The 230,686-nt window shown below is 71.4% G+C and carries 187 protein-coding genes and 3 pseudogenes (2 of these 190 cut by a window edge); 79 read left to right on the plus strand and 111 right to left on the minus strand.

The window, feature by feature from the left end; all coding sequences use genetic code 11:
* Window positions 1–1,014, minus strand: the 5' portion of a protein-coding gene (locus OHB04_RS14435; RefSeq protein WP_326688082.1) for an SDR family oxidoreductase. It extends 87 nt beyond the left edge of the window; the window shows 1,014 of its 1,101 coding nt (coding positions 1–1,014); it begins with the start codon at window positions 1,012–1,014; its stop codon lies beyond the left edge, outside the window.
* 157 nt (window positions 1,015–1,171) lie between these two features.
* On the opposite strand from OHB04_RS14435, the gene OHB04_RS14440 reads away from it, so the two are divergent.
* Entirely contained in the window at window positions 1,172–2,686 is a 1,515-nt protein-coding gene (locus OHB04_RS14440) for a zinc-dependent metalloprotease (RefSeq protein ID WP_326807562.1), read from the plus strand.
* A complete protein-coding gene (locus OHB04_RS14445; RefSeq protein ID WP_326688084.1) occupies window positions 2,683–3,261 on the plus strand; it encodes an NUDIX hydrolase in 579 nt (192 codons plus the stop codon). The genes OHB04_RS14440 and OHB04_RS14445 overlap by 4 nt, the downstream gene beginning before the upstream one ends.
* A 133-nt stretch (window positions 3,262–3,394) precedes the next feature.
* On the opposite strand, the gene OHB04_RS14450 is transcribed toward OHB04_RS14445, so the two are convergent.
* Window positions 3,395–3,958, minus strand: coding sequence for a M48 metallopeptidase family protein (locus tag OHB04_RS14450; protein WP_326688085.1), 564 nt, complete (start codon window positions 3,956–3,958; stop codon window positions 3,395–3,397).
* A 365-nt stretch (window positions 3,959–4,323) separates the two neighbouring features.
* Between OHB04_RS14450 and OHB04_RS14455 the strand changes: the two genes are divergently transcribed.
* Complete coding sequence (locus OHB04_RS14455) at window positions 4,324–5,415, plus strand: ThiF family adenylyltransferase (protein ID WP_326688086.1); 1,092 nt, start codon at window positions 4,324–4,326, stop codon at window positions 5,413–5,415.
* Window positions 5,416–5,468: 53 nt separating this feature from the next.
* A complete protein-coding gene (locus tag OHB04_RS14460) occupies window positions 5,469–6,878 on the plus strand; it encodes an ABC1 kinase family protein (RefSeq protein WP_326688087.1) in 1,410 nt (469 codons plus the stop codon).
* A 153-nt stretch (window positions 6,879–7,031) separates the two neighbouring features.
* Here the strand turns inward: OHB04_RS14460 and OHB04_RS14465 are convergent, their stop codons facing one another.
* The 4 genes from OHB04_RS14465 to OHB04_RS14480 all read right to left on the minus strand — a co-directional run bounded on the left by OHB04_RS14465 (window position 7,032) and on the right by OHB04_RS14480 (window position 10,704).
* A complete protein-coding gene (locus tag OHB04_RS14465) occupies window positions 7,032–7,388 on the minus strand; it encodes a hypothetical protein (protein ID WP_326807563.1) in 357 nt (118 codons plus the stop codon).
* A complete protein-coding gene (locus tag OHB04_RS14470) occupies window positions 7,385–7,753 on the minus strand; it encodes a WhiB family transcriptional regulator (RefSeq protein WP_326807564.1) in 369 nt (122 codons plus the stop codon). The genes OHB04_RS14465 and OHB04_RS14470 overlap by 4 nt, the downstream gene beginning before the upstream one ends.
* A gap of 133 nt (window positions 7,754–7,886) precedes the next feature.
* Window positions 7,887–8,162 carry a hypothetical protein gene (locus OHB04_RS14475; protein ID WP_326688090.1) on the minus strand — a complete coding sequence of 92 codons (276 nt, stop codon included), beginning with the start codon at window positions 8,160–8,162 and terminating at the stop codon, window positions 7,887–7,889.
* A gap of 229 nt (window positions 8,163–8,391) precedes the next feature.
* On the minus strand, window positions 8,392–10,704 hold the full coding sequence (locus OHB04_RS14480; protein ID WP_442815090.1) for an ATP-dependent DNA helicase UvrD2: 2,313 nt from the start codon (window positions 10,702–10,704) through the stop codon (window positions 8,392–8,394).
* 60 nt (window positions 10,705–10,764) lie between these two features.
* On the opposite strand from OHB04_RS14480, the gene OHB04_RS14485 reads away from it, so the two are divergent.
* Window positions 10,765–11,007, plus strand: a complete 243-nt coding sequence (locus OHB04_RS14485; RefSeq protein ID WP_326688092.1) for a mycoredoxin — start codon at window positions 10,765–10,767, stop codon at window positions 11,005–11,007.
* Window positions 11,008–11,131: 124 nt separating this feature from the next.
* Here the strand turns inward: OHB04_RS14485 and nudC are convergent, their stop codons facing one another.
* The 5 genes from nudC to OHB04_RS14510 all read right to left on the minus strand — a co-directional run bounded on the left by nudC (window position 11,132) and on the right by OHB04_RS14510 (window position 21,591).
* Window positions 11,132–12,091 (minus strand): NAD(+) diphosphatase, encoded by a 960-nt coding sequence (gene nudC, locus OHB04_RS14490; RefSeq protein ID WP_326807566.1) that lies wholly within the window; start codon window positions 12,089–12,091, stop codon window positions 11,132–11,134.
* 109 nt (window positions 12,092–12,200) lie between these two features.
* The gene (locus OHB04_RS14495) at window positions 12,201–13,610 is read right to left on the minus strand and encodes a dipeptidase (protein ID WP_326807567.1); all 1,410 of its coding nucleotides are present in this window, start codon (window positions 13,608–13,610) and stop codon (window positions 12,201–12,203) included.
* Window positions 13,611–13,620: 10 nt separating this feature from the next.
* Window positions 13,621–17,010, minus strand: coding sequence for an ATP-dependent DNA helicase (locus OHB04_RS14500; protein WP_326807568.1), 3,390 nt, complete (start codon window positions 17,008–17,010; stop codon window positions 13,621–13,623).
* 151 nt (window positions 17,011–17,161) lie between these two features.
* Window positions 17,162–20,920 (minus strand): ATP-dependent helicase, encoded by a 3,759-nt coding sequence (locus OHB04_RS14505; protein WP_442814845.1) that lies wholly within the window; start codon window positions 20,918–20,920, stop codon window positions 17,162–17,164.
* 281 nt (window positions 20,921–21,201) lie between these two features.
* A complete protein-coding gene (locus OHB04_RS14510) occupies window positions 21,202–21,591 on the minus strand; it encodes an MGMT family protein (RefSeq protein WP_326688097.1) in 390 nt (129 codons plus the stop codon).
* 191 nt (window positions 21,592–21,782) lie between these two features.
* On the opposite strand from OHB04_RS14510, the gene OHB04_RS14515 reads away from it, so the two are divergent.
* On the plus strand, window positions 21,783–24,677 hold the full coding sequence (locus OHB04_RS14515; RefSeq protein ID WP_326688098.1) for a flippase-like domain-containing protein: 2,895 nt from the start codon (window positions 21,783–21,785) through the stop codon (window positions 24,675–24,677).
* Window positions 24,678–24,802: 125 nt separating this feature from the next.
* Window positions 24,803–26,551 (plus strand): alpha/beta hydrolase, encoded by a 1,749-nt coding sequence (locus OHB04_RS14520; protein ID WP_326688099.1) that lies wholly within the window; start codon window positions 24,803–24,805, stop codon window positions 26,549–26,551.
* A gap of 67 nt (window positions 26,552–26,618) precedes the next feature.
* Here the strand turns inward: OHB04_RS14520 and moeZ are convergent, their stop codons facing one another.
* The 7 genes from moeZ to OHB04_RS14555 form a co-directional block, all read right to left on the minus strand.
* On the minus strand, window positions 26,619–27,797 hold the full coding sequence (moeZ, locus tag OHB04_RS14525; RefSeq protein ID WP_326688100.1) for an adenylyltransferase/sulfurtransferase MoeZ: 1,179 nt from the start codon (window positions 27,795–27,797) through the stop codon (window positions 26,619–26,621).
* An 84-nt stretch (window positions 27,798–27,881) separates the two neighbouring features.
* A complete protein-coding gene (locus OHB04_RS14530; protein ID WP_326688101.1) occupies window positions 27,882–28,733 on the minus strand; it encodes a spherulation-specific family 4 protein in 852 nt (283 codons plus the stop codon).
* Window positions 28,721–29,851 (minus strand): NAD-dependent epimerase/dehydratase family protein, encoded by a 1,131-nt coding sequence (locus OHB04_RS14535; protein WP_326688102.1) that lies wholly within the window; start codon window positions 29,849–29,851, stop codon window positions 28,721–28,723. The genes OHB04_RS14530 and OHB04_RS14535 overlap by 13 nt, the downstream gene beginning before the upstream one ends.
* Before the next feature lie 175 nt (window positions 29,852–30,026).
* On the minus strand, window positions 30,027–31,400 hold the full coding sequence (locus OHB04_RS14540) for a hypothetical protein (RefSeq protein WP_405807518.1): 1,374 nt from the start codon (window positions 31,398–31,400) through the stop codon (window positions 30,027–30,029).
* Between the two features lie 38 nt (window positions 31,401–31,438).
* Window positions 31,439–33,541 carry a DUF3492 domain-containing protein gene (locus tag OHB04_RS14545; RefSeq protein WP_326807570.1) on the minus strand — a complete coding sequence of 701 codons (2,103 nt, stop codon included), beginning with the start codon at window positions 33,539–33,541 and terminating at the stop codon, window positions 31,439–31,441.
* A 329-nt stretch (window positions 33,542–33,870) separates the two neighbouring features.
* Window positions 33,871–34,893, minus strand: coding sequence for a DUF3152 domain-containing protein (locus tag OHB04_RS14550; protein WP_326688104.1), 1,023 nt, complete (start codon window positions 34,891–34,893; stop codon window positions 33,871–33,873).
* Window positions 34,894–35,717: 824 nt separating this feature from the next.
* Window positions 35,718–36,872 carry an alpha/beta fold hydrolase gene (locus OHB04_RS14555; protein ID WP_326807571.1) on the minus strand — a complete coding sequence of 385 codons (1,155 nt, stop codon included), beginning with the start codon at window positions 36,870–36,872 and terminating at the stop codon, window positions 35,718–35,720.
* A 207-nt stretch (window positions 36,873–37,079) separates the two neighbouring features.
* On the opposite strand from OHB04_RS14555, the gene OHB04_RS14560 reads away from it, so the two are divergent.
* From OHB04_RS14560 to OHB04_RS14575, 4 genes are all read left to right on the plus strand, one after another.
* Complete coding sequence (locus tag OHB04_RS14560) at window positions 37,080–37,328, plus strand: hypothetical protein (RefSeq protein WP_326688106.1); 249 nt, start codon at window positions 37,080–37,082, stop codon at window positions 37,326–37,328.
* Between the two features lie 119 nt (window positions 37,329–37,447).
* Window positions 37,448–38,071, plus strand: a complete 624-nt coding sequence (locus OHB04_RS14565) for a TetR/AcrR family transcriptional regulator (protein ID WP_326688107.1) — start codon at window positions 37,448–37,450, stop codon at window positions 38,069–38,071.
* 169 nt (window positions 38,072–38,240) lie between these two features.
* Window positions 38,241–38,468 carry a DUF3107 domain-containing protein gene (locus OHB04_RS14570; RefSeq protein WP_326688108.1) on the plus strand — a complete coding sequence of 76 codons (228 nt, stop codon included), beginning with the start codon at window positions 38,241–38,243 and terminating at the stop codon, window positions 38,466–38,468.
* 135 nt (window positions 38,469–38,603) lie between these two features.
* The gene (locus OHB04_RS14575; protein ID WP_326688109.1) at window positions 38,604–38,960 is read left to right on the plus strand and encodes a hypothetical protein; all 357 of its coding nucleotides are present in this window, start codon (window positions 38,604–38,606) and stop codon (window positions 38,958–38,960) included.
* Here the strand turns inward: OHB04_RS14575 and OHB04_RS14580 are convergent.
* Complete coding sequence (locus OHB04_RS14580) at window positions 38,911–39,681, minus strand: ferritin-like fold-containing protein (protein ID WP_326807572.1); 771 nt, start codon at window positions 39,679–39,681, stop codon at window positions 38,911–38,913. The two genes, OHB04_RS14575 and OHB04_RS14580, sit on opposite strands and share 50 nt — an antisense overlap.
* Window positions 39,682–40,206: 525 nt before the next feature.
* Here OHB04_RS14580 and OHB04_RS14585 point away from each other — a divergent pair.
* Window positions 40,207–41,880, plus strand: coding sequence for a DEAD/DEAH box helicase (locus OHB04_RS14585; protein WP_326807573.1), 1,674 nt, complete (start codon window positions 40,207–40,209; stop codon window positions 41,878–41,880).
* Window positions 41,881–42,016: 136 nt separating this feature from the next.
* Window positions 42,017–42,967: an alpha/beta fold hydrolase gene (locus tag OHB04_RS14590; protein WP_326688112.1), complete on the plus strand. Its 951-nt coding sequence runs from the start codon at window positions 42,017–42,019 to the stop codon at window positions 42,965–42,967.
* 2 nt (window positions 42,968–42,969) lie between these two features.
* On the opposite strand, the gene OHB04_RS14595 is transcribed toward OHB04_RS14590, so the two are convergent.
* Both OHB04_RS14595 and OHB04_RS14600 read right to left on the minus strand, forming a co-directional pair.
* Entirely contained in the window at window positions 42,970–43,815 is an 846-nt protein-coding gene (locus OHB04_RS14595; RefSeq protein WP_326688113.1) for a PHP domain-containing protein, read from the minus strand.
* Between the two features lie 223 nt (window positions 43,816–44,038).
* Complete coding sequence (locus tag OHB04_RS14600; RefSeq protein ID WP_326688114.1) at window positions 44,039–44,677, minus strand: DUF6758 family protein; 639 nt, start codon at window positions 44,675–44,677, stop codon at window positions 44,039–44,041.
* A 193-nt stretch (window positions 44,678–44,870) separates the two neighbouring features.
* On the opposite strand from OHB04_RS14600, the gene OHB04_RS14605 reads away from it, so the two are divergent.
* The gene (locus tag OHB04_RS14605) at window positions 44,871–46,118 is read left to right on the plus strand and encodes an MFS transporter (protein WP_326688115.1); all 1,248 of its coding nucleotides are present in this window, start codon (window positions 44,871–44,873) and stop codon (window positions 46,116–46,118) included.
* A 119-nt stretch (window positions 46,119–46,237) separates the two neighbouring features.
* Here OHB04_RS14605 and OHB04_RS14610 read toward each other — a convergent pair whose 3' ends face one another.
* Complete coding sequence (locus tag OHB04_RS14610) at window positions 46,238–46,855, minus strand: suppressor of fused domain protein (RefSeq protein WP_326807574.1); 618 nt, start codon at window positions 46,853–46,855, stop codon at window positions 46,238–46,240.
* Between the two features lie 459 nt (window positions 46,856–47,314).
* Here OHB04_RS14610 and OHB04_RS14615 point away from each other — a divergent pair, with 459 nt between their 5' ends.
* Window positions 47,315–48,445 (plus strand): magnesium and cobalt transport protein CorA, encoded by a 1,131-nt coding sequence (locus tag OHB04_RS14615; RefSeq protein WP_326688117.1) that lies wholly within the window; start codon window positions 47,315–47,317, stop codon window positions 48,443–48,445.
* 9 nt (window positions 48,446–48,454) lie between these two features.
* A complete protein-coding gene (locus tag OHB04_RS14620) occupies window positions 48,455–49,000 on the plus strand; it encodes a hypothetical protein (RefSeq protein ID WP_326688118.1) in 546 nt (181 codons plus the stop codon).
* A gap of 91 nt (window positions 49,001–49,091) precedes the next feature.
* Here the strand turns inward: OHB04_RS14620 and OHB04_RS14625 are convergent, their stop codons facing one another.
* On the minus strand, window positions 49,092–49,856 hold the full coding sequence (locus tag OHB04_RS14625; protein ID WP_326807575.1) for a hypothetical protein: 765 nt from the start codon (window positions 49,854–49,856) through the stop codon (window positions 49,092–49,094).
* Window positions 49,857–50,069: 213 nt separating this feature from the next.
* On the opposite strand from OHB04_RS14625, the gene OHB04_RS14630 reads away from it, so the two are divergent.
* The 3 genes from OHB04_RS14630 to OHB04_RS14640 all read left to right on the plus strand — a co-directional run bounded on the left by OHB04_RS14630 (window position 50,070) and on the right by OHB04_RS14640 (window position 53,187).
* Window positions 50,070–51,389, plus strand: a complete 1,320-nt coding sequence (locus OHB04_RS14630; protein ID WP_326688120.1) for a magnesium transporter MgtE N-terminal domain-containing protein — start codon at window positions 50,070–50,072, stop codon at window positions 51,387–51,389.
* Complete coding sequence (locus OHB04_RS14635) at window positions 51,382–51,915, plus strand: DUF1003 domain-containing protein (protein ID WP_326688121.1); 534 nt, start codon at window positions 51,382–51,384, stop codon at window positions 51,913–51,915. Before OHB04_RS14630 ends, OHB04_RS14635 begins: the two co-directional genes overlap by 8 nt.
* A 114-nt stretch (window positions 51,916–52,029) precedes the next feature.
* Entirely contained in the window at window positions 52,030–53,187 is a 1,158-nt protein-coding gene (locus tag OHB04_RS14640) for an Mrp/NBP35 family ATP-binding protein (protein WP_326688122.1), read from the plus strand.
* 139 nt (window positions 53,188–53,326) lie between these two features.
* Here the strand turns inward: OHB04_RS14640 and OHB04_RS14645 are convergent, their stop codons facing one another.
* The 5 genes from OHB04_RS14645 to sigE form a co-directional block, all read right to left on the minus strand.
* Window positions 53,327–53,983, minus strand: coding sequence for a hypothetical protein (locus OHB04_RS14645; protein WP_326688123.1), 657 nt, complete (start codon window positions 53,981–53,983; stop codon window positions 53,327–53,329).
* Between the two features lie 210 nt (window positions 53,984–54,193).
* On the minus strand, window positions 54,194–54,775 hold the full coding sequence (locus OHB04_RS14650; RefSeq protein WP_326807576.1) for a sec-independent translocase: 582 nt from the start codon (window positions 54,773–54,775) through the stop codon (window positions 54,194–54,196).
* Window positions 54,776–54,963: 188 nt separating this feature from the next.
* A complete protein-coding gene (locus OHB04_RS14655; RefSeq protein ID WP_326807577.1) occupies window positions 54,964–56,808 on the minus strand; it encodes a trypsin-like peptidase domain-containing protein in 1,845 nt (614 codons plus the stop codon).
* A 114-nt stretch (window positions 56,809–56,922) separates the two neighbouring features.
* Complete coding sequence (locus tag OHB04_RS14660) at window positions 56,923–57,984, minus strand: anti-sigma factor family protein (RefSeq protein WP_326807578.1); 1,062 nt, start codon at window positions 57,982–57,984, stop codon at window positions 56,923–56,925.
* Window positions 57,981–58,754: an RNA polymerase sigma factor SigE gene (gene sigE / locus OHB04_RS14665; protein WP_326688127.1), complete on the minus strand. Its 774-nt coding sequence runs from the start codon at window positions 58,752–58,754 to the stop codon at window positions 57,981–57,983. The genes OHB04_RS14660 and sigE overlap by 4 nt, the downstream gene beginning before the upstream one ends.
* A 184-nt stretch (window positions 58,755–58,938) precedes the next feature.
* Here sigE and OHB04_RS14670 point away from each other — a divergent pair, with 184 nt between their 5' ends.
* Window positions 58,939–59,625, plus strand: coding sequence for an O-methyltransferase (locus OHB04_RS14670; RefSeq protein ID WP_326807579.1), 687 nt, complete (start codon window positions 58,939–58,941; stop codon window positions 59,623–59,625).
* Between the two features lie 199 nt (window positions 59,626–59,824).
* Here the strand turns inward: OHB04_RS14670 and OHB04_RS14675 are convergent, their stop codons facing one another.
* Complete coding sequence (locus OHB04_RS14675; RefSeq protein WP_016469583.1) at window positions 59,825–59,992, minus strand: DUF3117 domain-containing protein; 168 nt, start codon at window positions 59,990–59,992, stop codon at window positions 59,825–59,827.
* Window positions 59,993–60,300: 308 nt separating this feature from the next.
* Here OHB04_RS14675 and OHB04_RS14680 point away from each other — a divergent pair, with 308 nt between their 5' ends.
* A complete protein-coding gene (locus OHB04_RS14680; protein ID WP_326807580.1) occupies window positions 60,301–61,089 on the plus strand; it encodes an enoyl-CoA hydratase/isomerase family protein in 789 nt (262 codons plus the stop codon).
* 79 nt (window positions 61,090–61,168) lie between these two features.
* Here OHB04_RS14680 and OHB04_RS14685 read toward each other — a convergent pair whose 3' ends face one another.
* Together OHB04_RS14685 and OHB04_RS14690 are read right to left on the minus strand one after the other, a co-directional pair.
* Window positions 61,169–61,819 (minus strand): DNA-3-methyladenine glycosylase I, encoded by a 651-nt coding sequence (locus tag OHB04_RS14685; protein WP_326688130.1) that lies wholly within the window; start codon window positions 61,817–61,819, stop codon window positions 61,169–61,171.
* On the minus strand, window positions 61,816–62,265 hold the full coding sequence (locus tag OHB04_RS14690) for a DivIVA domain-containing protein (RefSeq protein ID WP_405805430.1): 450 nt from the start codon (window positions 62,263–62,265) through the stop codon (window positions 61,816–61,818). The genes OHB04_RS14685 and OHB04_RS14690 overlap by 4 nt, the downstream gene beginning before the upstream one ends.
* A gap of 94 nt (window positions 62,266–62,359) precedes the next feature.
* On the opposite strand from OHB04_RS14690, the gene folP reads away from it, so the two are divergent.
* Window positions 62,360–63,274, plus strand: coding sequence for a dihydropteroate synthase (gene folP, locus OHB04_RS14695; protein WP_326807581.1), 915 nt, complete (start codon window positions 62,360–62,362; stop codon window positions 63,272–63,274).
* Window positions 63,275–63,292: 18 nt separating this feature from the next.
* Here the strand turns inward: folP and OHB04_RS14700 are convergent, their stop codons facing one another.
* A complete protein-coding gene (locus tag OHB04_RS14700; RefSeq protein ID WP_326688132.1) occupies window positions 63,293–64,057 on the minus strand; it encodes a TIGR00730 family Rossman fold protein in 765 nt (254 codons plus the stop codon).
* Window positions 64,058–64,146: 89 nt separating this feature from the next.
* Window positions 64,147–65,226: a succinyl-diaminopimelate desuccinylase gene (dapE, locus tag OHB04_RS14705; RefSeq protein WP_326807582.1), complete on the minus strand. Its 1,080-nt coding sequence runs from the start codon at window positions 65,224–65,226 to the stop codon at window positions 64,147–64,149.
* Between the two features lie 85 nt (window positions 65,227–65,311).
* On the opposite strand from dapE, the gene OHB04_RS14710 reads away from it, so the two are divergent.
* Window positions 65,312–66,295 (plus strand): heavy metal transporter, encoded by a 984-nt coding sequence (locus tag OHB04_RS14710; RefSeq protein WP_405805427.1) that lies wholly within the window; start codon window positions 65,312–65,314, stop codon window positions 66,293–66,295.
* 294 nt (window positions 66,296–66,589) lie between these two features.
* Complete coding sequence (locus OHB04_RS14715) at window positions 66,590–66,994, plus strand: ATP-binding protein (RefSeq protein WP_326688134.1); 405 nt, start codon at window positions 66,590–66,592, stop codon at window positions 66,992–66,994.
* Between the two features lie 134 nt (window positions 66,995–67,128).
* Here the strand turns inward: OHB04_RS14715 and dapC are convergent, their stop codons facing one another.
* Complete coding sequence (gene dapC, locus OHB04_RS14720) at window positions 67,129–68,226, minus strand: succinyldiaminopimelate transaminase (RefSeq protein WP_326692745.1); 1,098 nt, start codon at window positions 68,224–68,226, stop codon at window positions 67,129–67,131.
* Window positions 68,227–68,435: 209 nt separating this feature from the next.
* Window positions 68,436–68,762 (minus strand): ferredoxin, encoded by a 327-nt coding sequence (gene fdxA, locus OHB04_RS14725; protein WP_165238354.1) that lies wholly within the window; start codon window positions 68,760–68,762, stop codon window positions 68,436–68,438.
* Window positions 68,763–68,914: 152 nt separating this feature from the next.
* Here fdxA and OHB04_RS14730 point away from each other — a divergent pair, with 152 nt between their 5' ends.
* Together OHB04_RS14730 and OHB04_RS14735 are read left to right on the plus strand one after the other, a co-directional pair.
* On the plus strand, window positions 68,915–69,934 hold the full coding sequence (locus OHB04_RS14730) for a GNAT family N-acetyltransferase (protein ID WP_326688135.1): 1,020 nt from the start codon (window positions 68,915–68,917) through the stop codon (window positions 69,932–69,934).
* 1 nt (window position 69,935) lies between these two features.
* On the plus strand, window positions 69,936–70,940 hold the full coding sequence (locus OHB04_RS14735; RefSeq protein WP_326807583.1) for a transglutaminase-like domain-containing protein: 1,005 nt from the start codon (window positions 69,936–69,938) through the stop codon (window positions 70,938–70,940).
* A gap of 109 nt (window positions 70,941–71,049) precedes the next feature.
* Here the strand turns inward: OHB04_RS14735 and OHB04_RS14740 are convergent, their stop codons facing one another.
* The 8 genes from OHB04_RS14740 to OHB04_RS14775 form a co-directional block, all read right to left on the minus strand.
* On the minus strand, window positions 71,050–71,622 hold the full coding sequence (locus OHB04_RS14740) for a response regulator transcription factor (protein ID WP_326692746.1): 573 nt from the start codon (window positions 71,620–71,622) through the stop codon (window positions 71,050–71,052).
* A gap of 37 nt (window positions 71,623–71,659) precedes the next feature.
* Window positions 71,660–72,937 (minus strand): sensor histidine kinase, encoded by a 1,278-nt coding sequence (locus tag OHB04_RS14745; RefSeq protein WP_326807584.1) that lies wholly within the window; start codon window positions 72,935–72,937, stop codon window positions 71,660–71,662.
* 35 nt (window positions 72,938–72,972) lie between these two features.
* Window positions 72,973–73,710: an ABC transporter permease gene (locus tag OHB04_RS14750; protein WP_326688138.1), complete on the minus strand. Its 738-nt coding sequence runs from the start codon at window positions 73,708–73,710 to the stop codon at window positions 72,973–72,975.
* The gene (locus OHB04_RS14755; protein WP_326807585.1) at window positions 73,707–74,720 is read right to left on the minus strand and encodes an ABC transporter ATP-binding protein; all 1,014 of its coding nucleotides are present in this window, start codon (window positions 74,718–74,720) and stop codon (window positions 73,707–73,709) included. The genes OHB04_RS14750 and OHB04_RS14755 overlap by 4 nt, the downstream gene beginning before the upstream one ends.
* Window positions 74,721–74,926: 206 nt before the next feature.
* On the minus strand, window positions 74,927–77,242 hold the full coding sequence (locus tag OHB04_RS14760) for a hypothetical protein (protein ID WP_326807586.1): 2,316 nt from the start codon (window positions 77,240–77,242) through the stop codon (window positions 74,927–74,929).
* A 127-nt stretch (window positions 77,243–77,369) separates the two neighbouring features.
* Entirely contained in the window at window positions 77,370–77,780 is a 411-nt protein-coding gene (locus tag OHB04_RS14765) for a DUF6113 family protein (protein WP_326688142.1), read from the minus strand.
* Window positions 77,777–78,763, minus strand: a complete 987-nt coding sequence (gene mshB, locus OHB04_RS14770) for an N-acetyl-1-D-myo-inositol-2-amino-2-deoxy-alpha-D-glucopyranoside deacetylase (RefSeq protein ID WP_326807587.1) — start codon at window positions 78,761–78,763, stop codon at window positions 77,777–77,779. The genes OHB04_RS14765 and mshB overlap by 4 nt, the downstream gene beginning before the upstream one ends.
* Window positions 78,764–78,805: 42 nt before the next feature.
* Window positions 78,806–79,000, minus strand: a complete 195-nt coding sequence (locus OHB04_RS14775) for a hypothetical protein (protein WP_326688144.1) — start codon at window positions 78,998–79,000, stop codon at window positions 78,806–78,808.
* Window positions 79,001–79,276: 276 nt separating this feature from the next.
* On the opposite strand from OHB04_RS14775, the gene OHB04_RS14780 reads away from it, so the two are divergent.
* Window positions 79,277–81,550: a S9 family peptidase gene (locus OHB04_RS14780; protein WP_326807588.1), complete on the plus strand. Its 2,274-nt coding sequence runs from the start codon at window positions 79,277–79,279 to the stop codon at window positions 81,548–81,550.
* A gap of 152 nt (window positions 81,551–81,702) precedes the next feature.
* On the opposite strand, the gene OHB04_RS14785 is transcribed toward OHB04_RS14780, so the two are convergent.
* The 5 genes from OHB04_RS14785 to OHB04_RS14805 form a co-directional block, all read right to left on the minus strand.
* The gene (locus tag OHB04_RS14785; RefSeq protein ID WP_326688146.1) at window positions 81,703–82,890 is read right to left on the minus strand and encodes an ABC transporter ATP-binding protein; all 1,188 of its coding nucleotides are present in this window, start codon (window positions 82,888–82,890) and stop codon (window positions 81,703–81,705) included.
* A gap of 25 nt (window positions 82,891–82,915) precedes the next feature.
* Window positions 82,916–83,989 carry an ABC transporter ATP-binding protein gene (locus OHB04_RS14790; protein WP_326688147.1) on the minus strand — a complete coding sequence of 358 codons (1,074 nt, stop codon included), beginning with the start codon at window positions 83,987–83,989 and terminating at the stop codon, window positions 82,916–82,918.
* 13 nt (window positions 83,990–84,002) lie between these two features.
* Entirely contained in the window at window positions 84,003–84,980 is a 978-nt protein-coding gene (locus tag OHB04_RS14795) for an ABC transporter permease (RefSeq protein WP_326688148.1), read from the minus strand.
* A gap of 173 nt (window positions 84,981–85,153) precedes the next feature.
* Window positions 85,154–86,947 (minus strand): ABC transporter substrate-binding protein, encoded by a 1,794-nt coding sequence (locus OHB04_RS14800; RefSeq protein ID WP_326807589.1) that lies wholly within the window; start codon window positions 86,945–86,947, stop codon window positions 85,154–85,156.
* Window positions 86,948–87,042: 95 nt separating this feature from the next.
* The gene (locus OHB04_RS14805; RefSeq protein ID WP_326688150.1) at window positions 87,043–88,077 is read right to left on the minus strand and encodes an ABC transporter permease; all 1,035 of its coding nucleotides are present in this window, start codon (window positions 88,075–88,077) and stop codon (window positions 87,043–87,045) included.
* Window positions 88,078–88,578: 501 nt separating this feature from the next.
* On the opposite strand from OHB04_RS14805, the gene OHB04_RS14810 reads away from it, so the two are divergent.
* Window positions 88,579–89,598, plus strand: a complete 1,020-nt coding sequence (locus tag OHB04_RS14810; protein ID WP_326807590.1) for a hypothetical protein — start codon at window positions 88,579–88,581, stop codon at window positions 89,596–89,598.
* A 95-nt stretch (window positions 89,599–89,693) separates the two neighbouring features.
* On the opposite strand, the gene OHB04_RS14815 is transcribed toward OHB04_RS14810, so the two are convergent.
* From OHB04_RS14815 to OHB04_RS14850, 8 genes are all read right to left on the minus strand, one after another.
* Window positions 89,694–90,851: an ABC transporter ATP-binding protein gene (locus OHB04_RS14815; RefSeq protein ID WP_326807591.1), complete on the minus strand. Its 1,158-nt coding sequence runs from the start codon at window positions 90,849–90,851 to the stop codon at window positions 89,694–89,696.
* The gene (locus OHB04_RS14820; protein ID WP_326688153.1) at window positions 90,841–91,821 is read right to left on the minus strand and encodes an ABC transporter ATP-binding protein; all 981 of its coding nucleotides are present in this window, start codon (window positions 91,819–91,821) and stop codon (window positions 90,841–90,843) included. The genes OHB04_RS14815 and OHB04_RS14820 overlap by 11 nt, the downstream gene beginning before the upstream one ends.
* 4 nt (window positions 91,822–91,825) lie before the next feature.
* The gene (locus OHB04_RS14825) at window positions 91,826–92,779 is read right to left on the minus strand and encodes an ABC transporter permease (RefSeq protein WP_326807592.1); all 954 of its coding nucleotides are present in this window, start codon (window positions 92,777–92,779) and stop codon (window positions 91,826–91,828) included.
* Window positions 92,780–92,872: 93 nt separating this feature from the next.
* A complete protein-coding gene (locus tag OHB04_RS14830; RefSeq protein WP_326688155.1) occupies window positions 92,873–93,796 on the minus strand; it encodes an ABC transporter permease in 924 nt (307 codons plus the stop codon).
* A 6-nt stretch (window positions 93,797–93,802) separates the two neighbouring features.
* On the minus strand, window positions 93,803–95,452 hold the full coding sequence (locus tag OHB04_RS14835; protein ID WP_326688156.1) for a peptide ABC transporter substrate-binding protein: 1,650 nt from the start codon (window positions 95,450–95,452) through the stop codon (window positions 93,803–93,805).
* Window positions 95,453–95,874: 422 nt separating this feature from the next.
* Complete coding sequence (gene typA, locus OHB04_RS14840) at window positions 95,875–97,746, minus strand: translational GTPase TypA (protein ID WP_326688157.1); 1,872 nt, start codon at window positions 97,744–97,746, stop codon at window positions 95,875–95,877.
* A gap of 284 nt (window positions 97,747–98,030) precedes the next feature.
* Window positions 98,031–100,421: an ABC transporter family substrate-binding protein gene (locus tag OHB04_RS14845; protein ID WP_326807593.1), complete on the minus strand. Its 2,391-nt coding sequence runs from the start codon at window positions 100,419–100,421 to the stop codon at window positions 98,031–98,033.
* A gap of 311 nt (window positions 100,422–100,732) precedes the next feature.
* A complete protein-coding gene (locus tag OHB04_RS14850) occupies window positions 100,733–101,131 on the minus strand; it encodes a nuclear transport factor 2 family protein (protein WP_326807594.1) in 399 nt (132 codons plus the stop codon).
* A 413-nt stretch (window positions 101,132–101,544) separates the two neighbouring features.
* Here OHB04_RS14850 and OHB04_RS14855 point away from each other — a divergent pair, with 413 nt between their 5' ends.
* From OHB04_RS14855 to OHB04_RS14895, 9 genes are all read left to right on the plus strand, one after another.
* Entirely contained in the window at window positions 101,545–102,843 is a 1,299-nt protein-coding gene (locus tag OHB04_RS14855; protein WP_326688160.1) for an urea ABC transporter substrate-binding protein, read from the plus strand.
* On the plus strand, window positions 102,840–103,685 hold the full coding sequence (locus OHB04_RS14860) for a bestrophin-like domain (protein ID WP_326688161.1): 846 nt from the start codon (window positions 102,840–102,842) through the stop codon (window positions 103,683–103,685). The genes OHB04_RS14855 and OHB04_RS14860 overlap by 4 nt, the downstream gene beginning before the upstream one ends.
* Window positions 103,686–103,754: 69 nt before the next feature.
* Window positions 103,755–104,384, plus strand: coding sequence for a hypothetical protein (locus OHB04_RS14865; protein ID WP_326807595.1), 630 nt, complete (start codon window positions 103,755–103,757; stop codon window positions 104,382–104,384).
* Window positions 104,385–104,542: 158 nt separating this feature from the next.
* Entirely contained in the window at window positions 104,543–104,830 is a 288-nt protein-coding gene (locus OHB04_RS14870; protein ID WP_326688163.1) for a hypothetical protein, read from the plus strand.
* A 52-nt stretch (window positions 104,831–104,882) separates the two neighbouring features.
* Entirely contained in the window at window positions 104,883–105,716 is an 834-nt protein-coding gene (locus tag OHB04_RS14875) for a hypothetical protein (protein WP_326688164.1), read from the plus strand.
* A 68-nt stretch (window positions 105,717–105,784) separates the two neighbouring features.
* Window positions 105,785–107,755: a fumarate reductase/succinate dehydrogenase flavoprotein subunit gene (locus tag OHB04_RS14880; RefSeq protein ID WP_326688165.1), complete on the plus strand. Its 1,971-nt coding sequence runs from the start codon at window positions 105,785–105,787 to the stop codon at window positions 107,753–107,755.
* Window positions 107,752–108,537, plus strand: a complete 786-nt coding sequence (locus OHB04_RS14885; RefSeq protein WP_326688166.1) for a succinate dehydrogenase/fumarate reductase iron-sulfur subunit — start codon at window positions 107,752–107,754, stop codon at window positions 108,535–108,537. Before OHB04_RS14880 ends, OHB04_RS14885 begins: the two co-directional genes overlap by 4 nt.
* A gap of 77 nt (window positions 108,538–108,614) precedes the next feature.
* Window positions 108,615–110,216, plus strand: a complete 1,602-nt coding sequence (locus OHB04_RS14890; RefSeq protein WP_326807596.1) for a sensor histidine kinase — start codon at window positions 108,615–108,617, stop codon at window positions 110,214–110,216.
* Window positions 110,217–110,277: 61 nt separating this feature from the next.
* A complete protein-coding gene (locus OHB04_RS14895; RefSeq protein WP_326692747.1) occupies window positions 110,278–110,964 on the plus strand; it encodes a response regulator transcription factor in 687 nt (228 codons plus the stop codon).
* Window positions 110,965–111,054: 90 nt separating this feature from the next.
* On the opposite strand, the pseudogene OHB04_RS14900 reads toward OHB04_RS14895, so the two are convergent.
* Together OHB04_RS14900 and OHB04_RS14905 are read right to left on the minus strand one after the other, a co-directional pair.
* Window positions 111,055–111,618: pseudogene (locus OHB04_RS14900) on the minus strand (phosphatase PAP2 family protein); the annotation flags it as partial.
* A 9-nt stretch (window positions 111,619–111,627) separates the two neighbouring features.
* Window positions 111,628–112,155, minus strand: coding sequence for an ATP-binding protein (locus OHB04_RS14905; RefSeq protein ID WP_326809452.1), 528 nt, complete (start codon window positions 112,153–112,155; stop codon window positions 111,628–111,630).
* Between the two features lie 140 nt (window positions 112,156–112,295).
* On the opposite strand from OHB04_RS14905, the gene OHB04_RS14910 reads away from it, so the two are divergent.
* From OHB04_RS14910 to OHB04_RS14920, 3 genes are read left to right on the plus strand one after another with little or no spacing between them, the layout of a single operon-like run.
* Window positions 112,296–113,141, plus strand: a complete 846-nt coding sequence (locus OHB04_RS14910; RefSeq protein ID WP_326807597.1) for a helix-turn-helix domain-containing protein — start codon at window positions 112,296–112,298, stop codon at window positions 113,139–113,141.
* Window positions 113,138–113,344, plus strand: a complete 207-nt coding sequence (locus OHB04_RS14915; RefSeq protein ID WP_326688169.1) for a DUF397 domain-containing protein — start codon at window positions 113,138–113,140, stop codon at window positions 113,342–113,344. The genes OHB04_RS14910 and OHB04_RS14915 overlap by 4 nt, the downstream gene beginning before the upstream one ends.
* Before the next feature lie 13 nt (window positions 113,345–113,357).
* Complete coding sequence (locus OHB04_RS14920) at window positions 113,358–113,537, plus strand: DUF397 domain-containing protein (RefSeq protein WP_326807598.1); 180 nt, start codon at window positions 113,358–113,360, stop codon at window positions 113,535–113,537.
* A gap of 1,000 nt (window positions 113,538–114,537) precedes the next feature.
* Here the strand turns inward: OHB04_RS14920 and OHB04_RS14925 are convergent.
* Window positions 114,538–115,230: an AraC family transcriptional regulator gene (locus OHB04_RS14925; protein WP_326692749.1), complete on the minus strand. Its 693-nt coding sequence runs from the start codon at window positions 115,228–115,230 to the stop codon at window positions 114,538–114,540.
* A gap of 2 nt (window positions 115,231–115,232) precedes the next feature.
* Between OHB04_RS14925 and OHB04_RS14930 the strand changes: the two are divergent.
* From OHB04_RS14930 to OHB04_RS14945, 4 genes and pseudogenes are all read left to right on the plus strand, one after another.
* Window positions 115,233–115,721 (plus strand): annotated as a pseudogene (locus tag OHB04_RS14930) (NAD(P)H-dependent oxidoreductase); the annotation flags it as partial.
* Window positions 115,722–115,931: 210 nt separating this feature from the next.
* Window positions 115,932–116,720 carry a nuclear transport factor 2 family protein gene (locus OHB04_RS14935; protein ID WP_326688171.1) on the plus strand — a complete coding sequence of 263 codons (789 nt, stop codon included), beginning with the start codon at window positions 115,932–115,934 and terminating at the stop codon, window positions 116,718–116,720.
* A complete protein-coding gene (locus tag OHB04_RS14940) occupies window positions 116,710–117,327 on the plus strand; it encodes a TetR/AcrR family transcriptional regulator (protein WP_326688172.1) in 618 nt (205 codons plus the stop codon). Before OHB04_RS14935 ends, OHB04_RS14940 begins: the two co-directional genes overlap by 11 nt.
* 197 nt (window positions 117,328–117,524) lie before the next feature.
* Window positions 117,525–117,980, plus strand: a complete 456-nt coding sequence (locus tag OHB04_RS14945) for an NUDIX domain-containing protein (protein ID WP_326688173.1) — start codon at window positions 117,525–117,527, stop codon at window positions 117,978–117,980.
* Between the two features lie 202 nt (window positions 117,981–118,182).
* On the opposite strand, the gene OHB04_RS14950 is transcribed toward OHB04_RS14945, so the two are convergent.
* The 11 genes from OHB04_RS14950 to OHB04_RS15000 form a co-directional block, all read right to left on the minus strand.
* Window positions 118,183–119,109, minus strand: a complete 927-nt coding sequence (locus OHB04_RS14950; RefSeq protein WP_326688174.1) for a hypothetical protein — start codon at window positions 119,107–119,109, stop codon at window positions 118,183–118,185.
* A gap of 550 nt (window positions 119,110–119,659) precedes the next feature.
* Window positions 119,660–124,009 (minus strand): tetratricopeptide repeat protein, encoded by a 4,350-nt coding sequence (locus OHB04_RS14955; RefSeq protein WP_326688175.1) that lies wholly within the window; start codon window positions 124,007–124,009, stop codon window positions 119,660–119,662.
* A gap of 2 nt (window positions 124,010–124,011) precedes the next feature.
* Complete coding sequence (locus OHB04_RS14960; RefSeq protein ID WP_326688176.1) at window positions 124,012–124,554, minus strand: hypothetical protein; 543 nt, start codon at window positions 124,552–124,554, stop codon at window positions 124,012–124,014.
* Window positions 124,555–124,752: 198 nt separating this feature from the next.
* Complete coding sequence (locus tag OHB04_RS14965; RefSeq protein ID WP_326807599.1) at window positions 124,753–126,258, minus strand: amidohydrolase; 1,506 nt, start codon at window positions 126,256–126,258, stop codon at window positions 124,753–124,755.
* The gene (locus OHB04_RS14970; protein WP_326807600.1) at window positions 126,255–126,932 is read right to left on the minus strand and encodes an FMN-binding negative transcriptional regulator; all 678 of its coding nucleotides are present in this window, start codon (window positions 126,930–126,932) and stop codon (window positions 126,255–126,257) included. Before OHB04_RS14970 ends, OHB04_RS14965 begins: the two co-directional genes overlap by 4 nt.
* Before the next feature lie 69 nt (window positions 126,933–127,001).
* The gene (locus OHB04_RS14975; protein WP_326807601.1) at window positions 127,002–128,060 is read right to left on the minus strand and encodes an ABC transporter ATP-binding protein; all 1,059 of its coding nucleotides are present in this window, start codon (window positions 128,058–128,060) and stop codon (window positions 127,002–127,004) included.
* Window positions 128,053–129,072, minus strand: a complete 1,020-nt coding sequence (locus OHB04_RS14980; RefSeq protein ID WP_326692750.1) for an ABC transporter ATP-binding protein — start codon at window positions 129,070–129,072, stop codon at window positions 128,053–128,055. The genes OHB04_RS14975 and OHB04_RS14980 overlap by 8 nt, the downstream gene beginning before the upstream one ends.
* Before the next feature lie 8 nt (window positions 129,073–129,080).
* Window positions 129,081–129,959, minus strand: a complete 879-nt coding sequence (locus tag OHB04_RS14985) for an ABC transporter permease (protein WP_326688180.1) — start codon at window positions 129,957–129,959, stop codon at window positions 129,081–129,083.
* Window positions 129,952–130,878 (minus strand): ABC transporter permease, encoded by a 927-nt coding sequence (locus OHB04_RS14990; protein ID WP_326688181.1) that lies wholly within the window; start codon window positions 130,876–130,878, stop codon window positions 129,952–129,954. Before OHB04_RS14990 ends, OHB04_RS14985 begins: the two co-directional genes overlap by 8 nt.
* Window positions 130,875–132,332: a M14 family zinc carboxypeptidase gene (locus OHB04_RS14995; protein ID WP_326807602.1), complete on the minus strand. Its 1,458-nt coding sequence runs from the start codon at window positions 132,330–132,332 to the stop codon at window positions 130,875–130,877. The genes OHB04_RS14990 and OHB04_RS14995 overlap by 4 nt, the downstream gene beginning before the upstream one ends.
* A gap of 93 nt (window positions 132,333–132,425) precedes the next feature.
* Window positions 132,426–134,018: a peptide ABC transporter substrate-binding protein gene (locus OHB04_RS15000; RefSeq protein ID WP_326807603.1), complete on the minus strand. Its 1,593-nt coding sequence runs from the start codon at window positions 134,016–134,018 to the stop codon at window positions 132,426–132,428.
* Between the two features lie 166 nt (window positions 134,019–134,184).
* On the opposite strand from OHB04_RS15000, the gene OHB04_RS15005 reads away from it, so the two are divergent.
* Window positions 134,185–135,162: a transposase gene (locus tag OHB04_RS15005; RefSeq protein WP_326807604.1), complete on the plus strand. Its 978-nt coding sequence runs from the start codon at window positions 134,185–134,187 to the stop codon at window positions 135,160–135,162.
* 33 nt (window positions 135,163–135,195) lie between these two features.
* On the opposite strand, the gene OHB04_RS15010 is transcribed toward OHB04_RS15005, so the two are convergent.
* From OHB04_RS15010 to OHB04_RS15035, 6 genes are all read right to left on the minus strand, one after another.
* Window positions 135,196–137,136 (minus strand): ATP-binding SpoIIE family protein phosphatase, encoded by a 1,941-nt coding sequence (locus tag OHB04_RS15010; protein WP_326807605.1) that lies wholly within the window; start codon window positions 137,134–137,136, stop codon window positions 135,196–135,198.
* Window positions 137,137–137,405: 269 nt separating this feature from the next.
* A complete protein-coding gene (locus OHB04_RS15015; protein WP_326688186.1) occupies window positions 137,406–139,958 on the minus strand; it encodes a SpoIIE family protein phosphatase in 2,553 nt (850 codons plus the stop codon).
* A 143-nt stretch (window positions 139,959–140,101) separates the two neighbouring features.
* Complete coding sequence (locus tag OHB04_RS15020) at window positions 140,102–140,314, minus strand: SPOR domain-containing protein (protein ID WP_326688187.1); 213 nt, start codon at window positions 140,312–140,314, stop codon at window positions 140,102–140,104.
* A 152-nt stretch (window positions 140,315–140,466) separates the two neighbouring features.
* Entirely contained in the window at window positions 140,467–141,219 is a 753-nt protein-coding gene (locus OHB04_RS15025) for a GntR family transcriptional regulator (RefSeq protein WP_326688188.1), read from the minus strand.
* A 242-nt stretch (window positions 141,220–141,461) separates the two neighbouring features.
* Window positions 141,462–142,085 carry an ArsR/SmtB family transcription factor gene (locus tag OHB04_RS15030; RefSeq protein WP_326807606.1) on the minus strand — a complete coding sequence of 208 codons (624 nt, stop codon included), beginning with the start codon at window positions 142,083–142,085 and terminating at the stop codon, window positions 141,462–141,464.
* A 52-nt stretch (window positions 142,086–142,137) separates the two neighbouring features.
* On the minus strand, window positions 142,138–143,472 hold the full coding sequence (locus OHB04_RS15035) for an MFS transporter (protein WP_326807607.1): 1,335 nt from the start codon (window positions 143,470–143,472) through the stop codon (window positions 142,138–142,140).
* A 204-nt stretch (window positions 143,473–143,676) separates the two neighbouring features.
* Here OHB04_RS15035 and OHB04_RS15040 point away from each other — a divergent pair, with 204 nt between their 5' ends.
* On the plus strand, window positions 143,677–144,516 hold the full coding sequence (locus OHB04_RS15040) for an alpha/beta fold hydrolase (RefSeq protein ID WP_326688191.1): 840 nt from the start codon (window positions 143,677–143,679) through the stop codon (window positions 144,514–144,516).
* 56 nt (window positions 144,517–144,572) lie between these two features.
* Here the strand turns inward: OHB04_RS15040 and OHB04_RS15045 are convergent, their stop codons facing one another.
* The gene (locus OHB04_RS15045) at window positions 144,573–145,349 is read right to left on the minus strand and encodes an SDR family NAD(P)-dependent oxidoreductase (protein ID WP_326688192.1); all 777 of its coding nucleotides are present in this window, start codon (window positions 145,347–145,349) and stop codon (window positions 144,573–144,575) included.
* A 612-nt stretch (window positions 145,350–145,961) separates the two neighbouring features.
* Between OHB04_RS15045 and OHB04_RS15055 the strand changes: the two genes are divergently transcribed.
* The 11 genes from OHB04_RS15055 to OHB04_RS15105 all read left to right on the plus strand — a co-directional run bounded on the left by OHB04_RS15055 (window position 145,962) and on the right by OHB04_RS15105 (window position 160,230).
* On the plus strand, window positions 145,962–146,471 hold the full coding sequence (locus OHB04_RS15055) for a VOC family protein (protein WP_326807608.1): 510 nt from the start codon (window positions 145,962–145,964) through the stop codon (window positions 146,469–146,471).
* Window positions 146,472–146,622: 151 nt separating this feature from the next.
* Window positions 146,623–147,720 carry a hypothetical protein gene (locus tag OHB04_RS15060; RefSeq protein ID WP_326807609.1) on the plus strand — a complete coding sequence of 366 codons (1,098 nt, stop codon included), beginning with the start codon at window positions 146,623–146,625 and terminating at the stop codon, window positions 147,718–147,720.
* A complete protein-coding gene (locus OHB04_RS15065; RefSeq protein ID WP_326807610.1) occupies window positions 147,630–148,568 on the plus strand; it encodes an aldehyde dehydrogenase family protein in 939 nt (312 codons plus the stop codon). The genes OHB04_RS15060 and OHB04_RS15065 overlap by 91 nt, the downstream gene beginning before the upstream one ends.
* A 271-nt stretch (window positions 148,569–148,839) precedes the next feature.
* Complete coding sequence (locus OHB04_RS15070) at window positions 148,840–149,229, plus strand: DUF4913 domain-containing protein (protein WP_326692751.1); 390 nt, start codon at window positions 148,840–148,842, stop codon at window positions 149,227–149,229.
* A gap of 273 nt (window positions 149,230–149,502) precedes the next feature.
* A complete protein-coding gene (locus OHB04_RS15075) occupies window positions 149,503–150,174 on the plus strand; it encodes a chitinase (protein WP_326688197.1) in 672 nt (223 codons plus the stop codon).
* Window positions 150,175–150,428: 254 nt separating this feature from the next.
* Window positions 150,429–151,919 (plus strand): TerD family protein, encoded by a 1,491-nt coding sequence (locus tag OHB04_RS15080; protein WP_326807611.1) that lies wholly within the window; start codon window positions 150,429–150,431, stop codon window positions 151,917–151,919.
* A 1,032-nt stretch (window positions 151,920–152,951) separates the two neighbouring features.
* Complete coding sequence (gene alr / locus OHB04_RS15085) at window positions 152,952–154,217, plus strand: alanine racemase (protein ID WP_326688199.1); 1,266 nt, start codon at window positions 152,952–152,954, stop codon at window positions 154,215–154,217.
* A complete protein-coding gene (locus tag OHB04_RS15090) occupies window positions 154,210–155,262 on the plus strand; it encodes a D-alanine--D-alanine ligase family protein (RefSeq protein WP_326807612.1) in 1,053 nt (350 codons plus the stop codon). Before alr ends, OHB04_RS15090 begins: the two co-directional genes overlap by 8 nt.
* A gap of 258 nt (window positions 155,263–155,520) precedes the next feature.
* Window positions 155,521–156,225, plus strand: a complete 705-nt coding sequence (locus tag OHB04_RS15095; RefSeq protein WP_326688201.1) for a hypothetical protein — start codon at window positions 155,521–155,523, stop codon at window positions 156,223–156,225.
* A gap of 196 nt (window positions 156,226–156,421) precedes the next feature.
* Window positions 156,422–158,317, plus strand: a complete 1,896-nt coding sequence (locus OHB04_RS15100) for a serine/threonine-protein kinase (protein WP_326688202.1) — start codon at window positions 156,422–156,424, stop codon at window positions 158,315–158,317.
* Between the two features lie 353 nt (window positions 158,318–158,670).
* On the plus strand, window positions 158,671–160,230 hold the full coding sequence (locus OHB04_RS15105) for a glycosyl hydrolase (protein WP_326688203.1): 1,560 nt from the start codon (window positions 158,671–158,673) through the stop codon (window positions 160,228–160,230).
* A gap of 186 nt (window positions 160,231–160,416) precedes the next feature.
* Here OHB04_RS15105 and OHB04_RS41815 read toward each other — a convergent pair whose 3' ends face one another.
* Window positions 160,417–160,821 (minus strand): SGM_3592 family protein, encoded by a 405-nt coding sequence (locus OHB04_RS41815; protein ID WP_442814849.1) that lies wholly within the window; start codon window positions 160,819–160,821, stop codon window positions 160,417–160,419.
* Between the two features lie 382 nt (window positions 160,822–161,203).
* The gene (locus tag OHB04_RS15110; protein ID WP_326688204.1) at window positions 161,204–161,941 is read right to left on the minus strand and encodes an SDR family oxidoreductase; all 738 of its coding nucleotides are present in this window, start codon (window positions 161,939–161,941) and stop codon (window positions 161,204–161,206) included.
* A 93-nt stretch (window positions 161,942–162,034) separates the two neighbouring features.
* Here OHB04_RS15110 and OHB04_RS15115 point away from each other — a divergent pair, with 93 nt between their 5' ends.
* The gene (locus OHB04_RS15115) at window positions 162,035–162,907 is read left to right on the plus strand and encodes a LysR family transcriptional regulator (RefSeq protein WP_326807613.1); all 873 of its coding nucleotides are present in this window, start codon (window positions 162,035–162,037) and stop codon (window positions 162,905–162,907) included.
* A 71-nt stretch (window positions 162,908–162,978) separates the two neighbouring features.
* Here the strand turns inward: OHB04_RS15115 and OHB04_RS15120 are convergent, their stop codons facing one another.
* A complete protein-coding gene (locus OHB04_RS15120; RefSeq protein WP_326688206.1) occupies window positions 162,979–163,497 on the minus strand; it encodes an Lrp/AsnC family transcriptional regulator in 519 nt (172 codons plus the stop codon).
* A gap of 216 nt (window positions 163,498–163,713) precedes the next feature.
* Between OHB04_RS15120 and OHB04_RS15125 the strand changes: the two genes are divergently transcribed.
* On the plus strand, window positions 163,714–164,367 hold the full coding sequence (locus OHB04_RS15125; RefSeq protein ID WP_326807614.1) for an EamA family transporter: 654 nt from the start codon (window positions 163,714–163,716) through the stop codon (window positions 164,365–164,367).
* Complete coding sequence (locus OHB04_RS15130; protein ID WP_326807615.1) at window positions 164,307–165,287, plus strand: aldo/keto reductase; 981 nt, start codon at window positions 164,307–164,309, stop codon at window positions 165,285–165,287. The genes OHB04_RS15125 and OHB04_RS15130 overlap by 61 nt, the downstream gene beginning before the upstream one ends.
* Window positions 165,288–165,438: 151 nt before the next feature.
* Here OHB04_RS15130 and OHB04_RS15135 read toward each other — a convergent pair whose 3' ends face one another.
* Window positions 165,439–165,747: a hypothetical protein gene (locus tag OHB04_RS15135; protein WP_326688209.1), complete on the minus strand. Its 309-nt coding sequence runs from the start codon at window positions 165,745–165,747 to the stop codon at window positions 165,439–165,441.
* 90 nt (window positions 165,748–165,837) lie between these two features.
* Here OHB04_RS15135 and OHB04_RS15140 point away from each other — a divergent pair, with 90 nt between their 5' ends.
* Window positions 165,838–166,500: a winged helix-turn-helix domain-containing protein gene (locus OHB04_RS15140; protein ID WP_326807616.1), complete on the plus strand. Its 663-nt coding sequence runs from the start codon at window positions 165,838–165,840 to the stop codon at window positions 166,498–166,500.
* A gap of 218 nt (window positions 166,501–166,718) precedes the next feature.
* Here the strand turns inward: OHB04_RS15140 and OHB04_RS15145 are convergent, their stop codons facing one another.
* The 4 genes from OHB04_RS15145 to OHB04_RS15160 all read right to left on the minus strand — a co-directional run bounded on the left by OHB04_RS15145 (window position 166,719) and on the right by OHB04_RS15160 (window position 172,016).
* Entirely contained in the window at window positions 166,719–168,146 is a 1,428-nt protein-coding gene (locus OHB04_RS15145; protein ID WP_326807617.1) for a S28 family serine protease, read from the minus strand.
* A gap of 732 nt (window positions 168,147–168,878) precedes the next feature.
* Window positions 168,879–169,862, minus strand: a complete 984-nt coding sequence (locus tag OHB04_RS15150; protein WP_326688212.1) for a hypothetical protein — start codon at window positions 169,860–169,862, stop codon at window positions 168,879–168,881.
* Entirely contained in the window at window positions 169,859–171,112 is a 1,254-nt protein-coding gene (locus OHB04_RS15155) for a glycosyltransferase family 4 protein (protein ID WP_326688213.1), read from the minus strand. The genes OHB04_RS15150 and OHB04_RS15155 overlap by 4 nt, the downstream gene beginning before the upstream one ends.
* 181 nt (window positions 171,113–171,293) lie before the next feature.
* On the minus strand, window positions 171,294–172,016 hold the full coding sequence (locus tag OHB04_RS15160; protein WP_326688214.1) for a DUF4232 domain-containing protein: 723 nt from the start codon (window positions 172,014–172,016) through the stop codon (window positions 171,294–171,296).
* Between the two features lie 579 nt (window positions 172,017–172,595).
* Here OHB04_RS15160 and OHB04_RS15165 point away from each other — a divergent pair.
* Window positions 172,596–173,948, plus strand: a complete 1,353-nt coding sequence (locus OHB04_RS15165) for an APC family permease (RefSeq protein WP_326688215.1) — start codon at window positions 172,596–172,598, stop codon at window positions 173,946–173,948.
* An 84-nt stretch (window positions 173,949–174,032) separates the two neighbouring features.
* Here OHB04_RS15165 and OHB04_RS15170 read toward each other — a convergent pair whose 3' ends face one another.
* The 8 genes from OHB04_RS15170 to ychF all read right to left on the minus strand — a co-directional run bounded on the left by OHB04_RS15170 (window position 174,033) and on the right by ychF (window position 190,801).
* Window positions 174,033–174,863 (minus strand): hypothetical protein, encoded by an 831-nt coding sequence (locus OHB04_RS15170; RefSeq protein WP_326688216.1) that lies wholly within the window; start codon window positions 174,861–174,863, stop codon window positions 174,033–174,035.
* A 301-nt stretch (window positions 174,864–175,164) separates the two neighbouring features.
* Window positions 175,165–179,451 carry a hypothetical protein gene (locus OHB04_RS15175; RefSeq protein WP_326807618.1) on the minus strand — a complete coding sequence of 1,429 codons (4,287 nt, stop codon included), beginning with the start codon at window positions 179,449–179,451 and terminating at the stop codon, window positions 175,165–175,167.
* Window positions 179,452–179,950: 499 nt separating this feature from the next.
* A complete protein-coding gene (locus tag OHB04_RS15180; RefSeq protein ID WP_326807619.1) occupies window positions 179,951–181,483 on the minus strand; it encodes a serine/threonine-protein kinase in 1,533 nt (510 codons plus the stop codon).
* A 169-nt stretch (window positions 181,484–181,652) separates the two neighbouring features.
* A complete protein-coding gene (locus tag OHB04_RS15185) occupies window positions 181,653–184,964 on the minus strand; it encodes a lantibiotic dehydratase (RefSeq protein ID WP_326688219.1) in 3,312 nt (1,103 codons plus the stop codon).
* Window positions 184,961–186,382, minus strand: a complete 1,422-nt coding sequence (locus tag OHB04_RS15190) for a lanthionine synthetase C family protein (protein ID WP_326688220.1) — start codon at window positions 186,380–186,382, stop codon at window positions 184,961–184,963. The genes OHB04_RS15185 and OHB04_RS15190 overlap by 4 nt, the downstream gene beginning before the upstream one ends.
* Before the next feature lie 150 nt (window positions 186,383–186,532).
* A complete protein-coding gene (locus OHB04_RS15195) occupies window positions 186,533–186,685 on the minus strand; it encodes a hypothetical protein (protein ID WP_326688221.1) in 153 nt (50 codons plus the stop codon).
* A 239-nt stretch (window positions 186,686–186,924) separates the two neighbouring features.
* Window positions 186,925–189,000, minus strand: a complete 2,076-nt coding sequence (locus OHB04_RS15200) for an ABC transporter ATP-binding protein (RefSeq protein WP_326688222.1) — start codon at window positions 188,998–189,000, stop codon at window positions 186,925–186,927.
* A gap of 712 nt (window positions 189,001–189,712) precedes the next feature.
* Window positions 189,713–190,801: a redox-regulated ATPase YchF gene (gene ychF, locus OHB04_RS15205; protein ID WP_326688223.1), complete on the minus strand. Its 1,089-nt coding sequence runs from the start codon at window positions 190,799–190,801 to the stop codon at window positions 189,713–189,715.
* A gap of 333 nt (window positions 190,802–191,134) precedes the next feature.
* Here ychF and OHB04_RS15210 point away from each other — a divergent pair, with 333 nt between their 5' ends.
* Entirely contained in the window at window positions 191,135–191,815 is a 681-nt protein-coding gene (locus tag OHB04_RS15210) for a DUF6542 domain-containing protein (RefSeq protein WP_326688224.1), read from the plus strand.
* Between the two features lie 97 nt (window positions 191,816–191,912).
* Here OHB04_RS15210 and OHB04_RS15215 read toward each other — a convergent pair whose 3' ends face one another.
* Window positions 191,913–192,902, minus strand: coding sequence for a 4-hydroxy-3-methylbut-2-enyl diphosphate reductase (locus tag OHB04_RS15215; RefSeq protein WP_326688225.1), 990 nt, complete (start codon window positions 192,900–192,902; stop codon window positions 191,913–191,915).
* Between the two features lie 239 nt (window positions 192,903–193,141).
* Here OHB04_RS15215 and OHB04_RS15220 point away from each other — a divergent pair, with 239 nt between their 5' ends.
* The 4 genes from OHB04_RS15220 (at window position 193,142) to OHB04_RS15235 (ending at window position 196,997) form a co-directional block, all read left to right on the plus strand.
* Window positions 193,142–194,554, plus strand: coding sequence for an APC family permease (locus OHB04_RS15220; protein WP_326688226.1), 1,413 nt, complete (start codon window positions 193,142–193,144; stop codon window positions 194,552–194,554).
* Window positions 194,555–194,683: 129 nt separating this feature from the next.
* The gene (xseA, locus tag OHB04_RS15225; RefSeq protein ID WP_326688227.1) at window positions 194,684–195,898 is read left to right on the plus strand and encodes an exodeoxyribonuclease VII large subunit; all 1,215 of its coding nucleotides are present in this window, start codon (window positions 194,684–194,686) and stop codon (window positions 195,896–195,898) included.
* Between the two features lie 9 nt (window positions 195,899–195,907).
* Window positions 195,908–196,210 (plus strand): exodeoxyribonuclease VII small subunit, encoded by a 303-nt coding sequence (locus OHB04_RS15230; protein WP_326688228.1) that lies wholly within the window; start codon window positions 195,908–195,910, stop codon window positions 196,208–196,210.
* A 193-nt stretch (window positions 196,211–196,403) separates the two neighbouring features.
* Window positions 196,404–196,997, plus strand: a complete 594-nt coding sequence (locus tag OHB04_RS15235) for a malonic semialdehyde reductase (RefSeq protein WP_326688229.1) — start codon at window positions 196,404–196,406, stop codon at window positions 196,995–196,997.
* A 166-nt stretch (window positions 196,998–197,163) separates the two neighbouring features.
* Here the strand turns inward: OHB04_RS15235 and OHB04_RS15240 are convergent, their stop codons facing one another.
* Window positions 197,164–197,784 carry a DUF4245 domain-containing protein gene (locus OHB04_RS15240; RefSeq protein WP_326688230.1) on the minus strand — a complete coding sequence of 207 codons (621 nt, stop codon included), beginning with the start codon at window positions 197,782–197,784 and terminating at the stop codon, window positions 197,164–197,166.
* Window positions 197,785–197,982: 198 nt separating this feature from the next.
* On the opposite strand from OHB04_RS15240, the gene glpX reads away from it, so the two are divergent.
* On the plus strand, window positions 197,983–199,017 hold the full coding sequence (gene glpX / locus OHB04_RS15245) for a class II fructose-bisphosphatase (protein ID WP_326688231.1): 1,035 nt from the start codon (window positions 197,983–197,985) through the stop codon (window positions 199,015–199,017).
* A gap of 144 nt (window positions 199,018–199,161) precedes the next feature.
* Here the strand turns inward: glpX and OHB04_RS41820 are convergent.
* From OHB04_RS41820 to OHB04_RS15255, 3 genes and pseudogenes are all read right to left on the minus strand, one after another.
* Window positions 199,162–199,539, minus strand: a pseudogene (locus tag OHB04_RS41820) (effector-associated constant component EACC1); the annotation flags it as partial.
* Window positions 199,540–199,570: 31 nt separating this feature from the next.
* Entirely contained in the window at window positions 199,571–199,933 is a 363-nt protein-coding gene (locus tag OHB04_RS15250) for a WhiB family transcriptional regulator (protein ID WP_326688232.1), read from the minus strand.
* Between the two features lie 191 nt (window positions 199,934–200,124).
* Window positions 200,125–200,898 carry a DUF1707 SHOCT-like domain-containing protein gene (locus tag OHB04_RS15255; RefSeq protein ID WP_326688233.1) on the minus strand — a complete coding sequence of 258 codons (774 nt, stop codon included), beginning with the start codon at window positions 200,896–200,898 and terminating at the stop codon, window positions 200,125–200,127.
* Window positions 200,899–201,026: 128 nt separating this feature from the next.
* On the opposite strand from OHB04_RS15255, the gene OHB04_RS15260 reads away from it, so the two are divergent.
* Window positions 201,027–202,727: a fumarate hydratase gene (locus OHB04_RS15260; RefSeq protein WP_326688234.1), complete on the plus strand. Its 1,701-nt coding sequence runs from the start codon at window positions 201,027–201,029 to the stop codon at window positions 202,725–202,727.
* A gap of 141 nt (window positions 202,728–202,868) precedes the next feature.
* Here OHB04_RS15260 and OHB04_RS15265 read toward each other — a convergent pair whose 3' ends face one another.
* Window positions 202,869–203,360, minus strand: coding sequence for a hypothetical protein (locus tag OHB04_RS15265; RefSeq protein ID WP_326807620.1), 492 nt, complete (start codon window positions 203,358–203,360; stop codon window positions 202,869–202,871).
* Window positions 203,361–203,825: 465 nt separating this feature from the next.
* Here OHB04_RS15265 and OHB04_RS15270 point away from each other — a divergent pair, with 465 nt between their 5' ends.
* The 5 genes from OHB04_RS15270 (at window position 203,826) to OHB04_RS15290 (ending at window position 211,179) form a co-directional block, all read left to right on the plus strand.
* Complete coding sequence (locus OHB04_RS15270) at window positions 203,826–205,634, plus strand: NACHT domain-containing protein (RefSeq protein WP_326807621.1); 1,809 nt, start codon at window positions 203,826–203,828, stop codon at window positions 205,632–205,634.
* A 72-nt stretch (window positions 205,635–205,706) separates the two neighbouring features.
* Window positions 205,707–207,110 carry a class II fumarate hydratase gene (locus OHB04_RS15275; RefSeq protein ID WP_326688237.1) on the plus strand — a complete coding sequence of 468 codons (1,404 nt, stop codon included), beginning with the start codon at window positions 205,707–205,709 and terminating at the stop codon, window positions 207,108–207,110.
* Between the two features lie 70 nt (window positions 207,111–207,180).
* Complete coding sequence (gene fomD, locus OHB04_RS15280) at window positions 207,181–207,873, plus strand: cytidylyl-2-hydroxypropylphosphonate hydrolase (RefSeq protein ID WP_326688238.1); 693 nt, start codon at window positions 207,181–207,183, stop codon at window positions 207,871–207,873.
* A gap of 104 nt (window positions 207,874–207,977) precedes the next feature.
* Window positions 207,978–208,700 (plus strand): class I SAM-dependent DNA methyltransferase, encoded by a 723-nt coding sequence (locus OHB04_RS15285; protein ID WP_326807622.1) that lies wholly within the window; start codon window positions 207,978–207,980, stop codon window positions 208,698–208,700.
* A gap of 169 nt (window positions 208,701–208,869) precedes the next feature.
* Window positions 208,870–211,179, plus strand: coding sequence for a SpoIIE family protein phosphatase (locus OHB04_RS15290; protein ID WP_405807506.1), 2,310 nt, complete (start codon window positions 208,870–208,872; stop codon window positions 211,177–211,179).
* Window positions 211,180–211,248: 69 nt separating this feature from the next.
* On the opposite strand, the gene OHB04_RS15295 is transcribed toward OHB04_RS15290, so the two are convergent.
* Together OHB04_RS15295 and OHB04_RS15300 are read right to left on the minus strand one after the other, a co-directional pair.
* Window positions 211,249–211,779, minus strand: coding sequence for an alkyl hydroperoxide reductase (locus tag OHB04_RS15295; protein ID WP_326688242.1), 531 nt, complete (start codon window positions 211,777–211,779; stop codon window positions 211,249–211,251).
* Between the two features lie 6 nt (window positions 211,780–211,785).
* Window positions 211,786–212,340 (minus strand): peroxiredoxin, encoded by a 555-nt coding sequence (locus OHB04_RS15300; protein WP_326807623.1) that lies wholly within the window; start codon window positions 212,338–212,340, stop codon window positions 211,786–211,788.
* A gap of 138 nt (window positions 212,341–212,478) precedes the next feature.
* Here OHB04_RS15300 and OHB04_RS15305 point away from each other — a divergent pair, with 138 nt between their 5' ends.
* Entirely contained in the window at window positions 212,479–213,453 is a 975-nt protein-coding gene (locus OHB04_RS15305) for a LysR substrate-binding domain-containing protein (protein WP_326807624.1), read from the plus strand.
* Between the two features lie 94 nt (window positions 213,454–213,547).
* On the opposite strand, the gene OHB04_RS15310 is transcribed toward OHB04_RS15305, so the two are convergent.
* The 6 genes from OHB04_RS15310 to OHB04_RS15335 form a co-directional block, all read right to left on the minus strand.
* Window positions 213,548–213,823, minus strand: a complete 276-nt coding sequence (locus tag OHB04_RS15310; RefSeq protein WP_326688245.1) for a hypothetical protein — start codon at window positions 213,821–213,823, stop codon at window positions 213,548–213,550.
* A gap of 43 nt (window positions 213,824–213,866) precedes the next feature.
* Complete coding sequence (locus tag OHB04_RS15315) at window positions 213,867–214,841, minus strand: SPFH domain-containing protein (RefSeq protein ID WP_326688246.1); 975 nt, start codon at window positions 214,839–214,841, stop codon at window positions 213,867–213,869.
* Between the two features lie 278 nt (window positions 214,842–215,119).
* Window positions 215,120–217,489 (minus strand): ABC transporter permease, encoded by a 2,370-nt coding sequence (locus OHB04_RS15320; protein WP_326688247.1) that lies wholly within the window; start codon window positions 217,487–217,489, stop codon window positions 215,120–215,122.
* On the minus strand, window positions 217,486–218,217 hold the full coding sequence (locus OHB04_RS15325; protein WP_326688248.1) for an ABC transporter ATP-binding protein: 732 nt from the start codon (window positions 218,215–218,217) through the stop codon (window positions 217,486–217,488). Before OHB04_RS15325 ends, OHB04_RS15320 begins: the two co-directional genes overlap by 4 nt.
* Window positions 218,214–218,738 (minus strand): PadR family transcriptional regulator, encoded by a 525-nt coding sequence (locus tag OHB04_RS15330; RefSeq protein WP_326688249.1) that lies wholly within the window; start codon window positions 218,736–218,738, stop codon window positions 218,214–218,216. Before OHB04_RS15330 ends, OHB04_RS15325 begins: the two co-directional genes overlap by 4 nt.
* A 196-nt stretch (window positions 218,739–218,934) precedes the next feature.
* Complete coding sequence (locus OHB04_RS15335) at window positions 218,935–220,380, minus strand: catalase (protein ID WP_326688250.1); 1,446 nt, start codon at window positions 220,378–220,380, stop codon at window positions 218,935–218,937.
* A gap of 231 nt (window positions 220,381–220,611) precedes the next feature.
* Here OHB04_RS15335 and OHB04_RS15340 point away from each other — a divergent pair, with 231 nt between their 5' ends.
* From OHB04_RS15340 to OHB04_RS15350, 3 genes are all read left to right on the plus strand, one after another.
* The gene (locus tag OHB04_RS15340; RefSeq protein ID WP_326688251.1) at window positions 220,612–221,079 is read left to right on the plus strand and encodes an effector-associated constant component EACC1; all 468 of its coding nucleotides are present in this window, start codon (window positions 220,612–220,614) and stop codon (window positions 221,077–221,079) included.
* Window positions 221,080–221,083: 4 nt separating this feature from the next.
* A complete protein-coding gene (locus OHB04_RS15345) occupies window positions 221,084–222,760 on the plus strand; it encodes a caspase, EACC1-associated type (protein ID WP_326807625.1) in 1,677 nt (558 codons plus the stop codon).
* Window positions 222,761–222,835: 75 nt separating this feature from the next.
* Window positions 222,836–224,611 carry an alpha/beta hydrolase gene (locus OHB04_RS15350; protein ID WP_326807626.1) on the plus strand — a complete coding sequence of 592 codons (1,776 nt, stop codon included), beginning with the start codon at window positions 222,836–222,838 and terminating at the stop codon, window positions 224,609–224,611.
* A gap of 74 nt (window positions 224,612–224,685) precedes the next feature.
* Here OHB04_RS15350 and OHB04_RS15355 read toward each other — a convergent pair whose 3' ends face one another.
* From OHB04_RS15355 to OHB04_RS15370, 4 genes are all read right to left on the minus strand, one after another.
* Window positions 224,686–226,068, minus strand: coding sequence for an AI-2E family transporter (locus OHB04_RS15355; RefSeq protein ID WP_326688254.1), 1,383 nt, complete (start codon window positions 226,066–226,068; stop codon window positions 224,686–224,688).
* A 252-nt stretch (window positions 226,069–226,320) separates the two neighbouring features.
* Complete coding sequence (locus tag OHB04_RS15360; protein WP_326688255.1) at window positions 226,321–227,064, minus strand: transglycosylase SLT domain-containing protein; 744 nt, start codon at window positions 227,062–227,064, stop codon at window positions 226,321–226,323.
* Between the two features lie 373 nt (window positions 227,065–227,437).
* Entirely contained in the window at window positions 227,438–228,778 is a 1,341-nt protein-coding gene (locus OHB04_RS15365) for a PhoH family protein (RefSeq protein ID WP_326688256.1), read from the minus strand.
* Between the two features lie 408 nt (window positions 228,779–229,186).
* Window positions 229,187–229,948 (minus strand): isoprenyl transferase, encoded by a 762-nt coding sequence (locus tag OHB04_RS15370; protein ID WP_326692752.1) that lies wholly within the window; start codon window positions 229,946–229,948, stop codon window positions 229,187–229,189.
* Between the two features lie 106 nt (window positions 229,949–230,054).
* On the opposite strand from OHB04_RS15370, the gene mgrA reads away from it, so the two are divergent.
* Window positions 230,055–230,686 carry the 5' portion of an L-glyceraldehyde 3-phosphate reductase gene (gene mgrA / locus OHB04_RS15375; protein WP_326688257.1) on the plus strand. 454 nt of this gene lie beyond the right edge of the window, so the window shows 632 of its 1,086 coding nt (coding positions 1–632); its start codon is at window positions 230,055–230,057; its stop codon lies beyond the right edge, outside the window.

Genomic DNA, 230,686 nt, shown 5'->3' on the forward strand with positions numbered 1-230,686 from the left:
CGCCGCTTCCGTGCGGCCCAGCCGCCGGCCGGCGACCGTGTGCCTGCCGGAGACCTCTTCCAGCAGTTCGGCGAGGACCTCCTCGTTCGTCCAGTGGGGACGCCATCCGGCGTCGTGCAGTCTGCTGCCGCTGACCACCCACGGGTACATCGTGTACGCGAGGTCGCCGGCGGGGGACGGGGTCAGGCCGAGGCGGTGCAGCCGGGAGGCGGCGCCCAGAGCGACGCTGGAGGGAAGCTCCATCCTCCGGATACCGCTCAGCTCCTCCACCTCCTCCTGCTCCAGCCAGCCGTCGCAGCCCACCGCCAGCTCCCCGTCGACCTTCTCCAGCGCGGCGTACTCCAGCGCCGTGACCAGGTCCTCCACATGGCAGAACTGCCAGCACGGGCGGGAGTCGGCGACCACCAGCAGGCGCGGTGACTCGAAGTAGCGGGTCAGTGCCGTGTCCGTGCCGGCACCCACGAGCACGGCGGGCCGCAGGACGGTGACGTTCAGCCCCGGGTGCGCCCTGGGCGCGCGGTGGGCCAGCCGCTCGATCTCCAGCAGGTCGCCGACGCCCGTCGCGTCCGCCGTCGCCCGCAGCTCGGCGTCCTCGGCCAGCGGTACATCGTTGTCCTGGAGCGCCCCGTAGACCATGGCCGAGGTGCACAGCACCACCCGCCGTACCCCGGCCGCAGCCGCGGCGGTCAGCACCGTCTGGGTGCCGCGCACGTTGTAGGCGGTGCGGGCCGCCGGATCGGTCTCCAGGTCGAGGTCGAGTGCGAGGTGCACCACGACGTCCACCGGGTCGCCGTCGCCGCGCAGCCGGTCGGCGATGGCCGGGTCGCGGACGTCCAGCGTGTGCCACTGGGCCTCGCTGATCTCGCCGCGGCGCTCGTCGAGAGCGATGACCTGCTTGATCTCCTCGGAGGCCGCGAGCCGCTCGGTGAGCAGCGCGCCGACGCCCGAGGCGGCGCCGGTGACGGCGACGGTGGGGGTTCGCGCTGCGCGAACGTGTGACTCGGAGGAACTCACCGGGCGTCTCCAGTGGTTGTTTCTGGTACGAGGTGCGCAGGCTCCATCCTGCCTGACTGGTGTCTAGGCTGGAGGCAGAGCCCGCAGATCGCCCCAGGACAATCCACATCGTCCAGGGACCGACCAGACCGTCCGACGAGACAGAGCCGAGGAAACCGTGAGTGACACCCCATTCGGATTCGGCGTACCTCCTGAGGAGCCCGAGGACGGGGACGACGGCAAGAACAAGCAGGGCGGCGAGCAGCCGAACCCCTTCGGTTTCGGCGGCGGAAAGGGCTCCGGCCCCGCCGACAACCCCCTGGCCGCGATGTTCGGGTCACTGGGCGGCGGACAGGGCCAGCTCGACCCGAGCGACCTGGGAGCCGCCTTCCAGAAGCTCGGCCAGATGCTCTCCTACGAGGGCGGCCCGGTGAACTGGGAGATGGCCAAGGACATCGCGCGGCAGACCGTCGCCGCGGGTGCACAGGACGGCTCCAAGGACGCCTCCGTCGGCCCGACCGAGCGGGCGGCCGTCGAGGAGGCCGTACGCTTGGCCGACCTGTGGCTGGACGGCGTGACATCGCTGCCCTCCGGCTCGGGAACGGCCGTGGCGTGGAGCCGCGCCGAGTGGGTCGAGGCGACGCTTCCGGTCTGGAAGGACCTGGTCGACCCGGTCGCCGAACGCGTGGGCGCCGCCATGGGCAGCGTCCTCCCCGAGGAGATGCAGGCCATGGCGGGCCCGCTGCTCGGGATGATGCGCTCCATGGGCGGCGCGATGTTCGGCACCCAGATCGGGCAGGCCGTGGGTGTGCTCGCCGGTGAGGTCGTGGGCTCGACCGACATCGGCCTGCCCCTGGGCCCCGCCGGCAAGGCCGCTCTGCTGCCGCGCAACATCGAGGCGCTGGGCACCGGCCTGGGCGTTCCCCTGGAGGAGGTACGGCTCTACCTCGCGCTCCGGGAGGCGGCACACCAGCGGCTCTTCGCACACGTCCCGTGGCTGCGCTCACACCTGTTCGGCGCCGTCGAAGGATACGCACGCGGCATCAAGGTCGACACGGCCAAGCTGGAAGACGTGGTCGGCCAGATCGACCCGCAGCACCCCGAAGAGCTCCAGGAAGCCCTTCAGCAGGGCATGTTCCAGCCCGAGGACACCCCCGAGCAGAAGGCCGCACTCGCCCGTCTGGAGACCGCGCTGGCCCTGGTCGAGGGCTGGGTGGACGCGGTCGTGCACGCGGCGGCAGAGCCGCATCTGCCCTCCGCCTCCGCGCTGCGCGAGACCCTGCGCCGCAGGCGCGCCTCCGGAGGCCCCGCCGAGCAGACCTTCGCGACACTGATCGGCCTGGAGCTGCGCCCCAGGCGGCTGCGCGACGCCGCCCGGCTGTGGGCCTCCCTGGCTGAAGCACGCGGCGCCGAGGGACGCGACGGGCTCTGGGAACACCCGGACATGCTGCCGACGGCAGCCGACCTGGACGACCCGGACGGCTTCGTGCACCGAGAGCAGCCGGACTTCTCCGAGCTGGACCGGATGCTGGGCGACGCGGCAGCCCAGAGCGGGGACGCGGCGTCGGAGCGCGGCGAGAAGAGCGGCTCCGAGGGCGGCTCCGAGGAGAGCTCCAAGGGCGGGGAGAGCGGCCCGAAGCTGGACAAGTCGCCTGACGACGAGACCGGCGACGAGGGCGAAGGCAAGAAGTGAACGCTCCTTCGAGCACGGGCCCGGAAGGGGAGCCGACCGGCCTCCGTGCGGATGCCGCGCGTGTGCTGGGCGCGTGGTCCGCTGCCGGGGACGACCCGGCACAGGAGCAGCTGAGGCAGGACTACTTGCGCCATATCGACGAGCATCCGGACGCCATGTGGAAGGCGTGCTCCCAGGGGCACGTCACCGCAAGCGCCCTGGTCGTCGACCCGGATGGCGAAAGGGTGCTGCTGACGCTCCACCGCAAGCTCGGCATGTGGCTCCAGATGGGCGGCCACTGCGAGCCGCAGGACGCCACGCTGGCCGGGGCGGCGCTCCGGGAGGCCACGGAGGAGTCCGGTATCGCCGGGCTGACGCTGCTGCCCGGCGGCCCGGTCAGACTGGACCGGCACCAGACTCCGTGTGCGTGGCATCTGGACGTCCAGTACGCGGCTCTGGCACCGCGAGGTGCCCTGGAGAGGATCAGCGACGAGTCCCTCGACCTGCGCTGGTTCGGATTTCCCGACGTGGCTGAGGTGGCCGACGAGTCGGTCGTGCGCCTTACGGAGCGGACTCGCGCGCTGGTGCTCTCTTAAAGGCCTCGAGACAGCACGGATGCGGCCGGCGGTGCTCTCCCAGGGCTCGGAGCGAGGGCCGCGGGCGGGTCCTGGGAGCGGAAGGAGCTCGGGGCCGGGTCGCGGGAAACGGAGGGGGCTGCGAGCGGGCGGGTCAGTCCTCGTCCGTGACCTGCGGAAGGTGGGACAAGTGCGGCAGTCGCTCGGCTGCGACGACCCCCTCCAGGAAGCCACGTGCGCGTTCGGTGCGCGGATACGCCTCCAGGAGCCGCCAGAAGCCGGGTCCGTGCCCCGGCACCAGGAGATGCGACAGCTCGTGCAGCAGCACATAGTCCACGACGTACTCGGGCATGCCCTGTAGCCGGTGGGACAGGCGAATGCTGCCCTCGGCGGGGGTGCATGAGCCCCAGCGCGTGTTCTGGTTGGTGACCCAGCGGACCGATGCGGGCCGCGCCTGCCCGTCGAGATACTGCTCGGACAGCTCCGCCGCGCGCCGCGCGAGATCGCTGTCGCGCAGCATCCGCTTGCTCTCCTGAGCCGCGAGCTTGTCGAGCATCACGCCGACCCAGCGGGCCTCCTCGTCAGCGGACATGCGCGCCGGAAGCAGGACAACGGTGCGGTCTCCTTCGCGATAGGCGGAGACCGTGCGGCGTCGGCGCGTGCTGCGGCGCACCTCGACCGCGCTCTGGCGAGTGCTGTTCAGCGGGTCGGCGGACACCCCCCGACGTTACCCGGTGCCGCCCGGGGAAGTCCCGCCTCCAGGCTGGTTCGAGGAGGAAAGGCGAGAAGAGCCTGGATGGGACGAGCATGAGGAAACCGGAGGCCCGGAACAGTCGGTGCGAGGACGGTCAGAGACCACAGGTGCGGGTTCTTGCTCAGGGCTCAGGGGTCTCGCGTGGGGTCGCGAGGATCTCATTTGAGGGGCCCGCAGGGTCTCGCTTGAGGGGCCGCAGGGTCTCGCTTGAGGCCGCATTTGTATGACTAATGCTGCTGGCTGTGGATAACTCACGACCGGGAACTGACCGGTCCCGGCATGCTGTTCAGCAGTGATCGAGGGCGGAGTCAGGGGGAAGCGTGCATCCGATGATCAAGCCCGCGCTGCGGCGCGGCTGGCGTGACCGGCAGACGGTGCAGTACGGCATGGCGCCCGCACACGCGGTGCTGCTGGGCCCGGTGAGCGATGCGACCGCCGCGTTCATGGAGCTGATGGACGGCACCCGCAGTCTGGATCGTCTGCGCGTGGAAGCCGACAGGCTCGGCCTCGCCCCGGAGATTCCGGACAAGCTGATCGAGCGGCTGGCGGGGGCCGGGGTGCTGGACGACGCGACCGCGAGCCGCGAGGCGGCGGTGAGCGTGGGAGACCGGCTGCGCCCGGACCTGGCCTCGCTGTCTGTGGTCCACCGCGAGCCGGGCGGTGGGGTGCGCAGGCTGGCGGCCCGGCGCGAGGCGCGGGTGCAGGTGCGCGGAGCGGGCCGCGTCGGGGCGGCCGTGGCCGCGACGCTCTCGGCAGCCGGGGTCGGCCAGGTGGACGTGGTCGACGGCGGCGCTGTGGAGCAGTGGGACACCGCGCCCGCGGGCATCCCGGCGGAGCGGGTGGGCACACGCAGGGATGTCGCGGCACGCGGCGTGGTGCGCTCCTCCCGCGCCTGGCAGAGCAGGTCACGCGGCGAGGTCGGCCTGGTGATCATCACACCTCGCGACGGGCTGGACGCCTACGCGCCGGATCCTGCCGCGGCCGAGTGCTTCATGACCGCGGGGACACCTCATCTGTACGGCGGGGTCGTGGAGGCCACGGGCGTGGTGGGTCCCCTGGTGCTCCCCGGCTCGTCACCGTGCTCGGACTGTCTGCTGCGCACTCGGGCGGAGCGGGAGCCGAGCTGGCCCATGCTGGTGGGCCAGTGGCGCACGGCGAGCAGACGGCGCGCGGGGGTGCCGGCCTGCGACACCGCGCTGGCGACGATGGTGGCGGGAGCGACCGCTTCGTACGCGCTGAGCTTTCTCGACGGGGACGGCGGCTGCGCTGTGGGCTACCGTCTGCGGTTCGCGCTGCCCCATCTGCTCCCTGACACCGAGCAGTTCCGTACCCACCCCGAGTGTCCGTGCGGTGCCGCTTCGGTGTGCGCCGCACCGGCGGTCTCCGAGAATCACCGAACGCACGCCACAATGACCGGGTAGTCGCCGTCCTCGGTGGTGTTCTCGGTTGAGCTGTCTGGGAGTTGGAGGGACGCATGTCTGATCTTCCCCGCAAGGCGGTGACGCGTACGGCCAAGCTGGCCGCCCTGCCGCTGGGCTTCGCTGGCCGCTCGGCCTGGGGGCTGGGCAAGCGCCTCGGCGGATATTCCGCGGATCTCGTCGGTCATGAGCTGCAACAGCGCACCGCCGAGCAGCTCTTCAAGGTGCTGGGCGAGCTGAAGGGCGGGGCCATGAAGTTCGGCCAGGCCCTCTCGGTCTTCGAGTCGGCGCTGCCCGATGAGCTGGCGGGCCCCTACCGGGCGACGCTCACCCGCCTCCAGGAGGCGGCGCCCCCCATGCCGACCCGTACGGTCCATGCGGTGCTGGAGGAGCGGCTGGGGCAGGAGTGGCGCGAGCTTTTCGAGGAGTTCGACGACAAGCCCGCCGCTGCCGCCTCCATAGGCCAGGTGCACCACGCCGTCTGGCACGACGGCCGCGAGGTGGCGGTAAAGGTGCAGTATCCGGGCGCGGGCGAGGCGCTGGTCTCCGACCTTGCCCAACTGGGCCGTTTCGCCCGGCTGCTGGGGCCGCTCATCCCGGGCATGGACATCAAACCGCTGATCGCCGAGCTGCACGACCGTGTGACCGAGGAGCTGGACTACGCGCTGGAGGCCGAGGCCCAGCGCGCCTACGCGGAGGAATACGCCGGGGACGAGGACGTGTTCGTGCCCGACGTGGTGCACCAGAGCGACGAGGTGCTGGTCACCGAGTGGATGGAGGGCACCCCGCTGTCTGCGGTGATAGCGGAGGGCAGCGAGGAGGAGCGGGATCGGGCCGGTGAGCTGCTGAGCCGCTTCCTCTTCTCCGGCACGGTGCGCACCGGACTGCTGCACGCCGATCCGCACCCGGGCAACTTCCGCCTGGTGACCGACGGCCATGAAGCCCCCGAGCGCTGGCGGCTGGGGGTGATCGACTTCGGCACCGTGGACCGGCTACCCGACGGCCTGCCGTCGACGATCGGCACCGTGCTGCGGATGACGCTGGACGGTGAGGCGGAGGAGGCCTATGAGCTGCTGCGCGAGGAAGGCTTCGTCAAGGAGCGGATAGAGCTGGATCCGGACGCGGTGCGCGACTACCTGTTGCCGATCATCGAGCCCGCATGCGCTGAGGAGTTCACCTTCAGCAGGGAGTGGATGCGCAAGCAGGCGGGACGAATAGCCGACCCCCGCTCCCCCGCCCACCAGTTGGGGCGCCAACTGAATCTGCCGCCCTCGTATCTGCTGATTCACCGCGTCACGTTGAGCACGATCGGGGTGCTGTGCCAGCTCGGGGCCACGGTACGGATGCGGGACGAGATGGAGACCTGGGTGCCCGGCTTCGCCCCTGCCGAGACGGAGGATGCAGAAGCCGAGGCCGAGGGCTGGGAGGAGCCCGACGAAGCGGCCTACGAGGAAAACTCCGCCTGACCCTTCACCCTTGCCCCCCGCACGCACGCGGCACCCGGCACCCGGCTGTGAAACGCGGGAGAGCCGGGGCGCGGGGCCCCGGCTCTCCGGTGTGGCGCGGTCACCTGGGACCGCGGCTGGGTTTTACGCCGTCGCTCGGCGCGTTGGGCTTCGTCACTGCATGACGGCCATCGCGAGCGCGCGCCTCGCGCGGCGCGTGGCGCGCTCGGCCCGGCGCTGGAGGCGCCGCGCGGTGATCACGTGCAGCGCCCTCCGTTCGGATTCGGCCTCATCCATGCGTTCTTGTATCTGTGCCCTGGCCAAGGATTCTGGCAAGAGTTGCATTTCGCGGGTCCTGTTCTGACGGACGATCGTCGCGTCCGAGTGAGTGCGTGCTGTGGTCTCGTGGATGGGTGCCATCGTCGGGTCCTGCTTCGTGAGGTGGCGCGTGCGGGGTTCCAGCGCCGACGGGTTGTCGATCGTTCCGGCCGCCGGTCGGCGGGCGAGCGATCCCTGGCGGTGGGAGCTCATGCCGTCACCGGGTTCTTGCGCGGACGCCCACGCGGACGCTTCCGCGGAACGACAACGCCCTGGACGAACAGCTCGCCGCCCCAGACGCCCCAGGGCTCGCGGCGGTCCTTGGCACCGGCGAGGCATGCCTCACGCAGCGGGCAGGTCTGACAGAGGGACTTCGCGTACTCGACGTCGGCCGGAGTCTCGGCGAAGAAGACCTCAGGGTCGTAGGACCGGCAGGGTACGTCGACACCGAGACGGTCGATGGCGTCGTCGAGCTCGGTGAGAGTGATCTGCGGGGCAGTCAAGGTGTCCTCCGTGGTGGCATCGGGCGGCAGAGAAGGCGCGGAGCGCAGCGTCTGGGAGTGCGTCTCGGTGTGCACTGTCGGTTCTTCCTCGTCTGTCGGTGTCTGTTGTCTTGTCGGTCCGGCTGGTGGCCGGTCGGGGGCAAACAGAAGGGCCGCGGATCCCGGTGTGGGTTCCGCGGCCCTGGAAGGTGCCGACCTGATCTGCCGATCAGGCTGGATCTCTCCAGGGTTCGAGCCCACGGAAGGCCCACTTCGTGTAGCGCTGCGTCTTCTGGCGTCCCTCGCCGGCACCGTTGGCCGCTGCACTGAAGGCAAAGGCCAGTGCCTGTGCCTGTTCTGCTGCTACCTCGGGTGCCTTGGTCGGTCGCTCATTGCCGCCGGGGACGACGCCGGACACACCGGTGCCGTGGAGGCGGGAGCCGAGCAGGCAGGCGCGAATGACCGAGTGATCGGTCATTTTGATCTTCGTCATGATTGCGTTCACTGGTCTTCGCCTCCTCTCGGCGTCTCAGGGACCGGCCGTGAGGCCAGTCCGTACATGTTCAGGACTAAGTACAGCATGGATAGGGCCGGAGCGAAAAGGCCCGCCCCTCTCCATGTCTGGAAGGCTATGAGGCCCCGGACGGCCCGCGCAAACTATTTTTCTGGGCTTTCTGTCACAGCTTCTGTGACAGAGGCGAATGAGCCCCGTGGTACTGACGGGTTCGGGGGAGCTAGGTGTCGTCCTGAGACGGTTCGTCCAGCTTCTCGCCCGCGCAGAGGGCGAGGACGTCCGCGCCGAATTGCTGGAGCTTGCGGCCCCTGACGCCGGAGATCCGGGAGAGCGCGGCCTCGTTGTCCGGCACGGTCTCGGCGATGGCGAGAAGGGTCTTGTCGGTGAAGACGCAGTAGTCCGGCTGTCCGACCAACTTGGCCTGTTCCGAGCGCCACTGGTGGAGGCGCTCGTAGAGGACCTCGTCCAGCTCCGAGGGGCAGTCCTCGCACCGCATCAGCTTCACCTCGCCGGGGGCGGTGAGCGAGCGCCCGCAGACCCTGCACCGGGCGGGGGCACGCGGTACCCGCGTACGGCCGGGCGCGCTGCCGCGCTCGATGCCGCCTCCGCCCGTCACGCTGCCGCTGCCGGCTCTTCCGTACGAGGCCGCGCCCGAGGAGCCGGGGCGCAGGCCCCTCAGAAAGCGGCTCGGCTGACGGTTCGGACGGCCGCCCGGGGAGCGGGCCAGCGCCCAGGAGAGCGTCAGGTAGCGGCGGGCCCGGGTGATGCCGACATACAGCAGCCTGCGCTCCTCCTCTATCTGCTCGTCGGTCTTGGCGTAGGTGATGGGCAGCATGCCGTCGGTGAGGCCCACCAGGAAGACGGCGTCCCACTCCAGGCCCTTGGCGGCGTGCAGGGAGGCGAGGGTGACGCCTTCGACCGTGGGGGCGTGCTGGGCCTTGGCCCGTTCGTCCAGCTCACCCACCAGGTCGGAGAGCGTCGCCCCGGGGTGGACCGCGGAGTAGTCCACCGCCAGCCGCACGAGCGCGGCCAGCGACTCCCAGCGGTCGCGGACGGCCCCGGAGCCGGCCGGGGCCTCGGGGCTCCAGCCCTTGGTACCCAGGACGGCGCGCACCTGGGAGGGGAGATCCACGGCGTCGTCGAGCATGGCGTCGTTGCCGCCGGCGCGGGCGGCGCCGCGCAGGGCCACCCCGGCCTCGCGCACCTCCGGGCGTTCGAAGAAGCGCTCGGCTCCGCGAAGCTGGAAGGGCACTCCGGCGTCGGCGAGGGCCTGTTCGTAGATCTCCGACTGGGCGTTGATACGGAAGAGGATCGCGATCTCACTGGCCGGTACGCCGGCACCGATGAGGTCGCGGACCCGCTTGGCCGCGCCTTCTGCCTCGGCGGGCTCGTCGCCGAACTCGGCGTAGACCGGTTCGGGACCGGCGGGACGCTGGGAGATCAGCTCCAGGCGGTGCTCTGCGGCACGGCCGCTGGCCTGGGCGAGCAAGCCGTTGGCGAGGTGAACCACCTGGGGGGTCGAACGGTAGTCGCGGACGAGCTTGACGACGGTCGCGGTGGGGTGTCGGGAGCGGAAGTCGAGGAGGTGGTCGGGGGTGGCCCCGGTGAAGGAGTAGATCGTCTGGCTGGCGTCCCCGACCACGCACAGGCTCTCGCGCTCGCCGACCCACAGCTCCAGGAGGCGCTGCTGGAGGGGGCTCACATCCTGGTACTCGTCCACCACGAAGTGCTGGTACTGGCCGCGCACGGTCTCGGCGATGTCGGGGCGGTCCTGGAGGACTCCGACGGTGAGCAGCAGGACGTCCTCGAAGTCGATCACCGAGCGCTCGCGCTTGAGCTGCTCGTAGAGGGCGTAGATCCGGCCGATCTCGGCGGGGTCTCGGGGCGATTGCCGGGCGGATTTGGCGGCGGCTGCCGGATAGTCCTCGGGCACGGTCTGGGTGACCTTGGACCACTCGATCTCGCCCGTCACATCACGCAGCTCGTTTCTGTCCAGCCTCAGACGGCAGCGGGTGGCGGCCTCCGCGACGAGCTGGGCCTTGCGCTCCACCAGGTGCGGCAGCGCTCCCCCGACGGCGCGCGGCCAGAAGAACTGGAGCTGGCGCAGCGCGGCCGAATGGAAGGTTCTGGCCTGGACGCCGGTGGCGCCCAGCTGGCGGAGCCTGCCGCGCATCTCTCCGGCGGCGCGGTTGGTGAAGGTGACGGCGAGCACGCCGGCCGGGGGCAGGATCCCGGCGCGGACTCCGTAGGCGATCCGGTGGGTGATCGCTCTCGTCTTGCCGGTGCCGGCGCCGGCGAGGACGCAGACCGGACCGTGCAGGGCCGTCGCCACCTCGCGCTGCTCGGGGTCGAGCCCTTCGAGCACCGCGTCCGGGGAGTCGGGGACCTGCGGGAAGAGAGTGGAGTCCGTTGCTGCTGTCACCCCGCCATGCTGCCAGGTCGCCCAAGAGGCCCGACTGGCTTGTCCACAGCCGGACCTGGTTTGTCGTACGAGTGCTCGTGGCGTCGGTGGTGTGTGCGAGGGGACGGGAATGGCCGGGCGCCGTGGGGCGTTGTTCCATCGCACTGACCGAGACGAAGGAGCACTGGACAGATGGCGGGCACTGTGACGATGTACAGCACCACCTGGTGCGGCTACTGCCGTCGGCTGAAGGGCCAGATGGACCGCGCGGGCATCGCGTACACCGAGGTCAACATCGAGCAGGACCCCGAGTCGGCGGACTTCGTGGAGAAGGCGAACGGCGGCAACCAGACGGTGCCGACCGTGCTGTTCCCCGACGGTTCGACGCTGACCAATCCCTCGCTGGCGCAGGTCAAGGAGAAGGTCGGAGCCTGACGGCCCGCCCGAGACCTGTCTCACGTACCGAGCGCGGCGCCCGGCCCTCCGAGAGAGGGATCCTCCGGGCGCCGCGCTCGGTACGTGGTGAGGCGGTGCTGCCGCTTCGGCGGCCTGGTGTCCGTCAGAGTCCGCGGCCGGGCTGCGGGAGCGGCCGGCCGTACCAGCGCTCCACCAGCCGGGCCGCGATGGAGATCCCCGCCGGAGGAAGCACCTCTCCGGCCTCGATCGCGGCCCGCAGGTCCTCGCGGGAGAACCAGCGCGCCTCTTCGATCTCGTCGCCGTCGACCTGGATCTCGGGCGAGGTGGCACGCGCCATGAAGCCCAGCATCAGGCTGGAGGGGAAGGGCCAGGGCTGGCTGGCGACATACTCCACGGTGCCGACCGAGACGCCCGCCTCCTCGGCGACCTCGCGGCGCACGGCGGCCTCGATGGACTCCCCCGGCTCGACGAAGCCCGCCAGCGTGGAGAAGCGGCCCTCGGGCCAGTGCACCTGGCGGCCCAGCAGGGCCCGGTCCTGCTCGTCGGCGACCAGCATGATCACCGCCGGGTCGGTGCGCGGGTAGTGCTCGGCGCCGCAGGCGGGGCAGCGGCGGATGTGCCCGGCCGCCGCGATGACGGTCCGCTCGCCGCAGCGGGAGCAGAAGCGGTGGGTGCGCTGCCAGTTCTCCAGGCCGATGGCGTGCACCATCAGCTCGCTGTCACGGTCCGACAGCAGGACCCCCGCCTCGCGCAGGCCGGCCGGGCGGGCGATCTCGTCCATCCTCCCGGGCAGGGAGTCCTTCTGGAGCGCGAAATAGCGCACGCCCTCCTCGTCGATGCCCAGGAAGTAGCGGTGGGCCTCGGTGAAGGGGGCGTCGAAGGACGGCATCATGACCAGTTCGGTCGTGCCGTCCTCGTTGTCCTCGATCAGTGCCTGGCCGCCCGAGACCACGAAGACGCGCGTGGTCGGGTGGCTCCACGCCGCCGCCAGCCATGCCTCGTCCAGCCGGTGGTGCGAGGCTCGGTCGATGCCTCCCGTGCTGGTCAGGCTGACGGGACGGTTGGCAGCGGTGTCGGCGGTGCGGTCGGTCGAGGTGGTCACTTCGGCTTCTACTCCCCCTGATGTAGGGCTTCCCTGTCGGCGTCGGCCGGGTCAGGGGACGGGTGGCGGGATGTGGATCGTGGCGGGCGGATGAGGGGGGCCTGCGGGTTCAGCCCGCGTTCCAGTGTGCCGCGAGGTCGCCCCACAGGTAGGCGGCTGTTTCGACGCCTTTGAGCAGGAGATCGAGTTCCACCTTCTCGTTGGGCGCGTGCCATCCGTCCGAGGGGACGGAGATGCCGAGGAAGAGCACCGGGACGTCGAGAACGTCCTGGAGGTCGGCCGCCGGGCCCGAGCCGCCCTCTCTCGTGAACCGCACCGGAGTACCGAAGGCGCGTCCCATGGCCCGGGTGACCGACTGGAGTGCCGGATGGCCGAGCGGGGTGAGACAGGGGCGGGTGGCACCCCAGAAAGTGATCTCGTGCCGGATGCCCGCGGGAAGCCGTTCGGCGACCCATGCGCGAACGGTCTGCTGGATCTTTTCGGCGTCCTGGCCCGCGACCGTGCGGAAGGACAGCTTCAGCTGAGCACCGGCGGGCACGATGGTCTTGCCGCCGGGGCCCTGGTAGCCGCCGCTGATGCCGTTCACTTCGGCCGTCGGGCGGGCCCATACGCGCTCCAGCACGGTGTAGCCCCCCTCGCCGAGTGCGGCGTGCGAGTGGGCCGTGCGCAGCCAGGCGGCCTCGTCGAAGGGCAGCTCGGCGAAAAGGGCGCGCTCCTCGTCCGTCAGCTCGACGACGCCGTCGTAGAAGCCGGGCAGCGCCACCTTGCGGTCCTCGTCGTGCAGCGCGGCGGCGAGCCGGGAGGCCTCGGTCGCCGGATTGGGCACGGCGCCGCCGAAGGAGCCGGAGTGCACGTCCTGGTCGGGTCCGTACAGGTCGATCTGGCAGTCGGTGAGCCCGCGCATGCCGGTGCACACGGTCGGCGTCTCGCGGTCCCACATGCCGGTGTCGGAGACGATGGCCGCGTCGCAGGCGAGGCGGTGCGCGTGCTCGCCGATCAGTGCGGGGAAGTGCGGGGAGCCGGACTCCTCCTCGCCCTCGATCAGCAGCTTGAGGTTGACGGCGGGGGTGGTGCGGCCGGTGGCGGCGAGGTGTGCGCGCACGCCCAGGGTGTGGAAGAAGACCTGTCCCTTGTCGTCCGCGGCGCCTCGCGCGTAGAGGCATCCGTCCCGCTCGACGGGCTCGAACGGCTCGCTGTGCCAGCCGTCTTCGAGCTCGGCGGGCTGGACGTCGTGGTGGCCGTAGACCAGCACGGTGGGGGCTCCGGGGTCATCGGAGGGCCACTCGGCGAAGACGGCGGGTGCTCCGTCCGTCTCCCAGATCTCGGCGACGGGGAAGCCGGTCTCACGGAGCTTGCCGACGAGCCATTCGGCGCTGCGCCGCACGTCGTCCCCGTGCCCCGGGTCGGCGGAGACGGAGGGGATGCGCAGCCATGCGGCCAGGTCGGAAAGGAAGGCGGAACGGTGGTTCTGGATGAAGGTCCGGACGACATTGTCCGGAGGAGCCGGGGTGGTGCTCATACCTGTGAGCCTATCGGGCGGGACGCTTTCGGCCTTCATCCGGATGGCCGTCCGGCGGCTCGTCCGGATGGCCGTCCAGAAGCAGCCGCTCCAGGGCGGCACGGCCGGGGAGATGGTCGGGCCGCACCACATCGCCGCTGCGTACGTACAGGAAGGCCGCCCCGACGCGGGAGAGCGGCACTCCCGCCTGCTCGGCCCAGGCCAGCCGGTAGACGGCGAGCTGGAGGGGGTCGGCGTCCTGGCCACGGCCGGTCTTCCAGTCGACGATGTCGAACGTCACACCGCCATCCGGCGCGCTGTCGCGGTAGACAGCGTCGATACGGCCCCTGATGACGCGTCCGGCGAGGGTGAGCTGGAAGGGCGCCTCGACACGATGGGGAGTCCGGTGGGCGTACGGGGTGCGCTCGAACGCCTCCTTGAGGGCTGCCAGGTCGCGTTCGTCGGCGATGCGGGGCGGTTCGCTGCCGTCGGGGCCCTCGCCGTCCGTCCCCGGCAGCTCATCTGGGCCGAGCATGGGCAACGTCAGCTCTTCGAAGCGGGATTCCACCCAGGCGTGGAACCGGGTGCCCCTGCGGGCCGCCGGCTGGGGCGGGCGCGGCATGGGGCGGGCCAGCTCGCGGGCGAAGCCCTCGGGGTCGGCGGCCACGCGCAGCAGCTGGGAGGCGCTCAGCGCCCTGGGAAGCGGCACCTCGCGCACCGCCGCACGAGAGCGCCGCAGCTCGCCGGTGAGGGCTTCCAGGTCACGGTCCCAGGCATCGGCGAGGCGGGCCTCCTCGGGGGTCAGCCCGTCAGGGTCCGCAGCGTCCGACCCGTCCAGAGGTCCCTCCACAGGCCTGTCCGGATGCCCCTCCGCAGGCCCGGTCGGATGCCCGGCCGGATGCCCGGCCGGATGCCCGGCCAAAGGTGAAGTTCCGTCGAGGTGGGTCAGCACCCGCTCGGCGGCGGCGCGGCGCATCGCGAGGGCGTCTTCATCCAGCGGGAGGGGCCAGACGCGGTCTTGTGACGCGTCATCCAGTGCGGGATTTTCCGCGTCCTCCCCGGGAGCCGGCTCCCAGTGCTCGACCTCGCCGTGTGCCGGGTCGGCCTCACAGTGGACGCGGAGGGCCTCCAGGAAGGCGGAGGGCCCGCGCGGACGCTTCTGGGACGGCCCCCACCAGTGGCCGGAGCCGAGCAGCAGGCCGCGCGGGCGGGTGAAGGTCACATAGCCCAGGCGCAGTTCCTCGGTCGACTGGTGTGCGCGCAGCGCGTTCTCGTGCTCCTTGATGCCCTTGGCGCTCCATTCGGGCTCCCCGGGGAGGGTTTCCGCGTCGCCGCGCAGCGCGTACGGGAGCACCTTGGGCTGGGTCAGCCAGGAGTCGCGCGCCTGCTCGCTGGGGAACTGCTTGGCGGCCAGCCCGGGAACGGCGACCACGTCCCACTCCAGCCCCTTGGACTTGTGCGCGGTCAGCACCTTGACCGTGTTCTCGCCCCCCGGCAGCGAGCTGTCCAGGCCCTTCTCGTACTGCACCGCGGTGCGCAGGAAGCCGAGGAAGGCCAGCAGCGTGGCCTCACCGTCCAGGGAGGCGAAGCCCGCGGCGATGTCCAGGAACTGGCCGAGCGTCTCGCGGCGCCGGGCCGCCACCGCGTGCGGGGAAGCGGCCAGCTCGACCTCTAGGCCGGTCACGGCCAGCACACGGTGCAGTACGTCCATGAGCGGGTCGGACAGTGAGCGGCGCAGATCGCGGATCTCGGCGGCGAGCCGCGCGAAGCGCACCCTGGCCTCGGCCGAGAAGGGCAGCTCGTCCTCGTAGCCCTCGGCTTCCAGGAAGGTGTCCAGCGCGTCGGCGAGCGAGCGCACTTCGGCCGGGTCGGCGCCCTCGACGGCCGCGGCGAGCCGCTGGTCGGGGTCGTCGTCCTGCCGCCCGCGCTGGTGCTGTACGAGCAGCGCAGCGCGCCGCCCGAGCAGGGCCAGGTCACGGTGGCCGATGCGCCAGCGCGGTCCGGTCAGCAGCCGGATGAGGGACGCGTTGGCCGTGGGGTCCTGGAGGACTTCGCAGACGGCCACGAGGTCGGCGACCTCGGGCAGGTGCAGCAGCCCGGACAGCCCGACGACCTCGACGGGCACATCCCGTTCCACGAGCGCGCCCTGGATCTCGGCGAAGTCGCCCGCGCCCCGGCACAGGACGGCGATCTCGCCGGGCGGGGTGCCGGTCCGTACGAGATGGGCGAGGGAGTCGGCCAGCCAGGCGATCTCCTCGCGCTGGGTCTCCAGCAGCGCGACTCTGACCCGCCCCTCGCGCTCGGCGCCAGGTGCGGGCCGCAGCGCCTCGACGCCCTCGTGGCGCTCGCGGAGCGGGGCGGCGAGGCCGTTGGCCAGGTCGAGCAGCCTGCCGCCGCTGCGGCGGTTCTCGCTGAGGGACTGGCGCCGGGCCGGGGTGCCGTCGGCGTACGGGAAGTGGCGCGGGAAGTCGTCGAGGTTGGCGACGGAGGCGCCGCGCCAGCCGTAGATGGCCTGGCAGGGGTCGCCGACAGCGGTGACGGCGTGGCCCGTGCCCTCGCCGAAGAGCCCGGCGAGCATGACGCGCTGGGCCACGGAGGTGTCCTGGTACTCGTCCAGCAGCACGACCGAGAACTGTTCGCGCAGGGCGCGGCCGACCTCGGGTATCCGGCCGAGCTTCGCGGCGAGCGCGATCTGGTCGCCGAAATCGATGCGCTCGTGTGCGCGCTTGCGTGAGCGATAGTCCTCGACCAGGCCGAGCAGCTCGTCCCGGGCGAGCGCGGCCTTGGGCGCCTTGCGCAGCTTGTCGTTGGTGAGGCGTACGCCCTCCAGCCCTTCGAGCAGCCCGGCGTTGTGCGCGCGGAGCCTGTCGGGGCGTACGAGGTGTTCCGACAGCTCGGCGTCCAGTGCCAGGAGGTCCTCGACCAGTGCGGTCACGGACTTGGTGAGGGCTTCGAAGGGGCCGGTGGCGGCCCGCAGCACGTTCGCCGCGAGCTGGAAGCGGGTGGCGTCGGCCAGCAGCCGCACCGTGGGCTCGATGCCGAGCCGCAGCCCGTGATCGGTCAGCAGCCGCCCGGCGAAAGCGTGGTAGGTGGAGATCTGGGGCTCGCCGGGTGCGTGGTCGGGGTCGGCCGGATCGGGGTCGGTGACCCCGGCGCGCACCAGCGCCTTGCGGACGCGCTCGGCCAGCTCTCCCGCCGCCTTGTTGGTGAACGTCAGCCCGAGGACCCGCTCGGGCGCGACCTGTCCCGTGCCGACGAGCCAGACCACCCGCGCGGCCATGACGGTGGTCTTGCCGGACCCCGCACCGGCCACGATCACCTGCGGGGCAGGCGGCGCGGTGATGCAGGCCGTCTGCTCCGGGGTGAACGGGATACCGAGCAGCTCTTTGAGCTGTCCGGGGTCGCTGAGCTGTGCTGGCACCCCAGAGACGCTAGCGGTCGTGGCTGACAGATGGCCCCGGGGTCGGACAAAGCGGCTGCTGAGGGCGGCTGGCGGAGGTGGCGCGGGCACGCGGCTCGCTGCCGCGTGCGTGCGTGCGTGCGTGCGACAGCGGTCACGGCGGCCGGTGGCTCTACTCCACTATCTGGCGGCCCTCCGGGAGCGCGGAGCAGGCGGAGCGGAAGGCGCAGTGCTGGCAGTGCTGGCCTGGGCTGGGGGTGAAGCGCTCGTCCAGGACCCGGCCGGCGGCGGTGGCCAGCAGTTCGCCCACCCAGTCCGCGCCCTTCTCCCGGGCGGAGCCCTCGCCGTCCGATCCGGCCGCACCGGATGCCGGACTTTCCGGACCCGCACCGGATACCGGCTCTTCAGGACTCCCACCGGATACCGGACTTTCCGGACCCGCACCGGATGCCGTGTCATCCGGTGCGGCGGCCGGCGGCTCCTGTCGCTGGACCACGGGAAGCGTGTCTCCGCCGTCGCGCTTGGCGGCGCCCAGCCTCAGGTGCACCAGCTCCGCGCCCCCCGGCTCGGGACGGCTGCCGTCGAACAAGGAGTCGGCCGCGCCTTCACGCACGGCGAGCTGGTAGACGGCGAGCTGAGGGTGACGTTCCACCTCGGGGCCCGTGGGGCGGGCGCGGCCCGTCTTGAAGTCGACAACGTAGGCCCGTCCCTGCCCGTCGCGCTCGACGCGGTCCATGCTTCCCCTGACGCGGACGGTGTGCTCGCCCGCCTGAAGGGTCACCTCGAAGCCGTGTTCGCTGCCTGCCGACTCCCGCCCCTCGCCGTGCTCCATGACGTGCCAGCGCAAGAAGCGCTCCAGCGCCGCCCGCGCGCTCTCCTTCTCCTGACTGGACTTCCACGGGGCGTCGAAAGCCAGCCCGTCCCAGACCGCGTCCAGGCGCTCCATGAGCACCGACAGGTCGGCGGGTGTGCTGCCGGAGGCGACCTCGTCGGCCAGTACGTGCACCACGTTGCCGAAGCCCTGCGCCGCCGTCGCGGGCTCCTCGGCCTTGACCTCCCGGCCGAGGAACCACTGCAACGAGCAGGTCCGAGCGAGCTGTTCCAGCGCGCTCCCGGAGAGCGCGACCGGCTGGTCCCTGTCGCGGAGCGGCACCTCGGAGCGGGTGGGCTCGGCCAGCCCCCACCAGCGCTGCGGGTGTGCGGAGGGCACCAGCGGATGCCCTTCCTCATCCCGCTCGCCCGCGAGCCTGGCCAGCCGGCGGGCCGCCGCCTCCCGCAGCGCGGGCGAGGCTTGCGGGTCGACGGTGGTGGCGCGCAGCTCGGCGACCAGCGCGGGCACGGACAGCGGGCGACGTGGGCGGCTGCCGACCGGCTTGGGCTCGACCCCCAGCTCCGTCAGGAAGCGGGAAGGCTGGTCCCCGTCCTCGGCCTGAGCCCGTACGGCCGTCACCACCAGGCGCTCCTTGGCGCGGGTGGCGGCGACGTAGAACAGCCGGCGCTCCTCGGCCAGCAGCGCGCCAGGAGAGAGCGGTTCCGCGATGCCGTCGCGGCCGATGCGGTCGGCCTCCAGGAGCGAGCCGCGCCGCCGCAGGTCCGGCCACAGCCCCTCCTGGACCCCGGCGACGACCACCAGCCGCCACTCCAGGCCCTTGGAGCGGTGGGCGGTCATCAGCCGCACGGCATCCGGTCGCACGGCGCGGGCCGCGAGGGTGTCGGCCGCGATGTCCTGGGCCTCCAGCTCTTCCAGGAAGTTGAGGGTGCCCCGGCCGCCACTGCGCTCCTCCGCACGGGCGGCGGCGGCGAACAGGGAGCAGACGGCGTCCAGGTCGCGGTCCGCGTTGCGGCCGGCCGGGCCGCCCCTGCGCGCGGCCCGCTCCAGCCGCTGGGGCCAGGAGGTGCCCTCCCAGAGGGCCCACAGGGCCTCCTCTGCCGTGCCGCCGCCGGCGAGCAGCTCACGGGTCTTGCGCAGCAGCAGACCGAGCCGCTGGGCGCCCTGAAGATGGGTGCTCCCGCCGGATGGAGCGAACGAGCCGGGCGAGCCCGGGGCCGGGCCGGGCGAGCCCGGGGCCGGGGTGTGGGCGACCAGGCGTTCGGGCTCGGCCAGCGCCTCGGCGAGCAGGATGTCCGAAGGGCGCGGCACCTTCGCACCCGCAGCCCGCTCCTCCTCGCGCAGGGCCCGCCCCAGACGGCGCAGATCGGCCGCGTCCATGCCGCCGAGGGGAGAGGTGAGCAAGGTGAGCGCGGTCTCCGTGCTGAGGAGGGCGGACGGGTCGCCTTCCGGGGCGCTCCGGGCCGTCTCCGCATCCTCCGCATGCTCCTCCGTACGATCCTCCGGAGGAGCCCCGCCCCCCGCGATGCTGTCGCCGTCCGGGACCCGCCCTTCGTCCGGACCAACCGGACCCGGGCGGCCTTCCAGCTCCTCCCCGGACTCGGCGCCTCCCAGGGACCGCCCGTCCGGATGCCCCTCCGCGAGCGCTCCCCGCGCGGCCACCCGGAGTGCGGTGAGCAGCGGGGAGACGGCGGGCTCGTGGCGCAGGGGCACGTCGTCGCCGTCCACGTCCACCGGGACACCCGCCGCCGTGAGGACCCGTCGTACGACCGGCAGGGAGCGCCCTCCCGCGCGCACGAGGACGGCCATCTCGCTCCAGGGAACGCCGTCTTCGAGGTGGGCCCGGCGCAGGATGTCGGCGACGTTGTCCAGCTCGGCACCGGCCGTCGGATACGTGAAGGCTTCCACCCGGCCGCCTGGCCGCACGGGGGTGAGCGCGCGGTGGGCGCGTACGGCGGCGGCCGGGAGGCGGGTGAGCGGCATCCGGGCGGTGAGTTCCCGGGTGGCCGTCAGCAGCCGTTCGCGCGAGCGCCTGTTGACCCGCAGCACGTGGACGGGTGCGGGGGCGCCGCTCGCCTGCCGGAAGCTGTCGGGGAAGCCGAGGATGCCGTTCACATCCGCGCCACGGAAGGCGTAGATCGACTGGTCGGGGTCGCCGAAGGCCACCAGGGTGCGGGCGCCTCCCCGGGCGAGGGCGCGCAGCAGCCGCACCTGGGAGGGGTCGGTGTCCTGGTATTCGTCCACGTAGACGGCGTCGTAGGCGTTGGCCAGGCGGGCGGCGACGTCCTCGCGCTCGGCGAGCAGCACGGCCCGGTGGACGAGTTCGGCGTAGTCGAGCACCCCTTGGACGTCCAGCACGTCCAGGTACTCGGCGAGGAAGCCCGCCGCCGCGCTCCAGTCCTGCCGCCCGGCGCGCCGGGCGAAGGCGTCCAGGGCCTCGGGGCCCAGGCCCAGCTCCCTGCTCCGAGCGAGCACCGCCCGGACCTCGTCGGCGAAGCCCCTGGTCGTCAGGCAGGCACGCAGCTCATCGGGCCAGCGCACCGAGGTGCGCCCCCGCTGCTCCATCGCGAGCTGGCCCTCCAGCAGCTCGCGGATGTGGAGGTCTTGTTCCGGCCCTGTCAGCAGACGTACGGGCTCGGCGAACAGATCGGCGTCCTGGTGCGCCCGCACCAGCGCGTAGCAGTACGAGTGGAAGGTCGTCGCCTGCGGGGCGCCGGGCCGGGGGGCGGTGTGGCCGGGGCGCTCTTCGGATATGCCTTCTGAGGTGTTCCCGGCTGCCTCCCCCCACATCTCACCGGACGCTTCCGCGCCCGGGGCCTTACCGGATGCTTCAGCATGTGACGCCTCACCGGATGCTTCAGTGCTGGTCCGGTGCGGCAGCCTCGCCCCCGCAGCCCCGTCCGGCGGCGTCTCCAGGGAGAGCCGGGCGGCCATCCGGTCGCGCAGTTCCACGGCGGCCTTGCGGCTGAAGGTGAGCACCAGGATGCGTTCGGGGTCGGTACCCTCACGCACCCGTGCGGCGACGGACTCGACAAGCGTGCTCGTCTTGCCGGTGCCGGGCCCGGCGAGGACCAGAAGGGGCCCTCCCGCGTGGTCAACCACAGCGCGCTGGGCTGCGTCAGAGGCAGGGAGATCGACCGGGCCCCCGAGAGCGCGCACCAGCCGGTACGCACCGGGCTCGCGGGACCGGGGCCGCGCGTCGGCAGATAGGGAGGGGCTCACGTGGATCGCCTAGGGGAGGGTCTGTGCGGGATGGTGCAGACGCTACGCCTGCGGGCACGCGAGTCGCAGCGCATCGCTCCTGTACTCCGTACGGACTGTTCAGTGCATGGGGCCGTTCCGCATGACGGAAGCTGGGGACTGTGAGCTGCCGCAGCGCGGGGTCAACCGCCGCTTCCGTCCCACCGTGCCCGGCGTATGTCGATGCGCGGGATGTGGCCTCGGGCCCGGGACGCCGCGGTGGCCTCACGCAGCGGGGTGCCCTCCGCGTGGTAGTGGCCGAGGGCCTCCTGCTCCTGCCCCGGCAGCGGCACCCCGTCGGAGCGAACCACGCGCCACCACGGCGCCGCTCCCCCGTAGAGCGCCATGACTCTGCCCACCTGGCGGGGCCCGCCCTCTTCGAGCCACTCGGCGATGTCGCCGTAGGTCATGACCCGGCCCGGGGGGATCAGGTCGGCGACGTCCAGTACGCGCTCCGCGTAATCGGGCAACTCGGGCAGAGCGCCCTCGCGGGACGCGGCGTGAGCGGCGGGCAGCTCCTCTTCTCCAGGCATGCGGGCCATGGTGCCCCATGCCACCGACAGCGGCCGGAAGTTGTCCACAGGCAGTGCCCGCCGCACGCCACCCGCCGACCGGCGCGCGCCCCGGGGCCCGGTCTGGAACACAGGTCGCTCACGTCCCGTGAACGCCCCCTCGTGCCACCGGCGCCCGTTCCCTCGTGCCACCATCTTCCGGGCGGTGACGAGTGATACGGGATCAGGACGAGACGGCATCCGGACAGCGGCAGGGTGACGAGCACCTCAACGAGGGCTCACCTGCCGCCGCCGACGATGCCTCCGCCGACCGCCCCGACGGGCCGGGCAGCCCCCGCCAGGACAGCGCCGGCCCGAAGGCCCCGGCCCCCGACGGCGCGGTCACGGACGACACGAAGGACGCGAAGGCACTGAAGGACGCGAAAGGCGCGAAGGACGCCAAGGGCCGGAAGCCCGAACGGGACACGTCTCACACCCTCGCGCCCGGCGAGCGGCTGGAGACGGTGGCGAGCGCCGACCGCATCGAGATCGAGAGTGACGAGCCGCTCCTGTCCGCTCGGGTGCACCGCCCCTCGGACCTCCTCCGGATGGTGCTGGGTCTGCTGGGCATCGGCCTGGTGCTCGTCATCGCCAACTTCGCGCACGGCACCACAGCCGGACTCGAACAGGACATCGACAAGGGCACCAGTGAAGCGCCCGACCTCCTGATCAGCCTTACGGGGCTGGCGTCGAGCATCGCCGTACTACTCGTTCCGGTGGCATTCGCCATCGAACGGCTGATCAAACGGGACGGACTGCGGATCGCCGACGGTGTGCTGGCCGCGGTCCTGGCGCACGGCGCCTCACTCGCGGTCGACCTGTGGGTCGCGCAGGCGGCGCCCGACTCCATCCGGGACGCGCTGACCAAGGCCATCACTCCCAGTGATGCCACCACTCCGGTGCACAGCTATCTGGCGCCCGTCATCGCCTATATGACGGCCGTGGGAATGGCCCGCCGCCCGCGCTGGCGGGTGGTGCTGTGGGCGGTGCTGCTGCTGAACGCGTTCGCCGTGCTGGTGCCCGGATACACCACGGCGTTCTCGATCGTGATCACCGTCCTCATCGGCTGGACGATCGCCTACGGGACGCTCTACGCGGTCGGTACGCCCAACGTCAGGCCGACCGGCCAGACACTGCTCGCGGGTCTGCGCAGGGTCGGCTTCAAGCCCGTGGGCGCACTGCGCGTGGAGGACCCCAGCGAGGCCGACAAGCGCGATCACAACGACAGAGGCCGTCGCTACCGCGTCACCCTGGAGGACGGGCCGCCCCTGGACGTCACCGTGGTGGACCGCGAGCAGCAGGCGCAGGGCTTCTTCTACCGCGTGTGGCGCAGGCTGGCGCTGCGCGGGATCACCCAGCGCCGCAGCCTCCAGTCGCTGCGCCAGGCACTGGAGCAAGAGGCGCTGCTGGCCTACGCCGCGATCTCGGCCGGTGCCAACGCGCCCCGCCTGATCGCCACCTCGGAGCTGGGTCCGGACGCCGTGATGCTCGTCTATGAGCACATCGGCGGCCGGAGTCTGGACGCGCTGCCGGATGAAGAGATCACCGACGAGCTGATGCGTACGGCCTGGCATCAGGTCAAGGCCCTTCAGTCGCGGCGGATCGCGCACCGGAGGCTGGTGGGGGACGCACTCCTGGTGGACCTTTCCGGCGCCGTCTATCTGACGGACCTGCGGGGCGGTGAGATCGCGGCCGGGGATCTGATCCTCCGGATGGACGTCGCACAGCTGCTGACGACCCTGGGGCTGCGCGTGGGCGCCGAGCGATCGGTCGCCGCCGCCGTGGACGTGCTGGGGCCCGACGCGATCGCCGACAGCCTGCCCCTGCTCCAGCCGATCGCGCTCAGCCGCAGCACGCGCACCACCTTGCGGCGGCTCGCCAAGGAGCGCGCACAGCGCGAGCGCGAGGCCGTCATCGAGGCGTCCCGGGGCAACAAGGAGACGAAGACCAAGGAAGCGAAGGCCAAGGAGGCTGTGAAAGGCGGCGGCAAGCGAGCACACCGCAAGTCACTGCGCGCCGAGAAGCACGCCGAGAAGAAGGCCATAGACGAGGCGCTGGAAGGAGCGCGCGAGGAAGACCTGCTGGCCCAGATCCGGCACCAGGTGCTGCTGATCAGGCCGCAGGCCCCCATAGAGCCGGCACGGCTGGAGCGGATCAGGCCGCGCACCCTGGTCAGCTTCATCGCGGGCACCCTCGCGGCGTACTTCCTGCTCACCCAGCTCAGTCAGGTGCCACTCGACCGGGTGCTCGACGCCAACTGGGCCTGGGTCGGCGGCGCGGTCTTCTTCTCCTGCATGACGTACGTCTTCGCCGCGATGTCGCTGCTCGGCTTCGTACCGGAGAAGGTTTCGTTCCTGCGGACGGTACAGGCGCAGGTGGCGGGCTCTTTCGTGAAGCTGGTCGCCCCGGCGGCCGTCGGCGGTGTCGCCCTGAACGCGCGCTTCCTCCAGCGCTCGGGCGTGCGCCCCGGACACGCGGTGGCGAGCGTGGGTGCCTCCCAGTTGTTCGGGCTCGGGAGCCACATCACCTTGCTGCTGCTGTTCGGATACATCACCGGAACCGAGCACACCCCCACGCTCTCGCCCTCGCGCGCGGTCATCGCGGGTCTGCTGACGGCCGCCGTGCTTGTGCTGATCGTCACGGCGGTCCCGGCCCTGCGCCGGTTCGTCTCGAACCGGGTGCGCTCGCTGTTCGCCGGAGTGGTGCCCCGGATGCTGGATGTGGTGCAGCGCCCGCAGAAGCTGCTCACCGGAGTCCTGGGCATGCTGCTGCTGACGCTGGCGTTCGTGATGTGTCTGGACTCGTGTGTGCGCGCCTTCGGGCACGAGACGAGCTACGCCAACCTCGCGGTCGTCTTCCTGACGGCGAACGCGCTCGGCTCGGCGGCGCCCACCCCCGGCGGCCTCGGCGCGGTGGAGGCCGCCCTGATCGCGGCGCTGATCGCGTTCGGGGTGCCCAAGGAGGTGGCGACCCCGGCCGTGCTGCTCTTCCGCCTGCTGACGCTCTGGATGCCGGTGCTGCCCGGCTGGCTGACATTCACCCAGCTGACCCGCAAGGGGGCGCTGTAGCCGGGCCACCGGGGCACCCCGTCCGCGTCCCCCGCCGCTCACCACCCGTACGCATCACACAGCGCGCCCCGGAGGGTGCCCCGTACACAGGATGAACGTCCCACCACCTGTCGGGAGGACGTTCCATGCGCAGTCCCCGTTCCGCCCGGCCGCCCCGGCGCGCGCGGTCACCGCGCCCCTCGGGGCCGCTGCGCCCGGTACGTCCCGCCAGGGCCGCGCTCGCGGCGGCGACCGTGCTGGCCGTCGCCCTGACGGGTGGCTGCGGCGATGACGACCCGGGCGGCGGCAAGAAGACCGGTTCCCGGGAGGGCGCCGGGAAGTCGTCGGCACCCGCCTCTCATCGCGCGTCGAAGTCCTCGCCCCCCTCCCGGACCAGGCCCTCCCCCAGCGGCTCCACACGGCGCCCTCCCGTCCTCCCGGGCTCGCTGACCAAGCAGAACCCCCACTGGTCCGCGTGCCCCGCTCCGAACGCCGCACAGGGCGAGGACGCGGGCTCCCCCGCGCCCCTGCCGGGCGGGGCGCGCTGGGAGTGCGCCACGCTCAAGGCTCCCGTCGACTACAGCAAGCCCAAGGGCAAGACCCTCGGCATCGAGATGATCCGCGCGAAGGCGCGCGAGGGAGGCGCGAAGCGCATCGGTTCGCTCCTGTTCAACTTCGGCGGCCCGGGCGGCTCAGGAGTGGCCACGCTGCCTTCCTTCGCCCCCGACTACGAGAAGCTGCGCGGCCGTTACGACCTGGTCAGCTTCGACCCGCGCGGGGTGGGACGCAGCGCCGGCGTCAACTGCCTGGGAGCGAAGAAGCTCGACGCGTACTTCGCCGCCGACTGGACGCCCGACAACGACACCGAGGAGAAGCGGCTCTTCTCCCGCCAGGGCTCCTTCGCCGACGGCTGCGAGAAGAAGACGGGATCGCTCCTGCCGCATCTGACGACCGAGAACACCGCTCGCGACATGGATCTCATGCGCCAGGTCCTCGGCGACCGCAAGCTGTACTACTTCGGCATCTCCTACGGCACCCAGCTCGGCGGCGTCTACGCCCACCTGTACCCGAAGAAGGTCGGCCGTGCCGTTCTGGACGCCGTCGTGGACCCCTCCTCCACCCCGGAGCAAGGCTCGCTCAGCCAGACCAGCGGCTTCCAGCTCGCCCTGGACAACTACCTGCGGGCCTGCACGGCCAAGGGCGAGGACTGCCCCGTCGGTGAGGATCCGGAGGAAGGCAAGCAGAAGATCACCGACCTGCTCGCCGATCTGGACGCCGAACCGATGCCGACCGACAGCGGGCGCAAGCTGACCGAGTCGCTGGCCGAGGGCGGCATCGCCCAGGCTCTGTACTCCAAGGAGATGTGGGAAATGCTCTCCCAGGGCCTGGAGGAAGCGTTCGTGGACAGCAACGGGACGACGCTGCTGCTGCTCGCCGACGCGCTCAACGGGCGCAACCAGGACGGCTCCTACAGCACCCTCCAGTCGTCGCTGGCGGCCATCAGCTGCGCGGACTCCCAGCAGCGCTACACCGCCAGGGACATCAAGTCCAAACTGCCCGACTTCGCGCACGCCTCCCCCGTCTTCGGCCCGATGTCCGCCTGGGGGCTGGTGCAGTGCCACAACTGGCCGGCCAAGGGCCACTGGAGGTCACCGGATGTCGGCGCGCGCGGCTCCGCCCCCATCCTCCTGGTCGGCACCACCGGCGACCCGGCGACCCCGTACGGGGGCACGCGCCGGATGAAGCAGAAATTGGGCGACGACGTCGCGGTGGAGCTGACATACCGGGGCGAGGGGCACGGCGCCTACGACAGCCAGAACAAGTGCGTACGCGCGAAGGTCAACCGCTATCTGCTGCGCGGAAAGGTCCCGGAGGACGGCACCTCCTGCCGCTGACACGCCGAAGGGCGGCACGGTCGTCCACGGACCGTGCCGCCCTTCGGGGGGCCTGACTGGAAGAAGATCAGTAGACGGGCTTGTCCGGCTCGATCTGGTTGATCCAGCCGATGACGCCGCCGCCGACGTGGACAGCGTCGGAGAATCCGGCGCTCTTCAGCACCGCCAGGACCTCCGCGGAGCGGACACCCGTCTTGCAGTGCAGAACGATCTTCTTGTCCTGCGGAAGGTCCTGGAGCGCGGTGCCCATCAGGAACTCGTTCTTGGGGACGAGCCGGGCGCCCGGGATCGAGACGATCTCGTACTCGTTCTGCTCCCGGACGTCGATGACGTCGATGCTCTCGCCGTCGTCCATCCACTCCTTGAGCTGCTTGGGAGTGATGGTCGACCCGGCGGCGGCCTCCTGGGCCTCGTCGGAGACGACGCCGCAGAACGCCTCGTAGTCGATCAGCTCGGTGACCGTCGCGTTCGGGCCGCACACCGCGCAGTCGGGGTCCTTGCGCACCTTGACCTGGCGGTAGGTCATCTCCAGCGCGTCATAGATCATCAAACGGCCGACGAGCGGATCGCCGACGCCTGCCAGGACCTTGATGGCCTCGGTCACCTGGATCGAGCCGATGGAGGCGCACAGCACGCCCAGGACGCCGCCCTCGGCGCAGCTGGGCACCATGCCGGGCGGCGGGGGCTCGGGGTACAGGCAGCGGTAGCAGGGCCCGTGCTCGCTCCAGAAGACGCTGGCCTGGCCGTCGAAACGGTAGATGGAGCCCCATACGTACGGCTTGTTGAGCAGCACGCAGGCGTCGTTGACCAGGTAGCGGGTGGCGAAGTTGTCCGTGCCGTCCACGATCAGGTCGTACTGCTCGAAGATCTCCATCACATTCGAGGAGTCGAGGCGCTCCTCGTGGATGTTGACCTGCGTGTAGGGGTTGATCCCCAGCACCGTGTCCTTGGCCGACTCGGCCTTGGGACGGCCGATGTCGGACTGGCTGTGGATGATCTGCCTCTGGAGGTTCGACTCGTCGACCTCGTCGAACTCCACGATGCCGAGCGTCCCGACGCCGGCCGCCGCGAGGTACATCAGGGCGGGCGAGCCGAGGCCGCCCGCTCCCACACAGAGCACCTTCGCGTTCTTCAGCCGCTTCTGACCGTCCATCCCGACATCCGGGATGATCAGGTGACGTGAGTACCTGCGGACTTCGTCGACAGTGAGCTCGTCAGCTGGCTCGACCAGGGGTGGCAGTGACACGGGGACTCCGTTGGTCGGTGGGGCGTACGGGAAATCACCTGCGCGAACGCGGGCATTCCTTCCGTAACACTGCCACGCCCTATCTCATTCCGAGATACCAGGTCCAACGCGCGAGACGATCTCGTCCCAGTAGCCGGGCAGGCCGGCCCAGGGGTCCTGGTCCCTGCCGCCCGTCCTGTCCGTGAAGCAGACCGTGCCCGCCCCCTGCCAGCGCGCGATGCGCAGGGCCTCTTCCAGGTGCGTACGCGGCAGCGAGTGCACCAGGTGACAGAAACGCTCCGCCGGATGCCCGGCCGTCCACTCCTCGGCCTGGGACCAGCGGTACTCGGCCCAGCTCCCCGTGAAGGTCACCAGCTGGTCGGCGCACCGCGCGTAGCCCGGGTGCGGGTGGGTGCAGTGACCCAGCACCAGGTGTCCACCCTCGCACAGCGCGCGCAAGGTGGCCGTCGCCCGCTGGACATACGCCAGCCGGGCGCTGTCGGCGGGACAGCCCGCCAGGTAGAAGCCGTCGACGCGGTACCAGTCGAGGAAACGGTGCGCCTCGGAGACCAGCTCGCCGAATGTCCGCTCACCGTCTCGCATGTCGAGATGGCCGAGTACGGCGACTCCCGAGGCTCGCAGCGCCGTCACGGCGGGCGAGCAGTACGGGTCGCGGCGCGCGCCGGGGCCGTCCGCGACGTTGAGCACGGCCCAGTGCAGCGGACCCCGGCGCCCCGCGGGCCCGGGGAAGGCGCTCAGCCCCGGCCGGGCCAGCTCGGCCCACTCCGTGGGGGCCAGCATCGGATGGGCGCGGCCCAGGACGCCCAGGCCGAGCGCCGGCTGTTCCTCCCGACCATCCGGAGCGCCGTGTGGGGCGCGGTGTGGGGCACCGGATGAAGCGCCGTTCCTGTGACGGTCCGTATGACGGATTTCTCCAGGCGTGGTCAGATGCGGCATGCCGCCTCCATCCAGATGTCGGCCAGCGACTCCTCCAGGCCGATACGGGGCCGCCAGCCGAGCCGGTCGCGGGCCGTGCGCACGTCCGCCTGCTGCCAGGCCCCGCAGCCGTCCGGGTACGGCGGGGCTGCCGGGGCCGGATGCTGGACGCCGTGCGTCTGGGTGCTGTGTGCCTGCGGCGGGATCACGGGCGCGTTCCCGCCAAGGCCGCTGCCCAGACCGTTGCCCAGGACCCCGTGGACGCCGCCTTGGACGCCGCCGTGGACACCGCCCCCCGGTCCTCCGAGCCCGCCGGGCCCGGCCACCCCCGCGGGGCCTCCCGGGCCGCCAGGACCTCCCGCGAGGCTGTCGGCCGGGATCTGGCCGGGGCCGTGGTCGTGCACCGCGCCCGTGTATCCGGCAACGCGGGCGAGCAGCGAGGCGGCGTCGCGCAGCCGCACGGCCCTGCCCGTACCGATATTGACGACGCCCTGCGCCGCGGAGAGCGAGGCGGCGTGCACGGCGCGTGAGATGTCGCGTACGTCCACGAAGTCGCGCTGGATCCCCAGGCCGCTCAGCTTCAGCTCGCTGTCGCCCTGCTGCATCGTGCGGCGCATCGCCTCGGCCAGCCGTCCGAGCGGCGAGCCGGCCGGGGTGCCGGGGCCGATGGGCGAGAAGACACGCAGTACGACGGCATCCAGGCCGGAGGCGAGCACCAGCTCCGTGCCCGCCAGCTTGCTGACACCGTACGGGCCCCCGGGGCGCGGCACGGCGTCCTCACCCGTGGAGGATCCGGCCTGCGAAGGGCCGTACTCGGCGGCGCAGCCCACGTGCACCAGGCGTGCGCCGCAGCCGCTGCGACGCAGGGACTCACAGACGGTCGCCGTGGCCACGACGTTGTGCCGGATCAGCTCGCGACCGCCGCCCCTGGTCGCGCCGGCGCAGTTGATGACGACGCCCGGATGCACGGCGTCCAGGAAACGGGTGAGCGCGCCCGGACTGCCGGTCGACAGGTCGAAGCGCACATCCGATTCGTCGCCCCTGCCGAGCGCGGTGAGCTGTACGGCGGGGTCGGCCAGCAGCCGGTCGGCGACGAAGCGACCCAGGTATCCGGTGGCCCCGAGAAGCAGCACCCTCATCGTGCGCCCTCCTGGTCCACGGCCATGTTCCGGTGCCGTGCCTCCCGGCCGGCAGGCGGCCGGGAGGATCGGTGTGCCAACTGCGCCTTGGTCATGCGGTCTTGCTCCTTGTCGTGTCGCACGGGATGTGTACGTAAGCCCGTGCCGGGACGGTGGGCGGGGTGCGGGCCCGCTCTCATGCGGGAGCCGCCCCCTGGTGGTGCGCGGAAGCTCCGGTCAGCGCCCTGGCGGCGTACCCGAGCAGGGCGAGCGCCGCGACCCCGCAGGCCGCCAGCTGCACCACAGGGGTGCCCTGGAGCGCTACGGCGGCCTCAAGCGGCCGGGCCGAAGCGGCGAGGCCGGGCAGCCGGGCGGCCAGCACGGTGAGGAGGGTGACCGCCTCGATCACGCAGGCACCCGCGAGCCCCGCACAGGCCGCCGTACGGAAGCCGTGCGCGGCCAGCAGCAGTGCGGTGAAGAGCAGCACCCCCAAGGACGTGACGCCGAGAAGCGCCGTCAGTCCGAGGCCTCGGCTGCCGCTGGGGTCTTCCGGCGCACCGGATGCTGCGAGTTTTCCGTCAGCGAGGGCGTGGGCGGCCCACTGGAGCGCGAGGAAGCATCCGGTGAACAGCACGAGCGCGGCGGCGAGCAGCGGCCGTACTCCGGCGGCGAACTCCTCCAGACTGCGGCTCCCCGTCAGTCTGAGCCGGGCCCCCAGCGCGAAGCCCCGCGCGCACCACACGGCGGGCGCGACAGCCAGCGTCAGTCCGCACGCCGCCCCCGGCGAGGGCACACCGGGGAGGGCCGAGGGGAAGTCGGGCCCTCCTCCGAGCAGTTCGGCCACCAGCCAGTCGCCGTAGAGCGCGTACGCGATGAGCCAGCAGGCCCACAGGGCGAGCCGCTTGGGGAGGGGGAAGGGTGCTCGGGGCTTCGGGCGGGCAAGGTCCTCCTCGCGCGCCCCCTGCCCACTCCCGGTGGCACCGGCACTTGACGCGTCCTCAGCGGCTCCCGGCACGGGCCGGACACTCTCAGACGCGCTCCCGGATCCCGGGCCGGTCCGCGCGGCTCCCTGCTGAGGACCGGCGGCTCCAGCGACGGGCTGCCGGAGAATCGCGGTGCGCAGCGCCGGAAGGGCACCCGCCACAACAGCGACGGCGCCCAGTGCCGATACTCCGGCACGCACCGAAAGCGGCTGCCCCTTGAGCGAGATGAGGCACACATAGGTGGCGGCGCACAGCAGGCCGGGCAGCAGCGGGAACGCCACCAGCGCCGGCCGCGCGAACAGCCGCCGCTCCCCTGTGCTCTTCGCCTCCCTCGCGTCCCTCGCACCGGAGGATGTGCAAGAACCGCCCAAGTCCCGTTGCCCGCCCGCCCCCTCGGTGGCCGGGCCGCTCACCCTGGAGCCTGTCTCGGGCCGGGGGATGCGCGCGTACAGCTCCTCCGCCAGGGAGAAGACATCGCGGTGCTTGAAGCGGGCCGCCGTACGGTCCGTGATGCCCCGGGCCTCAAGCCCTGCGGCGATCTCCAGGGGATCGATGGCGCGTTCACACAGCTCGCGGTGCTGGTGCATCAGCCCGCGCACCGGATCGCCGGATCCCGGGGACACGTTCACGGAGTCTTCGCCTCCCCCGCGTCCGCCCCGACCGCGACGGGCGCGCAGGCCTCAGCACCGGCACCATGAGCACCGGCGCTAACAGCACCAGCACCCGTCGTACGCCCCCCACGCTCCTCCCGCTCAGCGACGGCCCCCTCCGGCCTCGCCCAGCTCGGGACGTGTGGCTCGTCATCGTCCTGGGAGCGCGTCCCTGTGGGGCGCTCGGGGCGGCTGCCCGGTGCCCGGCGCCCGCCCGCGGTCACCGCGCGCCGTGCCGCGCTCGCCCAGCGGCCGGGCACATGGGACTCGGCGGGCCGCGCGAACAGCCGCGTGCCATCCTCCGGTGCGGCGCCCCGCTCCCCGCCGCTCTCCTGCCTGTTGACGGGACAGTGGGACATCAGCTCCAGGTAGATACCGCGGAACGCCTCGACGTTCTGCCGCACCGTGAACAGCTCCAGCGCCCTCGCGCGTGCCGCGGCGCCCAGGCGGGCTGCACGCGCCGGGTCGCACAACAGCGCGGCGCAGGCATCACCGAGCGCGCGCGGGTTGCGGGGCGGGACGACCAGCCCGGTGCCGCCGATCGCCTCGCACACCGCCCCCACATCAGTGGAAACCGTGGCCCGCCCGCAGAACATCGCCTCCACCAGCGAGACGGGGAAGCCCTCGACCACACTCGACAGGGCCACGACGTCACCCGCCGCGTAGGCGTCGGCGAGCGTCGGGGCCCCCGGGCTGCCCAACTCCTCGAAGGAGACCGGGCTCGTGCCCTCGGACCTGTCATCCGGTGCCTCGTCGGGGAAAAGCCGCGCGGCCAGGGCCCGGCAGTGCGCCAGATAGCCGTCTCCCGACGCCCCCTCGCCCCGGCCCACGCGGGCAAGACGCTCGTCCGCCGCGCCGGTGTCCACGAGCCGCAGCCGCGCGCCGGGGACGAGTTCGCGGACCCGCGCGAAGGCGTGCAGGAGGGCGATCAGGTCCTTGGCGGGGGCGCTCCTGCCGACCCACACCAGCGTCGGTACGCCCGCGCGCCTCGGCCCGTCGGAGGGCGGCAGGTCCGTGGCCTGCTCACCGACCGCCTCGAAAGGGGTGGCGTCCATCCCGGGATAGACGGTGCGCAGCCGCTCGGGGCGCGCGCCGCACCGCTCCTGCCAGCGCCGCGCGTGCGCGTTCCCCGGAGTGATCAACTGCGCCTGTGCGTACGCCTCCTTGACCAGCCGGCCCTGGAACGAGGCGAGCAGGGCGCGCACAGGCGCGCCCGCGACCGCCGGGGCGACGGCGCCCGCCGCGCTCGCCAGGTAGTGCTCGCGCAGCCGTACGCCGTATTCAGTGATCAGCAGCGGAACGCCGAAGACGCGCTTGGCCAGCAGCCCGGGAAGCGCCGCTGGGCCGCCGCCGACGGCGTGGCACAGGTCGGCGGCCGAGAGCCCCGGGTCGCCGTCCCGCGTCCCGTACCAGTCCAGGGAGAGCGGGCGCAGCGCGCGCTCCAGGCGCTCGGTGACCGCGAGGAGGTCGGAGACCTGCGCGGAGTGCACGGCACGCAGCGCTCCCGGCGCGCGGCAGGCGGACTCCAGGATGCGTACGGCATGTTCGGAGCGGAGGGCCGAGGCCAGCCCTCCGCACTCGCCGGCCAGTTGGGCCAGCCCGTACAGACCTGCGGCGAAACGGTCCGCCTGCTCGGCGGCGGAGGAACTGGACGGAGCGGTCCCGGCGGAGCCACCCGAGGCGCGCCCGGGGCCCTCTGAGCCGCCGGAGACGTCTGAGGCACGCGTCGCTGCCGCCTGCTCGCCCGGGTCGTCCGTCTCGGGTGTGCAGATGGCCTCGGCCAGGGCCGAGAAGTGCTCGCGGAATCGCCGTCGTTCGCGCCGCCCGTAGGAGCCCTCGAAGGCCGCCCCGCGCGCTCCCGCTCCGGCCGGGCCCGCGCCCCACAGGGGCGCCGTGCGCACGCGGGCGACGTTGCCGGGCAGCTCGCGCCAGCCCGCGTCCTCCTGGCGGGCGCTGCGGCTGAGGGCGTAGACCTCGAACTCATGGCTTTCCAGGCCGCGCAGCAGGCGCTCGCACCACAGCGCGGACTCACCCCTCGCATAGGGGTAACCACCCTCCGTAAGCAGTGCGATGCGCACGTGCGCACCCCCGATCGCTCTCGTGGCGTGCCGCGGGCCAGTACACGGCTCAGCGGCGGGACGCGGAAGACGCTATGCGCGCGCCATGGTGGCGTGATGGACGGTTGTCCATCACGCCACCGGAAGGGGTGAACACCCGTGACTTTCCCCGCGTTCGCGCGTTCGCGCACGCCTCGGGCCGACACGGCGAAGCCTGAGCGCCAACGAGAAGAGCCTCGGAGCGGCGGAGCCAGAGGCCCGGAGCCTGGAGCCCGAAGTGCCGGAGTCCGGAGCCCGGAGCCCGGAGCCCGGAGCCCGGAGCCCGGAGCCCGGAGTGCCGGAACGAGCCCTCAGCCGCGCGGGTGCGGCCAGGCGTTGGGCTTGCAGGTGGCCCCGTCGGTGGACAGGAACTTGGTCTGCTGCATCATCACCGGCGCGGGCTTGCCGTCCTTGGAACAGCCGACGTGGCCGTGGCCGAGCCGATGGCCCACCTCGTGGTTGATGAGCATCTGCCGGTAGGAGTGCATCTTCCCGGGGCCGTACGTCGGCGCTCCGCGTGCCCAGCGGAAGGCGTTGATCATGACGCGATCAGTGGTCGCCGAGTCGCAGGAGACCTTCTCCTCGCTGGTGTCCAGGCCCGATTTGGCGCACCACACATCCGTGGTGCGCGGGCTGGCCAGGGTGATGACGAAGTCGGCCTTGCCGGTGGAGACCCGCTCGAAGCTGCGGTCACCGCCGTGCGCCCAGCTGCGCTTGTCGTTGAGCGTCTTGTGGACGGCCTGCGCGAACAGCCCGCTCTCCAGCGGGAGTCCCTGCTCGATGTCGACGCGGTAGCGCACCACGCGGCCCTTGCTCGGGCCCTTCTCGTGACCTGCGACGGTCGCGAAGTGCCCCGAGCCCTTGAAGTCGTCCGCCAGGGGATAGCGCTGGGCCATCTTGGCGTCGTACGGGAGGGGTTCGGGCCGGGCATCGCCCGGGGACGGGCGGGACGCCCGGTCGGCACGCTCCCCACCGGCGGCATGATCCCCGCCGACGGAGCGCTTCCCCGTGTTCACTCCCCGTTCGGAGCTGTCCCGTCCGTGGTGATCGCCCGTGACCTGTGCGGCGATGATGAACGCCAGCACCGTCGTGATGGCGGCGGCGGCGATGCCGGTGAACGCACGGCTCTTCCCGCCCTTCTCCTCAGGCGGCGGAATCGGTGCGAGCGGTGCCAGCGGTTCATCCGGCGGCTCGCCCGGCCCGCGCTGTCCGGCGGGAATTCCTGCTTCATCCGGTGCGCCGTTACGGGCGCTGGGCCCTCCGGTGCGTGGCTGCGCGAAGCGGCCGTCCGCCCGGTGTTCCTCGCGGTATCCGGTCGGCCACGCGCCGGGCACGGCCTGACGCGGTCCGCTCCCCCCGGGCTGACCAGGCACCCCGGGGGGAGCGGACCGCGAGGCCTGGGACGCGGGCGCCTGAGCACCCCGCCCCACAGGCCCACGGGATCCACCGAACCCACCTGGCCCACCTGATCCACCGCGCCCGCCCGCACCTGGCCCGGCGCCCGGCGCACCAATGGCACCCGGCGCGCCCGCGGCGAACACATCGTCCTCGAAAGCGTCCAGATACTCCTGACGCGGCCCCTGGCCCCGCCGCGAGCCAGGACCGGGCTGCGACTGCCGTCCGCGCGCCCACCGGCCGCCGGCACCTTCATCGCCGGGGCCGCCGCCGGGACCGGGCCCGCCACCCGGGGCCTGGCCTCCGTTCCTGCCGTACCCCTGGCGCGGCGCCGGATAGCCGCCGCCCTCGGACTGCTGGGGGTGACCACCGCGCGCCTGGTCCCCGGGCGGAGTGGCGCCGTAAGCGGGGAAGCCGTGCGCGGGCGTGCCGTAAGCAGGCACCCCGTGCGCCGGCGTACCCGCGGGCCAGGGGTGCTCACCCCGAACGGGAGCCCCTCCGGGCCCTGTCGGCCCTGCCGGCCCCGCCACTCCCCGCGATCCCGGCGGTCCCACCGGCCCCGCCGGTCCCGAGGGCGACGCCTGCGCCCCCGGGGCAGCGCCGCGCGGTCCGCCGGCGGCGCTCTGATGAGGTGGGCCGCCCCGGCGGCGGGAGGCCGCTTCGGGCCCATTGCCCGTGGACATGCCCGTGGACACCGCGGGTATCCCGGAGGTGTCCTCGGCGTTCGCGATATCGGCCTTGCCTCTTCGGCGGTGGCGTCCCACTAGTCACCTTTCGGGGTTGCCGGGGCTTTCGCGGGGGCGGCTCCCTGACCGTTGAGCCGCCGCACGGAACGGGCCGTCTCGTCGATCAGTTCACGGACAGCGCCCGCGACGACCTCGGGGTACTCCATCATCGCGACATGACCGGCATCCGGCAGTGCCAGCAGCCGGGAGTCCCGGAAGGCGGCGCAGGCGCGGCGCGCCACCCGGAAGGCGACCAGCTGGTCGCGCCCACCGTAGACCAGGAGCGTGGGCGCCAGAACACGCTCGGCCTGCCGCCACAGCGCGTGCTGACCACCCAGCGTGTAGGCGTCCACGACGCCCCGCGTCGAGCGCACCATCGCGTCCCAGAAGTAGGGCAGCCCGAGCCGGCGCTCGTACTCCTCGGCGGCGGCGGCGAAGTCCTCGGGCGAAACCCGCCCGGGGTCGCCGTAACACAGCCCGAGAATGCCGCCGGTGCGGCGCTCGGGCGGCCAGTCGCGGGTGAGCCTGCCGAACAGCCCGGCGATCCCCGGCACCGCCAGCATCGCCGTGGGCCAGGCCGTGCGCTGCGGGGGGATCTCGGGCAGCGCCGGCGAGACGAGCGTCAGCGTGCGTACGAGGTCGGGCCGCACGGCGGCGACCCGGGTGACCACGGCGCCGCCCAGCGAGTTGCCCAGCAGGTGCACGGGGCCGCGTCCGCTGGAGTCGAGGTACCGGATGACGGCGCGTGCGTGCCCGGTGACGGAGTAGTCACCGTTGTCCGGTGGCGGGGAGTCTCCGAAGCCGGGCAGGTCGAGCGCCTCACCGTCGACCTCGTCGGCGAGCTGGAGCATCAGCGTGGACCAGTTGAGCGAGGAGCCGCCCAGCCCGTGCACGTACAGCGCGCGCGGACGCGCGCCCCGGCGCCCACCGGCGTCGCTGTGCTCCGTACCCGCGTGCTCCGTACCGGCGCGCTCCGCCCCGCTCTGGTCCTCGGCGCTGCGTTCCGCGCTGCCCAGGTCTTCGCCGCCCCCGCCCGTGACGTCCTCGCGCAGCCCTCGCACGGCGAGCGTGAGACCGGGCAGCGAGACCATCCGGAGCGTCTCCTTCTCGCCGACTCGGGACCCGGGCGGCGCAGGAGTGGCGGCAGATCGGGGCGTAGGCGTACGAGTTTCCGGCCGCTCGGTGGACGACATGGGGGCAATGTTACGAGACGATCACATGTGGCCTCACGTGTTCACCATCACAGGTGGAAGCACACTGTCTCACGCGCGTCGCACAGGGAACCCGCAAAGTGTTCGCCATCAGCGGGTGCGTGCGGGCGTGCGCCCCTGGTGACTCACTCCTAGTCTCGAAAGACGGACCCTCGCGAAAGGGTCCTCACCTGGAAAGGGGGAGCCGGCATGACTGCCGACCAGGCCCGTCCGGAATCCATTGACGACGTCTACGACGCCTATGAGTCCTACGAGCAAGAGCCCGAGGAGACCGAAAGCGATCCCGAGGCCTCGGAGGCGGACGCCGCCGAACAGCAGGCGGAACTGCTGCGACAGCGCGATGAGCCGCTCACCGACCGTGATCTCGACGAGGTCGACCCGGCCGACGCGATGGAGCAGGCACGGGTGGTGGAGCTAAACGAGGACGAGTACCGATAAAGCCCCCGCAACCGGCGACCGCCGGTGAATTTCTCCGCCCGCGGACCCCCCACTCCTGTTACCGAAAAGTACGATGGCGGCGCAGCGCACTTCGCGCTCAGAACATTCAGGGAGGCGGCGTGACAGCCATCGAGCAGACCGAGGCGCGCCCGCGTGGCACGCGTCTGCCCCGCCGGGCCCGACGCAATCAACTTCTGGGCGCAGCCCAGGAGGTCTTCGTCGCGCAGGGATATCACGCGGCGGCGATGGACGACATCGCCGACCGTGCAGGGGTCAGCAAGCCCGTGCTCTACCAGCACTTCCCGGGCAAGCTCGACCTGTATCTCGCCCTTCTCGACCAGCACTGCGACGCGCTGCTCCAAGCCGTGCGCGCGGCTCTGGCCTCCACCACGGACAACAAACAGCGGGTGGCGGCCACCATGGACGCCTATTTCGGGTTCGTCCAGGACGAGGGCGCCGCCTTCCGGCTGGTCTTCGAGTCGGACCTGACGAACGAGCCCGCGGTGCGCGAGCGCGTGGACAAGGTAAGCCTGGATTGCGCCGAGGCCGTCAGCGAGGTGATCTCCGAAGACACCAAGCTGCCGCGAGAGCAGGCGATGCTGCTGGCCGTCGGCCTGTGCGGCATGGCCCAGATCACGGCGCGCTACTGGCTGGGCGCCGGCCAGAAGATCCCCCGTGACGCGGCGGCGAAGCTGATCTCCTCCCTGTCCTGGCGCGGCATCGCGGGGTTCCCGATCCAGTGACCCGGGCGCTCGTCCGGGTTCAGGGGGCGCGGTTGTTCGCTGCGGGCGTGCGACCGCGCCCCCTGGCTCTCCCCGCTCCGGGCTAGTGTTGCTCCGTACGGCGCGGCTGACCGCGCACCACACCCCGGGCCCAGCCAGGGGAAACCCAGATCGTCGGAGGGACATAGCCGTGGAGGTCAAGATCGGCGTGCAGCAGGCGCCTCGCGAGATCGTCATCGAGAGCAAGCAGACTCCTGACGAGGTCGAGAGCGCGGTTTCGGCGGCACTTGGTGACGGCTCCAAGCTGCTCAGCCTCGCGGACGAGCACGGCCGCAAGATCCTGGTCCCGTCGGAGCGCATCGCCTACGTCGAGATCGGCGAGGCATCAGGGCGCAAGGTCGGCTTCGGCGCGATCTGACCGTCACACGCCACACGACAGCGGCCCCGGGATTCTTCCCGGGGCCGCTGTTTCATCTCCGTCCTTCAGGGGGAGTACCGGGACGACCGATTCGCATCACGGTCCCGCACCGGACAGACTCCCGAGGAGGACCTCATGATCTTGGAGGCACTCGGCTCCGCCGCCATCGGCCTCGTTCTTGCCCACGGCGCGACCAGGCGGTTCCCCGGGCGGCTCCCCGACCGCCGGCTCGTACTCGCCACGGGCCCCGTGGCCGCCCTGCTCGGCGGGCTGATCAGCCGTACCGTCCTGGGCTCCGGCCACACCCCGGTGGCGCTGGCCTGTGCGCTGGGCGTCAGCGCCGCGCTGCTGTCCCTGCTGCTGAAGGACGAGACCCCGGCACGCAGGCAGTGGCGCAGGGATCCCATGCGCGCCACCCCCGCGCCCCGCGGCTCCGCGAGTCTCAGGCAGCCAGGCCGAGCGCGGCCATCCGCTTCGTATGGGCCTCCGTGATCCGGGAGAACATCTTGCCGACCTCCGCGAGGTCGAAGCCGTCGGCCACCCCGCCCACGAGCATCGTCGAGAGCGCGTCGCGGTCGGCCACCACCCGCTGAGCCTGGGAGAGCGCCTCCCCCATCAGCCGCCGCGCCCACAGCGCCAGCCGACCGCCCACGCGCGGCTCGGCCTCGATGGCGGCGCGCACCTTCTCCACCGCGAAGCTGGAGTGGCCTGTGTCATCCAGCACACCGAGCACCAGGTCGCGGGTGTCCGAGTCGAGACGGGCGGCGACCTCGCGGTAGAAGTCGGAGGCGATCGAGTCTCCGACGTATGCCTTGATCAGCCCCTCCAGCCAGTCGGAGGGCGCGGTCTGCCGGTGGAACTCGTCCAGCGGCGCCGCGAAGGGCTCCATCGCCGCCGTGGGGTCGGCGTCGATCCGGGCCAGCCGCTCGCGCAGCTTCTCGAAGTGGTGGAACTCGGCCGACGCCATGGAGGCAAGCTCCGCCTTGTCCGCGAGGGATGGCGCCAGCTTGGCGTCCTCGGCCAGCCGCTCGAAGGCCGCCAGCTCGCCGTAGGCCAGCGCGCCCAGCAGGTCGATGACCGCGGCGCGGTAGGTGGGCTCGGCGGATGCCTGGTCCCAGTCCTGGGTGGCGGTCCCGGTGGGGCCTTCTTCCGTGGCGGCCGGTGCCTCGTTCTGGGCGGCTTCGGCGGGGGCGGTCTTGTCAGGCGTCTGCATACCTCGCACGATAGCCCTCGGCACCAGGGCGGGAAGCCCCCCGTCGGGCGCCCGGCCGCCGCAGCGGCCCTCTGAAGACTCGTACACAACAATCGCCCCGGTACACATGCGCGGATCCGGGGTACAGTGATATTGGGTCCACTGGATGCGGTGGGCTCATTGCACGAAGTTGCATGAATGCGGATGCCCGGTCGGTGGCACGATCGGCTCCGACCAGACAGCCCTCCGCCTGGCCCGTGCTCCCCGGTACGGGTCGCGCTGAGAGGGACCGCTCGCGCGAGTAGGGCGCTTGAGCGAGAGCCAGTGGTCCCGCACCGCCAGGCGGGCCGACACTTCGGCCGCCAGGGTGCGGTACGACCCTCTCCTCGCTCTCCGCCGGGTTGCCAGGCGCCGTCGCCCGCACTCGCGCGTCACACAGAAGAGGCAAACATCCTGTCCACCACCTTCCGAGATCTCGGAATTCTCTCCGAGACAGCCGAAGCCCTTGAGGCCGTCGGCATCACGTCCCCCTTTCCGATCCAGGAGATGACGCTTCCGGTCGCCCTCGCGGGCACCGATGTCATCGGCCAGGCGAAGACCGGCACCGGCAAGACGCTGGGCTTCGGCCTCCCCCTTCTCGAGTCGGTGACCGTCCCCGCCGACGTCGAGCTGGGGCGCGCGAAGCCGGAGGAGCTGACCGACGCTCCCCAGGCCCTCGTCGTCGTACCCACCCGTGAGCTGTGTCAGCAGGTCACCAACGACCTGCTCACCGCGGGCAAGGTCCGCAATGTCCGGGTCCTGTCGATCTATGGCGGCCGTGCCTACGAGCCGCAGGTCGAGGCCCTGAAGAAGGGCGTCGACGTGATCGTCGGCACCCCCGGCCGGCTGCTCGACCTGGCGGGCCAGAAGAAGCTGCGGCTGTCCGAGATCCGGACGCTCGTCCTGGACGAGGCCGACGAGATGCTCGACCTGGGCTTCCTGCCCGACGTCGAGAAGATCATCGAGATGCTGCCCACGCGGCGCCAGACGATGCTCTTCTCAGCGACGATGCCGGGCCAGGTCATCTCGCTCGCCCGCCGCTACATGAGCCAGCCCACCCACATCCGCGCCACCGCGCCGGATGACGAGGGCCAGACCGTCGCCAACACCAAGCAGCACGTCTTCCGCGCTCACAACATGGACAAGCCGGAGATGGTCTCCCGGATCCTCCAGGCCGACGGCCGCGGACTGGTGATGGTCTTCTGCCGTACGAAGCGCACGGCGGCCGACGTCGCCGAGCAGCTCGCCCGGCGCGGCTTCGCCTCCGGTGCCGTCCACGGCGACCTGGGCCAGGGGGCGCGCGAGCAGGCGCTGCGCGCCTTCCGTAACGGCAAGGTCGATGTGCTGGTCTGCACTGATGTGGCGGCGCGCGGCATCGATGTCGACAACGTCACACACGTGATCAACTACCAGACGCCCGAGGACGAGAAGACCTATCTGCACCGCATCGGACGCACCGGCCGCGCGGGCAACTCCGGCATCGCCGTCACGCTGGTCGACTGGGACGACATCCCCCGTTGGCAGCTGATCAACAAGGCGCTGGGCCTGGGCCTCGAAGACCCGGAGGAGACCTACTCCACCTCGCCGCACTTCTACGAGGCGATGGGCATCCCCGACGGCGCCAAGGGCGTGCTGCCCCGTGCCGAGCGCACCCGCGCCGGGCTGGCGGCCGAGGAGATCGAGGACCTGGGCGAGACCGGCGCCAAGCCGCGCGGAAAGTCCGCTCCGGCCGCCGAGCGTGAGCGCCCCGCGCGCCCCCGTCGTCAGCGTCAGCGCACGCGTGGCGCTCTGCGCTCCGAGGACGAGGGCGGAGAAGGCGGTAAGGGCGCACCGGCGAAGGCATCCGCTGCCCCCGCTTCCGCTTCCGCCGCCAAGGCTCAGGGCGCCGTCGCGACAGCCGAGGGCGAGCAGGTCGAGGGCGAGGCCACCGGCGCGCGCAAGCCGCGCCGCCGCCGTCGTACGCGCTCCGGCGCCGCGGCGTCCGCCGGTACCGGCACGGCCGCGCCCCAGGGCGGGCAGGCGGACGGCGGCGCGCCCGCCGAGGCCGCCGCGTCCGCGTCCGAGCCGTCCTCCTCGGGTGAGGCGCGCAAGCCGCGCAGGCGCAGCAGGACCCGCTCGGGCGCCGCGAGCCGTACGAGCGCCGCGAGCGAGGCCCCGGCCGCGCAGGCGACCGACGGCTGACGGCTGCCCGCTGCTCGCGGCCGACGGCCGCTGACGGCTGACGGCCGCTGGCTGAGCGCTGACGGTCAAGAACGGCCCGGTGCCCCTCACGAGGGGTGCCGGGTCGTTCGACGTGCGCTGCGGGTAGCGTCCTGGCATGAGCAAGCCCCCGTTCCTGGCGCTGCCTTCAGGTGTGCGCGCGTACCGCCTGGCCACCGAGCGCGGCGAGTTCGCGGTGCACGACACCGGCCCCGCCAGACACCCGGACGCGGTCGCCGGTGCGTCCGCCGATGTGCCCACCGCGCTGTTGCTGCCCGGATTCACCGGCAGCAAGGAGGACTTCATCGGTCTGCTGGAGCCGCTGGCCCGGGCCGGGATGCGTGCGGTCGCCGTGGACGGGCGCGGGCAGTTCGAGACGGGCGGTCCGCACGACGAGAGTGCCTACGCCCAGCCCGAGTTGGCCCGGGATGTGCTCGCCGTGGCCCGCGCGCTGGGGCGGGACTCGGATGGGGAGGCAGGAGCAGCCCGCCCCCTCCATCTGATGGGGCACTCGCTGGGCGGGCTGATCGCGCGCGCCGCCGTGCTGTTGGAGCCCTCCGCCTTCGCCTCGCTGACGGTGATGAGCAGCGGCCCCGCCGCCGTCGGGCCCTCGCAGCGGCAGCGCGTCGACCTGCTGCTGAGCGCGCTGCCCACAAGGGGCCTGGAGGCCATCTGGCAGCTCATGCGGGAGCTGGACCAGTCGGTGGGCTCGGCGGGAGAGGCTCCGTACTCGCGCGCGGAGGCCGAGGAGACCACGGCAGCGATGGACGCGTTCTTGCGCCGCCGCTGGCTGAGCAACGTCCCTGAACAGCTGATGGTCACGGGACGGCAGTTGCAGACGGAGCCGGACAGGGTCGGCGAACTGGCCGCGCTCTCCCTGCCCTTCCACGTGGTCTCCGGTACGGCGGACGACGCCTGGCCGGTGCCGCTGCTGGACGAGATGGCCCTGCGGCTGGGCGCCCGGCGCACCGTCGTCCCGGACACCGGCCACTCCCCGAACGCGGAGCGCCCCCAGGAGACGGCCCACGCCCTGGCCGCGTTCTGGCGCAGCCCTCCGGCCGGCGGCTGAGCTCAGCCCGTGACGGGGCCCGGGCCCGAGGCGCGGGCGGCGATCTCGGCGTAGACGTCGGGGGCCGTCGTCAGCTCCCCGAGCTCGATGTTCTTGCGGCTGCCGTGGTAGTCGCTGGATCCGGTGGCCAGGATTCCCAGGTCGGCGGCGAGGGCGTGCAGCCGGGCGCGGGTGGCGGGTTCGTGGTCGGCGTGGTCGGCCTCGACACCGTCGAGGCCGGCCTCGGCGAGTTCGGCTATCGCGCTCTCGGGGACGCACTGTCCGCGCTTGGCGGCCAGCGGGTGGGCGAAGACAGCGACCCCGCCCGCGCCCTTGATCAGCCGCAGCGCGTCGAAGGGGTTCAGCTCGTGCTTGCCGACGTAGGCGCGGCCGTCGTTGGCGATCCACTCCTCGGTGAAGGCGTCGGAGACCGTCTCGACGACGCCTGCCTCGACCATGGCAGCGGCGATGTGCGGGCGGCCCACGGTGCCGTCACCGGCGATCCGGGCGACCTGCTCCCACGTGACGGGCACGCCCAGCTCTTCCAGCTTGGCGACGATCGCCCGGGCACGCGGCACGCGGTCGTCGCGCACCAGCTCCCGCTCGCGCGCCAGTTCGGGCTCGGCGGGGTCGAAGAGGTAGGCGAGCATGTGCAGGCTGATGCCGTCCAGGCGGCAGGACAGCTCGGCGCCCCGGACCAGAGTGAGGCCCGCGGGCAGGGCCGCCATGGCCTCGGGGTGCCCCGCGACGGTGTCGTGGTCGGTCAGCGCGATCACGTCGAGGCCCGCGGCGGCGGCGTTGCGTACCAACTCGGCCGGGGTGTCGGTGCCGTCCGAGGCGGTGGAGTGGGTGTGCAGGTCGATGCGCACGGACGGGCTCTCCCTCTGCGGGATCGTTCGGGCCGGTCAGGGCCCTCGGATCTCCGGTCTGCGTGGTGGCTGATGCGTAGCGGGTGGTCGTCATGGCCGGCGCGTACTGCCGGCGCCCGGTCGGTCACCGGGGCCGACGCGACCGCCGGGTGACGGGCGCCGCGTGACGGACGCCGGGGAACGGACATGTTCAGGATAACGGCCCCGCCGGCGGCCCGGCCCGTCAGGAGATCAGGCGCGGGGAGAGCGCACCGCAGGGCAGCAGGTCGACCTCGGCGCCCGCGTCACGCAGGTCGGTGAGCACGAGTTCGTCGTAGAGCATCAGCCCGGACTGCTCGGGCCACACGATCGCCCACAGCCACAGCCCACGCGCCTCCCCGGCGAAGACGGCGCGGTCGTCGGGGGAACCGCTGACGTGCCAGAGGGGGGTGGGCCGCCCGGCGGCCAGCACCTTGGCGTGCGGGGGCTTACCGGTACATATGGCGGGACCGGGGTCGGGACCCTCGATCCCGGCGTAGCGCGCGCCGAGGCCCACGCCCAGCTCCTCGGCCACCAGAAGGAGTTCGCCGGGGCCGCCGAGGGGGCCGGGACCCGAGCAGGCGACGGCGGTCGCGCGGCCTCCGCTCCGGTCGTCGCCCGCGCTCGCGACGCCGGTGAACAGCCAGCCCACGGGCAGCGGCCAGGGCATCCAGACGGGAACCTGCGTGCGACCCACCACGACGGCGAGAGCCTCGACACTGGGTGGGATGACCGGCTGGAGCGGGTGCACGGCGCCGTGGATGCCGCACTGCCAGGTGTCGGCGAAGAGGCCGGGCGCCCTGACCCGGCTACCGCATTTCGGACAACTGGGTTCGCCCCTCATGGCCCTTAACGGTCCTACCGGGCCGCCCTCGCGTCAAGGACGATCACTCACCTGGCCCCGGCCGGCGGCGCCGTCGCAGGTGAGACGGGGGCCACTCCCGGGATATAGATGTAATTTGCAGTAATTAGCTTGCCTAATTTATTGTGTGTAGACGTCAACGACTTTCGGGGCTCGCATCCAAGGAGCGGCAGGCATGAGTGGTGATCCGTTCGACGAAGGCGGAGGCAGTCTCCTCCGCCAGCCGAAGGCCGTGTGGGCCACGGCAGGCGCTTCCGTCGTCGCCTTCATGGGCATCGGCCTGGTCGACCCGATCCTCCCTTCGATCGCCAAGGGGCTCGAGGCCACCCCGAGCCAGGTCTCACTCCTGTTCACCTCGTACTTCCTCATCACCGCCGTCGCGATGCTGGTCACCGGTTTCGTCTCCAGCAGGATCGGCGGGCGCAAGACGCTGCTGCTCGGCCTGGCGCTCGTGGTGGTCTTCGCGGCGCTCTCCGGCACCTCGGGCTCCGTCGGCGAGCTGGTCGGATTCCGGGCGGGCTGGGGCCTGGGCAACGCCCTCTTCGTCTCCACGTCGCTCGCCGTGATCGTCGGCGCGGCGGCAGGGGGCAGCGCGGCGGCCATCTTGCTCTACGAGTCGGCACTCGGGCTCGGCATGGCCTGCGGCCCGCTGCTGGGCGCGGTGCTCGGCGACGCGAGCTGGCGCTTCCCCTTCTTCGGCACGGCCATCTTGATGGCCGTCGGCTTCCTCGCCATCACGGCCTTCTTGAAGGAGCAGCCCAAGCCCGCGCGCAAGACCTCGCTGCTCGACCCCGTCAAGGCGCTCGGGCACGGCGGGCTGGCCTCGGCGGCGGCCTCGGCGTTCTTCTACAACTACGCGTTCTTCACGGTGCTCGCCTTCACACCGTTCGTGCTGAACATGTCGCCGTACCGCTCCGGCGCCGTCTTCTTCGCCTGGGGCGTGCTGCTGGCCGTCTTCTCGGTGCTGGTCGCACCCAGGCTCCAGGAGCGCTTCGGCTCGCTCAAGGTGCTGGGCACCTCGCTCGTGCTGATGGCGATCGACCTGGTGGTGCTCGGATACGGCAACCACACCACCGCCATCGTCGGCACGATCGTCTCCGGCGCGTTCATCGGCCTCAACAACACCGTCTACACGGAGCTGGCGCTCGGCGTCTCCGACGCCCCCCGTCCGGTGGCGAGCGCGGGCTACAACTTCGTGCGCTGGTTCGCCGCGGCGGCGGCCCCCTTCCTGGCGCCGAAGATCGAGGAATGGGCGAACATCCACATCCCGTTCGTGGTCGCGGCCCTGGCCGCCGCCGTGGGCGCTGTGATCGTCGGCGTCCGCCGCAAGTCCCTGACGATGGAGGCCCAGGAACTGCTCCCCGAGCACGAGGCGGAGGACGCGGCCGTCGCCCAGGGCGAGGTCCAGCCGGCCACCAGCTAGTGCCCCTCCCGGCAAACATTGCCGGTCACGGCACTAGCCCTCTTGGGAAGCTCCCCCGCGAGCCCGCCCCGCGTGATGAGCCCGTCCGTGGGATGAGCCCGTCCCCGTGTGGGGCGGGCTCAGTCGCCCAGCGGCACCGGGCCGCGCGCCGGGTCGCGCAGGTCCGTCCCGTGGCGCAGCCACCTCTCCTGAAGCGCGTCCGCACCGTGGACGCGCTTCCAGGCGGCTTCGGTCGGTGTCATCGGCAGCAGCGGCAGGAAGCGGACCGGCTCCGGCGGCGCTCCCCCAGCTCCGCCGGGAGATGCCCCCAAGGCCAGGTCCGCCACCAGTCCCCCGGGCTCGGCGACCAGGACGGAGGTGAACGGCGCCCCCGGCCACAGCGGTTCACCCGTGTCCAGGGAGGCGCCCGGGGCGACCACGACGCCCTCGACCTGAGGTGAGGCCGCCAGCACGGCCAGCGGGCGCAGCACCTTGTCGGTGTCGGCGATACCGGCCCGTACGGTCAGCAGCAGTTCGGCACGCGGCCCCCGTTCGGGGTCGGCGAGCACCTCGGCGGGGTCGGCCATGGGCGCGGACGACATGCCAAGCGTGGCGTATCGCACAGTCCCGGCGTCGGCGTCCACGAAACGCAGCACCTCGATGCGCTCCGTCCCCAGGAAGGTCACAGAGGCCCGAGCACCGGGTTCGCCCAGGGTTTCGCGCAGCCGGGAGTCGACGAGGGTCCGTACGTCAGCCATCCAGCGAGCATAGATCGCGTAAGGACGCGGCAAAGGGGCACCCGCCTCGCCACGAGGGGGCACGGGGAAGGTGGTTCCAGTGCTACCGTTGACCGCCGGTCAAGGCGTGTACACATCGTCCCCCACGGGGGCCCGGCCGGAGGAGGTGGGACCTGACATGGATCCGAGTCGACCGTGCAGTACCGGCCGTTCTTCCCACCCGGCACGTCCCCGCTCCTGAGGCCCTAACTCCCCAGTGGCGTCCCGGCGAAACCTCCAGTGAGGGCTTTCCCGGCTCAGGGCTCGCACGGCGGAAGAGCGCCCGCGTTTCGCAAAGTTCCGTCTGTCAGCGAATGCCGTCGCCACGGCCAGCGCGTGGTGCCCGCTTTGCGGACCTCCGGCTTGCCGTAGGCCCCCGTTCCGGGCAGTGCAGCGCCTTCATCCGTATCGGCGGCATGGAACGCCACCGTGGAGGGCCCCATGTCGATGATCCGAGAGCTGCGCGCCGCCGTGCGTCCGGCACTGCGCAAGGACACCCGTTCCGCTTACGGGTACGAGGGTTTTGAAAGCATCGGCTGCGCGTCGAGCAGCGCCGTCGTGGACTGCGCCGTCTACCGCGAAGGCCGGCGCGACACCGAGCACCTGGGCCCCGCCCAGGCGCTGCGCAAGGTGCGCTCCGCCGACGGGAGCAACCACCCGGGCTTCGTCTGGATCGGCCTGCACGAGCCGACCGAGGAGGAGTTCGCGGGCATCGCGCAGGAGTACGGACTGCACCCGCTGGCCGTCGAGGACGCGGTGCACGCCCACCAGCGCCCGAAGCTGGAGCGCTACGACGAGAGCCTGTTCACCGTCTTCAAGACGATCCACTACGTCGAGCACGCCGAACTGACCGCCACCAGCGAGGTGGTGGAGACCGGCGAGGTCATGTGCTTCACCGGCAGGGACTACATCATCACCGTCCGGCACGGGGGCCAGGGCTCGCTGCGCGCCCTGCGGCACCGGCTGGAGGAGGACCCCGAGCTGCTGGGCAAGGGCCCCTCGGCGGTGCTGCACGCGATCGCCGACCAGACCGTCGACGGATACCTCGCGGTGGCCGACGCCGTGCAGGACGACATCGACGAGGTGGAGATCGAGGTCTTCTCCGACCGCTCGGCCAGCGGGCGGCGCGGCGGTGACGCGAGCCGGATCTACCAGCTCAAGCGCGAGGTCCTGGAGTTCAAGCGGGCCGTCTCCCCCCTGATGCGCCCGCTGCAAATGCTCAGCGAGCGGCCGGTGCGGCTGATCGACCCGGACATCCAGAAGTACTTCCGCGACGTGGCCGACCACCTGACGCGGGTCAACGAGCAGGTGCTGGGCTTCGACGACCTGCTCAACTCCATCCTCCAGGCCAACCTCGCGCAGGCCACGGTCGCGCAGAACGAGGACATGCGGAAGATCACCGCGTGGGCCGCCATCTTCGCGGTGCCCACGATGATCGCGGGAATCTACGGCATGAACTTCGACTACATGCCCGAGACCGAGTGGACGTACGGCTATCCCGCGGTGCTGGGGCTCATCCTCGCCATCTGCTACGGCATGCACCGGGGATTCAAGCGCAACGGGTGGCTGTAGCCTGCCGCCATGACGGTGACGCCCCAGATGCCCGCGAGCCACCTCGACCGTGCGCTGGTCGAGGAGACCGCCAAGAAGTCCGGCCTCGTATGGGTGCGCGGGCCCGAGGGGCGGGCGCGCGGGCTGTGGCACGTGTGGCACGAGGGCGCCGTCTGCCTGGTGGGGGACGGCACGCTGGAACAGCCGCTCGAAGGGCTCGGGCTGAGGGACGGCGGCAGCGCGACGGTGTCCGTGCGCGGCAAGGACAAGGGCGCCCGGCTGGTCGCCTGGCCCGCGCGGGTGAGCGAACTGCCGCCGGACAGCGAGGCTTGGCAGGCGGCCGTCGCCGAGCTGAAGGCCAAGCGGCTGAACGCGCCCGACGCCGACACCATCGCCGAGCGCTGGGCGCGCGAGTGCCGGGTGCTGCGGCTGGAGCCCGCGGGCGAGCCTCTGGAGCGGCCCGGCGCGATGCCGGACGGCTCGCATGCCGCCACTCCGCCGGAGACCCCCGCCACGACCCGCCACGCGGCTCCGGCGGGGCTGCCCCGGCTGCTCTTCCGGCGCCGCAGGAAGTGACGGCACGCGCCGGGCGTCCGTCCGCGCGCGGACGGCGCCGTCGGACGGCGCCGTCGAGCCGTGCGGCTCTCGGCGCGCAGCCGTTCGCCGTTCAGCGCTGTCCGGGCGAGATCTTCCTGCCGTAGTCGACGGTCTCGCTCTTCTCCGGGGCTTTGAGCGGGAACCCGCTGTTCCACTCGCCGAGTTGGACCGTCCCCGCGCCGCCGCCGCGCTGGAGGCGCAGCGGGTAGGGGGAGCCCTTCAAGGAGACGTCGACGATGCCGCCGCGTCCCTTGCCCGCGATGACGCGGACCGTCTTGACGCCGCCCACCTCGCCACGCTCGCCCGTCTCCCGCTTGCCGTCCATCGCCAGCAGCCCGTCCAGCAGCGTGCTCATGTCGGTGAAGACGCTCAACTGCTGGTAGGCGGGGTCGCCCTGGGGGACCTTGACGTACTTGCCGCCCAGCTTGCCCGCCGCCGCCACATCGGACTTGGTGGGCTCCTTGCCGCCCTTCTCCTGCTTGGCCCAGAACTTGGCGTCCGCCTTGAGGTAGAGGTCCTTGCTCACCCGCAGCAGCTCGAAGGTGGACCCGCCCTTGGCGGAGACCTCGCCGACGCCGCCGCCGTGCTTGAGACGCATCTTGAGGCGGTAGGTCTGGCCCTTGCTGACCACGTTGCCGGAGACCCGTACGGCCTTGGCGCCCTTGGCCGCCCTTCTGGCCTTCGTCTCGATCTTCGTGGCCGACAGCTTGCCCACCCCGTTGGTGCCCTTGTCCGGGTCCTCCTCACTTCCGCACGCGCTGAGCGCGGCGATCGCTCCGGCGCAGAGGACCGCGAGAAGCGCTGCACTCCGGTGTGCGCGGGCACGTCCAGTCACGGGGGAATCCTCCTGGGGTCGGCGGCAGGACCGCACCCTACCCGGGCCCGGTACCGCCGTCGGAAGGCAGCCGTCCGGACCACACCGCCGCGCAGGTGTGGCGCCGGTCACGCTAGCCTTAACCCGGCATATATGTGGAAGAGCTCCTATAAGCGGGCAAAGCTCTACGGCTTCATACGGTCGGGCGGCACGGCCGAGGAGGGCAGGCAGCTGATGGCAGCGAGCGCGCCCCGGGTCTTCGTCTCCCATCTGGCGGGCATCGCCGTCTTCGATCCGAACGGGGACCAGGTCGGCAGGGTCCGCGACGTGGTCGCGCTGCTGGGCCGCCGACGGCTGCCGAGCGTGCTGGGGCTCGTGGTCGAGGTCGTCAGCAGGCACCGGGTCTTCCTGCCCATGACCCGGGTGACCGGCATGGAGTCGGGCCAGGTCATCACCACAGGAGTGCTCAACATCCGCCGCTTCGAGCAGCGCCCCAACGAGCACCTGGTCCTCGGCGAACTCCTGGACCGCCGCGTCACCCTCCTGGAGACCGGCGAGCAGGTGACGGTGCTCGACGTCGGCATGCACCGGCTGCCCGCCCGCCGCGAATGGGAGATCGACCGGCTGTTCGTCCGCAAGCCGCGCCGGGGCGGGGGCCTGCGCGGGCGGCGCGGCGAGACGCTGACCGCCGAGTGGGACGCGGTCACCGGCTTCGCACTGGAGGAGCCCGAACAGGGCACCGCCAACCTGCTGGCCACCTTCGAACAGCTGCGCCCCGCCGACCTGGCCAACGTGCTGCACCACCTCTCCGAGAAGCGCCGGGCCGAGGTCGCCGCGGCGCTGCACGACGACCGGCTGGCCGACGTGCTGGAGGAGCTGCCCGAGGACGACCAGGTGGAGATCATCGGCAAGCTCAAGGACGAGCGCGCCGCCGTCGTCCTGGAGGCCATGGACCCGGACGACGCCGCCGACCTGCTCGGGGAGCTGCCCGAGGACGAGAAGAACCACCTGCTGGACCTGATGCAGCCCCAGGAGGCGGCGCCGGTGCGGCGGCTGCTGTCCTACGAGGAGGGCACGGCCGGCAGCCTGATGACGACCGACCCGATCGTGCTGCGCCCCGACGCGACCGTCGCCGAGGCGCTCGCCCGCGTGCGGGACGAGGACCTGCCGGCGCCGCTGGCCTCACAGGTCTACGTCTGCCGCCCGCCGGACGAGACCCCCACGGGCCGGTACCTGGGCGTCGTGCACTTCCAACGGCTGCTGCGCGAGGCGCCGTTCGTCCTCGTCGGCGGCATCGTGGACACCGACTTGAACCCGCTGCCGCCCCGCACCTCGCTGCCCGCGCTGACCAGCTACCTGGCCGCCTACAACATCGTCTCGGCCCCGGTGGTGGACGAGGGCAGACACCTGCTGGGCGCCGTGACGGTCGACGACGTGCTCGACCACCTGCTGCCCGACGACTGGCGCGAGGCGCCGGGCCTGGGGGTACCTCCCGGCGAAGCTGGGGGAGGGCTGCCGGGGCCGGCACCGGAGGAGGGACGGCAGGATGGCTGAGCGGGAGGGCCCACGGCTGGACGTACCGCGCACACCGCGCCGGAACCTGCTGCCCGCGTACGACCCCGACGTCTTCGGGCGGACCTCCGAGCGGATCGCACGCTTCCTGGGCACCGGGCGCTTCCTCGTCTGGATGACGATCGTGATCGTCGCCTGGGTGGGCTGGAACGTCCTGGCACCGGATGCCTGGAGATTCGACGGCTACCCTTTCATCTTCCTGACCCTGGTCCTCTCCCTCCAAGCCTCGTACGCGGCCCCGCTGATCCTGCTCGCGCAGAACCGGCAGGACGACCGCGACCGGGTCAACCTGGAACAGGACCGCAAGCGCAACGAGCGCAGCATCGCCGACACCGAGTTCCTGACCCGCGAGATCGCCTCCCTGCGCATGGGCCTGGGCGAAGTCGCCACCCGCGACTGGATCCGCTCGGAACTGGCCGAACTGGTCAAGGACCTGGAATCCTCAGCTTCCTGGGCGGAGCGACCGGATGAAGAACGTTTCGGGCAACAACGGGCCGAGCGGGAGTGACGAAGCCCCTCCCCCGCCCCTTGTCCGACGCGCTTCGCGCGGCCGTACCCCCCACACCGTCACCCGACCCCCGCCCCTTATCCGACGCGCTTCGCGCGGCCGTACCATTCATGTATGCCTACCGAGAGTCCCGCCTCCTTCCCCACCGAAGACGCGGTGCGTGCCGCGCTCGCCACGGTGAACGATCCGGAGATCCACCGGCCGATCACCGATCTTGGGATGGTCAAATCCATCGGCATCGCGCCCGACGGGGCGGTCGACGTCGGGATCTATCTGACGGTCTCGGGCTGCCCCCTGCGCGAGACCATCACCGCGAACGTGACCGAGGCCGTGCAGGGCGTGCCCGGGGTGACCGGGGTCAGCGTCGAGCTGGATGTGATGAGCGACGAGCAGCGGCGCGAGCTGGCCTCCTCGCTGCGCGGCGGCAAGGCCGAGCGGGAGATCCCGTTCGCCCAGCCCGGCTCCCTCACCAGGGTCTACTGCGTGGCCTCCGGCAAGGGCGGGGTGGGCAAGTCCTCGGTGACCGTGAACCTCGCCGCCTCCATGGCGGCCGACGGGCTGAAGGTCGGCGTCGTGGACGCCGACATCTACGGCCACTCCGTGCCCCGGATGCTGGGCACCGAGGGCCGGCCCACCCAGGTCGAGGACATGATCATGCCGCCCTCGGCGCACGGCGTGAAGGTCATCTCGATCGGGATGTTCACCCCCGGCAACGCCCCCGTGGTCTGGCGCGGCCCCATGCTGCACCGGGCGCTCCAGCAGTTCCTGGCCGACGTCTACTGGGGCGACCTGGACGTGCTGCTGCTCGACCTCCCGCCCGGCACCGGTGACATCGCCATCTCCGTCGCGCAGCTGGTCCCCAACGCGGAGATCCTGGTGGTGACGACCCCGCAGCAGGCGGCTGCCGAGGTCGCCGAGCGCGCGGGCTCCATCGCCGTCCAGACCCACCAGAAGATCGTGGGCGTGGTCGAGAACATGTCGGGCATGCCCTGCCCGCACTGCGACGAGCTGATCGACGTCTTCGGCACCGGCGGCGGCAAGCAGGTCGCCGAGGGGCTGACCAGGACCACCGGCACGGAGGTGCCGGTCCTGGGCGGCATTCCGATCGACCTGCGGATGCGCGAGGGCGGTGACGAGGGCAAGCCCGTGGTGCTCAGCGACCCCGACTCCCCCGCCGGCTCCGCGCTGCGGGACATCGCGGGCAAGCTCAGCGGGCGCCAGCGCGGCCTTTCGGGGATGTCGCTGGGGCTGACCCCGAGCAACAAGTTCTGAGGCGCTCAGCCGCCCTGGAAGACCTCGGACCCCCGTACGGATGTTCTCCGTACGGGGGTCCGAGGTCTTCGGCGCTTGTCGGGCGTCGTCAGTGCCCGGCGGTCATCGGCGCTCGTGCGTCGTCAGCGCTCGTGCGTCGTCACTGCTGCTCGTATGCCGCGATGTCCTTGACGACCGCGAAGCCCAGGCCGTACGCGCTCATCCCGCGCCCGTAGGCGCCCAGATGCACTCCCTCCTGTGCCGATCCCGCCAGGACCCAGCCGTACTCGGACTCGCGGTAGTGGAAGTCGGTCGGGACCCCGTCGACCGGCAGGGACAGCGTGTTCCAGCCCTGCCCGTCCAGGTCGTCGGCCAGCTCCCAGGCCACGCCGGTCTGCTGGTCGAGCCAGTCCTGGCGCAAAGAGTGTTCCATCTCGATGGGGAAGGTGCGCGAGAGCAGGCCGGAGCCCGCCAGCCAGGCGGCCGTGGAGACGGACGTCGCCTCCAGCACCCCCGTCCCGTCGGCGCTGCGCCGCACCGGGCGGCTGGCGACCGTCACCACGACGGCGAAACTCTCATCCTCCGGGCTGGTCTCCACCCGGAGTGACGGCTCTTCTCCATGCCCCGTGGAGCAGTGCTCGACCGTGCCGTCGGCCGCTGCTCCGACCTGCATCAGCCAGCGTGGACCGGCGAAAGCCGCATCGAGGCCGTACCACGGAAAGGCGGCCATCAGAAAGCCGTCCACCGCCCGCCGCGCGCCTGGAACCCCCTGCGCGGCGGGCCCGGATTCACCGGCTAGCCGACTCGTCGTCTCCATCTGTGCGACGCCTCCTCATTGCCCTGTGCCATGGGCGGCCAACTTCCTCGGACGGCGACCCCGGACACTTGGAGGATAGCCACATGGATCCGCCGTGTCGGGCATGCCTGGGGGTTCAGGACCCGGTACGGGGGCGAGATGGACGGCAAACGCCGCAGATGTCCCAGGTGACAGAGGGGTGGGAAACCGCACCCCGGATCTGACACGCCGTCAGGTAGCGTCTGCGTCGAATGGCGGGGGGTCGCTCTTACGGAGGGCAGCGGGTGCGGGCTCGGCAGTGGCTGCCGCGCCGTCCGTCTCGGATGCCTCGCGCCGGCCCCCGGGGCCGGCCTCCTTGACCATGTCGGCCTTCTTGACCGTGTCGGCCTTGCCGGAGGAGCCGCCGGCGGCCGACGAGCGGCCGTCGGAGCCGTTCTTGCTGAGGCTCGGCCTGGCCCCGTCCGCGTCCCCGGAGCTGTTCCCGCTCTCCTTGCCGTTGACCGCGTCGGTGACCTCTGCCAGGTCCTTACGCAGGTCGAAGCTGCTGCTCAGCTCCTTGATGCCCAGTTCGTCGTTGTCCATCAGGTGCTTGCGGGCGAAGTTCTTGGGGTTCAGGTCCTCGAACTCGAAGTCCTTGAACTCGGGGCCCAGTTCGGACCTGATGTCCTCCTTGGCGCTGTCGGAGAACTGCCGCACCTTCCGGATGAAGGCGGCGACGTCCTGGATCACCTTGGGGAGCTTCTCAGGCCCGAAGACGAGCACGGCGAGGACGATGAGCGCGACCAGCTCCAGTGGTCCTATATCGAAGAACACCGTGCAGCTCCCTCACTCCGTCCACAGCCCATACGGCCAGATGTCACGGTACCCGTCTTCGGCCCGTGTGGGGGACCCCGCCCACCCTCCCCGCCTCATCACCACCGGGCGACCGGACCCTCAGCGGACATGAGGCTCTCAGCGGGCATGGGGCTCAGCGGGCATGAGGCTCAGCGGACATGAGGCTCTCAGCCGGTGGCCGAGCCGAGCGTCACGCTCACCGACCGCTCCTCCCCGTCGTGCCGCACCGTCAGGCCGAGCTTGTCGCCCGGATGGTGGCTGCGGATGCGGACGATCAGCTCCTCGCCGCTGTGCACCGCCCTACCTCCCGCCCGGGTGATCACGTCACCCTCCTGGAGGCCCGCTTCGTCTGCCGGGCCCTTGGGGGTGACCGGCGCTCCGCTGCCGTCCGGATTGCCGATGCGGGCGCCCTCGCCGCCGTACTCCATGTCCAGGGTGATGCCGATCACGGGATGGGTGGCCCGGCCCTCGTTGATCAGCTCCTCCGCGACCCGCCTGGCCTGGTTGACCGGGATGGCGAAGCCGAGCCCGATGCTGCCGCCGCCTTCGCCCTCGGGCAGCCCCGAGCCGTTGCCCGCGCCCTTGATGGCGCTGTTGATGCCGATGACCCGGCCCCGGGTGTCGACGAGGGGGCCGCCGGAGTTGCCCGGGTTGATGGGGGCGTCGGTCTGGAGCGCGTCGACGTAGCTCATCTCGCTGCCCGCCTCCTCGCCGCCCGCCGTGATGGGCCGCTGCTTGGCGCTGATGATGCCGGTGGTGACCGTGCCGTCCAGGTCGAAGGGCGCACCGATCGCGACCACCGGGTCGCCTACGCGCACCGAGTCGGAGTTGCCCAGTGGCAGCGGCTTGAGGCCCGAGACGTCGGAGACCTTGACCACGGCCAGGTCGTAGCCGCCGTCCTTGCCGACGACCTCGCCCTTGGCCGTCTGGCCGCTGTTGAAGGTGACCTGGATGGAGTCGCTGCCGCGCGCCGATTCGACCACGTGGTTGTTGGTGAGGATGTGGCCCCGGCTGTCCAGCACGAAGCCGGTGCCCGTCGCCTCGGCGCCGCCGCCGCGCGCGTGCAGGGTGACGACGCCGGGCAGCGTCTGGCGCGCGATGCCCGCGATGCTGCCCTTGGGCCTGTCACCGCCGTCCCCCGCACGCTCGGCCGGTGCCTGCGGCAGCTTCACATCGCCGACGCTGCCGCTCCGCTCGACGTAGGCCCCGATCAGCCCGCCCGCGCCGCCCGCGACCAGCGCCAGCACGACCCCGCCGACCACCGCACGGGACCTCCCCGCCCGCTTCCGCCCACCGGGGGCGGGAGCGGGGGCGGGAACGGTGATGCGGGCCGGGACGGGGACGGGAGCGCTGACGACGGCCGGGACGGGATCGAGGGAGGTGGCGGGGACCGGTACGGGGTCGAGGGGGGCGGTCGGAGTGGTGGGCGCCAGCGGGGTGGTGGGTGAGGCGGACCGGGAGGCCTGCTGCTCCGGCACGGCCGGGTGGGGTTGCGGGCCTGGGAGCGCGGAACCGCGCGCCCACGGGTCGGCGCCGGGGCCCGTCGCCACCCCGTACGGAGGTGTCGTGGTGACCGGCGGCAGATGCACGCCCTGCGGCGGCGTCGCCCCGGGCAGCTGCACCGGCGGCGCCGGCGCCCACGGTCCGGGCCCCCCGTAAGGAGGAGTCCGGTACGGGTCCTCGCCGTGCAGCGGCTGCGGCCGGGCGGCCGGCACCTGCTCCGTGGCGGGGTTCGGCCCGTCGGCAGGGTCGGTGGCGTCACCCGTCCGTGCGGCCCCCGCGTCGCCCGTCCCGGTGGCCTCCGCGTCACCCTGTCCAGCCGCGAGAGTCACGGCGCCAGGGCCGGCCGCGCCGGGAGAGGGCTGTGCGGAGGCCGGCTCTGCCTGGGTGGCGGGCTCAGCCGGCGACCCCGTCTCCGCGTCCGCCGGCTCCCGGGTCATCTGGCGGCCCAGCGCCCTGCGTGGGCGGCTCCACCACTTCGGCGCCGGCCTGGTGGCCTTCCCCTCGTCCATGCTCTCCCCAACTGTTCACCCGCGCCTGCTCACCCGCGCCGGGCGACAGGTTGCAGGGAAGGATTCAACCAGGTGTGGGGGGCCTCGCACACCGGCATCCAGTCCGCCGGTGCCCTACCGGCCCGCCATGGGGGACGGAGTGGCCGGGGATCGCCCGGGGAAAGCACGCAGCGACGACGGGTCGTACGACGGCGAGGCGGGACGCGCTCCGGACATCAGGGGGCCGACGCCCCGTGAGCCGAGGGACGGGGTCGAGGTCAGCGAGGTGAAGGTCCCGCCGCCGCCGTCCTGGCCGTACGAGCCGGAGGCGCCGGTGGCGGGCGAGAGGCGCTGCGCCGACGGGCCCAGCGGGGCCGCGAGCGCCGCGATCAGCGAGGGCGCTGCCGCCGCCGTGCCGCCCCGGGCACTGGAGACCACTCCTGAGCCACGGGCCGCACCCGCGGCAAAGGTGGCGGCCGTCTGGGCCTCCGCGGCGCTGGCGCTGAGCGCACCGCCACGGTGCTCGCCACCCGGCGTCCGCCGCCTGCTGTCGCGGGAGGTGGTGCCGGAGCCCGAGGGCGCGGTGCGCACCGGGCTGGCCGAGGCGCCGCCCCCATCGCCCTTGGCGACGGGAGCGCCGCCGGTGGTGCCGGACGCCAGGGAGCCGCCGAGGGCGAGCGCCGCCAGCGAGAAGGCCCCGGCCGCGGCGAAGGCGAAGCGGCGCCCGCGCGAGGCGGAGCGCTCGGCGCGGTCCACACGGACCTCATGTATCCGGAAGCCGCGCTGGGGGGTCAGGAGCCCGCGCCCGGCGCCACGGCCGACCGGCAGGTAGTCGAACGCCCACGGGGAGCGCTGGGGCCCGCCGGGCAGGCCTGCCATCGGCAGGGCGCCGGATTCATCCGCCGGGGCCGCTCCCGGCCCGGAGCCATCCGTGTCGCGGTCGGTGTCGTCCGCTCTTCCCGCGCACGCGTCACCTCCGGCGGGCAGACCCTGGAGGCGGGCCAGCAGCCCGTCGGAGGGTGGGGGCGGCGCGGTGTCGGCGAAGACGTTCTTGAGCCGGCGCTGGGCGTCGGCCTCGGCCTTGCAGCTGTGGCAGGTCGCCAGGTGCGAGAGGACACGCTCGCGCGCGTCGTGGCCCAGCTCCCCGTCGACGAGCGCTGCCAGGCGGTCTCCGAGGTGGTGCTCGGCGGGCGTCACTCAGCCCCCACCTCCCCGGTCCGGGCCGCAGGCACCACCGCGCTCAGCGCGCGCTGCTGCTCGGCCCTGGCTGCGGGCGAGCGGTGCTGGAGCGCCTTGCGCAGGTGTGAGCGGCCACGGTGGATACGGCTGCGGACCGTCCCCAGCTTGACGCCGAGGGTCGCGGCGATCTCCTCGTAGGACAGGCCCTCGATGTCGCAGAGCACGACGGCGGCGCGGAACTCGGGAGCGAGGGTGTCCAGAGCCTGCTGCACGTCGGCGTCGAAGTGCGTGTCGTTGAAGTGCTGCTGCGGGGTGGGCTCGCGGCTGGGCAGCCGCTCGGCCGCGTCGTCGGCGAGCGCGTCGAAGCGGATGCGCTGCTTGCGCCGGACCGTGTCCAGGAACAGGTTCGTCGTGATCCTGTGCAGCCAGCCCTCGAAGGTGCCGGGCGTGTAGGTGGACAGCGAGCGGAAGACGCGGACGAAGACTTCCTGGGTGAGGTCCTCGGCGTCGTGCTGGTTACCCGTGAGGCGGTAGGCGAGGCGGTAGACCCTCGCGCTGTGCGTGCTGACGATCTCCTCCCACGAAGGAGGGGTCCACGCCTGCGCGTCCGCATCGGTGTCGAAAGTCGCCGTGGTCGCGGAGTCGGCGGTGCGGGCCTGGTCAGCAGTGTTGGTCACGGATTTCGGCTGTACCGTCGGCCGCCGGAATCTTGCGAAGACTCCGCGGTCTCGGGTCGCAGCCGCACCTCCCCTGTCGGCTCTGGTGGTGTCCAGTGGAGCCCCTACCATAGCCACATCTCCCGTTAGCTCCGGATAAGCATCTTTGCCCAGCTTTCGCGGGCGCCGTACGCCCCTTCACGAGGCCCTTCCGGCAACCGCTTCCCCTCGGCGTCCGCTCATCCTCTCTTCGCGGTCTCTCCCCTCAACGCCCAGTCCCATCAGCAGGTTCCCGGGCCAACGGATACAGTCACGATTGCGTGAAGGACGGGGACAGGAGAGGGTCATTACCGGCAACCGGCAGACGAGCTGGGCGTTCGCCGACGCTTACGGCGCCGAGCTGGTCGAGAACGCCGAGAGCGAAGCACTGCGCTGGGCCCGCGACCGGGCCCAGGACGCGGGGCTGCGCTCGGTGTCTCCCGGCACCGGCGCCGCGCTGCGGCTGCTGGCCGCGACGGCGGAGGCCAAGTCGGTGGCCGAGATCGGTACCGGCACCGGCGTCTCGGGCATCCACCTCCTGCACGGCATGCGCTCCGACGGGGTGCTGACGACCGTCGACATCGAGCCGGAGCGCCAGCAGTTCGCGCGTGAGGCGTTCCGCGCCGCCGGATTCGCGGGCAACAGGGCACGGTTCATCCCCGGCCGCGCCCTGGATGTGCTGCCGCGCCTGGCGGACGGCGGGTACGACCTCGTCTTCTGCGACGGCGACCGGATGGAGTGCATGGACTATCTCGGTGAATCGTTGCGCCTGCTGCGCACCGGCGGGCTGATCTGCTTCGCGGGCGTCTTCGCCGAGGGGCGCACCGTCGACTCGGCGGCGCAGCCCGCCGAAGTGCTCAAGCTGCGCGAGCTGTTGCGCACGGTGCGGGAGAGCACGGTGCTGGTGCCTTCGCTGCTGCCGGTCGGCGACGGGCTGCTGTGCGCGGTCAAACGCGGCGAGTGACCACACAATCCCGGTGAGCCCTCCGCCGGCCGGAGTGCCGAGTCCGGCGCGCCGACCGCCCGCCCGCGGCGCCGGCCGTCGGAGGGCCGCCCGCCTGGAGAGAAGCTGACTGGAGACGAAGCTGCCCCGGGGTGTACGCACGAATGCGTACACCCCGGGGCAGCGCAAGTCGGCGGAGGCCGCTTGCCCGGCTCTCTCCTCAGCCGCAGACCTTCTTCAGCTCCTCGCCGAGTGCCGTCGCCTCGTCCGGTGTCAGCTCGACGACGAGTCGCCCACCGCCTTCGAGCGGAACGCGCATGACGATGCCCCGCCCCTCCTTGGTCACCTCGAGCGGGCCATCGCCCGTCCGCGGCTTCATGGCCGCCATGCTCGTTCCCCTTCCTGAAACCAGCCGATCGCAGCCGGCGGCCCCATAAGCGGGCACAGTCTCACCGGCATCGAACACATTGCTTCCCGGTCATTATCCCGCATGGCAGGACCCAATGACCAACATCAGTCCGCATCTCTTCTCCTCCGCCCCTCCACAAAACGCCCCAATGCGGCGATCAGGCTGCGATACTGCCCCGGTTCTTCTGTCGAACAGGCCCTGAGCGGTTTGACGCAGCTCACACCGCGAAGCGGAGCGAGGCGCCGCGCGCTCTGTGCGGGCCCGATGATCTAGGCCATGCTGAGCTCATGTCCGACACCGTGCGCTACGAAGTGAACGAGGGCCTCGCGACGGTCACCCTCAACCGCCCCGACGCGATGAACGCCCTCGACGAAGAGACCAAGGTCGCCCTGCGCGACACCCTCCAGCGGGCCGCGGCCGATGAACTGGTCCGCGCCGTGCTGCTGACCGGCAGCGGGCGGGCCTTCTGCGTGGGCCAGGACCTCAAGGAGCACACGGGCGCGCTCCAGCGCGGCGGCGGCAGCGCGCTGAACACGGTCGAGGAGCACTACAACCCGATCACGCTGGCCCTCGCGGGCATGCCCAAGCCGGTGGTGGCGGGCGTGAACGGCGTCGCCGCGGGGGCCGGGGCGGGCTTCGCCTTCGCCTGCGACTACCGCGTGATGGCCGATACGGCGGCCTTCAACACCTCCTTCGCCGGTGTCGCGCTGACGGCCGACTCCGGCGTCTCCTGGACGCTGCCGCGCCTGGTCGGCCCGGGCAAGGCCGCCGACCTGCTGCTCTTCCCGCGCAGCGTGAAGGCCCCCGAGGCGCTGGAGCTGGGTCTGGCCGGACGGGTGGTCCCGGCGGACGAGCTGGCGGCGGAGGCGGCCTCCGTCGCCCGGCAGCTGGCGGAGGGCCCCACGGCCGCCTACGCGGCGCTCAAGGAGTCCCTCGCCTACGGGGCCTCGCACTCGCTGGCCGAGACCCTCGCCAAGGAGTCGGAACTCCAGCTGCGGGCCGGTGCCTCGCAGGACCACCGGATCGCGGTGGAGGCGTTCGTGAAGAAGGAGCGCCCGCGCTTCACCGGCCGCTGACCCTCGCGCGTCCGGCCCCGTAGGGCGCCTCCGGTCCGTCCCGTCAGCGCCCGTCAGCGCCCGTCCCCGCGTCCTCCGTTCACGCCTTCGCGTCGCGGCGCCAGCAGTCGGCCAGGTGGTCGTTTACCAGGCCGCACGCCTGTATGAGGGCGTAGGCGGTGGTGGGGCCCACGAAGCGGAAGCCGCGCTTCTTGAGGTCCTTGGACAGCGCCGTGGACTCGGGGGTGGTGGCGGGCAGCTCGTGCATCGTGCGGGGCACGGAGCGCGCGGTGTGGTCGGGGGCGTAGGACCACACCAGGCGATCCAGCGTGCCCGGCTCCCACTCGGCCGCCACCCGGGCGTTGTTGAGCGTGGCACTGATCTTGAGGCGGTTGCGGACGATGCCGCTGTCGGCGAGCAGCCGCTGCTCGTCGGCCTCGGTGAACTTCGCGACGTCGGGGATGTGGAACCCGGCGAAGGCGGCGCGGAACGCCTCGCGCTTGCGCAGGATGGTCAGCCAGGACAGACCCGACTGGAAGCCCTCCAGGCACAGCCGCTCGAAGAGCGCGTCGTCGCCGTGCACCGCCTCGCCCCACTCGGTGTCGTGGTACGCGGCGTAGTCCTCGGCCGTGGTGCCCCAGGGGCAGCGCAGGCGGCCGTCGGGCCCCGGCAGGGCGCCGCCCTCGGGCACCTGCTTCTCCGGGCCCGGCGCCGGGCCCGGCTCTTCCGTCCCGGTCTTCTCGGGGCTCATCGCGTACCTTCCGGTGCCTGGCCGCCCTCCGGGCCCCGGTCCTGGGGCTCGTGGCGGGAGGGGTCCGAGTGGCGCATGGCGAGCGCCTGGGCGCCCGCGAGCGCCGATTCCAGCTCGGCGATCCGCGCGTCCCGCTCGGCCAGCTCGGCGCCGAGGCGGTCGAGGACGTCGTCGACCTGCCCCATGCGGTAGCCGCGCACCCCGACGGCCAGGCGCAGGCCGGCCACATCCGCGTGGCTGACGGGCCGGTCGGGCGGCAGCGGCTCCTCCAGCAGGTCGGGAGGCACCTCGGTGAGCCCTCCCACGGCCCCGCGCCCCGACTGGTCGCCGCTCCCGACGACGGCGAGCGTGACCGCCGCGACGACCACGACAAGCGAGATCAGCAGGAACACGAACACGGACCACTCCCCGAGTTGCTGGATGTGCGCGGACCCCGATCGTGCCATGGCCCACTGACAGTTATGGTCAGCGGCAGGAGCGTGCAGGGGCCACGCGGTACGGGCGGCGGCCGGGGCCCCGCCGAGAAGGAGAGGATGGCTGATGCTGCGCCTGGGCACGCGTGAGTTCGGCGAGAACGAGCCGGTGGTCATGGCGATCGTGAACCGCACGCCGGACTCGTTCTACGACCGCGGCGCCACCTTCCGGGACGAGCCCGCGCTCGACCGGGTCGAGCAGGCGGTCTCGGAAGGGGCCGCGATCATCGACATCGGCGGGGTGAAGGCGGGGCCCGGCGACGAGGTGACCGCCGAGGAGGAGGTGCGGCGCACCGTCGGGTTCGTCGCCGAGGTGCGGCGGCGCTGGCCCGATGTGGTGATCAGCGTCGACACCTGGCGCCACGAGGTGGGCGAGGCCGTGTGCGCGGCCGGAGCGGACCTGCTCAACGACGCGTGGGGCGGGGTGGACCCCCTGCTGGCCGAGGTGGCGGCCCGGCACGGTGCCGGGCTGGTGTGCACCCACGCGGGCGGCGCCGAGCCCCGCACCCGTCCGCACCGGGTCGCCTACGACACCGGAAGCACCGCCGGGGCCGGGCGGGCCGCCGGGGCCGGGCGCTCCGGCAGCGGCGTCGTCGAGGACATCTTGCGGGTGACGCTGGAGCTGGCGGAGCGCGCGGTGGAGCTGGGCGTGCGCCGGGACGGCATCCTGATCGACCCGGGCCACGACTTCGGGAAGTCCACGCGCCACTCCCTGGAGGCCACGCGGGGGCTGGGCCGGATGACGGAGACGGGCTGGCCGGTGCTGGTCTCGCTGTCCAACAAGGACTTCGTGGGCGAGACCCTCGACAAGCCCGTCAAGGAGCGGCTGACCGGCACCCTGGCCACGACCGCGGTCTCGGCCTGGCTGGGCGCCCAGGTCTACCGCGTGCACGAGGTGGCCGAGACGAAGCAGGTGCTCGACATGGTGGCCTCGATCGCGGGCCACCGACCTCCCGCGGTGGCCCGCAGAGGGCTGGCGTAGCCCTCCGGGAGCGGGGCCCTAGACCCCGGTCTCCTTGGTCACCAGCTTGATCGCCTCGTCGATGTCGTCGGTGACGTGGAACAGCTCCATGTCCCGCTCGGACGCCTTGCCTTCGGCGACGACGGAGCCGCGAACCCAGTCGATGAGCCCCTTCCAGTAGTCCGTGCCGTACAGCACGATCGGGAAGCGGGTGACCTTCTGGGTCTGGACGAGGGTCAGCGCCTCGAACAGCTCGTCCAGGGTGCCCAGCCCGCCGGGCAGGACCACGAAGCCGCTGGCGTACTTCACGAACATCGTCTTGCGCACGAAGAAGTAGCGGAAGTTCACACCGATGTCGACGTACTGGTTCATGCCCTGCTCGAAGGGCAGCTCGATGCCGAGTCCGACCGAGGTGCCGCCCGCCTCCAGCGCGCCCTTGTTGGCCGCCTCCATCGCGCCGGGGCCGCCGCCGGTGATGACGGCGAAGCCCGCCTCGGCCAGCGCCTGGCCGATGCGGACGCCCTTCTCGTACTCGGGTGCGTCCACAGGGGTGCGGGCCGAGCCGAAGACGCTGACCGCCGGGCCGAGTTCGGCCAGCGCGCCGAAGCCCTCCACGAACTCCGACTGGATGCGCATGACGCGCCAGGGGTCCTGGTGGATGAAGTCGGACGGTCCCGCGGTGTCCAGCAGCCGCTGATCCGTGGTGCCGGGCTGCACCTGGTCACGACGGCGCAGCACCGGGCCCAGCCGCTGCTCCTGGGGCTCCCTGGATTCCCTGGACCCCTTGCCGGACTTGTCGGTCATGTACAGCACTCCTTCCGCCTGCGATCTTTCCGCTTCAGGGTACGCAGCCGCCTCGCGGGGAGGACGCGGAATTCACCCTGCGTAGACCGTCAGGACGTCAGCCAGCTGCGGAGCCGTTCCTCGCACCGAAGAATGAGTCCGGTTTCCACTCTTTCATCCCGCTTATGAGCGAGATTGGGATCACCTGGGCCGTAGTTGACAGCCGGGACACCGAGAGCGCTGAACCGGGACACATCGGTCCAGCCGTACTTGGGCTGGGGCTCCCCGCCGACCGCCTCCAGGAAGGCGCGGGCCGCCGGGTGCGCCAGGCCGGGCAGCGCGCCGGGCGAGCTGTCGTCGACCACCAGCTCCTCCACGCCGCACCCTTCGAAGACCTCGCGCACATGGGCGAGCGCCGCCTCCTCGCTCCGGTCGGGCGCGTAGCGGTAGTTGACGGTGACGGTGCAGGCGTCGGGGATGACGTTGCCCGCGACACCCCCCTCGATCCGGACGGCGTTGAGTCCCTCGCGGTACTCCAGCCCGTCGATCACCGGGCGCCGCGGCTCGTAGGCCGCCAGCCGCGCCAGGAGGGGCTCGGCCGCGTGGATCGCGTTGGCGCCCATCCAGCCGCGCGCCGAGTGCGCGCGCACGCCTCCGGTGCGCAGGTGCACCCGCAGCGTGCCCTGGCAGCCGCCCTCGACCTGGCCGTGCGAGGGCTCCAGGAGGACGGCGAAGTCACCGGCCAGCCAGTCGGGGTGGGCCTCGGCGACGTGGCCGAGGCCGTTGAGATGGGCGGCGACCTCCTCGTTGTCGTAGAAGACGAACGTCAGGTCGCGGTTGGGCTCGGGCACAGTGGCGGCGATGCGCAGCTGCACGGCGACGCCCGCCTTCATGTCGCTGGTGCCGCAGCCCCACAGGACGCCGTGCTCGTCCAGCCGGGAGGGCACGTTCCCGGCGATGGGCACCGTGTCGATGTGCCCCGCGAGGATGACGCGTTCGGGCCGGCCCAGACTGGTGCGGGCCACCACGTTGTTGCCGTGCCGCGTGACGCTCAGATGGGACAGCCCGGAGAGGGTCTCCTCCACGGCGTCGGCGAGCGCCTTCTCGTTCCCGCTCTCGGAGGGGAAATCCACCAGCCGGGCGGTGAGCCGCGCGGCATCCTGTCGCAGGTCGAGTGCGCTGTCGGGCATACCGACACCCTACGGCCCGCGCCGGGCGCGCGGCGCGCTCCCCCGCGCCCCCGGCCACCCGCGCGCAGCCGCTACCTTTGGGCGCGTGCTCCACTCCGGACCGGCCCGTGCGCCCCGTACGACCCGACCGAAGCGCCGCGGCATCCTGTTCAGGGGAGCCGTGGCGTGCCTCGCGCTGCTCGCCGTCACCGCCTATGTCGCCGTGCGGATACTGACGGGTCAGGAGGACGCGCACTGCACCGTGCGCGCCACCGGCGAACCGGACGGCGCCGGGAGCGCGGCGGATGCTCCGGGCCGCACCCCCAAGGACGCGCACGACTACGAGCTGAAGCCGGGCCAGGCCGCCAACGCCGCGACCATCGCCGCCGTCGCCTCCCGGCGCGGACTGCCGGAGCGCGCGGTGACCATTGCCCTGGCCACCGCGATGCAGGAGTCCAAGCTGAGCAACATCGGCCACGGCGACCGGGATTCGGCCGGGCTCTTCCAGCAGCGCCCCTCGCAGGGCTGGGGCACGATGCGGCAGATCCAGGACCCGGTGTACTCAGCGGCGAGGTTCTACGACCACCTGGCGAAGATCCCCGGCTACTCCCGCCTGCCGCTGACCGTCGCCGCGCAGCGCGTGCAGCGCAGCGGCTTCCCGCAGGCGTACGCCAAGCACGAGGCGAACGCCACACTGCTCACCTCGGCCCTCACCGGCCGCCGGGCCGCCGCGCTCAGCTGCACGACGAGCACCGGGAACGACCGCGAGCCGGGCGACCCGGCACGGGTGCGCAAGCAGCTGGTGCGGGAGTTCGGGAGGGACGTACTGGCCGACGGCGCCGGCACCCTGACCGTCCCGGCGCGCGGCAGCCGCCACGGCTGGGAGCTGGCGCACTGGGCGGTGGCGAATGCCTCCGGGCTGCGCATCGAGCGGATCGCCTACGCGGGCCGGGTCTGGAGCGCCGGGCGGTCCCAGGACGGCTGGCGCGTGACGACGGGGGACGCGAAGGCCCCGCCGGAGGGCGCGCAGGGTAGCGGGGGACGCGGCTCCGGTGGCGAGGTCGAGCTGCGACTCGCCCCCGGTCATTAGTACGGGCACTCACGCGCAGGAGGGCGGCCGTCCACCGGGGTGGACGCCGGTCGCCCGCCCGGCGGTCACCCGTGGGGGGTGGACGAGTTGCCTGCAAACGACGGGAACGACTCCTCCGGTACAGGTCAACTGGCCGCGAAGAATGCCCAGTTTGAGCACCGAGGGGCAAACCCGCATTGCCAATCCTTTACCTGGGTTCCCCGCAACCTGAACGCGGCCCCGCGCGATAGGCACTGCGTCCGACCGGGCGACCCGGCAGGACACTCCAGAATCCTTCTCCGTCAAAGGAGCACCATGTCCCTCCCCCTCCCCCGCCGGATCGCTCGGACCGCCCTGCTGGCCGCGGCGGGTGCCGCCTCCGTCGTCGGCGCCGCGGGTTCCGCCAGCGCCCTCGACCTGCCCGCCGGCCCCGTGGGCGGCGTGAGCAACCTGGACGGCGCGGGCGTCGGCAACACGCTGGACAAGGCGTCGACGGAAACCTCCGGGCTCGCCGGGAAGACCGGCGGCAACGCCGTCGAGACGACCGTGCCGGCCGCGGGCAAGGCCGTCGGCAAGACCGGCAAGTCCGCGACCCCCGCGGCCCAGAAGCTGGCCGGCAACGCGGCGGGCGACACCAGTGGCCTGGTCGGCAAGACCGCCTCCACCACCGGCAAGAGCCTGCCCTCCACCAACAGCCTCGGCGGCCTGCCGATCGGCTGAGCACACCGACGCGGCGGCCTCCCGCCCGGCTGAGCCGCCACAGCGGCGAGGGCCGCCCCGACCTCTCCGGTCGGGGCGGCCCTCTCGCGCTTCAAGGGCCGGACGGGCCGAGGTGGCCCCCGCGCCCGTAGGGCCTACTCCCCCAGGCGCCGCACGGCCGCGCTGACGCGCTCGTCGGTGGCCGTGAGCGCGACGCGGACGAAGCGCTCGCCCGCCGGGCCGTAGAAGTCGCCGGGCGCGACGAGGATGCCGCGCTTGGACAGGTCGGAGACCGTGTCCCAGCACGACTCGTCCCGCGTCGCCCACAGGTACAGCGACGCCTCGCTGTGCTCGATACGGAAGCCGGCGGCCTCCAGCGCGCCGCGCAGCGCCGTGCGCCGCGCGGTGTAGCGCGCGCGCTGCTCGGCGACGTGCACGTCGTCGCCCAGCGCGGCGACGGTGGCCGCCTGGACGGGCGCAGGGGTGATCATGCCGCCGTGCTTGCGGATGTGGAGCAGGTCGCCCAGGACGTCGGCGTCGCCCGCGATGAAGGCGGCGCGGTATCCGGCGAGGTTGGAGCGCTTGGAGAGCGAGTGGACGGCCACCACGCCCTCGTAGGAGCCGCCGCACACCCGCGGGTCCAGCACGGAGACGGGCTCGGTCTCCCAGCCCAGCTCCAGGTAGCACTCGTCGCTGAGGACGAGGATGCCGTGCTCGCGGGCCCAGGCGACGACGCGCCGCAGCTCGTCCAGGCCCAGCACCTTGCCCGTCGGGTTGGACGGGGAATTGAGCCACAGCAGCTTCAGGCCCGCGGGGTCCAGCTCCGTCGGGTCGTCGTAGGCGAGGTACTCCGCACCGGCGAGCCGCGCCCCCACCTCGTAGGTCGGGTAGGCGAGCCGGGGGAAGGCCACCCGGTCGCCCGCACCGAGGCCGAGCTGGGTCGGCAGCCAGGCCACCAGCTCCTTGGAGCCGACGACCGGCAGCACGTTGCGGTGCTCGATCCCGCGCGCCCCCAGGCGGCGCTCGCACCATCCGGTGATGGCGTCCCGCAGCTCCTTGGTGCCCCACACCGTGGGATAGCCGGGGCTGTCCGCCGCGTCGGTCAGCGCGCGCTGGACGAGTGCGGGAACGGGGTCCACGGGAGTGCCGACGGACAGGTCCACGATGCCGTCGGGGTGTGCGGCGGCAGTGGTCTTGTACGGCTCGAGCCGGTCCCAGGGGAAGGCGGGGAGCCGGTCGGAGACGGAGGGCACGATGGGGCTCACTTTCTTCTGCTGCCGGCTGGACGGCGGCTGTGCCGCGCAGCCGGATGACTCGGAAGCAGCGGGTCGCGCTGAAAACGGCGCAGTCCCGTGCGGCGGACGCGTGGACCGCCGCACGGGACTGCGCACCAGCTCCGCCGGCCTGGCGCGGTGGGCTGCCGCCCGGCCTGGGGGCTGCCACCCGGCCTAGGGGCGCGGAATCACTCGTCGTGTTCCTGCGGCGGGAGAGCGGCGATGACAGGGTGGTCCTTCTCGATCAGGCCCAGCTTGCTGGCACCACCGGGCGAACCGAGGTCGTCGAAGAACTCGACGTTCGCCTTGTAGTAGTCCTTCCACTCCTCGGGAGTGTCATCCTCGTAGAAGATGGCCTCGACCGGGCAGACCGGCTCGCAGGCTCCACAGTCGACGCATTCATCCGGGTGGATGTACAAGGACCGCTGGCCCTCGTAGATGCAGTCGACGGGGCACTCCTCGATGCAGGCCTTGTCCTTCAGGTCGACACAAGGCTCCGCGATGACGTAAGTCACGCTGTCGTTCCTCCTCGGTAGGGCTGGCGGGCCGGTGTCCGGCACCACCACTGAGCGCGCGGGAGCGCTGCTTCGCTTCGGACGGCGGCCGATGCCCGCATCTAGTATCTCCGTTCCCGGCCACAAGACGAACAGGAGGGGCGGATACAGCTGTGGAATTCACCACGGGCGGACGCTTGGAGGTCCGTATCACCGCTTCCGACGTGGGAGAACGCGTCTCTGTACGCTCGCTGACGGCCGCTGGAGAGCGGCTCGGGCGGTTCACGGACACGGTCGGCATTCTCACATCGTGGACCGGTGGCGTGCTCGGAATCACCCGGCGCGATGGTGAGCACGTCGAGATCGAGGAGGCGTCGATGGTCGCTGGAAAGGTCGTGCCCCGCACCCCGGCTCGCAGGAGAGGAATCCCCTCGGCGAGCGTGCCGGAGCTGATGGCGGTGGGGGCCCGGGGGTGGCCGGCGGCGGAGACCGGACGACTGGGCGAGTGGACGCTGCGCGCCTCCGGAGGCTTCACGGCGCGGGCGAACTCCCTCCTCCCGCTGGGCGACCCCGGCATACCGCTCGCCGAGGCGATCGGCCAGGTGGTGCGCTGGTACGAGGATCGCGGGCTGCCGCCGCGCGTGCAGCTCGTACCGGAGGAGCACGCGCTGCTCGAACGGGAGTTGGCCGGGCGTGGCTGGACGGCGGAGCGGCACGCGGTGATTCGGGTCGGCGCGCTCGCGCCGCTGGCGGACCGCGCACCGGATGAACGGGTCACCCTGAGCCGCGTACCGGATGAAGCGTGGCTCTCGCGGTACAACCGCGCCGACGGCGACGGTGACGGGCTGCCGGAAGCGGCTTGGCGGGTGCTCGCGGGCGGGCCCTCGGTGTGGTTCGCGACCGTGGCGGGCGGACAGCCGGGCGGCGGGGAGGCGAAGCCCGCGGCGATCGGCCGCTGTGTGGTGGACGGCCGGTGGGCCGGGTTCGCCGCCATAGAGGTCGCCCCGGAGCGGCGCGGGGAAGGACTCGCGTCGGCGGTGATGACCGAGCTCTCCCGCCGGGCATTGGAGGAAGGGGCCTCGGCGGCCTACCTCCAGGTCGAGCGCGACAACGGCCCGGCACGCGCGCTCTACGACAAGCTGGGCTTCGCCGACCACCACGCGTACCACTACCTCCGCGCCCCGCAGGACTGACGTGGGCGGGGCGGACGAGAACGACGGGACGGATGAGACCGGCGGGACCGGCGGAAGCGACGGGACCGGCGGAAGCGGTGGTACGGGCGGAAGCGGCGGCGGCCCCGCCGGTGAGGGCCGGGGTCCCGGAGGGCCGCCGGGCGGCAACAGACAGCGCTTCGCCGAGGCGGCCCGCGAGGGGCGCCCCGACCTCGCCCTGCTGTGCCTGCTCATCGGCGTGGAGGCCGAGGAGGCGGCCGGCCGCGAAGGGCGGCGGGGGAGCGGCGGCCAGGACGCGGCGGACGCCCTCGTTGACGGCGCCCAGGCCGAACTGGACCGGCTGACCGGGCAGTTGCCGTACGAGCGGGGCCGCTCCCCCGAGCAGTGGGTGCGGGCGCTGGAGCGGCTGCTGGGCCAGGAGCACGGCTTCGCCGGGGCTCCGGCGGACTACCAGCGGCTGGACTCCTCCTTGCTGCACGCCGTCCTGCGCAGACGGCGCGGGCTGCCCATCGTGCTGTCGGTGGTGTGGATGGAGGTGGCCAGGCGCGCGGGTGCGCCGGTGTACGGGGTGGCGCTGCCGGGGCACTTCGTCGTCGGCTTCGGCGACCCGTCCGGCGACTTCGTGCTGGCCGACCCCTTCAACGGCGGCAAGCCGCTGTCTCCGGAGGAGACGGAGGTCCTCGTCGCCGGGGCGACCGGCGGGCGGGCGCATGTCTCGGACGCGGCGCTCCAGCCGGCCGGACCGCTGGAGATGGTGCTGCGGATCCTGAACAACATCAGGGCCTGGGCCGGCGACCGTCCCGAGCAGTCCGGCGTGCGCCTGTGGGCCGTCGAGCTGTCGCTGCTGCTGCCCCACCACCCGGGGCGGCTGCGCCTGGAGCGGGCCCAGCTGCTGGTGGAGCACGGCGACTTCGTCGCCGGGGCGCGCGAGATGGAGGAGTACGCGGACGTGGTCGCCACGATGGAGCCCAACGCGGCGGAGAACATCCGCAGAGGGGCCCGCGCGGCCCGGGCGCGGCTGAACTGAGCGGGGGCGGACGGGCCGGTCGTCCGCCTGCCGCTACAGCGGGAAGGTGCCGGTGCCGCCGGTCTCCCCGGCACCGGTGCGCCGGGGCGACCGGGCCCGTGCGGTACCGCTACAGCCAGCCCTTGTCGCGGGCGATGCGGACCGCCTCGGCCCGGTTGCGCGCTCCGGTCTTCTGGATGGCCGCGGACAGGTAGTTGCGTACCGTGCCGTGGGACAGGTGTATGGCGGAGGCGATCTCGGTGTTGCCCGCGCCCTCGGAGGCGGCGCTCAGCACGTCGCGCTCCCGGTCGGTCAGCGGGCTGGCTCCCTCGGCAAGGGCGGCTGCGGCCAGCGTCGGGTCGATCACGCGCTCGCCCGCCAGGACCCGGCGTACCGCCTCGGCGAGCTGGGCGGCGGGCGAGTCCTTCACGAGGAAGGCGTCGGCACCCGACTCCATGGCCCTGCGCAGATAGCCGGGCCTGCCGAAGGTGGTGAGGATGACGACCTTCAGGCCGGGGTGCTCGGCGCGCAGCCGGGCGAGCGCGTCGAGCCCGGAGAGGCCGGGCATCTCGATGTCGAGGAGCGCCACGTCCGGCTGGTGGGCCGCGACGGCGTCGAGCACCTCGTCGCCCCTGCCCACCTGGGCGGTCACTTCCATGTCCGGTTCGAGGCCCAGCAGGGCGGCGAGGGCCTCACGGACCATGGCCTGGTCCTCGGCGAGCAGCAGTCGGGTCACGGCCTCAGGCTACTGAGGACACGGTGGCCCGCAGCGTGAAGCCCCCGCGTAGGCCCGCCGAGGTCTCCAACGTGCCGTCGGCGAGCGCCAGTCGCTCCCGCAGCCCGCTGAGCCCGTTGCCCTCGCCCTTCCCCGAGGGGCCCGTGCCGTTGTCGGTGACCGTGAGGCAGACGGCGGAGTCGGCGGAGTCGGCCCGTGGGCTCAGCGTCACCGTGCAGTGCGTCGCGCCGCTGTGCCGTACGACGTTGGTGACGGCCTCGCGCAGCGCCCAGGCCAGCGCCGCCTCCCGCTCGGGCGGGAGGCCCAGGGGCGCGGGCGGGGGCGGCGCGTCGGTGGTCTCGTCGCGGTGCTCGCCGGGACCGGCCGGGAGCCGGGGGGCGAACTGCGGGACCTCGGCGGTGATCCCGGCGGCGAGCAGGGCCGTGCGCGCTCCGGCGAGTTCGACGGCCAGGGTGGGGCGGCGGTATCCGCCGACGGCCTCGCGTACGTCCACGAGGGCCTGTCTGCTGACCCGTTCGATGTCGGCCACCTGCTCGGCGGCCTGTACCGGCTGTTCGGGCAGCATCCGGCCGGCCAGCTCGCTCTTGAGGGTGATCAGCGAGAGGGAGTGGCCGAGCAGGTCGTGCAGGTCGCGGGCGAGACGCAGCCGCTCCTCGTTGGCCGCCAGCCGCGCCACGGCGGCCCTGGCCTCGCGCAGCTCGCGCAGCGTACGGATGGTCTTGCGGGCCGACATCAGGGCGAAGCCGCCGAGCACGGCGGGGATCACGAACGAGGTCCACACGCCCCACCACGGGCGGGTGCCGAAGCCGGTGCCCAGGAGCGCGAGGGAGACCACCGCGACCGCCATCGCGAAGACGGCCTGGCGGACCGGGAGCACGGCGCCGGAGGCGACCGTGAAGTACACGAACAGCACCAGCCACGCCTCCCCCGCCGTGCAGGAGAGAAGGACGGCGAGCAGGTAGAGCAGGGCCAGTACGCTCTGGACGGTTCTGCTCGGCAGGGGCTCGCGGGTGTGACGGAAGACGAGCAGGACGTATGTGGTGACGAACACGGCGAGCCCGAGGGCTGCCCCGGCCACGGCGGGCCCGGAGTGCCCCCCGGACCACAGGTCGCGCAGGGGGGCGCCGAGGAAGACCATCCAGACCGTGATCATGACGGCCTTGGAGATCTTCTGCCGCCGGGTCTGCGGGACCTCCCCGACGAGCGGTACGTCCTCCGGGCCGCTCGGCCACCGGACGGCGGACCGCGCCTCGGGCGCGTCCTCCTGCCGGGTGTCTGCCATGGCCAGGCTCCTTACGTCCTGCGTGCTCGTGCGATTCATGCCTTGCGGGTGTCCTTGCGGTAGAACCAGGCGGCGGCCCCGGCGAAGAGCACGAGGTAACCCAACAGCAGCCCGGCGTCCCGCAAATGGGGCGCGTCGCCCACCTCGACGGCCTGGCCCAGCGCCGTGTAGGCGTGGGTGGGCAGCCACTCGCCGATGTCCTGGACCCACCCTGGCAGGCTCGACATCGGCAGCCACAGCCCGCCCATGAACGCCAGGCCGAAGTAGAACAGCATCGTGATCGGCCGTACGGCGTCGCCCGTCGCAAGGTATCCGATGGCCACGCCCAGCGCGGCGAACACGAAGCTGCCCGCCCACGAGCACAGCGCGATGGCGGCCCACTGCCACGCGTCCAGACGTACGCCCATCACCAGGGCCCCGGTGAGCAGCACCAGCAGGATCGAGGGGAGGCTGACGGTCGCGGCCGAGGCGATCTTCGCGGTGACGTAGCCCCGGCCGGGCAGCGCGGTCAGTCGCAACTGGCGCACCCAGCCTCGCTCGCGCTCCTTGGCGATGCGCTCGCTGTTGCCCATCAGGACGGCGGTCATGGCACCGAACGCCGCCATGGCGACCATGTAGTAGAGCGCCAGGCCGACGGGGAGGCCGGGCATGTTGGTGTCGTCGCCGCGGCCCGCGATGAGCACGTAGAGGACGGGCGGGTAGATCACCGAGAAGAACATGAACTTCCGGTTGCGCAGGGACCGCAGGATCTCCAGCTTGATCAGGGTATTCACTTCGCTGTCGCCTTCCGGTGGGAGGAGTGGACGGGGGTGCCGGGGGTGCCAGAGGTGCCGGACGCGTCGTCGGCGCTCCGCTGTTCCGCGCGCTGTGTGAGGGTGAGGAACGCCTGTTCAAGGCCGAGCCCGGTGACCTCCAGGTCCCTTGGCCAGAGGCCCAGTTGGTAGAGGGCGTGCACCGTGGCGTCGGCGTCGGCCGAGCGCACCCGTACGGCGCTCCCGGCCAGCTCGATCTCGCTCACGCCGGGCAGCCCGCGCAAAGCGGCCTCCAGGCGGCCGTCGGGCACCGTGCCCAGGGAGAAGCTGATCCGGCGCGCGCCGGCCATGGCCTTGATGTCGGCCGCGCTGCCGTCGGCCAGCAGCCGTCCCCGGTGCATCACGAGCACGCGGTCGGCGACCTCGTCGGCCTCTTCCAGGTAGTGCGTGGCGAACAGCACGGTGCGGCCCTGTGCCGCCTGGGCGCGCATGGCCGACCAGAAGTCCCGGCGGGCCGAGACGTCCATGCCGGTGGTGGGCTCGTCCAGCACGATCAGGTCACAGGCGCCCGCGGTGGCCAGGGCGAAGCGGACACGCTGCTCCTGCCCTCCGGACAGCTTGCCCACCATCCGGTCGGCGATCTCCGTGATCCCCGCCTCTTCCAGCACGTGCTCGGTGGGGTAGCCACGCGGGTGCAGGTCGCAGGCGAGGGCGACCAGCTCGCGCACCCGCACCCCGTCCATCAGCCCGCCGGACTGGAGCATGGCGCCCACCCGCCCGTCGGTGACCGCCTGGCGCGGCGAGGTGCCGAAGAGCCGGACGCTGCCGCCCGGGTCGGGGTTGCGCAGCCCGAGGAGCAGGTCGAGCGTGGTGGACTTGCCGGCTCCGTTGGGGCCGAGCAGTGCGACGGTCTCGCCCGGGTGCAGGGTGACGCTGAGGCCGGAGAGCGCCTTGACGGTGCCGTAGGTCTTTCCGGCGTCCGCGAACTCCACGGCCGGTGCCGGGGAAGCGGTGAAGTGGCTCGATGTCATGCACCAAGCCTCGCCGTGAGGGGGGTGTCCCGGGCAGTGTCGCCGGTCGTGACCTGCGGCTGACAGATGTCATACGGCGCGCATGACACCCGGGCACCCGGACGGGGCGCCCCGGGAAAGCACGAGGGCCCCGGACAGCACGAGGGCGCCCCCGCCATGCGTGGCGGGGGCGCCCCGGGGTGTGCGGTCCGGCAGGAGACCGGGGGTCAGCCCGAGTGGGATCCGGGGACCTTGGCGACGCGTTCGCCCGGTTTCGGGGGCGCCTTCTTGCGGAGGGCCTGGATCATCGCGGAGGCCGCGTGCTGCGGGGTCATCCTGACCTTGCCCGCGCCGCCGTCGACCACGACGCCGTCGAACGCCGAGCCGTACGTCGCCTTCAGCGCGACGGGGTCGATGACCGGCTGGAGCGAGCCGCCGCCCGCGCGCATCGTCAGGAACTTGCCCATGGTCTTCTGGCTGAACGGCACCTTCACATCGCCCGCCTCCAGCCACACCCAGCCGGACATGGCGGTGCGGCCGAAACCGTTCACCGCCGTCTTCAGCTCGGCGTCGCCGATCTTGGGCTGCTGGAGGGTGACGGGCAGCGTCACGGGCTTGTTCGAGCCCGAGACGGCGCGCCGCTTGTACGCCTTCTCCAGCGTCGAGGAGGACTTGGCCGTGTCGACGCCCTTGTGCGGCTTGCCCTTGACCGCGACGGCCCTGCCGTTCACGAACTTGACCATGCCGTCCGAGGGGCTGCTGCCCCGGCCCCCCGCACCCGCGGCGACGCGGGAGAGTGCCGACTCCATCTTGGCCTTGTCCACCTTCACGGCGGGCTCGGCCGTGCGGCGGACGTCGAAGAGGGAGCCTATGACGGAGACCGGGTTGTAGTCCCGCCCGGCGGCGTTGCGGACGGTGGCCTCGGTGTCGAACGTCAGCCCGGCCACGCTCGGCTTCAACTCGGCCTGCTTACCGGCCGCGACGACCTTGAAGGGCTCGGTCGTGCGCTTGCCGAGGCTGTCGTCCATCTTCTTGACGGCCTCGTGCTTGCTCAGTCCGCCGATCTCGACGCCGAGGACGGTGGTGTTCTTGGGAACGTCGGCATGGTCGAGCAGCAGCCCGGTGCCGTACGCGACGCCACACACGCCGACGACGGCGACACCGGCCAGGACCAGCTTGGAGCGCCCGCCCTTCTTCTTGGCCTTGCCCGCCTTCGCCTGCTTGCCCTTGCCGCTCTTGGGCGCGGCGGGGGCCGGTTCGGGCGTCGGGTGCGGGACGCCGCTGACGACGGTCTCGCTCGCCAGCCGCTGTTCGCCGCCCCCGGCTCCGGGAGCACCCGGGCCCGCCGGGTCTCCGGTGCCGTAGATGGCGGTGCCCACGCCGTCCGGCGCGAAGGGCGCGGGGCCGGTGCCCAGGCCGAGGGTCGAGTGCGCGGCGGGGGGTCCACCGCCGGGAGCGCCGGGCACAACGGGCGTGCCGGCGGGGGGAGTTCCGCCCGGTCCGGCCGCCGGACCCGCCGCCGGGTCCTGACCCGGTGCGGGGGCCGGGGTCCCCAGCGGTCCCGGCGCACCGCCGGGAACGCCAGGGGCGCCGGGCACCGGAGGCACGGGCATGTCGCCGCTCGCGGGCCCCGTCGTCGGTCCGCTGGGCGCCCCGCCCGCCGGGCCGCCGCCCAGGCCCACCGAGGGGTCGAGCAGCGGAAGGCCCTCGGCGGGCGTGTCCGTGGGGCCACCCGCGCCGGGGAACGGCATCTCGCCCGTCGAACCCGGTCCGGACTCGGCGTCGGGCCGGCGCCGCTCGTCCACTTCGTCTATGCCCGAGCGCGGGCGCGGCTCGGCCGGGCGCGGCTCGGTGAAGTACGGCAGGTCGCCCCGCTCGTTCCCCGAACCGCCCGTACCGCTCGCGCCACCGGAGGGTGCGGGGGGCGGCGTGGCACCGGAGGAGGCACCGGACCCGCTCTTGGGCGACTTGCGCGGCGCGAACCAGTCGCTGGTCTCCTGGGTGAACTCGCCCGTCCTGGACGGGTCCTCCGGGCTCTCACCGCTCCCGGAGCCCGACGCCGTCGCGGCGGCCGGCGCGACGCCGGAGGCACCGGCCGGGCCGGGCGCCTGCGGGACACCACCCGGACCCATGGGAGGGGGCACCGCGGGGCCACCGGCACGGGTGCGCGCCTCCTCGGCGGGCGAGGGCGCCCCGGCGCCCGGCACCTCTCCCGGGCCGGCCCCCGCGCTCTTGGGGCCGGAAGTCTTCCTGGGGCCGGCGTTGGCCCCGTCGGACGCGGCGGCTCCGTCGTCGTCGCCCACCGGTGTCCGCATCACCACGGGCGGAATGGGCCGCGAGCCGGGGATGTTGATGCGGATGCGGGTGGTGAGCGTCGTCTCGGTCCTCGGCTCGTCCGCCTTCGCCCCCGCCTCCGGCTCGGCACCCTGGCCGGCCGGGTCTGCGCCGGCGCCGGAGGTGCCGTACGGATCGGTCCCGGAAGGGTACGGGGAACCGCCGCGCCTCTTGGGCCCGGAGGACGAACTGTCAGTTTCACGACTCAAAGCAGGTACTCCCGGATGGATTCGCCGTCTTCATGATGGCCCGAAGGCGGCTCGCCGGCGCGCACCACAATACTGGGGGCACGGGACACCGGCTCCGGGACCACCGAATCGCCCAGTAACAGCCCTCTCAGCGGTATTTGTTCGCTGACACAGGGGGCGCGGGCAGCGCGATCGTGGTACACATCACAGCCGCGAGGAGCCCGCCGAACAGATAGATGTACGAGGGGATCCCCGCGCCGAAGAGAAAGTCCCCCTCCGGCCGCGAGGTGGTCATCAGCATCACCGCGACCGCCCATCCCGCCCCCGGCGCCGCGGCTCCCACCTTCGTACGGCACAGCTTGGCACCGCCGTGGAAGAGGCCGACGGCGGCGGCGAGCGCGACCAGCAGCCCGAGCGGGAACCACGCGGCCTGCAACAGGGTGCCGGCCACGCCGGTCAGCACGCCGAGCACGGCCAGCCCGGCATAGACCGCGGCCCGCGCTCCGGTGGCCACGGGGTAGGCGCCCCAGTCGGCCGCGCCCTGACTCGGGGCGCTCATCCGCTCACTCCGAGGAAGAGATCGTCGGCGGCGTCGGCGGCTCCGACGCCGGCCGAGCCCGCCGCCCGGTCAGCGCGCTGGAAGAACTCCAGGCCGGTCAGCGGCTGGCCGAGCCCGTTGGAGAGCGCGAAGAAGTCACCCCGTGAGGTCTCCCTCACGGAGATTTGGGTCTCGTGTGCCGCCATCGCCGTCGCCTTCGTCTTCTCGTACGCCCGGGCGTCCACGGTGACATCGACGGCGGTCGCGCTGTCCACCACCCCCGGGACATCGTCGGGCGCGGCGAAGCCCGTATCGCCTGTGAAGCCCGGAAAGGGAAAGACCTCCCCCGCCCCGGCGGCGGCCCGCAGCCGGGTGAAGCCCTCATCGAGGACGGGGCGCGGGACGATGTTCCAGTAGACGCGCTCGACGTGGTGCGGCTCGGCCGGGGCGCCGTCCGTCGCACGGCCCTCGCGACCGGCCAGTTCCACGGCGCGGGTGGCCACGCGGTGGGCCTGGATGTGGTCCGGGTGGCCGTATCCGCCGTCGGGGCGGTAGGTGACGAGCACCTGGGGGCGCACCTCGCGGATCACCTCGGCCAGCAGCTCACCCGCCTCGTCCACGTCCGCCCGCCAGAAGCAGCCGGGACGGTCGTTCTGCGGGGCGCCCATCATGCCCGAGTCGCGGTAGCGGCCGGGCCCGCCCAGGAAGCGGTGGTCGCGCACGCCCAGCGCGCGCATGGCGGCGGCCAGTTCGCCGGCGCGGTACGGGCCGAGGGTGTCGTCCCGGTCGGGCGCCAGCCGGGCCAGCGCCGCCGGGATCACCTCGCCCTCCTCACCCTGGGTGCAGGTGACGAGGGTGACGTGGGCGCCCTCCGCCGCGTACTTGGCCATGGTGGCGCCCGTGGTGATGGACTCGTCGTCCGGGTGGGCGTGCACCAGCAGCAGACGGCGCCCAGGGGCGGCCGGTGATCCGGGGGCAGCCCCCCGGGGAAACGCAGCGCTCATGCCCCTGAGCCTACGGTGCGGGCCCGCGTGCGGGCCCGCACGTCAGAACTTGATGCCGCCGATCATCCCGGCGACATTCGTGGTCAGCTCGTTGATCGTGGGCGCGATCGACGAACTGGCCAGGTAGAAGCCCAACAGGATGCAGACCACCGCGTGCCCGCCCTTCAGCCCGGATTTCTTCACGAGCAGGAAGACGATGACAGCCAGCAGCACCACCGCCGAAATCGAGAGTGCCACGGCGGTTCACCTCCAAGTACGCGCGGTTGGTACGGGATCTGATCGGTCACACGAGTCAGCCGGCTCGCTCCGGCATGGAGGAGCCACCGGCTTCATACCCAGCACCCACCATGCGCAACGGATCATAATTATCCGCGCGACCGCACGGGTCGGTGCACAGGTGCAGAGGAGGGGCGCATATTCAGTTCCAGCCAACTGCACACGACCTGACCATCGTCCCGCACCCGGACCCGAAGGGGATCACAGCCGGACTCAAGGGCAAGTACGGTCAGCCGCATGGCTACGACTTTCCCCCAGCAGCACGCGCGTACCCACAGATTCACACTTGGAGCTCCGCGGTCCTTCACCGTGGCCCCAGACGGCACACGCGTCGCTTTCCTGCGCTCCCGTGGTGGCACTGACCTGGCACATCTCCTCTGGGTGAGGGATGTGGCAGAGGGCACGGAGCGCATCGCGGCCGATCCTCGCGCGCTGTTGGGAGGGGCCGAGGAGGAGCTGTCGCCCGAGGAGCGCGCGCGGCGCGAGCGCAGCCGGGAGGGCACGGCCGGGGTGGTCGGATATGCCACCGACAGTTCCGTGGAGATGGCCGCTTTCGCTCTTTCGGGACGGCTGTTCACCGCTGAGCTGCGCGCGGGGACGGCCCGCGAGCTGGCCACGCCGACCCCCGTGGTGGACCCGCGGCCTGCCCCGGACGGGCGACACATCGCCTACGTGTCAGGGGGCACCCTGCGGGTGATCGCCGCCTCCGACGACGGTTCCGGCGGCAGCGACCGGGCCCTCACCGAGTCCGGGCCGGACACGGTGACCTGGGGGCTCGCGGAGTTCATCGCCGCGGAGGAGATGTCCAGGACCCGCGGGTTCTGGTGGTCGCCCGACTCGGACCGGCTGCTGGTCGCCCGGGTGGACGACGCGCCCGTCGCGCGCTGGTGGATCGCCGATCCGGCCCACCCCGAAAGCGAGCCGGCCCGGGTGGCCTACCCGGCGGCCGGAACCGGGAATGCCGAGGTCACACTGCATTTCGTCGACCTCGACGGGTCCCGCACCGAGGTCTCCTGGGACCGGGAGCGCTACCCGTATCTCGCCCGCGTGCACTGGTCGTCCTACGGCCCTCCGCTGCTGCTGGTACAGAGCCGGGACCAGCGGGAGGCCGCGTATCTGACGGTGGACACGGGCAGCGGTGCGACTTCCGTCACACTCACCGAGAAAGATCCAATCTGGCTAGAACTCTTCGGCGGCGTACCCGCCTGGGCACCGGACGGAAGCCTCGTCCGGATGACGGACGGGGAAGGGGCCGTTGGGGAAAGCACGCCGGACGGTGAGGGCGCACGGGTGCTCATGGCGGGCGCACGGCGGCTCACCTCTTCCGGCCTGCACGTACGGGCCGTTTTGGACATCGGCGACGAAGACGTCCTCTTCTCCGCCTCCGAGGGCGAGACCTCCGGCCGCGTCGCGCCCGGCGATGTGGGGGTCTACCAAGTGCCGCTGGCGGGCGGCGAGCCCGTACGCCTCGCGACGGAGGAGGGCCCGCACGTGGCCTCGGCCGCACGGGGCGGCGGCACGCTCGTGCTGTCCTCCGCGACCCTGGAGCGACCCGGCTCGCGTGCGGTCGTGCTGCGGCAGGCGACCCCCACAGCGGACACAGTGGACGCAGAAACCACAGAGGGCACAGCAGGCACAGCAGGCGCAGAAAGCGCAGCCGGGGAACGGCACAGGGGACTGGAGCAGGCCGGAGTGATCGCCTCCGGCGCCGAGACGCCCGTGCTCGCGACCGCGCCCCGGCTGCTGCACACCGGGCGGCGCCGTATCCCGGCCGCCGTGGTGCTGCCCAGCGGGTACCGCGAAGGGGACGGTCCGCTTCCGGTGCTGATGGACCCCTACGGCGGGCCGCACGGGCAGCGGGTCGTGGCCGCGCACAACGCGCATCTGACGGCGCAGTGGTTCGCCGACCAGGGCTTCGCCGTCGTCGCCGCCGACGGGCGCGGCACGCCTGGATACTCGCCGGGCTGGGAGAAGGCCGTCCACCACGATCTGGCCCACGTCACCCTGGACGACCAGGTCGAGGCACTGCACTCGCTCGCGGACAGCTTCCCGCTGGACCTGACCCGGGTGGGCATCCGCGGCTGGTCCTACGGCGGCTACCTCTCAGCGCTGGCGGTGCTGCGCCGTCCCGACGTCTTCCACGCGGCGGTCGCGGGCGCCCCGGTGACGGACTGGCGGCTGTATGACACGCACTACACGGAGCGGTACTGCGGCACTCCGCAGGACGGCCCGGCCGTGTACGCGGAGGCGTCACTGGTCACCGATGAGGGGCTGTCCGGCGTGGCCGAGGACGGTCCTCACCGGCCGCTGATGATCATTCACGGGCTCGCCGACGACAACGTCGTGGTCGCGCACGCGCTGCGGCTGTCCTCCGCGCTGCTGGCGGCCGGACGCGGCCATGAGGTGCTGCCGCTCTCGGGCGTCACCCACATGGCCAGCGGGCCGCAGGTCGCGGAGAACCTGCTCCTGCTGCAAGTGGGCTTCCTGAAGCGGTCGTTGGGGATCGGCTGAGGCAGGCCGGACAGCAAGGTGAGGCCGTCTCCCGGCTGAGGGCATGTCCCGGCTGAGGGCCCCCGCGCTGGGCGTCCCCCTCCCCCAGGACGCCGCCACGGCCCTCGCTGTCGCTGAGGGCCGTGGCGGCGGAGAAGGGGCAGGGCGGGGGCTCAGCTCGTCTTCGCCGTCTCCCCCGGGGCGTCCTCCATGGCGCGCAGCGCGGTGTCCAGGATGATGTCCTCGCGGCGCGCCGCGGCGGCCGTCGTGGGCTCCTCGGGGAAGTGGCAGGCCGTCAGGTGCCCCTCGGTGTTCCCGGGGATCTGCACCAGCGGCGGCTCTTCCTTGGCGCACTTGTCCTGCGCCTTCCAGCAGCGGGTGCGGAAGCGGCAGCCCGACGGCGGGTTGATCGGTGAGGGCACGTCGCCCGCCAGCCGGATGCGCTCCTTGGCGCCGCCGCCCTGCTGGCCCCTGACCTCTTCCTCCGGCTCGTCCGACAGCAGCACCGCCTCCGGCACGGCCGACAGCAGCGCGTGGGTGTAGGGGTGGCGGGGACGGTTGTAGATGGCGTCCCGCTCACCGACCTCCACGATCTTGCCGAGGTACATCACCGCGACCCGCTCGGAGAAGTGCCGCACGATGGCCAGGTCGTGCGCGATGAAGACGAAGGCGATGCCCATCTCGCGCTGCACCTCCTGGAGGAGGTTGACGACCTGCGCCTGGATGGAGACGTCCAGCGCGGAGACCGGCTCGTCGGCCACGATCAGCTTCGGCTCCAGCGCCAGGGCCCGCGCGACGCCGATGCGCTGGCGCTGGCCGCCGGAGAACTCGTGCGGGAAGCGGTTGTAGTGCTCGGGGTTGAGGCCGACGGTCTCCAGCAGCTCCCGGATGCGCTTCTCGCGCCCGCCGGCCGGGTTGATGCCGTTGACCTCCATGGGGCCGCCGATGATGGAGCCGACGGTCTGGCGCGGGTTCAGCGACGAGTACGGGTCCTGGAAGATCATCTGGATCTCGGAGCGGACCGGCGACATCTGCTTGCGGTTGGCGTAGGTGATGTCCTGCCCCGCGTAGGTGATCTTTCCGCCCGTGGGCTCCAGCAGCCGGGTCAGCAGCCGGCCGGTGGTGGACTTGCCGCAGCCGGACTCGCCCACCAGTCCGAAGCTTTCCCCCGCGTGGACGGTCAGGTCGATACCGGAGACGGCCTGGACCTCTCCCACCTTCCGTTTGAAGGGGAAGCCCCCCATGATCGGAAAGTGTTTGGCCAGGTTCTCCGCCCTCAGCAGGGGTTCGCCCGTACGCCCTGCGGACGTGCTGTCCGCCGCGTCGTCGCCCGGCTTGGTCAGGGTGAGGTCATCGCTCATTGGTCTGTTTCTCCCTCTGCCTGTCCTAGCTCAGCCTGGGCTTGATCTGCTCGACGAAGATCGTGCGCTTCTGCTCCGCCGTCAGATGGCAGGCGGCCCCGCGCCCGTCGGGCAGCGCCGGCCGGTCGCTGGAGCAGGACGTGCCGCTCGCCACCTCGTCCACGAACGTGCAGCGCGGGTGGAACGGGCAGCCGGGCGGCGGCGCGAGCAGGCTCGGCGGGGTGCCGTCGATCGGGGTGAGCGCCTCGTTGACGTCACCGGACAGCCTCGGCATCGAGGTGAGCAGGCCCCAGGTGTAGGGGTGCTGGGGGGCGCGCAGCACCTCACCGACGGTGCCGCGCTCGACGGCCCGGCCGCCGTACATCACCAGGATGTCGTCGGCGACGTTGGCGATCACGCCGAGGTCGTGGGTGATGAAGATGATCGCGGAGCCGAACTCCTGCTGGAGGTCCTTGAGCAGGTCGAGGATCTGGGCCTGCACGGTGACGTCCAGGGCCGTGGTCGGCTCGTCGGCGATCAGCAGGTCCGGGTTGCACACCAGCGCCATCGCGATCATGGCGCGCTGGCGCATGCCGCCGCTGAACTGGTGCGGATAGTCGTTGACCCGCGTCCTGGGGTTGGGGATGCCGACCTTGTCCAGCATCTCGATCGCGCGCAGATGGGCCTCGCGCTTGGAGACGCCCATGTGCTTGCGGTAGGGCTCGGCGATCTGGCGGCCGATGGTGTAGTAGGGCGAGAGCGCCGTCAGGGCGTCCTGGAAGATCATCGCCATCTTGTTGCCGCGCAGCGATTCCAGGGTCTTCTCGCGGGCCCCGGTGAGCTCCTGCCCGTCGAGCAGGATCTCGCCGGACACCTCGGTCGAGCGGGGGTTGTGCAGCCCGAGGATCGAGAGGTTGGTGACCGACTTGCCGGAGCCGGACTCGCCGACGATGCCGAGGGTCGAGCCGCGCTCCAGGTCGAAGGAGAGCCCGTCGACGGCCTTGACGGTGCCGTCCTCGGTGGCGAAGTGCACATACAGGTCGCGCACCGAGAGGAAGGGGTCTCCCTCGCCCGAGCCGCGCGGAGCCGGTACGTCCGCTTCCTTGGTCAGGGTGGTCATGGTGCCGGATCTCCTAGGACAGCCGCACGCGCGGGTCGATGAACGCGTAGGCGGCGTCCACGAGGATGTTGAAGAGGATGATGAAGGTGGCCGCGAAGAGCATCACACCCATCACCATGGGCAGGTCGGTGTTCTCCACCGAGTTGACCGCCAGCGTGCCCAGTCCCGGCAGCGAGAACGTCCACTCGGTGATCATCGCGCCGCCGAACAGAGAGCCCAGGTCGACGCCGAAGATGGTGACGATCGGGATGAGCGAGCCGCGCCAGGCGTAGCGGAAGAAGACGTACTTGCCTCCCATGCCCTTGGCGCGGGCCGTTCTGACGTGGTCCTCCTGGAGCTGCTCGATCATCGAAGACCTGGAGAGCCTGGTGTAGTTCGCGGTGAAGATGATCTGGACCACCATCCAGGGGATCAGCAGTCCCAGGAACCAGCCGACCGGATCCTCGGTGAGCGGCACGTACTTGGGCTGGTCCAGCAGTTCCATCTTGTAGACCACGAGCGCCAGTACGAGCGGGCCGATGAAGTAGATCTGCATCGAGCTGAGCACCAGAGAGGCGGAGCTGAAGAGCTTGTCGACCCAGGTGCCGCGATTGGCGGCGGCGATCATGCCGGATCCCAGTCCGATGACGAGGAAGACGATCGCCCCGCCGACGGTCAGCGAGACCGTGGTGGGGAAGCGGTCGACGATGGTCTCCCACACGGGGTCCTGGTTGGCGAAGGAGTACCCGAAGCAGGGGGCGGGACAGTCGCCCTGTGCGAAGGTGCGGCCGGCGAAGATGCCGATCATGAAGTTCCAGTACTGGACCGGAACGGGCGCGTCGATGCCCATGTTCTTGCGGATGACCGCCAGCGCGTCCGGCGTGCAGTTCTTGCCGCAGGCCAGCGTCGCCGGGTCCCGGGGGACGGCGTAGAAGAGAAAGAAGGTGACGGCGCTGATGATCAGCAGGATCACCACGGCGCCGAGTGACCGGCGGAGGAGAAATCGCAGCATGACGGAACGCAGCTCTCGGTGCGACAGCGGAATCGAGACGGGTGGGAAGCGGGCGGCGCCAGGCACGCGGGGTGCCCCGGGCGCCGGAGCCCGGGGGCCCGGGCCTGCGCCGCCCGCCCGGCTGAGCGGGGCGGGCGGCGACGGTCACGGCCTGGGCCGGAGGTGCCTGTGCGCTACTTCTTCACGTAGAGCGACGTCGGGTTGAGGTCGTGCAGGGACTCGTCGAAGTAGACCCCGCCGATCTTCGACCCGTAGAGCTGGATCGCCTTGTAGTACTGGAGCGGCACCGCGGGGACGTCCTCCTTGAGGATCTTGTCCGCGAGCTTCTGCCACTCATCGGCCGCCTTGTTCGGGTTGGACATGGCCCGGATGCGGTCCATCTCCTTCTCGAACTTCGGGTTCTTGTGGTGCGAGTAGTTCGCCGCGCCGTCCTGGACCTGACGGCCGTCGAACGTGTTGGGAACCACGGTCGAGGCACTCGGCCAGTCGGCACCCCACGAGTTGTGGTAGATGTCGTAGTTGTTCTTGACCTTGCCGATCTGGTCGTAGTACGTGTCGGCGATGATGTCCTTCTTCTGGACGTTGAAGCCGGCCTTCTTCAGGTTGTCCGTGACGGCGACGGAGAACTTCTGCCACTCGGGAGCGTTCTGGAAGGCGAAGGTGAGCTTCATGCCCTTCTTGCCGGACTGCTTCAGGAGCTTCTTCGCCTTGGCGACGTCACCCTGCGGCTTCTTCAGCTTGCCGAACGGGTCGGTGGGCTGCTGGCCCACCAGCGTCGGGCTGATGTAGTTGCCCGCCAGCTGGGCACCGCCGGAGCCGCCGAAGGCGGAGACGATGGACTGCGAGGGAATCGCGTAGGCGATGGCCTGCCGGACCTTCTTGTTCTTGATCCGGTCGTTGTTGATGTTCATGTAGCCGACGTAGGACTGGTACCCGGAGACCGAGCGCTTCTTGACGTCGGGGTTCGAGCGCACCTCCTGCATGCTGGAGGCGTCGACCTGGTTCGTGAAGCTCGTCGCGGTCTGGTTCTCACCCGAGTCCGACATCAGCCGCTTGGTGGAGTCCTCGAAGGAGACACCGAACTGGATGTCGAAGGCATCCGGATACTGGTTGCGCTGCGAGTCGGTGTTCGGGTCCCACTCCTTGTTCTTCACCAGCTTCATGCTCTTGCCGGACTTGAACGACTCGATCTTGTACGGACCCGAGGAGAGCGGCTTCTTGTCGTACTTCTCCTTGGTGTCCTTCTTCTCGGACACCACGCCGTAGCCCGCCATGGCCAGCGCGTAGGGCAGCTCGGCCTGCGGCTTCTTGAAGTGGAAGATGACCGTCTGGTCGTCCGGCGTCTCCAGCACGCTGTCCGGCAGGTGCTTGCCCTTGTACGGGCCGCCCTTGAGCAGCTTGCGGTAGTCGGTGCCGCCGGTGTCGGCCAGCCACTGCTGGATGAAGGTCGGACCCTCGCTGATGAACGGCGCGAAGGTCCGCTCGATGGTGTGACGGATGTCCTTCGAGGTGATGGCCGAGCCGTCCTCGAACTTGATGCCGTCCTTCAGCTTGTACGTCCAGGTCTTGCCGCCGTCGGACTTCTGACCGCTGTCGGTGGCGAGGTCACCGACGACCGAGTACTTGCCGTCGCTGTCCTTCTTGTAGTTGGTCAGCCGACGGTGGATCAGAGTGGAGAGCGCGCCTTCGTCGCTGACGTAGATCTGCGCGGGGTCCAGGTGTGCGTAGCTGTCGCGCTGGAGCACCTTGATGGTGCCGCCGGGCTTGGCGCCCTTGACCTCGGGAGCCGGGCCCTTGGAGGCAGCGGTGTCGGCGAAGGTGTAGGAGACGTCCTCGCCCTGCTTCTTGGCCTTGGTGTCCCCGCCGTCGTCCCCGCCCCCGCCACTGCTGCAGCCGGTGAGGAACAGCGCACCGGCGGCGAGCGCCGCGAGGGGGGCGCGCACCGTGCGTATGGTCACTCTGCTCATGGTGGTCTCTGCACCTGCCTGTCGGTTGTCCGTCGCTGCCTGACTGATGCCGTACGGGGTGGCAGCGCCCCCCACCACTCGGTCGCGGCGGGCTGTCATCGGCCCGACTTCGGGTCGAACGCGTCCCTGACCGAGTCTCCGAGCAGGTTGAATGCGAGGATGAAGATCACCATCGCGCCGCCCGGAAAGAACATGTAGGTGATGTCGCTCTGGTAGATATCGGCCCCTGTCGCGAACATCCGGCCCCAGTCCGGGACGGGTTCGGGCATGCCGACGCCGAGGAACGACAGACCCGCGATGGCGGTCACGTTGTTCGGCAGCATGTAGGTGGACTGCACCAGGATCGGCGTCACCAGGTTCGGCAGCAGTTCTTTGCGGATGATCCGGCCGGGCGGAGTGCCCGCCACCTTCGCCGCCTCGACGAACTCCCGCTCACGCAGTGAGAGCGTCTGGCCGCGCAGCAGCCGCGCGAGGGTCATCCAGCCCAGCAGCCACATGACGTAGATCAGCACGCAGGCGCGCATCCACGTCGGCATCTGGTCCTGCGGGTCGACGAACAGCGCCATGACGACCGGGGTGAAGGCGATGAAGAAGAGCTGGTTCGGGAACGACATCATCAAGTCGGTCAGCCGGCCGAGGAAGTAGTCGGTCCGGCCCCCGAGGTAGCCACCGGCGACGCCGATCACGATGGCGGTGATCACCGAGAGCAGGGTGATGGCGATCGCGAGCGAGAGCGAGGTGCGGATGCCGTAGACGAGCTGCATGAACACGTCGCGGCCCAGGTCGGGCTCGATGCCGAACCAGTACTCAGAGCTGATCCCGCCGTTGGGCTTGACCGGGTAGCCGTTGTCGTTCAGCAGCCCCGGGATCGTCTGCCCGTAACGGGTGTACGCATCCTTGCCGTACAGCTTGGAGATCACCGGGGCCAGCGCCGCGATCAGGCAGAAGGCGAGCACGATGCAGGCCGAGATGACCCCCGTGCGGTCGCGCTTGAAGCGGATCCACATGAGCTGCCCGGGTGAGCGGCCCACCAGTGCGTTCTTCTGTTCAACTCGCGTAGAACTCAGACCCGCGTCATCGGGGCCAGGAGTATCGGCCCCGGCTGTCGCAGCCTGGGAAGGACTCGTCATCGCGTTGTGCTCCCGCGCTCAATTCTCGCCGGAACCCGAATCGCTGGCAGTGATGCGGGCTGGGTTGAGCGGACTTTCGCAACTCAATTAACCCGGAGTCAAGGGGTGTTGGACGCAACGACGCCGGTCGCGTGCTTTCTTGAGCGAACATTACGCAGATCGAGGTCTCTACGTGCTTGACAGCTCTGAGCAGGAGGCGACATAGCAACATAAGTCAGCAGCAAACGCCTTAACAGCCCTGCAACTTGGCCGTCGTCTGCCCGATATCCGAATCCACCACCCTGAAGTCCGTACGGCCCCACGCCCCCCTGCCACTCGGCGGCCCCGTCCCCGGGGCGCCCAGGGGTGCCGATCTCATGCGCGAGCCGTGCGAATCGTGCGAACATAAGTATGCGGTCGCATGTTCGTCGCTCCCGGACCAGAACGACGCGTGTTGCCGGGGCGACGATCACCGGTAGGTCTGGAGCGTCGCGAATCCGCATCCACGGGGGGCCAAGCGCCATGAGCCAGGACAGAACACTCGCGCGCGGTGCGCGCGTCTTCGGGGCTGTGCTGATCGCCGCGCTCGCGCTCATCAGCCTGGGCTGGATAATTCGCGACTTCACCAAGGCCAACGAGGTGACCGACGTCTGGTGGAACTGGACGGGTCTGCTGGCCCGCTCCGAGGACGGCATCTGGGTCGCCTCGTTCATCGAGCCGATGTTGCTGCTGCTCTACGCGGTCGCCGCCGTGACCGCCGTCCGCTCCTCCTCGGCCACCGGGATACTCATCGGCACGGGCGTGCTCACGGTGGTGCTGCGCACCCCGGGGCTGTGGAACCTCAACGCCGACTGGATGCAGGGCGTCTCGGACGGCCTGATGAGCAAGGTGCTCTCCAGCACCGTCGCGGCAGTGGCGATCGGCGCCGTGCTGATCATCACGGCCATCGCCGGCCGCCGCCCCACGCAGCCGCCTCCCGGAGGCTACGGATACGGCTTCCCGCCCCCCACCGACCCCGCCGAGGAGCCGCCGGCCCGGCCCACGAGGAGTGGCGCCATTGCCGCCTTCCTGATGCTGGGGTCCGGCGCGGCCGTGCTCGCGGCGTGGGAGATCCGCACCTGGGAGCGGGCCGGCTGGGACCGCTACGAGCGGATGCTGACCGGTGAGCGCTCGATCATACGGCTGCTGGACGTGCCGCCCGCCTGGGCGACGTGGACGGTCGTCCTCGTGGCCCTGGTCGCGGCCGTCGGGGCACTGGCCGGGGCGCCCTTCTCCCGTCCGCTGGGCCTGATCGTCGCGGCGCCGCTGCTGGCCTTCGGCGTCTCCGCCGTCGCCTACGCCCTCAAGATCGACATGATCGAGCACTTCGCCGAAGTCAGCATCGAGGAGCGGCTGCGCCTGCTCACCAACGTGTTCGAGGTCGTCGTGGGTGCCGCGGTGCTGCTGGTTCTGGCCAGGGGCGAGCGGGGTGACCCGCAGACGGTGTCCGACTACCGGGGCCGCGCCGCAGCACCGTACGCGGCGTCCCCGCCGAGCTCGTAACGCGCAGCGCCCGGCCGGTGCGATGCGGTGCGATGCGATGTGCCCGGACCGATGCCGGCGTCCGGCTGATGCGGGTGCTCCGCCGGTGAGCGCGCTCAGTCCGTCGACCGGGGGATGACCGTCGAGCGTTCGGCGGCGAAGTGGCAGGCCGACGGGTGATGCACCGCCTCCTCCTGTGCGGTCCCGGCGAAGTTCTCGGGCACGGCCAGCAGCGGCTCCTCGACGACGCAGCGCTGCTGGGCCTTCCAGCACCGGGTGCGGAAGTGGCAGCCCGACGGCGGGTTGGCCGGGGAGGGGACGTCGCCCTCCAGCACGATGCGCTCGCGTACGGCCTCCGCCTCGGGGTCGGGAACCGGGACGGCCGAGAGCAGGGCCTGGGTGTAGGGGTGCGTGGGGTGTTCGTAGATCTCCTCTTCCGTACCGATCTCCACGAGCTTGCCCAGGTACATCACCCCCACCCGGTCGGAGATGTGCCGCACCACGGACAGGTCGTGCGCGATGAAGATGTAGGAGAGCCCGAATTCCTCCTGGAGCCGGGCCATCAGGTTGACGACCTGAGCCTGGACCGAGACGTCCAGCGCCGAGACCGGCTCGTCCGCGACGATGATCTCGGGGCGGAGGGCCAGCCCGCGCGCGATACCGATGCGCTGCCGCTGGCCGCCGCTGAACTGGTGCGGGTAGCGGTTGATGTACTCGGGATTCAGCCCGACCACATCCAGCAGCTCCCGCACCCTGCGCCGCCGGTCGCCCTTGGGAGCCACCTCGGGGTGGATGTCATAGGGCTCGCCGATGATGTCACCGACCGTCATGCGCGGATTGAGCGAGGTGTAGGGATCCTGGAAGACCATCTGGATGTTGCGGCGCACGGCCTTCAGCGCGCGGCCCGAGAGCTTGGTGATGTCCTCGCCCTTGTACCGGATGGTGCCCGAGGTGGGCTGTTCGAGGTGGGTCACGAGCTTGGCGACGGTGGACTTGCCGCAGCCCGACTCCCCCACGATGCCCAGCGTCTCGCCCTTGTGCAGGTCGAAGGAGATGCCGTCCACGGCCTTGACCGCGCCGACCTGCCGCTTGAAGAGGATGCCCTGGGTGAGGGGGAAGTGCTTGACCAGGTCCCGCACCTCCAAGATGGCCTCGCCCGGCGCGTAGGCGCTCTTGGCACGCGACCCGGCCGGCAGGCGGTGCGCCGTACCGCCCTCCTCCCCGGCCTCCCCGGCCTCCCCGGCCTCCTCGCTCCCCGAGTGGTCAGCGGACATCGGGCATCTCCTTCCAGAAGTGGCACGCGCTGGCCCGGTCCGCGGAGACCTCGTACAGCGGTGGATCGTCCGTGCGGCACACCGGGCGCGCCATGGGGCAGCGCGGGTTGAAGGCGCAGGCGGGCGGGATCTCCAGCAGGCTGGGCGGCATCCCCTTGATGGCGTTGAGCTGGTGCCCCTTCTGGTCGAGGCGGGGGATGGAATCGAGCAGGCCGCGGGTGTAGGGGTGGGCGGGGGCGCGGTAGAGCTCCTTGACGGGCGCGGTCTCCACGATGCGGCCCGCGTACATCACCGCGATCTTGTCGGCCACATCCGCGACCACCCCCAGGTCATGGGTGATCAGAATGAGCCCCATGTTGAACTCCCGCTGCAACTCGGCGAGCAGTTCCATCACCTGCGCCTGAACCGTCACGTCCAAAGCCGTCGTCGGCTCGTCCGCGATGATCAGATCCGGCTCCAGCGCCAGCGCCATCGCGATCATGATCCGCTGCCGCATCCCCCCGCTGAACTGGTGCGGGTAGTCGTTCACGCGTTCGCGCGCCGCCGGAATGCGGACCCGCTCCATCAGCTCCATGGCCTTGGCCTTGGCCTCCTTGCGGGAGGCGTCCTGGTGCACCCGGAACATCTCGCCGAGCTGATAGCCCACCGTCAGCACCGGGTTGAGCGAGGAGAGCGCGTCCTGGAAGATCATGGCCATCCGGGAGCCGCGGACCTTGCGGCGCTCCTCCTCGGGCAGCGTCAGCAGGTCCCGCCCCTGGAAGAGGATCTCCCCGCTGGGGATACGTCCCGGCGGCATGTCGAGGATGCCCATGACGGCCTGCGCGGTGACGGACTTGCCCGAGCCCGACTCGCCCAGCACGGCCAGGGTCTCGCCCTCCTCCACGCTGTAGCTGACGCCGTTGACCGCCTTGGCGACACCGTCGCGGGTGTGGAACTCGACGTGGAGGTCCCGCACTTCGAGCAGGCTCACTGCGTCACCTCAGCTTCGGGTCGAGGGCGTCGCGCACGGCGTCGCCGAGCATGATGAACGCCAGCACGGTGACGCTGAGCGCTGCGGCCGGATAGATGAGGATGTGCGGCGCGTTGCGGAACTGCATGCCTTCGGAGGCGGCGGAGATGTCGGCGCCCCAGGAGATGGTGGGCGGCTGGAGGCCGACGCCGAGGTAGCTGAGAGTGGCCTCCAGCGCGATGTAGGTGCCCAGCGCGATGGTCGCGGTCACGATCACGGGCGCGATGGCGTTGGGCATGATGTGCCGCACCATCATCCGGGCGTTGCCGGCGCCCAGGGCCCGGGCCGCCTGGACGTAGTCGTTCTGCTTGGCGGTGATGACCGCTCCGCGTGCGATACGGGCGACCTGCGGCCAGCCGAGCAGCACGATGAAGGAGACCACCGTCCACACCGAGCGGCTGCCGGTCATGGAGAGGAAGACCAGCCCGCCCAGGACGATCGGGATCCCGAAGAAGACGTCGGTCACCCGCGAGAGGAGCGCGTCCCACGCCCCGCCGAAGAACCCGGCCAGCCCGCCGAGCAGACTGCCCAGGACGGCGACCCCGAGCGTGGAGCAGACACCGACCGTGACGGACGTACGAGCGCCGTAGACCACGCGGGTGTAGACGTCACAGCCCTGGGTGTCGTACCCGAACCAGTGTCCGGCCGAGGCCTCGTTGAGGGAGCGGCCCAGGCGGCAGGAGAGCGGGTCCTGGCTGGCGATCAGCTGCGGCCACAGGGAGATGAGGACCAGAAAGGCGATCAGCAGGCCCGCGATGACGAACACCGGATTCCGGCTCAGGTCGTGCCAGGCGTCGGACCACAGGCTGCGCCCCTTCTTCCGAGGCCCCCGCCCGTCGCCTCCCTCCAGCCCGGCCCCCTCGCTCTCCGCCAGCTCCATGGCCCCGCCGGGCCCCCCGACGGCGGGCATCCCCTTCATGTGCGGGCTCCCGGGTTCTCTCCCGCCGCGACGGCGGTGACGGGCGCGCGAGGGGCCGGCCGGCAGTCGGGGAAGTCAGGGCGGGAGGACGGGTCACGCATAACGGATCCTCGGGTCGAGCACGGCGTAGAGGAGGTCGACGAGCAGGTTCGCGAGCAGGAAGACGATGACGAGGATCGTCACGAAGCCGACGACCGTCGGTGAGTTCTGGCGGACGACGCCCTGCCACAGCTGGAAGCCGACGCCCTGGATGTTGAAGATCCGCTCGGTCACCAGCGCGCCCGCCATCAGGTTGCCGACGTCCGTGCCGAGGAAGGTGACAACGGGGATCAGCGAGTTGCGCAGCAGATGCCGCACGGTCACCCGGCTCCGGGACAGGCCCTTGGCGATGGCGGTACGCACATAGTCGGCACGGGCGTTCTCCGCGATGGACGTACGGGTCAGCCGGGTGACGTAGGCGAGCGAGACCAGCGCGAGCACGAGCCCCGGCAGCAGCAGTTCGTTCACCGGCGCCTCGGGCGAGACGGCCGGCCGGATCCAGCCCCACTTCACGCCGAAGAGGTACTGCGCGAGGGTGCCGGTCACAAAGGTCGGTACGGAGATGACGACGAGGGTCAGCATCAGCACCGAGGTGTCGATGGGCCGCCCGCGCCGCAGCCCGGTGAGCACGCCGAGGGTGATGCCGATGATGATTTCGAAGACGATCGCGATGATCGCCAGCCGGATGGTGATCGGGAAGGCGTTCGCCATCAGTTCCGTCACCGGCTGGCCGGTAAAGGCGTTGCCGAAGTCGCCGGTGAAGATCTTTCCCATGTAGAGCACGTACTGCTGCCACAGGGGCTTGTCGAGGTTGAACTCCGAGCGCAGTTGGGCCGCCGTGGCGGGGTCGGGGGCCCGGTCGCCGAACATCGCGTTGACCGGGTCCCCGACGGCGTACACCATCACGAAGATGAGAAAGGTGGTTCCGATGAAGACCGGAATCATCTGGAGCAGTCGTCTGATGACGTAGCGCCCCACCTCGGGTCACTTGACCTTGATGTCGGTGAAGACCGGCACGGAGAAGGGGTTGAGCTTGACGTTGCTGACGCGGTCCGAGTATCCGGCATTGCCGTTCTGGTACCACAGCGGAATGGCGGGCAGCTGCTCCAGAATGAGCTTCTCGGCCTGCTGGAACGTGGGGACGGCGGCGCTCTCCTGGGAGGAGTTCGCCTTGTCCATCAGCTTGTCGGCCGCCGGGTCGGAGAAGTGCGAGTCATTCGACGAGGCGTCCGTGTAGTAGAGCGGCTGGATGAAGTTCTGGATCAGCGGATAGTCCATCTGCCAGCCGGTCCTGAACATCCCCTTCATCTTCTTGTCGGAGATGTTGTTGCGGAACTCGCTGAAGGTCGGCACCGGGTCGACGGCGCAGGCGTTGTTCTTGCCGAGCGTGTCGTTGATGCTGTTGCAGACCGCTTCCATCCACTGCCGGTGGGAGCCGGTGTCCACGTTCGAGGTGAGCTTGATCTTGCCGCCGGGCAGGCCGCCGCCCTGCTTGATCAGCTGCTTGGCGCGCTTGGGGTTGAAGGTGCAGGTCTCCCCGCACAGCCCGGCCTTGTAGCCGCCGGCCGCCTTCAGCACGGGTGAGGTCAGGTCGGTCGCGGGCTCGCGGGTGCCGTGGTAGATCTTCTCGGTCACCTCTTTACGGTCGATGGCCATGGAAAGGCCGCGCCGCACCAGAACCGCCTTCTTGCCCTGCCACTTCTTGTCGTACATCGGAAAGGAAACAGACTGCGTGATCCCGGCGGGCTGGTTGATGTACCGCCCGTCCAGGTCCCGCTTGGCGTTCTTCAGCTGACCGGCGGGGAGTTCGTCGACCACATCGAGATTACCGGCCTGGAGGTCGGTGTACCCGGTGTTCTGGTCGGTGTAGACCTTCAGCTCGACGCCCTTGTTCCGAGGCTTGTCCGGCCCTCTGTAGTGCTTGTTCCTGGACAGCTTCATCGACTGCCCCTTGGTGTACGAATCCACCTGGTAAGGCCCGTTCCCCACAGGCTTCTTCAGCCATTCACCGTGATCGGAGAAGAACATCTTGGGCAGCGGCGCATAGGCGCTGTATCCCAGCGTGTCGGGCCAGAGCGAGAACTTCTGGTTGAGCTTCACGGTAAAGGTAAGTTTATCCTTCACCTTCAGCCCCGACATGGTCTTCGCCTTCGGCTTCCCCTTTTCCGGGTGCACATCCTCGTAACCGTCGATGTACTGGAAGAAGTAGGAGCTCACCTGCTTGTTGGTGGTGAGCGCGCCGTAGTTCCAGGCATCCACGAAGGACTTGGCGGTGACCGCAGTACCGTCGGAGAACTTCCAGCCCTTCCTGAGCTTGACGGTGAAATTCCGCTGGTCGCTGCTGTCGATCGACTGCGCGACAGCGTTCTCCGCCCTACCGCTGACCGGGTTGTACTTCTTGAGCCCCCGGAAGGCCATGTCGAGGACCTTGCCGCCTTGTACTTCGTTGGTGTTCGCGGGCTCGACCGGGTGCTGGGGATCGGTCCAGAACGCGCGGACGACCCCCTCCCCGGAGCCACCGCCAACGCCGGCACCCCCTCCCGAGCCGCCCCCGCAGGCCGTGGCCGTGAGGGCGACCGCCACGGCGGCGGTGAGCGACCTGCCGGTCCAGATGACGCGGACGGCTCCACGCATGGGTGCCTCCTAGGTGCGCTGTTGGATTCAGTCCGACGAGAACCCACATAACACCTTTTGTCCCACAAACCCCCGCTGACCTGCCCAAGCCCAGACAGTCGACACCCATTCGGCCCCACCTCGGATGTTGCCCGGGGGGTCCTAGGGGGGCGGAGCCCCCGTAGCGGGGGGCAGTTGGGTGGGGTCCCCCCGGCCGGAGGCTGGGGGAGGAGCCGCCCCAACGCCCGGCCGGCGAGGCCAAAGGGGCCTGGGGGGGCGAAGCCCCCAACAACGGCTAGTCAGAAGGGACACAGCCCCATCAAAACCGGGTCAACAGAGACAAAGCCCCAAGACGGGCCACCAGGGGCGAAGCCCCAGAAACGAGAAGGGGTCGCACCCACCAGGGTGCGACCCCTACACGACCGAAGGTCACAAGCGGAGCGTCACCGCTTGGCCCGCGCCGCAGCCCTCCCCCGCTCCTTCATGTCCAAGTTCACCTTGCGAATGCGAATGGTCTCCGGGGTGACCTCGATGCACTCGTCCTCCCGGCAGAACTCCAACGACTGCTCCAGCGAGAGCTTCCGCGGCGGCACCAGGTTCTCCGTGGTGTCGGCGGAAGCCGCCCGCATGTTGGTCATCTTCTTTTCCTTGGTGATGTTGACGTCCATGTCGTCGGAGCGGGAGTTCTCGCCGACGAGCATGCCCTCGTACACCTCGGTGCCCGGCTCGATGAAGATCGTGCCGCGCTCCTGGAGATTCATCATGGCGAACGGTGTCGCCTTGCCCGCCCTGTCGGCGACCAGCGAGCCGCTGTGGCGCGTGCGCAGCTCGCCGAACCACGGCTCGTGCCCCTCGAAGAGCGAGTGCGCGATGCCGGTGCCGCGGGTCTCGGTCAGGAACTCCGTACGGAAGCCGATCAGGCCGCGCGCGGGCACGATCCACTCCATACGCACCCAGCCGGAGCCGTGGTTGGTCATCGTCTCCATACGGCCCTTGCGGGTGGCCATGAGCTGCGTGATCGCGCCCAGGTGCTCCTCGGGCGCGTCGATCGTCATGCGCTCGATCGGCTCGTGCAGCTTGCCGTCGATCTCGCGCGTGACGACCTCGGGCTTGCCGACCGTCAGCTCGAAGCCCTCGCGGCGCATCGTCTCGACCAGGATGGCCAGGGCCAGCTCGCCGCGGCCCTGCACCTCCCAGGTGTCGGGGCGCTCGGTGGGCAGCACGCGCAGCGAGACGTTACCGACCAGCTCGCGATCCAGCCGGTCCTTCACGAGCCGCGCCGTGACCTTGTGGCCCTTGCCGCCCTTGCCGACCAGCGGCGAGTTGTTCGTACCGATGGTCATGGAGATCGCGGGCTCGTCCACCGTGATCAGCGGGAGCGCCACCGCGTTCTCCGGGTCGGCGAGCGTCTCGCCGATCATGATGTCCGGGATACCGGCCACCGCGCAGATGTCGCCGGGGCCGGCCTTCTCCGCGGGCTTGCGGGTCAGGGCCTCGGTCATCATCAGCTCGGTGATCCGCACGTTCTGGACCGAGCCGTCGCGCTTCATCCAGGCCACGGTCTGGCCCTTCTTCAGCTCGCCCGCCTCGACGCGCAGCAGCGCGATACGGCCCAGGAAGTTGTCCGCGTCGAGGTTGGTGACGTGCGCCTGGAGCGGCGCGTCCGCCTCGTACACCGGTGCCGGCACCGTCTCCAGCAGCGTCGTGAAGAACGGCTCCACGGTGGTGCTGTCCGAGGGCACCTCGCCGTCGGCGGGCTGCGTCAGCGAGGCGATGCCGTCGCGGGCGCAGGCGTAGACGATCGGGAACTCGATCTGCTCCTCGTCCGCGTCCAGGTCCAGGAACAGGTCGTAGGTCTCGTCCACGACGGCGGCGATGCGGGCGTCGGACCGGTCCGTCTTGTTGATGCACAGGATGACGGGGAGGCGGGCCTCCAGCGCCTTGCGCAGCACGAAGCGGGTCTGCGGCAGCGGGCCCTCGGAGGCGTCCACCAGCAGCACGACCGCGTCCACCATCGAGAGCCCGCGCTCGACCTCGCCGCCGAAGTCGGCGTGGCCGGGGGTGTCGATGATGTTGATGGTGACGGGGTCGCCACCGTCCTTGGGGTGGTACTTGATGGCGGTGTTCTTCGCGAGAATGGTGATGCCCTTCTCGCGCTCAAGATCGTTGGAGTCCATCATCCGGTCGTCCACGGACTCCAGCTGATGGGCCGCGAAGGCCCCCGCCTGCTTGAGCATGGCATCGACCAGAGTTGTCTTGCCGTGGTCGACGTGAGCGACGATGGCGACGTTACGGATGTCGTGACGCGTGGGCATGCTGGGGCGTGTCTCCCGGGTTGCTGGATGGGGCCGCGCGCTCCGCGCTGCGGGACCTGCGCGCCCTCTTCGCCGGGCACATCTCGCCACGGCCTCGTCAACCATGGTACGGGGCCGCGCGCGAAGCGCCGGACGGGGCCGATGTACGGCGCCGTCCGGCGCTCGTCGTCGCTGGTCGGGGGCCTCCCCGGGCCCCGGCCGGGCCCGGCGGATCCGGAGGCGAGCCCGAGGCGGGCCAGAAGACGAGACCGAGGCGAGACCGAAGGCGAGACCGAAGACCGGGGCTAGCCCTTGTGGTACCCGATGTCCTGGTACCGGGGGGTGGCGAAGCCGAACGCTCCGGCGTTGGCCAGTGCGCGCCTGGCCGCCACCAGCTGCGGGCGCTGGTAGAGCGGCACGGAGCCGGCCACCGCCCAGATCCGGGCGTCCGCCTTCCCCACCAGCTCGCGGCGACGGCCGTCGTCCAGCTCGCCGGCCGCCTGCTCGAAGAGCTGGTCGATCTGGTCGGTGCCGATCCGCGCGTAGTTCTGTTCGACCAGCAGCGAGCCGTCGGCCGCGGGCTGCGGCTTGGAGAAGATCGGCTTCGTCTCGGTCGCCGGGTAGGCGGAAGCGGGCCACGAGAAGAGCGCGAGATCGTACTCGCCCGCCGCGATGTGGTCCTTGAAGTAACTCTCGTTCGGGACTTCCTTGATCTGGGTGCGGATCCCGACGCCGTTGAGCATGTCCGCGATGCGCTCGCCCGAGACCCGGATCGGCGCGGAGCCCGGGCCGCCCGGCAGGACGAAGCGCAGCGCGAGCGGCTTGCCGTTCTTGGTCCGTACGGCCATGGACTTGCCGCGCGTGAGCAGCTGGAGTTCGCCCGCCGTCGCGCGGACGTTCTGCGCGGTGGCCAGCGCGGCGCGGGCCCGGCTCAGCTTGCGCGGGGAGCGGAGGAGCCGGGCCTGCTCCAGATCGGCGTGCGCGGCCTGCGCGAGGAGGGCGCCGCGCTGGCTGGTGGCGGAGGCCGCGAGGCTGAGCGGCTTGCCGGTGACCCGGGCCATCTGGGCGCGGGTGAGCCGTACGACGGACGCCTCGGCCTCGGCGCGGTAGGGCGCCGAGGCGCCTGCGTCGGGGGAGGACGCCTCGCCGGGCGGCGCGGCCGGGCCGCCGCCCGGCTTCTTGCCGTGCCTGCCGTCCTTGCCGTGCTTGCCGTGGCCCTTCTTGCCGCCGGGCTTCTTCGCGCCCGCGGCCTTGCCCTGGAGGAGCGAGCCGCCGGTCTTCCAGCCCGCGTCGGCCAGCAGCGACTGGGCGGAGTCGATGTCCATGCCGCCCGCCGCGTCGCTGTTGTCCTTGTAGCCGTCCTGGTTGGCCATCCGCAGATGGTTGCCCAGCGGCTCGTCGGGGAGGCCGACGCGGCCGAGCGCCTTGTGGGCCAGCTCGTCCCGGTCGAGAGCGCGGGCCACGGCGCGGCGTACCCGGTCATCGGCGAGGGGGCCGCTGGAGCCGTTGAGGGAGAGCTGGGTGTAGGCCGAGTCGAGGGCCTTGCGCACCTCGTACTTCCGGAGCGCCTTGCCGAGGCCCTTCGGGAGCGCCGCGGCCCGCCTCCGGGCGGCGCGCTCGGCCTTGTGGGCCTTGTGCTCGGCCTTGTGGGCCTGCTTGTCCCCGTGGCGGGTGCGGGGGCGCTGGGGGCCGCCGAGGTGGTGCGCGGCACCGATCCTCCTGGCCGACGCCTCGTCCACGTCGGCCAGGTCCAGCTTCCCGTTCGCCAGTGCCTTGGCCCGCTTGTGGCGGGGTACGGCCTTCAGCTCGATACGGCTCAGCTTCGCGCGCTCGCCCCACCAGTGCGGATTGCGCTCCAGAACGGTGGTGCCACGCTTGCCGCCCTGGCCCTTGGCGCCGCCTGCCTTGCCCGCGACCCGGAAGGGTCCGGCCGCGGCGGGGAGCGCGTCGCGGGTCCTGTCGTTGAACGCCTTCGGGCTGCGCATGGCCTGGCGGGGGTAGAGCGGGGTGAACAGGGAGCGCCAGTCCGCGTAGGGCTTGGCGAAGACGACCTTGACCTCGCGGGCCCCCTCCCCCCTGGTGACGCTGCGGATCCGGTCGTACCCGGCGTTCCGCGCCGCCCAGTACGCGTCGTCCTTGCCGCGCAGCGCCTTCCACTGGGCGCGGAAATCGGCCGTGCTCACGGCCCGGCCGTTGTTCCAGCGCGCCCTGTGGCTGAGCTTGTAGACGACGGTCTGGCGCGGCTCGGTCTTGGTGACCTCGGCCGAGCGCAGATAGTCCTCGTTGGCCTGCGGCGCCCCTTGTTCGTCGAGGGTGAAGAGGGAGGGGAGGGTGGCGCCGGTGACCTTGGCCGTCGCCTCGCCCGCGTCGGGCTGGAAGGCGTTGAAGGTGGTGGGTGCCGCGTCCACCGCCCAGCGCACGGTGCCGCCCGAGGAGACCTCCTGCCGGTCGGTCGTGCGGATGTCGCCCGTCGCGTCGTGGGCGGCGCCCGCCTGGGCCCCGGTGGCCGTGCCCGCTCCGGCGAGCGGGAGCGGAAGCAGCGCCCCCGCGACGAGTACGGCGCTCGTCCTGCGGAAGGTTCGTGCGGTCCGGAGGGCTCCCGTCCGCCGGTTCCGGAAGGCTCCCCTCCGCCGGGTGACTCTCGCTGACGGGGCCGGCTTCGCTGGCCCGTCTGATTCGGCTGGGACGGCTCGCATCTGAAACCTCCAGGGCTTGCCGCGCATCCGCGTACGTCCACCCTCAGCGGTTTTGGCGGCTCATCACATCTTTCGCCCCACTGAAGGCGCTCCCGCGCGGGAGACCCCGCAGACACGGCGCACGGACCCCGCACGCCACCCATGCGGAGCACGCCACTCCGCCGCGCGGCGGCACCCCGGCCACGGCCCCTGGCAGCCCCGGCGCGGGGCCCGGGCACGGCCCCCGACGCGGCACCCGGACCCCGCTCCGGCTGCCGCCCCGGACGGCCGCCTCGCAGCGGCTCGCTGAAACCGCCCGTCACAGCGGCCCGTCACATCGCCTCGGTCAGCTCCTGTCTCCATACCGGAGGCTGCTCGCCGTACAGATCCGTCCAGTACTCCGTTGCCGCGGTGATACGGCCGTCGTGGACGGTCCAGAACGAGGCGGCGCGGAAGATGCCCAACTCCGTGTGCGGCACCTCGACTTCGGAGACGACCTCGGCGGGCCGGCCGGGCTCCTGCTCACCCTGCGCGACGATCCGCAGGACCCGTATGGACCAGCCCTCCGGATACTCGCTCTGGACCGCGACGAAATTCGCCCGCCCCACGATCCGCTCGCCGCTGACCGGCCACTCCACGACGACGTCCGCCGCTACCAGCCGCTCCATCCCCGGCCAGTCCCTGGCATCTATCCGCTCCCACAGCTGCGTCACCACGTCCACAGGTCTCATGCCGTGGAGTCTGGCAGCCGCCTTCGACAACCGACCGCCTCCGCCCGCCGCCCCGCCTCCCCCGGCCGCCCGCCTCCGACAGCCAGGGGCCGGCCGCCCGCGAGCGTGCCCCGGGGGTGGCGGGGGCGGGTGTGAATAGCGGGGTGAACTTCCGGGTTCTCGCATGGATTTCGTAAAAGCGGAAGCGGCCATTGCGGCGAACTCCATGAATAATTCTCGTCATTTCACTCATTCGGGCCGCAAAGCAGAAATCCATGGACTGGGGGGTCGGCTTTCGTGGATGCTTCACGGCAGGTCATGGAGGGCGCCGCGGCGGGCGAGGAGGAAGCGATGCGGGAGGTAAGTGTTAACTGGGCCCTGCGGTACGGGAATTGCCAGCCGAGACCATGAGGCCGACCGCGAGAGAGCGCGGGATGGTCACGCTCATGACGCTGGCGGTCCTCGCCTACGTCCTGCTCCTCTCAGCGGTCACCCCGGCCGACCCGCATCCCAGGCCCCCGCTCCGGGTGGGGATCCTGCACTCCCACACCGGCCGGCTCGCCCAGGCGGAGAAGCCGCTCAACGACGCGACGGTGATGGCGATCGACGAGATCAACGCCCAAGGAGGCCTGCTGGGCCGGAAGGTGGTGCCCATCCTCGCGGACGGGCGCTCCAGCCGAAGGGTCTTCGCCAAGGAGACCGAAAGGCTGCTGACCAGGGGCGGAGTCCAGGTGATCTTCGGAGGGTACGAATCGGCCGCGCGCCGCAGCATGATCCCGGTGGTGGAGCGGAACGGCGGACTGCTGTTCTACCCGGCGGTCTACGAGGGCGGTGAGTCCTCACGCCGTGTGGTCTACACCGGGGCGACCCCGAACCAGTACATCACCCCGGCGATCCAGTGGTTCCTGGACAACGGGGCCCGCACGTTCTTTCTCGTCGGCTCCGACTACATCTATCCGCGCGTATCCCTCGCACTCGTGCATTCCCAACTGATGTCCTCCGGCGGGCGGGTGCTCGGAGAGGAGTATCTGCTGCCCCGTTCACGCGACGTCAAGGGCACCGTCCTCAGAATCCACAAGACCGAGCCCGATGTCATCGTCTCGGCTCTCGCAGGCGACACCAACGGCCCTTTCTTCAGCGCCCTCAGAAGCGGCGACGCCGACGCGCAGCGCATTCCCACGCTCAATCTCGTAGCGGACGAATGGGAGTTGCGTTCCCTGGAGGCCCGCAGGAAATCCGGGGCCTTCGTCGCGGGCGACTACGTCGCGGCCAACTATTTCGAGTCCCTGCCGGACCACGTCAACCAGACGTTTGTGCGGGAGTTCAAGCGGCGCTACGGCGTCCCGCACGTCTCCGACACGGTGGCGGCGGCCTACGCGGGGGTGCACCTGTGGGCACGTGCCGTGCGCGCAGCGGGAAACACCTCGCCGGAGGCGGTGCTGCGCTCGGTGCGCGGTGCCTCCGTCAAAGCGCCGGGCGGCACCGTCTACGCCGACCGGCAAAACCGTCACCTGTGGAAGCGGGCCCGCGTCGGGCGCATCCGGCTCGACGGCAGGATCGAGCCCGTCTGGTCCTCCGAGGCCGTCATCCGCCCGGCCCCCTACAGCCCGTACCGCAGCAAGCAGGAGTGGGACAGCCTCGTCAGCTACCTCTACCAGGGGTGGGGAAAGCGCTGGGAGCGCAAGCCCGGCGGTCCCAAACTCCCCCTGGAATCCCGGCCCGGCGCCCCGTGAAACACCACCGTCTGTGGCTCCCCTGGCTCCTGCTGCTGGGCTCGGGCGCGGGGCTGGTCGCCATCCGGCTCGCGGACCTCCCCGCCGTGGTGACCTGCCTGCTGCTGGTCGCCACGGCCGTGGTGCTCGTCAACGCGGGGCTGCCGCTGGCCAGGCACGGGGTGCGGCACGTGGTGGCCGAACAGAACGTGGCGGTGCAGGCGGCGGTCTTCGCGATCGTGGGTTCGCTGTACGCCACCCTCGTCCACTTCTCCGTCGTGGTCGTGTGGGACGGCTACTCGCGCGCCGACACCACCGTCGCGCAGGAGGCCAACGCGCTGGCCGACCTGGAGCGGATGTCCAAGGGGTTCTCGGGCCCCGTGCACCGGCAGGTGCGCGAGACGTCGCTGACCTACGCGGGCATCGTCATCGACGACGAGTGGCACGCCATGACCCGGCGCGGCTCGGACCCGCAGGCCCAGGCGGCGCTGGCCGAGCTGTGGACGATCTACACCAGCATGGGCCCCGAGGACCGGGAGAACGCCCTGTACGCCCCCTCCATCGAGCGCCTCAACCAGCTCGACGACAACCGCAGGCTGCGGCTGCGCGCGGGGGTGCGGGACGTCCCGGCCGTGGTCTGGCTGATGTTCTACTGCGGCGGCGTCCTCGCGGTCGTCACCGTGTTCCTCTTCGGGGTCCGCCGCGGCTGGCTCCAGCGGGTCATCGTGTCCGTGCTGGCCGCCGTCGTGGCACTCACCGTCTTTCTGGTCACCTCCTTCGAGAAGCCCTTCGAGGGCGACGCGGGCATCAGGCCCGACACGTTCGAGACCGTCCAGGACCATTTGCGCTCCCAGGAGAGATGAGCCGCTGTGTGCCCCTGCCCCTCCTCATGGCCCCCGCTGTGGTCGTTCCGCCGACGGGCCCCCAGGCGTGTGCCCGCCGGGGCGCCGCCGGGATCGACCGGGGCCCGGCATCCGACGCTGGACCCGCTGCTGAGGTGGAAGGCGCACCGCTGGTTCGACTGCCTGCTCGATCCCGGCCCCGGCCCGGGGCCCCGGTATGACCGGCGGCTGACGTTCCACGACTACGAGCTGGCGGCCGAGCGCGTCGCGCGGGCCTTCCGGCGGCGCCCCGGGTGCCGGGAGCACCGCCGGCTGCACGGCTGTTTCCGCAAGCTGTGGCGGCTGCACGACAGCGCGGGCACCGGCGTCCAGGACCGGGCGGCCTTCACCGCGGGGCTCGCCCAGGCGCTCACCGGGCGGCACCGGGCGCTGGTGGCGGCCGTCAACTCGCTGTGCTGCGCCATGGTCGACCTCGCGGACGGGAACGGCGACAACCTCCTGTCCGAGCGCGAGTACCGGGTCCTGCTGGCGGCGGGCTTCCGGCTCTCCTCCGAGCACGATCTGCGCACCGCCTACCGCACCCTGGACCGCGACGGGAGCGGCGCGCTGGAGCACAACGAGGTCCACGAGGCGTTCGTGGAGTTCTTCACCAGCGCCGATCCCGACGCACCGGGTAACTGGCTGCTGGGTGCCCCTCGTTCGGGTGACGGCGGCCCGTAGGCCCGGGAGCCCGCCACGGCCCCCCTGCCAAGGCATCCGCGATGGTCCGTCCGGGCGGAAAGGCGTGACGCACCCTTCACAAGCGGGAGTGTGACGCGCAACACTCGCCACGCGCATGGACCAACGCCAGCCGCCACCACCGCGGAGGTGGGCAACTCATGTCTTTGCAAGACGAACTGACAGCCGCTCAACGCTGTCTCGACGATCTCGCCCGCAGCGTCGCCCGCTTGGAGGAGCGGGTCGGCACCGGGCTGGAGATACGCCGGGTGCGGAGCGACACCGAACACCTGAAGGAGTCGCTCTCCCTCCTGAGAGCTGCCGCCCCCCGACCACCGGCCGAGCCGCGCGTCGAGATGGTGACGATTCCCGAACAGCCCTACGACGCGGGGCTGTGGACGGACGTCGACGACGAGGGGCTGGGAGCGCAGGACCGGCACGCGCCCTGATGAGGCAGGTCCGTACTGCCCCGATCCCCCGTCGTCACATCCGGAGAAACCGTTGGCCACTGGCACCGAACCCCAACTGAACACGGGCCCGCAGCCCGGCGGCGTGCGTGGGAGCACGCGCGCCGCCATCGCCGAGCCCCATCTGCGCAAGGACCGCTGGTGGCTCGCCCCGGCGGTCACCGCATTCGGGCTGCTCGCGTTCGTCGTCTACTCCACCTGGCGCGCGTTCGCGAACGCCGACTACTACTCGGCGCCCTACGTGTCGCCGTTCTACTCGCCCTGCCTCGCGGACAACTGCCACGCCATGAAGGGCGGCCCCAACTTCGGCCTGCTCGGCGACTGGTGGGGCCTGTCGCCCGCGCTGATCATCCTGATCTTCCCGCTGGGCTTCCGGCTCACCTGCTACTACTACCGCAAGGCGTACTACCGGGGCTTCTGGGCCTCTCCCCCGGCCTGTGCCGTGGCCGAGCCGCACAAGAAGTACACCGGTGAGACCCGCTTCCCGCTGATCCTCCAGAACATCCACCGCTACTTCTTCTACGCGGCGGTCCTGGTCGCGCTGATCCTGACCTGGGACACCCTCCTCGGCTTCCGCGACGAGCACTACGAGTGGGGCCACATGGGCCTGGGCACCGTGGTCTTCCTCGTCAACATCGTGCTGATCTGGGCGTACACCCTCTCCTGCCACTCGTGCCGCCACATCATCGGCGGCCGGCTGAAGCACTTCTCCAAGCACCCCGTGCGCTATCGCATGTGGGGCTGGGTCGGAAAGCTCAACGAGCGCCACATGCTGCTCGCCTGGGCCTCGCTGATCAGCGTCGCCGTCGCGGACTTCTACGTCTACCTGGTGGCGACCGGCGCCTTCACCGACCCGCGCTTCTTCTGAGCGGCGGCTTCTTTCCGAGCGCCGGCTTCTTCGAGCGGCGGCTTCTTTCCGAGAGGGATGTACGAGACATGACGCAAGTGGAACGCCAACAGTGGGACGTGGTGATCATCGGCGCCGGCGGCGCCGGGCTGCGGGCCGCGATCGAGGCACGGGAGCAGGGCCTGCGCACCGCCGTCATCTGCAAGTCACTGTTCGGCAAGGCCCATACGGTGATGGCCGAGGGCGGCATCGCGGCCAGCATGGGCAACGTCAACGAGGGCGACAACTGGCAGGTGCACTTCCGCGACACCATGCGCGGCGGCAAGTTCCTCAACCAGTGGCGGATGGCCGAGCTGCACGCGCGCGAGGCCCCCGACCGGGTGTGGGAGCTGGAGACCTGGGGCGCGCTGTTCGACCGTACGAAGGACGGCCGGATCTCGCAGCGCAACTTCGGCGGGCACGAGTATCCACGCCTGGCCCACGTGGGCGACCGCACCGGGCTGGAGCTGATCAGGACGCTCCAGCAGAAGGTCGTCGCGCTCCAGCAGGAGGACTTCAAGGAGTCCGGCGACTACGAGGCGCGGATCAAGGTCTTCCAGGAGTGCACGGTCACGCGCGTGCTCAAGGACGGCGAGAAGGTCTCCGGCGCCTTCTGCTACGAGCGCGAGACGGGCCGCTTCTTCGTGATGGAGGCCCCCTCGGTCGTCCTGGCGACCGGCGGCATCGGCAAGTCGTTCAAGGTGACCTCCAACTCCTGGGAGTACACCGGCGACGGGCACGCGCTGGCGCTGCTGGCCGGGGCCTCGCTCATCAACATGGAGTTCGTGCAGTTCCACCCGACCGGCATGGTCTGGCCGCCGTCGGTGAAGGGGATCCTGGTCACCGAGTCGGTGCGCGGCGACGGCGGGGTGCTGCGCAACTCCGAGGGCAAGCGCTTCATGTTCGACTACGTGCCGGACGTCTTCAAGGAGAAGTACGCCGAGTCCGAGCAGGAGGCCGACGGCTGGTACGAGGACCCGGACAACAACCGCCGCCCGCCCGAGCTGCTGCCCCGCGACGAGGTGGCCCGCGCCATCAACTCCGAGGTCAAAGCCGGGCGCGGCACCCCGCACGGCGGCGTCTACCTCGACGTCTCGACCCGGATGCCCGCCGAGGTGATCAAGCGACGGCTGCCCTCCATGCACCACCAGTTCATGGAGCTGGCGGACGTGGACATCACCGCCGAGCCCATGGAGGTCGGGCCCACCTGCCACTACGTCATGGGCGGCGTGGACGTCGACTCGGAGACGGCGGCGGCGCGCGGCGTCCCCGGCCTCTTCGCCGCGGGCGAGGTCGCCGGCGGCATGCACGGCTCCAACAGGCTGGGCGGCAACTCGCTGTCCGACCTGCTGGTCTTCGGGCGGCGGGCCGGGCTGTACGCGGCGGAGTACGCCCGCGGGTACGGCCCCGAGCGGCCCGCCGTGAGCGAGGAGCAGGTCGCGGCGGCGGCCGACGAGGCACTGCGCCCGTTCAACGTCGCCGAGGCCCCCGCGCCGAAGACCGGCGCGGCAGTGCCGCCGGAGAACCCGTACACCGTCCACCAGGAGCTCCAGCAGGCGATGAACAACCTGGTCGGCATCATCCGCCGCGAGGAGGAGATGACCCAGGCCCTGGCGAAGCTGGCCGAGCTGCGCGGGCGGGCCAGGCGGGCGGGGATCGAGGGGCACCGGCAGTTCAACCCGGGCTGGCACCTGGCGCTGGACCTGCGGAACATGCTGCTGGTCAGCGAATGCGTGGCCCGTGCCGCGCGGAACCGGACGGAGTCGCGCGGCGGCCACACCCGCGACGACTACCCCGCGATGGACCGCGAGTGGCGCCGCGCCAACCTCGTCTGCACGCTGGCGGACGGGACGGCCGAGCCCGAGGGCGCCGAGGAGTCCGCCGGCTCCCGCGAGGAGGGCGGCGGGCGCATCACCATCCGGCGGCGGGAGATGCCCCCGATCCGCGGCGATCTCCTCGATCTGTTCGAGAAGGACGAGCTGATCAAGTACCTGACCGACGAGGAGCTGACGACCGAGTGACTACCGCTGCGGACACGACGAGCTACGACGCGCACTTCAAGGTCTGGCGCGGCGATGTGGACGGCGGCGGCCTGGAGGACTTCACCGTCGAGGTGAACGAGGGCGAGGTCGTCCTCGACATCATCCACCGCCTCCAGGCCACCCAGGCCCCGGACCTCGCGGTGCGCTGGAACTGCAAGGCGGGCAAGTGCGGTTCGTGCAGCGCGGAGATCAACGGGCGGCCCCGGCTGCTGTGCATGACGCGGATGTCCGTCTTCGAGCGGACCGACGTCATCACCGTCACGCCGCTGCGGGCCTTCCCCGTGGTGCGCGACCTGGTCACCGACGTCGGCTTCAACTACGAGAAGGCCCGCGAGGTCCCCGCCTTCGTGCCGCCCCAGGACCTCGGCCCCGGTGAGTACCGGATGCAGCAGGAGGACGTGGGGCGCTCGCAGGAGTTCCGCAAGTGCATCGAGTGCTTCTTGTGCCAGGACACGTGTCACGTGGTCCGGGACCACGAGGAGAACAAGACGGCCTTCGCCGGCCCGCGCTTCTTGATGCGCGTCGCGGAGCTGGACATGCACCCGCTGGACGCCGCGGAGGACGACGGCCTGGACCGCAAGACCACGGCGCAGGACGAGCACGGGCTCGGATACTGCAACATCACCAAGTGCTGCACGGAGGTCTGTCCGGAGGGCATCAAGATCACGGACAACGCGCTGATCCCGCTCAAGGAGCGGGCCGCGGATCGTAAGTACGATCCGCTGGTGTGGCTGGGGAACGTGATCCGGCGGCGTACCTAGCCGTTCCGGCTCCCCACGGGTTGGGGGTTGGACTTTCGGCAGTGGTCCGGGGCCCGGTTGCTTCGTACTGTCGCTCCGTGGACGAGCAACGAGGCAGGGGCGGGGCGCGGGCCGAGGCCGATTCCGGGACCGGGGCCGAGGCCTGGGCCGGGACCGGGGCCTGGGCGGGAGTCGGGCTCATGGCGGGGGTTGCGGTCTCCGCCGGGCTCGCCTCGCTGGTCAGCCCGTGGTGGGCGTTGGCGACAGTGGTGTGTGCCTTTCTCACGGGGCGGCGGCGGGGGCGGGCGCTGCCCGCCGCGCTCACGCTGGCCGGCGTCGTCGTGGCGGACATGGTGGCGGTGTTCACCGTCCCGTCCTGGCTGACGCCGGGAAGCCGGTACGCCGCCGTGGTGATCGCCGTCGGCACGGTGTCCTGGTGCGTGGGCCGCTTCTGGCGCCAGTACGCGGAGTTGGTGCGGGCGGGCTGGGAGCGGGCCGAGCGGCTGGAGCGGGAGCGGCAACTGGTGGCCGAGCAGGCGCGGCTGCGCGAGCGGTCGCGGATCGCCCAGGACATGCACGACGTCCTCGGCCACGACCTCAGCCTGCTCGCCCTCTCCGCGGGAGCCCTCAAGCTGGCGCCCGGTCTGGCGGCGGAGCACAAGCAGACGGCCGAGGACATCAGGGGCCGGGCCGAGGCGGCGGTCGACCGGCTCGGCGAGGTGGTCGGCGTCCTGCGCGAGGAGGCGGACGGCGCACCGGCCCGGCCCGCCGACACCGACGTGGCCCGACTCGTGGAGGAAGCGCGCGCGTCCGGTCTGCCGGTCGAGGCGCGGGTGATCGGCGCCTCGGGGGTCGGCCCGCCGGTCGTCGTCCTGCGGGCCGTGCACCGGGTGGTGCAGGAGGCCCTCACGAACGCCGCCCGCCACGCCCCCGGCGCCGCCGTCACGGTCGACGTCACCCATGGGGCCGAGGAGTCCCGGGTGGCGGTCGAGAACGGCCCGCCCTCGGAGGGGACGGCGCACCGGACGGACGGGCGGCCGACGGCCGGACGGACAGCGGACGGGCGAACGGCGGGCGGGCGAACGGTGGGCGGGCGAACGGTGGGCGGGCGAACGGTGGGCGGGCGGGGGCTCGTCGGGCTGGACGAGCGCGTCAGGCTGGCGGGCGGCACCTTCAGTTGCGGGCCCACACCGGACGGCGGTTTCGCCGTCAGCGCGCGACTGCCCCGTACGCGCCCCGCGCAGGCGCGGACGCAGGCGCCCGCGCTCTCGCCCCAGCCGTCGGTGTCACCGTCGCTTTCGCCCCACGAGCCCCTCTCGCCCCATGAGCAGCACCGGCGGGCCCGTCGTGCGCTCGGGCGCACGCTGCTCGTCGCCACGGCCGTCTGCGCGCTGGCCACCGCCCTGCTGGGCGGGGCGCTGGCCTGGTGGGACATGCTGGTGACCGAGCGGTCGGTGCTGGCTGCCGAGGACTTCACCCGCCTGCGCCCCGGCCAGGACAGGGCGGAGATCGCCGCCTACCTGCCCGGCGAACAGACCGCGCACCGACCGGCGCACAGCCCGCCCCCGCCGACAGGACACGGAACGACGTGCGAGTACTACGCGATGACCGCCGACCTCTTCGACGACAGGTCGGGGGACGCCTACCGGCTCTGTTTCCGCGCGGGCACGCTGGTGTCCGCCGAAGCGCTGCGCCCGTGAGGCGCGGGCGGGCGGCGGGGCGCGGGCGGGCGGCGGGTTGCGGGCAGGCGGCGGGGTGCCGATGATCCGGGTCCTGATCGCGGACGACGACCCGATGGTGCGCACAGGCGTACGCACCATCTTGGGTACGGCCCCCGACATCGACGTCGTCGCCGAGGCGGCGGACGGGCACGAGGCCGTGGAGCTGGTGCGGCGTCACCGGCCACACGTGGCCGTGCTCGACATCCGGATGCCCGGCGGCGCGAACGGCATCGAAGCGGCGGCCACGATCCACGAGACCGTGCCGGAGACGCGCGTGGTGATGCTGACGACGTTCGGGGAGGACGAGTACATCCTCCAGGCGCTCAGCGGCGGCGCCGTCGGCTTCCTCGTCAAGTCCGGCCGCCCCGAGGAACTGATCGAGGGCGTACGGGCCGTGGCCGACGGCGCCGCCTATCTGTCACCGAAAGTGGCCGCCCGGGTCGTCGCCCATCTGTCCGCCTCCGGCGCCGGGGTGGTGGCCGGGCGGCGCTCCGCCGCCCGGGAGCGGGTCGAGTCGCTCACCGCCCGCGAACGGGAGGTGCTCGCGCACCTGGGGGCCGGGCTGTCCAACGGTCAGATCGCCCGCCGCCTGTGCGTGGTGGAGGGCACCGTGAAGGCCCACGTCAGCTCCATACTGGCCCGGCTCGGCGTGGACAACAGGGCCGCCGCGGCGGTGGTGGCGCACGAGGCGGGGATCGTGCCACCCGCGTCCGCCGCCCAGCCGTGACAGCGCCCGCGTGCCGGGTCCGCCGAGCGCGAGCACGGCGGCGGCTGCCAGTGCGCCGCCCAGCAGCGCTCCGGCCAGCACGTCGTGCGGGTAGTGCACGCCGACGAGCACGCGCAGCAGCGCGGCGGCTGCCGCCAGCGGCAGGGTGACCGCCGCCAGCCGGGGCCGCAGCACGGCGAGCCCCACCGCCAGCCCCGCCGCGAGCGTGGCGTGGTTGCTGGGGAAGGACCAGTCCCCCGGCGGCGGGCACTCGGCCACCGGTTCGGCGCCGGACACAGCGCGGCAGGGCCGCTCTTCGTCGGCCACCAGCTTCAGCGCCTCGCTGACCGCGTACGCGGCGACGGTGCCGGCGCCGGTCAGCACCGCACCGGCCGCCACCTGGGCGTCCTTGCGGCGCAGCGCGCCCCAGCCTGTCCACAGCAGGAGCAGGCCCAGCGCGACGAGGGTGCCCTCGGTCGCCAGCTCGAACAGCCAGCCCGGTCCGTCGGCCGCCACCTCGCTCAGCGAGCGGTAACCGTCCGCCGAGGCCCCGTCGGTGATCCGTACGGCCTCCTGCTGCCCGAGCCCGCCCGGCCACAGCGCGAGCACCCCCGCCCCGCCCGTCACCAGTGCGGCGAGCGCGCCGTACAGTCCGCGTCGAATGTCTCGTTCCATAAGGCGAACCTAGGAACGCGGCGCCGCCCCCGCCCGGCCCGAAAGACAGGGCGGCTCTTGGTCTTTCGTCAGGGTTGACGGGGACGGCGGGGACGACGGGGACGAGGGGGACTTCCCCAACGCGACCTCCGCCCAGACCGTCTTCCGTGGAAACGGCCCCGGCAACACCCCCCACCGCGACGCCAGCGCCTCGACGAGCAGCAGCCCGCGCCCCGACTCGGCGTCGTCCGCCGCCTCCGGCGGCTCGGCGGGCGGGTGCGCGTCCCCACGTGTATCGGCCACCTCGATGCGCAGCGTGCCGTCGTCACTCATGCGCAGCTCCAGCCGGAAGTTGCGCCCTGGTACGCGGCCGTGCGTCGCCGCGTTGGCGGCCAGCTCCGCGACGACGAGCGCGGCGTCCTCGCTCGCCGCGAGCGGCACGTCCCAGGAGCACAGTTGAGCCACGGCGATCAGGCGGGCGAGGCGTGCGCCTCTGCGGGTGGAGGACAGCAGCACGCTGAAGTGGGTTTCTTGGTTCACGTCACCCAGCGTGGTCAGCCGTGCGTAGGCTGAAAAGTGACGGTGGCCGAACTGACGCTGACTGTCCGGGTGTTGTACGGGTCTGTACGGCCCGTACGCCGTGACCCGGCCCAGTCGCCCCGTGTTGGGCACAGTCAGTCGAGCGAAAGCGGGCACGCATGACGGACGAGGACCACGGGCCGGACCCCGGCCTGGAAGAGGACGATTCCGGAGCGGTGATGCGGGCGGTCGGCCGCATGATCAAAGTCTGGCGCGAGGGGGCCGACCTGAAACAGGCCGAGTTGGGCGCGCGCATCGGCTACGGCGAGGAGATGGTCTCGGCGGTGGAACGCGGCAGGCGCGTCCCCAAGCCGGAGTTCCTGGACAACGCGGATGAGGTTCTCGGTGCCGAGGGCAAGATCTCCGCGATGAAGGAGGAGGTCGCGGAGGCCCGCTACCCGAAGCGGATTCGCGACCTCGCGAAGCTGGAGCGGGACTCTGTTGAGGTGGGCGCATATGAGCACCAGCACGTGCATGCGCTTCTGCAGACGGAGGAGTACGCACGCGCGCTCTTCGGGATGAGGCGACCTCTGCACCCCGAGGATGTGATCGAGCGCAACATCAGTGGCCGTCTGGCACGCCAACGGGCCTTGGAGGAAGTGAAGACACTGCCAATCCTCAACTTCGTCCAGGAGGAGGTGACGCTGCTCCGCCCGCTCGGCGGCAGGGCGGTCCACCGGAGGCAGCTTGAACGGCTGCTCGTGCTGGGGAAGATGCGGAATGTTGAGATCCAGGTGATGCCGACCAACCGAGAAGACCACGCCGGAATGGCTGGAGCCTTCCAGTTGTTCAAACTGCGTCGTGGCAGCACCCTGGGGTACAGCGAAGCGCAGCACATCAGCAGGCTCATCTCGAAGCCGCACGAGGTGCAGTCCTTGGAGATGCAGTATGGAATCATCCGGGCGCAAGCGCTCACGCCTCAGGATTCATTGAGCTATATCGAGAAGGTACTGGGAGAGACATGACCAGCACGTCAGCAGCCAGGAGTGGTTCCGCGCTGGAGTGGACCAAGAGCAGCTACAGCGGCAACGAGAACGGGTCCAACTGCATCGAGGTCGCCGCCACTCCCGGCACCATCCACGTCCGCGACTCCAAGGACACCACGGTCCCCCACCTCAGCATCTCCCCCACCGCCTGGGCGGACTTCCTCACCCACACCACCTCCTGACCTGAGGAACCCCATGGAGTGGACCAAGAGCAGCTACAGCAGCAACGACGGCCCTGAGTGCGTCGAGGTCGCCGCGACCCCCGGCGCCATCCACATCCGCGACTCCAAAGACACCACCGTCCCCCACCTCACCGTCACCCCGGCGACGTGGGCCCGCTTCCTTGGGGCCGTCTCCGCACGCTTCACCGTGTGAACACGCTCAACGAGTGAGACGCGAGGTCGAAGAGTTCCGCGTCCATGCCTTGCGCCGCTGCCCGCACATCCGCGCGATAAATCCCTGGCATCCAGGGGGACTTGTGCGGCGTGTGCCGCTCATTTCACCCAGCGTGGAGAGAACGTCACGTGGAAACCCTGCCGATCGCCCGCACGCGGACTCTGCCAGACGTAGCGGTACCGGCAAACGTGGTAGTTGCAGCCCGGCCCTGGAATGTACAGCTCGGTCGCGGCGGCGGGCGGACCCTCCTTCGCCACGGCGAAATCGACCGGTGGGCCAGCACGAGATCGAGCGGCTTCTCCTCCCTCCAGCCGGCTCCGGGTATGGCCGGGGTGGAGCGCATCATCCTTCAACTCCGCTTCCGTGCAGTCCCTTTCCTCACGCCTCGGTCTCTCACGCGATTCTTCCCTCCCCCCAGCCGCAGTTGGGCGTGAAAGGCCCTGGGCTCTTCGCAGGACAGCACCGATGTTCCTGGTGAGGGTGCTGGTCATACCGCAGGTGCCAAAGGGGGGCTCGCCTTCCCTCTCGATCAGTGGTCCGTCAGCCCGCTGCTACCGGGCCTGCCGGGTCCCGACAACGAGGGCCTGTTTTCCCGTCACCGGTTGAGGGGGTGACCGGAATCCGCTGGAGGGTGCCCGGCCTCCGGAACGCCGCGGCGCACTCCCGCACCGAGCGGGTGTACGCGCCCACCGGATCGCCGATCACGGCGTCCTCGTCCCGGAGCCGGAGCCGGAGGAAGTCGGTTGCCCCCCAGAGTCGGCCAGCAGCACCCGTTGCCCGGGGTCGACGCCGACCGCGCGTCTGATGAGCAGCTCGGGCGTTGGACGTCGTTGTGGGCCTCCTTGCCGTTGGCCAAGCCCCGCGATCACCACGCACCGACTGCCACACCGCCCCTCCGAGCAGCAACTTCAAGATGAACTAGGCTCATTGAGCGTGCTGTTGGACAGCGGGTCACGTTGCCGTTGACCCGGGCCAGATGTCACTCGGCCGTCTCGCCAGAGTGCCCTGCTGAGGCACGCCATCGGCGTCGCCATGTTCCGGGCGCGATGCTCTGGTGCCGGCGGAACGCTCGGCTGAAGGCGGCGTCGGTGTCGTAGCCGATCGCGAGGGCAATCCGCTGCAGGCTCGATTCCGTGTCACGCAGCAGTGCTTTCGCCCGGTGCATGCGCCAGTAGGTGAGGTAGTTGATGGGCGAGTCACCTGTCTTCCGTCTGAACGCCGCGGCGAACGCCGCCCGCGACATCCCGGTTCGGCGCGCGAGCTCCTCAACCGTCCATGGGTGTGCGAGATCGGTGTGAAGGTCGCGGAGTGCCGGCGCGAGCTGCGGGTCGCTGAGAGCGGAGAGCCACCCGTGTGAGCTCTCGGCGGATGAGACGTGGGTGCGAAGCGCGTACACAAAAAGGGCGTCGGCCAGGCGGCTCATGATGAACCCGGACCCGAAACTGGAGAATGTCCGCTCCAGCTCCAGCAGCCTGAAGGTGGAACGCAACGCGTCGCCGATCGAGTCGTCGAGATCGAGCCGCAGTACGGGAGGCAGCACTCTCAACAGCGGCTCGGCGGCGCCGGTGTCGAAGGCCAACCGCGCCGAGACGATCTCGGTCACTGGTCCCTCTGTGCCGTGGCGCACAGGAGAACCCGGTTGAGACGCCAGGAGGCTCTCGCAGCTGACCAGGTCTCGTCCCGGTGGACACCATCACCGACGAACAGTGGCAGCAGCTTGACGACGCCGACGCCATCATCTTCGGCTCGCCCACCTACATGGGCAGCGCGTCCGCCGCGTTCCACGCCTTCGCCGAGGCCACCAGCCGACGCTTCTCGGAAGGCCGCTGGGCCGACAAGCTCGCAGCCGGCTTCACCAACTCCGCGTCCAAGGCCGGTGACAAGTCCAGCACCCTCGCCTTCTTCGCCACCTTCGCCGCCCAGCACCGCATGCTGTGGGTCAGCCTTGGCCTCGGCCCGGGCTGGAACTCCACCACCGCCTCCGAGAACGACCTGAACCGCCTCGGCTTCTGGGGCGGTACCGGGGCCCAGACCCCGCTCGACGGTGGCGTCGACACCGTCCACACCGCCGACATCAGGACCGCCGAGCCCCTCGGCGCCCGTGTCGCCCGTCAAGCGGCCCTCGCGGCGGCCGGACGCCATGCCGTATCCGTCACCGCCTGACGCGACGACCGCGCAGCCACTCCAGCCTGACGATCCGAGGAGGCCCGGCTCGTCGACCGTTTCAAGGGCGGTCACGACCCCGAAGCCTGTCGGAAAACGGTGAGCGGCCGTCGACGGCGCGGTCAGCGTGCGGCGGAACCCGGCGGCTTGCGCGATCTGGACGCCTCGATATACGTTACATGGCGACTCGTAAAGAAATGGAGAGTGTGGATGCCCCCCTCGAACGACCGGTATGAACGCGGGACCCAGGTAGCGGCACGCCTCGGCAACACCGCCCTCATCGAGGAGCTCGCCCGCACCGCCCCCGATCTCAGCCGCCTCCTCGTCGAGCACGCCCTCGGTGATGTCCTCGCCCGCCCCGGTCTCGACTTCCGCACCCGTGAAGCGGCCTCCATCGCCATGCTGGCGACACTCGGCGCAAGCGATGAGCACCTGGCGGTGCACATCGGCGCCGGCCTCGACGCCGGCCTGGGCCCGGGCGAAGTGATCGAGGTCCTGATGCAGGTGAGCACCTTCGCGGGATACCCGCGCGCCCTCAGCGCCGTAGCGGTCGCCGCCTCGGCCTTCCAGGAGCGAGGACTTCCCACTCCACCCGCGATCCCGCCCCGGCAGGTCGTGGCCGACTTCCTCGACTCCATCGCCGGAGGCGACATCGAGCGCGTACTCGGACTCCTCGCACCCGATGTGCGCTGGGAGGTGCCAGGAGACCCGGATGTCGTCCCCTGGGCCGGGCATCGCACGGGCCGGGAAGCCGTCCGCGAGTTCTACGAGATTCTGCTTGCCGAGTCCGACCGCAAGGATTTCGGCATCGACGCGCTCACCGCCACCGGCAGCCAGGTCTTCGCCTCTGGACACTTCACGTACGAGTTCCCCCGCACCGGTGGCGGCTTCCGAGGGGAGTTCGTGATCGTGTTCACCGTCGAGGCAGGCAAGATCACGCGCTACGTCATGCACGAGGACAGTCACGGTCTCGCCGTCGGCTATGCGCATGCGCTCTGACCACCCGATGCCCCCACCCGCCCCCCAGCCAGGCAGGGGCCGCCCCCGACGGCCGGAAACAGACCGGGTCATCCACAACGCCGTTGTCGAGCTGCTCCAGACCGTCGGGTACGCCGAGTTGTCCTACGAAGCGGTCGCCCGGCACGCGGGCGTCAGCCGCCCCACCCTCTACCGGCGCGCGCACACCAAGGCCGCACTCGTCATCGCCGCCATCACCGACCGCTACGGACTCGACCCCGTGCCCGATACCGGAAGCCTCGCGGAGGACCTTCTCGCGCTCGGCCGGCAGCAAGTGCGGTTCTACAACGACCCCGTCATCGCCGCGGCCTTCCCGGGACTTCTCGCCGATGTGAACAACGACCCCGCTGTCGCGGACGCGTGGTGGAACGGCTTCGTCGCACCCCGGCGAGAAACGACCCTCCAGGCACTGCGCCGCGCGCAAAGCCGTGGCGAACTTCGGTCCGACGTCGATGTGCAGTGGATCTGCGAAGTCGTCACCGGCCCGCTCATCAGCAGTGCCTTCCTCGGGGGCCACGCGACGGTGCCCGAAAATCGCGCGCGGGACACCGTCGACCTCGTGATGAGCACCTACGCCGTCAGACGGTGAGTCCCGCGCACAGCACGCGGATGCCGCTGCCCTGACAAGACCCCTGACGCCGGTGAAAGCCCTCTCCCGGTGACTCCCGGCGGCACCGGAGCCACTGGGCCGCGAGGGACGACCCCGGCGGGGGTGCGGGCAACGCTGCCGCGCCGGAGTGCGTCATTCTTGGCTGTCCGGGGATGTCGGAAGGCAGGAAGAACCGTATGAAGTCGCTGATCGCCCGGATCTGGCACGCGCTGGCCGGCCGTGCCCAGTGGCGGATCCTCTGGTTCGCGCACGCCAAGTTCATGGTCGGGGTGACGGGGGTGGTGCGGGACGACGGGGGGCGCGTCCTGCTCCTGCGGCACCGGCTGTGGTCGCCGCAGCGGCCGTGGGGGCTGCCGACGGGGTGCGCGGTGAAGCAGGAGACGTTCCCCGCGACGGTCGTGCGGGAGGTGAAGGAGGAGACGGGGCTCGATGTCGATCCGGGCCGTCTCGTGCACCTCAAGAGCGGCTACAAACTGCGCGTCGAGGTCGCGTACGAGGCCCGCCACGTCGGCGGGACCCTCAAGCTCGATCCCATGGAGATCCTGGAAGCACGCTGGTTCTCCCCCGACGAACTGCCCGAGGGGCTCCAGCCCGCCCACCGTGACCTGATTTTCGGCACCACCACGGTCTGACCACCCGCCTGAGCACCCGTCCGAGCACGCGTACGGTCCGGCGGACGACGTGCCGGGCCACCGGCTGACGGGCCGGGGGCGGGGGCGTTGGGGACGGAGGCAGCGGGCTTTCCGGCGGGCCGGAACGTGGCAGCGCCGGGGCACATGGAGCGAGGAGCCCCTCGGAGGAAGGACCCCTCGCTCTGTCCTCATGTCAGGCCGGTCAGCTGTGCTCGCACATGTCGTCCGCCGCGTCGGCCGGGGTGGTGGTGCCGCCGAAGGCGTTGTCGTGCTCCTTGAACTTCTTGTACAGGTCCCCGCCCGGCTCGACCTTCACCAGGCCCCTGTTGTCCTTGTTCGCCTTGTTCCTGTCCGACCAGTGCGGGTAGTCATCCTGGCGGTACTCCAGGTCGGTGTACGCGGACAGGACGTCCTTCAGACCCTTCTCCTGGTCGTTGAACATGGCGTGGCTGCCGTAGCCGACGAAGATCCGGGGGAATTCCCGGCCGAGGCCGGCGCTGCCGCGGTCCGCGTTCCAGCTCTCGGCCTCGTCCCACGGCACGGAATCGTGGCCCTTGTGCTGGCTCAGCAGAAGCCTGGAGCGGGTCCAGTCCTCGCCGTGCTTGTTCCAGATGACGTCGATGTGCTCGAAGTCCTGCGGGTGACCGGAGGGCTTGAATCCGCTGCTGGCCTGGAAAATGGTGTAGGCGACACGGACCTCGTCCGGGTTGCACTTCCGTGCCGTGTAGAAGGTCGGGAAGTCCCACACGCCCTTCTCTTCCCTTTCCTCCGAGGACATGTCCTCTTCCTCGTCACTCAAGGGGTGACAACCGCCGTCACTGTTGGGCCAGTTATTGAGGACACCCTCCTTCGGATTGCCCTCGTCGTCGAACGGGTCCTCCGGCCAGCAGGGGTCGTTCCTGTTGGCCCGGGGGAAGTTCCACTCAGGCGCTGACGCACGGGCGAAATCGTCCATGTGCGCCGGGCCTTCCTTCTGCGGCTCGTTGGCGACGAGCTTCTGCGGCTCGCCCTTCTTCGGCTCCTCGCTCTGGCCGACGCCGCTCAGGAACAAGCTCGCGGTGAGTCCGAGCGTCGCTGCCGCCGCTATCGCGGAGTGACGGGCCGTGCGGTTGGGGAGGATACTCAACATATGTGATCTCCATGAGTGTTTCCCTCCAGCCGGGTGCCCCGGCGGAGAAACGGACAGGGAAAACCAGTCAGGGGAAATCAGGCAGCCCGTTTTCCGGCGGACTGCGTTCAGGACACGCCGTGGTCAAAGGCGCACCCGGAGAGGGCCGACGGCTGCGCGGGGCGGTGCACACTACGCCCCGGCAGGTGACAGCCCTTGTCGGCGGCTCAGGACCGGCGCCGGATCATCCTCCGAGCCGGATTTCGCCGCGCTGTGAAATGCCCCCGGTTTCAGGCAGGTTCGCAGGTTCTCCTCATCACGGCAGGGAGCCGGCACCACTTGGGGCGCGATTCCGCTTCCGGCCAGGTCGTAAAGCCGGAGGATCGTCGTCGCACACCCCTTCACCAGGAGGAACAGGACGCACCGAATGCTCCCTTGCTGGTCGGGAGGAGAACTGCTTATCCCGTACCTACGTGTCGCACGCCACACCGGTTCAACTGAACGGCACTGAACAGTTGTTGAGACTCGGCAGAGGGAGAAGCCTCCCCACGAAGACACGGCCCAGCTCCGATCACCGCACCTGGGCCCCTGGCCGCCAGGCGGCGCTCGGCAGCACCCTTCCCGGCCGCAGTCGCGCGGCGGTGCGACGGACCAGCTCCGCGTCGGGTGCGGCGCACGCGAGCGCGAGCGCCTCGTCCGCGCGGTGGGAGAGAATCCGCTCCGCGCGGGCGAGGGATTCCCCGTAGCGGACGGCGAACAGTTCGGGGGCGTCGCGCGGGGTCCGGCGGAAGAGCGCCCGCGCCTCGGCGGCGGCTGCCACCGCCTCGTCCCATGCCCCCGTGTTCGCGCGGAACGCTCCCAGGTCGGCGAGCGCGCTCGCCAGCGCGCAGGCGTGGCGGGGAGATTCCGTATCGAGGCGGCGGAACCAGCCCACGGCCTCCCCCGCCGCTGCCACCGCCTCGGCGTCCCGGTCGGCCTGCGACAGACGTCCGGCAAGCCGCACCAGGGCCTGACCGGCCAGGGCCGCGTGGCGCTCGGGCGCGGCATCGGCCAGCCCGCGGGCCAGCGCGACGGCCTCCTCCGCCGCGGCGACGGCCTCCACCGGCCGCCCCAGTCCGGAGAGCTGGTGGCTCAGATTGGTCAAATAGCCGCACAGCCCCTCCTCGTACCGCGCGGGCACGCCGGCGGCGAGGCCCCGGTAGAGGGCCACGGCCTCCTCCGTGGCGGCCACGCCTCGCGTGAGGTGCCCCAGCGCGGCGAGCTGGCCGCCCAGGTTGCCGAGCGCGTCGCCGAGCTGGGGCTCGTAGCGGACGGGGTCCCGCTGGGTGAGCCGCCGCAGCACGGCTGCCGCCTCCTCGCTCGCCGTCGCGGCCTCGGACTCCCGGCCCACCGACGAGAGGACCGACCCCGCGTTCATCAGGCACCTGGCGAGATCCGGCTCGCAGGCGTCCGGATCGCTCCCGGCCAGCTCGCGCATGATGCGGACGGACTCCTCCGCCGGGCTCACCGCCTCGAGGGGCCGGCCGGCCTCGTCCAGCCACAGTCCGAGGTTGCCCAGGGCGCGCGCGAGATCGTGCGCGTGCCTGCCGGGGTGGTCCGCCTCGAACGACCGGAGGAGCGCGATGGCTTCCTCCGTCGCCGCCACCGCCTCCCGGGGCTGGGAGCGGTCCATGAAGTACGCGCATACGTCGGAGAGCATGACGGCGAGATGGGGTCCGTAGCGCGGGAAGTCGTCGTCGGCCAGGCGCCGGAAGAACTCCACGATCTCGGGTGTGACGGGCAGCGGCTCGGCGGGCGGCCCGCCCTCGGCCCGCAGCTCCTCCAACTCCCCGTACATCGCCCCGTACCAGGCATCGGCGGGTGCCGAGCCGCCGCCCGTGCGGGCGTTGAGCAGGTCCGTCGCGGCGGCCCTGTCGGCCTCACCTTGGGCCTGGCGCGCCTCCTCGTGCCGTCCGGTGGCCGTCAGGCGGTCCGCGAGGACGCTGAGGACGACCCCCAGATCGCCGGCGAAGGCGGCCGGCTGCCGCTCGGCCGCCCCGCGGAGGAGCTCCGCCGCTTCCCGGGCCGCCTCCAGTGCCTCTTCGTGCCGCCCCAGAGCGGACAGCACGTTCCCGCGCTTGGTGTGCACACTCGTCAGGTCCTTCGCCGTGCCCTCCGGATCGACCTCCGCCCACGGGAGCAGGAGCGACAGAGCGTTCTCGAAGATGCCGAGGGCCTCACCGGGCCGGCCGGCGTCGAAGGTGCGCAATCCCAGCTCGACCAGGGCGCCGATGTAGCGGGGCGTGTGAGCTGCCGGGTCCTCCTCCATGAGGCGATCGAACACCGAGAGGGCCGAGCGCACCGTGGCGACGGCCTCGGCGTGCCGGCCCATCTCGGCCTGGCAGCGGCTCAGCTGGAGCCGGGAGGCCGCCAGCCTGTCTTCGTGCGCGCGCGGATTCTCCTCGGTCAGCCGGGCGAAGAGGCCGACCGCCTCCTGGGCCGCGCTGAGGGCTTCGGTATGCCGCTCGGCCCTGGTCAGTTCGAAGGCGAGGACGGGCAGCACCGAGGCGAGGAGGGGCTGGAACGCGGCCGGGTTCGTGGACGACAAGCGGCGGGAGACGGCGGTGGCCTCCCGCGCCACCGGCAGCGCCTCGGAATGGCGTCGGTGCTGGGCCAGGAAGGAGGCGAGGCCGACCAGTGTCTGGGCGAGTTCGGGCTCGAACCGCGCGGGCTCGCGCGCCGCGAGCCTCCGGCGGATCGCGACGTCCTCGGCGAAGACGGGTACGGCCTCCTCGTAGGAGCCGAGGTGGTTGAGACAGTGCCCGAGGGTGTCGAGGGCACCGGCCAGCAGCGTTTCGGCGTCCGCTGAACCGTCGGCCGCCTGGGCGCGCAGGCCCGCGACGGCCTCACGCGCGAAGGGCAGCGCCTCCCGCCTGCGGTCCAGCCGCCACAGCACGGTGCTGTGGGAGTGCGAGACGATCGCCAGCGTCTTGTCCGCGTCCGGCACGCCGTCGGCCGCGAGACGGCGCAGCAGCGCGACGGCTTCCTCGGACAGGTGTACGGCCTCCGGGGTACGCCCCGTCGCGGCGTAGCACTCACCCAGGTCGGTGAGGGCGGCGGCGAGCACAGGGCCGTAGGCGGCCGGCTCCGGCCCGTATGCCAGGCGGCACTCCCGGACGGCTTCCTCCAGCGCGTCGGCGGCCCGGTGGTAGGCGCCCGCCCAGTACAGGCGCAGGCCGACGGCGTGGTGGACGCGGTAGCGGTCGGCGGGCTCGTCCAGCAGGTCGAGGGAGTTGCGGCCGATGCGGGTGACCAGCTCGGCCATGCCCGCGTCCAGATCCACCGCGCGGTCTTCGGGGAGCTCGGTCTCGATGGTCTCCAGCAGCTCCGGGTCGGCGTTGCCGACGGCGGCGAGGGCGCTGAGCCCCGCGCTGCCCGCCGCGACGGCGAGCCCGGGGTCCTGGCTCAGCAGCGGGAAGAGGCAGGCGGGTCCCACGTGCGGCCAGCGCTCGGCCGCCGCCGCGAGAAAGGTGATCGCGCGCGGTGTCCACCGGGCCGCCGGATAGGAGGGGTTGGGGCGCCCGAGCAGCCGTTCGACCACGTCGGCGGCCCAGTCCCGCGCCGGGTAGTCGGCCTGGTGGCCGGCGAGGGTGAGAGCGAGGAAGTCCTCGGCGAGACGGTCGGGATACAGCGGTTCGAGCACCGTGTCCAGCGCGGGATCGGCCGGCGGATAGCAGCGCGCGTGGTCCGCCAGCTCCCGGCCGGGCGCGCTGAGCAGACCGCGCGGCACCAGAGCGGCCTCCGCCGTGGCCCGGTCGAGCGGGCCGGTGAGTGTGGCCGTGAAGACCAGCCGGTTCATGCCGTCGGGCGGGGTGCGGTGCGGGGGCCCGGCGGGCGCGGGGTGCGGGGGCCCGGCGGGCGCGGAGTGCGGGGGCCCGCCCGGCGTCTGGCGCTGGAGGCCTTCGGACGTCGGGGGCGGGAGGCCTTCGGACGTCGGGGGCGGTGTCGGGGGCGGGGGCCCGTCCGGCGCGAGCTCGTGTCCGGGGTCGCCGAACAGCCGTTCCCAGTGGGCATGTTCGCGGTCCAGGAGATAGCGGGTGAGCCCCGTCTCGTCCGCCGGGGCCCGCCTGCCCCGCAGATGGGCGTCGACGGCCACCAGCGCCGCCATGTGCACCGTGAGGGTCAGACCGAACTCGGGCCGGTCCAGCCGGGCCGGCGGGGAGACCCGGGACGGATCGTCCAGACCGAGGAGCGCGCCGAAACAGTCACGGGCCGCGTGGAACATCTCGGTACGCGGGCGCGGGTCGTCGCCCGGCAGCGGTCCCAGAAACCGGCTGGAGGTCGCGGCCTGGAGGTCGGCGAGGGAGGCGCGCAGGCCCGGCCATGCCTCGGCGGTACGGCTCAGCAGGAGAATCCGGGTCCGTACGCCGGGCCGGTGGAAGAGCGCGTTGCTGAACAGCCAGCGCAGGTGGGAGCCGGGCCGGCGCTCCGCGTAGTCCACGAGTACGAGCAGCCCCGCCGCGCCGTCCGTACGCATGTCCTGGCTGCCGGGCGGCGGGTGCACCGTGCCCGGGCCGTCCACCGCGCTCACCACTTTCCAGCCGTCGGCGGCGGAGAGCGCGGCGAAGTGTTCGGCCAGCCGGGTCTTGCCCTGCCCACCGGGCCCGTGGAGCCAGTGCGCCGCCAGCCGGGCGCCCGGGCTGTCGCGCCAGTCCGCCAGCTCTCGCAGCTCCTCGTCCCGTCCGGTGAAATCGACGTGCCCGAAGCGGGAGTTGAGCATCCTGCTGGGGAGCTCGGCCAGGAACTCCCGGCTCGGGGCGAGGGCCCTCCGCCAGTTCTCCAGCACATAGACGGGCAGCCCGTCGCCGAACACATGGATGTCGGCGCCTATCGCTCCGTAGGCGAAGCCGCCGACCGCCGTGACGTGCTGCTCGGCGCCCACGCTCACTCCCGCGCGCCCCGCCCGCTCTCGTCGCGGTCATCGCGGGGAGACGGCTGCGACGGAGGCGGCTGCGCGGGGGATGACGGGGTCGGCGGGGGCGGCTGCGGCGGGAAGGGCTGTGGGGCCGCATAGTTGTAGGCGTTGCCGTTCTGGACGCCGATGACCACCCCGCTGCCGTGGCCGGACACGTACTGGGCATGGGTCGGCCCCGCAGCCCCAGCCGGGTGCTCGGCCGGCTCGCTCAGCAGGGAGTGCAGCTCGGCGGCGCGTTCGGGGTGCGCGTGCAGCAGGTGCAGAAGCCGTGCCTGCCACCAGGGGGCCAGGCCCTCCCGCAGCTCGTTCCTGGCCTCGCGCTCCTCCACGGCGGCCAGGCGTGCCTGGTCGTCGTCGAGACGGCTCTCCGTGTCCGCCGCCGGTTCGTCGCCGCCGCCGCGGAAGAGCCGGATCGCGCCCGCGCGCACCGTCTGCCAGGTGTCGGTCGCCATCGCGCCCACCAGCGCCGTCGCGCCTGATGCCGCCAGAGCGGCCACGGCCTCTTCCACCACGGGACCCCCTCGGACCACGGTATGGATACCTCGGACGCTCTCCGTTATAGGCGAACCCCCGCAAAGACAGCGTAAGTTGCCGGCAACGGGCAAGGGGCGCGTTCAGCGGCGCCGAACGACGTGGCGCCAGCCGCCGGGCCGGACGCCCGCGCCACAACGCGCGCCCCAGGCCCGGTTGGCCGTCGCCCCCGGCTCGGCTCAGCTCTCGCGGTGCGACCACGCTCCGGCGAGCAGCGTGCCGTGCACCGGAAGGCGCCGCAGGACGTCGTCGCCTGCCGTGAGCGGGTCGGCGTCCAGCACGGCGAAGTCCGCGGGGTCGCCCGCGCGTACGGTGAACCGGCCCCCGGTGGAGGCCGCCAGGGCCTGGGCCACGGTGAGCCGCTGCTCCGGATGCCAGGCGGGGCGGGCGTCGTCGGTGCGGGCCACCGCGTTCGCGATGCTGAGCCAGGGGTCCAGCGGTGCCACCGGGGCGTCGGAGCCGAGCTCGATCCGGGCTCCGGCGGTGAGCATGCCCGCGTAGGCGAAGGCCCGCGCGGTGCGGCCGGGCCAGTGCTGGTCCGCCACGTCCCGGTCGTCCACCGCGTGGGAGGGCTGCACGCCGACGGTGACGCCCAGCTTCGCGAACCTGCCGAAGTCCTCGGACCGTACGAGCTGGCCGTGTTCGATCCGGCCGACGCATCCCGCCTCGGCGAAGGCGTCCAGCGTCAGCTCGTTGGCGCGGTCCCCGATCGCGTGCACGGCGGGGGTGAGGCCGTGCGCCGCCGCCCGGCGCAGCACCGCGACCAGCTCGTCCCCGACCGTCCGGGCCAGCCCGTGGGCCTCGGGATCGTCCAGAGAGATGCCGGGGTACGGGTCGTGGCACAGCGCGGTACGGGTGTTGAGCGAGCCGTCCGTGAACAGCTTCAACGGCCCGGTCTCCAGCAGCGGGCCCAGCGGACTGCCGGTGCGCAGGCCCCGGGCCAGGGCCGCTTCGAGGTATTCCGGATAGACGGCGGCTGCCACCCGCAGCGGGGGCGGGCCGACTGCCGTGCGGCGTTCCCAGTCGGTGACGTTGTCGGCGCACTCGAAGTCGATGACGCCGGTCACTCCGCGGCGTGCGGCGGCCTCGCAGGCGTCCCGCACCCAGTCGTCGAGGGTCTGCGCCGGGACGCCGGACAGCCGCGCGGTGGCGCGGATGCACGCGTCCTCCCGCAGCACCCCGGTCGGGTGTCCGCCTTCGCCGAGCAGCGCGAGGGCCGCCGAGTTGAGCCAGGCGGTGTGCAGGTCGGCACTGATCAGCAGGGCCGGACGGCCGTCCGGCAGGGCGTCGAGCAGCCGCTTGTGCGGGGCGTCCGGCCACAGCCCGTCGCGGAATCCGTAGCCCGTCACCAGTTCGCCGTGCGGCAGCGCCGCGGAGCCGTCCTGTACGGCGCGGACGGCCTCCCGGGCGGAGCCGGCGGCCGACACGTCCAGCCGGCGGCGCACGACCGCCCACTGGGCGAGGTGCACATGGGCGTCCCGCAGCCCGCGGACGAGCACCCGCCCTTCGAGGTCGGCCGAGGGGCCGCCGTCGGTACGGGCTTCCGGGGTGTGCGCGCGTACCTCGGTGACCCGCCCGTCCGCGAGCGCGACGTCGTACAGCGACGGCTGTCCGGGGAAGCGCACCCGGCGCAGGAGACGCGGCGCGGGGGTCGGTGCCGGTGCGGGGGACTCCGGTGCGGTCATGCCGGCCTCCGAGCGGTGCGCATGGCGTGGGCGAGTGCGGGGTGGGTCCAGGGCCCCTCGGGTGTCTCCAGCGCTTCGGCGACCCGGCCGGCCACCTCGGGGCTCTCGTCCTGGCTGAGCTTCGCCTTGGCCCGCACCCGGTCCGCGGCGAGCCGGAATCCGGTGACCCCGGAGGCGATCCGCTCCGCGTAGTCGCTGACTCGGGACAGCTTCCAGGGCTGCGCGAAGCGGGACTCGAAGTGGTCCACGGTCTGCTCCAGCACCTGGTACGTGCGCGCCGGGTCGAGCACCTCCGGGCGGCCGTGCAGATGGGCCACGACGAAGTTCCAGGTCGGCACGTGCGGGGTCTCCTCGTACCAGACCGGCGAGACATAGCCGTGCGGCCCCTGCACGATCACCACCACCGGGTGTGTGCCGAGCTGGTGCGAGGCGGCGTCGGTACGGGCCAGATGGCCGGTGATGACGATCCGCCCGCGCTCCTCCTCCGATGGCCCGGCCCCTGTCTCGGCCCCCGTCCCGGCCCCGTGCCCGGGTTCCTCCACGAGCACCGGCAGGTGGGAGACCACGAGGCCGTCGCCCGGCGTGTGGCTGACCAGCGTGGCCCAGGAGTGGGCGGCGATCAGGTCTCGGACGGCGACGGGATCGTCCACCTCGAAGATCTTCTGTTGCAGCAATTCGGCTCCTGTGGCGGTTTCCGTGGACAGCGGGGGCAGGAATACGGGCGGGGGCTGGGAGTCGGTACGTCAGTCGCCGGGGAAGTGGCACAGCACGGTTCCTCCGTGGGGCTGCGGCGCCGCGGCCGGCGGGTCCGTGCGGCAGATCTCCTGGGGTTTCCAGCAGCGGGTGCGGAACGGGCAGCCCTCGGGCGGTTTGCTGGGGCTGGGCGGGTCGCCCGCCAGGACGATGCGCGCTTCCCGGCCGCGGCGACGCGGGTCCGGGTCCGGGACGGCCGACAGCAGCGCCCGGGTGTAGGGGTGCGCGGGCTGCTCGAACACGGTGTCGCGGTCGGCGCGTTCGACGATGCGGCCGAGGTACATCACCGCGACCTCGTCGGCCATCTGCCGCACCACCGCGAGGTCGTGCGCGATGAAGACGATGGACAGCCCGAACTCCCGCTGGAGCTCCCGCAGCAGATTGACCACCTGGGCCTGCACCGAGACGTCCAGCGCGGACACCGGCTCGTCGCACACCAGCACCCGGGGCCGCAGTGCCAACGCCCGGGCGATCCCCAGCCGCTGCCGCTGGCCGCCGGAGAACTGGTACGGGAGGCGGCCCGCGTGCGCGGGGTCGAGGCCGACCAGTTCCATCAGCTCGCGTGCTCTGAGCGAGCGTTCGCGGGCGCCGACCGGGTCGCGGTGGATGTCCAGCGGCTCCCGTACCAGTTCCTCGGCCGTCATACGGGGATCGAGGCTGCCGTACGGGTCCTGCATCACCATCTGGATTCCGCGTCTGCGGCGGCGCCGCTCGGCGGCGGGCAGCTTCAGCAACTCCTCGCCGTCCAGCCACACCTGGCCCGCGGTCGGCCGCTCCAGCGACATCAGCAGCCGTACCAGCGTGGACTTGCCGCAGCCTGACTCGCCCACCAGACCGAGCGTGGAGCGCTCGGAGAGCGTGAGGTCGACGCCGTCCACGGCCTTGACGTCCGGGGCACGGCGGCCGAACCGGAGTCCGCGGGCGGGGAAGTGCTTGACCAGGCCGCGCGCTTCGAGCAGCGGCGGGCCCCCGGCGGCGGCTGCGGACGTGCCCTCGGTCGTGGCAGTGGTGGCGGCTGCGGTGGCAGCCGTGTTCGCGGTCTCAGGCACGGGGCGCCTCCAGCGGGTAGTGGCACGCAGCGGTGCGGCCGTCCGCTCCCGGCAGCAGCGCCGGGCGCTGGTCGAAGCAGCGTTCGCGCGCGGACGGACAGCGCGGGTGGAAGGCACAGCCGACCGGGAGGAGACCCGGCGCGGGAGGCGCGCCCGGTACCGGCACCAGCCCTCCGATCGGGGCGTCGAGCGCGGGTACGGCGTCCAGCAGACCTCGGGTGTACGGGTGGGCGGGGTGCTCGTACAGCTCGACGGCCGGGGCCTGTTCGACGATCCGCCCGGCGTACATCAGCGCCATCCGGTCCGCCGTTCCCGCGGCCAGGCCCAGGTCGTGGGTGATCAGCAGCAGGGCCGAGCGGTTCTCCTCGCGGAGCTCCTGGAGGAGTTCCATGATCTGTGCCTGCACCGTGACGTCGAGCGCCGTGGTCGGCTCGTCCGCGATGAGCACCTCGGGGCCGAGCGCGACCGCCATCGCGATCATGGCGCGCTGCCGCATCCCCCCGGAGAACTGGTGCGGGTGGTCGCGGTAGCGGCGTGCCGGGTCGGGGATGCGCACCTTGGCCAGCAGCTCCACGGCCTCGGCGCGCGCCTCCCGGCGGCTCAGCCCCCGGTGGACGCGGAGCACTTCGGCGATCTGGAAGCCGACGGTGAGGGTGGGGTTGAGCGCGGAGAGCGCGTCCTGGAAGACGGTGGCCAGATGCTTGCCGCGCCGGGCGCGCAGTGCGGCGTCCGGGAGCGTCAGCAGATCGGTGCCACGGTGCCGCGCGGTGCCGGTGACCCGGGCGGTCTCCGGCGGCAGCAGGCCCAGTACGGCCATCGCGGTGAGGCTCTTGCCGGAGCCGGACTCCCCGATCAGCGCCAGCGTCTCCCGCTCGTAGAGGGTGAAGGAGACCCCCTCCACGACGCGTTGCGCGCCACCACCGTCAGAGTGCGGCAGGTCGACGCAGAGGTCCTCGACCTCCAGCACGGGCACCGGACCCGGCTCCCGCTGGGGGTCCCGTTCGGTCTCCATGGTCACGGTCACCGGGTCCTCGGGTTCAGGGCGTCGCGCACCGTGTCGCCGAAGGCGATCAGCGCGAACACCGTGACGGACAGGAACAGGCCGGGGAAGAGCAGCAGATGGGGGTGCGCCTCGAAGGAGTTCTGCGCGGTGGCCAGTTGCAGCCCCCAGGAGATGGACGGTGACTGCATCCCCACACCGAGGAAGGTCAGCCCGGCCTCGGCGACCACCACGCTGCCCACGGTGATCGACGCGAGCACGATCACGGGGGTGAGGATGTGCGGGAGGACGTGGCGGCGGATCACCCACCAGCCGCCCGCCCCCATGCTGCGGGCCATCAGCACGTGATCGGCCTCCCGCGCCGAGCGCACCGAGGCCCGTACCACCCGGGTCATCGGCGGCCAGCCGAACATCGCCAGCACGACGGCGACGGTCGGGATGTCGCGGCTGGAGACGCCGCTGAGCACCACGATCGCGCCGAGGAGGAACGGGAAGCCCAGGAAGACGTCGGTGAGCCGGGCGATCACGCTGTCCACGATCCGGCCCGCCATGCCGGCCAGGCAGCCCAGCACCAGCGCGACGGCGAGGCTGCATCCGGTGGCCAGCAATCCGATGCCCACCGATGTTCCGGCGCCGTGCACGACGTTGGCGTACAGGTCGCAGCCTTGGGTGTCGAAGCCGAAGGGGTGCCCGGCGACCGGCCCCTGGGCGCTGCGGTCCAGGTCGCAGACGCGTGGGTCGCCGTTGCCGAACCAGCCGGCGAACAGCCCCGGCAGCGCGGCCATCACGAGCAGCAGGACCATGGCGCCGCCGGAGACGAGGAAGACGGGGCGACGGCGCAGCCGCTGCCAGGCGGAGCGCTTGGTGGGTGCGGCGAGCGTGGGCGGCGGCTCAATCACGGCGAATCCTCGGGTCCAGGAGACTGTTGAGCAGGTCCACCAGCACGCTCACGGCCAGGAAGACCAGGATCAGGGCCGTTGCCACGCCGACCACGGTCGGCCCGGTGTGCGCCTGTACAGCCTGGAAGAGCAACTGGCCGATGCCGGGAAGGTTGAAGACCCCTTCGATGATCACCGTGCCGCCGAGCAGGAACCCCAGGTCGACGGCGAGATAGGTGACGGCCGGTATGAGGGAGTTGCGCAGCACGTGCACCAGCACCGTACGGCGCCGGGAGAGGCCCTTGGCTGCCGCGGTGCGTACGTAGTCGGCGCGCAGGTTGTCCACCACCTCGGCCCGTACCAGCCGGGAGACGGACGCCAGGCCGAAGGCCGCCACGACCACAGCGGGCAGCACATAGGCGGAGGGCCAGCCGGCGCTGTCCCCGGCGACCGGGAACCAGCCCAGCCGCACCCCGAACACCACCTGCGCGGTGTAGCCCAGCACGAACACCGGAACGGAGACGGCCCCGGTGGTGAAGGCCAGCACGGCACGGTCCGTCCAGGTGCCCCGGCGCAGCGCGGCGAATACGCCGAGCGCGATCCCGACGACGGCCTCCAGAGCCCAGGCGGTCAGTGCCAGCTTGACGGTGACCGGCCAGCGGTCCGCCATCTGTTCGGCCACCGGGATGCCGGAGAAGTCGGCGCCCAGATCCCCGTGCAGGAGACCGGCCAGGTAGTGCCCGTACTGAGCGAGTACGGGCTCGTCCAGGTGGTGCTGTTCGCGCAGTGCCTTGACGACGCTCGGGGTGAGCGGACGGTCCCCGGCCATCGCGCTGACCGGGTCGCCCGGCAGCGCGTACACCATGAGGTAGATGACCAGGGTGACGCCGAAGAAGACCAGCACGGCCTCCAGCAGGCGGCGGAGCAGCAGACTGGTCATTGTGGCTGCTGCCCCTCCGTGCGGGCGTGATCGGCGGCGGCGAGCAGCGCCGCGTACTGCACCCCGGACAAGGTGGCGATGGGGAGCGGCTCGCCCATCGCGGCCCCGGACTCGGCCGCCCACTGGTCGTAGCGCTCCAGCAAGGTGGCGCGCAGCTCGCGGACCTTCCGGGTGGCGGTGCCGGCGGTGGTCTCGGCCTCCAGCGCGCGCAGCAGCATGCCGCCGAAGCGGACCCGGAGGCTGTGCATCGACTGGGCGCAGGAGTAGCACTCGGAGACGGTGGCCGGGCGCTCGGGCAACGTGGCGGCCCGCGCGGTCTCGGTGCCGCTCAGCTCGCGCAGTCCGGGCACGAAGGCACGGGAGGCGCGCAGGAAGGGCGAGGCGATGGTCAGTTCCGGCCCGGCGGCCTCCAGGATGCCTTCCAGGAACTCCCCGGCCTCCCGCAGTCCGTCCGCGCGCTGCCGCAGGACCTGGGGGTAGCTCTGGCTTCCCGGGGTGTCGTCCTCGGAGTCGGGATGCGACCAGTGCGGGACCTCGGCGACGAAGCAGAAGGTGCCGTACGCCTCGGTGTAGGCGGCGCTGGAGGCTCCGGCCAGCACCGAGGCGGGGTCGCCGCCGTGGCTCTCCAGGTAGTCGTACGCCGTGCGCATGTCGATGGCCCCGTGGATGGCGGGCGCGTACACGGGGGTGTGCGCGGCCTCCGGCTCCCCGGTGGCCAGCGGGATGCCCGCTGCGGCCGGGATCGCCGTGAGCTGGTCGTACAGCTCGGGCGCCGGGCGGTTGAGGAAGTAGTAGACGCCGCCCGCCTCGCAGTTGTGCAAGGTGGTGAGGAAGCGCGGCCGGGTGGCGTCCAGCAGCCGCATCAGGGCGAGGGTCTCGGGCAGCACCCGGTCGAAGTAGGCGTCCTTGTAGGCGAACGGGAAGGTCCACTCGACCTGTTCGTCGCCGCGCGGCCGGTAGAAGTGCCGCCCGTAGCGGTACTTGTCGGCTGGGGTCCCGAACCAGCCCTCGTTGAGCCGGGCGCCGTCCGGGTCGACGCAGGGCACGATGTGCCAGGCGGCGCCGAAGTGGGCGCGCAGCCGGTCGTCCTCGCACAGCCGGGTGGCCAGGTGGAGCGCTGTGACCGCGCCGACGGGTTCGTTGGGGTGCACGCCGCCGACCACCACGTAGTCCTCTCCGGGGCCGGTGGAGGCGGGAGTGGGCGCGGCTGCGGCTGCGGCGGGGTCCTGTCCGTCCCGGACGGTGAAGCAGTACAGCGGCTCGCCCAGCCGTGAGGTGCCGATGCGGTGTTCGCGTATGAGTCCGGGGTGCCGTTCGGCCAGGGCGCGGAAGGAGGCGAGCAGCTCGTCGACGTCCGGGTAGTGGCCGGTCGCCGGTACCGAGTGGACCTGGCCGGTCCAGGGGCCGTGCTGGTCGGCGTCCGGCGGGGAGGTACGGGGGGTGACGGTCGCCATGGTGGTGCGGTCTCTTCCTGTAGGGCGGGCGGGCCGGTTCGGATGCCGGTTCAGGTGCGGGGTGACGGCTGACGGGTTCCGGCAGGTGTCATGTCATGGCTCGACGCCGATCCCTGCGAGCCGCAGCCCGAACGGGCCGATGGAGGCGCCGGAGACCCGCTCGGTGGAGACGTACACATAACTGCCGTAGAAGAGCGGGATGGTGGGGAAGTCCTTCAGGATCCGCTTCTGCGCGTCGTTGTAGAGACGTGCCGCGCGGCCGGGGCTGGTGCTGGAGTCGGCGCGGGACAGCAGCTTGTCCACGTCCGGGTGGCTGTAGAAGCTGCACGTGAAGCAGTCGCCCGTCTTGGTGTAGATGCCGCGCAAGGTGTTCTGCATGCTGGGGTAGAGGGCGCCCCAGTGTCCGTAGAAGGGGCCGGTCACCTTCTTGCCGATGACCTTTTCGGAGAACTCCGCCCAGTCCGCTGTGGCCTGGGCGCGGGCGCCGTCGATGCCGAGGTTTTGCCGCAGCTGGTTGGCGAGCGCCTGGTAGAGGTCGTCGAGGCCCTGTCCGCCGGGGTAGGTGAGGACCATCGGGCCGTGCCAGCCGCCCGCCTTCTTCAGCAGCTTCCGGGCGCGCTCCGGGTCGTAGCGGCACTCGTCGCAGACGCCGGTCTCGGCGCCGACCTCGGCCGGTGGCACCAGCGAGCTGGCGGGGGTGTTGAGCCCGCCGGTCATCGCCTTGTCGACGGCCTTCCGGTTGATGGCCAGGGACAGTGCCCGGCGCAGGTCCGGGTCGCGGTAGCGCTTGTCGTAGAGCGGCAGGCTGAGCATCTCCATGGACGGCGCCTCGTACCTGTGCACCCGGCCGGGGAAGTCCCGGCCCACCTGGCCGAGCTTGTCGACCGGCGCCGCGAGCACATCGGTGTTCCCGGCCAGCGCGTCGGTGTAGGCGGTGCCCAGGTCCGTGTAGCTCTTGAAGGTGATGCCCGTGGCGGCGGGCTTCGGGCCCCGGTAGTCCCGGTAGGCGGTCACGGTGGCGCCCCGGTTGCGCTCCCACGCCTTCGTCATCCGGAACGGCCCGTTGCCCACCGGCTTGCGGTCATAGGCCGCCGGGTCGGTGAACGCGGACTTGGGCAGGGGGAAGAACGCACCCTGGTTGTCGGTCAGTTGATACGGGAACTGGCTGTCCGGTGCGGCGAGCGTGACCTTGAGGGTGTACCGGCCGGTGACGCGCACCCCTGACAGCCGCTTCTTCTTCGGCTTCCCCTTCGCGGGGTTGAGCGCCGCGAACCCCTCGATGCCCGAGAGCTGGCCGTTGGTGGGCCAGGCGTTCGGACCGTAGGCGGCCCGGTTCCAGGAGTCGGCGTAGCTGCGCGCGGTGACGGGTTCGCCGTTGTGGAAGGTCCAGCCGTGCCGGAGCCGGACGGTCCAGTGGCGGGAGTCCCGCGAGGTCACCGACCGTGCCTGCACATACGACAGCTTCCCCGAGTCACTCACCGTGGCGAGGGGCGCGAACAGGGCGTGTATCTGGTCCATCGAGACGACGGTGCGGCCCGGCGTGAGATGGTCCGGCTCGCCGACGGCGAGAGAGTAGCCCCCCTCGGGAGTTTGGATGCGGCTCTGCGTGGCGGCGCATCCGGTCACGGTCAACGCGGTGCAGGCAACACCCGCGACAGCGGTCTTCAGCAGGGAATATCTGCGCAAGACAGCTCCAGGGAGAGGAGGCGGACGGGCCCGCGCGGACGCTGCGGCGGGGCTCACGAGAGTGGTGCCGGTGACGCGTACCAGGGATACTGAACCGCGCTCGACAAGCCTGTCAACGAAAAAGTGCAGAACTTTTAATCTGAGATGAAATCTAGAGGAGGCCGGCATGGGGTGGGACGACCCGGTGCGGATCGGCCGCGGCGACGACGGCTGGAGCCGTGAGTCGTTCGTGGAGGAGATGGGGCTGCTGTGGGAGGCGGTGGGCAGCGCCCGCATGGACGGCCGGATCATCGGCTATCTGATCGTCACGGACGCGCCGTACGTCTCCTCCGCCCAGCTGGCCGACGCGCTGAAGGTGAGCGCGGGCTCCATCTCTCTGGCCACCCGGAGGCTGACCGAGGCGGGGTTCGTGAAGCGCCACGCGGTGCCCGGCGAACGCAGCCGGTACTTCCGGATGGAGGACGACGTCTGGGGCAGCTTCCTGGCCGGCGAGCGCCGCTTCGTGGAAGAGCAGCGGCAGTTGGGCGAGAAGGTCCTGGAGCTGCTCGGCGACGAGGAGGTGGGCCCCCGCCGCCGGCTGGAGAACATGTGCGACTACATGCGCTGGATCCAGGGCGCGCACCGCGACCTGCTGGAGGGCTGGAGCGCCTACCGCCTCGCCCAGCGCCCGGACACCGAGGCGCCGTACGCGACGGACGCGGCAGGCACGGCAGGCACGACGGACGCGGCAGGCCCGCCGCGGCACGCGCCGGGCGAGGAACAGGACGCCTCCGCACTCCCCTACGGGCGGCGGCGGTCCCTCGCGCTGGGCACGGCACTGGCGCGCAGGCTGGTCCCGGACACCCTGTGGGAGGCAGCCGCGCCGCTGCTGCCCTCCGGCGGGGACGGCGAGCGCGCCGTGTTCACCGCCGTGGTCCACGTACTGACCGCGGGGTGCGGATGGCAGCAACTGCCCGGCTACTTCGCCGTCTCCCCCGCGACCGCCCACCGGCGCTTCACCGCCTGGAGCGAAGCGGGAGTGTGGGAGGGCCTGCGGTCGGCGAACGGCAGCCCGGACCGGGACCCGGATCAGGAGTGGTGCGAGGAGATCGTCACCGCGGCACTGGAGCGCCGCCACCGTCCCGGCGGCCCCCGGGGGCTGTGACGCCTCGGTGGCGTGCCAGCCCCCAGGACCCGCTCAGAACAGGCTCAGCAGCGCCTCGGTCGGGTCGGGTGTGACGGCGCCCTCCTCGGGGCGGGGCATCTGGAACCAGACGGCCTTCCCGGTGGGCGTGCGCCTGCTGCCCCAGCCGCTGCTGAGCAGGTCGACGAGCTGGAGCCCCCGCCCTCCCTCGTCGGTGTCATGGGCGCGGCGTCTGCGCGGCTGGACCTGGCCCGCGTCCCACACCTCGCACACGAGGGTCCGATCCAGCATCAGGCGCAGCCGGATGTTGCCCTCGCCGTAGCGCAGCGCGTTGGTGACCAGCTCGCTGACCAGCAACTCGGCGGTGTCACCGAGCGCGCCCAACTGCCAGGCCGCGAGCTGCTCGCGGGCCAGCTCACGGGCGCGCGCGACGGAGCGGGGCTCGGGCGGCAGCGTCCAGTCGCCGACGTTCCCCTCGTCCAGGCCCTCGACGCGGGCGACCAACAGCGCGATGTCGTCCTCGCCGTGGTGCACGTTCAGCGTGCGCAGCACCCGGTCCGCGGTGTCCTCCAAGGGCTCGGCCGCGTCCGTCAGCGCCGAGCGGAAACGGTCCAGGCCCTCGTCCAGCGGGTGGTCGCGGGACTCGACCAGACCATCGGTGTAGAGCGCGAGCATGGCGCCGTCGGGCAGTTCGACCTCGATCTCCTCGAAGGGCTCGCCGCCCACCCCCAGGGGCACCCCCTTGGGGACCTCCAGCAGCAGCGCGGGCTCGTCGGGCTCGACGAGTATCGGCGGCAGGTGCCCGGCGTTGGCGAACGTACAGCGCCGGGAGACCGGGTCGTAGACGGCGTAGATGCAGGTGGCGAGGTAGACCTCGGACAGGTCGGTGTCGGCGCCGCGCTGTGCGCGCCGGCTGTGCCGCTTGTTGGGGGCGTCGCCCAGGCCGCGGGCGATCTCGTCCAGCGCGCCCAGCACCTCGGCGGGCTCCATGTCGGTGAGGGCCAGGGTGCGCACGGCGGTGCGCAGCTCGCCCATCGCGACGGCGGAGCGCAGACCGCGGCCCATCACGTCGCCGACGACGATGGCGGTGCGGTGGCCGGGCAGCTCGATCACGTCGAACCAGTCGCCGCCGACCTCGGTGGCCGGGTTGCCCGGCAGATAGCGGCAGGCGATGTCCAGGCCCGCCGCCTCCGGGTCGCCCGGCGGCAGCAGGCTGCGCTGGAGGATGAGGGCGCGCTCGTGCTCCCTGCGGTAGAGGCGGGCGTTGTCGATGCAGACGGCGGCGCGCGCTGCCAACTCGGCGGCCAGCGCCCCGTCCCGCTCGCCGAAGGGCTCGCTGCCCTTGGCGCGGGAGAACTGCGCCAGGCCCAGCACCCGGTCCCTGGCCACCATGGGGACGGCGAGCGTCGACTGCACGACGGCGCCGAACTGCGCGGGCACGCTGCCATCCTGGCCCTGGATGTTCTGCACCCGTCCGGTGCGCAGCGCCAGCGCGTACGGGGAGTGGTCGGCGTAGCAGTGGGTGGAGCCGACCTCGGCGGGCTGCCCGAGGTACGGCTGCGGGGCGCCGGCGCCCTCGGGGCGGTTCTCGTCGTCGGCGAGCCCGTAGCCGTAGGGCGCGTCGGAGACGGCGCTGGCGAAGGCCACTCTGCGCACCTCGCCGCGGGGCGAGCCGACGGGCCCGCGGCGGCGCCTGGGCAGTACGCCGTTGTGCGCGGCGGTGCCGACGGCCCCGTTCGCGGCGGCCCCGCTCCCGGCGGGCTCGTCGTCGGGGGCCGGGCCGACAGGGCGGGGCTCGTCGCCGGCCAGAACGTTCTCGTAGAGGTCGACCGACGCCAGGTCGCAGAACTGGGGCACCGCCACGTCCAGCAGCTCGCGGGCCGTGGTCTCCAGGTCCAGGGAGTTGCCGATCCGGGCGCCCGCGGCGTTCAGCAGGGCTAGAGCACGACGTACGTCGTCCTGCTTCCCGGCCGCCTCCACTGGGATTTCGCTCAACGCCGCCCCTTCCACTGCCGGTACTCGCCTCCGGTCCGAGCAGTGTGGCAGCCCCAGCGACCATCCGGAGCCCGCTCGTCCCGATCGCCACAAGTTCTCTTGTCACGACGAGGCAATATGCGCGTTCCCCCGTCGTCCACGGGGGGTCACCCCTCTCTCCTAACCAGCGAACGCGGTGTCGAACCTCAGTAGTGCGCGGACGTCCCAGACCGTCCGCACACCCGATCCGCGCCTCCCCACGCCACCCCGCTCCTCCCCTTTATGTCTGCTCAGGGCAATCCCAGTTCGAACCACACGGTCTTGCCTTCAGGACCGTGACGAGTACCCCAACGGCGCGCTTCACTCGCAACGAGCTGGATTCCTCTGCCGCCTTCCTGCTCCTCGGTGACGGTGCGCTCCCGTGGCGGCTCGGAAAGCGGGTCGGACACCTCCACGATCAGCACTCCCTCGCGCCCCACCTCGTCGGGCCGCGCGTCCCGTACCATCCGGACACCGATGGGGCCGCTCGCATACCGCAGCACGTTGGTGACCAGTTCACTCACCAGCAGTACTCCGGTGTCCTCCAGCGCCATGAGGTCCCACTCCCGCAGCGTCTCCCGCACGGCCTCCCGCGCGCGGCGCACGGCATAACTGCCGGTGGAGAACGACCAGGAAGCGGCGGTGTCGCCGGGCAGCCCGCCCAGCCGCGCCATCAGCACCGCGACGTCGTCGCCGGTACTGAGCTGACCGGCGTGGCCGCCCTCCCTGCGCAGCGAGCCGAGCAGCGCGTCGCAGGCTTCCTCGATGTCGCCGCAGGCGGTGTCGGTGGTGACGGGGGTGGCGGGGGCCTGCTCGTCGGGGAGCACGGGATCATCGGCCAGCAGGGCACGGACCCGGTCGATCCCGACGGTGATGTCCTCCTCCCGCTTCTCCACGAGCCCGTCGGTGTAGAGGACCAGCACGCTCCCCTCGGGGACCTCCCTCTCGACCGCTTCGAAGCCGCCGCCGGCCTGGGGACCGGTGACGCTGCCGATCCCCAGCGGGGTCCCGGACGGCAGGTCGAGCGCGTCGGCCCGGCAGCGCCCGTCCTCCCTGGTGACCAGCAGCGGCGGCACATGTCCGGCGGACGCCATGGTCAGCAGCCCGCACCGGCTCCCGGCCGAGGTGGGCGCCGGCTCATATACGGCGTACAGGCAACTGGCCATCACCGGGTCCTCGGGCCCGTGCGCGAGGTCGTCACTGATGTCGCTGACGCGGGCCAGCAGCTCGTCGGGCGGCAGGTCGAGCCCGGCGAGGGTCCGCACGGCCGTGCGCAGCCGCCCCATGGTGACGGCGGCGTGCAGCCCGTGGCCCATCACGTCACCCACCACGAACGCGACCCGGCCGCCGGGCAGCGGGATGACGTCGAACCAGTCGCCGCCCACCTCCGTACCGCTGCTGCCGGGCACATAGCGGTAGGCCAGCGCGACACCGGGAGGCTCGGGGACGTGCTGAGGCAGCAGGGAGCGCTGGAGCATCAGCGCTCCCTGGCGCTCGCGCGCGTAGAGGCGGGCGTTGTCCAGGGAGGTACCGGCGCGGTCGGCCAGCTCCATGGCGAGCACGAGGTCGTCGTGGTCGAAGGGCTCGCGCGCGTCGGCCCTGGAGATGACGAGCAGCCCCAGCACGATGCCGCGCGCCCGCAGCGGCACGGCCATCAGCGAGTGGACGCCCAGGTCGAGGGTGGCCGTCACCTTGGGGTCGCCGTTGCGGGTCGCCCGCAGGATGTCGTCGCGGCCGGTGACGAGCTGGGGCTCGCCGGTGTCCAGGGCGCGGCCGATGAAGGAGTCACGCTCGTAGACGGTCTCGTCGGTGAGCTGGAGCAGCCGCTCGACGCTCTCGTCGTCATGACGGGCGGCCACGCCGTGCTGGTAGACGGGTGTGCCGACGGAGATGACGGGGCTGGGCAGGTCGCCGCCGCTGGAGACCTCGCCGCGCAGCAGCACGCCGGAGTAGTCGGCGAAGCGGGGCACGAGCGCGGAGGCCAGCGCCTGGGAGACAGCGCCCACATCCAGCCGGTCTCCGAGCGCCACCCCGACGTTGTCCAGCAGCGCCAGCCGCTCGCGGGCCGCCTCGACGTTGTTGACCGCCTCCAGCCGCTCAGTGATGTCCATGATCGTGCAGCTCACCCCGAGCACCTCACCGTTGCGGTCGGTGAGCCTGCTGTAGGAGACGGAGCGCGAGCCGTGGCCGTCGGGGGCCGGCATCACCATGTCGACGACGGGGCGCCCGGTGTCCAGGACCGTCTGCTGGACCTGGAGGACCTCCTCGGCCATGGCGGGAGGCAACAGGTCGGCGACGGTGTGGCCGACGAGCATGTCGTTGGGAGCCTGATTGAGCGTGATCAGTGCCTGGTTGAAGCGCACGAAACGCTTCTCGGTGTCGAACAGGGCGATGCCCAGCGGCGAAGCGGCGAACAGGCCGTCCAGCGCGGCCAGGTCGTGCTCGACGGCCCGCACCCGGCTGGTCTCCACGATGTTCGCGAGCACGAACGGGTGGTGCTCGGTGTCCCGCAGCAGGGCGGCCCGGCCCTCGAACTCGACCAGGCGCCCGTCGCGGTGTCTCAGGTGCATGATGCCCCGCCAGCGGTGGGTGCGCCCGAGCGTGTTGCGGATCCGGCGGTCGGCGTCCCCGCCCTCGATGATCTCCTGGATCGGCCGGCCGATGATCTCCTCTGCCGACCAGCCGAGGATCTCCTCGGTCATCGGGCTCCACAGCAGGACATCCCCCTGGCCGTCGAGCATGACGATTCCGACGCGGAGGGTGTCGAGGAGCGTGGTCGGCTTCTCGGCGGGTTCGGTGCTCACGCGGCCCACACCCCTGATCGGACAGCAGGCTTGAACGGAATCTCCGGTCAAGATGGACCAATTATCCATAAATCCGATACAACGCGCGATCAGGTCCCGCCCGGCGCCGCCGGATGCGGCAGGGCTCACCCGGAACGGCGAGGCTACGCTCCGTAGCTGCCCTCGCTCGCGCGGTCGCGGTGCTCCACCACATAGCCGTCCGCGACCCCGTTGCGCCGGCCGCCCAGCCGCTCCGCGAGATGCTGGGCCTCGGCGCGGGTGGCGTAGCTGCCGACGCGATAACGGTTGCCGTGGCCGTCCTGGCGTATGAGCTGCCAGGGCAGCACCGCGTCGCTGTCGCCGCTCACACTTCGCATATGCCGGACCTTACGCCCGACCCTCACTCAGCGCATTCAGCTTGACACAATGAGACAGATTTTTCGGCCACACGTTCGCCCCGGCCCTCGGGGAGGACCGGGGCGCCCGACTTCGCCAGACGGTGAGGGCGGGCAGTTCAGCCGGTGAGGGTCTACTTCACCGGAAGGTGGTACGCGATCCGGAAGCGGTCGGCCGGCGCCACCACATCCGCCGTCTCCACGGCGCGTTTGCCCGCGAAGTAGGTGCGCGAGACCACCAGCACGGCGTGCCCCGGCACCCCGCCCAGGGCGTTCATCTCCTCGGCGCGGCCCGGCCGGCTGCCGACCTCCTCGGTGACGTTGTCCACCACCAGGTCGATCGCCGCCATCCGCTCCACCACTCCCCTGCCGCCCAGCGGGCCCTCCTCGGGGAGCATCACGGGCGTGCGGCCCGTCACCGTCAGGGGCTCCCAGGAGGTGGAGAGCATCGCCGGGTCGCCCTCCACGCGGAACACATAGCGGGTGCGCATCACGCGCTCGCCCGGCTCGATGGCCAGCCGCTCGGCGATGCCGGGTGAGGCGTCCTCCTGCTCGCTCTGCGACTCCCAGCTGCCCTGGACCCGCTCGTCGGACTGCTCCTGACGGAAGGGGGTGCACTCACCGATCGAGCGGTATCCCGTCCGGGCGATACGGCGGGGCAGCGGGACCTCGCGGACGTACGTCCCCGAACCCGAGCGGCCCTCGACCAGCCCCTCGGCCATCAGCACCTTGCGGGCCTCCAGCGCGACGGTGTCCGAGACGCCGTACTCCTCCCGGATGCGGGCCTGCGAAGGGAGACGCGCGTGCGGCGGCAAGGAGCCGTCACTGATCTTCTTGCGCAGGTCTCCGGCGACTCGCAGATATGCGGGCTGCTCACCGAATGGCACGTGTGCCCTCCCCGTTCCGGCACTCGGTCCCGGCACTTCTACGTTCCGGCACGCTCGACAGGTTGACAGTCAGCAACAGCTTGGCAACACAGGGTTGTTGGCCGCAACAATCGGCCAAAGTTTCACCCGATGTGATGAGTTGCTGCTCAGGGGGCGCACAAGCATCACGGCGGGGCCACATTCCCCTCCGGCGAAACGGTCCTGCGCGGGGCGCACGCCTTGAGCCGCACTGCCCGCGGCCGTCACTCCACTCCGGGAGCTCCGGGGGTTCCGGGGGCCGGATCGGTTCCGGGGGCCCGGTCGGTCCTGGGGGCCCGGGGATCGCCGTCGGGGGCCATCGTGAACAGCACCATGGTGGCGCTGACCCGTACGGCCCCCTCGGTGCCGGGCGGGAGCGCGTGGGCGTGCAGGTCCTCGCCGAGCTTGTCGGCGCGGTCCTTGATGTCCTCCCAGACGGCGGGCTCCAGCCAGACCTCCGCGTCGGTCATCCGGCCCGCGTCGGCCGTGTCCCGCTGGGCCGTACGCCGCCGCAGCTCCTCGCCGAGCGCCGTCGCCAGCGCGAGATACGCCTCGACGCCGGCTCCCTGGGGCATGCCCTGGCCCACCCGCTCCCCGCTGTCGGGGTCGTGGCGGTAGCGCTTGGCCGTACCGCCGCGCACCGGCACCTCGCCCGCCGCATCGACCAGCCCGGCCGCGTGCAGTCTGCGCAGGTGGTAGCTGACGTTGGCCTGCGACTGACCCAGGACGCGGGCCGCCTCGGCCGCGCTGTACGCCTTGCCGGTCAGCAAGGAGAGCAGCCGCAGCCGCAGCGGATGCGCCAGCACGCGCAGGCCGGCGACGCCGGAAGAGGGCTGGGACTCTGACACGGGGCCAGTGTGCCGCAGGTGAGGGCGCCGAGGTGCCCCGGCCCCGCAGCGCTCAGGCTCGTTCCGGCTGGGACTCGGGCCCGGGACTGGAGTCCGGCTCCGGCGATCCGGCCTTCGGCGTGGGCACGCTCGTGGTCGTCAGCTCGCGGACCTGGCGGCTGCCCAGCGCGGCCACTGTCACCACGGCGACCAGCGCCGTCCCGCACAGCAGCGTCGTCCGTGTGCCGAACCGCTCGGCCAGCGGGCCCGCCAGCATCTCGCCCAGCGGCAGGGCGAGAAAGGAGCCGAGCGCGTCGTAGGAGTAGACGCGGGCGAGCTTGTCCTGTGGGACGTTCTCCTGGAGCGAGAGGTCCCAGGCGACGCCGAACTGTTCGATGGCGATGCCGTTGACGAACATCGCCACCAGCAGCACCACCACGTCCGCCGACTGCGCGAGCGCGACCAGCGGCAGCGCGTCCAGCGCGACGACGGCGACGCCGATGCGCAGCGCGTGCCGAGCCCGCGAGCGGGCCACCAGCAGCCCGCCGGCCAGCGCGCCCGCCATCTGGGTGGCCAGTACGAAGCCCCAGGCCGTCCGCCCGAACGTGTCGTCGGCGACCGTCGGGCCCAGCACCTGGAGGCCGCCGGCGGCCACCGCGTTCACGACGAAGAACTGGAGCACCACCACCCACACCCATGTGCGGGAGACGAACTCCCGCCAGCCGTCGCGCAGGTCGCGCCACGGGTGCGCGGGCCCGGCGGACTTCCGTGCGCCCGCGACCGGTTCGCGGCCCGCCAGGCGGTAGGCGAAGGCCGCGCCGAGGAAGGCGGCCCCGTTGAGGACCATGCCCCAGCCGGGCCCGGCGAGGGCCGCCAGCAGCCCGCCGAGCGACGTCCCCGCGATCATGCCGGTGTTCACACCCATACGGGACAGCGCGTTGGCGGGCCGCAGCTCGCCCGGCGGCACGGTCAGCGGGATCAGCGCGGCCGAGGCCGGGATGGAGACGGCCGCCGCCGCGCCCTGCACCACGCTGAGTACCACCAGGCCGCCCATCGGCGCCCGGTCGGTGAGCACCGCCAGGCCCACCCCGGCCTGGACGAGCGCCGCGGCCAGCGCGGCCCCCTGGAGCACGACCGCACGGGGCAGCCGGTCGGCGAGCAGCCCGCCGAACAGCAGCAGGACCACGTTGCTCACCGAGCGGGCACCGACGACTAGGCCCACGTCGACGGCCGAGCCGCCCATGTCGAGCACCGCGAAGGCCAGTACGACGGGAGCCATCGAGTTCCCGAAGAACGTCATCGCCCGTCCGAGCGCGAGCCCGCGGAAACCTCGATGTCTCAGGGTGCCTCGGAGGGAGCCGCGCAGCGGGGCGCGGTCGGAGTCGGAGTCGGATCCGGTATCGGCCACACGGTGAGTGTGCGGCACGGAGCCCCCGACCGTCAAACAGTTCTTTGGGGGATCCTTTGAGGATCCATCGGGAGACCCTTTGGGAGACGCAGACCGCCTCCGTGGGTGACATGACAAGCGGATATGCCGGTAGCGTGCGTCGGAGATCGTCACGCGGCGGCTGCCACCGCCCGGGGCGGTGGCACACGCGAACAGGAGGCGAGCATGGACCGGACACCGGCGGGCTGGGTACTGGACGAGACGTTCGAGACGCCGGACGGGACCCTGCGCTGGGCCACCTTCGGCAGCGGGGACCCCGTCGTGCTCGTGCACGGCACCCCGTACTCGTCGTTCCTGTGGCGCGACATCGCACCCGCGCTCGCCCGCACCCGGCAGGTCTTCGTCCTCGACCACCTCGGTTTCGGACAGTCCGAACAGCGGGCCGGCCAGGACCTCAGCCTGGCCGCCCACGGCCGCACCTTCGCCCGCCTGCTGGAGCACTGGGGGCTGAGGGAGCCAAGCGTCGTCGCCCACGACATCGGCGGGGCCGTCGTGCTGCGGGCCCTGCTGCTGGAAGGCGCCCGCTACCGCGACCTCACCCTCTTCGACGCCGTGAGCGGGGGCGCGTGGGAACGGGGCCTCTTCCAGCTCATGCTGGAACACCCCGATGTCTTCCACCAACTCCCCGGCTACGCCCACGAGGCGCTGGTCACCAGCCACCTGCGGCACGCCACTCACGTCGGCCTGCGGCCCGACGTCCTCGACGCGTACCTCGCGCCCTGGCGCGGCGCCGAGGGACAGGCGGCGTACTACCGGCAGTACAGCCAGATCCGGCAGGCGGACACGGAGGAGTACGAGCCTCTGCTGGGCGGGCTGACGCTGCCGATGCGTATCGTCTGGGGCCGCGAGGACCGCATCCTGCCGCCGCCGTACGCGGAGTGGCTGCACACCAGGGTTCCGCACGCGGAGCTGTCCTGGGTCGAGGGCGCGGGCCACCTCCTCCAGGAGGACGCACCCGCACGGCTGCTGGCCCATCTGACGGCGGGTTTCCCGACAGAAGGCTGAGCGGGGCTGTCCGCGTCGGGCGGGGGGCCGTCCGCGTCGGGCGCGGGGCCGGCGCGTCAGCCCTCCCGGTGCACCTTCGTGTTGGACGCCTGGGCGCGGGGGCGGACCACCAGCAGGTCGATGTTGACGTGAGGGGGCCGGGTGACGGCCCAGGTGACGGTCTCCGCGACATCGTCGGCGGTCAGCGGCTCGGCCACCCCCTCGTACACCTTCCCGGCCTTCTCCTCGTCGCCGCGGAAGCGGGTGAGGGCGAACTCATCCGTCTTGACCATGCCGGGCGCCACCTCGATCACCCGCACCGGGGTGCCGACGATCTCCAGCCGGAGGGTCTCGGCGAGCACGTGCTCGGCGTGCTTCGCCGCCACGTAGCCGCCCCCGCCCTCGTAGGTACCGTGGCCCGCGGTGGAGGAGAGCACCACCACCGTCCCGTCGCCGCTGTCGGTGAGCGCGGGCAGCAGCGCCTGGGTGATGTTGAGGGTGCCGATCACGTTGGTCTCGTACATCTGCCGCCAGTCGGCCGGGTCGCCAGCGGCGACGGTGTCGGCTCCGAGCGCGCCGCCCGCGTTGTTGACCAGGACACCGATGGTGCGGAAGGCACTGGCGAACTCCTCGACAGCGGCCCGGTCCGTCACATCCAGCGGGTACGCCCTGGCCTGGTGCCCCGCGTCGTTGATCTCCTGGGCGAGCGCCTCGATGCGCTCCTCCCGGCGGGCTGTCAGCACGACCCGGTAACCGGCAGCCGCCAGCTGACGCGCCGTGGCGGCGCCGATGCCGCTGCTGGCTCCGGTGACGACAGCGATGCGGGACGCGGCGGGGGGTACGGCGGCGGCCATGGAACTGCTCCTCGGATGTGCGTTGTCGCTGTGCGTGTGCGTTGTGCGGGGGCCTGGGCCGGTCGGTCGGCCCAGGTCAAGGGTATGCAGTCCGCGGCGGGCGCCCCTTCCGGGTACCCGGTCACGAGGAACGCGGCCAACCCCGCGGCACGCACCACGTGATCGATTCCGGTGCGGTATCGCCTGGCGAGATCTGCCGCCGGGGTCCCAGCCGTGGCAGACGGTGTGGATCTGGCATCGACGCCCGGCCGGGGACGGCACCACCGGGCCATCACGCTCGGGCGAACCTTTCGCTCCGAATGGCTCCGCGCGGCTCCGCGTGGCTCCGTACGGCAGTCAAGAGCGTCGGCCGCGCACTTGCGCAGGAGCCCGGAATCGCCTTCGCCGCGGCCGTCTCCGGGCCCCACAACATTCATGCCGTCGCGCACTGCCGGAGTCCCGACGAGCCGCGAAGCGCCCGACCGCGACGCTGAAGGCGCGCAGCCGCGACACGTCCCGGGCCTGCCGCCCCCGGCCGCCATCGTTGTCAGACCCGTCCTAGTCCCAAGGGCGGGTGCGGCCTCTGTCTCCGGCCCGAGGAGTCCCGGCGCCCTCCGTGCCACCGTGGGCCCCATGCAGCACAGTTGGCCCGCTCACCTGTCCGCCGGGGCTGTCCGCTTCGCGCGCCCCTCCGCACGCCTTGAGGCAGTCGCCGTCTTCTACCGCGACGCCCTTGGCCTGCCCGTCCTGGCCGAGTGGCGCGACCACGCGGGCTACGACGGCGTTGTCCTCGGCCTGCCCGGCACCCCCGTCCACATGGAGATCACCCAGCACGGCGACCCGCCCCACATCCCCGAGCCCCACCCCGAGAACCAGCTCGTCCTCTATCTGGAGGGCCCGGCGGCGCGCGACGAGGCCGCGGCCCGCCTCGCCGACCACGGCCACGCCCCCGTACCGGCGGCCAACCCCTACTGGCCCGCGCACGGAGCGCTCGCCTTCGAGGACCCCGACGGCTGGGTGGTGATCCTGGCCCCCTGGGTCTTCGGCCGCGACCCGGTGCCGGAAGCGGATCCCGAAGCGGAGGCGGATCCCGAAGCGGAAGCGGATCCCGAAGCGGAAGCGGATCCCGAAGCAGGACCCTGAAAACGCCACACCTCTGCCGTGTCCAGCACGACCCACCCGGCGGCTGAGCGCCCGCGCCGAGGCCCCCGCAGTGGACCTCCGTAGGGGGATGTCAGACCTCCGTGACAGGCTCCGTTCGCGTTGAAGTCCACCAGCACGTCGGAGGATTGGAATGCCGGAGCACGACACGGAGCCGCAAGCCGCACCCGCCCGCCCGCTCCCCCGTCCGCTGCCGCTCGACCCCGTCAGCGTGATGCCGGAGGAAGTGGCGCGCGGCGTGGCGCTCTACAGGGCGGGGGACGCCGATGGCGCACGGGCGGTGCTCCGGCCGCTCGCCGAGGCGGGCCGCACCTCGGCCTCCGGAGAAGCCGCCGCGGCGCTCGCGGGAATAGAGCTGGCCGGAGACCCTGCCGACCCGGCCGAACTGCCGCTGCTGCGCCAGGTCGCGGCGGGCGAGGACCCGTGGCTGGGCCCGCTGGCGGCGGTGCTGCTGTCACAGGGCCTGGCCGACGCCCTGTCGTGGACGGTGGAGCACGAAGTGCCGCCCGCCGGCCACCCTTTGGTGCGCGGGATCGTCGCCCAGCTGACCGGAGACCGGGAGGCCGCCCGCGCCGGGTACGAGCAGGCGATGGCCGAGCCGCAGCCCGGGGAAGAGAGCACCGACCTCGCCCAGGTGCTGCTCGCCAACCTGTTGCTGAGCACCGGCGCGGACCCCGCCGAGGTGGACGACCTGCTGACGGACGGGCAGAAGTCCTCCTCCCCGCTGTACCGCGGCTACGCGTGCCATCTGCTCGCCCACTCCCTCATCAGGCAGGGGGATCTGGACGGGGCCGCGGAAGTGCTGCGCCATGGGCAGTCGGCCGCCCATCCGGTCGATTCGGGCAGCGACGCCCTGCTGCCCTGGGTCTGCGTACGCTCCGGCGAGCTGCTCGCCTCCGCACCGTACGAGCTCGACCTGGTGGCGGCCATGATGGAGGACAGCGGCGTCTCGGAGGGGTCCTGCATCCGCCAGCCCTTCGAGGAGGCGGCGTACTTCCAGAAGTCCGCCCGCCCGGCCCTGGCCGACGTCGGCTTCCACGCCTTCCCCGACGACGCCGAAGAGGTCCGCGCCGCGCTGGACCGCCTCCGCGAGTGGAGCGACGAACGCTACGAGAGAGGCCGCGCTCTCTGCCTCCTGCTGTGCCACCGCCTGCTGGCCGACGAAACCGACCGAGGCTCCGACCGCCACCGGTCCCTGAGCCGACTCGTCACCGAACTGACCCCCGGCTGAGGGCTCGGCCACGACCACGGCTCGGCCACGACCGCGAGCTCGACGAGCCGCTGCTCGTCTCCGACCCCGGCACCGACGTCGTCAGCTACACCGGCTCCACGACCGTGGGCCGGGCCGTCCTGGCGGAGGCGGCACGCCGGCTGAAGCCCTGCTCGCTGGAGCTGGACGGCAAGACGCCGATGCTCGTGTTCGACGACGCCGACCTCGAGGCTGCCGTACCGGTGCTGACGGCCGCTGTCACCACGTTCTCCGGCCAGTTCTGCATGGCGGGCAGCCGCGTCCTCGCCCACGCGGGCATTGCCGACGAGCTGCGCCGCCGGATGGTGGCCGCGCTGGAGGCGGTGCGCCCCGGGCCCGGCGACCGCCCGGACACCGACATGGGGCCGGTCGTGGACCGCGAGCAGGCGCTGCGTATCGACGGACTCGTCGCGGAGTCGGAGGCGTACGGGAAGATCCTGGTACGCGGCGGCCTGCTGCACCCGAAGGGGACCGACGCCTTTCTGCGGCCGTCCCTGGTCGAGATCGAGGACGTGGACGCGCCGCTGGTGCAGCGCGAAGTCTTCGGGCCGGTCGCGACCTTCGAGGTGTTCGGCGACGAGGACGACGCCGTACGGCGGGCCAACGCCACCGAGTACGGCCTCGCCGCGTCCATGTGGACACGGGATGTCGACAGGCCGCTGCGGGTCGCGCGGCGGATCGACGCGGGCACGGTATGGACGAACACCTGGGCCGCCGTCCGCGACCAGATGGAGGAGGGCGGCTTCAAGCAGAGCGGCATGGGACGGCTCAACGGGCCGCGTGCGCTGGCGGAGTTCCAGGAGATCAAGCACCTGGTGCACAACGCGTAGCGCTCGCACGGCCAACGCGCGGCAACGGTGAGACCCGGCATCCCCCTCCCCTTGAACCGTATGGGGTGCGGACACGTGTCGTCATGGAACGACCAAGCCGAAGCCGCCGAGAGAAAGCAGGACGGCCATGTCCACCGAGACCGCCGAGACCTTCGGCGCCGAGCCGGGCGCGGCTCCCGTCGAAGAGCCGGGCGCGAACGCGGAACGCCCGCAGGCGGAAGGCTCGGCTCCCGAGGAGGACGCCCCGAGCCCACCGCACTTCATCCTCTACATGGATGGGCCCGCGTACACGGACACCCTGCGGCAATTGACTCTGTGGGCGCATCACGTGCTGCTGCCGGTCTACGGCAGAGAGATCACCTCCTCGGCGCCCTGGTGCTCCCGCTGGTGGGACCACCCCGAGGCGGTCGCCCAGTTCCACGGACTGTGGCTCGCCTGGGCCGAGCTGACCGGTCCCGGCTCCGGATTGTGCGGTCCCGCCAACTGGCACCGCGACTACCTGGGACCGGTGATGGGCGTTCTGCGGGACCCGATGGGCCCCTTCGCCGGCTGCAAGCCCGGCGCCCACCGGGCGAAGGACGTTCCGCCCGTCGACGCCATCGACCCCATCGGTCCGCCGCCTCCGCCTCCGCAGCCTCCGGAGGCTGACATGGGCGTCTGAAGGCCGCCCGGCCGCCCGGCCGCCCGCAATCCGCGCGGGCCGGGGGCCGCCGCCGCACGGCCTTGTGACCGTGACCGGTGATCCTTCGCGGTAAGCGGGGCGCTGCCCGGCCAGGCAGCCCCCGAGACTTTCGCCGCACCGCATCTTGACTTGGTCCAGACCAGTGCGGTTGAGTTCCCTCGCCCCCTACGAGCGAGGAGTGCGCCAGTGCTGAAGAGACGCATTACGGCGCTACTGACCGCCCTGACGGTCGGATGCGCCTTATGGTTTGTCATGCCCACGACTTCTCAAGCGGCCCCGGCCCAGTCGTCGAAGGGCTCGGCAGCGGAATTCGTCGTGAGCGAAGCCCAGTTCAACCAGATGTTCCCGAACCGGAATCCCTTCTACACCTACGGCGGCCTCACCGCGGCCCTGGACGCCTTCCCCGCCTTCGCCAACACAGGCAGTGACACCGTCAAGCGGCAGGAAGCCGCCGCGTTCCTGGCCAACGCCAGCCACGAAACGGGCGGCCTGGTCCACATCGTGGAGCAGGACCAGAGCAACTATCCCCACTACTGCGACGCCAACCAGCCGTACGGCTGCCCCGCCGGCCAGGCCGCCTACTACGGCCGCGGCCCCATCCAGCTCAGCTGGAACTTCAACTACAAGGCGGCGGGCGACGCGCTGGGCATCGACCTGCTCAACGACCCGTACAAGGTGGAACGGGATCCCGCGGTCTCCTGGAAAACCGCTCTTTGGTACTGGAACACCCAGACCGGCCCCGGCACGATGACCCCGCACAACGCCATGGTCAACGGCGCCGGTTTCGGCGAGACGATCCGCGCGATCAACGGCTCCCTGGAGTGCAACGGCGGAAACCCGGGGCAGGTCCAGAGCCGGATCGACAAGTACAAGGCATTCACCCAGATACTGGGTGTGCCCCCGGGCGACAACCTGAGCTGCTGAGCGGCCGGGCCCTGCGGCCCTGGCACCCGCGAACGACGGACACCGGATACAGCCCAGGTCAGGCTCACCCGACCTGGGCTGTATCACTGTGGCGAACGGGCCGTACCGCTGTGGTGAACGGGCCGTACAGCTGTGGCGAACGGGCCGTATCGCCGTGGCGGACGGCCGTCGCACCGACCGGACCCGCAGGTTCTGCGCGGGAGCCCGAACACCTAGGCTGCGGGGACTGGAAGGTCACGACGGGGGAGATTTACATGTCGCTGCAAAAGGGTGCCAACGCACCGGTATCGGTCAACAGGGTCCGGGTGGAACTGGGTTGGCAAGGAGGACCGGGGGCGCCCGATGTGGACGCGTCAGCGTTGTTGCTGACGGCGGCCGGCAAGGTGCGGTCGGATGACGACTTCGTGTTCTACAACCAGCCTGTGCATCGCAGTGGTGCGGTACGCCATGAGGGCAAGCGCCAGGACGGCACGGGCACGCTCGAAACGATAGCGGTGGAGCTGTCGGCGGTGGAGCAGGAGATCGGGACCGTGGTGGTCGCGGCTTCCACCGACGGCACGTTCGGTCAGGTACCCGGCCTGTTCGTGCGCGTGCTGGACGCGGAGAGCGGCGCCGAGACGGCACGGTTCGACGCCTCGGATGCCACGTCGGAGACGGCGTTCGTACTCGGGGAGCTGTACCGGCGGAACGACGCGTGGAAGTTCCGGGCAGTGGGCCAGGGCTACTCCTCCGGCCTGGCAGGACTCGCCACCGACTTCGGTATCGCCGTCGAGGAGCCCGCCTCGCCCCCGCCGCCGGCACAGCAGGCGTCGCCTCCGCCAGCCGCACCGACGCAGCAGGCCGCACCCCCGCCGCCCCTGCCGGCACAGCAAACCGCACCTCCGCCGACCGCACCGGCGCCGCCCGCACCTGTGCCGCCCGCGCCGACCGCGCCCGCGCCGACGCAGCAGGCCGCGTTTCCCCAAGCCGCGTTTCCCCAGGCCGCGCCTCCGCCGCCCCCGCCGGCGCAGCATGCCGCGCCTCCGCCGCCTCCCCCGGCGCCCGCGCCTCCCTACGCGCCTGCCCCTCCCTATGCCCCAGCACCGGCCCCCGCGCCTGCCCCGCCCGTGCGGCTGACGAAGATCACATTGACGAAGGCAGCGCCCGCCGTGTCGCTGACCAAGCAGGGCGCCACCTCGGGACCCATGCGGGTCAATCTCTCGTGGAGCGCCCGCAAGCCACCGCGTGGCTGGATGAACAAGGGAAAGGGAGCCGTCCGGCTGGAGGACGTCGACCTGGACCTCTCCTGCCTGTGGGAGCTCCAGAACGGGGCGACGGGGATCGTCCACCCCATCGAGAACAAGTTCGGCTCGTTCGACCAGCCGCCCTACATCCGGCTGGACCAGGACGACCGGACCGGCTCAAGCGCGGCCGGTGAGAACCTCGTGATCAACCTCGATCACGAGTCCGAGATCAAGCGCATCCTGGTGTTCGTCGTCCTCTACGCCGGGGCATCGAGCTTCGCGGGCCTGAACGGGGTCGCCACGCTGACTCCGCCGGCCGGTCCGCCGATCGAGATGAGCCTGGACGAGTGCACCGTCTCTTCGCAGGTCGCTGCGATCGCGCTCATCGAGAACGTGGGCGGGGAGCTGGTCGTCCGCCGGGAGGCGAAGTACATCGTGCGCCCGCCCGGCATCATGAAGCAGCAGGCGGTGGATCTTGAGTACGGCTGGGGGATGACCTGGCACGCGGCCGGTAAGGGCTGACCCACCACGGCCACGGTTCACGACCCGTCGTCGCGGTGCGGCGTCGTAGTGGCACAGAGCGACGGTGGCGGTGGCAGTAGCGGTAGCGGTGGCCTGGCGTCGCCGCTGCCGCTGTCACCGCCGGTACGGGTGCGGGTACGGGTGCGGGTGCCCGTGCGGGCAGCATCCATCAGTCGCCCCGCTCTGCCACGGTGACGGGGAGCTAAGCTGGGGTCATCGTTTCTTATGCCCCCCTTTCGCTCTCCGCTGCGGACGGCCAGGACCCGCCGCCGGCGGGTGGGCAGGCCACCGTCAAACGGGAGCCCGGCACGGCCAGAACGTGGCCGGCACCGGCTGTCCTCCCGGGCGCCGCGCATCCACCACTCCTCGCCGCGGGCGCGGTCACCGGTCACCCGGGCGACGGGCAGAGGCGAGGCCTGGGGCCGCGATCCCGTCGCGCGGGCCGGCTCGCCCTTGGCCGCGAACCCCCGGCTCCCGGGGATCCTCGCGGCCCGGCACCACTCGGCGACGCAGCCCCGGACACCGTCCCGCGCCCCGGTCGGAAGCCCCGCGGCACGAGGCCGGAAACCGCCGCAGCCCGTCCGGCGTCCTATGATCCGCGTGCTTCGCGAGCTGTCGGCCGTTTCCTCCTGCCAACCGGTCCCAGCGGACCTCGCACGTAGTCCCGCATCCGCCGGAGCGGTTCTCGGCCGCTTCACCGGGTTGCCGCCCCTCGCGCGAAGCGTGGCGCGCGTGAACGCATGTACACGCGCGACACCGGGAAGCCGCCACGTCCACGGCTGCGGGCCGAGGCGTACGGACCTGAAGCCGAAGTACGGGTCCGGGGCCGCGCACGAGCCCTGGGCCCGCAGTCCGAACGTGTGAACCCTTACGGTCTGTACCGCATCTAACATGCAGGCCCCACATATCAGTCGCTTCCGCACGGCGATCCCGTCAGGCGACCGGTCGGTGTGGGCGTGCAAGGGCGTAAAACCCTCCGAATGCCAAGGAGGGTGACACATACCGAATACCACGATGTTACGAAGGAACTCCATGGCACTCGACACGACGAAAACGGCGCAGAGTCCCGGCGACGAGCCACCGCCGGGGCAGCCGGGTAGTCGCGGGCCGACGTATGGGGAGGCGGTCGTCGACCTCGGCGCGATCGCCCACAACACTTCTGTACTGGCCAAGCACGCGGGCGAGGCCGCGTTGATGGCCGTGGTGAAGGCGGACGGGTTCGGACACGGTGTCCTGCCGGTGGCTCGTACGGCGCTGGCCAACGGCGCGACGTGGCTGGGAGTCACCTCCACCACAGAGGCTCTCCAGCTGCGCAGGGCCGGAATCGACGCCCGCATCCTGAGCTGGATGCACCTGCCGACCGAGGATTTCACCGCGGCGGTGCTGGCCGACATCGACCTCTCGGTCACCTCGGTCGCTCACCTGGCCGGGGTGGCAGCGGGCGCGGAACGAGCAGGCCGGCGGGCAAGCATCCATCTGAAGATCGACACAGGGCTGAACCGGAACGGGGCGCCGCCCTATGAGTGGCCCGCTCTGATCAACGCGGCCCGGAAGTACGAGCGGGACGGACTTGTACAGGTCGTCGGCCTGTGGTCGCATCTTGTGCACGCGGACGAGCCGGAACACCCGACCACCGCTGGCCAGGTCAGCCGCTTCGAAGCCGCCGTCGACCGTGCCCGCGCGGCGGGACTCCGCCCCGAATTGCTGCATCTGGCCAATTCCGGGGCAATTCTCGGGGCGCCGAATACCCATTTCAATCTGGTTCGCGCGGGTATCGGCCTCTACGGGGTGGAGCCGGTGCGCGAGCGCCACTTCGGTCTGCGCCCGGCCATGACGGTGCGCGGCTGGGCGATCATGGCCCGTAGGGTGCAGGGCGGCGAAGGTGTCTCGTACGGACACACGCATGTCACCGAGCGCCCGACGGGGCTCTTGCTCATGCCCCTCGGCTTCGCCGACGGAATCCCGCGGGCAGCCGCCGAACAGGCCCAGATGTGGGTCGCCGGCGAGCGTCGTCCGGTGGTCGGGCGCATCGCCATGGACCAATGCGTGATCAACACCGGAGACGCCGCCGTGGACGTAGGGGAGGAAGTGGTGGTCTTCGGCCCCGGCGACCGGGGAGAGCCGACCGTTTCCGAGTGGGCGGAGTGGGCCGGAACCATTCCGCACGAAGTGCTCACCGGGGTGGGCGGGCGCGTAACCCGCCGGTATCTGCCGGACCCGCCAGATGGTGCCGACGCGGCATCGGAGTCGCCGCACCACGCAAATTCTGACGTCGAGGAGGGGGTCGCCCGTGTCTGAGTACGGCGCGAAGAAAACGGTCGCCGTGATGTTCGGTGGCCGCAGCAGCGAATACGACGTGTCCGTGGCCTCGGCCGCATCGGTGGCGACCCACCTGAACCGCTCCCGGTACGAGGTCATTCCCGTGCGGATCACACCCGACGGCGAATGGGCGGTGGGGACGGACCGTGAGTCGGCCGGCCGCTTCGAGGCGCAGGATCTGATAAAGCTGACTCCCTCGTCCGGAACCGCCGTCGCGCGCAGCGTCGCCGACGCCCTGAACGCCATGGGCTCGGCGGACGTAGTGATCCCGGTATTTCATGGACCGTACGGCGAGGACGGGCTCCTTCAAGGGCTCCTGGAGATGGCCGGCATTCCGTACGTCGGCAACGGTGTGCTGGCGAGCGCGGCCTCGATGGACAAGGACGTCACCAAGCGCCTGCTGTCGTCGACCGGCCTTCCCGTCGCCGATTCCGTGGTGCTTGAGGAATCCCGGACCTCGCTGTCACCGGAGGAACGCGAACGGCTCGGCCTGCCGGTGTTCGTCAAGCCGGCGAGAGCGGGCTCCAGCATGGGAGTCAGCCGTGTCGAGCGCTGGGAGGAGCTGCCCGACGCGATCGCCGTGGCCCGGAAACTCGACACCAAGGTGTTGGTGGAAGAGGCAGTGATCGGGCGGGAAATCGATGTGGCAGTGCTGCAATACCCGGACGGGCAGGCGAAAGCGGGACCCGCGCTGGAGATTTCCGTGGGTGCCGACCGGCGCTTCTTCGACCACTCCGCCAAGTACGGGGACCCGAGCACCCGGTTCGATATCCCGGCGCAGCTGGACGAGCGAACCGCGACACGGCTGAGCGAGCTGGCGCTGAACGTTTTCAAGACGCTCGATTGCCGTGGGCTGCTGCGAGCTGACTTCTTCCTGAAGGAAGACGGCACCCTGGTGGTGAATGAGGTCAACACGTTCCCCGGCCTTACGCAGGCCTCCCAGTTCCCGCAAATCTGGCAGGCCGCGGGTCTGGACTACCCCGAGCTCCTGGACGTGCTGATCGAGGCAGCACTCTCCAAGTGATCGGTGGAACGTACGTTCTCCTGCTCCCGCTGGGTTGTCGGCGAATGCCGCCGAACCCGCCGGACAGCGCGGTGCGCCGGGCGTGACCTCGCGGTGGCGCGGCCTACGACGTAGCAGACGTTGCACGACGCCGGCCGCGCCCGCGTAACCGCCCCCGCCTCCCCGAACCGGGCGGTGAGGGCTACCCGGTGACGTACGGGCACCGGATGAGTATCCGCACGGATCCGCTCCGGCGGGAGGCTGCCTACGGTGGCGTCCATGAGCGCACCCGAGCCCACCGACACCTCCACCTCCGCCCCCACGCCCACCCCCGCTGCCGGCCGCAGGGGGCGTTGGATCGCCGCGCTCTTGGTGACACCGGTGGTGCTGCTGGTCGTGGGCGGCTGGTATCTGATGTACGGCTGGCCGGAGTCGTACGACAAGGCGCCGCCGCCGGAGATGCTGAAGCGGATCGCGGCAGACAACCAGGAGGCTTTCCGCGTACTGGACCTCGGCACCGCGCTGACGCCGCGGCCCGGCCCGGAAGATCCCCGCGACCACCATGACAGCAACTCCGCTTCGACGGACGTGTGTTACCCCGCCGATGGCCTGGAGCAGATGGACGACAAGCCCGTTGACGGTGTCTACCGGGTCAACCACGGCTGGACCGTCGTCCGGAAAGACGGCACCGGAGTGCGGGCGGCCTTCGTCCGGCTGAAGGACCATCTCGCGGAGAAGGGCTGGGAAGTCGACTGGAGCGAGTCCATCAACAAGCAGAACTTCAGCGTGATAGCCCGGAAGGACGACTACCAGCTGTCGATCAGCTGGGAGGCGGACTTCAAGGAGGTCTCCAGCCTCGGCACCAGCCCCTGCACCCGCTACCCCAGCACATCGCAGGAGCGCGCCTACCGGTCCGGCGAGTTCGGCGAGTCCTCGGACCGGCCGCTGACACCGCCCACCCTGGTGCCCGACCGGCAGCGCTGAGCCGCTTCGACCGGGCGACGGGCTTCAGCCGTCGGCTCCGACGGTCGCGGCGTCGATGACGAACCGGGCTCCTGTTCCCGCCCATCAGCGCGGTGGGGCTGGCCATCGCAGTGCCTTCACAATCCCAACACCCCCTCCAACCAGGGCTGTTCAGGTATCGTCTCTGCGCTCAGCCGGAAGCCGGAAGGGAGTGGTGATGCGACCGCTGGAGACCTCTGACCCGCGCCGGGTCGGGCCGTACCGGATGCTCGCCGAACTCGGCAGCGGCGGGATGGGGCGGGTCCTGCTGGGCGATACGCCCGGCGGGCGGCTGGTCGCACTCAAGCGCGTGCGCGCGCAGTTCGTGGAGGACGACGGTTTCCGCACGCGCTTTCACCGCGAAGTGAACGCCTCCCGCAAGGTGTCGGGCGACTACACGGCGGACGTGATCGACGACGGGGTGGGTGCCCCGGTGCCGTGGCTGGCCTCGGAGTTCGTGCCAGGACCCTCGTTGCACGCGGCGATAGACGCCGTCGGCGCGATGCCGGAGGAAGCGGTGCTCCGGCTGGCAGCCGACCTGGCCTCGGCGCTGATCGACATTCACCGGGCCGGACTGGTGCACCGCGATCTGAAGCCCTCCAATGTGCTGCTGACCGAGGACCGCGCCAAGGTCATCGACTTCGGCATCGCGCGCGCCGCCGACAGCGACGACGGCACCTCGGTGACGCACACCGGCTGGGTGGTCGGCGCACCCGCCTACATGTCGCCGGAGCAGGCGGAGCCCGAGGGCCGCGAACTGACCCCGGCCAGCGATGTGTTCTCGCTGGGCTCCGTGCTGGTCATGGCGTGCGTGCGGAAGGGCCCGTTCGACGGGGGCTCGGCCCCGCAGATGATGTACAAGGTCGTGCACAGCGAGCCGGATCTCAGCGAGGTCCCCGAGAGGCTGCGCGAGCTCGTCCAGTCGTGCCTGGCCAAGGACCCGGCCAAGCGGCCGAAACCGGACCAGCTCCGCAACATGGCACGGGAGCTGGTCGGGGAGCGCACCGCGTCCGAGCGGCCATGGCCGCGCGAAGTGCACCAACTGATCGCGTCCCAGCAGGACGACGTGACCCGGTTCCGCGTGGCGGCGGACGAGCGGAACGTCCCGCCCGATTCCGAGGGGCCCACCGTCGTCGTACCGCCTCGGCCGGGGAGCGGCGCGGCGCGGGCCCGGCAGGCGTTCGCCCGGCTACGGGACCTCACCCGCGAGGTCTCCGACGCGGTACGGAGCGCACCACCGGGCGCGGCGCGCGGACGCGCCACCGCTCGCGAACCGGACGCACCGCCGCCCACCACCGCGACCGTCGACCCGCAGCCGCCCGACGAGCCGGCCACGAACCTACGAGCGCGCCTGACGGCCGCAGCCTCCGGGCCGATGGCCCGCAAGGCCCTCAAACGGTCGCTCGACACCGCCTTCATACTCTGTGGCGTACTCGGGGGCGTGATCGCCGCCACCAAGGCCAACAGCGGCGACCTCCTCCCCATGAACGAGCCGTTCTTCCACGACCGGCTCCTCGACATGGGCGCTCCCACGATCCCCGCCGGGCTGACCCACGCCAGCTATGTGGGCGCGGTGACCGGTGTCTGGCTCGGTGGGCTGTTCGGCGTCGTCGCATGGGTCGTTGCCGGGCTGCGTTCCGCGCTGACCAGCTGTGTCGTTCTCGCGGCGCTGTGCGTGAGCGGCTTCGTCCTCGGCTGGATCGGGGACGGCGGCGGCCTGGACGTCGCCGTGATCAGCCTCGGCGACGTCGGAGACCCCGGCGGCTGGACCGGCGCCCTGCTGGGGCTCGCACCCTTGGCCCTCGCCATTGCCGTGTCCCAAAAGGGCGGCGTGTCCCACCCCGGCGAACAGGGGTGCGGCGTCGTGGCCGCCCTCGCGGTCTCGGCGGCGCTCACCGCGTGCATGGGCGCCGTCTGCGGCTACTACGGCTGGATCGGCGTCGTCATCGGCGACTCCACCAGCATAGGCCTGGCCACGGCCATCGGCGCGGCCGTCGGCGGCAGCGTCGCCTTCCGCATCGTCGCCGCCGTACACGCCCGGAGATCCGCCTCCAGGAGGAGCACCCGCTCCTGAACGGGGCGTTCACACCCGCTCCACCGCGATCTCCGGCGCCCCGGCCCTCGTAGGCCTGCGCCCGGACACGGCCCGCGTATACCTGCGCCCGGATTCGGCCCCCGTACACCCGCGCCCGGATACGAGGCACGACGGGCTGCCGGGGCGAACAGGTCCACAGCTACCGGTTTCTGGTCAACCCGGCCGAGAACAGACGTCCGCCGGTGAACCGTCCGCTGCGCGCATCCGTCGTGCGTACGCAGACGATTCTTATCCGAGAGGCGTGTTCTGTGGGTGTGAGACCGCTTAAGTCACTTCGATCATTTCGACCGCTTCTATTCGCTCTTCTGCTGATCGTCGCCGGCGTATCGGCCATGACCTCGGCGGAGTTCCAGGGGCCCTCCGACAACCGCCAGGACCGCATCACCGGGGCGGCGTCCGCCGGTGACGCCGAGCACACCGTCACCCTGCGGAACAAGACGGCGAACCGCATCTGGGTCGGGGCCACCGTCAACGCCGACGGCTCGGCCCCGCTCACCGGATTGCCGACACTGGACCCAGGGCAGTCCGCCAAGATCCCCGTCCCCGAGCGTTCGGGCGCCAAGCACTGGCGCGGCAAGTTCTTCGCCCGCGAGGGCTGCACCGGGAAGGAGGGCAGCACGTTCCACTGTGCCGTGGGCGACTGCGGACCGTACGCCGACCGCTGCTCCACCGGCGAACAGCCCGCCAGCCTCGCCGAGTTCAATTTCGACACGGCCGACAAGATGGCACCTTGGTACAACGTCAGCTACGTCAACGCCGTCTCGGCTCCGATCACCATCACCCCCGACGGGGTGACCCCGCCCGAGAACGGCGGGGAGTGCGCCTCGGTGGGCTGCCCCACCGACCTGCTGGCCCACTGCCCGTCCGAGAACCTGACCAAGGACAAGAAGACGGGCAAGCCGCAGGTATGCGTCAACCCGAACCGGGACGCGAGGACCGCCTACAGCGAAGCGCTCAAAAAGCAGTGCCCCACGGCGTACTCCTGGTCCAAGCACGACACCGAGAAGGGCAACCAGGTCGTACGCCAGTGCAGCAAGTGCAAGGGCCTGACCGTCACCTTCCACGGCACCGGCGACGCCGAGAAGCCCGCCCCCAACCCGCCCCCCGGCAACGGCGACAAGCCCGGCAACGGCAACGAGCCCGGCCACGGCGATGACCCCACGCCCACGCACCGCAAGGGCGTGGCGCTCAACCCCGTCGACGGCGCCGCCCCGGCGCTGAAGAACTCGGGCGCCTCCTGGTACCACAACTGGGCCTCCTCAAGCGGCCCGATCGCCAAGCCGGAGGGAGTCGAGTACGTCCCGACGATCTGGGGTCCCGACTCGGTCACCGACGACGAGCTGAACAAGGCCGCGAAGGAGGGCAAGAGTCTCCTGGGCTTCAACGAGCCCGACTTGCCCCAGCAGGCCGACATGCCGCCGGAGCAGGCTCTGGATCTGTGGCCCCGGCTGGAGAAGACCGGCCTGAACCTGGGCGCCCCGGCGGTCGCTTTCGACGCGGACAAGCCCGGCAGCTGGCTGGACCGCTTCATGAAGGGTGCCGAGAAGCGCGGCCTGCGCGTCGACTTCATCCCGGTGCACTGGTACGGCTCCGACTTCGGCCCCGGCGCCACCGACCAGCTGTCCAGCTATCTGAAGCGCATCCACGACCGGTACAAGAAGCCGGTCTGGCTGACCGAGTACGCCCTCACCGACTTCTCCAAGAAGACTCCCCGCTACCCGAACGAGCAGGAGCAGACCGCCTTCATCAAATCCTCGACGAAGATGCTGAACAGCCTGGACTTCGTAAAGCGCTACGCGTGGTTCGCCCTCTCGACCCAGACCGGCCCGACCGGTCTCTACAACGGCAGCAACGCGAACGAGAGCGGGAAGATCTACCGCGACGTTCGCTGACCATCCGCATCTGCCTGTGCTGAGCGGCCCCCAGGCCGTCTCCAGAGGCTGCCACCTTCGCCGGCGGCGGACTCGCCGTGCCCTCCCTGGGCACGGCGAGTCGATGGCCGGGGTGCCACCCCAGCCCGCCACGGGGTCAGGAGTCGTGAGTCAGGGGTCAGGGGGTCAGTCACCTTTTCCCCGGCGTCAGTCTCCGGGCTTGCGCCGCCAAGGCCAGTGCCGGCGTCGTCTTCTCCGGCTGTGGCCGCCCTGCCGGGCGCGACTCCAGAACCAGCCGGCCGGGGGCTCGTCGGAACGCCACGGCTCACGCTCCGGATACCCCTCTTTTCTCCACCGGGCGGCCAGCTGTCGAGTCCGGGCTGCCGGCTCGGTCACGTCCGCCGCTCGGATGAACGCTTCGTCGAATTCGACGGAGTCCGCGTCGTTCGTGGCCGAGGAATCCGGGTCGGCCGCACTCTCCGGTTCACCCGTCCCGGGCTCCCGAAGCCCCTCCCCAGGGGCAGCGACGTCTTCGGGCTCTCTCCCGTTACGGGGTTCGCGGCTGCCCTTTTCACCGTCCGGCTCTCCGGCTCGGCCGCCTCCGCTGTTCATGGCCCATACGCCTCCTCTTCCCTTCCCAGGCTAAAGGGGGTGCTTTCGGTGACTTCCCGAGCACGGTGAGAAACAGCTGAGAATTATCGGACTGTGGAGCAGGAATACCTCTGCGTCATCAATGCGGCTTTCCGAGCGCTTCGCCGCGGCCCGGGGCTCGGCTCGACCGCCTGAACAAGCTCACGCCTGCCTCGGGTGAGCGCGTCACGGCGAGGCGAACATGGCCGCCGTCGACCGCTGACCACCGTCGCAGGCTCCCACGAACTGGGCGGCAACCTGGCCTCTACAACGAATTCGAAGCCCCCGGCGCCCGTCTCCCCCTGCTGGAACCGGCGCGTACGCGCGCTCTCATCGAGCACGCATGCTCATGAGAGGTTCGGGGTCACCAGGGGACGACGCCGTCGTCCTCGAAGAACGAACCGGTCGGGCCGCCGTCGGGCAGCGTGGCGAGACGGATCGCTGTGGCTGCGCCCTGCTCAGGGGTGCGGGGCGCCTGGAAGCCGGTGAAGCCGGTCGCGACCAGGCCCGGGCAGGCGGCGTTGATCAGGATGTCCGTATCGGCGAACTGCCGGGCGTACTGCACGGTGACGGCGTTGAGGAACGACTTCGACGGCGCGTAGGCCGCCATGACGGGGCCGATCTCGATGTCCGGGTCCGCCTGCCTGGCCAGGGACCCGACGGCACTGGAGACGTTGACGATGCGTGGCGACGTCGAGCGCCGCAGCAGCGGCAGCATCGCGTTGGTCACCCGGATGACACCGAGGACGTTGGTCTCCACGACCGTGCGGACCACGTCGAGGTCGAGCGTGGTCGGGTCCTGCGTCCACCCCGGGCCCATCTCGCCTGAGATGCCGGCGTTGTTGACCAGGACGTCCAGGCGCCCGGCCTGCCGTTCGACCAGTTCCGCGGCCTCGGTGACGCTCTGGTCGCCGGTCACGTCCAGCGGCACCCCGAACGCGTCCACCCCGGCGGCGCGCAGCTTCTCGACGGAGGTCTCGCGCCGGGCCTCGTCGCGGGCTCCCACGCCCACGCGGTATCCGAGAGCCCCCAGCCCGGCCGCGATCTCGTACCCGATTCCCTTGTTCGCGCCGGTCACCAGCGCGCTCTTCGCTTCGCTCATGCCGTCGATGCTCACTCGCGGACGAGCGATGCAGCCAACACCGGTACGGTGCGCTGTCATACCCGGCAGGTATCACTGACGTATGGTCTGCCCATGGACGCCTTGGAGACCCGCGAGTTGAGGTACTTCACGGCCGTCGCCGAGGAGCTGCACTTCGGCCGCGCCGCCGAGCGCCTCGGCATGGCCCAGCCGCCGCTGTCCCGGGCGATCCAGCAGCTGGAGCGGCGCCTCGGCGTCACCCTGCTGGAACGCGACCGCCGCGGCGTCTCCCTGACCGGCGCCGGTCAGGTGCTGCTGCACGAGGGCCGCGCGGCCCTCGACGCGACCACCGCTGCCGCTCGCCGCACCCGTCGCGCCGGTGGCGCCGGTGGCGCCGACAGTCCGGGCGGTTCCCGCAACCGCTTGGTGCTTGCAGTGAAGGCCGCCGCGTCTCACGAGCTGCTACAGAAGCTCCTCGACGCCTACGCGGCCGAGCCCGACGCCGCCGAAATCGAGGTGCTGCCGAGCGGCACGTGTGAGCAGGAAGAAATGCTGCGCGACGGCCGCGCCGATGTGGCGCTCATGCACACGCCGTTCAACTCCCTCGCCGGGTTCGACAGCGAGGAACTGCTGACCGAGGGGCAGGTCGCCATCCTGCCGGCCGGGCACCCCCTCGCCGCGCGCGAGACTCTGTCCCTGGCCGACGTCAGCGACGTCCCCGATCTTCCGCTCGCCCGCTGGCCCCGCCACGGCACGTACCCACCCGGTCCGGGCCCCGAGATCCACGACCAGACGCAACTGGCCCAGCTGATCGCCCTCGGACGCACCATGGCCCTCTTCCCCGACTCCGCCCGCGCCTGGCTATGGGCCGAGCACACCGCCGTCCCCCTGGCCGACGCACCCCCCGTCGTCACCCACATCGCCTGGCCCCCGCACAGCCGCTCCCTCGCCCTCGCCGGGCTGATCCGCACGGCCACGCGGCTGTGAAGCGCGGGACCGTCCCCGGCGGGGCCGGGCCTGGAACTCCGGCGGGGCCGGGCCTGGAACATGAGGGCGGGCTACGGCAGGACCGGGCGCGGCGGCACGGGCGTGGAGACGACCAGCGAGCTGGTGGTCTGCCCGTGCAGCAGGAACCGGTCGAGAACGGATTCGAGGTCGCTCAGCTCCGGCACGTGCACCTTGAACAGGAAACAGTCCTCGCCGGATATCCGGTGGCACTCGCTCACCTCGGGTGTCCGTTCGGCGAGTTCGGTGATGCGGGACATCTGGCCGGGGCCGGGACGCAGCCTGATCCAGGCCGCGATGGGGCGGCCGAGCGCTGTGGGGTCCACGTCGAGCCGGTAGCCCCGGATGACCCCCGCCTCCTCCAGCCGCCGTATGCGGTCCCGCACTGTGGGGGCGGAGACGCCGAGCTCGCGGGCGAGCTCTGAGGCACCCCGCCGGGGGTCGGCGGCCAGCAGGTGCAGGAGGCGTCCGCTCAGCTCATCGACGGCAGCTGCTCCTGCTCCTGCTCCTGCGGGAGTGGCCGTGGCCGCGCCCGATGGCCGTTTTCCGTTCTGAAAGTGACCGCTGGTCATCGCTTTCCCTCCCGCAGACAGGACGCACGCCCGGCCTTCAATCATCGATGGCTCTGTGCGCTGCTGATTTCTAGGTTAGAGGGCATGCAGAACCCCAACACGGGAGCCGCTCGCGCGAAGGGCTCCGTACCCGCCGGACAGGCCGCGTGCACGCCGCGTGGCCCGGACACGCCGCGTGGCCCGGACACGCCGCGTGGCCCGCGCACGCCGCGTGCCGTGCGCGTGCGACGCGTGCCGCCGCACGCCTACTTCGTCATCAGCGCGGTCTTCCACTACCTCGGCCCGGCCTTCGCCGTTCTGCTGTTCGCGCGTGTACAGCCGCTGGGCGTCGCCTGGCTGCGGATCGTGACGGCCGCCGCCGTGTTCGCGGTGTGGCGGCGGCCTTGGCGGAGGTGGCGGTCCGCCGACCGCGCGACCAGGCGTTCGCTGCCGGTCTGGGGCGCGCTGCTGGCGGTGATGAACTCAAGCTTCTATCTCGCCCTCGACAGGCTGCCGTTGGGCACCGTCGCCGCGATCGAGTTCCTGCCGGTGATCGCCCTCGCGACGGTCGCGGTGCGGAGCATGCGCAACCTGCTGGCGCTGGTCACGGCGGTCGCCGGGGTGTATCTGCTGACCGACGTGCACCTGGCCGTCGAACCGCTCGGGCTGTTGTTCGCGACCGCGGGACGAAGCGGCCCGTGCGCCGCCGGCTCCCCCGCCCGGCCCCGAGGACGGCGGCCCCCACCGGCGTTCGCAGTACACCCGGCCCCGGCCCCGGTGTCGCCACCCGACCCGCTGCCGACAGCATCCGACAGGACGAGGACCACGACATGGACTACACCCGGCTGGGCACCACCGGCCTCACCGTCTCCCGCATCTGCCTGGGGATGATGAGCTACGGCAACACCTCCGAACGCGCCTGGCACCTCGACGAGGCAGCGGCGGAACCGCTCGTACGGCGCGCGGTCGAGGCCGGTATCACCTTCTTCGACACCGCCGACGTGTACGACGACGGCGTCAGCGAGGAGCTGACCGGCCGCATGCTGCGCAGGCTCTTCCCCGACCGCGAGGCGTACGTACTGGCGACGAAGGTCTACTTCCCCATGGGCCCCTCCCCCAACGACCGCGGCCTGTCCCGGAAGCACATCATGGCCGCCGTCGACGCCTCCCTGCGCAGGCTCGGCACGGACTACGTCGACCTGTACCAGATCCACCGCTGGGACTACGCCACACCCATCGAGGAGACGATGGAGGCGTTGCACGACGTGGTGCGCGCCGGCAAAGCCCGCTATCTCGGGGCTTCGGCCATGTACGCCTGGCAGTTCGCGAAGGCACAGCAGATCGCGCGCGAGGCGGGCTGGACCCGGTTCGTATCAATGCAGAACCACTACAACCTCGTCTACCGGGAGGAGGAGCGGGAGATGCTCCCGCTCTGCGCCGACCAGGGTGTCGGCGTGATCCCGTACAGTCCGCTGGCACGCGGGCTGCTGGCGGGCGGGCGCGAGCGCGACGGCGCGCGGCACACCCTACGGGCGGGCGACGACCCGCTGGCCGACGCGATGTACGAGGACGCCGACTTCGACGTGGTCGACGCCGTCCGCGCACTCGCCGCCGAACGGGGCGTGCCCGCCGCGCGGATCGCCCTGGCCTGGCTGCTGGGCAACCCCGCCGTGAGCGCCCCGGTGGTGGGCGCGACGAAGGCCGCCCACCTGGAGGACGCGCTCGCGGCGGTCGACGTCGACCTGAGCGACGGCGAACGCGAGCGGCTGGAGGCGCCGTACCGCCCGCACCGCGTCCTCGGCCACACCTGAGCCCGCCTGGGCGGTCGCCGGGGGCGGACGCAGCCGCCTCGTTGGGGCTCGTGGCCCCCCTTCCTTGCCCTGGCGCACCTCTCGCCCTGTGCCCAGGCTCAGCCCCCCGGGCCCGGACCGGCGTGCGGTCCGGGCCATTTGCGGGGTCGGGTCAGGGCCTCTCGCCCTGGTCCTGCTCGGCGCCCTCGACCTCATTGGTGACCTGGGCGTGGTTGCCGAGGATCTTCGTGACGAGGTCACCCGCCTCCACGGACTTGTCCAGCTGCGACGTCTTCACGCCCTTGGAGTCCTTCACGCTGGTGTAGCCGAGGTCCCCCGGGCCGCTTTCGCGGAACGACTGGGAGTGGTAGGACGGCCCGACGTTGATGAAGTTGATGTCAGCCATGGCAGCCGGCGCGGAGAGACCACCGAGAGCGACGGTGAGACCAATCACGGCTGCGGCACGGGTGCTTCTCTTCATTACTGAGTCCTCCTCGTAGAGGTGCGTTTGTCCGTATGTAGGACAGTGGACTCATATGCTCTTTTGGGAACCTTTAATCAGTTTTTTACCATGATTCACCTGTCAGGCGGCACCCCTCGGCGTCATGCCCCCACCAACCACCCGCTTGACCTGCGAAATGCCGCCGACGCTCCCAGGCAGCGGCCATCCGCCTGGGAGCGTCGGCCGTGGCGGAGGATTCCTCGGCGACGGGGGTTGGGGTTCCGTCCTACCTGCCTGGTGGGTCGATCCTGCCTGGTGGGTCGATCGACCGGTACTTGGAGAACCAGGAACGGCCGTACCTGGGCTGATCAAGTCCGCTCCGTGACATCGGCACTGACATCAACGACGGCACACGGCACCCGCCAGCACCTCACCACGATCACTGTCCGAAGAGACGGTCACAGCCCTCACCACGGGCCCGTCCGAACCGGGCGGTCTCCAGGTTCCCTACGTGCTCCGGTACGTCACACACAGGAACCAGACCCCGGCGCCGGGACGCCCCGAGTCCGCAGGGCGTCGGACCACCCGCCGGGAGAAGCCGCGATCGGCCCCACCCGTCGCGCCCTGCCGGCCGACCTCGACGTTCCGCGCACCACCACCCAGCTCGCGGCCCTGCACCAGCTGAGCCCCTCGACCATCTCCTACCACCTCACCCAGCTGCACCGGGCGGGGCTGCTCACCCGCGCCCGGACCCGCGATTCCGTGTACTACCAGCGCGGCGGGACACCCTGACGGGCTCCCGCCGCCAGCGGTCACGCGGTGAGTGAGTGAGCCCTTTCAGCGCACCGGGCGCACCCGCCGGGCCACCGCGTGGGGGCGCGCAGTGGGACGCGGACGCGCACCTGGCGCGGCGGTGAGGACCCGGAGGAGAGCTACCGGTTGGCCGGCCCGTATCCGGGCTGCGTACAGCCCAAGGACACGGGGAACGCAGGCCTCGGGGGCGCGGACTGTCATGGACGCAGCTCCAGCATGTTCTTCTGGGGCTTGTCCAGCTTCTTGTCGTACGTCGTCAGCCGCTTCGGCTTCTTGTCCGGGTCGACGTCGAGGCCCGCGAATTTCATCACCATGCGGGTGGCGGCTGCCCGGTCGCCCTCTTGGAGAGTGGCGATATTCGCGCGGTGGTTCTGCCCGGGGGCCGTGAAGACGGCAGTTTCCTTGGTGTCCTTGCCCGGGCGGAACGGCTCGGCGCCCCAGGGGTCGTTCTGGCCGTAGATGTAGAGCATCTGCGAGGATTTGTCGCGCACCCAGCTGTCGATGTCTCGCATCGCCTTGTCGTCCTTGTTGAACTCCATCGGGATGTCACGCGGCACATAGGTGCGGGGCGTGTTCAGGCCCGGGTACTTGCGTACGTCGGCGAGGAGGGGCTCCTCATAACGGGGGGCTCCGAGCTGAGTGCCCGCCTGATAGTTGTACGGGGCATACGGAATCATGTCCTGGTCGGTTCCGGCGGCCCAGCCGCCGATGTCATCCGCCCACTTGTAGAGCGTGTCCGTAGAGGCGTCGGTGGAGGGCACCGTGTCGCACTGGCTGTCCAGGTGGGTCTGCCAGTAGCCCCAGACGAGATCCTGCCCGACCAGCTCGAACGCCTTGTCCGAGCTGCCGGCCATCTCGAACGTGTAGTCGTTCTCCTTGGCCCACTTCTCAAGCCGGGGGACCATCTCGTCCCGCCGGTCGAAGATCTCGTGCTGCACGGCGTTCAGCTTGTCGCGGCACTCCTTGGAGCCGACCTTCTTGAAGAACTCGTAGTAGGCGGAGTTCTCCTCCAGGCGGACGTTGTTGGGAGCGACGTAGGGGACGGTGCCGTCCATGTCGTCCGGGAAGAAGCGTCGGTAATAGGTCGCGGTCATGCCGCCCTTGCTGCCGCCGGTCGCGATCCAGTTCTTGTTGTAGATCTGCTGGAGGGCCTGGTGAATCCGGTGCTGGTCACTGGCCGCCTGCCAGATGGTGAGCTTCGACCAGTCGGCGGGCTCCGGCCTGGAAGGAGTGAAGAAGCGGTATTCCATGGAGACCTGGTTGCCATCCGTCAGCTGTGTCGGCTCACTGCGGCTGGGGGTGGTGTTGAGGAAGTAGCCGCCGGTGAAGAAGACAGTGGGACGGTTCGTGTCCTTGTGCAGGATGGAGATGCGCTGCTTGAACGTGCCCTTGCTGGGGTTCCGGTGATCCACCGGCTGTTCATAGTTGAGCAGGAAGAAGCGGTATCCGTCGACGGGCTTCTCCTCGATGAGGCTCATCCCGGGCACCGCGAGGATGCGATCCTTGATGTCCCCGTCGGCGTCGACGTCGGCCTTGGCGGTGCCGGCCCCGGCGGTGGCGCTGCCGATACTGAAGGTGCTTATGAGCACCACCAAAGACAGCAACCATCTGAGCTTTTTACGCATTCACCCTCCACTTGCTTCGCCAATAAATCGTCGTGAACCATCGGCGCCCGACCGACCCCGCCAGGCCCTGACCGGCCAGGCGTCAAATCGGGGAACGCACATTGCCGGAAGGCGTCAACAACGCCTGTCATTAGCGGGAATTACTCTGCAAAGCGTGACTGGCCCCTCCACCCCACCGACGCCTCGCCGGCCACGGACCCGCGCGGGATGCCGCTGCTCTCCTTCCACCGAGCAGCGGAGGACAGCCCCCGGGAGCGGGCGGCCTCAGCTGTGGAAGCGGACCGAAGAGGCCACCGGACGGGCCCTTTTCCTGCTCGCAGAATTGCTGGGCCTTCCGGTACCGGACCGAGTGAAGCATCAACTCCGGTGAAGGTAAACAAGATTCGAAAGTGTACGATGGATTCGAAAGTGAGCGATCGAAACCGGCGAAGACTCAACCGGCATGCCGTCGGGTCTGCGGTCGCGCCGACGGTGTCGTCGAGCAGGTCGAAGTCCGCATCGGCGTCCTCCTCGGACGCCCTCGGAGCCGGCTTCCGGTCCAGGCCCCTACGCCGCATGCGTTCCCCGGTCAGCGCGTCCTCGGCGGTGCTGATGCTCTCGCTCTCGCCGGGCGAGGGACCGTGACGATCCAGCGGCACGCTGATCGCCTTCGCCTGCTTGCCCGGCGGGGAGCGAGACCGGTCGGCCCGCCCGTCTTCGCTGAGGTCTCCTTCGACGGGCCGCACATGCCTGTCACTCCGCCTGCACCGGGTCCTCGTAACTCACCTGCACCGAGAGATTGTTGTTGATCGTGTAGTACGGCCTCGCCGAGTGGACCGCACCCTCGGAGCTCTCCACTCGCTGCGCCGGGTAACTGAAGACTCGCTTCTTGTCCAGCACGTCGTCGAGTATCCGGGCGAGACGAACCGGCTCCTCGTCCGCGGAAGGCCGCAGCCACAGGTCCCACACCCGGCGCCCGGGCAGCAGGGAGCTGAGGGGCAGTTCGGCAGCGAAGCCGCGCACCGGGTGCCGTCCTTCGGCGCCGTACTCGGGTGCGGTCTCCAGGCTGGAGCCTTCCTCGCTGTCCAGGCGCACCGGTACGCGCACGGGCGACGCCGCTGAGCCGCGGGGACGCGCCTCCAGGCACGCGGTGGCTGAGAGTCGCGCACCGTAGAGCCTGCCTTGCAGCACCATGGCGCTGCCACCGAAGTGCAACGCCCCTGCCTCCGCATGCGGTCGGCGTAGCCACGCACGGACGGTGAGATTGCCGTGCTTGGTCGTGTAGGGGACCCGGACGCCGAGCCATGCGTGCGCGTCGAAAGGCACGCTGCCGGCAAGGGAGCGCAGGTCGTGCACCCCGGGCAGCAATCGTTGCGGCTCTTCGTCGGCAAGGGCGAGGTAGGCGTCCCAGCGCCCCTCCGGAAGCTGCGTGGTAGTGGGCAGCGTGGCGCGCAGCCTGCCGTCCGCCGCCGCCCGGGTGAGCGGCAGCCTGAGCGAGGCATCCGGGCCGTGATGGTGGCGCAGGCGCAGGAGCACGGCCGCGGGCTCCGGCACCTCGGGGGCCCGGACTTCCTTGGCGGTCTCGTCGAAGAGCCGCACTCCGAAGGTGAGCCCCCCGGCGCTGTCGGCCGTGCAGTCGGCGCGCGCGTGGTGGACGCTGCGACCGGGGGGAGAACCGACAGCTGACGGGGTTGCCACCGCTGCGCCGCGTGACGTGTCGAAGGAGTCCCGGATCATGCCCGTGCTCCTTCAAGGGCGTATCCCACTCCCCGCCGGACCGTTTCCCTGGCCGCGTACGCTCCGCCCAGGAGGGTGCCACGCGCTCGGTGAAGGGTGCCGGCCCGGCGGTTCACCAGCGAGGTCATCAGGTCCTCGTACCGGGCGGCCACCTGCGCGGGATCGAACCGCGCCGACGCGGTGAGCGCGGCTCTTCCCATCCCCGCACGGAGTTGCTCATCGTTGATGAGGCGGAGCAGCGCACCGGAAATCGCGCTCACATCGCCTGTGGGGACCAGGAGTCCGTCCGTGCCGTCGCGGAGGATCTCCTTCGGCCCGTGCGGGCAGTCGGTGGCCACGACCGGAAGACCGCACCGCATCGCCTCGACAATGGTCATGCCGAAGGATTCGAGGCTCGAAGTGACCGCGCAGATCGCTCCCTTCACCCATTCGGCCTCGATGGGATTCGCCGAGCCCATCAAGAACACGTGGTTGTACAGGCCGAGTTCGTCGATGAGATTCCTCAGCTTGTTCGCCTCGCGGCCGTGGCCGTAGATGCGCAGGCCCCAGTCGGGACGCTCGCGGACGACCTCGGCGAAGGCGCGTATGAGCACGTCGTACCGCTTGGCGGGGGCGAGCCGGCCCGCGGCGACGACCCACTTGCCGCTGCCGTCCGCGGGACTGACGTCCGGCTCGGGCACGCTGTTGGGCAGCGACTCGACGCGCACGCCGGGCAGCAGCAGGTTCCTGCGATAGTCGCGGGCGTCGGCTTCGGTCACCGTGGTGACCGCGTCCAGCCGGGGATAGGTGCGGCGCAGCAGGCGCTTCAGCCTCGCGGAATGCGTGGCCAGCGTGAGGTGCTCCTGCCCCAGACGCACGGTGCCACGGCGCGTCTGCCGGGCCACGTGCACGTTGAGTCCGGGCCGTGTACCGATGACGACGTCCGCCTCGGTGCTGCCCAGGTACTCACCGATCCGGCGGTCCGTCAACGCGCTGTGCTGGGAATACTGGCCGTCGGCGACGGGGAAGACCCGCGCGGGGCGGGCGTGTTCGGGATCGTCGCCTTCATAGGTCGGTCTGTGCCTGCGCATGTCGACCAGCGAGGTCAGCCGTACGCCGTTGCCCGGCTCGAAGAACGGCTTGTCCCGGTACCGGAAGACCGATACGACCTCTACGTCGTGCCGCTCGGCAAGCGCCTGCGCCAGATTGAAGGTGGTGCGGACCGTTCCGCCCATTCCGTAGGCGCTGAAGATCAAGAAGGAGATGCGCATTTACCTCACCCTACGTGTAAATTACACTTAACCACTCACTGGACGTCTTCCACCGCGGCGATTGCCGCAGTTGATTCAGACGGCTTCGCCCCGCTCTTCACCCGGCGGGCCTGCCGGGTGGCGGTATCCCGCAGGGGCGGATCTCCCGGCCGGGAGACACCCCTGCGGGTGTGGCGTGGACTTACTGCATCGCCAGCTCGGGGGTGGTGTTCCAGTAGGAGACGGCCGAGTTGTCGCTGAGGGCGAGACCGGCGCCGGGGGCGGTGAGGGTGGCGGTGTCGCCGGTGCCGTGCAGGCTGCGGTTGGCCAGCTCGACGGTCAGCTCCTTCTCGCGGTGCATGTTGGCGCCGTCGCCCTTCTCCAGGCTGAGCGAGGCGTAGGCCGACTTGCCCGGCTCCAGCGAGACCACGGCCTGGGGCTGGCCGCCACCCACCTTGATCGGCGACTGGGCCTCCGGGTAGCCCACGAACGGATAGCCGTACAGGTCGCAACGGGCACTGCCCTTGTTCGTCGCCTTCAGCAGAATCAGCGGCGCGCTGCCACCGGTCCGCTGGAGCCTGACCTGCACCGTGCCGACATCGCACGCGGACCGCTTCACACCCCCGGCCCCGGCCTCGCTCTTCACGTCCGCGCCCCCGTTGCCCCCCTTGCCCCCGTTGCCGCTCTGCGCACCGCCGCCGCCCGTGGAGCCCGAGCCGGTCGACCCCGAGCCCTTCGCGTCGGAGCCGGTCGAGCCCGAGTCCTTCGCCTGCGAGTCCTTCGACACCGCCGAGGAGGACGAGGAGCCGGCGTCGTCGTCCTTGCCGCCGCCCTCCTGGCAGGCGGTCAGCGAGAACGCGGCGGCGGCAGCGACGGCGAAAAGGCCGGCGGAACGGACGGTACGGCGAATGCGAGCGGTCTTCATGATGTCCCCCACGGATGTCGAATGCGGCACGGCCGCCCGCTTCCGCGGGGCGCCCCAGCCAGGTTCACTTGTCGGTACATTCACTGTGATGACGACCGGCTGGGGATTGTTCACGGGATTCTGTCCGCACCCTGTAACAGCCCGCCGCGGGGCTCTCCGTTGGTCCAGCCGTGGTGAGGCCTCGCATGCGCAGGCCGAGCGGCGACGAAGCCCCGCAAGTACATGCCGGAACCGGCCGCCGGGCGGGATTCCCTCATCGCGGGGGACGCCCCGGCGCTGCCGTGGTCAAGGTGACGGGTGCCAATACCCCCCGGTGGGAGGCCACACCGACCCTGCTGTCTAGGGTCACCAGCCAGGTGCCCTACCTACCGCTCCCCCGGAGAACCTCCTGATGGCGAGGGGCAAGGGCTTCGCCTCGTCCACCGGAAAGATCACCATCGAGGACTCTCCGACGGCAGCCGGGCCCTGAACCTCCGGGCCGCCCGGTCCCGGTAACGGCCGGCCCATGACGTCATCCATGGCCTGCCGTCCCGGACACCGCGAAGTTCCGGTCGCGGAAGTCCACAAGGAGTCAGCCTCATGTCCGACCTTGAGAACCAGACCGCTGAGCATGGCTCGCTCAGACGTTCCGTCCGGCTGATCGATGTCGTCATGCTGGGGGCGGGTACCGCGATCGGTGCGTCCGTCTTCACCGTGCTCGGGCCGGCCACGAACGCCGGTGGATCGGGAGTCCTCATCGCCACGGTCCTGGCCGCCGTACCGATGGCCGTGTTCGCCATCGTCTACGCGTTCATGTCCTCCACGATGCCCAGGACCGGAGCCTCGTACGAGTGGCAACACGCCTTCGTGAACCCGTTTTTGGGCTTCGTGGTCGTGTGGCTCCGCATCCTGGGGAGCGGGGCGGTCATGGTGCTCCTGGTCCGGGTGCTGGTCGAGTACCTGGGCATGGTGTGGCCCGGCTTGCCGGCCGCGCCCATCATGCTCGGCCTGTTCATCGCGGTCTTCGCGCTGAACTACTTCGGGGTCTCCGTCGCGGCGCGCGCACAGACCCTGCTGATGCTGCTTCTGCTGGCCGCCTTCGCGGTGTTCGTAGGTGCCGGCGCACCGAGGATCAGCACCGAGACCATCGGACCGGTGTTCCAGGGCTGGGGGCCGATCCTTGCGGCCCTACCGGTCCTCATCAGCTTGTTCCTCGGGATCGAGACCGCGACGGAGGTCGGAGAGGAGGTCGAGAACGCGGAACGTAACGTGCCCGTGGGCCTGGTCCTCGCCTTGTCGCTGACCTTGGTCGTCTACCTGTCCATCGTGGTGACGTCACTGGGCGTCGCCGGGCCGAGGGAACTCGCCGACAGCGACGCGCCGTTGCTGACGGCGGCCGAGCACACCCTGGGCGGGTGGGCGACGCCGCTCATCGTGAGCGCGGCCGTGCTGGCCATCGTCAAATCGCTCAACGCCTCCTTCCTCGTGTTCACGCGATTCCTGTACGCCATGGGCCGCAACGGCGCCCTTCCCGGCTTCATGGCACGCGTACATCCCCGCTGGGGGACGCCTCATGTGGCGACCATGGTGGCCTTCGGATTCGCGTCGCTGGGGCTGCTGCTGTCGAAGGAGATCCTGCCCCTCCTGCTCGCGGTGAACATCCCGGCGATGATGAAGTACTTCGGCACCTGCCTGGCCGGATTCAACGTGGTGCGCTCTCACCCGGATGTGTACGCACGGGCGAGGCTGCGCTTTCGCAAGGCATGGGTCACCACCGCCGCTGTGGCCGGCATGGTCGCCGCCGTGGTGATCACCGCCCTTGGCTGGGCCGCGGACTGGCGTCCCTACGCGGTGTGCGCGGCGTGGACAGCCCTCGGATTGGCCTATTGGTGGCTGCGCCGACGACGGTCGACCGATGGGTGGCGTTCTTCGGTGTCTCTTCCGGCGTCTTGACGGTGACCCGCTCGACACCCGCGTCGGTCGTTCGAGTTCGGCGAGGGGGCAGGGCCCTCGCGGACGGCGCGCACGCAGTGGCTCTCAGCGTTGTCCGCCGCCCTCCAGGCGGGCGAGGTCGGATTTGACGATGGTGGTGGTCACGAGGAGTTCGGTGATCAGGTTGTGGTTGAGCGCGTTGCCGACGGGCTGGGGGATTTCGTCTTCCATGAGCCCGGGCACCGTGCGGCTGAGCCTTGTCCGTACGCCGGCGACGACACGTGCCGCCCGCTTCCTGGTCCAGGTCTCCGCCGGGCGCAGCTCCGCCAGTTCGGCCGCGACCTCGGCCCAGGTAAGAGGCTGTGGCAGAGGGTCGTTGCGCAGATAGCGCTGGGCGAGGCAGATCACGACCAGCTTCTCGGTCGCGGTCAGGTCCCACCCATCGCCGTCGCAGGTGGCGGCCTCGCGCAATCCGTCGCCCCCCGCGCCGGGCGTCGGCGTGGCGATACGCACCTCCAGCAGGTGCTCCCGTTTCGGGGCGACGATGAACAGCGGGGTGAACCCGGACGAGAGCTCGACCCGGTCACCGCCCAGCACCAGGCGCGCCCCTGCCCCCGTCCCCGGGAGCCGGATGGGCAGCCGCCCGGTGTTGTTCAGCACCCAACGCGAGTACTCCCGCGTGATGTAGCCGTGCTTGCGGCTGACATGCGCGTCGTCCGGCGCGACACAGACATGGACTTCGGGCTCATTACGCCCGAACACGAGAGGGAAAGCGGCGTCGGGAGCCATGCTCATACCGCCGTTGACACCCATGACGAACAGAGTGCCGGGCTGCGTGGACGGAATACCGCGCGACAGGCTCCCGTAATCCTGCGGCAGCAGATTGACCTTGCTCGGTTTGACCTTGCTCGGTGGCCGCGACGGCGACAGCGTCATCTCTCCGCCTCCTGGTACCAGACGCTCAAGACCACGCTAGCCGTTTCTTCAGATGGACGGGAACGCCTTGGACCGGGCCGTCCCGTTCCGCCGTGCGGTCTGTTCCGGCGTGCGGTCCGATTCGGCGTCACGGTGAGGTCGGGTTCCGTGGGGTCGGGCTGCCCACTGGGGGCATGCCTGCCCCCCTGCGGCAGGCATGCCCCCAGCACTTCAGGCTTCCGGACTCATATATCTCGTACATGGGGATGGGGATGGGGATGGCCCGCTGCCGCCCGGAAGGCCGGGCGGCAGCGGGGTGCGGTTACGGCGCGGGCGCTGGTGCGGGCGCGGGCGTGGGTTCCGGAGTGGGTTCCGGAGTGGGTTCCGGAGTGGGTTCCGGAGTGGGTTCCGGAGTGGGTGCCTCCTCCACTGGCTCCTGTGCGGGTGCCTCCTCCACGGGCTCCGAAGTGGGCTCCGGAGTGGGTGTCTCGTCCACGGGTTCCGGTGCGGGTGCCTCGTCAGCTGGCTCCGGAGTGGGTTCTGGCGTGGGTTCCTGGTCCACGGGCTCCGGAGTGGGTGCTGGCGTGGGTTCCTGGTCCACGGGCTCCGAAGTGGGTGCCTCGTCCACTGGTCCCGGAGTGGGTTCCGGCGTGGGTGCCTCCTCCACGGGCTCCGACGCAGGTGCCTGGTCCACTGGCCCCGGAGTGGGTGCTGGCGTGGGTTCCTGGTCCACCGATGCGGGGGTGGGTTCCGGCGTGGGTGCGGGTACGGGCGCCGGGGCCGCAGGTTCAGGGGCGGCTTCCGGTGTCGCATTCGGCTCCGCCGGTGCGGGTGCCGGTGCGGGTCCGGGTGCCGGGGCGGGTGCCGGGGCCGGGGCGGGGGCGGGTGCCGGGGCGGGTGCCGGTGCGGGTCCGGGTGCCGGGGCGGGTGCCGGGGCCGGGGCGGGGGCGGGTGCCGGGGCGGGTGCCGGGGCGGGTGCCGGGGCGGGTGCCGGGGCGGGTGCCGGGGCGGGTGCCGGGGCGGGTGCCGGGGCCGGCTCACCCGGTAGTGGTGGTGCGCCTGCCGGGTTCCCCTCGGGGGCTGATTGTGACGCGCGCTGCTCCGCGAGGACCTGCCCTGTGACGTACCCGGGGTCGGACTGAGTTGCGGCTTGGTTCAGGGCATCCAGTATCTGTTGTCCTGCTGAAGGCGCCGGTGGTGCGCCCGCCGGGTTCCCCTCGGGGGCTGATTGTGACGCGCGCTGCTCCGCGAGCAGCTGCCCTGTGACGTACCCGGGGTCGGACTGAGTTGCGGCTTGGTTCAGGGCATCCAGTATCTGTTGTCCTGCTGAAGGCGCCGGTGGTGCGCCCGCCGGGTTCCCCTCGGGGGCTGATTGTGACGCGCGCTGCTCCGCGAGGACCTGCCCTGTGGCGTACCCCGGCTCGGCCTGCGCTGCGATGTCGGCCAGCGACTGCACCTGGTCGGGGTGGGTGTTCCCGTACACGCCCAGGCCCGTCACGGTACCCGCACCGCGCGCGATCGCCGTGTATTTGCCCCCGACCAGGCCGCCGATACCGGCCCCCATACCGACGTCCGTGGTGAAGTCGTTCGCCGCCGTTCCGGGTTCACCGAGGTAGGGCGCGGCGCCCTGTGTGCCGGGGGGTTTGGCGACTCCCGCGGAGACTTCGCCGCGCGTGGGCTGGAATGCGGGGTTGAGCGGGTCCATCGAGGGGTCCGGCGGGATCCCGCCGTCCATCTGGCGCAGGATTTCCCGCGTCTCGGGGTGCTCACTGGTGTACGCGCTGGCGTTCCAGAGGCCGCCCAGGACACCGCCCCCCGCCGCTCCCTTGGGACCTCCCGCCGCGAACCCGACACCACTGCCGTGCCACACACCGTCGACGGTGCGGCCCCCGAAGTCGCCCCAGTCCCAGGCCGGGCCGGGTGCGGGCTCGTTCGCGAGACGGCTGACGATCGGCCCTTCGGGCAGCGGGGTCCCGGCCGGGATCGCACCAGCCGCCGGCGGCGCGGCCTCACCGGGCGGGATCTCGGCGGGGGCCGGCTGCTCCGCCTGCTGCTGGGCGGGCGTCTTGATGCCCATCTGCTCCGCGAGAGCCTCGCCTGTGGCGTACCCCGGCTCGGCCTGCGCTGCGATGTCGGCCAGCGACTGCACCTGGTCGGGGTGGGTGTTCCCGTACACGCCCAGGCCCGCCACGGTACCCAGCCCGCGCGTGATCGGCTCGTACTTGCCACCGGGCAGGCTGCCGATACCGGCTCCCCGGCCGACGTCCTTGGTGAAGTCGCCTGCCGCCGTTCCGGGTTCACCGAGGTAGGGCGCGGCGCCCTGTGTGCCGGGGGGTTTGGCGACTCCCGCGGAGACTTCGCCGCGCGTGGGCTGGAATGCCGGGTTGAGCGGGTCCATCGAGGGGTCCGGCGGGATCCCGCCGTCCATCTGGCGCAGGATTTCCCGCGTCTCGGGGTGCTCACTGGTGTACGCGCTGGCGTTCCAGAGGCCGCCCAGGACACCGCCCCCCGCCGCTCCCTTGGGACCTCCCGCCGCGAACCCGACACCACTGCCGGCCCCTACACCCTTGACGGTGCGTCCCGCGAAGTCGCCCCAGTCCCACGCGGGGCCGGGCGCGGGCTCGTTCGCGAGACGGCTGACGATCGGACCTTCGGGCTTGGCCGGCTCCTCGGGGGTGTCCTGCCCATCGGGCCTGGCGCCGTCCTCGGGTGCCGGCGCGGCGTCCGCAGGAACGTTCGGGCGGAGCACAGGGAACGGGGCCCCGGACTCGGGGAGCGGCGGCACGGTCCCCATTCCGCCGTACAGCTGGTCGTACGGCGGCGCACCGGCGTCGCTGTCGGCCAACCTCCCGGAAAGGAAGTCGGACAGGGGCGTACCGGGGGGCGGTGCGGGCGGTGCCGGAACCGTGCTGGTGGCCGAGCTTCCGGCCTGCGGGGCCGCCGTGGACGGCCCCTGCACCGGCCCCTGCATCGGCCGCTGCACCGGTCCCTGCACCTTCGGATCGGGCGTCACCGGCTCGTCCGAGCCGTCTCCGGGGGGCGTGGACGGCGCCTCTCCTGCTGTGGACCGCACCTCTCCACTTGAGTCCGCGTACGGGAGGGCCGCCGTGGGATGCTCCGCGAGGTCCGGCAGGTCGGCAGTCGGCTCCTCGGAGTCCGAGGAGTCCTCGGAGTCCTCGGAGTCCTCGGAGTCCTCGTCGGCGTCGTCGTCTTCGGCAGCGGGAGCAGCGGAAGCAGCGGCGTCGTCCGCGTCGGTGGGAGCCGTTGCGGGGATCTCTCCGCGCGGGTCGATGTCCGGCCGTTCCGCCCCGGCAAGCTGCCGGGAGTCCGTCGGAGCCGCCGTCGGCAGATCGACGGGCAGGTCCGCCGCGTCGAACGGTACGGACGACTCCGGATTCCGGTCCTCGGCACCCGGCGCCGTCTCCTCGACGTCCCGGCGAAGGTCCCGGACGTCCGTCCCCTCGGGGGCCTCTTGGCGGTCCTTCTCCGCGTGGTCCCGCTCGGGAACACCGTGCGTCGGGTCCGCGTCGTTCGCCGACTCGTCCCCCTGCGCCGACTCGGACGCCTGCGCCGACTCGTCCACATGCTGTGGCTGTTCAGCGGCATCCGGCCGTTCGGCGGCCGGGTCGACCGATGGCTCCTCTTCCCCGTCGGTCCTCGCGGATTCCCCGTCGGTCCTCGCGGAGTCGTGGTCCGGGCGCGGCTCCTGCGCGGCGGCCTTCTCCGTCTGATCGGGGGCCACCTCTGCCCGATCGGAGGCCACCTCTGCTCGATCAGGGGCCGTCTCCGTCCGGTCGACGGGAGGCTCGGGGGGCGTCTCCGCCCGGTCATCCGCGTCGGGGGCCTGACGCGTCGTGCGCTCCGCCGGAGAGTCCTCGCCGGCGGCTCCGTCCCTGTCCCCGTCCTCGGCCCAGGCTGGACGATCACTGCCGGAGGTTCCCGGCGCTTGCGGCTGGTGACGCCGGCTCAGCGTCTCCTCGTCCACCCCGGAGGCACGCAGGCGCTCTGCGACGCGCTTCCGGACCTCCTGCTCGAACGCGGAACTCCCGGATCGTGAGTGCGTCTGATCCGCGCCCCGCGCCGACTCCACCTCGATGTCGTGCTGTTGCTGTTGCTGCTGGTGGGAGTGCTGCTGATGCGTGGTCGCGGCCTGTGCCTGGCCCGGCTGTACGGCCGCCGACAGCAGCCAGGCGCCGAACCCCAGCGCCCCCGTCAGCACCGCCGTACGAAGCAGCTGCCGGTCCCACAGCGGCTTCGGGTGCCGCTCCGACCGGGGGGACGAGAACGCCGACCGCGCCGACTTCGACGGCTCACCGCTGTCCTCGGCACCGACCGTGCCCGAGACGACGGCGTCCACCAACTCGCCCACGGTGGCCGCCGGTACCTCGTGCACCGCACAGCGGCCCGGGTACGTACGCGCCCCCGTCAGCCCCGGCTGCACCGCCACGTACGCGACCCGCCCGAGACCGGCCAGTTCCTCGGCGTCGACGATCAGCAGCGCGGCGGCGGACAGCTCCACACCCGTACGCTGCCCGTCCCACCAGGCACGCAGCCGCTGTGCCGCCCCCGGCGCGGCGAACTCGTCCCCGTACATCGGCGGTACGAGCACCGGCACGCTCCCGCCTGTCCCGGCCAACCGCGACCTCATCGCCACGGTGACGGAGCTGGCCAGTTGAAGGTCCCTGACCAGCACCAGATACGCACGACCGGCGCTGTCGTCCGGTGAACCGGAACGTGCCTTCGCTTGCGGGGGACAGCCAGGTGGATGCGGGACTTTCCGTAGATACATGCTTGGCGCCTCCTCATGACTGGACGACGCGCGCCGGCCCGTTCACCGCTGGGCACGGCACGACAAGGTCCCGGTCCGGGTCTCTTGGTGCGCGGTGACGCTAGGGGAGTTCGTCCGGGACCGGTCCCAACCCGTCAGTAACGGACGGTTGGCGGAGCGTGGTTCGCGTAGCGCGGTTCACGGTTCGCGGAGCACGGTTCGCGATTCGCGGAGCACGGCGGATTCCGTGTTCGGGTGAGGGGCGTGCGTGCCTGTCTGATGCCCGCGGGCTGCGTGTGTGTTGTGGCTTGGCGCGCGGTTTCTCGCGCCCCTTTGGGCGCTACGTGCGCCGGTAACTGAAGGTTCGCGTACCTTCCCAGGTTCTCTTCTTGATGCGGTACCTATGCGCCTTTTCCTCGGCCAGGTGACCGGGGCCAAGATTGATCACGTCGGCGCGGCGCCAGGTGCCGTCGATTTCCTGGTCCACGAAATAGGAGAACTCGTTGAAATCTTTCGTCGAAGACTCGAACGAGTTCCTGACGGTGAGAACTTTTCCGCCCTTCGTGGACGACCTCGACAGCTCGACGGTCTGATCCACCCAGATGGTGCGGGCGCCGTCCAAAGGTGCCCACCTTCCGGCCTTCTTGCCGTTCACGGTGACGGACGCGCTCTGCGCGGACACGCTGGAGTCGAGGCGTCGTGTCAGCCGGATGCCGGTGTTGGCCGGATCGACCGTCACCGTGAACTGGCTCCAGCCGCCGGGGCCGAACGCGCGGCCGTCGTCGGTGACGACGCGTCTGTAGGAGGCCGACGGCTCGGCGGAGTCCGGGAGGGCGAGGAACATCACCCCGGCCACGACGGCGGCCAGGGTTGTCACGAGCCCGGTGAGCAGGACGCCACGGCGTGCAATCGACGGGAACTTCCGCTCGGAGGCGGGGTCCACCGTGGCCTGTCCGTGCAGCTGATGGCCGGGTTCTTCGGCTTCCGAGGCCAGCGCGCCCGTGGACTCGGACTCCCTGGAGCTGATCATGGCCATGACGGCGGGAGGGAGCCAGCCGTCGCTCGGCCAAGGGCCGGCCAGCCGGGCGAGAATCTCGGCGAGAGGGGGCCGGGCGGCGGGGTCCTTCGCCAGGCAGGCGACGATCAGGTCGCGATGCTCGGGCCCGACAGTGATGTCGCGCAGGTCGGGTGGTTCGCTGGTGATACGACGGAGAACGGCGGCGGTTGTCTCGCCCTCGAAAGGACTGCGTCCGGTGGCCGCGAATGCCAGGACCACACCAAGGGCGAACACGTCGCCGGCGGCTGCGGGCCGATGTCCGTTCACCTGTTCCGGGGACATGTAGGCGTAGGTCCCCAACACGGCGCCGGTCGCGGTCATCTTGCCGGCGTCCTGCGTGCCGGCGATACCGAAGTCGATGATTCTCGGGCCGTCGGCGGCCAGGATCACGTTGCCGGGTTTGAGATCCCGGTGCACCAGCCCGCACGCGTGAATGGCGGCCAGCCCCTCCGCGAGCCCCGCACCCAGAGTCCGAACGGCCTGTGCGCCGAGGGGGCCGTGTTCGGTGACGGCGCCGTGCAGGGAAGGGCCGGGGATATAGGCGGTGGCCATCCACGGCGGATCGGCGTCGGGATCGGCGTCGATGACCAGTGCGGTATGGAATCCCCCGACCCTGCGGGCGGCCTCGACCTCGCGGGCGAATCGGGCGCGGAATCGCTCACGCTGCGCGTATTCGTACCGGATCAGCTTCACCGCGACCGGACGTCCTCCGGGGGAACGACCGAAAAACACCTGCCCCATGCCGCCTTCGCCAAGCCGCCCCACCAGCCGGTACTTGCCGACACACCGCGGGTCGCCGGGCCGCAGAGGATCCACCCAAGCCCTCCACCGTTCGCTATGAGGGCCCCATACCAATGCACCACCAGCCCCTCGGAAAGGCTAGGGCCACGTGCTCACAGGATGACCCAATCGTGCACCACCTCCATCGATCCCATGCACCAGCTTCATCGATCCATAACAAGCTGTGGGGGCGTGGACGGAGGGCTCAGTGGGAGGCGTGCGCGGCCCGGTCGAGGAGGCGTCGCCACACCCCGTAGGAGGCCGCCTCCTCGGTGGGACGCAGCCCCATGCGGTTGCAGTGCATGTGCAGCAGGGCCAGGACGATGTCGCCACGATCCGCCAGGAGTTCGCCTGTCCGCTCCAGCTCGGTCATCCGGCGGGTGAGCCGCTCGGCGGCCGGGCGCCACACGGCGGCGGCCTGGTCGAGCAGTTCGCGGGTCGGGCCGTCTTCGGTGCGTGCCGTCCACAGGCTGCGCCCGGCCGTCCGGTACACGTCGCCACCGGCGTTTCGCGCCGCCGCGAGGCGGGCGAGGGCGTGGCGTGCCTCGGTTTCGGGGATCAGACAGGCGCACAGCCGGTCGACGGTGAGGGCGACGAACGCGGCACGCTCCTGGTCCGGCTCCAGGCGCACGTCCGGCAGGCCGGTCCCGGAGCCGCGAAGGCGCCGGAGGAGTTGGACGACGGCAGTGCTGTCCTGACGGAACCACTCCTCGGCGTCTGCGATCAACTCGGGGCCGCCGTAACGCTCGACCTCGCGCTGATAGCTCACGAAGGTGTGGTCCGAGATGTGCCCGTCCCGGGCGAGGCCGTAGGCCCAGGCGGTCACCTCGCGCAGGACGTCCGGGCGCGCGGACTCCTCGGGCACGAAGAACCGCACCCGCAGATGGGGAGCCGGATCGCCGTAGCGTAGGAAGAACGGCGCTGCCACGCCGTACTGTTCGGACAGTCGCTCGGTGAGGCCCGCCAGACCCACCCCCAGCAGCGCGTCATGGGCGTCGGGCTCGGCGTAGAGCTTCACGGCCAGCCAGTCGCTGCCGACCCGCTTGCCCCTTGCGCCGGGATCCTCGGCGATGGCGCGGACCGGGCGGGGCTTGATGTGCTGGGCCACTCGGCCCGGGTCCTGGCTGGTGCGTACGAGGGGCACCACGATCTCGGAGGCATACGGCTCACCGGCGGCGTCCCGCAGGAAGCCCTCGTCGGGTGCGGGCAGCACCTCCTCCAGGACGATCCCCTCCTCCGGAGCCTGTTCCAGGCTGTCGCGCAGCTCGCGCAGGGAAGGGGCGCTGGTGAGGTCGAGCAGCAGAGTGTTGTCGTTGCTGGCGATGTTGACCAGGCGGGGCACCAGCCACGTCTCGGCCCAGGCGCCGACGGCCTCGGCGAACGCGGCCAGGCCGTCTCCCTCCCCGTTGCCGTGACTACTGGGGGTTGGCGCGAGCTCGCCCGGTCGCAGCCGCCACCGCGCCCGGCGCAGCACCAGGTTGCCCCGCTCGACGCGGGGCAGGAACGGCATGCTCCAGCTCAGACCTTCCCAGCTGAACCACGAGACCGTGCTCGAGAGGGCCTGGGAGACCTCCAGCAGGAACCGGCAAGGGTCCGGAGCACCTGCCCAGTTGAGCATCGTGCGATCGGTGACGTGCAGCCGCCGGCCCAGCGTGCGGCTGCGCAGATAGAGCTTTCCGTCGGCCACGCCGACGAGGACGTCGTCCAGACGGATCACGTGATCCTCGTCCCGGCCGGGCGTGACGTTGACCGGCAGTTCCCACGTGTGCGCGGTGGGGCGGATCACGACGTTGATGGACCGGGCTTCCTGGGGGAGGGAGGTCAGCTCGGCGCAGACGGCGTCGCCCTGGCGCCGCTCCTCGGCGGCGGCCAGCTCCCGCAGCGACGCTTGCGTCTCGTCGTCGAGGAGATCGTGGAATCGGGCGAAGGTCCGGCCGCCCATCACGACCCCGGCGGTGCCGCAGATACCGCGCCATTGATCACGGCCGGGGCCGGGTGCCACAAGGGCCAGGTACAGGTCGAGGACGGGCATCGGCGGCCGGTGGTCGTCCTCGGCGGCCGAGACCTCGGCCAGCTCTTCGAGCAGCCGGTCGTCGAGCTGGACGCTCAGCTCCCGGCGGGCCAGGGCCCCGGTGACCAGCCGGTTCAGCACGGCCTCCCGTGTCGGCCCGTCCGGCCGGTCCGCCCGGTCCGCGGGCTGCTGGACGACGCCGGGCAGCGGATACGCCTGTCCTGGGGAGAGGTATCTGCGCGGCGGGCCGAGGCCGGTCTCCGGGGTCAGCGCCTCCAGCAGGGGGATCTCGGAGCGGTGGCCGTACCGTTCGGAGAAGGCGTCGGCGTACTCCTTGAGATGCGGCGGGTAGCGGTCTTCCGCGCCCACGCGCATGAACACGCGGGCGGCCTCTTCGGCCAGGTCGGCCACGGGCCGGGGAAGGACCAGAGGCGCGTCGAGGTCCAGCGCCGAGTCGATCTGGAGGGTCGGGCCCGAGTGACCGCCGATGGCATCGGGCATCGGCGCGCTCACCGTCTTGAGCAGTTCCGATATCGGGACCTCACCCTGGTTGAACGCGCTGATCGCGGCCTCCACACCGTCGATGGCGCGCGCGACGGCGGGGTCGGTGACGGGCGGCAGCATCGAGCCCAGCAGTGAGTTGTCCCGGTCCGTCCGGCCGGTCGGCGGGACGAGCAGCCGGGGGCGCTCGGCGGTGATGAGGATGTCGCTGTCGAAGAGGCCGTCGAGCAGGGCCGCGATCCGCTCGGCACCGGCCTTCGGATAGGCCTCGGTGAGCAGAGCGGTGAGGTCGCCGAGCGTCGTCGGCGTACGGGTGTGGTCGAGCACGGACCGTATCGGCGCGGTGAGCCGTACGCTGACGGAGCGTCGGCCCTTGGGCTGTACGGTCCGCCCGCCGTCGTCATGCGCGCCGTGGTGAGCGGCCTCGGCCCTGTCGCGCAGCCCGTAGCCTTCGGCGGTGGACAGCCACACCCGGCCGCGGGCCACGTGGAGCAGGTCGTTGCGCCGCACTCTCAGGTCGTGGGGGCGCTCCGCGCCGAAGGCGAGCCGCTTCACCAGGTGCATGACCCACCCGGAGTCCGCGCGTGCGCGGGCCGTTCCGATGGCGGCCGGGCCGAGCCGGGTGCGCTGCTCCTCGCCGAAGGTGCCGGTGGTCACGCCCGCGAAGAGGCCGAACGGCGTCGAGCGGAAGCTCATCCGGTTCAGGTAGCGGCTGAGGCCGCGGACGGCCTTCCGCCGGCTCTTGCCGGTGAGGCCGTCGAACCGCTCAACGGCGTCCGCCAGATGAGGCGAGGCGGCCCGCACCGCGTCCGGCACGCCCGGGGTCCACCACAGCTTGAGGAGCTGATCCGCGTATTCGTCCTGCCAGGCGTCCGTGCGCACGGCGTCGCCGTCCGCCACGGGCAGCGACCTGAGCAGTTCGAGCATCGGGCGTGCGGGCAGGGCCGGCGCCCTGAGCATGAAGAACCCGCAGGCCCGGTAGGTGTCGGCGGTCTCTTCGCTCATGTCTCCCCCATGCCCCGGTCCGGTCTCGTCCCCGCCTCGGTCCCGCCCGGTTCGTGCCCGCGCGGGAGCCTGGGAGTCAGGAACAGCAGCTCGTCCCACTCGGCCGCCGCGTCGGACACGGCGCCGAGGAGGGCGAGCAGGACTCCGGCCGCACCGTTCAACAGGCCGGGGTTGTGCTCCTGCCCTCCCCACGGGTCGTAGTCAGGGAAGAGGTAGGGGTGGTCCGGGTCCGCGTACGAGCACAGCTGCGACAGGAACTCGTCGTGCATGCGCCACAGGTCCGGCACGCCCGTCTGTGCGGCGGCGCGGCCGTAGACGGTCAGCAGCCCGGCCAGCCCGTGGCACAGCGTGGGTGAGTTGATGCGCTGATGCTCGGCAGGGGTGCGTTCGACGCCGAGGAGCGTGGCCACCGCGAGGTCGGTCGGCTCCGGGTCGCCGCAGGCCGCCGAGGCCGGCAGCAGGGACGCGGCGACACCGGGCGCGCCATAGCACCACGCGCTCCTGGCCGGTACCTGCGGAGAATCGGTGTCGGGGCGCCCGGAGTCCGGGTGGGGCAGCAGAAGGTTGGCCCACGCCGGATAGTCGAGGCCGTCGATACGCAGCGCTCCGAGTGTCTGGGCAAGGTCACGGATTCCCTGCCGTACCCGGTGTGGCCGTGCGTCCACGCGCACGAGGCCGGCCGCGTGGGCGGTGTCGGGGCGGCAGAGGGCCGCGAGAATGCCCGCAGGGCCGTGGGCGAACCCCAGGTTGTACACGCCGTCGGGAAAGTTCTTCACGTATCCCGGAAGGGGCGTCGGCTGTCCGTCGGGGCCCGGAATGCTGGGGAAATGGGAGGGCGCGCAGAACCACCTGAGCTTGCCGCCGTCATCCTGGGTCAGATCCACCAGGTAGTCGACAAGGCGGCCCGTGGCCTCTCTGGCCGCGTCCGTCGCGCGCCCGCCGAGGACATCCGCTGCTTTGAGGAGCGCGGCGAGCCAGCCTGCCGCGCCCGCGATGACGTCGTAATCGTGAGAGGCGACGCTTCCCGCGGCGGTGTGGAGCGTGATCGCCAGCGTCTGCCGGGCGAGCCGGTCGGTCATCGTGGCGAGCGTCGGGAGGTAGCGCGGCTCCAGACGGGCGTACTCGGTCACCGCCCAGACGACACCCGCGGTGCCGAGGTACAGACCGGGTGCGTTCAAGGGCGCGGCGGCACTCGCCTCGGCGGTGCGCCGCAGCTGGAGCTGACCCGCTTTGAAGTAGCGGTCGTCGTCGAAGACTTCGGCGGCATACCGGAGGGCGAGCGCGACGCCGGGGGCACCGTCGGCGAGATCCGCCTTCACTGCGGCGTCGCCGGCCGATTCCATGAGCCGGTCAGCCACCTCGCGAGCCAGCCGCAGAACCTCGTCGTCGGTCACTTTCCCCGCGGAACGAGACTCCATAGCTCCGCCGTTCCCTCTCTCAGCCTTTTCAGCAAATCTCGGCCTTCCCAGCAAACGACCATACGGAGGGCTCTGGGATCCCCTGTACACGGACCGCGGGGCCCTCCGCGTGGCTCGCGATGGGTGTGCGTCACATCAGATGTGGCGTGGTCAGCAGCACCCGCTGAGCGTGTCCGTGCAGAGTGACGTGCGCGACGTCGCGCACCCGCCGTTATCCGTGGCAGCGGCGGAACTGGTGGAAACCGCCGCGTGACCAACACGCAGGTCGAGGGAGAATTCGTCTTCCAGCAGGTCTTCGCTCATTTTGTTCCCTCCGATAAGGGGCCCGTACGGGAATCTCTGGGAAATCGGCGTTTGTGAATACCGGATTTCCCGGAGCCTCATGGAACGTAGCCGAGCGCCACGAGCAGCGTCAACACATCTGCCGCATCGGCCACTTGGGCAACTGAGGCGGCAGGGAAACCGCCCTGGCGCGTATCGGGATTGTCCGGCGCAAGAATGCTCGGTGTACCGAAGTGCAGGTGAACAGGGGCGAGTTGGTACTAATGCTGAGCAGCGGCCCCGTCGCGGGGCGCGGGGATTTTCGCCGCCGGGGACGAGGCGAGCCCGTACTGCGCGGCCTGCGCGTCGAACATGCCCCGGTACAGCCCGCCGCCCCGGCCCATGAGCTGCTCGTGGGTGCCGTGTTCGGCGATGTGCCCGCGATCCAGGACGTAGATGTGATCGGCGGAGGCGGTCGCGGCGAGCCGGTGGGTGACCAGCACCACCGCGACGCCGCTGTCGGCCAGGGTCCGCAGCCGGTCGAACGCCTCGATCTCGGCGTGCGGATCGAGCGCCGAGGTCGGCTCGTCGACCAGGAGGAACGGCGCGCCGCGATAGAGGCTGCGCGCCGTGCCCAGCTTCTGCCACTGTCCGCCCGAGAGCTGGACGCCGCGTTCGTACCCTTTGAAGACCATGGAGTCCCAGCCGTGCGGCAGGCCCTCGATCAGTTCGTCCACGTCGGCGGCGCGCGCCGCCTCCTTGACGTGGGCCATGTCCCGGGGACGGTCCCCGGCGCCGATGGCGATGTTGGCGGCAGCCGTCATCTGCCAGTTCGGGAAGTCCTGCGTCAGCATCCCGACGGACCGGAAGATGTCGGCGCGGGCGGCCTCGCGCACCTCCACCCGTTCCCCGTCAGGCCCCGGACCCACCCACCACACGTCACCGCTGCCGGGCAGCAGCAGCCCGCCCAGGATCTTGGCCAGCGTGGACTTGCCGGAGCCGTTGGCGCCGACGAGCGCGGTCACCTCGCCCCGCCGTACGGACACGTCCACGCGGTGCAGCGCGGGCACCGTGGCGCCGGGGTAGGAGAAGGAGACATCCCGTACCTGGATCTCCCGTACCGGCGAGGGCAGCCGCTTGCCGGTCTGCGGGATGGCGTGCCGGGCCGCCAGCTTGGTGGCCTCCTCGGTGTCGCCGAGCCGGAGCATCTCCTCGTACATACGGTTGACCTGCTGCACCAGCGAGGTGAGCCGCCCGGTCGAGGTGCGAATGGCGACCACCGCGGTGCCGCCCACCGCCATCGGCAGGCCACCGCTGGTCAGCAGCCACCACAGCACCCCGTAACAGCCCAGGGACGCCAGACCGGAGAACGCGCCGGCAACCAGGTCGGTCCGAGCCTGGGCCCGAGCCAGGCGGCGCTGCTCGGTCTCCATCAGCCCGGACATCTCCTCGTACCCGCGCAGCAGCAGCGAGCCCGCCGAATGCGCCCGGATCTCCCCCGCGGCGTGCGGCAGCGTCAGGTACTGGAGCAGCGTGGCGACGGCCCGGCGGTGATCCACCCAGTGCCGTCGTGAGACGTACTCCCGGCGCGCCGAACGCACCGCTCCCCAGCCCTTGGGCAGCGCGATGGCCAGCAGCATCGGCAGCAGGGCCCAGTGCAGCGAGGCCAGCACGACGGCCGCGGCCACCATGCTGATCACGACGTTGGCGACCCCTACGGACAGGCCGAGCATGCGCCGTGCCGAGTCGGTGCCGAACTTTCCTGCCTCCAGGTGACGTTGGACGTCCGGTCGCTCGGTCGCTGCGACTTCCACCTGAGTGATCGCCCGGTAGTAGCGGGTGGAGACGACTCGCTCGACCTGGGGCTCCAGCCGCCCGGACATCGCCGTCGACCAGGCGGCCAGCAGCGCCGTGCCCACCGAGACGAGGGCCAGCAACGCGAGGGCCGGAAGCGAGTGCTGAAGCTTGTCGCCGGTCGGCCCGTTCGCGAACAGACTGCTGAGCACACCGTTGACAGCCACGAGCCCGAACGCGGCGGTCAAGCCCTGGCCGGTCTGCGCCACCACCACACCGGCCAACGCGCGCGGGTCGGAGCTCCAGCCGGCCCGCAGGACCACGCCCATCATGCGCGGCAGCGCGGCGGCCATGTGTACGAAGCGCAGGCGCGCCACCGCGCCCTCGTGCTCGACGAACGCGTCGTCCCAGCGCAGGCGCCCTCCGAACAGCTCTCGTTCCGCTGCCGAGACTCCGTCCGCAGCCGTGGGCCCCGAGCCCTCGCGCGGCTGCCCTTCCCGGCTCGGCTCGTCGATCGGGGCGGGGGCCGGCCCGGGACCACCCGCGCCGGCAGCCCGCCTCATATCGGCCTCCTGGACTCCTGGTGTGCCGCGCGACGTGCGGCGGTGTCCACCCGGAGTCGTTCACGTACGGCAAGACCGGTCGCGGGGGCGCGACTTGGGGTCACAGGACCTCCAGTTCGGGCGCGTCAGGGCATCGACGCCGGGATGTCGTGGGCGAAGCGGACTGCGGCTACGGGCACTTGAAGCACCGGGCCCCAGCCCACACTTCGGCCCGTGTCAGAACCCATAGGCTTCGGAAGGTGCGAAGGTGCCCGAACGCCGCGGGGCCTCCCGGGCGGGGATCACCGTACTCACGCACCCGGAACAATTCGGAGCCGGGGGCTGCCAGTTCGACCGTACCCGCGGCACGGAACTCGACGTGCCGACGTGCCGACGTACCCGAGGCGCTCGGGGCTCAGGCCTGCTTCGCCCTCCATCGCAAGCGGGCCGGTCAGCCCCGCGCCCCCGAGCATGCCGCTGCCGGCCGCGGTGGAATCGTTCGACCTCGCCGTTGGCCTGCGGGTGGTAGGGCTGGACTCGCTTGTGGACGAGGCCGGCCGCGGCCGGAGTCCGGGTGAAGAGCTTGGCCGTGCAGCAGGAGCCGTTGTCGGTTTCCTGGTGGACGTGCACCGCCTCGATCCCCTGACTGACCACCAGGTCGAGTCGGCGCAAATCCAGCGACCGGAAACCCCAACCTGCACCAAAGCATGTAAAAGAGCCTCTGCTCGAAATCTCACACGTTGAACCTGAACTCCACCACGTCCCCGTCCTGCATCACATACTCCTTGCCCTCCATGCGGGCCTTGCCCTTCGCTCGGGCTTCGGCGACGGAGCCGGTTTCCAGGAGGTCCTCGTAGGAGATGATCTCGGCCTTGATGAAGCCCTTCTGGAAGTCGGTGTGGATGACACCGGCCGCCTCGGGGGCCGTCGCGCGCTGCTTGATGGTCCAGGCGCGGGCTTCCTTGGGGCCTGCCGTGAGGTAGGTCTGGAGGCCCAGGGTGCGGAAGCCGACGTGGGCGAGGGTGGCGAGGCCGGGCTCTTCCTGGCCGACGGTCTGGAGGAGTTCGAGGGCCTCGTCCTCGTCCAGCTCGGCGAGGTCGGCCTCCAGCTTGGCGTTGAGGAAGACCGCCTCGGCGGGCGCGATCAGGTCGCGCTGCTCCTGCTTGAAGGACTCGTCGGTCAGCTCGTCCTCGTCGACGTTGAAGACGTAGATGAAGGGCTTGGTGGTGAGGAGGTGCAGCTCGTGGAGCGGGGCGGCCTTCTCGGTGCCCTGGGCGAGGCCCGCGGAGAAGAGGGTGCGGCCCTCCTCCAGGATGGCCTGGGCCTCCTGGACGGCCTTGACCTGCGGCTGCTTGTCCTTCTTGACGCGGGCTTCCTTCTCCAGGCGCGGGAGGACCTTCTCGATCGTCTGGAGGTCGGCCAGGATCAGCTCGGTGTTGATCGTCTCGATGTCGTTCTTGGGCGAGATCTTTCCGTCGACGTGCACGACGTTGTCGTCCTTGAACGCGCGGATGACCTGGCAGATCGCGTCGGACTCCCGGATGTTCGCCAGGAACTTGTTGCCCAGGCCCTCGCCCTCGCTCGCCCCGCGCACGATGCCCGCGATGTCGACGAAGTCGACGGTGGCGGGCAGGACGCGCTGGGACTGGAAGATCTCGGCGAGCTTGCCCAGCCGCGGATCGGGAACGCCCACGACGCCGATGTTCGGCTCGATGGTGGCGAACGGGTAGTTGGCCGCCAGCACCTCGTTCTTGGTCAGAGCGTTGAAAAGGGTCGACTTGCCGACGTTCGGCAGGCCGACGATTCCGATCGTGAGCGACACGTTGCGACTACTTCCCGTTGCCCCTGGCGGGGTCTTCCGTAGAGGGGTGGAGCGGACAGGCTCCCCAGTCTACGGGCGCTCCCCGTCCCCCTTTCCGGGCCTCGTGCCGGGCCCCCGTCCGGCCTCATGCCGGGCCCCCGCCAGGCCTCATGCCAGGCCCCCGCTGGCCTCGAACCTGACCCCCGTCCGGCCTCATACCTGGCCCCCGCCTGCCTCGTCCGTGCTCCATCCGGCCCCCTCCGGACCCCCAGGACCACCGGCGACGTCACGGCGTTGGCGGATATCGCGTGTCCATGACGCCTGGTGGGCGGACACACCCCCTACCGTGGCCAGGTGGAGCAACACAGCGCGCGCACGACCCAGCAGGACCCGCACGGCGACGGCACCCGGGACGCCCCGGCCCGGCGCGGCTCGCGGCTGCCGCACCCGGCGCCCCCCGCACACGAACGCGAGCCCCAACGCGAGGGGTACGAAGTCGGGCGACAGGCCGTCGCCACGTACGGCGCCCGACGCGACTCCACGTCCCGGGCCGCTGACGAGCGCGCCCCTTCGCGCGGTTCCTCGCGCGCCTCCGGGCGCCCGTCCGCCGAGTCGGGAGCCCGGCCCGCGCCCCGGCTGACGGGCCTGGGCACCGGGGTGTTCGCCGGGCTGCTGATGATGCTGTTCGGCTGGCTGGAGGGCGCGCTGTTCGACGGGGCGCCCGCCTTCTACGGGGTCCTCTTCGTACTGGTCTGCGCCGTGGCGGCGCTGTGGGTGAGGCCCGCCGAGCTGTACGCGGCGCCGGTCATCGCCCCGCTCGCGTACACCGTGGGCCAGTTCTTCGCCGGTGGCTCCGGCGAAGGGCTGACGGGAGTGCTCCAGAACGTCTTCACCAGCCTCGCGCTGCACGCGGCCTGGCTCTACGCGGGGACGCTCACCGCCGCGCTGATCGTGCTCGTGCGAAAGGCGGTGCTGGCCGTCCGGCAACGGCGGCAGCGGCGCGAGGCCGTCCAGCAGCGCCCCGAGGGGCGTTAGCGCCCTCAATCAGGGGCGTCGGCCGGGTCCCCCGTCCGCCGCCCCGGGCCCCACGCCCCGGGCCCCACCAAGGGAGGCCCGGGGGGAGGCGTACGGGTCAGGCTCCGGCAGCCGCGCCCTTGCCCGCCGCCTCGGCGCGCAGGTCGCGGCGCAGCTCCTTGGGGAGCGAGAACTGCATGTGCTCGTCCACCGGCTTGACGATCTCCACGTCCTCCCAGCCGCGCTGCGCGAGCCACTCCAGGACGCCGTCGACCAGCACCTCGGGCACCGACGCGCCGGAGGAGAGACCGACGGTCTCCACGCCCTCCAGCCACGCCTCCTCGATCTCGTCGGCGCTGTCCACCAGGTGGCCGTCCTTGGCGCCGTGGGTGAGCGCGGTCTCGACCAGGCGGACGGAGTTGGAGGAGTTCTTGGAGCCGACGACGAGCACCAGGTCGGCGCCGGCCGCGACCTGCTTGATCGCGGTCTGACGGTTCTGTGTGGCGTAGCAGATGTCGTCGCTGGGGGGCGAGAGGAGGTTCGGGTAGCGGCCCTGGAGCGCGTCGACCGTCTCCATCGTCTCGTCCACCGACAAGGTGGTCTGGGAGAGCCACACGACCTTCTCGGGGTCGCGGACCTCGACGTTCGCCACGTCCTCGGGGCCGTCGACCAGGGTGATGTGCTCGGGGGCCTCGCCGCTGGTGCCGATGACCTCCTCGTGCCCCTCGTGGCCGATCAGGAGGATGTCGTAGTCCTCCTTGGCGTAGCGCACGGCCTCCTTGTGGACCTTGGTGACCAGGGGGCAGGTGGCGTCGATGGTGGCGAGCTTGCCGCGCTCGGCCTCCTCGTGGACGGCGGGCGCGACCCCGTGCGCGGAGAAGATGACGATCTCGCCCTCGGGGACCTCCTCCGTCTCCTCGACGAAGACCGCGCCCTTCTTCTCCAGGGTCCTGACGACGTACTTGTTGTGAACGATCTCGTGGCGGACGTAGATCGGAGCGCCGTATTGCTCCAGCGCCTTCTCGACAGCGATCACGGCTCGGTCCACGCCGGCGCAATAGCCGCGCGGGGCGGCGAGGAGGACACGGCGGGCGGGCGTTCCAGTCATGGCTCCATCGTAAGGGCGTGGCGTACGGAGCCGGTCGCGCCGGGCAGCCACGGCGATCGGTGCGGTACGCCACAGCGGTCGGTGCGGCACGCCACGGCGGTCGGTGCCGGGCAGCCACGGCGGTCGGTGCCGGGCAGCCACGGCGGTCGGTGCCGGGCAGCCACGGCGGTCGGTGCCGGGCAGCCACGGCGGCGCCGGGGGTCCACGGTCCGGGTCGTCTTTTGGGGCAAGCTGGCCCCATGCCTGGAGCCCGCTCGCGCACAGCCTCGATCCTCGGTGCCGGCACGGGCGGAGGTCTGAGGCGGAGCCTCACCCTCCGTGACCTGATCGTCTACGGGCTGCTGTTCATCGCGCCCATGGCTCCCGTGGGTATCTACGGCGCGCTGGACGCCCGCAGCCGCGGCGTGGTGCCGCTGGTGTACGTGGTCGCGACGCTGGCCATGTCCTTCACGGCCTACTCGTACGCCCGGATGATCCACACCGTGCCGCAGGCCGGCTCCGTCTACGCCTACGCGCGTGCCGGGCTCGGGCACGGCGCCGGTTTCGTGGCGGGGTGGATGATGATGCTCGACTACCTGCTCATCCCGGCCGTGGCCTACCTCTTCTCCGGCATCGCCATGGCGCAGCTCGTGCCCGAGGTGGACCAGTGGATCTGGACGGCCATCGCGGTGGTGGTCACGACGGCGCTCAACCTCTCGGGGGTGCGCCGGGCGGCGCTGGTGGGGTTCCTGGTGCTGGCGATGGAGATCGTCGTACTGCTGGTGTTCGTCGCGGCGGCGCTGGTGGTGCTGGCGCAGGACGGGCCCGAGCGCGGCTGGCTCTCGCCGCTGACGGGCGATCAGAGCTTCTCGCTGACGGCGCTGCTGAGCGCGGTCTCGGTCGCCGTCCTCTCGTTCCTGGGCTTCGACGCCATCGCCAACTTCAGCGAGGAGGCGCTCGGCGGCAAGGAGGGCGCTCCCTCGATGGTGGCGCGGGCCCTGGTGTGGTGCCTGATCGCGACGGGCGTCCTCTTCGTCGTCCAGACGTATCTGGCGGCGCTGCTCTCGGACGAGTCCTCGCGCCATCTCGCCGACGATCCGGCGGCGCAGGGCGCCGCCTTCTACACGGCGGTCGAATCGGCGGTCGGCGGCTGGCTGAAGACGACCGTCGCGGTCAGCAAGGCCATCGGTGCCGCCTTCGCGGCGCTCGCCGGTCAGGCGGCGGCCTCCCGGCTGCTGTTCGCGATGGCCAGGGACGGGCGGCTGCCGCGCGTCCTGGGCGTGGTGAGCCCGCGTACCGGGGTGCCGTGGCGGGCGCTGCTGCTGAGCGCGGTGCTGACGATGGGCGCCGCGGTGTGGGCGGCGCGCGCGGCCGAGGGGCTGGACCGGCTGGTGTCGATCGTCGACATCGGCGCGCTGTTCGCCTTCGGGATGCTGCACCTGTCGGTGATGGGCTACTACGGGCTGCGCAGGGGCGCGCCGGAGCACCGGATGAGTGTGCTGCGGGACTGGGTGGTGCCCCTCGTGGGGCTCGCGATCATCGTCGCGGTGATCGTCACGGCCAACCGCGAGGCGCACTGGGTCGGCCTGGTCTGGCTGGCGCTCGCCCTGCTCGCGCTGCTGGTGCTGCGACGGCGGGACGCCGTGGCGGACGGCCGGGGCCCGGACCACTGACGGGCCGCGGACAGCCGGGACCCGGACCACTGACGGCCAGGACCCACAGCGGTGACAGGCCGCGGGCCGGGACGAGCCGCGGGGCCGGGACGGCCCCGGGCTGTCGGTGGCAGGGCCTAGCCTTCTCGTATGGCTCTCACCACGTCCGCCGAGGCTCCGATCCCCGTCAGCGAGGTGTCCCGGATGATCCGGGGCTGGATCGACCGGCTCGGCGCCGTGTGGGTGGAGGGCCAGATCATCCAGCTCTCCCCCAGACCTGGCGCCGGGATGGTCTTCCTGACGCTGCGCGACCCCTCCCGCGAGGTCTCGCTGAGCGTCACCTGCTTCCGGCAGGTGTACGAGCAGGTCAAGGACGTCATCAGCGAGGGCACGCGCGTGGTCGTGCACGCGAAGCCGGAGTGGTACGAGAAGACGGGCCGGCTCTCGCTGCGCGCCGCCGAGATCCGCCCGGTGGGGGTGGGCGAGCTGCTGGCCCGTCTGGAGCGGCTGCGCAAGGCGCTGGCGGCCGAGGGGCTGTTCGCCGCCGAGCGCAAGAAGCGGCTGCCGTTCCTGCCGCGCCGCATAGGGCTGATCACGGGCCGCGCCTCGGACGCGGAGCGGGATGTGCTGCACACCGCGCGGGAGCGCTGGCCCGCCGTCCGCTTCGAGGTGCGCAACACCGCCGTGCAGGGGGCGTACGCGGTCTCGCAGGTCATCGAGGCGCTCCAGGAGCTGGACGCGCGCGACGACGTGGACGTGATCATCGTGACGCGCGGCGGCGGCGGGATGGAGGACCTGCTGCCGTTCTCGGACGAGCGCCTGGTGCGGGCCGTCGCCGCGGCGCGCACGCCCGTGGTCTCCGCGATCGGGCACGAGGCGGACGCGCCGCTGCTGGACCTGGTCGCCGACGTGCGCTCGCGCACCCCCACGCACGCCGCGAAGGACACGGTGCCGGACGTGGGCGAGGAGCACGAGCGCGTGCGCGGGCTGCGCGAGCGCGCCTGGCGGGTGATCAAAGGCAGGCTGGATCGCGAGGAGCGGGGCCTGGCGGACGTGATGAGCAGACCGGCGATGGCCGACCCGTACGCCATGGTGGAGGACCGCGCGGAGAACGTCTCCGCGCTGCTCGACCGCTCCCGCCGGGTGCTGGACCACCGGCTGGCGCGGGCCGAGGACGCGCTGGCGCACACCCACGCGCGGGTCGTCGCGCTGTCTCCGGCCGCGACGCTCCAGCGGGGCTACGCCGTTCTCCAGCGCGAGGACGGCCACGTCGTCAGGGACGCCGAGGGGGTCGCCGAGGGCGACAAACTGCGGGCGCGGGTGGCCGAGGGAGAGTTCGGCGTCACTGTCACACCGCGCGCATAGGCTGGTCGCATGACGACGGAAACGGAAGGCCGGGCGGCAGCGGACTCCCCCTCGGCGGCTGCCGCCGAGCGGGACGCGCTCAGCTATGAGCAGGCGCGGGCCGAGCTGGTCGAGGTCGTGCAGCGCCTGGAGTCGGGCGGCTCCACGCTGGAGGAGTCGCTGGAGCTGTGGGAGCGCGGCGAGGAGCTGGCCGGCATCTGCCGCGAATGGCTGGAGGGGGCGCGGGCCCGCCTGGACGCGGTGCTGGAGGAGGAAGCGGAAGAGGACGAGGGCGAGGACGACGAGGCGCCGGGGGCGGACGGACCCGTCTGACGAAGCCGGCCAGGGGACGGCGAGCCCGGACGCTCACGCCGCCCTCGCGCCGCCGGGCAGCCGGGCAGCCGGGCAGCCGGGCAGCCGCAAGTGGGACGTAGGCCACTGACCGATCTGATTCAACGTTGAACAAGTGCTCCGTACACTTGTCTGTGCACCCCGATCGTCGTCAGAAAAGGCAAGGCACCGCTCTATGACACTCGTCCTCGACCCCGCAGCCCAGGATCTCCTCTTCCGTGAGGCCCACACGGCCAAAACGTTCACCGAAGAGCCGGTCACCGAGGAGCAGGTCCAGGCGATCTACGATCTCGTGAAGTACGGCCCCACGGCCTTCAACCAGTCGCCGCTGCGCGTCACGCTGCTGCGCACCGCCGAGGGCCGGGAGCGGCTGCTCGCGCACATGGCCGAGGGCAACCGCCCCAAGACCAGCGCGGCCCCGCTCACCGCCGTCCTCTCCTACGACCTGGACTTCCACGAGCGGCTGCCCGAGCTGTTCCCCCACGCCCCGCACATCAAGGACGCCTTCTTCTCCGAGGAGCCCGTCCGCGAATCGGCGGCCAGCTTCAACGCCGCGCTCCAGGCCGGCTACTTCCTCCTCGGCGTGCGCGCCGCCGGCCTGGCCGCCGGGCCGATGACCGGCTTCGACCCCGGGGGCCTCGACAAGGAGTTCTTCGGCGACGGACGCCAGCGCGCGCTGATGGTCGTCAACATCGGCAAGCCGGGTCCCGACGCCTTCTCGCCGCGCTCGCCGCGCCTGGCCTACGACGACGTGGTCACCGTCCTTTGACGGTCGCACCCCGACGCCCCTCCCGGAGCCGACGGCTCCGGGAGCAGACCGCCCCCCGCGCGAATCCCCCCTCGCGCGGGGGGCTTCCCCTTTTGCGGCCCTTTTCAGGTCTTTTCCGGCGATCCGGCGATCGGCTTCCAGCGATCCGGCGATCGGCGCCCGGAGGCTATCCGGCGTCCGGAGAGGCGCTGGGGCTGGGGCGCGAACTCGGGCCGGCGCCGGGGGCGGTGCTGCTGCCGGTCTTCTCGCTCTTGGCCTGGAGCGCACCGGCGAGTTCGCCGAGCTGCTTGAAGGTCGCGGTCCCGGTGACCACGGTGACCGACTTGCCGTCGGCGGCGTTCCGTACGAGGGCGTCGTACTTCTCGCCCTGGTACCGCGTCCACTTCTCGCCGTCCACGCGCTGCGTCTTCGCGGTCTTCTCCGCGCCCTGGGTGACGTCCCTGATGAACCTCTCGGGGCGGCGCTGGTCGCTCTGCTCGACGGCGGCGTACTCGTCGTCCGGCGTCACGAAGCCCAGGTGCCAGGCGGCGCCCTTGGTGCCGTCGGCGGTGTAGCGGACGGAAGTCGCGCGCCAGTTCTCGGACAGCCCCTCGGGTGCGGCCACCGGATACGGCGCCGCGCGCCGTGCCGAGCTCAGCTCCATCCCGTAGCTCACGGGCTTGACCGGGTCCTGCTTGTCGTCGTGCGGAACGAACAGGTAGATCACGTACGCGGCGAGGAGGATCACCGCCAGCGAGATCACCATGTCGCGCACGGCCTGCGCGCCGCGCTTCTTGTCTGCTGCCACGCCCCCATCGTCCCTTATGCCGGTCGGCGCCCCGCGCGAGGGGCCACCTCCGGGGCGGGCGGCGATCCGGCTCGCGCGGGGACGGCATTCTGCTCATACGTGGGCACCCCTGCTCACTCTGCCCCCGCCCGGTAGAGTCAAAGGCACCCTCAGCTGCCCCGCACGGCCGCCAGTCGCCGTACAGAAAGGTGTGTTCCGATGACCGAACACCACCATCTTCCGTCTCCGCTCGAAGTCAGCCCGGAGGCACCCGACCGCAACCTCGCGCTGGAGCTCGTCCGGGTCACCGAGGCCGGGGCCATGGCGTCGGGCCGCTGGGTGGGGAAGGGCGACAAGAACGGCGCGGACGGTGCCGCGGTCCGGGCCATGCGCACGCTGGTCTCGACCGTGTCCATGAACGGTGTCGTGGTGATCGGCGAGGGCGAGAAGGACGAGGCCCCGATGCTCTTCAACGGAGAGCGGGTCGGGGACGGGACGGGGGCCGAGTGCGATGTCGCCGTCGACCCGGTGGACGGCACCACCCTCACCGCCAAGGGCATGGGCAACGCCGTCTCCGTGCTGGCGGTCGCCGAGCGGGGCACGATGTTCGACCCGAGCGCCGTCTTCTACATGGACAAGCTCGTGACCGGCCCGGAGGCGGCGGAGTTCGTGGACATCACGGCACCGCCGGGTGTCAACATCCGCCGGATCGCCAAGGCCAAGGGCTGCGGCGTCGAGGACGTCACGGTCGTCGTGCTCGACCGGCCGCGCCACGAGGGGCTGGTGAAGGAGGTCCGGGAGGCGGGCGCGCGGATCAAGTTCATCGCGGACGGCGATGTCGCGGGCGCCGTGATGACGGTCCGCGAGGAGACCGGCGTCGACCTGCTGCTGGGCGTCGGCGGTACCCCGGAGGGCATCATCGCGGCCTGCGCGATCAAGTGCCTCGGCGGGACCATACAGGGCAAGCTGTGGCCCAAGGACGAGGCCGAGCGGCAGCGGGCGCTGGACGCGGGCCACGACCTGGACCGGGTGCTCCAGACCGAGGACCTGGTCAGCGGCGAGAACGTCTTCTTCGTCGCCACCGGCATCACGGACGGCGACCTGCTGCGGGGCGTGCACTACCGCGGCGAGCGCGCCTACACCCAGTCGCTGGTGATGCGGTCCAGGTCGGGGACGATCCGCCAGATCGAGTCCGTCCACCGGCTCTCGAAGCTGCGCGCCTACAGCGCCGTCGACTTCGACCGCGCGCGCTGATTCCCTGACATCCCCGGACGGGCTCATCCCGATCGGGCCCGTCCGGTCCCGGTCGAGCCCGTCCGGCGTTCGAGCGCCGGCCGCCTCGCCACTGGAACCGGCGGGCGCCGGGGCCGGCGGTTCCGCGGACGGGGTGCCGCCGTGCGCCTGCCGCCAGGTCACCAGGGCGAGGGCCGGCGTGCCGAGCTGAGCGGTGGCGTCGACGGCGAACTGGATCACCTCGAAGACGCCGCCCATCTCCTCGTCACCCGGTGGCGGCGCCGGCGCGAGCGCGATCCCCGAGCGCCGCAGCGCGCCCTCCCGGCGCAGCAGCCAGCGGTGCAGGGACCGCCCGTCTCCGGGCCGCTCACCGCTCCGCGAACCGAGAGTTGGACGTCCGTCACACACCCCGTAAAACGACGGAGGGAACTTCCGGCACCTCTCCAACTCACCACGAGGCGCCGGGAGTGCCGCCTCCCGCCGTACGGTATGCGGCGCGGGTGGTCTCAGGAAGACAGAGGCTGGGGGTGTCGTTTGGATCACCCCGGGTCCGGGGTGATCCAAACGGCACCCCCTAGGCGATGCGGGGGACCTCCGCGGGCGCCGGGGGCCCGGTGGGCCGGCGGCGGCGGGAGAGGACGACGCGGCGCTCGGCGGCGGTGAGGCCGCCCCAGACGCCGTACGGCTCGGGCATCAGCAGCGCGTGTTCACGGCACTCGACGAGCACGGGACAGCGTGCGCAGACCCGCTTGGCCGCCTGCTCCCGGGAAAGCCGCGCGGCCGTGGGCTCCTTGGAGGGGGCGAAGAAGAGGCCGGCCTCGTCGCGGCGGCAGACAGCGTCCGCATGCCAGGGCCCCGCGTCATCATCACGCTCGGGTGTTCGCTGTGCGGGGATGGTGGCGGCTGCCTGCAGGGACTGATGCGGCGGTTGCAGCACGGTCTGCTCCTGACGAGACGACGAGGATTCCCCTTCATCCGTCTAGCTGCGCACGGCAGTTCGCGAGGCAGCCGTACGAGAGACGATGCCCGAGCCCTACCCGCTGTACGCGCCGGTATGCATTGCGTGGCGCCCCTCGCGCGCCGCTGCCGCGCTCCCGCACGCCGTTGCCCCGCGCCCGGCGCCCCCGCTCACAACTGCTTACGGAAGCGCTCCCGCAGGTTCTCGATGACCTTGCCGCGCTTGGGCTTGGCGTCCACACCGCCGAAGACCGCCGCGCCCTCCACCAGCACGACGGGGGCGTCCGGATCCGGGGAGTCGGTGACCTGGACGTCGAAGCCGCCGAAGATCCCGGCGCCCTTCTGCTGGAGCGTCACGTTCTCCGGCACCCGGATCTCGATTCCTCCGAAGATCGCCGTGGCGTTGATCTGCACGTGCTGGTGCTCGAACAGCGCCTCGGTCAGGTCGATCACGATGCCGCCGAAACAGGCGAACGCGTTGATCTTGCGCGGCACCCGCCAGCGGCCCTTGCGCTCGGTGCCGCTGAAGATCGCGACCAGGTTCTCCTTGGGGCCGTAGCCGGGCACCGGCGGGCCCGAGGTGTGCGCCGCCGAGAAGGTGGCGAACCCCGAGGAGTAGGAGCCCGAAGCCACGCCGCGCTCACGCGCGCCGTATCCGTATTCGCCGGACGCCTCCCGGCGGCCCGCCGGGAGGTCGCGGACGATCGGCTCCAGCTCGCCCACGGTCTTGGCCGCGTAGACGGCCTCGACCCGCTCGCTGTGCTCCTCCGCGTCCAGCCTGCCCTCGGCGAGGGCCTCGCGCAGGATGTCGGCCACCCGGTCGCGGTCGGCGTCCGAGGCGCGGACCTCGGCCTCGGCCACGGGGGCCGGGGCGGGGGCAGGGGCTGGGGACCGCTCGGCGGTGGGCTGCTTTTCGAGCGAGGTGCGCGGAGAGTCTTCAGTCACGGGGGCAGCGTACCCAAACGCGATAGATCGCGACTACCCCCACAACGTCGCCTTGCCGGGGCGCTCTACCCTGTGAGACGCGCGCTCCCATCGCCGAGGGCCGTAAGTGTGAGAGGAAGAGTCCCCGTATGTCTGCCAGCGACCGCCCCGCCAGCCCGGAGTTCTCCTACACGGATCTGCTCCCCACCGGCGAGGACCCCACGCCGTACCGCCTGATCACCAGCGAGGGCGTGAGCACCACCGAGGTGGACGGTCGCACCTTCCTCAAGGTCGAGCCGGAGGCGCTGCGCGCACTGGCGGCCGAGGCCGTGCACGACATCCAGCACTACCTTCGCCCCGAGCACCTCGCGCAGCTGCGCCGCATCCTCGACGACCCGGAGGCCAGTGCCAACGACCGCTTCGTGGCGCTCGACCTGCTCAAGAACGCCAACATCGCCGCGGCGGGCGTGCTGCCCATGTGCCAGGACACCGGCACCGCGATCGTGATGGGCAAGCGCGGCCAGCAGGTGCTGACGGCCGGCGGCGACGAGGCGGCGCTCTCGCGCGGCATCCACGACGCCTACACACAGCTCAATCTGCGCTACTCGCAGATGGCGCCGCTGACCATGTGGGAGGAGAAGAACACCGGCACCAACCTCCCGGCCCAGATCGAGCTGTACGCCACCGACGGTGACGCCTACAAGTTCCTGTTCATGGCCAAGGGCGGCGGCAGCGCCAACAAGTCCTTCCTCTACCAGGAGACGAAGGCGGTGCTGAACGAGGCGTCGATGATGAAGTTCCTGGAGCAGAAGATCCGTTCGCTGGGCACGGCCGCCTGTCCGCCGTACCACCTGGCGATCGTCGTCGGCGGCACCAGCGCGGAGTACGCGCTCAAGACCGCGAAGTACGCCTCGGCGCACTACCTCGACGAGCTGCCCGCCGAGGGCTCCGCGTCCGGGCACGGCTTCCGGGACAAGGAGCTGGAGGACAAGGTCTTCGAGCTGACCCAGAAGATCGGCATCGGGGCGCAGTTCGGCGGCAAGTACTTCTGCCACGACGTGCGCGTGGTGCGGCTGCCCCGGCACGGCGCGTCCTGCCCCGTCGCCATCGCCGTATCCTGCTCGGCCGACCGGCAGGCCAAGGCGAAGATCACCGCCGAGGGCGTCTTCCTGGAGCAGCTGGAGACCGACCCGGCGCGCTTCTTGCCGGAGACGACGGAGGACGCTCTCACCGAGGGCGCGGGCGCCGACCTCGACGCCGTCAGCATCGACCTGGGCCATCCCATGGACGAGATCCTCGCCGAGCTGGGCAAGCACCCGGTCAAGACCCGGCTGTCGCTGACCGGCACGCTCGTCGTCGCGCGGGACATCGCCCACGCGAAGATCAAGGAGCGCCTCGACGCGGGCGAGGAGATGCCGCAGTACCTCAAGGACCACCCCGTCTACTACGCCGGTCCGGCCAAGACCCCCGAGGGCTACGCCTCCGGCTCCTTCGGGCCGACGACAGCGGGCCGTATGGACGCCTACGTCGAGCAGTTCCAGGCGGCCGGCGGCTCCAAGGTGATGCTCGCCAAGGGCAACCGCAGCAAGCAGGTCACCGACGCGTGCGCCTCGCACGGCGGCTTCTACCTCGGCTCCATCGGCGGCCCGGCCGCGCGCCTGGCCCAGGACTGCATCAAGAAGGTGGAGGTCCTGGAGTACGAGGAGCTGGGCATGGAGGCGGTCTGGCGCATCGAGGTCGAGGACTTCCCCGCCTTCATCGTCGTCGATGACAAGGGCAACGATTTCTTCAGCCCGGAGGAGCCCTCTCAGGCGACGTTCACCAACATCCCCGTACGTCAGGCCAACTGACCGCCTGAACGCCCCCGGAGAGGCCCTCGGCCTCGCTCGTGCATGCATGAGGGCCCGTCAGCTTGCTGACGGGCCCTGCCTGTTCCTGTTCGTCGAGAGCGGAGCCTGTTCGTCGAGGACGGAGTTCTCCGCGAGATCGTGTTACGCGCTCTTATGGGCCTTGTAGAAGCGGCCCACCGGCGGAAGCCAGACCATGACGAGCGCGGCGATGCCGAATATGACGGCCCCGAAGCTGGTCAGGAACAGGCTGTTCGGAGGCTCGTCGCCCATGATCAACGTGTGCGGCAGGATGAACTGGATCGCCGCCACGATGGTGATCAGCACCCGCGCCCAGCGCGCGCCCTTCCGCAGGACGAAGATGGCGAACAGCAGCAGACACAGCCCCATGAAGACGGCCATGCCCGCCCGGATCTCCAGCGTCCCCTGGAAATCGCTCACCGCCTCGGTCCACAGGGACCCGGACATGTCCTTGATGTCCGAGGCGCTCATCCCGGAAGGCAGCCCGACGGCTTCGGGGTTGTTTTCCATGGCCTGACGCAAATAATCGTCAGTGAATTCCTTGCCGCCCGCGTAGACAATGAATGCCCCGATGAGCGAGAAAACGGCCGACAGTGCGGTGATGACCGTCACCACGACCACGAAGGCCGGACGTCTCGGCGGGGCGGACCGCGCGCGCCGCGAGTGAGGGGGCGCCTGTGGCCCGCCCTGCGGATGGGGGTAAGCCTGCGGTCCGCCCTGCTGGTCGGGGTACATCTGCGGCCCGCCCTGCGGGTTGGGATACGCCTGCGGCCCGGATTGCGGGTAGCTCACGTGGGGTTGCTCCTTGGAGCCTGAAAAGACTCGGTCGACTCAATATCGTCGCGATCTTTCCATCAGCACCAGGGTGGCGGCCAGCCTTTCGGTGAATAAATCTCCAGAATATTTCCGGTGTTCTGCCGGACAGTTCTGCCCCCGCTACGCATTCGCCGAACCGAAAGAAGAAGTCGCCGTCGCATCCCCTCAAAACCTCCGGCCGGGCCCCGCACGCCAGGGTCACCGGCGGGGTTCCGGGGCTAGGATCCTGCCTCTGACGGGTCGTGGGACGCGTGGGGGTGACCGGTGGACGGGGGCGGGACGCGTGGCTCTCCCCGTTGGGAGAACCGGATCACCGGAGGCACGTTCGGCACCGTCGTACAGGCGGAACGCGTCGACGCCGTCCACATCCACGTGCACGAGGAAGCGGCCGAGCTTCCCCAGCCGGCCTCCCGTCTCTTCGCGCTCGCGGGGCTGTTGGCCTGCTTCGGCGCCGTGCTGTGGGCCGTCCCGCCCGCGCCGTTGGGCGGAGCTGCCCTCGGCGAGCGGCTGCCGGGGCTGGCCGTGCTGGGGGCGGCGGTGCTGGCGGGCTCGGCCGGCGTGGGCCGCGTGCTGGAGCGGCGGCGCGGCGCCCGCCCTCGCGCGCCACTGCCCGCGCACCGCCTCGACCGGGCGGCCGAGGGGCTGGCCGCGGCGCTGGCCCGGCAGTACGGCAAGGAGGACCAGCTCGCCCTCTCGCCGGTGAGCACCCCCACCCCCATCCCCGTACGCTGGCAGGCCGCCGACCCGCTGGTCGCGGACCACGAGCCGAACGTGCTCGGCCACCCGGCGGGGGGTCACCCGGCGGGCGGCAGCCACCCGGCCGTTGACGGCCACCCCGCTGACGGCGGCCACCCGCCCGACGGCAGACACCCGGCGAACAGCGGTGATTCGTCCGGATCGCTGGACGCGGAGGGCGAGTTCGCCGGGACCGCCGCGTTCTTCGCCTCGCTTCCCCGGCAGCGGCTGGTCCTCCTGGGCGCGCCCGGCGCGGGGAAGACCGTCCTCGCCTACCGGCTGGCGCGCACCCTCCTGGAGGCGCGCGGCCCCGCCTCCGCCGCGCCCGTTCCCGTCGTACTGCCGCTGGCCTCGTGGAATCCGGGCGGGGACCAGGGGCTGTGGCAGTGGGCGGCCGAGCGGCTGTGCGCCGAGCACCCCGTGCCGCTGCCCACGCCCAAGGCCGCGCTCGACCTGATCGAGTCCGGCCGGGTGCTGCCCGTGCTCGACGGCTTCGACGAGCTCCCCCACTCCGCGCAGGCGGGCGCGCTCCGGCAGTTGCGCGCGAGCCTCGCCGAGCACGCGCGCTGCGTCCTCACCAGCCGTTCCGCCGAGTACACCCAGGCCGTGGACGGCGCCACGCTCCCGCTGCCCGGTGCCGTGGCCATCGAGCTGTGCCCGCTGACCACGGACGACCTGTGGCGCTATCTGCCCCGTACCAGCCGTCGCACCAGCCGCAGCGACCCCACACACACCAAGTGGTCCCCGGTGCTGGAGCGGCTGGCCGACCCCGATGACACGGCACGTGAGACACGGGTGCTGCGCCGGGTGCTCAGCACCCCGCTGATGGTCGCGCTCGCCCGCGTCGCCTACAGCGAGACGGACGCCGACCCCGCCGAACTGTTCGGCGCCGGGCGCTTCACCACCCGGCAGGCCATCGAATGCGACATGGGACTGGAGGAACCCGACACCGTGATCGCCTACGAGTGCGAGAACGTGACCGGCGGGGACCTCACCAGGCTCCGGCAGAGCGACCCCACCCTCGCGGCGGGCCCCCGGCTGCGCCTGCACGCCGCCCAGTTGGACTGTGGGCGCACGTGCTCCCCGGGAGAGACCCGCGCCTTCCTGGAGAGCCGCCCCGGCCCTTCCCGCCTGCCGTGGCGCGAGGACGACGGCGACGAGGCGTTCTACGCGGTGCGGCGCACGGGCGGGACGTACGAGCTGTCCCTGTGGGGCCGGTTCCGCACCGTCTCCGGAGGGACCAGCCAGCTGTGGGTGAGCGCACGCGTGGCCCCCCGGAACGCCGCGCTTGCCCAGAAGATCGTCAACAGCGCGTACACGCAGATCGGCGGCGAGTGACCCGGCGCACCACGGCCCTGCCGGGAATGCGGTGCCGGGTGCGGGACGCTGGTGGCCTAGGAGGTGCACCCCATGAACGACAGCACTGAGTACAGGACCGAGCACGACTCGATGGGCGAGGTACGGGTGCCCGCGCACGCCAAGTGGCGGGCGCAGACCCAGCGTGCCGTGGAGAACTTCCCCATCAGCGGCCAGCGTCTGGAGCGCGCGCACATCGAGGCGCTGGCCCGTATCAAGGCGGCGGCGGCCGTGGTCAACGGGCGCCTGGGGGTGCTCGACGGACCGCGCGCCGAGGCCGTGCGCGAGGCGGCCGAGGAGGTCGCGCGCGGGGACTGGGACGAGCACTTCCCCGTCGACGTCTTCCAGACCGGCTCGGGCACCTCCTCGAACATGAACATGAACGAGGTCGTGGCGACGCTGGCGAGCGAACGTCTGGGCGCGGACGGCCCCGATGTGCACCCCAACGACCACGTCAACGCCAGCCAGTCCTCCAACGACGTCTTCCCCTCCTCCATCCACATCGCCGCGACGGCCGCCGTCACCGCCGATCTGATCCCGGCACTCCAGCGGCTGGCCGGGTCGCTGGAGGCCAAGGCGGAGGAGTTCGCCGAGGTGGTCAAGTCGGGGCGCACCCACCTGATGGACGCGACGCCGGTCACGCTCGGCCAGGAGTTCGGCGGCTACGCGGCACAGGTCCGGCACGGCGTGGAGCGGCTGCGCGCCTCGCTGCCCCGGCTGGCCGAACTCCCGCTGGGCGGCACGGCCGTAGGCACCGGAATCAACACCCCGCCCGGATTCTCGGCCGACGTCATCGCGGAGGTGGCCCGCGCCACCGGGCTGCCGCTGACCGAGGCGCGCGACCACTTCGAGGCGCAGGGCGCCCGCGACGGCCTGGTGGAGACCTCGGGCCAGCTCAGGACCATCGGGGTGAGCCTCACCAAGATCTCCAACGACCTGCGCTGGATGGCCTCCGGGCCGCGCACGGGGCTGGCCGAGATCGCCCTGCCCGACCTCCAGCCGGGCTCCTCGATCATGCCGGGGAAGGTCAACCCCGTGATCCCGGAGGCCGTCTTGATGGTGGCGGCCCAGGTCACGGGCAACGACGCGACGGTGGCCGCGGCCGGCGCCGCGGGCAACTTCGAGCTGAACGTGATGCTTCCGGTGATCGCCAAGAATGTGCTGGAGTCGGTGCGGCTGCTGGCCAACGCCTCCCGCCTGCTGGCCGAGCGCACCGTGGACGGGATCACCGCGAACGCGGAGCGCGCCCGGGAGTTCGCCGAGTCCTCCCCCTCCGTCGTCACTCCGCTCAACAAGTACATCGGCTACGAGAACGCGGCGGCCGTCGTCAAGAAGGCCATCGCCGAACGCCTCACCATCCGGGAGGCCGTGCTGGGAAGCGGCTACGTCGAGCGGGGCGAGCTGACGCTCCAGCAGTTGGACGAGGCCCTGGACGTCCTGCGGATGACGCACCCCTGATGAGGGCTCCTTCGGGGGACTGCGGGCCGGCTCACGGCGGAGGGACGGGGTGGGCGCCTAAGATCCGCTCATGACAGCGGAACCCACCGCGCCCCCGGCGCACTGGCCCACGGGAGCCCACATCCTGTGGCGCTACCGCGCCAACGGCGCCGCCCATCCCCATATCTGCCGTCCCGTCACCGTCGTGTGCGACACCCCGGAGCTGCTGGCGGTCTGGATGGCACCGGGCACGGTCTGCGTCAGACCGGAGCTGGCCGACGGCACGCCCGTCCACAGCGAGCCGCTCGCCACCCGCTACACCAAGCCGCGCAGGCACGCGCTCGGCCGGTGGACCGGCATGGGCGTGCTCAAGCTGGCACAGCCCGCGGAGCCCTGGTCGGTGTGGCTGTTCTGGGACCGGGGCTGGCGGTTCAAGAACTTCTACGTGAATCTGGAGGAACCCCGCCTGCGCTGGCCGGGCGGGGTGGACTCGGAGGACCACTTCCTCGACATCGAGGTGTATCCGGACAGGCGCTGGGCATGGCGGGACGAGGACGAGTTCGCCGAGGCCCAGCGCGTGGGCCTGATGGACGCCGCGCAGGCCGAACGGGTCCGCGAGGCCGGCGGGCGCGCCGTGGCGGCGATCCGTTCGTGGGGGCCGCCGTTCGCGGACGGCTGGGAGCGCTGGCGCCCCGACCCGGCGTGGCCGGTGCCCGAACTGCCGGACGACTGGGACAGGCCACCGTTCAACACGTGCCTGCACCGGCCTCCCGGTGCCCCTTGATACGCCCCCATACTGCAAACGTAGGATCAACGTCCGTAAACATACTGCTGCACAACTCCCCTCACCCCCCGGGGATTTGCCCGGCAGCCAGGAAGGAGCCAGCCGTGAGCAGCTCTGCCGGATACGGGGAGGGCGGGACATCCGGGGCATGCGGGGCCTACGCGGGTTTCGACCGCTCGACGATCGACAGGTCCGGTCAGTCCGAAGCGTTCGACGCCATCGGGGACCGCTACGACGAGGCGTTTCCGCACAAGGAGGGCCAGGTCGCGGCTGCCGCCTGGCTCGGCGGCCAACTGTCCGCCGGATCCCGGGTGCTCGACGTAGGCTGCGGTACGGGGCTGCCGACCGCGCGCCAGCTGACGGATGACGGGCACCGGGTCGTCGGCATCGACCTGTCCCCCGCCATGCTGAAACTGTGCCGCGACAACGTCCCGGAGGGCGAGTGCCACCGGCTGGACCTGGCCGACCTCGAATCGGCCGGACTGGGCCCGTTCGACGGCGCCGTGGCCTTCTTCTCGCTGCTGATGCTGCCGCGCACGGAGATCCCCTGCGCACTCAAGATGCTGCACGGACAGATCCGGGGGGAGGGCCCTTTGGTCCTGGGGATGGTGGAAGCGGACGTGAACGATTTCTCCATTCCGTTCTTGGGCAACACGATCCGGGTATCCGGCTATCTGCGGGACGATTTGCGACGCGTGGTCCAGGACGCGGGATTCGAGGTCGTCGGAGAGGACGCGTACGCGTACGCTCCTGCCAGCACGGACGTACCCCCCGAGATCCAGCTCTTCCTACAGTGCCGACGACGCCCCTCGACCACGAGCACCTAGCGCAGGGCGCGCGCCTACGCGCAGCCCCGGATGGATGGAAACCGAACGCGTGACGGAGCACGAAAAAACTGCGGCGAGCAGCACCACCGAGCCGACGCAGTCCGCATCCGCGGGGAACGCCCGCGGCGGCCCCGAGGACGGCATGCCGTCCTCCCGGGGCCGCGACGCGATCCCCGCCCCCCGTCCACCGCGACCCGCGGCCGAGGCGGCGGCCCGGCGCAGGCCGGCGCCCGGAGCGTCGGGGGCCGTTGATACCCCGGACACGTCCGGCGCGAGCGGCCCCGGCGGGCCACGCGCGGCGGGCCGGCGGGCCGCGGCCGGCGGATCCGGCGGTCCGGCGGGGGCGAGCGGTAGGAGTGGTGCAAGCGGTGCTTCAGGGGCGGCGGATACCGAGGCCCCCGGGACAGGCGGTGTCGGCGGAGTGAACAGCACGGACGAAACAGGACCGGAACGCGCCCACCCGGGCGAAGGCGAGCGGGGGCGCCACCCCGACGGCTCCCCGGCCCCGGCCGGGCAGAACGCCGTGCCGGAGAGCGAGCCGGCCGGCGGGCACCCGCACGAGGAACCCCACGTCGAACCGGCCCCCGGCTCTTCGCCGGTGGCCTCAACCCCCGTGTCCGTTCCCGCACCGGCGGCGCCCCCCGGCAGCAGCGAGCGCTCCGAACGGGAGCGCAGGGGCGGCGACCGGCTGCGCTTCGTGGGCGCGGCAACGCGCCGCGTGGCACGCGGTGTCGACCTGGACGAGACGGTGCTCGGGCTGTGCCGCGCCAGCGTGCCCGCCTACTCGGACGCCATCCTCGTCTATCTGCGCGACCCGCTGCCGGTCGGCGACGAGCGGCCCACCGGGCCCATGGTCCTCCGGCTGCGGCGCAGTGACCGTATTCCCGACGACCCGCTGGCCGCACAGGCGTTGCAAGCCGCCCAGAACGCACAGCACCCCAGCCTGTCCGACGCGGGTGTCCCGCTCGGCACCGTGCCCGCGCTGCCGCTGGTCGGGCGGCCGGGGCCGACGGACGCTCCCGGCACCGGTGACCCGGCCACGGCGGGCCCGGGTGCGGGCACCACCGCCGCTGAGCTGGCCGAGGTGCGCCCCGGCGGCCCGCTCGCCGAAGTACTGCGCGGCGTACGCCCGGTGTTCACCGACTCCCCGTCGGCCAGCGCCGCGCTGCCCGAACTCCTCGGCCCCGGCCGGGATGTGCCGCCCGGTCACCGGGCCATCCTCGCGCCGCTGCGCGGGCGCCGCCGGGTGATCGGCGCCGCCGTCTTCCTGCGCCGTCCCGACCGTCCGGCCTTCGAGCCCGACGACCTGCTCATCGCGGCGCAGCTGGCCACCCACACCGCGCTCGGCGTCGACAAGGCGGTGCTCTACGGGCGCGAGGCGTACATCGCCGACGAGTTGCAGCGCACGATGCTCCCCGACGAGCTGCCGCAGCCCACCGGGGTCCAGCTCGCCAGCCGCTATCTGCCGGCCGCCGAGACCGCGCGCGTGGGCGGCGACTGGTACGACGCGATCCCGCTGCCCGGCAGCCGGGTCGCGCTGGTCGTCGGCGATGTGATGGGCCACTCCATGACCTCCGCCGCGATCATGGGACAGCTCCGCACGACGGCCCAGACGCTGGCCGGGCTCGACCTGCCGCCCCAAGAGGTGCTGCACCATCTGGACGAGCAGGCCCAGCGGCTCGGCAGCGACCGCATGGCCACCTGCCTCTACGCCGTCTACGACCCGGTGGCGCACCGCATCGTCGTCGCCAACGCGGGCCATCCGCCGCCCGTCATGCTCCACCGCAGCGGGCGCGCCGAGGTGCTGCGGATACCGGCAGGCGCCCCGATCGGCGTCGGCGGCGTCGACTTCGAGGCCGTCGAGCTGGACGCGCCGGCCGGTGCGACGCTGCTCCTCTACACCGACGGCCTGGTGGAGTCCCGCCAGCGCGACGTGTGGACCGGCATCGAGCACCTGCGCGAGAAGCTGGCGGCGACAGCGCGGCTCACCCGCCCCGGCGCGGCGGCACCGCTGGAGCCGCTGTGCGACGAGGTCCTGGACATCCTGGGCCCCGGCGACCGGGACGACGACATCGCGCTGCTGGCGGCGCGGTTCGACGGGATCGCGCCGAGCGATGTGGCGTACTGGTTCCTGGATCCGCGCGCGCAGACCGCCGGGCAGGCCCGTCGGCTGGCGCGGCGCGCCCTGGCCCGCTGGGGCCTGGAGGAGCTGACCGAGCCGGTCGAGCTGCTGGTCAGCGAGGTCGTCACCAACGCCGTGCGGTACGCGGAACGCCCCATCACGCTGCGGCTGTTGCGGACCGACACGCTGCGGTGCGAGGTCGGCGACGATGTGCCGCAGCTGCCGCGGCTGCGGCAGGCGCGGGCGACGGACGAGGGCGGGCGCGGCCTCTACCTCGTCAACCGCCTCGCCCGCCGCTGGGGCGCGACCCGTCTGTCGACGGGCAAGGTGGTGTGGTTCGAGCTCGCCCTTCCGTAGCGAAGCTTGGGCAGTCCGCGCCCTGGGGGAGCAGACTGCCCAAGCGAAGCGCAAGCGGCAAGCGCGCTGCTACGCGAGCTGCGCCTCCGCGTCGAGAGTGACGCCGACCGCCTGGACGACGGAGGCGATCTTGATCGCCTCCTGAATCGTCTCGCGGTCGACACCGGCCTTGCGCAGCACCTGCTCGTGCGAGTCGAGGCACTGCCCGCAGCCGTTGATCGCGGAGACGGCGAGCGACCACAGCTCGAAGTCGGTCTTCTCGACACCGGGGTTGCCGATGACGTTCATCCGCAGCCCCGCACGGAGCGTGCCGTACTCGGGGTCCGACAGCAGGTGCCGGGTGCGGTAGAAGACGTTGTTCATCGCCATGACGGCGGCAGCCGACTTCGCGGCGGTGTACGCCTCCTCGCTCAGGTTCTCCTTGGCCTCCGGCTCCAGCGCGCGCAGCGCGATGCCGGAGCGGGACGCGATGGCGCAGGCCAGCACGGTGCCCCACAGCTGCTGCTTGGGCAGCTCGGAGTTTCCTATGACGGAGCCGAGGTTGAGCTTGAGGTCCTTCGCGTAGTCCGGAAGGGCCTGCTTCAGGTCATCGAGAGCCATGGTTGATCACTCACCGGCCAGCAGCGCGACCGGGTCGAGGGTGTCCTCGCCCTGGGTCCAGTTGCAGGGGCACAGCTCGTCGGTCTGGAGCGCGTCGAGGACCCGGAGGACCTCCTTGGGGTTCCGGCCGACGGAGCCGGCGGTCACCATGGTGAACTGGATCTCGTTGTTCTGGTCCACGATGAAGACGGCGCGCTGCGCGAAGCCGTCCTCGCCCTCGATGCCCAGCTCGCGCATCAGCTCGTGCTTGGAGTCGGCCATCATCGGGAAGGGCAGGCCGGTCAGGTCCGGGTGGTCCTTGCGCCAGGCGTGGTGCACGAACTCGGAGTCGCCGGAGAAGCCGAGGATCTGCGTGTCACGGTCGGCGAACTCCTCGTTCAGCTTGCCGAAGGCCGCGATCTCGGTCGGGCAGACGAACGTGAAGTCCTTGGGCCAAGCGAAGACGACCTTCCACTTGCCCTCGTAGGTCTTGTGGTTGATCTGCTCGAACTCGCTGCCCTTCTCCAGGGAGACGCAGGCGGTCAGATCGAACTCGGGGAACTTGTCACCGACGGTGAGCACGTACACACTCCTTGCACTTGCGGCCAGGATGCCCGGATTGCGCGCATTCCTGGAGGTTGGTCGGCAACCACCTAACCACATGCCGCATTGATCACGGAAATAGCTAAGGTTGGTGCCGTTGATTGGAGTGACTTATCAGTGCCGGTACCCGTCCAGGCCGTTCAGGCCCCCCTCGCCCCCCGCGTCCGTCAGCCCAGCCTTTCCCAGCTCCGCGCCTTCGCCGCCGTCGCCGAGCATCTGCACTTCCGGGAGGCGGCCGGTTCCATAGGCATGAGCCAGCCCGCCCTCTCGGGCGCGGTGGCCGCACTGGAGGAGACTCTGGGGGTGCAGCTGCTGGAGCGGACCACGCGGAAGGTGCTGCTCTCGCCCGCCGGGGAGCGCATGGCCATACGGGCGCGCGCCGTGCTGCGCGCGGTCGGTGAGCTGCTGGAGGAGGCGGAGGCGGCACAGGCACCCTTCACGGGCGTACTGCGGCTGGGAGTGATCCCCACGGTCGCGCCCTACCTGCTGCCGACCGTGCTCGGCCTCGTCCACGAGCGCTACCCCGACCTGGATCTCCAGGTACACGAGGAGCAGACGTCCTCGCTGCTGGAGGGGCTGGGACAGGGCCGGCTGGACCTGCTGCTGTGCGCCGTACCCCTGGGGGCGCCCTGGGTGAGCGAGGTGCCGCTCTTCGACGAGGACTTCATGCTGGTCACGCCGCGTGACCACCCCTGCGCCGGGCGCCGGGACCTGCCGCGCTCCTCGCTGCGCGAGCTGGATCTGCTGCTGCTGGACGAGGGCCACTGTCTGCGCGACCAGGCGCTCGACATCTGCCGGGAGGCCGGTCGCACGGAGGGCGCCACCGTGACGACGAGCGCGGCGGGGCTCTCGACGCTGGTGCAGCTCGTGGCCGGGGGCATGGGCGTGACGCTGCTGCCGCGCACCGCCGTACGCGTGGAGGCCGGGCACAACGAGGCCCTGCGCACGGCGGACTTCGCCGCTCCGGCCCCCTCGCGGCGGATCGCGCTGGCGATGCGCGAGGGCGCGGCGCGCGAGGAGGAGTTCCGCGCCTTCGGGGACGCGCTGCGGGCCGCGATGCGGACCCTGCCGGTGCGGCCCGCACTCCCCTGACACCCGGGGCCGCCCTGACACCCGGGGCCGCCCTGACACCCGGGGCTCCCCTGACACCCGGGGCCACCTCGACGCCCCGGCGCCCAGCCGCGGGTCACTCCTCGCGCGGCGGGCGGCCTCTGCGGGGATGGGGGCGGGTCTCCCCGGGGAGGCGTCCGGCGGCCTTGAGGGCCTGGCGCAGGACGTAGTCGATCTGCGCGTTGGTGGAACGCAGTTCGTCGGCGGCCCAGCGCGCGAGCGCGTCGTGCATCGCGGGGTCGAGCCGCAACAGCACCTGCTTGCGCTGCCGCCGCTTCGCTCCGGGCGCCTGACCGGCCTCGTCCTCCCCGGGCGCGGCTCCGGCGCCCTGCCCCTCACCCTCGTCGGTCACTGCTCTCCGTCACCGTTCTCCGTCACCGGATGCCTGTCACCGCTCACTGGTAGAGCGAGCCCGTGTTCATCACGGGCTGCGGCGAGCGGTCGCCGCACAGCACGACGAGCAGGTTGCTCACCATGCTGGCCTTGCGCTCCTCGTCCAGCTCCACGAAGTGCTGCGCGGTGATCCGGGCGAGCGCGTCCTCGACCATGCCGCACGCGCCCTCCACGATCAGCTTGCGCGCCGCGACCACGGCGCCCGCCTGCTGTCGCTGGAGCATCGCGGAGGCGATCTCGGGCGCGTACGCGAGGTGCGTGAAGCGGGACTCGACGATGGTGACGCCCGCCGCCCGGACGCGCGCGGTCAGTTCGGCGGCCAGCTTCTCGGTGATCTCCTCGGCGTTGCCGCGCAGCGAGAGGCCCGTCTCCTCGTGGGCGTCGTAGGGGTACTCGATCGCGATGTGGCGGACCGCGGCCTCGGTCTGGGTGGAGACGAACTCGATGTAGTCGTCCACCGAGAAGGTGGCCTGCGCGGTGTCCTCGACCTGCCAGACGATGACCGCCGCCAGCTCGATGGGGTTGCCGTACGCGTCGTTGACCTTGAGAACGGCGGTCTCGTGGTTGCGCACCCGGGTGGAGATCTTGGTACGGCTGGTGAGCGGGTTGACCCAGCGCAGACCGTCGGCGCGGATCGTGCCCGTGTAGCGGCCGAAGAGCTGGACGACTCGGGCCTCCCCCGGGGCGACCATGTTGAGCCCCGCCATGCCGAAGACCGAGCCGATCAGCAGGATGACACCCAGGACGATCAGCACGGCGCCGCCCGCCGCACTGCCGCCGGAGGCGAGCGAACCGCCCCCGACGACGGCGCCGACACCGAGCAGGAAGCCGATCAGGCCCAGCAGCAGCGCGAGGCCGCCGGGGATGCTCTGCGCGGCGGCCTCCCGCACTTCGGGTGCGGGCAGCCGAGGCGCGTCGGCCCGGCCGGTGACCCCCGGGACCTGTGTGTGCGACGAGCCGGAGTCGTTGAGGCTCATGATCACTTCCCCCGTTTCTCTGCGCGTTCTGGCGCGGTCGTCCGTCATTCGTCCCTATCAATGTGCTATCACTTTAACGAGAAAGCGCGGCTCTGGCCAGCTCGGGGCCGGCCGGAGCCGCGAGCGGGCCGGCTCCCGCCGTGGGAAACGGGAGCCGGCCCGGGTCTCGCTCCGCGGCGTACGGGGGCTCGGTCAAGGCGCCCCGTACGGATCGCGTAACGCGCTTCACGTGCGCCGCACGCCATACGGATCACGTCGTACGGATCACGTCGTACGGGTCACTCCGTACGCAGGTTTTCCACCCTCATCAGCCGCCACAGCACCGGCATGCTCAGCAGCGTCACCAGGACGATGAGCGCGCCGCCGACCCCGGCCATCTGCCAGAAGATCAGCCAGTCCGAGACCGGCCTGTCGATCACCTTGAGCAGCGCCCAGCCCAGGCCCAGCCCGCTGACCGAGGCCAGCGCGAGCCCCAGCACCACCGGCACCGCCGACTGCCACAGCACCGAGGCGCTCAGCGTGCTGCGACGGGTCCCGAAGGCCACCAGCACCGCCAACTGCCGCCGGCGCTCCCGCAACTGCTCCAGCTGGGAGATGACCATGCTGGCCGCGATGAGGAGCAGCACCCCCGTGGCAGCGGCGAAGATCCCCTTGCTGAGCTGCACGAACCCCGCGGAGGTCTCCTTCTCCAGCAACGGCTGCGCGCTGGCCGACGGATTCTGGTGGAAGACCGTGGTGCGGATGTTGTCCAGCGCTTCCGAGTCGCCCTTCTTCGTGTTGGCCCAGGCGTTGTACGAGGCATCCAGCCGGTCGGGGGACAGTGCCGACGGGGTCACCAGGATCCCCGCGACGGGCATCCCCCAGCCCTTGAGCTTGCCCTTGACGGTGGGTGTCCCCGAAGGGATGCGCCAGGTGTCCTCGCCCTTGCCGCCGGGCCCGTGCACGTTCAGCGCGGTTCCGGCGCGCGGCGGGGGCGGCACCGACTCGTCGCCCTTGCTGGGCTTGCCGGGCTCCGCGCGGAAGGCCTGGCCCTCGCGGCAGGAGCTGATGTGGGCGATGTCGCGCAGCGTGGCGCAGTCGCCGACCATCACCTCGGCGTATTCGTCCCCCCCTTTCCCCTTGATCACCTGGGAAGCCGTCAGGGAGCCGGTCGCCGAGGTGACGCCCTCGGTGTTCTTGAGCACCCGCGTCATGCGCTTCGCCTCGGCGAGGGTCGCGTCGCTGTCGGAGACGTTCACCTGCTGCATGCTGGAGCGCTCCTGCTTCGTCCGGTGCGTGGACTCCGCCTCGACGCCCGCGAACAGGAGCTGGAGCGCGATCGCACCGGCCACCGCGATGGTGATCCCGCTGACGGCGCGGGTCGCCGTACCGGTGCTGAGCTGGAGCCGACGGGTCGCCAGCTGCCAGGAGACCGGGCCCCCGCGCATCCGGCCCACCAGCCGCTCCACCATCCAGGGCAGCAGCAGCGAGACCCCGCTCAGCAGCAGCACCACGCCGGCCGAGACCTGGTACTCGTTCACCGAGCCACCGCCCCCGGACAGCGTCCCGGCCAGCGGCAGCAGCAGCGCCAGCCCGAGGAGGGGGACGACCAGCCGCCACCACAGCCGGCGCGGCCGGGTCGCGGCATCCCGCATCACACCGAGCGGCTCGATCGTGACGCCGCGGAGCGCGAACACCGAGACCGCCACCGCGACGACGGGCACCCCGATCACGACCAGCGCGCCCAGCAGCAAGCCCGGCTGCACATCGGTGGGGAAGACACTGAGGTCGAACAGGGTCAGATTCCCGATCAGTTGGCGGCTGAGCGCGAAGAGCGTGCCGCCCAGCACCAGCCCGACCAGGGCCCCGGCCAGCGACTCGCCCGCGGCGATCCGGCGCGTCATCGCGGCATCGGCGCCGACGAGCCGCAGCGCGGCCAGCCGCCGGTCCCGCCGCTCGCCGCCGAAGCGCGCCGCCGTGCCGATGAAGACGGCGACCGGCATCAGCAGTACCGAGCAGGCCACAGCGGCGAGCAGGATCAGCACCGGCTCCACGGAGTCATCGCTCTGGGCCCCGCCGAAGTGCTCCACCCGCTCGACGCCGTCGCCGGGCTTCAGCTTGTCCGCGCCCGCGTAGAAGGTCATGTCGCTGGGACCGAGCAGGCCGTCTTCCCCGATGACGCCGACGGTGCGGAAGTCGAGCCGCTCGCGCAGCCCGGCGCCCTCGTCGGAGGCCAGCAGCTTCTTCAGCGCCGGGGAGACCACCATCTCGCCCGGCTTGGGGATCTCGCCGACACCCGGCGGGGTCACAGGGTGTTCGCCGTCGGCCTGAAGCGTCCTCCCGTAAAGCTCCTTGCCGTGGTACGTCGTGCTGGCGTTCTCCGACAGCAGGGTCTCGTCGGTGGGCTTGGCGTTCCGGGTGGAGCTGACGTTCCCGAGCGAGGATCCGGCGGTCCCGTTGATCTGACGGGCGTCGTTACGGGCCGTCTGCGCGCTCATCATCTGCGGCACCGAGGCCGCCAGCAGCAGCATCGCCACCCCGAGAGCGACCCCTACGGCGGTCAGTACCGTACGGATCCAGCCCTGGGGCCCGGTGAACGCGAACCTGGCGCCCATGCCCAGGTCGCGGGCCCAAATACGGCTCCTCCGCGCGTCGGCCCCTGCCGTCATACGGCGCCCGCCATGGCGCTCATGTCGCGGGCGACGCCGTCGCGGACGATGACCTCGCGGTCGGAGTAGGCCGCCACCCGCGACTCATGGGTCACCAGCACCACCGCCGCGCCCGTCTCACGCGCCGCCTGCGTCAGCAACTCCATGACCCGCTCGCCGTTCAACGAGTCCAGCGCACCGGTCGGTTCGTCCGCGAACACCACCCGGGGCGAAGCGGCCAGCGCACGCGCCACCGCCACCCGCTGCCCCTGACCGCCCGAGACCTGGCCCGGCCGGTGGTGACGCACCTCGTCCACCTCCAGGCGCGCCAGCCACTCCCGCGCCCGCGCCTCCGCCTCCTTCCGCGAAGCTCCCGCCAGCCGCAGCGGCAGCGCCGCGTTCTCCACACACGACAGCTCCGGCACCAGCTGTCCGAACTGGAAGACGAACCCGAAGTCGCCCCGGCGCAGCGCACTGCGCTGCGCGTCCGACATCGCCGAAACCTCCTGCCCCTGATACATCACCCGCCCCTCATCCGGCGGCACGATCCCCGCCAGGCAGTGCAGCAACGTCGACTTGCCCGACCCCGAGGGGCCCATCACCGCGACCACCTCACCCGCGGCGATCGCGAAATCCGCACCGTCCAGCGCGGACGTCGACCCATATGTCTTCCGCAGCCCGTGCGCCGACAACAGCGCACTCCGGCCCTTGTGTCCCGCCTGCGCGGGAGCAGTGTGTGTGGCCGTCATGAGCGCACCTCCAGTGCGAGCTTCTCCATACGCGCGGCAGCCGTCTCCAGCCACCGCAAATCGGCTTCCAGATGAAACAGGGCGTGATCGCAGATCAGCTGATCCGCCAGGTCGCCACCTGTCTTGCGGCGGGTCAGTTCGCGCATCAGGCGCAGATGCTCCGAGCGCTGCGTGTCCAGCAGCGCGGCGCCGTCCCGGTCCGTCAGCAGGGCCAGCACGAGCTTGGTGTAGAGCGTGCTTTGCAGATACGGCTCGGGCTTCTCCGGCGTGGCCAGCCACTGGGCCACATCCGTGATCCCCGCGTCCGTGATCGCGTACCGCTTGCGCTCCGGCCCGCCCCCGGCCTCGACCCCGTCCACTTCTACGAGCCCGTGCTTCAGCAGCCGGGACATCGTGGAATACACCTGCCCGTAGTGCAGCGGCCGGTCCTGACCGAACCTCTCGTCAAACGTCCGTTTGAGGTCGTACCCGTGACGCGGCCCGGTCTCCAGAAGACCCAGCAACGTATGACTGATTGACATGCTCCGCACTCTACATCATGGGTATACACCCCGCGTATACCCGGGGTGCAGAGAGCCCCGCAGGGGCGCGAGGCTCTGACATGTGCGGCTCCGCCGCGTGCGCGCGACCAGCCAAAACGCACGGCGCAGCCTGCAAAGCACGAACAGGGGCAGCCCCCACCCAGCACCAGGAAAGAGGGCAACAGAAAGCGCGCCCTCAGCCTCCGTTGACGTTCGCGGCGATCCGGTCGCCCAGCGCCTTGTCGACGTTGCGCCAGTACTGCACCGCGCGCTCCAGCACCGGCTTGCTCACACCGTCCAGCAGATGGCCCGAGATGTTGCCGACCAGCCGGTCGCGCGCCGCGTCGTCCAGCACCTGCCGCACCATCGTGCCGGGCTGGCTCCAGTCGTCGTCGTCCCGGCGCAGGGTGTAGGCGTGGCGCACCATCTCGCTGTCCTCCACCGTCCAGCCGGTGACCGGCGCGCGGGTGGGGTCGGCGGCGGGGCCGCCGTAGGAGTTGGGCGCGTACGGGCGGGCCACGTTCGGCGACACGTAGCGCATCGGGCCGTCCTTGGCGTACGAGTGCACCGGCGCCTGCGGCCTGTTGGGCGGCAGCTGCGCGTAGTTGGGCCCGATGCGGTAGCGGTGCGTGTCCGGATACGAGAAGAGCCGGCCCAGCAGCATCTTGTCCGGCGAGGGCGCGACGCCGGGCACCAGGTTGGAGGGCTCGAAGGCCGCCTGCTCGATGTGGACGAAGAAATCATCCGGGTTCTTGTTGAGCGTCATCCGGCCGACCTCGATCTCGGGGTAGTCGCCGTGCGGCCACACCTTGGTCAGGTCGAAGGGGTTGAAGCGGTAGTCCGGGGCGTCGTCGAACGGCATGACCTGCACCTTCAGCGTCCAGCTCGGGTGCTCGCCGCGCTCGATGGCCTGCCACAGGTCGCGGCGGTGGCAGTCCGCGTCCGCACCGGCCAGGCGGTCGGCGTCCTCCTGGGTGAGGAAGTCGATGCCCTGGTCGGTGTGGAAGTGGTACTTGATCCAGAACTTCTCGCCGGCCGCGTTGACCCACATGTAGGTGTGCGAGCCGTAGCCGTTCATGTGACGGTAGGAGCGGGGGATGCCGCGGTCGCCCATCAGCCAGGTGACCTGGTGGGCGGACTCGGGCGAGAGCGTCCAGAAGTCCCACTGCATGTCGTGGTCGCGCAGCCCGCTGCCGATCTGCCGCTTCTGGCTGCGGATGAAGTCCTGGAACTTGATGGTGTCGCGGACGAAGAAGACCGGGGTGTTGTTGCCGACCAGGTCGTAGTTGCCGTGCTGGGTGTAGAACTTCAGCGCGAATCCGCGCGGGTCACGCCAGGTGTCGGGGCTGCCCTGCTCACCGGCGACGGTGGAGAAGCGGGCCAGCATCTCCGTGCGCTTCCCCGGCTGGAAGAGGTCGGCGTGGGTGAACTGGCTGACGTCGTTGGTGACCTCGAAGACGCCGTAGGCACCGCTGCCCTTGGCGTGGACGACACGCTCCGGGACCCGCTCGCGGTTGAACTGCGCCATCTTCTCGATGACGTAGTGATCCTGAAGGAGGATCGGACCATCGGCTCCTACGGTGAGCGAGTGCTCGTCGCTCTCGACCGGGATGCCGACGTTGTTGGTGGTGTAGTCGGACATGGAGCGTCCTCCCGTGAACGAGGGTGGTACGGGATCCGGATTCGCCTACCCAGCAAAACTCTCCGACACCGTGTCGGCAACCCTTGGACCGAGTACCGGCCCTGAACCACGTACAGGATTCCGCCCTTGTTTCACCCTCCCGGGTGACGCACACCCCGGACCGAGGACGATGTCCGCACGCCCCCGCTAGGACTACGGTGAACAGCCGTGCGCGACAGGGGAGGACGGCGTATGGAGATCGGTATCCGCACCGGCGGCGCACCGGACGGAGGCGACGGCCCACCCGGCGCGGCCGGCCCGGACGCCCCCTGCGGCCGGGCCCGTCCAGCCGACCCGTACAGCCCGGCCGGCACGTCCGGCCCGTACAGCCCGGCCGACGACGCCGACCGGCTCGCCTCGCTCCACCGGTGGCTGCTGGAGGACGACGGACTGCCGCGCGGCACCTCCGTCACCCTGCGCCCCGCCCACAGCCCCGGGGCCATGGGCGGCGCGTGGGAGGCGGTGAACATCGTCCTCACCCACGCGACGGCCCTGGCCAACCTCGCCCTCGCCGTCGCCACCTGGCGCCGCACCCACGCCGAGCCCCCGGCCGTGCGGATCGAGTCCAGGGGCGTCACCGTCTCCCTCGACGCGGGCCAGGACCACGACGCGGAGACCGTACGGCGACTTCTCGGCGCGCTCGCACCGCCACAGGAGTGACGCGGTGCTGCTGGCCGACCCCGGAGCCTCGCGTGCCGTCCTGATCGGCACCCACACCTTCACGGACCTCGATCCGCTGCCCGCCGTCTCCAACAATCTGCTCCGGCTGCGCGAGACGCTGACCGACCCCGTCCTGTGGGGGCTCCCCGCCGAGCACTGCACCGTGATCGAACAGCCCGGCCATCCGGGCGAGGTCCTGGACGCCGTGCGTACAGCGGCCGAAGCGGCACACGACACGCTGCTGGTCTACTACGCGGGCCACGGCCTGATCGACCACCGCGCCTCCGACCGCGCCGACAAACTGTGCCTCTCGCTGCCGGACTCCCACCCCTCCCAGTTGTACCGCTCCGTCCGCTACCGCGACCTGCGCGGCCTCCTGCTGGACGCCCGCCGGGCGCTGCGCAAGGTCGTCGTGCTGGACTGCTGCTTCAGCGGCCAGGCGGCGATGACCATGGGTCCGGGCGACCTGGCTGACGAGGCGGGCATCCACGGCGTCTACGTGCTGACCTCCGCCGGGGCCAACGCGGAGTCCCTGGCGTTCGCGGGGGCCCGCTACACGGCCTTCACCGGAGAGTTCCTCGCCCTGATCGAAGAGGGCCTCCCGGACGGGCCCGAGCTGCTGACCCTGGATACGCTCTACGACCGCGTCCGCCGCGCCGCCCACCACAAGGGGCTGCCCGAGCCCCGCCGTTCGGCCACGGACACCTCGCACAACCTCGCGCTCGTCCGCAACCGCGCGTACACGGCGCTGCCGCCCGAGGTCGTGCACGAGCGCGAGATCGCCCGGCTGTGGGAGGAGTTGCGGCGGCACTACGACGAGCTGGGGGCCGGCGCGCACCGCGTCGGCGGTGCGAACCTGTCCGGGCCCCGCCTTCCGCTGCCGTCCGCTGCGTGGATCTGGGCCCAGGCGGAACGGCACGCGACCTACGCCCGCACGGCCCGCGCCCTGGAAGCACTGCGCCACCGCCGCGCCGAGGAGCGCCGCCGGACCGAGGAGGAGCGCCGCCGGACCGAGGAAGAGCGCCGCCGGGCCCAGGAGGAGCGCGACCGGGCCGAGGAGGAGCCCTGCCCCGCAGCGGACCAGGTCCGCCGTACCCGCGCGGAACGGACCGAGCCGCAGCAGGAGTTCGCCGATGTGCTGCGGGCCGCGTGGCGGAGCGGCGGCGCGCTGCCCGTGCCCGAGCTGGCACGCCGAATGGGCTGCACCCAGGCCATCGCCGACGACCTCCTGACAGGGCGCAGGTTCCCCACCTGGCATCAGGTGTCCGCCTTCGCCACCGCCTGCGGGGTGGCCCCCAGCAGCTTCGACGGCGCCTGGTCGCAGACCAAGCTGCGGGTCAGGGAGCGGCGCCGCCCCCAGCGCCCCAAGGCTCCCGTCCGGCCGCCGAGCCTGAGCCCGGCGGCCGGGCTGCTCGGTGACGCGCTGCGCAGCGCCTTCCGGCGGCTGGAGCTGACGCCCCTGCGCTTCGCGGAAGAGCGGAATCTGGACCCGGACACGGTCGCGCGGTACGCCGCGGGTGCCGAGCTGCCGCCGTGGCAGTTCGTCCACGACCTCAACGCCGAGGTGCGGGGGCGCAGCCGCTACGGGTTCGACTTCCAGGGGCACACCCTCCCCGAGCTGTACCGCGCCGCCGAGAAGGCTCCCCGCCGCCCGGCGGGACCCGGCGGGCAACCCCGCTGACCCCGCCTGCGTCAGCACCCCCGGAAGACCGGTACCGGCCGGCGATTCTCGGGCGAGTGTGCGGGAAAGGGAGCGATGGGGCAGGCAGCGGACGACCGGCTCGCACTGCTCCGCAGCACCGGGCGCCGGGCCCGCGCCCTGGCCCGGCGCCCGTACTGGGATCCGCCCGACTCCTCCTGGGTCGTGCGCCGCTGGCCCGGACTGACGGCGATGTGCTGCGCGACGCTGTTCTTCTGGCTGTCGCTGACCCCCTCGCTGGTGCCGAGGCCATGGCTCCTCCAGGGGGTGATCGGGGGGATCACCGCGGCGCTGGGCTATGCCATAGGGGCCCTGCTGGAGTGGCTGGCGCGGCTCGCGCTCGGGCCGCTGTGCCGCCGGTACGTGCCCTGGCGCCCCGGCCCACGCTGGCGGGCCCGCGCCTGGCTGGCCTACTACGTGCTCAGCACCGGGCTCACCATCGCCGCGCTGTCGTGGAGCGCGGACGCCCAGCGCGTGCTGCGCGGGCTCCAGGAGCTGCCGGAGACCCTGACGTGGCACTCGATGATGATCACGCTGCTGGCCCTCGCGCTCTGCGGCCTGCTGCTGGCCCTCGCGCGGGCGATACGGCTGGCCACCCGCAAGCTCATCCGGCTGCTGGGCCGCTTCGTGCCGCGTCCGCCGGCCATCGCCATGGGGGTGCTGGTCAGCGCGACGGTCGTGGTCTTCGGCACGCGGGACGTCGTCTTCGACCGGGGGATCATCGACGTCGCGGCGCGCATCGCGGAGAACACCGACAAGGGCACCAAGGACGGCATCATCCAGTCCGGCTCCCGCTATGTCTCCGGCAGCCCCCACTCGCTCGTCGCCTGGGACGATCTGGGCTACGAGGGCCGCAACTTCACCGGCTCCTCGCTCTCCGCGCGCCGGATATCCCAGGTCACCGGCAAGCGCGCGATCCAGCCCGTCCGGGCCTATGTGGGCCAGGAGTCGGCCCCCGACTTCGCCTCGCGCGCCCGCCTGGCGGTGCGCGAGCTGGAGCGCACCGGCGCCTTCGACCGCGAGGTGCTGGCCATCGCGGGCACCACGGGGCGCGGCTGGGTCAACTCCACGGACGCCGAGCCGCTGGAGTACATGTACGGCGGCGACACGGCGATCGTCGCGGTGCAGTATTCGTACCTGCCCAGCTGGGTCTCCTTCCTCGTCGACAAGGAGCAGGCGGGCCGCGCCAACCGCGCGCTGGTCAAGGCGGTGCGCGCCCGCTGGCTGGAGCAGCGTCCCGACAAGCGGCCCGAGCTGGTCGTCTTCGGCGAGAGCCTGGGCGCCTACGGGATCGAGGCCGCGTTCGACGGCCCGGACGATCTGCTGGCGAAGGTGGACGGCGCGCTGCTGGCGGGCCCGCCGAACTTCTCACCCGTGCGCCGGGAGCTGACCCGGCACCGCGATCCCGGCAGCCCGGTGTGGCGCCCGGTCTACAAGGAGGGGCGCAACTTCCGCTTCGCTCAGTGGCCGGGGAAGGACCTGCGCCGGCCCGGCCCGCTCGCCGGCTGGAAGAGACCCCGCGCGGTCTATCTGCAAAACGCCTCGGACGCGATCGTGTGGTGGTCGCCGGACCTGGCGTTCAACCCGCCCCGCTGGCTGCGCGAGCCGCTGGGCCCCGACATCACGGACGAGGTCAACTGGTTCCCGCTGGTGACCTTCTGGCAGACCACCGTCGACATGGCGGTCTCCTACGCGGTGGGCGCGCCGCACGGGCACCGCTACGGCAACGGCTCGGTCGAGGGCTGGGCCGCGGTGGCACCGCCGGACGGCTGGACGAAGGCGGACACGGCCCGCCTCCAGCGCTTCATGGACAAGCGCGAGGCCCCGTACTGACGTCGGCCCGGGAAGGCCGGGAGTGACGTCCTTGCCGCGGGCGCCGGTGACTCCCGGCGCCCGCGGCGTCCGGATCAGCGCGCGGGCTCGGGCCCGGTGCCCGTATCCGCGACCGCGTCCGGCGGCGCCGTCTCGCGTACCTGGCGGATGGCCTGCTCCTGCGCGTACGCCTTCAGATAGACGACGACGGTGTTGGTCACGGCGACCAGCGGCACCGACACCACCGCGCCCGGGATGCCCGCGATCAGGCTGCCGCCGGTCACGCCCAGCACCACGGCCAGGGGATGCACCCGCACCAGCCGCCCCAGGATGAACGGCTGGAGGATGTGGCTCTCGATCTGCTGGACGGCCAACACGACCGCCAGCGCCAGCAGCGCGGTGACCACGCCGTCGGTGACGAGCGCGACCACCACGGCCAGCGCTCCGGAGATCACCGCACCCACGATCGGGATGAAGGCGAACAGGAAGATGAAGACGGCCAGCGGCACGGCCATCGGAACCTTGAGGAAATAGAGCCCGACGCCGATGAAGACCGCGTCGATCAGCGCCACTATCACCGTGCCGCGCACATACCCGGTGAGCGTGGCCCAGGCCCGCGGGCCCGCGCCGGCGACGCCCTCCCGGGCCGCTGCGGGCACGAACTTCAGCGCCCAGTTCCAGATCTGCTTGCCGTCGTAGAGCAGGAAGAGCGTCACGAACATCGTCAGCAGCGCCCCGGAGAGGAACTCCACGACGACGGTGACGCCTTCGATACCGGCGGAGGTCAGCTCCTTGCTGTTGTCCCCGATCCAGTCGCTGAGGTTCTTGGCGATGCCGTTGATCTGCTCCTCGGAGACATGGAACGGGCCGTTCAGCGCCCAGCTCTTCAGCTCCTGGATACCGTCCTGCACCTTGGCGGTGAGGGTGTCGAGATTCTCCATGATCTGCCACACCACGAACCAGCCGACCAGGCCCATGACCACGAAGCCGCCGATGAAGGTGATGGCGGTGGCGAGCCCCCTGCCCAGCCCTATGCGCCGCAGCCGTGCGACGGTCGGCTGGAGGAGCGCGGTGATCAGCAGTCCGGCGGAGAACGCGATGATCAGCAGGCTGATGGTGCTGACGACCTTCATCAGTACCCAGATGACCCCCGCGAGCACGAGCAGCCGCCAGCCGGCCTCGGCGGCGACGCGCATGCCCCACGGCACGGCGACGGCCGGTTCCGGTTTCGCCGATATGGCGGGGGCGTACTTGGGTGGCGGCGGGACGTACTCCCGCTCGCGCCGGCCCTGCTCGGCCGCGTCCGCTTCCGCGTCGGCATGCGCGCGGCCCGCCTCGGCCGAAGAGAGGCGGCGGTCGACGGAGCCGGCCTCCCCGGGCGCTGTGCCCCCCTCTTCTTCCGTTCCGGCACGTCGCTCGGCGGCCTTCGCGGCCCAGCGGCCGACAGCCGACCTGAGCCTGTCCATTCTGCTCGTCATTCCGCTTCCTCCGCCCCCCTTGGCCATGGGCTTCGCCGTGTGTGGGACGACGTTACCCGCGCCCATGGTTGCTTCCCGACCGGACGCGTCGGCGGGCGGCCCCCTCCAAGGCGCCTTCACGCTCCCGGCACCCGCACGCTCCAGACGCCTGATGCTTCACGTTCCAGGCGCCGTCATGCGCGATGCCCCCCGCGGTGACCCTCTCGGGCCGCCACGGGGGGCATCGGAAAAGCTGTACAGAACCGAACCGGCTCAGTACCAGTGGTTGGCCTGCCAGAAGTCCCAGGCACCGCAGGGGCTGCCGTACCGGTCGTTCATGTAGTTCTGGCCCCACTTGATCTGAGTGGCCGGGTTGGTCCTCCAGTCGGCACCGGCCGAGGACATCTTGGAGCCGGGAAGCGCCTGGACGAGACCGTAGGCACCCGAAGAAGCGTTGGTGGCCTTGTAGTTCCAGCCGGACTCGCGCTTCACGATCTCCGAGAAGCACTGGTACTGGTCGCCACCGACGATCTGCTTGGCCATCGACTGGACTTCGGCCGTGGAGTAGGAGCCCTTCTGCGCGAAGTCACCGGCTCCGGCGCGCGAGTCCGAACGGCTGGAAGCCGACTGGACCTTCTCGCGTGCCTTGGCCTTCTTCGCCGCCTTCTCGGCAGCGGCCTCCCTCTCGGCCTTCGCCTTCTTGGCCGCCGCGTCCTTGGCGGCCTTCTTGCGAGCGGATTCCGCTGCGGACTTCTTGGCCTCCGCGTCCGCGGCGGACGACGCGGCGTCCGCCTGCTGGTTGAGGGAGGCGGTCTGTACCTGGGCCTGGGAGCCCGCGGGTATGTCCTCGAGGAGCGTCGCCTCAGCGGCGGTGGCCTCGACGTCGTTGGACGCCTGGCCCTGTTCGCTGCCCGCAGCAACACCGACGACAGCGCCGACGGTGGTGACCGCGGTGGCGGACGCCACGGCGAATCCCCGGACCGAAATCCGAGCAGTCACACGGTTTCCTTCCAACATGCCCGCTGGGGTGACCGCGCGGGCGGCAATCGTGCCCCTGACACTGACCTCCCTCGTGCATGGCCACGGGAGGCGCTGGCCCGGTGGGTTCCCCTTCCGGGGAGCCCGCGTGGTACTTCGGGCGGCATACGGCTACTGCTGTTCAGTTCTGTACTGCTGTGCGGTGTCGCACCGTTGCTGGTGCGGGTGTGCCGTATGCGGGGCCTGACAGGAACCACACCCTGCCGGACGCGGACGCACGGAGGCAATTCCACGTTGAGTGGGAAAGCTCACAGGGCGTTTGGGGCTGGGGATTCGAGGAAACAGACGCGCGGCCGGGCCCCGTGCGGCTAGAGTGCTGCGCCCTCCCGCACGGGGCCCGGTGGAGATTCCCCTATACGCGACCCTCTTCGAGCATTTCGGTCACCAGCGCGGCGATCGGAGAGCGCTCGGAGCGGGTCAGTGTGATGTGGGAGAAGAGCGGATGGCCCTTCAGCCGCTCGACGACGGCGGCGACTCCGTCGTAGCGCCCCACGCGCAGATTGTCGCGCTGGGCCACGTCGTGGGTGAGCACCACCCGCGAGTCGGTGCCGATCCGCGAGAGCACGGTCAGCAGCACGTTGCGCTCCAGCGACTGCGCCTCGTCCACGATGACGAACGCGTCGTGCAGCGAGCGGCCCCTGATGTGGGTGAGCGGCAGGACCTCCAGCATGCCGCGGCCCACGATCTCGTCGATGACCTCGCGGCTGGTGACGGCCGACAGGGTGTCGAAGACCGCCTGCCCCCACGGGCCCATCTTCTCGGCCTCGGTGCCCGGCAGATAGCCCAGATCCTGCCCGCCGACCGCGTACAGCGGCCGGAAGACCATCACCTTGCTGTGCTGCCTGCGCTCCAGCACCGACTCCAGGCCCGCGCACAGCGCCAGCGCGCTCTTGCCGGTGCCCGCGCGGCCTCCCATGGACACGATGCCGATCTCGGGGTCGAGCAGCAGATCCAGCGCGATGCGCTGCTCGGCGCTGCGCCCCTTGATGCCGAACGCCTCGCGATCGCCCCGCACCAGCTTGATCCGGCCGTCGGCCGTGACCCTGCCGAGGGCCTTGCCCTTCTCCGACTGGAGCACCATGCCCGTGTGCACGGGCAGTTCTGGCGCGTCGTGGGGGACGGCCACGCTCTCGGCGGCGAACAGCTCGTCGATGTCCTCGCCGGGCAGGGTGAGTTCGGCCATGCCGGTCCAGCCCGAGTCGGTGACCGCCATCTCCGCGCGGTACTCCTCGGCCAGCAGACCGACGGAGGACGCCTTGATGCGCAGCGGCAGGTCCTTGGAGACGACGGTGACGTCGAAGCCCTCGGCCTGGAGATTTCTGGCGACGGCGAGGATGCGCGAGTCGTTGTCCCCCAGTCTGCCGTGCGGGTTCAAGAAGGCCGCCGGCAAGACTGCCGGGTCGGAGTGGTTCAGTTCGACCCGGAGCGTGCCACCCACCTCGCTGAGGGGAATGGGCGCGTCGAGCCTGCCATACCTGATGCGGTATTCGTCGAGGCGACGGAGGGCCTGCCGGGCGAAATAGCCCAGCTCAGGATGGTTGCGTTTGGCCTCCAGCTCGGTGACGACGACCACGGGGAGCACAACTTCGTGTTCCTCGAACCTGTCCATGGCCGCCGGGTCTGCCAACAGCACGCTGGTGTCGATGACATACGTGCGCCGGTCGGACTCGCTGCGCTTCTTGCTGTTCACCACGGTTGGACGTACCCCCTCGGAAGAGGTCGGGGAGCGACGGCGTCGCGGGGGAAGAGACCGGATCTGGCCCGCACCACGCGGGCCGGACTCCGGCCCTCCGCGTCCAGCGCCCGTGCCGTGCGGACCAGGTGCTCCGCGCGGCCCGGGCGGGCGTCCGTGGTGTGCAAACGGGCCTCCCGGGGACCGCCACCCGTCGAAGGGGCGCGGTCTTGAGGGGATATTCCCCCGGGAGTGGTGATGCATGCAATGACCTCGGAGGTCCGCACTATCCGGTGATACCGCCGCAAATCGCCACCGAATGGCCCAGCGATTCCACAGCCGGCCCCGAGCCCGGCCCGGGAGGCCGTGCGCCGCCGGCGGCGCACAAATTTTCGAGAACGGGGGTTCGGCCCAGGCGGTCAGGGAGTATCAGTTGCCGTAGCGCCGGTGCCGCGCTGCGTAGTCACGCAGCGCACGCAGGAAGTCGACCTTCCGGAAGCCCGGCCAGAAGACCTCGCAGAAGTAGTACTCGGAGTGCGCGCTCTGCCAGAGCATGAAGCCCGAGAGGCGCTGCTCGCCGCTGGTGCGGATGATGAGATCCGGGTCGGGCTGGCCCCGGGTGTAGAGGTGCTCGGAGATGTCCTCGACGGTGAGGTTCTCGGCGCAGTCGTCGAGGCTGACGCCGCGCGAGGCGCGCTCCATCAGGAGGGAGCGGACGGCGTCGGTGATCTCCTGACGGCCGCCGTACCCGACGGCGACGTTCACCAGTATCCCGTCGTTCTCCCCCGCCTTCTGCTCGGCCTCCTTCAGCACCTGCTGGGTGCTGTCGGGCAGCTGGTCCAGCTGGCCCACATGGTGCACCCGCCACCGGCCGTCGGCCGCGAGGTCACGCACCGTGTCCTCGATGATGCCGACCAGGGGGAGCAGCTCGCTGTCGGGGCGGGTCAGGTTGTCGGTGGAGAGCAGCCACAGCGTGACGACCTGCACATCCGTCTCACTGCACCAGCCGAGCAGCTCCTGGATCTTGTCCGCGCCCGCCTGGTGCCCCTGCTCGGTCGTACCGCCGGAGGCACGCGCCCATCGCCGGTTGCCGTCCAGGATGACGCCGATGTGCTTGGGCACCTGTGCGTGGTCGAGACGGTCCTCCACCCGGCGCGCATAGAGCTTGTACACCAGGTCGCGCAGATTCATGGGAATGGCCAGCCCCTCCGTGCCGAGTCGGGATCCCAGCACTTTACTGCCGCTCGCCCTTACGTACGAACCGAGCCGGTCACGGGCTGGTGATATGAAATGGCACATGACCCACGGCACCCCTTTCACGGCCCCCGACCCCACAGCGGTCCCGTCCGACCAGCTCTACCGCGCGGACGACACGCGGTACGACGCCATGGAGTACCGCCGCACCGGCCGCTCCGGGCTGAAGCTTCCGGCTGTCTCGCTGGGGCTGTGGCACAACTTCGGCGACGACCGCCCGCTGGAGACCCAGCGGGCCATCCTGCGTCGCGCCTTCGACCTGGGCGTCACCCACTTCGACCTCGCCAACAACTACGGCCCGCCATACGGCTCCGCCGAGTTGAACTTCGGGCGGCTGTTCGCGCAGGACTTCCGGCCCCACCGCGAGGAACTGGTCATCTCGTCCAAGGCGGGCTACGACATGACCCCGGGCCCGTACGGGGACTGGGGGTCCCGCAAGTACCTGCTCAACTCGCTCGACTCCTCGCTGCGCCGGATGGGTCTCGAATACGTCGACATCTTCTACTCGCACCGCTTCGACCCGGAGACCCCCCTGGAGGAGACGATGGGGGCGCTCGCCACCGCCGTCCAGCAGGGCAAGGCCCTCTACGTGGGCATCTCCTCCTACAGCGCGGCGCGCACCCGTGAAGCGGCCCGGCTGCTGCGGGAGATGGGCGTGCCCGCGCTCATCCACCA

Source organism: Streptomyces sp. NBC_01775 (assembly GCF_035917675.1).
Taxonomy (GTDB): Bacteria; Actinomycetota; Actinomycetes; order Streptomycetales; family Streptomycetaceae; genus Streptomyces.

What these genes read in the sequence shown, in the direction of transcription:
- OHB04_RS14835 (WP_326688156.1), bottom strand. Translation starts at nt 95,452, where the DNA reads ATGCGTGGAGCCGTCCGCGTCATCTGGACCGGCAGGTCGCTCACCGCC.
- OHB04_RS14610 (WP_326807574.1), bottom strand. Translation starts at nt 46,855, where the DNA reads ATGGCTGACGTACGGACCCTCGTCGACTCCCGGCTGCGCGAAACCCTG.
- OHB04_RS15095 (WP_326688201.1), top strand. Translation starts at nt 155,521, where the DNA reads ATGAGCGCACCCGAGCCCACCGACACCTCCACCTCCGCCCCCACGCCC.
- OHB04_RS15335 (WP_326688250.1), bottom strand. Translation starts at nt 220,380, where the DNA reads ATGTCCGACTACACCACCAACAACGTCGGCATCCCGGTCGAGAGCGAC.
- folP (WP_326807581.1), top strand. Translation starts at nt 62,360, where the DNA reads ATGCTGCGCCTGGGCACGCGTGAGTTCGGCGAGAACGAGCCGGTGGTC.
- OHB04_RS15235 (WP_326688229.1), top strand. Translation starts at nt 196,404, where the DNA reads ATGACACTCGTCCTCGACCCCGCAGCCCAGGATCTCCTCTTCCGTGAG.
- OHB04_RS14555 (WP_326807571.1), bottom strand. Translation starts at nt 36,872, where the DNA reads ATGTCGTCCACCGAGCGGCCGGAAACTCGTACGCCTACGCCCCGATCT.
- OHB04_RS14600 (WP_326688114.1), bottom strand. Translation starts at nt 44,677, where the DNA reads ATGAGGGGCGAACCCAGTTGTCCGAAATGCGGTAGCCGGGTCAGGGCG.
- alr (WP_326688199.1), top strand. Translation starts at nt 152,952, where the DNA reads ATGGCACTCGACACGACGAAAACGGCGCAGAGTCCCGGCGACGAGCCA.
- OHB04_RS14920 (WP_326807598.1), top strand. Translation starts at nt 113,358, where the DNA reads ATGGAGTGGACCAAGAGCAGCTACAGCAGCAACGACGGCCCTGAGTGC.
- OHB04_RS14520 (WP_326688099.1), top strand. Translation starts at nt 24,803, where the DNA reads ATGCGCAGTCCCCGTTCCGCCCGGCCGCCCCGGCGCGCGCGGTCACCG.
- OHB04_RS14585 (WP_326807573.1), top strand. Translation starts at nt 40,207, where the DNA reads ATGACGCTTCCGGTCGCCCTCGCGGGCACCGATGTCATCGGCCAGGCG.
- OHB04_RS15340 (WP_326688251.1), top strand. Translation starts at nt 220,612, where the DNA reads ATGGAGATCGGTATCCGCACCGGCGGCGCACCGGACGGAGGCGACGGC.
- OHB04_RS14645 (WP_326688123.1), bottom strand. Translation starts at nt 53,983, where the DNA reads ATGGAGACGACGAGTCGGCTAGCCGGTGAATCCGGGCCCGCCGCGCAG.
- OHB04_RS14715 (WP_326688134.1), top strand. Translation starts at nt 66,590, where the DNA reads ATGTCCCTCCCCCTCCCCCGCCGGATCGCTCGGACCGCCCTGCTGGCC.
- OHB04_RS14825 (WP_326807592.1), bottom strand. Translation starts at nt 92,779, where the DNA reads ATGAAGGGGATGCCCGCCGTCGGGGGGCCCGGCGGGGCCATGGAGCTG.
- OHB04_RS15045 (WP_326688192.1), bottom strand. Translation starts at nt 145,349, where the DNA reads ATGGCCGCCGCCGTACCCCCCGCCGCGTCCCGCATCGCTGTCGTCACC.
- OHB04_RS14995 (WP_326807602.1), bottom strand. Translation starts at nt 132,332, where the DNA reads ATGGCGACCGTCACCCCCCGTACCTCCCCGCCGGACGCCGACCAGCAC.
- OHB04_RS14655 (WP_326807577.1), bottom strand. Translation starts at nt 56,808, where the DNA reads ATGGACGAGGGGAAGGCCACCAGGCCGGCGCCGAAGTGGTGGAGCCGC.
- OHB04_RS14615 (WP_326688117.1), top strand. Translation starts at nt 47,315, where the DNA reads ATGTCGATGATCCGAGAGCTGCGCGCCGCCGTGCGTCCGGCACTGCGC.
- OHB04_RS14945 (WP_326688173.1), top strand. Translation starts at nt 117,525, where the DNA reads ATGAAGTCGCTGATCGCCCGGATCTGGCACGCGCTGGCCGGCCGTGCC.
- OHB04_RS14560 (WP_326688106.1), top strand. Translation starts at nt 37,080, where the DNA reads ATGACTGCCGACCAGGCCCGTCCGGAATCCATTGACGACGTCTACGAC.
- OHB04_RS15020 (WP_326688187.1), bottom strand. Translation starts at nt 140,314, where the DNA reads ATGCGAAGTGTGAGCGGCGACAGCGACGCGGTGCTGCCCTGGCAGCTC.
- OHB04_RS14980 (WP_326692750.1), bottom strand. Translation starts at nt 129,072, where the DNA reads ATGGAGACCGAACGGGACCCCCAGCGGGAGCCGGGTCCGGTGCCCGTG.
- OHB04_RS14465 (WP_326807563.1), bottom strand. Translation starts at nt 7,388, where the DNA reads ATGAGCTCCCACCGCCAGGGATCGCTCGCCCGCCGACCGGCGGCCGGA.
- OHB04_RS15360 (WP_326688255.1), bottom strand. Translation starts at nt 227,064, where the DNA reads ATGTTGGAAGGAAACCGTGTGACTGCTCGGATTTCGGTCCGGGGATTC.
- OHB04_RS14630 (WP_326688120.1), top strand. Translation starts at nt 50,070, where the DNA reads ATGGCAGCGAGCGCGCCCCGGGTCTTCGTCTCCCATCTGGCGGGCATC.
- OHB04_RS15135 (WP_326688209.1), bottom strand. Translation starts at nt 165,747, where the DNA reads ATGAAGAGAAGCACCCGTGCCGCAGCCGTGATTGGTCTCACCGTCGCT.
- OHB04_RS14700 (WP_326688132.1), bottom strand. Translation starts at nt 64,057, where the DNA reads ATGACCGACAAGTCCGGCAAGGGGTCCAGGGAATCCAGGGAGCCCCAG.
- OHB04_RS15220 (WP_326688226.1), top strand. Translation starts at nt 193,142, where the DNA reads ATGCCTGGAGCCCGCTCGCGCACAGCCTCGATCCTCGGTGCCGGCACG.
- OHB04_RS14485 (WP_326688092.1), top strand. Translation starts at nt 10,765, where the DNA reads ATGGCGGGCACTGTGACGATGTACAGCACCACCTGGTGCGGCTACTGC.
- OHB04_RS15130 (WP_326807615.1), top strand. Translation starts at nt 164,307, where the DNA reads ATGGACTACACCCGGCTGGGCACCACCGGCCTCACCGTCTCCCGCATC.
- OHB04_RS15315 (WP_326688246.1), bottom strand. Translation starts at nt 214,841, where the DNA reads ATGAGCCTCAACGACTCCGGCTCGTCGCACACACAGGTCCCGGGGGTC.
- OHB04_RS15040 (WP_326688191.1), top strand. Translation starts at nt 143,677, where the DNA reads ATGGACCGGACACCGGCGGGCTGGGTACTGGACGAGACGTTCGAGACG.
- OHB04_RS15165 (WP_326688215.1), top strand. Translation starts at nt 172,596, where the DNA reads ATGTCCGACCTTGAGAACCAGACCGCTGAGCATGGCTCGCTCAGACGT.
- OHB04_RS15260 (WP_326688234.1), top strand. Translation starts at nt 201,027, where the DNA reads ATGTCTGCCAGCGACCGCCCCGCCAGCCCGGAGTTCTCCTACACGGAT.
- OHB04_RS15170 (WP_326688216.1), bottom strand. Translation starts at nt 174,863, where the DNA reads ATGACGCTGTCGCCGTCGCGGCCACCGAGCAAGGTCAAACCGAGCAAG.
- OHB04_RS14795 (WP_326688148.1), bottom strand. Translation starts at nt 84,980, where the DNA reads ATGCTGCGATTTCTCCTCCGCCGGTCACTCGGCGCCGTGGTGATCCTG.
- OHB04_RS15295 (WP_326688242.1), bottom strand. Translation starts at nt 211,779, where the DNA reads ATGGCTCTCGATGACCTGAAGCAGGCCCTTCCGGACTACGCGAAGGAC.
- OHB04_RS14590 (WP_326688112.1), top strand. Translation starts at nt 42,017, where the DNA reads ATGAGCAAGCCCCCGTTCCTGGCGCTGCCTTCAGGTGTGCGCGCGTAC.
- OHB04_RS15150 (WP_326688212.1), bottom strand. Translation starts at nt 169,862, where the DNA reads ATGATCCGGGACTCCTTCGACACGTCACGCGGCGCAGCGGTGGCAACC.
- OHB04_RS14785 (WP_326688146.1), bottom strand. Translation starts at nt 82,890, where the DNA reads ATGAGCGATGACCTCACCCTGACCAAGCCGGGCGACGACGCGGCGGAC.
- OHB04_RS14870 (WP_326688163.1), top strand. Translation starts at nt 104,543, where the DNA reads ATGTCTTTGCAAGACGAACTGACAGCCGCTCAACGCTGTCTCGACGAT.
- OHB04_RS15190 (WP_326688220.1), bottom strand. Translation starts at nt 186,382, where the DNA reads ATGGAGTCTCGTTCCGCGGGGAAAGTGACCGACGACGAGGTTCTGCGG.
- OHB04_RS14680 (WP_326807580.1), top strand. Translation starts at nt 60,301, where the DNA reads ATGTCCGACACCGTGCGCTACGAAGTGAACGAGGGCCTCGCGACGGTC.
- OHB04_RS14950 (WP_326688174.1), bottom strand. Translation starts at nt 119,109, where the DNA reads ATGTTGAGTATCCTCCCCAACCGCACGGCCCGTCACTCCGCGATAGCG.
- OHB04_RS14805 (WP_326688150.1), bottom strand. Translation starts at nt 88,077, where the DNA reads ATGACGAGTCCTTCCCAGGCTGCGACAGCCGGGGCCGATACTCCTGGC.
- OHB04_RS14575 (WP_326688109.1), top strand. Translation starts at nt 38,604, where the DNA reads ATGATCTTGGAGGCACTCGGCTCCGCCGCCATCGGCCTCGTTCTTGCC.
- OHB04_RS14915 (WP_326688169.1), top strand. Translation starts at nt 113,138, where the DNA reads ATGACCAGCACGTCAGCAGCCAGGAGTGGTTCCGCGCTGGAGTGGACC.
- OHB04_RS15160 (WP_326688214.1), bottom strand. Translation starts at nt 172,016, where the DNA reads ATGAAGACCGCTCGCATTCGCCGTACCGTCCGTTCCGCCGGCCTTTTC.
- OHB04_RS14800 (WP_326807589.1), bottom strand. Translation starts at nt 86,947, where the DNA reads ATGAGCAGAGTGACCATACGCACGGTGCGCGCCCCCCTCGCGGCGCTC.
- OHB04_RS14745 (WP_326807584.1), bottom strand. Translation starts at nt 72,937, where the DNA reads ATGGCAGACACCCGGCAGGAGGACGCGCCCGAGGCGCGGTCCGCCGTC.
- OHB04_RS14460 (WP_326688087.1), top strand. Translation starts at nt 5,469, where the DNA reads ATGTCTGATCTTCCCCGCAAGGCGGTGACGCGTACGGCCAAGCTGGCC.
- OHB04_RS14740 (WP_326692746.1), bottom strand. Translation starts at nt 71,622, where the DNA reads ATGGTCCGTGAGGCCCTCGCCGCCCTGCTGGGCCTCGAACCGGACATG.
- xseA (WP_326688227.1), top strand. Translation starts at nt 194,684, where the DNA reads ATGGCTCTCACCACGTCCGCCGAGGCTCCGATCCCCGTCAGCGAGGTG.
- OHB04_RS15215 (WP_326688225.1), bottom strand. Translation starts at nt 192,902, where the DNA reads ATGACTGGAACGCCCGCCCGCCGTGTCCTCCTCGCCGCCCCGCGCGGC.
- OHB04_RS15055 (WP_326807608.1), top strand. Translation starts at nt 145,962, where the DNA reads ATGCAGCACAGTTGGCCCGCTCACCTGTCCGCCGGGGCTGTCCGCTTC.
- OHB04_RS14810 (WP_326807590.1), top strand. Translation starts at nt 88,579, where the DNA reads ATGAGCCAGGACAGAACACTCGCGCGCGGTGCGCGCGTCTTCGGGGCT.
- OHB04_RS14935 (WP_326688171.1), top strand. Translation starts at nt 115,932, where the DNA reads ATGCCCCCCTCGAACGACCGGTATGAACGCGGGACCCAGGTAGCGGCA.
- OHB04_RS15350 (WP_326807626.1), top strand. Translation starts at nt 222,836, where the DNA reads ATGGGGCAGGCAGCGGACGACCGGCTCGCACTGCTCCGCAGCACCGGG.
- OHB04_RS15230 (WP_326688228.1), top strand. Translation starts at nt 195,908, where the DNA reads ATGACGACGGAAACGGAAGGCCGGGCGGCAGCGGACTCCCCCTCGGCG.
- OHB04_RS15320 (WP_326688247.1), bottom strand. Translation starts at nt 217,489, where the DNA reads ATGACGGCAGGGGCCGACGCGCGGAGGAGCCGTATTTGGGCCCGCGAC.
- OHB04_RS14675 (WP_016469583.1), bottom strand. Translation starts at nt 59,992, where the DNA reads ATGGCGGCCATGAAGCCGCGGACGGGCGATGGCCCGCTCGAGGTGACC.
- OHB04_RS15140 (WP_326807616.1), top strand. Translation starts at nt 165,838, where the DNA reads ATGATTCACCTGTCAGGCGGCACCCCTCGGCGTCATGCCCCCACCAAC.
- OHB04_RS14510 (WP_326688097.1), bottom strand. Translation starts at nt 21,591, where the DNA reads ATGCCTGGAGAAGAGGAGCTGCCCGCCGCTCACGCCGCGTCCCGCGAG.
- OHB04_RS15080 (WP_326807611.1), top strand. Translation starts at nt 150,429, where the DNA reads ATGTCGCTGCAAAAGGGTGCCAACGCACCGGTATCGGTCAACAGGGTC.
- OHB04_RS15185 (WP_326688219.1), bottom strand. Translation starts at nt 184,964, where the DNA reads ATGAGCGAAGAGACCGCCGACACCTACCGGGCCTGCGGGTTCTTCATG.
- OHB04_RS14855 (WP_326688160.1), top strand. Translation starts at nt 101,545, where the DNA reads ATGGTCACGCTCATGACGCTGGCGGTCCTCGCCTACGTCCTGCTCCTC.
- OHB04_RS14755 (WP_326807585.1), bottom strand. Translation starts at nt 74,720, where the DNA reads ATGACATCGAGCCACTTCACCGCTTCCCCGGCACCGGCCGTGGAGTTC.
- OHB04_RS15005 (WP_326807604.1), top strand. Translation starts at nt 134,185, where the DNA reads ATGGGGTGGGACGACCCGGTGCGGATCGGCCGCGGCGACGACGGCTGG.
- OHB04_RS14605 (WP_326688115.1), top strand. Translation starts at nt 44,871, where the DNA reads ATGAGTGGTGATCCGTTCGACGAAGGCGGAGGCAGTCTCCTCCGCCAG.
- OHB04_RS14690 (WP_405805430.1), bottom strand. Translation starts at nt 62,265, where the DNA reads ATGGCACGATCGGGGTCCGCGCACATCCAGCAACTCGGGGAGTGGTCC.
- OHB04_RS14940 (WP_326688172.1), top strand. Translation starts at nt 116,710, where the DNA reads ATGCGCTCTGACCACCCGATGCCCCCACCCGCCCCCCAGCCAGGCAGG.
- OHB04_RS14910 (WP_326807597.1), top strand. Translation starts at nt 112,296, where the DNA reads ATGACGGACGAGGACCACGGGCCGGACCCCGGCCTGGAAGAGGACGAT.
- OHB04_RS14620 (WP_326688118.1), top strand. Translation starts at nt 48,455, where the DNA reads ATGACGGTGACGCCCCAGATGCCCGCGAGCCACCTCGACCGTGCGCTG.
- OHB04_RS15200 (WP_326688222.1), bottom strand. Translation starts at nt 189,000, where the DNA reads ATGAGGCGGGCTGCCGGCGCGGGTGGTCCCGGGCCGGCCCCCGCCCCG.
- OHB04_RS14845 (WP_326807593.1), bottom strand. Translation starts at nt 100,421, where the DNA reads ATGCGAGCCGTCCCAGCCGAATCAGACGGGCCAGCGAAGCCGGCCCCG.
- glpX (WP_326688231.1), top strand. Translation starts at nt 197,983, where the DNA reads ATGACCGAACACCACCATCTTCCGTCTCCGCTCGAAGTCAGCCCGGAG.
- OHB04_RS14635 (WP_326688121.1), top strand. Translation starts at nt 51,382, where the DNA reads ATGGCTGAGCGGGAGGGCCCACGGCTGGACGTACCGCGCACACCGCGC.
- OHB04_RS15070 (WP_326692751.1), top strand. Translation starts at nt 148,840, where the DNA reads ATGGATGGGCCCGCGTACACGGACACCCTGCGGCAATTGACTCTGTGG.
- typA (WP_326688157.1), bottom strand. Translation starts at nt 97,746, where the DNA reads ATGCCCACGCGTCACGACATCCGTAACGTCGCCATCGTCGCTCACGTC.
- OHB04_RS14815 (WP_326807591.1), bottom strand. Translation starts at nt 90,851, where the DNA reads ATGTCCGCTGACCACTCGGGGAGCGAGGAGGCCGGGGAGGCCGGGGAG.
- OHB04_RS14880 (WP_326688165.1), top strand. Translation starts at nt 105,785, where the DNA reads ATGACGCAAGTGGAACGCCAACAGTGGGACGTGGTGATCATCGGCGCC.
- OHB04_RS15110 (WP_326688204.1), bottom strand. Translation starts at nt 161,941, where the DNA reads ATGAGCGAAGCGAAGAGCGCGCTGGTGACCGGCGCGAACAAGGGAATC.
- OHB04_RS15155 (WP_326688213.1), bottom strand. Translation starts at nt 171,112, where the DNA reads ATGCGCATCTCCTTCTTGATCTTCAGCGCCTACGGAATGGGCGGAACG.
- OHB04_RS15100 (WP_326688202.1), top strand. Translation starts at nt 156,422, where the DNA reads ATGCGACCGCTGGAGACCTCTGACCCGCGCCGGGTCGGGCCGTACCGG.
- fomD (WP_326688238.1), top strand. Translation starts at nt 207,181, where the DNA reads ATGACAGCGGAACCCACCGCGCCCCCGGCGCACTGGCCCACGGGAGCC.
- OHB04_RS14685 (WP_326688130.1), bottom strand. Translation starts at nt 61,819, where the DNA reads ATGAGCCCCGAGAAGACCGGGACGGAAGAGCCGGGCCCGGCGCCGGGC.
- OHB04_RS15355 (WP_326688254.1), bottom strand. Translation starts at nt 226,068, where the DNA reads ATGACGAGCAGAATGGACAGGCTCAGGTCGGCTGTCGGCCGCTGGGCC.
- OHB04_RS15060 (WP_326807609.1), top strand. Translation starts at nt 146,623, where the DNA reads ATGCCGGAGCACGACACGGAGCCGCAAGCCGCACCCGCCCGCCCGCTC.
- OHB04_RS14990 (WP_326688181.1), bottom strand. Translation starts at nt 130,878, where the DNA reads ATGACCAGTCTGCTGCTCCGCCGCCTGCTGGAGGCCGTGCTGGTCTTC.
- OHB04_RS15275 (WP_326688237.1), top strand. Translation starts at nt 205,707, where the DNA reads ATGAACGACAGCACTGAGTACAGGACCGAGCACGACTCGATGGGCGAG.
- OHB04_RS14965 (WP_326807599.1), bottom strand. Translation starts at nt 126,258, where the DNA reads ATGACCGCACCGGAGTCCCCCGCACCGGCACCGACCCCCGCGCCGCGT.
- OHB04_RS15370 (WP_326692752.1), bottom strand. Translation starts at nt 229,948, where the DNA reads ATGAATCTGCGCGACCTGGTGTACAAGCTCTATGCGCGCCGGGTGGAG.
- OHB04_RS14765 (WP_326688142.1), bottom strand. Translation starts at nt 77,780, where the DNA reads ATGAGCGCCCCGAGTCAGGGCGCGGCCGACTGGGGCGCCTACCCCGTG.
- OHB04_RS14580 (WP_326807572.1), bottom strand. Translation starts at nt 39,681, where the DNA reads ATGCAGACGCCTGACAAGACCGCCCCCGCCGAAGCCGCCCAGAACGAG.
- OHB04_RS14640 (WP_326688122.1), top strand. Translation starts at nt 52,030, where the DNA reads ATGCCTACCGAGAGTCCCGCCTCCTTCCCCACCGAAGACGCGGTGCGT.
- OHB04_RS15195 (WP_326688221.1), bottom strand. Translation starts at nt 186,685, where the DNA reads ATGAGCGAAGACCTGCTGGAAGACGAATTCTCCCTCGACCTGCGTGTT.
- sigE (WP_326688127.1), bottom strand. Translation starts at nt 58,754, where the DNA reads ATGGTAGGGGCTCCACTGGACACCACCAGAGCCGACAGGGGAGGTGCG.
- OHB04_RS14535 (WP_326688102.1), bottom strand. Translation starts at nt 29,851, where the DNA reads ATGAGGGTGCTGCTTCTCGGGGCCACCGGATACCTGGGTCGCTTCGTC.
- OHB04_RS14895 (WP_326692747.1), top strand. Translation starts at nt 110,278, where the DNA reads ATGATCCGGGTCCTGATCGCGGACGACGACCCGATGGTGCGCACAGGC.
- OHB04_RS14850 (WP_326807594.1), bottom strand. Translation starts at nt 101,131, where the DNA reads ATGAGACCTGTGGACGTGGTGACGCAGCTGTGGGAGCGGATAGATGCC.
- dapE (WP_326807582.1), bottom strand. Translation starts at nt 65,226, where the DNA reads ATGCCCGACAGCGCACTCGACCTGCGACAGGATGCCGCGCGGCTCACC.
- OHB04_RS15115 (WP_326807613.1), top strand. Translation starts at nt 162,035, where the DNA reads ATGGACGCCTTGGAGACCCGCGAGTTGAGGTACTTCACGGCCGTCGCC.
- OHB04_RS14780 (WP_326807588.1), top strand. Translation starts at nt 79,277, where the DNA reads ATGGCTACGACTTTCCCCCAGCAGCACGCGCGTACCCACAGATTCACA.
- OHB04_RS15330 (WP_326688249.1), bottom strand. Translation starts at nt 218,738, where the DNA reads ATGTCAATCAGTCATACGTTGCTGGGTCTTCTGGAGACCGGGCCGCGT.
- OHB04_RS15145 (WP_326807617.1), bottom strand. Translation starts at nt 168,146, where the DNA reads ATGCGTAAAAAGCTCAGATGGTTGCTGTCTTTGGTGGTGCTCATAAGC.
- mshB (WP_326807587.1), bottom strand. Translation starts at nt 78,763, where the DNA reads ATGAGCGCTGCGTTTCCCCGGGGGGCTGCCCCCGGATCACCGGCCGCC.
- OHB04_RS15325 (WP_326688248.1), bottom strand. Translation starts at nt 218,217, where the DNA reads ATGACGGCCACACACACTGCTCCCGCGCAGGCGGGACACAAGGGCCGG.
- OHB04_RS15105 (WP_326688203.1), top strand. Translation starts at nt 158,671, where the DNA reads ATGACCTCGGCGGAGTTCCAGGGGCCCTCCGACAACCGCCAGGACCGC.
- OHB04_RS14455 (WP_326688086.1), top strand. Translation starts at nt 4,324, where the DNA reads ATGATCAAGCCCGCGCTGCGGCGCGGCTGGCGTGACCGGCAGACGGTG.
- OHB04_RS14530 (WP_326688101.1), bottom strand. Translation starts at nt 28,733, where the DNA reads ATGCCGCATCTGACCACGCCTGGAGAAATCCGTCATACGGACCGTCAC.
- OHB04_RS41815 (WP_442814849.1), bottom strand. Translation starts at nt 160,821, where the DNA reads ATGAACAGCGGAGGCGGCCGAGCCGGAGAGCCGGACGGTGAAAAGGGC.
- OHB04_RS14540 (WP_405807518.1), bottom strand. Translation starts at nt 31,400, where the DNA reads ATGCACCAGCACCGCGAGCTGTGTGAACGCGCCATCGATCCCCTGGAG.
- OHB04_RS15120 (WP_326688206.1), bottom strand. Translation starts at nt 163,497, where the DNA reads ATGACCAGCGGTCACTTTCAGAACGGAAAACGGCCATCGGGCGCGGCC.
- OHB04_RS15075 (WP_326688197.1), top strand. Translation starts at nt 149,503, where the DNA reads ATGCCCACGACTTCTCAAGCGGCCCCGGCCCAGTCGTCGAAGGGCTCG.
- OHB04_RS14495 (WP_326807567.1), bottom strand. Translation starts at nt 13,610, where the DNA reads ATGAGCACCACCCCGGCTCCTCCGGACAATGTCGTCCGGACCTTCATC.
- OHB04_RS14790 (WP_326688147.1), bottom strand. Translation starts at nt 83,989, where the DNA reads ATGACCACCCTGACCAAGGAAGCGGACGTACCGGCTCCGCGCGGCTCG.